Raw genomic sequence first — 230,686 nt, forward strand, 5'->3', positions numbered from 1 at the left:
ATGTCCCGACTCAATCCCCGGCAGCAAGAAGCCGTGAACTACGTCGGCGGCCCTCTATTGGTGCTCGCCGGTGCAGGCTCCGGCAAGACCAGCGTGATCACCCGCAAGATCGCGCACCTGATCCAGCAGTGCGGCATCCGCGCCCAGTACATCGTCGCCATGACCTTTACCAACAAGGCGGCGCGGGAAATGAAAGAGCGTGTCGGCACCCTGCTCAAGGGTGGCGAAGGCCGTGGCCTCACCGTGTGCACCTTCCACAACCTGGGCCTGAACATCATCCGCAAGGAGCATGTGCGGCTGGGCTACAAACCGGGCTTTTCGATCTTTGACGAGACCGACGTCAAAGCCCTGATGACCGACATCATGCAGAAGGAATACGCGGGCGACGACGGCGTCGACGAGATCAAGAACATGATCGGCGCCTGGAAAAACGACCTGATCCTGCCCGCCGAAGCCCTGGAAAACGCGCGCAACCCCAAGGAGCAGACTGCCGCCATCGTCTACACCCACTACCAGCGCACGCTCAAGGCGTTCAACGCCGTGGACTTCGACGACCTGATCCTGTTGCCGGTCAAGCTGTTCCAGGAACACGCCGACATCCTCGAAAAGTGGCAGAACAAGGTGCGCTACCTGCTGGTGGACGAATACCAGGACACCAACGCCAGCCAGTACCTGCTGGTGAAGTTGCTGATCGGCACGCGCAACCAGTTCACCGTGGTCGGCGACGACGACCAGTCGATCTACGCCTGGCGCGGTGCCCGCCCGGAAAACCTGATGCTGCTCAAGGACGACTACCCGTCCCTGAAAGTGGTGATGCTGGAGCAGAACTATCGCTCCACCAGCCGAATCCTGCGTTGCGCCAACGTGCTGATCTCCAACAACCCCCACGAGTTTGAAAAACAACTGTGGAGCGAGATGGGCCACGGCGACGAGATCCGCGTGATCCGCTGCCGCAACGAGGACGCCGAAGCCGAGCGCGTGGCCGTGGAGATCCTCAGCCTGCACCTGCGCACCGACCGGCCCTACAGCGACTTCGCGATCCTCTATCGCGGCAACTACCAGGCCAAGCTGATCGAACTGAAGTTGCAGCACCACCAGGTGCCGTATCGCCTGTCGGGCGGTAACAGCTTTTTCGGACGCCAGGAAGTCAAGGACCTGATGGCCTACTTCCGCCTGATCGTGAACCCGGACGACGACAACGCTTTCCTGCGCGTCATCAACGTGCCGCGCCGCGAGATTGGTTCCACCACCCTGGAAAAGCTCGGCAACTACGCCACCGAACGCAAGATCTCGATGTACGCCGCCACCGACGAAATCGGCCTGGGCGAACACCTGGACACGCGCTTCACCGATCGCCTGTCGCGCTTCAAGCGCTTCATGGACAAAGTGCGCGAACAGTGCGCCGGCGAAGACCCGATCAGCGCCCTGCGCAGCATGGTCATGGACATCGACTATGAAAACTGGCTGCGCACCAACAGCTCCAGCGACAAGGCCGCGGATTACCGCATGGGCAACGTCTGGTTCCTGATCGAAGCGCTGAAGAACACCCTGGAAAAAGACGAAGACGGCGAAATGACCGTCGAAGACGCCATCGGCAAGCTGGTGCTGCGCGACATGCTCGAACGCCAGCAGGAAGAGGAAGACGGCGCCGAAGGGGTACAGATGATGACCTTGCATGCATCCAAGGGCCTGGAATTCCCCTACGTGTTCATCATGGGCATGGAAGAGGAAATCCTCCCCCATCGCTCCAGCATCGAAGCCGACACCATCGAGGAAGAACGACGCCTGGCCTACGTGGGCATTACGCGCGCGCGTCAGACCCTGGCCTTCACCTTTGCCGCCAAGCGCAAGCAATACGGCGAAATCATCGATTGTGCCCCCAGCCGGTTCCTGGATGAACTGCCGCCGGACGACCTGGCCTGGGAAGGCAATGACGACACCCCGACCGAGGTGAAGGCCGTTCGCGGCAACACCGCCCTGGCGGATATACGCGCGATGTTAAAGCGCTAGAATCGACTACTTTTCAATCTACTTTCGGCGCACAACGCGCCATTAGAGGAAGCTTTCCGTGGAAGCACTGCACAAGAAAATTCGCGAAGAAGGCATCGTGCTTTCCGATCAGGTACTCAAGGTCGACGCCTTTCTGAACCACCAGATCGACCCCGCGCTGATGAAGCTGATCGGCGATGAGTTCGCCGCGTTGTTCAAGGACTCGGGCATCACCAAGATCGTCACCATCGAAGCATCAGGGATTGCCCCAGCGATCATGACCGGCCTGAACCTCGGCGTGCCGGTGATTTTCGCCCGTAAGCAGCAATCCCTGACCCTCACCGAAAACCTGCTGTCGGCAACGGTGTATTCCTTCACCAAAAAAGTAGAAAGCACCGTGGCGATCTCACCACGCCACCTGACCAGCAGTGACCGCGTGCTGATCATCGATGACTTCCTGGCCAACGGTAAGGCCTCCCAGGCCCTGATCTCGATCATCAAGCAGGCCGGCGCGACCGTTGCGGGCTTGGGGATTGTGATCGAGAAGTCGTTCCAAGGCGGTCGCGCGGAGCTGGATGCGCAGGGTTATCGGGTTGAATCGCTGGCGCGTGTGCAGTCGCTGGAAGGTGGCGTCGTTACCTTCATCGAGTAATTTGCTACACAGCAAATGCCAGGTGAGCACGATCAAAATGTGGGAGGGGGTAAACCCCAATGCCCGTCAGTTAAGCCAACATCGCCTTCTGTAGGAGCGAGCTTGCTCGCGAAAAACTCCCAGGCGCCGCGTTCCTTCAGGACACACGCGTTATCGTTGACGTTTTTCGCGAGCAAGCTCGCTCCTACAAAAAAACCTTAACCGAATGACAATTAATGCGCGGTAGCCTGGAGGCCGGCAAGCAACAAACGCTGGTAGAGGTCCTCCTTCAAACCCTCCGGCTTATCCAACCGCATCCGCACCAGATGTTCAGGAAACGCCTCCGGCTCCGGTGCATCCAGCGCCGCCTTGCCCAACTCCAGAATCTCCGTCAGTTTGAATTTGCTCTTGAGCCAGTTCAACGCGCGCAACAGATCCCGCTCCTCATCGGTGAAATCAGTACCCAGCGGATATTCCGGAAACAGTCGGCGATGCCGCGCCTGGATACCTTGGAGCCGCTCCGGCGTGTTGTCGCTAAAGCGTGGGTCCAGTTGGAAATCCTTGGGCAACTTGCCGGCCTTTTGCGCCTGCTCGATCAAGTCGGCCTGGAAGCGTGAGTCGGTAATGTTGAGCAACGCCTCGATCACCTTGGCATCGGTCTGCCCACGCAGGTCGGCAATGCCGTATTCAGTGATGACGATATCCCGCAGGTGCCGTGGGATGGTGCAATGGCCGTACTCCCAGACAATATTGGAACTGACCTCGCCCCCCGCCTCGCGCCAACTGCGCAGGATCAGGATCGATCGCGCGCCTTCCAGCGCATGGCCCTGGGCAACAAAGTTGTACTGCCCGCCCACGCCGCTGAGCACGTGACCACCTTCCAGTTGGTCGGCAACCCCGGCACCGAGCAATGTCACCGCAATCGCGCTGTTGATAAACCGCGCATCCAGGCGCTGTAAACGCTTGAGCTCTTCCTGCCCGTACAGCTCGTTGATGTAGCTGATGCGGGTCATGTTGAATGCCTGACGCTTGGCGTAGGTCATCTCCTGCAAGCGCTGGTAAAAACTGCGCGGCCCGAGGAAGAAGCCGCCGTGGATCGAGACACCGTCGGGTTGTGCCGCGTCGTCAAGGAGCCCGGCATTGGCTTGTGCCTGGGTTGCCACATCGGGGTAGACCTTGCGTCGCACAATTCCCGCATCCGCCAGCACCAGAAGACCGTTGACGAACATTTCGCTACAGCCGTAAAGACCGCGGGTAAAGGGATCGACACCCCCCTCACGACTGATCAGTGGCGCCCACTGGTACACATCCAGGTCCGTCAGCAGCAAGCGATAGGCTTCGTTGTCGGCCTGGCGCGCCAATAGCGCGGCCGTCAGCGCATCGCCCATCGAGCCGATGCCGATCTGCAAGGTTCCCCCATCACGCACCAGGGTGCTGGCGTGCAGGCCGATAAAGTGATCCTGGAACCCCACGGGCATGTTCGGCGTGGAGAATAAGGTGGTGCTGTCCTTTTCATCGAGCAGGTAGTCGAATTCGTCCATGCCCAGCTCGGCATCGCCAGGCATGTAGGGCAAATCGCTGTGGACCTGGCCAACCACCAGAATGGTTTCCCCTGCGGCGCGACGCTTGGCGATCATCGGCAACAGGTCGAGGGTGATGTCGGGGTTGCAGCTCAGGCTCAGGCGATCGGGGTGTTCGGCGCTGCTGGCCACCAACTGCGCCACCAGGTTGAGGCCGGCGGCATTGATGTCGCGTGCGGCATGGCTGTAGTTGCTGCTCACGTAATCCTGCTGCGCCGAGGTGCTGTGGAGCAAGCTGCCAGGCTGCATGAAAAACTGCTGCACGTGGATATTCGCCGGCAGACTGTCCTTGTGCAGGTCGGCGAGAAAATCCAGCTCGGGGTAATCGCCAAACACCCGCTCGATAAAGGGTTCGAGAAAGCGCTTCTGCAAGCCATCGCCCAAGGCCGGACGGCCCAGGCTCAGCGCGGTGTAGATCGTCAGCGCCCGCTCCGGCAGCTTGGCGATACGCCGGTACAGCGCATTGGCGAACAGGTTCGGCTTGCCCAGGCCCAAGGGCATGCCCATGTGGATATGCGCCGGCAAGCGTGCCAGTACGTCGTCAACTGCTTGCTCGATTGAACACAACTGCACCATCCGACCCTCCTGAACATTCCGTGATTAGGGGTTTGACCGAGCTTGCAGGGTCTTTGCTGCAAAGAACAGCCTCGAAACACACATTACGGGCACAAAAAAGCCGCTCGTAAGCGGCATTTTTGACGAAGATCGGCTGATTACAGACCGGACATCTTCTTGATCGCACCTTCAAGGTCTTCGAGGCTGCAATCAGCACACGTCCCCATCGGAGGCATGGCGTTCAAGCCATGCTTGGCGACCTGGGCCAACCCCTTGGTGCCTTTCTGCGGGTCCTCGATCTTGAGTTCCGCCAATACAGTATCCAGATGACCTACCCGCTCTTTCCAGGCAGCGGTATCACCGATCTTCGGAGCATTCAGCAGGCCGGTGCCGTGGCATGCGTTGCAGTGTTTGGCGATCACATCATCAGGCGTTTTAGCGGCGCCCCCGCCACCAGCAGCCACAGCCACCTCCATCCCCTTGCATTCCTGCCCCTGGACGCAAACCTGGCCTACAGGCTCCAGGCGCTTGGCAATGTCATCATTGGTCGCAGCTTGAGCGCTGACAGCCCATAGGGCCAGTACGGTTGCTGGTGCAGCCAGCATTTTCATAATTAGGTTCACGCGTTCACCCTCAATGGTGGCTATTCACGCCTGCGGCCACGGTTTCGCAGGCGGCGAAAGTATAACGGTTAGCCCGCCTGGCTGAAACAACCCCATTAAATAAAGGGAGATTCAGCCTGGCGGAATACGGCTGCGGGAACCTCTGCAACGCTGGCAGGGCGCCTCTGTTGTTAAAAGTTCGCGGGTGTGGCTGCGCTGATTAGTCGCGCCGGCACGTCGAACGGATTGCGAAAACGATGGGGCTTGGTGCTTTCAAAGTAGTAGCTATCGCCGGCTTCGAGCACAAAAGTTTCAAGACCGACAACCAACTCCAGTCGACCTTCCACCAGAATCCCGGTTTCTTCGCCTTCGTGGGTGAGCATTTCTTCGCCGGTGTCGGCGCCTGGCGGGTAGATTTCATTGAGAAATGCGATGGCCCGGCTCGGGTGCGCCCGGCCCACCAGTTTCATGGTGACGGCACCGTCGGAGATGTCGATCAGCTCATTGGCTTTATAGACGATCTGTGTCGGTATTTCCTGGAGGATCTCTTCAGAAAAAAACTCGACCATCGACATAGGGATGCCGCCCAGCACCTTGCGCAAGGAACTGATGGAAGGGCTGACACTGTTTTTTTCGATCATCGAAATGGTGCTGTTGGTGACACCCGCGCGCTTGGCGAGCTCGCGCTGGGAAAGACCCTTCAGTTTACGGATGGATTGCAGTCGTTCGCCGACGTCCAATGCGGGAGCCTCCTAGGATTCAGGCTTTGTTGTAATTGAGCGTTATCATGGCGACAGCGTTCAGTATTTACAACACTTGGGCCTAAATCCTGGCCGGCTCCGTTCGTCGAGGTCGATCAAGCCCCGGAATAGAGCCTTGGCACACGGCGAAGGTTGCAGAAGATCTGGTAGGGAATGGTCTCGGCGGCGACTGCAACATCACTGGCAAGAATATTCTTGCCCCACAGTTCCACGGTGGAACCGAGGCCGGCCTGGGGTACATCGGTGAGATCGACGCATAGCATGTCCATGGACACACGCCCCAGCAACTGGCTGCGTTGCCCCGCCACCAGCACCGGCGTGCCCGTTGGCGCATGGCGTGGGTAGCCGTCCGCGTACCCCATGGCGACCACGCCGATGCGCATCGGTTTTGGCGTGATGAACTTGGCGCCGTAGCCCACCGGCTCGCCGGCCGGCAGTTCACGCACGCAGATGACTTTCGACTCCAGGGTCATCACCGGCTGCAAACGCGCGGCGACGGCCTGGTCTTCGCCAAACGGCGTCGCACCGTACAGCATGATGCCTGGCCGAACCCAATCACTGGATACGTTTGGCCAGCCCATCACCGAAGGCGAGTTACGCAGGCTGACCTCGGCTGACAAGCCCTGACGCGCCGCCTCAAACACGGCCACCTGTTCATTGCTGCGCACACAATCGAGTTCATCGGCGCGAGCGAAATGGCTCATCAATACAATCTTGGCGACTTTGCCACTGGCCAGCAGCCGCTGGTACGCCGCTGGGTAATCCTTGGGGTGCAGGCCCACGCGATGCATACCCGAGTCCAGCTTGAGCCAGACGGTCAGCGGCTTGCTCAGGGTGGCCTGTTCGATAGCTTCCAGTTGCCACAGCGAATGCACCACGCACCAGAAATCATGCTCGATGATCAGCGGCAGCTCATCGGCTTCGAAAAAACCTTCCAGCAATAACACTGGCGCGCGAATGCCGGCAGCTCGCAGTTCCAGTGCTTCTTCGATGCAGGCCACGGCAAACCCGTCGGCCTCGGCTTCCAACGCCTGGGCCACCCGCACGGCACCATGGCCGTAGGCATCGGCCTTGATCACGGCGAGGGCCTTGGCCCCCGTGACTTCACGGGCCAATTGATAGTTGTGGCGCAGGGCTTGGAGGTCGATCAGGGCACGGGCTGGACGCATGGCGGCAGGCTTCTAGGCGGCAGAGTGGAGAAAAAACCGGCGCCGACTAACCGCGTCGGCACCGGGAGAGGGATCGTTGTTTATGGCAAAGCGGCCACGACGGACAGCTCTACCAGGATTTCCGGTTCGCACAGTTTCGCTTCAACCGTGGCACGGGCCGGGGCAGCACCTTTGGGCAACCACTTGTCCCATACCGCGTTCATACCGGCGAAGTCGGCATCGATGTCTTTCAGGTAGATCGTCACCGACAGCAACTTGGTCTTGTCGGTACCCGCCAGGTCCAGCAGGCGCTCGATATTGGCCAGGGTTTCACGGGTCTGCTGTTCAATCCCGGCGCTCATGTCGTCGCCGACTTGGCCTGCCAGATACACGCTACCGCTGTGGACAACGATCTGGCTCATGCGCTCATTGGTGAGCTGGCGCTGGATTGACATGTTTTGCGGACTCCTGGTGGTTGCCGTAACGGGAAATGTCGAGGCCTTCGGCGCTGATCTGCGGGGTTTTCTTCGCCATCAGGTCAGCCAGCAAGCGGCCAGAGCCACAGGCCATGGTCCAACCGAGGGTGCCGTGGCCGGTATTGAGGAACAGATTCTTGAACGGGGTGGCGCCGACAATCGGTGTGCCGTCGGGTGTGGTCGGGCGCAGGCCGGTCCAGAAAGTGGCTTCAGTCAAATCGCCGCCCTGAGGATAAAGGTCGTTGACGATCATCTCGAGGGTTTCACGCCGACGCGGGTTAAGCGACAGGTCAAAACCGGCAATTTCAGCCATGCCACCCACGCGGATGCGGTTGTCGAAACGGGTGATCGCGACCTTGTAGGTTTCGTCGAGAATGGTCGAGGTGGGGGCCATCGCCGGGTTGGTGATCGGCACGGTCAACGAGTAGCCCTTGAGCGGGTACACCGGGGCCTTGATCCCCAACGGCTTGAGCAACTTCGGCGAGTAGCTGCCAAGAGCCAGCACGTAGCGGTCAGCGGTTTCCAGCTTGCCGTCGATCCACACACCGTTGATGCGGTCGCCAGCGTAGTCGAGGCGCTGGATGTCCTGTTCGAAGCGGAACTCCACGCCCAGTTGCCTGCACATGTCGGCCAGGCGGGTGGTGAACATCTGGCAGTCGCCGGTCTGGTCGTTGGGCAGGCGCAGGGCACCGGCGAGGATATCGGTGACACTGGCCAAGGCTGGCTCAACACGGGCGATACCGGCGCGGTCGAGCAGCTCGAACGGCACCCCGGATTCTTTCAATACGGCGATGTCCTTGGCGGCGCCATCGAGCTGGGCCTGGGTGCGGAACAGCTGGGTGGTGCCGAGGCTGCGGCCTTCGTAGGCGATGCCGGTCTCGGCGCGCAGTTCGTCGAGGCAATCGCGGCTGTACTCGGACAGGCGCACCATGCGCTCCTTGTTCACCGCGTAGCGGCTGGCGGTGCAGTTACGCAGCATCTGCGCCATCCACAAGTATTGATCAATATCGGCCGTGGCCTTGATCGCCAGCGGGGCGTGGCGTTGCAGCAGCCACTTGATAGCCTTGAGGGGCACACCCGGCGCGGCCCATGGCGAGGCGTAGCCTGGGGACACCTGGCCGGCGTTGGCGAAACTGGTTTCCATGGCAGCGGCAGGCTGACGGTCGACCACGACGACTTCAAAGCCAGCCCGCGCCAAATAGTAGGCACTGGTCACACCAATGACGCCGCTACCCAAGACCAGAACGCGCATTTTTATATCCTCATCGCGGCTTGACCGCCGACGTGTGTTGTTCGAGCAATGATGTGCGCAGTATAAAAAGCAATCGCCAGTGCATTTCACTATATAACTGCCTATATTTGGCGACAATTCTCGGCAAAAACCCTTTTCACAGAGGCGTATCCCCTATGCGTACCAACACTCAGACCAAGCGGGAGCTGGACAAGATCGATCGCAACATCCTGCGCATCCTGCAAACCGACGGGCGAATTTCGTTCACCGAGCTGGGGGAAAAGGTCGGGCTCTCCACCACGCCGTGCACCGAGCGGGTACGGCGGTTGGAGCGCGAAGGGATCATCATGGGCTACAACGCACGGCTCAACCCCCAGCATTTGAAGGGAAGTTTGCTGGTATTTGTCGAGATCAGCCTCGATTACAAATCCGGCGACACCTTTGAAGAGTTCCGCCGCGCCGTGCTGAAACTGCCCCATGTGCTGGAATGCCACCTGGTGTCGGGGGACTTTGACTACCTGGTGAAAGCGCGGATTTCCGAGATGGCGTCGTACCGCAAATTGCTCGGCGATATCCTGCTCAAGCTGCCCCATGTGCGGGAGTCGAAGAGCTATATCGTGATGGAAGAGGTGAAAGAGAGCCTGAACCTGCCAATTCCGGACTGACTGACACAACGGGGTCAACGGTGGGAGCAAGCACCTCCCACATTTTGACCGCGTACATCGTCAGACCAGCACCTGCCGGGTACTCGCCATGTATTCATGGATCTGCTTCTCCACCCGTGGGTGAATCAGCTCCACCGGCCGCCGCCCATTGGGGCAAGGCAAGGTCTTGGTGGTGCCGAAAAGCCTGCAGATCAACGGCCGCTCGTCATACACCGTGCAGCCATTGGGCCCCAGGTGCACACAGTTCAGCTCGTCCATGGCGGCTTCCTGCTCGGCCGCGGTTTTGCGCGGCAGGCGGGACATTTCCTCGGGCGATGTAGTCACCGGCCCACAGCAATCGTGGCAACCGGGAACGCACTCGAACGAAGGAATCTGTCGGCGCAGCGCACTGATTTTCTGGCTGTTGCAACTCATCGAAACACGTACCGAACGGCGAATAGACGTAGATTCTGAAGCAAAACGCCCTGCGCAGACAGCTTCGTCCGACCGCTGTATCCTGCGTCAAATTTTCCAAACAGGGATGTTCCCCATGACTGCCAGCGCCCGGCACACCGCTTCCTACTACGCCGCCAGCAGCGTGCCGCAACCGGAATACCCGATGTTGACCGGCGAGGTGAGCGCTGATGTGTGCGTGATCGGCGGCGGTTTCTCCGGGCTCAATACGGCCCTGGAGTTGGCTGAGCGCGGCTTCAGCGTGGTGCTGCTGGAGGCCCGCAAGATCGCCTGGGGCGCCAGCGGGCGTAATGGCGGCCAGTTGATTCGCGGTGTCGGCCACGGGCTGGAGCAGTTCGCCAACGTGATTGGTAACGACGGCGTGCGCCAGATGAAACTCATGGGCCTGGAGGCCGTGGAGATCGTGCGTGAACGCGTCGAACGCTACCAGATCCCTTGCGACCTGACCTGGGGCTATTGCGACCTGGCCAACAAACCTCGCGACCTGCATGGCCTGGCCGAAGACGCCGAAGAACTGCGCAGCCTGGGTTATCGCCACGAAGTGCGCCTGTTGCAAGCCAGTGAGATGGGCAGCGTGATCGGCTCCGACCGCTACGTGGGCGGCATGATCGACATGGGCTCCGGCCATCTGCACCCGCTGAACCTGGCACTGGGTGAAGCGGCAGCCGCCGGGCAATTGGGCGTGCGCCTGTTCGAGCAGTCCGAAGTGACGCGCATCGACTATGGCCCCGAGGTCAACGTGCACACCGCTCAGGGCAACGTACGCAGCAAGACCCTGGTGCTGGCCTGCAACGCCTACCTGAACGGCCTCAACCCGCAACTGAGCGGCAAGGTGCTGCCCGCCGGCAGCTACATCATCGCCACCGAACCCTTGAGCCCGGTACAAGCCGCCAACTTGTTGCCGCAGAACATGGCGGTGTGTGACCAACGGGTGACCGTGGATTATTTCCGCCTGTCTGCCGATCGTCGCCTGCTGTTCGGCGGGGCCTGCCATTATTCCGGACGCGATCCCAAGGACATCGGCGCCTACATGCGGCCAAAGATGTTGCAGGTGTTCCCACAGCTGGCTGACGTGAAGATCGACTACCAATGGGGCGGCATGATCGGCATCGGCGCCAACCGCCTGCCGCAGATAGGCCGGTTGGCGGATCAACCCAATGTGTATTACGCCCAGGCCTACGCTGGCCATGGCCTCAACGCCACACACCTGGCCGGCAAACTGCTGGCCGAAGCCATCAGCGGCCAACAGCAGGGCCGCTTCGATCTGTTCGCCCAGGTGCCGCACATCACCTTCCCCGGCGGCAAACACCTGCGTTCGCCGCTGTTGGCGCTGGGGATGCTCTGGCACCGCCTTAAAGAATGGGTCTGATCAATCACGCCAGAAAGGCTTCAGGCCTTCCTGGCGTGCTTGCTCTGGGGTCAACCCAACGTCACGCAACTGCTCGCGGGTCAAGTGCAGCAAGGCCTTGCGCGTATGGCGGCGGTGCCAGAACAGACTCCAACGGCTGATCTCGCGCGGCGACGTCGCCCGCTCTTGCCCAGCCTGCAATTCCTGACTGTGTAACATCAGCCGCACATCACTCATGCCGTTCATTTTGCTGCCCCTCATTTGCTTGTTGCCATGAGTGACTAGAATGGGCGAGCAGGCAAAACCATTACAGATCCAACCCATCTTTATTAAATCCATACAGAAACTGCCCATGCGCGGCTGAATCCTGTATTTTTTCCCTATCTGTACTGGTCTCCCGGAGCGACCGCCATGACGCTTTACGTTAACCTCGCCGAATTACTGGGCACGCGCATTGAACAGGGTTTCTATCGCCCCGGCGATCGACTGCCGTCCGTACGCGCCTTAAGCGTCGAGCACGGGGTCAGCCTGAGCACCGTGCAGCAGGCCTATCGGTTACTGGAAGACAATGGCCTGGCAATGCCCAAGCCCAAGTCCGGCTACTTTGTACCGGTGGGTCGGGAGTTGCCGGCGCTGCCCGAGATCGGCCGCCCGGCCCAGCGCCCGGTGGAAATCTCCCAGTGGGATCAGGTGCTGGAATTGATTCGCGCAGTCCCGCGCAAAGACGTCATACAGATGGGTCGCGGCATGCCGGATGTATTGTCACCCACCCTCAAGCCCCTGCTGCGCAGCCTGGCTCGCGTCAGTCGGCGCCAGGATCTGCCGGGGTTGTATTACGACAACATCCTCGGCTGTATGGAATTACGCGAGCAAATCGCCCGACTGTCATTGGATTCCGGCTGCCAACTGAGTGCCGAAGACATCGTGATCACCACCGGCTGCCATGAAGCGTTGTCCGCCAGCATCCGTGCGATCTGCGAGCCCGGGGATATCGTGGCGGTGGACTCACCCAGCTTCCACGGTGCCATGCAGACCCTCAAGGGCCTGGGCATGAAGGCGCTGGAAATCCCCACGGACCCGCTCACCGGCATCAGCCTGGAAGCCCTGGAACTGGCGCTGGAACAGTGGCCGATCAAGGTCATCCAACTGACCCCCAACTGCAACAACCCCCTGGGCTACATCATGCCGGAGGCCCGCAAGCGAGCGTTGCTGACCCTGGCCCAGCGCTTTGACGTGGCAGTCATCGAAGACGATGTGTACGGCGAACTGGCCTACAGCTACCCGCGTCCGCGTACCATCAAATCCTTCGACGAGGACGGCCGCGTGCTGCTGTGCAGTTCGTTCTCAAAAACCCTGGCGCCAGGCCTGCGCATCGGCTGGGTCGCGCCGGGTCGCTATCTGGAGCGGGTGCTGCACATGAAATACATCAGCACCGGCTCCACCGCCACCCAGCCGCAGATCGCTATCGCCGAATTCCTCAAGGGCGGCCATTTCGAACCGCACTTGCGGCGGATGCGCACGCAATACCAGCGTAATCGCGACTTGATGCTCGACTGGGTCAGCCGATACTTCCCGGCGGGCACCCGCGCCAGCCGGCCGCAAGGCAGTTTCATGCTGTGGATAGAACTGCCGGAGGGCTTCGACACCCTCAAGCTCAACCGCGTGCTGATGGAACAAGGCGTACAGGTGGCGGTGGGCAGCATCTTTTCGGCTTCCGGCAAGTACAGAAATTGCCTACGCATGAACTACGCTGCCAAGCCAACGCCACAGATTGAAGAAGCCGTGCGCAAGGTCGGCACCGCCGCGAGCAAGCTGCTGGCCGAGGCGGCCGACTGACCTTTCTTGGGAAATTGCCGTCATATGCCGACAACCGCCCTGATCTGGAAGCGACTCCCTTGATGATTCGACGGCTTTTACCGTTTTTCCTGCTGGGAGCCCTGGCCCTGGGCGGTTGCGCCACGGTCAATGCGCCACGCATCCCCAGCGACGCCCTGCCAGCGAAGGATTCGTCGTTCGGCCGCTCGATCCAGGCCCAGGCCGCGCCCTACCAAGGCCGCTCTGGCTTTCGCCTGCTGCCCAACAGCAGTGAAGCGTTCATGGCCCGCGCCGAGCTGATCCGTAATGCCCAGACCAGCCTCGACCTGCAGTACTACATCGTCCACGACGGCATCAGCACGCGCATGCTGGTGGATGAACTGCTCAAGGCCGCTGATCGTGGTGTGCGGGTGCGCATCCTGCTGGACGACACCACCAGCGATGGCCTCGACCAGATCATCGCCACCCTCGCCGCTCATCCCCAGATCGAGATTCGCCTGTTCAACCCTCTGCATCTGGGGCGCAGCACCGGCGTAACACGGACCATGGGGCGGCTGTTCAACCTGTCGCTGCAACACCGGCGCATGCACAACAAACTGTGGGTGGCGGACAACAGCGTGGCCATCGTCGGTGGGCGTAACCTCGGGGACGAGTATTTCGACGCCGAACCCAACCTCAACTTCACCGATATCGACATGCTCAGTGTGGGCCCGGTGGCCGAGCAGCTGGGCCACAGCTTCGACCAGTACTGGAACAGCGCCCTGAGCAAACCCATTAATGAGTTCATCTCCAACCTGCCATCCAAAGGTGACCTGGCGACTGCACGGCTTCTCCTGGAGGAATCCCTGGCCCAATCCCGCCAGCAGAACCACGCCCTGTACAACCGCCTGCGCGCCTACAAGACCAAACCGCGCATGGACATCTGGCGCCGCGAGTTGATCTGGGCCTGGAACCAGGCGTTGTGGGACGCGCCGAGCAAGGTGCTGGCCAAGAATGATCCGGATCCTCGACTCCTGCTGACTACCCAACTGTCGCCGGAACTGGAAGGCGTCAACCACGAGCTGATCATGATCTCGGCGTACTTCGTGCCTGGGCAGCCTGGGCTGGTGTACCTCACCGGTCGCGCCGACGCCGGCGTGTCGGTCAGCCTGCTGACCAACTCCCTTGAAGCCACCGACGTACCCGCTGTGCATGGCGGCTACGAGCCGTATCGCAAGGCGCTGCTGGAACATGGGGTGAAACTCTACGAATTGCGCCGCCAACCGGGTGCCCCTGGCGCAGGCAGCGGCCCACACCTGTTTCGCCGCGGCACGTTCAAGGGCTCGGACTCCAGCCTGCACAGCAAAGCGATGATCTTTGATCGGACGAAGTCGTTTATCGGCTCATTCAACTTCGACCCGCGCTCAGTGTTGTGGAACACCGAAGTGGGCGTATTGGTCGACAGCCCCGAATTGGCGGAACACGTACGCAACCTGGCACTGCAAGGCATGGCACCCGCCTTGAGTTATGAGGCGAAATTGCAGAATGGCCAAGTGGTGTGGGTGACCGAGGATAACGGTCAGTTACACACCTTGACCCGCGAGCCGGGCAGTTGGTGGCGCCGGTTCAATGCGTGGTTCGCCAACTCGGTCGGCCTGGAACGCATGCTCTAAGAACAGCGAAGATCCAATGTGGGAGGAGGCAAGCCCCCCTCCCACAGTTGATTGCTTCCAGATCAAGCGGGCTGCGCAGCACCAAATGCGCCCTGGCGCAACAACAGCACCACCAGCCCCAGCGCCCCGGCCGCCATCAGCCAAGGCAGGGCATGCCCGCTGATCCACTGGCTGCCTGCACCCGCCACCAACGGCCCGATCAAGCAGCCGATCCCCCACAGCTGCGCGATATGGGCATTGGCGCGCACCAGCGCATCGTCACGGTAGCGCTCGCCAATCAGAATCAGCGACAAGGTGAACAACCCTCCGGCACTGGCGCCGAACAGCACCCACACCGGCCAGATCAACACCGTCTGCATCAACAAAGGAATCGCCAGGCTCGACGCCAGCAACAGCAGCGCACAACTCAAGAACAGCGTGCGCCGCGGCAAGTAATCGGCCAAGGCACCGATGGGCAACTGCAGCAGCGCATCACCCACCACCACGGTGCTGACCATCGCCAAGGCTATCTCGGCGGTGAAGCCCTGCTGCAGGCAATACACCGGCAACAGTGTCAGAATCATCGCTTCGAACGCAGCGAATAACGCCACCGCCCAGGCAATCGCCGGCAGTGTCAGGCAGAAGCGCCACAGGTCGCCAAGGGTCACACTGAACGAATCGGCAGTCGGCGCGCCGGAACGCCCCAGCAGCAACAGCGGCGCGACCATCAGCAGCCCCGCACCCACCCAGAGACCGTAGTCATGATCAGTGCCGATCACACCCAGCAGCAGTGGCCCTGACAGCTGGCTCAAGGCATAGCTGCAGCCGTACAGCGCCACCAGCCGGCCGCGCCACTGCTCCACTACCAATTGGTTGATCCAGCTTTCACCCAGGATAAACACGATGGTCAGGATCACCCCGATCATCAGCCGCAGCACCAGCCACACCGGGTAACTGGGCAGGATCGCCAGCAAACCGATGGACACGGCACCGGCCCATAGGCACAGACGCATCAGGTTGGCAGTGCCCAGCCAAGAGGCCAGGCGGCTGGAGACCTTGGCACCCAGCAGCACACCAAAGGCCGGCATCGCGGCCATCACGCCGATGGCGAAACTGCCGTAGCCCCAGCCCTCAAGGCGCAGGGATACCAGTGGCATGCTCACGCCCAGCGCCAGGCCGACACTGAGTACCGAGGCCAGGACGGCGAAATAAGTCGCCCAACGCATTTCCACGCTCCTGTGGATACTTTTCAGGGTTGCAAACGAACTGTAGGAGCGAGCTTGCTCGCGAAGAACTCAAGGACACCGCGTGTTACCAGACAGCACGCGTTATCGTTGACGTTTTTCGCGAGCAAGCTCGCTCCTACAGGGGTTCAGCGGCGCTGCTTACAGCTTGATCCAGGTCGCCTTCAGCTCGGTGTACTTGTCGAACGCATGCAACGACTTGTCGCGACCGTTACCCGACTGCTTGAACCCCCCGAATGGCGCGGTCATGTCACCGCCATCGTACTGGTTGACCCACACGCTGCCGGCACGCAGGGCCTTGGCGGTCAGGTGCGCCTTGGAGATATCGGCCGTCCACACCGCCGCCGCCAGCCCATATTGGGTATCGTTGGCGATGGCGATGGCTTCTTCAGCGCTATCGAAGGTAATGACCGACAGGACCGGGCCAAAGATTTCTTCCTGGGCGATCCTCATGGCGTTGGTCACACCATCGAAAATCGTAGGTTCGACGTAGGTGCCACCGGTTTCTTCGAGGGTACGCTTACCGCCTGCCACCAGCTTTGCACCGTCGGCATGGCCGGCTTCGATGTAGGACAGCACGGTGTTCATCTGTTGAGTGTCCACCAACGCGCCGACGTTAGTGGCCGGGTCCAGCGGGTTGCCTGGCTTCCAGCCCTTCAGCGCGGCGATCACCAGCGGAAGGAATTTATCCTTGATGGAGCGCTCCACCAGCAGGCGTGAACCGGCAGTGCAGACTTCGCCTTGGTTAAAGGCAATGGCACCCGCGGCGGATTCGGCCGCGGCTTGCAGATCCGGGGCATCGGCGAACACGATGTTCGGGCTCTTGCCGCCCGCCTCCAGCCATACGCGTTTCATGTTCGATTCGCCGGAGCGGATCAACAGCTGTTTGGCGATCTTGGTCGAGCCGGTGAACACCAGGGTGTCGACATCCATGTGCAGCGCCAGCGCGTTACCCACGGTATGGCCATAGCCCGGCAGCACGTTGAACACGCCTTTTGGAATGCCGGCCTCAACGGCCAGGGCCGCAATGCGGATGGCAGTCAGCGGGGATTTTTCGGAGGGCTTGAGGATGACCGAGTTACCGGTGGACAGCGCCGGCCCCAGTTTCCAGCAGGCCATCATCAGCGGGAAGTTCCACGGCACGATGGCGCCGACGACACCAACCGGTTCACGGGTTACCAGGCCCAACTGATCGTGAGGGGTGGCGGCGACCTCGTCATAGATCTTGTCGATCGCCTCACCGCTCCAGCTCAGGGCATTGGCTGCGCCAGGCACGTCAATGTTCAGGGAGTCGCTGATCGGCTTGCCCATATCCAGGGTTTCAAGCAGCGCCAGCTCTTCGGCATTGGCCTTGAGCAACGCGGCGAAACGGATCATGACGGCCTTGCGCTTGGCCGGTGCCAGGCGCGACCAGGCGCCGGAATTGAAGGTGGCACGGGCATTTTCCACGGCGCGCTGGGCGTCGGCGGCATCGCAACTGGCAACGGTAGCGAGCAGGCGGCCATCGACCGGGCTGATGCATTCGAAGGTGTCACCGGAAGCGGCGGCAGTGTATTCGCCATTGATATAGGCGCGGCCTTCGATCTTCAGGTCCTTGGCGCGTTGTTCCCAGTCGGCACGGGTCAGGGTGGTCATGCGAGTGTCCTCCTCTTATTGAATACAAGGGCCAGGTGATGTCCCCCGGCAGCCTCAAAGAATTCTTGCCCGGCCAGCCTGCTGTTCGGCTCAAGGCAGCTGCCACCCTAAACCAGCGGCTGGGGATGTTTCAATATATTTGACATAACGGCGGTAAACGCCCTTGCGATGTTCATTTTAATAAACATAGACTTTGGGCTCTCCAACCGCAGGCCAGACGGGACACGCACATGAGCATCCAGGACATCGTCGACTTCAGCCAGGCCAACACGGCGCCCGACCGCTACCGCCCTGCCGCCGAGAAAATCCTCAAGGGCGACCCCGAACAAACCATCTACAACCACTACAACAGCCCATGCGGCCAGATGAGCGCCGGGGTTTGGGAAGGAGAAGTCGGGCAGTGGAAGGTCAACTATACCGAGCATGAATACTGCGAAATTGTGCAGGGGGTTTCGGTACTGCGCGACGGCGACGGTAACGCCAAGACCTTGCGCGCCGGCGACCGCTTCGTGATCCCCGCCGGCTTCAGTGGTACCTGGGAAGTGCTGGAACCGTGCCGCAAGATCTACGTGGTGTTCGAGCAGAAGGCCTGATCAACAAACGCCAGGCAAAAAAAAGCCCGCATCGTGAGATACGGGCTTTTTTTCACAAGGAAGAAAACCAATTACTTGATTTTGCCTTCTTTGTAGATCACGTGCTTGCGAACGCGCGGGTCGAACATTTTCTTTTCGAGCTTGTCCGGGGTAGTACGCTTGTTCTTGTCGGTAGTGTAGAAGTGACCAGTACCGGCGCTAGAGATCATTCGAATCAATTCACGCATGATAGAGCTCCTTAGATCTTGCCAGCGGCGCGGATTTCGGCCAGCACGACAGTGATGCCACGCTTGTCGATGATACGCATGCCTTTGGCAGATACACGCAGGCGAACAAAACGTTTCTCTTCTTCAACCCAGAAGCGGTGATGCTGCAGGTTCGGCAGGAAACGACGACGGGTTTTGTTATTTGCGTGGGAAATGTTATTCCCAGTCACCGGACCCTTACCGGTAACTTGACAGACTCTCGACATGCCTCAGCCCTCTAAAACCACATGCCCAACCCGGCATGGGTTGGCCGCTTAATCTCTCAGTCATTTGGCGCCAGGCGCCGCGTTTCTTTAGGGTCTTACCGGCTACACCTACAAGCGAAGGAACCGGGCCCCTAGAAAAGAGCGCTGCTTTATACCAGAAAGACCCAAGTGCAACAACAGCCCGTGTGTTTTTACCGGCGTAAATCTCGGCGACATACGCCCGAACCGTTGCCAGGAGGGGCCGCTGTAACAGCCGACCGCTCGTCGCACAGAATGACTTACAGCGCTCGCGCGCGCAGTGAGGCGCACAGCGAAACGCGCTGAGGCGCCATCAAAACAGCATTTGAGCCAAAAGCACAGGCAAAAATGGGCTAGTCATTTATGAATCAGACCACTACGGTAGGACTTTTCCAGACTGCACTCGCAGATGGGCCTTCGATCTGCAAAGGAAACCTAATATGCGCCTCGCAGCCCTACCGCTATTGCTAGCCCCTCTATTTGTCGTGCCGCAGGCCCTGGCGGCCACCAGTTTGAGCGTCTGCACCGAGGCCAGCCCCGAAGGGTTCGACGTGGTGCAATACAATTCGCTGACGACCACCAACGCCTCGGCCGACGTGCTGATGAACCGTCTGGTGGACTATGACGCCGCCAGTGGCAAGCTGGTGCCGAGCCTCGCCGATAGCTGGGAGGTTTCGCCGGATGGCCTGGCCTATACGTTCAAGCTGCACCCGGACGTGAAATTCCATCGCACCGAGTACTTCACCCCGAGTCGCACGCTGACTGCCGAAGACGTGCGCTTCAGCTTCGAGCGCATGCTTGACCCGGCCAACCCGTGGCACAAGATCGCCCAGAGCGGCTTCCCCCATGCCCAGTCGCTGCAATTGCCGACCCTGGTCAAGAAGATCGACGCCCTCGACCCACTGACCGTGCGCTTCACCCTGGACCACGCCGACTCCACCTTCCTGGCGGCCTTGAGCATGGGTTTTGCCTCGATCTACCCGGCCGAATACGCCGACAAATTACTCAAGGCGGGCACCCCGGAAAAACTCAACAGCCAACCGATCGGCACCGGGCCGTTCATCTTCACGCGCTTCCAGAAAGATGCCGTGGTTCGCTACAAGGCCAACCCCGACTACTTTGCCGGCAAACCGGCTGTGGATAACTTGATCTTCGCCATTACGCCAGACGCAAACGTGCGGCTGCAGAAATTGCACCGCAATGAATGCCAGATCGCCTTGTCCCCCAAACCGCTGGATGTCGGCGAAGCCGAGAAGGACCCCGCGCTCAAGGTGGAAAAAACCGCCGCATTCATGACCGCATTCGTTGCAATCAATAGCCAGCATCCGCCCCTGGACAAGCCGGAAGTGCGCCAGGCAATCAACCTGGCATTCGACAAGGCCAGCTACCTCAAGGCCGTGTTCGAAGGTACCGCCGAAGCCGCCGATGGCCCCTTCCCGCCCAACACCTGGAGCTACGCCAAAGAGCTGCCCGGTTATCCACAGGACCTCGCCAAGGCCAAGGCCTTGCTCGAACGTGTCGGGCTCAAGGACGGCTTCAAGACCACAATCTGGACACGCCCCACCGGCAGCCTGCTTAACCCGAACCCGAACCTCGGTGCGCAACTGCTGCAAGCGGACCTGGCCAAGGTCGGCATCCAGGCCGAAATTCGCGTGATCGAATGGGGCGAACTGATTCGCCGTGCCAAAGCCGGTGAGCACGACCTGCTGTTCATGGGCTGGGCCGGCGACAACGGCGACCCGGATAACTTCCTCACCCCGCAGTTCTCCTGCGCCGCCGTAAAATCCGGCACCAACTTCGCCCGCTACTGCGACCCTGCCCTGGACAAGCTGATCAGCGCCGGCAAGACCACCAGCGAACAAGGGGTGCGCAGCAAGCTGTATCAACAGGCCCAGGCGCAGATCCAGCAGCAGGCCTTGTGGTTGCCCCTGGCGCACCCGACGGCGTTTGCCTTGGCGCGCAAAACCGTCGAGGGCTACCAGGTGAGCCCGTTCGGGCGGCAGGACTTCTCGAAAGTCAGCGTCAAGCCCTGACCCAATAGCCCCCATCCAATGGGCGGGGGCTACATCCATCCGTATTCCGCCATCGACAACGGATCCCCATCCCCCACGATGATGTGATCCAGCACTCGCACATCCACCACTTCCAGGGCCTTTTGCAGCACCTTGGTCAATTTTCGATCAGCGGCGCTGGGCTCCACATTCCCCGAAGGATGGTTGTGACACAGGATCAGCGCCGCCGCGTTGTACGCCAGGGCGCGCTTGATCACCTGCCGGGGGTAAACCATGGCGGCGTCGATGGTGCCCTGGAACAACGCCTCGAAACCCAGTACACGATGTTTTGAATCGAGAAACAGGCAACCGAACGTCTCGTGGGGCTCATGGCGCAGCAACGCCTTGAGGTAATCACGCACGGCCACCGGGCTTTCCAATACAGAGTCACTCCGCAACCGCTCGGCCAAGTGGCGCCGGGACATTTCCAGCACCGCCTGCAACTGGGCAAACTTCGCCGGCCCCAGCCCCAGTTGCTGGCTGAACAGCGCCTGGCTGGCCTCCAGCAGCGGGCGCAGGCCACCGAATTGCACCAACAGGTGGCGTGCGAGGTCCACCGCACTTCGCCCGGAAACCCCGGTGCGCAGGAAGATAGCCAACAACTCCGCATCGGACAGACTCGCCGCGCCCCATTCCAGAAGTTTCTCCCGCGGACGTTCCGCTACGGGCCAATCGCGAATACTCATCCCTCTTTCCTGTATACGTGCGCCGCTGTTGCCTGGCAGGCGCTGTGTTATCGTAGGCCCTCTTTTTTGCGTGCGATTTCACCTGGGGAGGGGGCATCGCAGGCGTCACTGAACTGGCTTCACTGAACTGGAAAGGCAAACCAATGCAGCGTCTGTATCGGAAACGCATCGTTCTCGGCGTCGGCGGCGGCATTGCCGCCTACAAGAGCGCAGAGCTGGTTCGCAGGCTCCTTGACCAGGGCGCCGAAGTGCGCGTGGTCATGACCCGCGGTGGCAGTGAGTTCATCACCCCACTGACCATGCAGGCCTTGTCCGGCCACCCGGTTCACCTGGACCTGCTGGACCCGGCAGCCGAAGCCGCCATGGGCCATATCGAGCTGGCCAAATGGGCCGACCTGGTACTGATCGCCCCGGCCACCGCCGACCTGATCGCCCGCATGGCCCAGGGCATCGCCGATGACCTGCTCACCACCCTGGTACTGGCGACCGACGCCACCGTCGCCATCGCCCCGGCCATGAACCAGGCCATGTGGCGCGACCCGGCCACCCAGGCCAATACCCAACTCCTGCAAAGCCGTGGCCTCAAGGTGTTCGGCCCGGCCTCCGGCAGCCAGGCCTGCGGCGACGTGGGCATGGGCCGCATGCTCGAAGCCACCGACCTGGCGCTGTGCGCCGCCGAGTGCTTCCAGCACCTGGCCCTGACCGGCAAGCACGTGCTGATCACCGCCGGCCCGACCCAGGAAAACATCGACCCGGTGCGCTACATCACCAACCATAGCTCAGGAAAAATGGGCTTTGCCCTGGCCGAAGCCGCGGTTGAGGCAGGCGCGCGCGTCACCTTGATCACCGGTCCGGTGCATTTGCCAACGCCCGACAGAGTCACCCGAATCGACGTAGTCAGCGCCCGGGACATGCTGGCAGCCTGTGAAGCGGCGATTCCCTGCGACCTGTTTATCGCCTCGGCAGCAGTTGCGGACTACCGACCGGAAGTAGTCGCCCCGCAAAAGCTCAAGAAGGACCCTACAAGCGGCGACGGCCTGCTCCTGCAAATGGTGCGCAACCCGGACATCCTGGCCACCATCGCCACCCGTGCGGATCGCCCATTCAGTGTCGGTTTCGCCGCCGAGACCGAGCACCTGCTGGACTACGCCGCACGCAAATTGAAAGATAAAAACCTCGACCTGATCGTCGCCAATGATGTCGCCAACCCAAGCATCGGCTTCAACAGCGAGGAAAACGCCTGCAGCGTGATCGACCGCGAGCTGCACGCCACCCTTTTCGCCCAGACCAGCAAAGGCAAGATTGCCCGCCAACTGATCTCTTTTATCGCCCAACGGCTGAACCAGGTTTAATGTCCATGCACGCTTTGCAAGCCAAGATTCTCGACCCTCGCATCGGCAGCGAATTCCCACTGCCGGCCTACGCCACCCCGGGCTCCGCCGGCCTGGACCTGCGCGCCATGCTCAAGGAAGACACTGTCCTCGAGCCAGGCCAGACCCTGTTGATTCCTACCGGCCTGTCGATCTATGTCGGTGACCCTGGCCTGGCCGCACTGATCCTGCCGCGCTCCGGCCTGGGTCACAAACATGGCATCGTGTTGGGCAACCTGGTCGGCCTGATCGACTCGGACTACCAGGGTGAGTTGATGGTGTCGTGCTGGAATCGTGGCCAGACCGCGTTCAATATCGCGGTCGGCGAGCGCATTGCGCAGCTGGTGCTGGTGCCGGTGGTGCAGGCGCACTTCGAGCTGGTACAGGAATTCGACGAAACCCAACGTGGCGCAGGTGGCTTTGGGCACTCCGGCAGTCACTGACCCAGCTGAACCTGGCCGGGTACGTTCGTCCGGCCAGACGCCACCGCATGGCCTTTCAGGATGAAGAATGCGCGAATCTAATCAGCGAGATTTCCCCAGGGGAATCAATGCATTACGAAAGATAAACCATCGAGCTCCCGCTCAGGTGGCACTTTTGCACCACGAACTCTCTGCCGAAAACACCGTCATACCCTTCAGTTTGAGCCTGCCGGTCAGCCACATTATGGCCAGCCTTGCCCCCTTCAGATGGAGTTTCCCCCCGCGATGAGTAACGCAGCCCGAGTAGCCCCGACCTTTCCCGACAGCATCTTTCGCGCCTATGACATCCGTGGCGTAGTACCCAAGACCCTGACCGCCGAAACTGCCTACTGGATTGGCCGCGCCATCGGCGCCCAAAGCCTGGCCCAGGACGAACCCAACGTATCGGTAGGCCGTGACGGCCGCCTGTCCGGCCCGGAGCTGGTGGAACAACTGATCCAGGGCCTGGCAGACAGTGGCTGCCACGTCAGCGACGTCGGCCTGGTGCCTACCCCGGCGCTGTACTACGCGGCCAACGTACTGGCCGGCAAATCCGGCGTGATGCTCACCGGCAGCCACAACCCGTCGGACTACAACGGTTTCAAGATCGTCATCGCTGGTGACACCCTGGCCAACGAACAGATCCAGGCCCTGCACACACGCCTGAAGACCAACGACCTGACCAGCGGCCCCGGCAGCATCACCAAGGTCGACATTCTTCAGCGCTACTCCGACGAAATCACCCGCGACGTCAAACTCGCGCGCCGCCTCAAAGTGGTGGTGGACTGCGGCAACGGCGCGGCCGGCGTGATCGCCCCGCAACTGCTCGAAGCCCTGAACTGCGAAGTGATCCCGCTGTTCTGCGAGGTCGACGGCCACTTCCCCAACCACCACCCGGACCCAGGCAAGCCTGAAAACCTGGTGGACCTGATTGCCAAGGTCAAGGAAACCGGCGCCGATGTGGGCCTGGCCTTCGATGGCGATGGGGATCGCGTGGGCGTAGTAACCGAAACCGGTGAGATCGTATTCCCGGACCGCCTGCTGATGCTGTTTGCCCGTGACGTCGTGGCGCGCAACCCCGGTGCCGAGATCATTTTCGACGTCAAATGCACCCGCCGCCTGACCCCGCTGATCAAGGAATACGGCGGTCGTCCGCTAATGTGGAAGACCGGTCACTCGTTGATCAAAAAGAAAATGAAGGAAACCGGCGCCCTGTTGGCCGGCGAAATGAGCGGCCACGTATTCTTCAAGGAACGCTGGTTCGGCTTTGACGACGGTATTTACAGCGCTGCCCGTCTGCTGGAGATCCTCAGCAAGGAAAAATCCACCGCGCAAGGGCTGTTTGAGACCTTCCCGAATGATATTTCTACGCCAGAGATCAATATCCATGTGACCGAAGAGAGCAAATTCAGCATCATTGACGCATTGCACGATGCGCAATGGGGTGAAGGCGCCAACCTGACCTCCATTGATGGTGTGCGAGTCGATTACGCCAAAGGCTGGGGCCTGGTTCGCGCGTCCAACACCACACCGGTGCTGGTGCTGCGTTTCGAGGCGGATACCGAGGCTGAGTTGCAGCGCATCAAGGACGTGTTCCACGCCCAGTTGAAACGTGTTGCCCCTGATCTCCAATTACCGTTCTGATTTTTTGTACCGGAGCCCTGAATGACCCTCGAACGCGAAGCCGCTGCCAACACCGCCAAGGTCCTGTCCGAAGCGTTGCCCTACATTCGACGCTACGTCGGCAAGACGCTGGTGATCAAGTACGGCGGCAATGCCATGGAAAGCGACGAGCTGAAAACCGGCTTTGCCCGCGACATCGTGTTGATGAAAGCCGTAGGGATCAACCCGGTGGTAGTCCACGGTGGCGGCCCGCAGATCGGCGACCTGCTCAAGCGCTTGTCGATCGAGAGTCACTTCATCGATGGCATGCGCGTGACTGACGCACAGACCATGGACGTGGTGGAAATGGTCCTCGGCGGCCAAGTGAACAAGGACATTGTCAACCTCATCAACCGCCACGGCGGCAGCGCCATCGGCCTGACCGGCAAAGACGCGGAGCTAATCCGCGCGAAAAAACTGACCGTTACCCGTCAGACGCCGGAGATGACCCAGCCGGAAATCATCGACATTGGCCAGGTAGGCGAAGTGATCGGCATCAACACCGATCTGCTGAACCTGCTGGTCAAGGGCGACTTCATCCCGGTGATCGCGCCAATTGGCGTGGGCACCAACGGCGAGTCCTACAACATCAACGCCGACCTGGTGGCGGGCAAGGTGGCTGAAGCACTGAAGGCTGAAAAGCTGATGCTGCTGACCAATATTGCTGGCCTGATGGACAAGGAAGGCAAGGTGCTGACCGGCCTGACCACCCAACAGGTGGACGCGCTGATCGCCGACGGCACGATCTACGGCGGCATGCTGCCGAAGATCCGTTGCGCGCTGGAAGCGGTGCAGGGCGGCGTGGGCAGTTCGCTGATCCTGGACGGCCGGGTGCCGAATGCGATCCTGCTGGAAATCTTCACCGACACCGGTGTAGGTACGCTGATCAGCAACCGCAAGCGTCCTTAAACACTAAAAAGCCCCACCCTCTGTAGGAGCGAGCTTGCTCGCGAAAAACGTAAAGGCGCCGCGTTCATCCAGAATAAACGCGTCATCGTTGGCGTTCTTCGCGAGCAAGCTCGCTCCTACAGGGGGTGGGGCTTTTTGTTGTGCGGCGATTACTGGACGCCGAACTGCTCGCGGTACGCGCGCACTGCCGGCAAGTGCTGCTTGAGCTGCGGATCGTCTTCCAGGAACTGCAACACCTGGTTCAACGACACGATACTCACCACCGGGATGCCGAAATCGCGCTCCACTTCCTGGATCGCCGACAATTCACCGTTGCCACGCTCCTGGCGGTTCAGTGCGATCAACACACCGGCAGCCTTGGCGCCGTCCTGGGAGGCGATGATCTGCATCACTTCACGGATGGCGGTACCGGCGGTGATCACATCGTCGATAATCAGCACATCGCCAGTCAGCGGCGCACCCACCAGGCTGCCGCCTTCGCCATGGGCCTTGGCTTCCTTGCGGTTGAAGCACCACGGCAGATCCCGCCCGTGATGCTCAGCCAACGCCACGGCAGTCGCGGCGGCCAGGGGAATGCCCTTGTAGGCCGGACCAAACAAGACATCGAAGGAAATACCGCTTTCAACAATGGCTGCCGCGTAGAAACGACCCAGTTGGGCCAGGGCCGAACCCGAGTTGAACAAGCCTGCATTGAAGAAGTACGGGCTGGTGCGCCCGGACTTGAGGGTGAACTCACCGAAGCGCAAAACCCCGCGATCGATGGCAAAACGAATGAAATCGCGTTGATACGCCTGCATGAAAAAAGCCTCAGATACCACGGATTTAGCTAATTAGGTAGACGGCGTGTATCATACACGCACGCGATTTTTGGGGCCATTTATGCGGATCATCAGTGTGAACGTTAATGGTATTCAGGCTGCAGTCGAGCGTGGTTTGCTCAGTTGGCTGCAAGCCCAGAATGCCGACGTCATCTGCCTGCAGGACACCCGCGCCTCCGCCTTTGAACTGGACGACCCAGCCTTCCAACTGGATGGCTACTTCCTTTATGCCTGCGATGCCGAAGTACCCGCCCAAGGTGGCGTGGCTTTGTACTCGCGGTTGCAACCCAAGGCGGTCATCAGCGGCCTCGGCTTCGAGACAGCCGACCGCTACGGGCGCTACCTGCAAGCCGATTTCGACAAGGTCAGCATCGCGACCTTGCTGCTTCCATCAGGGCAGAACGGCGATGAAGACTTGAACCAGAAGTTCAAGCTAATGGACGATTTCGCCCGTTACCTGGATAAACAGCGACGCAAACGTCGCGAGTACATTTATTGTGGCTCGTTGTACGTGGCGCAACAAAAGCTGGATATCAAGAACTGGCGCGACAGCCAGCAATCCCCTGGCTTCCTGGCGCCGGAACGGGCCTGGATGGACGAGATTGTCGGCAACATGGGCTATGTGGATGCCCTGCGCGAAGTCAGCCGCGAAGGCGACCAGTACAGCTGGTGGCCAGACAATGAACAGGCTGAGATGCTCAACCTGGGCTGGCGCTTCGACTACCAGTTGCTGACCCCAGGCCTGCGTCGGTTCGTACGCAGCGCACGCCTGCCGCGCCAGCCACGCTTCTCGCAGCACGCGCCACTGATCGTGGACTACGACTGGACACTGACCATTTGAGGTCTTTTTCCAGGCACAAAAAAACCGACATCGCTGTCGGTTTTTTTGTGGGCGCTCATTATTTGATCAGGCGCCAGGTCCACGGGTAACGGTAAGCCGTGCCATTGTTGGCCTTGATCCCGCCAATAATTGTCAGCACCAGCGCCGCAACCACCAGGATCAACATCAGCACAAAGCCGATCACCACGAACCCCAGCACCATGCACACCAGCCAGGCGATCGCCACGGTGATCTGGAAATTCAGCGCTTCCTTGCCCTGATCATCGATAAGCGGGTCCATGTCTTTCTTGATCTGCCACAGGATCAGCGGCCCCAAGAGACTGCCGAAGGGGAATACCAACCCCAGGAACGCCGCGAAGTGACACAGCATCGCCCACTGGCGAACTTCCTTGGACGGTGCCGGAACCGGCAACTGGCTGTCACTCATGGCACTTCTCCTTGAAGCGTGTTCAGTCAGCCAGTGCGGCGTTCTGCAGTTCGAAAATCTCAGTCATGCCCTTCTGGGCCAGGGCCAGCATCGCATTCAGGTCGGCCGGCTGGAATGGCGCGCCTTCAGCGGTGCCCTGCACTTCGATAAAACCACCGGTGCTGGTCATGACCACGTTCAGGTCGGTCTCGGCGGCCGAGTCTTCCAGGTAGTCCAGGTCCAGCACAGGCTCGCCCTGGTACATGCCCACCGATACGGCAGCGATCATCTGCTTGAGCGGATCGCCGCCTTTCAGGCCGCCACGCTTCTTGATCACTTTCAGCGCGTCGACCAGAGCGACCATGGCACCGGTGATGGACGCAGTACGAGTACCGCCGTCGGCCTGGATCACGTCGCAATCGACGTACAGGGTCACGTCGCCCAGCTTGGACATGTCCAACGCTGCACGCAGGGAGCGACCGATCAGGCGCTGGATCTCCAGGGTACGACCGCCTTGCTTGCCACGACTGGCCTCACGCTGGTTACGCTCGCCGGTGGCGCGCGGCAGCATGCCGTATTCGGCGGTCAACCAACCCTGGCCCTGGCCCTTGAGGAAACGTGGCACGCCGTTTTCGACACTGACGGTGCAGATCACCTTGGTATCGCCAAACTCGACCAGTACGGATCCCTCGGCGTGTTTGGTGTAGTTGCGGGTGATGCGGATCGAGCGGAGCTGATCGGCAACGCGACCACTTGGACGTTTCATAGGGGATACCTGTACGAAGGACGAAAAACTGCCGAGCATTATAGAGCCGCGAGCCGATTCGGGGCACTTCTTAAAATCTGGTTACGAATGCTCGGCTTGTGATGCGATGTCAGCACCCGCGTTTGGGGCCTATCGCACCACTGCGCTACACTCCTGCGCCTTCGCAGCCAGTCGGCTCCAATTTATCCATCAGCCCGCTTTCGCGGGACTGCAACGCGAGGTACCTCCATGGTGCACAGCATGACCGCCTTCGCCCGCGTCGAAAAAGCCGGCGCCCAAGGCACCCTGAGCTGGGAACTGCGCTCGGTCAACAGCCGCTACCTGGAACCGCACCTGCGCCTGCCGGAATCGTTCCGCGACCTCGAAGGCGCCGTACGTGAAGCCCTGCGCCAAGGCATCTCACGCGGCAAGCTGGAATGCACCCTGCGCTTTACCGAGGAAACCACCGGCAAGCCACTGCAGGTCGACCGCGACCGCGCCGCGCAACTGGTCGCGGCCGCCGAGACTATCGCCAGCCTGATCCAGCAGCCCGCGGCGCTGAACCCCCTGGAAGTGCTGGCCTGGCCCGGCGTGCTGGTGGCCGATGCCGTCGACCCGCAAGCCCTCAACGCCGAAGCCCTCGCCCTGTTCACCCAGGGCTTGAAGGAGCTCAAGGCCGGCCGCGAGCGCGAAGGCGCCGAACTGGCCCGCCTGATCAACGAGCGCCTGACCTCGATCGAGGAGGATGTGGTCACCCTGCGCGAGCTGGTGCCACAAATGCTGGCGACCCAGCGCCAGAAGGTCCTCGATCGCTTCGCCGACATGAAAGCCGACCTTGACCCGGTGCGCCTGGAGCAGGAAATGGTCCTGCTGGCGCAAAAAAGTGACGTCGCCGAAGAACTCGACCGCCTCAGCACCCACATCCTCGAAGTGCGCCGCGTGCTCAAGTCAGGCGGTGCCGCCGGTCGGCGCCTGGACTTCCTGATGCAGGAACTCAACCGCGAAGCCAATACACTGGGCTCCAAGGCTTTCGATCCGCGCAGCACCACCGCTGCGGTCAACCTCAAAGTGTTGATCGAGCAGATGCGCGAACAAGTACAGAATATTGAGTAAGGCAACCTCCATGACCCATAGCACCGGCACCCTTTACATCATTTCCGCCCCTTCGGGCGCAGGCAAGAGCAGCCTGGTCAAGGCTCTGACCGACACCAACGATCAGATCCGCATCTCGGTCTCGCACACCACCCGCGCCATGCGCCCGGGTGAGGTGAACGGCGTGCACTATCACTTCGTCGAGCGCACCGAGTTCGTCAAGATGATCGAGCATGGCGACTTCCTCGAGCGCGCCGAAGTGTTCGGCAACCTCTACGGCACCTCGCAAAGCCACCTGCAGCAAACCCTGGACGAAGGCCACGACCTGATCCTGGAAATCGACTGGCAGGGCGCCGAGCAAGTGCGCCAACTGATGCCCAAGGCGCGCTCGATCTTCATCCTGCCGCCGTCTTTGGAAGCGCTGCACCAGCGCTTGACCAACCGTGGCCAGGACAGCGACGCGATCATCGAAGGCCGCATGCGGGAAGCCGTCAGCGAAATGAGCCACTACGTCGACTATGACTACCTGATCATCAACGACGATTTTGCTCACGCGCTGGACGACTTGAAGGCGATTTTCCGCGCCAATCAGCTCCAGCAAAAACGCCAACAGCAGCGTTTCGGCAAATTACTGGCCGAACTGCTCGGTTGATTGGCTCTTCCCAAAACTGCTGCAGGGGCCTTACATTGGCACTTGTAGCGGTTTTGCGAGGGCCTGCGAAAAATCAGCGCTTCCCTAAACGCTGGTGATTTTTTAAACTGTTTAGTCCGCTCGCCCAGCCGGGCAGCGCGCATCTTGCATTCGCTCCGAGGAATACCATGGCCCGCGTAACCGTTGAAGACTGCCTAGAACACGTGGATAACCGCTTTGAGCTGGTCATGCTCTCTACCAAGCGTGCCCGTCAACTGGCCACTGGCGGCAAAGAGCCCCTGGTCCAGTGGGAAAACGACAAGCCTACCGTTGTAGCCCTGCGTGAAATCGCTGAAGGCCTGATGAGCTACGAGTTCATCGCCAACGCTGAGATCGTTGAAGACGAACCGCTGTTTGCAGCGTTCGAGGACGAGTCCAACGAGGCCGTCTAAGCCTATGCCTGGTCGACGTAGCACGGCGCGGGGTCACAGCCAACGGCAGGAGTTCACACTTTGCCGAGCATAGACGCCCTCGCCGATCGCTTATCGGCCTACCTCGGCCCCGACCAGGTCAACCTGGTCCGCCGAGCGTATTTCTACGCCGAACAAGCCCACGACGGCCAACGCCGCCGGAGTGGCGAGGCGTATGTCACCCATCCTCTTGCGGTGGCAAATATTCTTGCCGACATGCACATGGACCATCAGAGCCTGATGGCCGCCATGCTGCATGACGTGATCGAAGACACCGGTATTGCCAAGGAAGCGCTCAGTGCGCAATTTGGCGAAACCGTGGCCGAACTGGTCGATGGGGTCAGCAAACTGACCCAGATGAACTTCGAGACCAAAGCCGAAGCCCAGGCGGAAAACTTCCAGAAGATGGCCATGGCCATGGCCCGGGATATCCGGGTGATCCTGGTCAAGCTGGCCGACCGGCTGCACAACATGCGCACGCTGGAAGTGCTGTCCGGCGAAAAACGCCGGCGCATCGCCAAGGAAACCCTGGAAATCTACGCGCCCATCGCCAACCGGCTGGGCATGCACGCCATTCGCATCGAATTCGAAGACCTCGGCTTCAAGGCCATGCACCCGATGCGTTCGGCGCGCATCTACCAGGCGGTCAAGCGTGCCCGGGGCAACCGCAAGGAAATCGTCAACAAGATCGAAGAATCCCTGAGCCATTGCCTGGCGATCGACGAGATCGAGGGCGAGGTCAGCGGCAGGCAGAAACACATCTACGGCATCTACAAGAAGATGCGCGGCAAGCGCCGGGCGTTCAACGAGATCATGGACGTGTACGCGTTCCGCATCATCGTGGACAAGGTCGATACCTGCTACCGCGTGCTGGGCGCTGTACATAATTTGTACAAGCCCCTGCCGGGCCGCTTCAAGGACTACATCGCGATTCCCAAGGCCAACGGCTATCAGTCGCTGCATACCACACTGTTTGGTATGCACGGGGTGCCGATCGAGATCCAGATCCGCACCCGGGAAATGGAAGAAATGGCCAACAACGGCATCGCCGCCCATTGGCTGTACAAGTCCAGTGGCGACGAGCAGCCAAAAGGCACCCATGCCCGCGCGCGCCAGTGGGTAAAAGGCGTGCTGGAAATGCAGCAACGTGCCGGCAACTCCCTGGAATTCATTGAAAGCGTGAAGATCGACCTGTTCCCGGACGAGGTCTATGTGTTCACGCCCAAGGGCCGGATCATGGAGCTGCCCAAAGGCTCCACGGCCGTCGACTTCGCCTACGCGGTGCACACCGACGTCGGCAACAGCTGCATCGCCTGCCGCATCAACCGTCGCCTGGCCCCGCTGTCGGAACCGCTGCAAAGCGGCTCCACCGTGGAAATCGTCAGCGCGCCGGGCGCACGGCCAAACCCCGCGTGGCTCAACTTCGTGGTCACTGGCAAGGCGCGCACCCATATTCGCCATGCGCTGAAACTGCAGCGCCGCTCCGAGTCCATCAGCCTGGGCGAACGCCTGCTGAACAAGGTGCTCAATGGTTTCGACAGCGCCCTGGACAAGATCCCGGGTGAGCGTGTTCAAGCGATGCTCCACGAGTACCGCCAGGAAACCATCGAAGACCTGCTGGAAGATATCGGCCTGGGCAACCGCATGGCCTACGTAGTAGCCCGCCGCCTGCTCGGCGAAGGCGAACAGTTGCCGAGCCCGGAGGGTCCGCTGGCGATTCGCGGCACCGAGGGCCTGGTGCTCAGTTATGCCAAGTGTTGCACACCGATCCCGGGCGACCCGATTGTCGGCCACCTGTCGGCGGGCAAAGGCATGGTCGTGCACCTGGACAACTGCCGCAACATCAGCGAAATCCGCCACAACCCGGAAAAATGCATCCAGCTCTCCTGGGCCAAGGATGTCACCGGCGAGTTCAACGTCGAGCTTCGCGTGGAGCTTGAGCACCAGCGTGGCCTGATCGCCCTGCTGGCCAGCAGCGTCAATGCGGCCGACGGCAATATCGAGAAAATCAGCATGGACGAACGCGATGGCCGCATCAGCGTGGTCCAACTGGTGGTCAGCGTGCACGACCGCGTACACCTGGCCCGCGTGATCAAAAAACTGCGCGCCTTGACCGGCGTGATCCGCATCACCCGCATGCGTGCATAGCCCACCTCTTACAAGGAGTCATTCATGACCAAGACTGTTATCACCAGCGATAAAGCCCCGGCCGCCATCGGCACTTACTCCCAGGCGATCAAGGCGGGCAACACCGTCTACATGTCCGGCCAAATCCCGCTGGACCCAAAGACCATGGAACTGGTTGAAGGCTTCGAAGCCCAGACCGTACAGGTCTTCGAAAACCTCAAGTCCGTCGCAGAAGCCGCGGGCGGTTCGTTCAAGGACATCGTCAAGCTGAACATCTTCCTCACCGACCTGAGCCACTTCGCCAAGGTCAACGAGATCATGGGCAAGTACTTCGAACAGCCCTACCCTGCTCGCGCCGCCATTGGCGTCGCAGCGCTGCCAAAAGGCGCGCAGGTTGAGATGGACGCGATCCTGGTCATCGAGTAAAACACCCGGCGCAGCCTCAACCAGGCTGCGCCGACTTCGTTTCAGAAGGATTTCATGATGCGCAAAGCGCTTGTAGCCTCCTCGTTGCTCGCCCTGTTGCTCGGCGGCTGTGCCAGCAATCCCGCCGACCTGGATGTGAGCGGCACCTGGATCAACCAGGTCGCCATCGATGCGGCAGCCAAGGGCGGCCCTTTGCGTGAAGCATTGCAAAGCTATGGTCCAAACCTCGAATGGGAGGTCAACACCAAGGCTTCGCAAGCGCGCTACTACAACGGTTTTGAAGTTGCCGAAGGCAAGTTGCTCGGCGAGCAATCCGGCGCCTGGAGCGTGGACTTCTACGGCAGCACCGCCACCGAACTCAAGCGCAAAAACAAACAACTGCTGCAAACGGCCAACGACAACGAGCCCGAACAGCTGTTCGCCCGCGCCAAAGACCCCGCACCGGAAGGCGCGCCACTGGGCGCCAACTTCGAACGGGCGCTGTACGCGGCCTATATGGGTGGCGACTGGAAGATCACCGACGGCTTCGGAAACGGCGCCACGGTACAGTTCCAGGCTGACGGCAAGGTCGCCGGCCTGCCTGGCGTCGATCGCTACTCACTGTGCCTCGCGGGCGATTGCGCCTCCATGAGCGGCGGCTATGACAGCATCTGGCTGCAACTCAACGGCCAGGGCAACCCCTGGATCTTCGTGCGCAAGGGCAAACAACTGGAAATCTTCCAGGCCGTCAACACCGCACAGACGGATGAAGTGCCCTCGTTTACACCGGGGCCACGGCAGTGGTTGCTCGAGAAACCGTGATACACAACAAAGGAGCCTACCGGCTCCTTTTTCTTTAGCCTGCGCCATTGTTTTCACGCATAAGCGGATGGCCTCATGCACAAGTTACTCGCGCTCAGCCTCAGCCCAATCCTGCTGGCCGGTTGCTCGCACACGTCGCAACCTGCCGACATCAGCGGACTGTGGATCAACCAGGCCGCTATTGATACCGCCGCCCAAGGCCGTCCATTACTCAAAGTACTGGACGCCAATGGCCTGAATCTGGAATGGAACATCGACGCCCGTGGCGGCAAAGCGTTATTCAGCAATGCATTCGAAGCCGGCGAAGGTCAACTGCGGTCAAAGGCACCAGGCGTATGGGTTGTCGACTATGACGGCCACGGCACCGACGAACTGCACTGGGATGGCAACCAGCTTATCCAGCAGGCCAAAGCATTTTTTGCCGGCCAAGTGTTCCGGCGCCCGGCCCAGCCAGCCCCCGAGGGTGCAAGGTGGGGTACAACGTTCAGACAGGCACTGAATTCAGCCTACATGGGCGGGAAGTGGAAAATCATTGAAGGCCAAGGCGTCGGCAACAGCGTGGTGTTCCATGCTGATGGCAGCCTGTCCGGGCTGGCACAAAATGACCGGTACGAGCTCTGCCTGGGCGGCGATTGCGCCACTCAAGGCGCTGGCAATGACACGCTCTCTCTCGGCAAGGGCGATGTCGCAGACGTATGGATTTTTGTCCGTCACGGCAAGCGGATGGAAATTTTGAACGCGATCAATCATGCCCAACCGGACGAAATTCCCCAACTCGCTCCAGGCCCACGCCAATGGCTGCTGGAACAACAGTGACGAAAAAAGAGCCCTTGTTCGGGTAATGCCAGCCAGTAAGGAGGAACACCGCAACTGTGGCAAGCGGGCTTGTTGTGGCGAGCGGGCTTGCCCCGCGTTGGGCTGCGTAGCGGCCCCAATAAGAGCGCTGCAGTGTGCCAGGCAGCTCCGGGGCTGTTTTTTGGGGCCGCTTCGCAGCCCAACGCGGGGCAAGCCCGCTCGCCACAGGTTACTGTTTGCTCGTTCTATCTCTTAACTGACTGGCATTCGCCCTTGGGCTCGTCTGTCAGCACTGACCTTCCAGAATCGCCGCATACCCCTCGCGATAGGTCGGATAGACCGGCGCCCAGCCCAGCGCCTTGGCCCGCGCATTACTGCATTGCTTGCTGCCCGCGCGGCGCACACTGGCGTCGTCGGCCCATTCGGTCACGCCCAAATAGTCGCGCAACCAACCGACCACCTCCGCCAATGGCGCCGGCGCATCGTCAACACCGATGTAAATCTTCTCCAACGAGCCGCCCTGCTCCACATGCCGCAGCAAAAAGGCCAGCAGGCCCGCCGCGTCATCGACATGAATCCGGTTGCCATATAAAGGCGGATCGATCGCCACGCGATAACCCTGGCGCACCTGGGTCAGCAGCCATTCACGGCCCGGGCCATAGATCCCCGTCAACCGCACGACGCTCGCCGGGATACCACTGTTCAGCGCCACTTGCTCAGCTTCCAGCATCACCTGCCCGGAATAGCCTTTCGCCTGGGTCTCGGAGGTTTCATCGACCCACTCGCCATTCTGCTGCCCATACACACTGCTGCTGGATACAAACAACAGATGCTTGGGCTCCTGGCCGTAATCCTTCAGCCACTCCAGCACGTGCTGCAGCCCCTGCACATAAGCGGCGCGATAACCGGCCTCGTCGTGATCCGTCGCGGCGGCGCAATACACCAGGTAATCCACCCCGCCGATTGGCCAGGTGTCAGGGCAATCCTTGTTGAACAGGTCACCGGCAATGCCAATCACGCCATCGGGCAGGCGCGAAATATCACGCCGCAGGCCATGAACCTCCCATTCCGAGGCGAGCAGTTGGCTGGCCAGCCGACTCCCCACATCGCCACATCCGGCAATCACAACAGAAGGCGCAGACATCACAAAACTCCGAACTGAAAGGTCTAGATTAGCCGTCTCGGTAGACCGGCGGCCAGAAAAAGGGCAAATAAAGTTACTGTATTACTTTTGTTAACAAGAATTACTTGCAATAATAACCGCCCATTTGTCCTCGACCTCGCTCGGTCTGGAAGGACGATCACTCATTTTTTCTCTCAGGTCCGGCCAGCATGACACGTCATACAAACCCCGCTTCGCCAACCAAGCCTCACAGCCCATCCCGCGCCTGGCGTGCGATTGCTGCGTTGCTGTTCAGCGTACTGCTGGCACCGACCGCCGCATTCGCTGATGCCACGGCGCCGGCCACCCCGCCTGCCGCCGAACAGAACGCCGCCCCTGCGGCTGCACCTGCCGCGACCGATCCGGCAGTGCCAGCCGCTGCCGACGAGTCCGGCGCAGTACTGGAAGAAGACAACACCCTGGGCATGGCCCACGACCTGTCCCCATGGGGCATGTACCAGAATGCTGACGTGGTGGTGAAAGCCGTGATGATCGGCCTGGCCATTGCCTCGATCATTACCTGGACCATCTGGATCGCCAAGGGCTTCGAGCTGCTGGGCGCCAAGCGTCGTCTGCGCACCGAGATCGTCCACCTGAAAAAAGCCACCACCCTCAAGGAAGCCAGTGAAAGCGCGACCCAAAAGGGCACCCTGGCCAATACCCTGGTGCACGACGCGCTGGAAGAAATGCGCCTGTCGGCCAACACCCGCGAAAAAGAAGGTATCAAAGAGCGCGTAGCCTTCCGCCTGGAGCGTTTGGTCGCAGCCTGCGGTCGTAACATGAGCAGCGGCACCGGCGTGCTGGCTACCATCGGTTCCACTGCGCCGTTCGTCGGCCTGTTCGGTACCGTGTGGGGCATCATGAACAGCTTCATCGGCATCGCCAAAACCCAGACCACCAACCTTGCCGTCGTTGCCCCCGGCATCGCCGAGGCCCTGCTGGCTACAGCCCTGGGCCTGGTTGCCGCGATTCCTGCGGTGGTGATCTACAACGTCTTCGCCCGTTCGATTGCCGGCTACAAGGCCCAGGTATCGGACGCGTCGGCAGAAGTCCTGCTGCTGGTGAGCCGCGACCTCGACCACCTGCCTACCGAGCGCAGCTCGCAACCGCACATGGTGAAAGTGGGGTAATCGGCCATGGGCCTGCATTTGAATCAAGGCGACGACGAACTCGTCGAGAACCACGAAATCAACGTCACGCCATTCATCGACGTGATGCTGGTGTTGCTGATCATCTTCATGGTGGCGGCACCCCTGGCCACCGTGGACATCAAGGTCGACCTGCCCGCCTCCAGCGCCAAGCCGGCGCCGCGGCCGGAGAAGCCGATCTTCCTCAGCGTCAAGGCGGACCAGCGCCTGTTCCTGGGCGAAGAAGAAGTCAAAGCCGAAACCCTGGGGCCAGTGCTCGATGCCAAGACCCAAGGCAAAAAGGACACGACGATCTTCTTCCAGGCTGATAAAGGCGTGGACTACGGCGACCTGATGAGCGTGATGGATGCCCTGCGGGCGGCCGGCTATCTGAAGGTGGGCCTGGTCGGACTTGAGACGGCAGCCAAGAAATGATCACGACGCGCCACAAACTGACGCGTTATGGCACCAGCCTCGCCGTCGTGCTGGGCGTGCACGCCATCGCGATTGCCATCGCACTCCACTGGTCGGCACCGCGCCCGGTCCTGCTGCCACCGGCAGCCATGGTCATTGACCTGGCACCCGCGCCAGCGCCACCACCGCCAGCGCCGCCGAAAGTGGTGACGCCGCCGCAACCGCCTGCCCCGGTGGAAGAGTTGCCGCTGCCAAAACTGGCCGAAGCGCCCAAGCCGACGATCCAGGTGCCCAAGCCGGTCAAGCCCAAGCCCAAACCCCAGCCGCCCAAGCCGGTGGAGAAGAAGCCCGAGCCACCCAAGGAAAAACCTTCCGAGGACCCACCGAGCGAATCGCCACAGACCAACGCTCCGGCGGAAAAATCGGCCCAGCCGGTTCCTGGCCCATCGCCGCAACAGGTGGCCGCCAAGGCGTCCTGGGAAGGCACCCTGCTGGCGCACTTGCAGAAGTACAAGAAGTACCCGCCGGGCGCCCAGGCCCGAGGCAAGGAAGGCCTGAACCGCTTGCGCTTCGTGGTGGATGCCGATGGCAACGTGCTGTCCTATGAGCTGGTGGGCCGCTCCGGCAACGCCGACCTGGACCGTGCGACCCTGGACATGATCCGTCGTGCCCAACCACTGCCCAAGCCGCCAGCCGACATGTTGAAAGGCGGCAGCATCGAGATCGTTGCGCCGTTCGTTTACAACATCGAAAAACGTCGCCGGTAATCCTCACCGTGGGCACTCTCGGGTGCCCACGGCTGCTGCTCCCTCCCCCGCGTATTGCTGCAACCTGAACCAGGGTTGAACAGCCTGCGACCTATCTCCATCTTCACTTGTAACATTTAAATACAAAGCTAATTATCCGCGAATCGTTCTCATTAGCGGACATTCGGCATGCCCACTCTTGCCCGGCTGGCTCTCCTCCTGCTGGCTTTTCCCGTCGTTGCGCAGGCGGATCAACTGGTCACCCTGGTCATTCAAAACCACACCTTCAGCCCCTCAAGTTTCGAGGTGCCGGCCGGTGAGCGCTTTCGCATTCAACTCACCAGCCACGACGAAAGCGTCGATGAGTTCGAAAGCTATGACATGAAATTCGAAAAAATCATCGTCCCCGGCAACACCGTGACGGTGTTCGCCGGCCCGCTGCATCCCGGCACTTACACCTTCTTCGATGACTACCACCCCGACCAGGCCAAAGGCACGGTCACTGCCGTCGAGGCCAAGGAGTAAGCCATGCTGGCCTGTCTGTTGATCGTGTTTCGAGAAGTGCTGGAAGCCGGGATTGTGGTGGGGATCGTGATGGCCGCCACCCAGGGCCTGGCGCGGCGCGGGCTGTTTATCGGCGGCGGGATCGCAGCCGGCGTACTGGGCGCGGGGATCCTCGCACTCTTTACCGGCGCAATCACCCAGGCACTCCAGGGCTTTGGCCAGGAGATTTTCAACGCAGCCATTCTGGTGGTCGCCGTGGTCATGCTGGGCTGGCACAACCTGTGGATGGCCAGCCATGGTCGCGAGTTGGCCACCCAACTGCGCAGCGCCGGCAATGCGGTACTCAACGGCGAAAAATCACTCTGGGCGCTGGCCGTGGTAATCACCGTGGCGGTGCTGCGCGAAGGCTCGGAAATCGTGCTGTTCCTCTATGGCATCGCCGCGTCGAGCCAGGCAGACCCACTGTCGATGCTGGCCGGTGGCGTGCTCGGCATCGCCGCCGGCGCCGCGCTGTCCTGGCTGATGTACCGCGGCCTGGTCGCCATCAGCCTCAAGCGTCTGTTTTCGATTACCGGCTGGATGATCGCCTTGCTCGCCGCCGGCATGGCGGGGCGGGCGGCCGCGATCCTCGCCGGTATCGACCTGATCCCCGCCTGGGGCTACCAACTCTGGGACACGTCCTGGCTGGTCTCCGACGCCAGCCTCACCGGCCGCGCCCTGACCGCGCTGGTGGGCTACACCGACCGGCCGCTGGGCGTCCAACTGGTCGCCTGGTCCGTCACCCTTGCGCTCCTGGTGCTGGGTAACCGCTTGCTGCATTCACGCCCGACGCAATCACGTTAACTGCCTCAAGGAGCCACGCCATGAAACACCTGCGCAACCCCTTGGCCACCGCACTGGTACTTGTCAGCGCCCTGGCCGCTTCAACCCTGACCCAAGCCCGCGAGTACCCGATTGGCGGGCCCGTCCAGGTCAACGACATGGAAATCGCCTCCTCCTACCTGGTGGGCATCGAAATGGCCCCCATGCCACCGGGCATGGTGATGAGCAAGGATTCGGTGCACCTTGAGACGGATGTGCATGCCACCGCCGACAACAAGTACGGCCTGTCCAATGGCGAGTGGGTGCCCTACCTGACCATCACCTACTCGCTGGTCAAGCAGGGTTCGCCCGACTACAAGGAAATCGGCACGCTGCTGCCGATGGTGGCCAAAGACGGCGCCCACTACGCCAACAACGTGAAAATGGACGGCCCCGGCACCTACACTGTGGTACTGCGCTACGAAAGCCCGCAGATCAAAGGTTTCTTCCACCACGTGGACAAGGAAACCGGCGTACCGGAATGGTGGGGGCCGTTCACCAAAACCTTCACCTTCAAATACCCGCAAAGCTGAAAGCATGAACGCGACACCTGATTGCCAGGTGTCGTAAACCCCATCCTCTCTGATAACGTGCGTCTATCGATTGCAGCCGGTATGCTTGGCTTGCAACCTCATGGACGCCCGCTATGACTCTTACAGAATTACGCTACATCGTGACCCTCGCCCAAGAACAACACTTCGGCCACGCGGCCGAGCGTTGCCACGTCAGCCAGCCGACGCTATCGGTGGGCGTGAAGAAGCTTGAAGACGAACTCGGTGTGCTGATTTTCGAGCGCAGCAAAAGCGCCGTGCGCCTGACCCCGGTGGGTGAAGGCATTGTTGCCCAGGCCCAGAAGGTCCTGGAACAAGCGCAAAGCATTCGCGAACTGGCCCAGGCCGGCAAGAACCAGCTGACCGCACCGCTGAAAGTCGGCGCCATCTACACCGTCGGCCCCTACCTGTTCCCGCACTTGATTCCGCAACTGCACCGCGTCGCGCCGCAGATGCCGCTGTATATCGAAGAAAACTTCACCCACGTGCTACGCGACAAACTGCGCAACGGCGAGCTGGACGCGATCATCATTGCCCTGCCGTTCAACGAGGCGGACGTGCTCACCCTGCCGCTCTACGACGAGCCGTTCTACGTATTGATGCCGGCCTCGCACCCGTGGACGCAAAAAGACACCATCGACGCGGCCCTGCTCAACGACAAGAGCCTGCTGCTGCTCGGTGAGGGCCACTGCTTCCGCGACCAAGTGCTGGAAGCCTGCCCGACCCTGACCAAGGGCAACGACGGCGCCAAGCACACCACGGTGGAATCCAGCTCCCTGGAAACCATTCGCCACATGGTCGCTTCCGGCCTCGGCATCTCGATCCTGCCGCTGTCGGCGGTGGACAGCCATCACTACGCCCCCGGCGTGATCGAAGTGCGCCCACTCACGCCACCGGTGCCGTTCCGCACCGTGGCAATCGCCTGGCGCGCCAGTTTCCCGCGGCCCAAAGCCATCGAGATCCTCGCTGACTCGATCCGCCTGTGCTCGGTGGCCAAGCCGCCTGCCGCGAGCTAAGCAACGGTATGACAGAGCTGTCGCAGGTGCCAGTGACGGCACTCAAGGGTGTCGGTGAAGCCATGGCCGAGAAGCTGGCCAAGGTCGGCCTGGAGAACCTCCAGGACGTGCTGTTCCACCTGCCCCTGCGCTATCAGGATCGCACCCGCGTAGTGCCCATCGGCCACTTGCGGCCTGGACAGGACGCAGTGGTCGAAGGCACCGTCAGCGGCGCCGACGTGGTCATGGGCAAGCGCCGCAGCCTGGTGGTGCGCCTGCAGGACGGCACCGGTGGCCTGAGCCTGCGCTTCTACCATTTCAGCAACGCGCAGAAGGAAGGCCTCAAGCGCGGCACCCGCGTGCGCTGCTACGGCGAGGCGCGGCCCGGCGCTTCTGGCCTGGAAATCTATCATCCGGAATACCGCGCCATTACCGGCGACGAGCCACCGCCGGTCGACACCACGCTCACACCGATCTACCCGTTGACCGAAGGCCTGACCCAACAGCGCCTGCGCCAACTGTGCATGCAGACCCTGACGATGCTCGGCCCCACCAGCCTGCCCGACTGGCTGCCCCAGGAGCTGGCGCGCGACTACCAGCTGGCGCCGCTGGCTGATGCGATTCGCTACCTGCACCACCCACCGGCCGACGCCGATGTCGACGAATTGGCCCTGGGTCATCACTGGGCCCAGCATCGCCTGGCGTTCGAAGAGCTGCTGACCCACCAACTGTCCCAACAGCGCCTACGCGAAAGCATGCGCTCCCTGCGCGCACCAGCGATGCCCAAGGCCACGCGCCTGCCTGCGCAGTACCTGGCCAACCTCGGCTTTGCGCCGACCGGCGCCCAGCAGCGCGTGGGCAATGAAATCGCCTACGACTTGAGCCAGAAGGAGCCCATGCTGCGGCTGATCCAGGGCGACGTGGGCGCAGGCAAGACCGTGGTTGCCGCCCTCGCCGCCTTGCAGGCCCTGGAAGCCGGGTACCAAGTCGCGCTGATGGCACCCACCGAGATCCTCGCCGAGCAGCACTTCATCACCTTCAAGCGCTGGCTCGAACCCCTGGGCCTGGAAGTGGCATGGCTGGCGGGCAAGCTCAAGGGCAAGAACCGCGCAGCCGCCCTCGAACAGATCGCCGCCGGCGCACCGATGGTGGTGGGTACCCACGCGCTGTTCCAGGACGAAGTGACGTTCAAGAACCTGGCCCTGGTGATCATCGACGAACAACACCGTTTCGGCGTGCAACAACGCCTGGCCCTGCGTCAGAAAGGCGTGGGCGGCCGCATGAGCCCGCACCAACTGATCATGACCGCCACGCCGATCCCGCGCACCCTGGCCATGAGTGCCTACGCCGACCTCGACACCTCGATCCTTGACGAACTGCCCCCCGGCCGTACCCCGGTCAACACCGTGCTGGTCACCGACACCCGCCGCGTGGAAGTGATCGAGCGCGTGCGTGGCGCCTGCGCCGAAGGGCGCCAGGCGTACTGGGTGTGCACGTTGATTGAAGAATCCGAAGAGCTGACCTGCCAGGCCGCCGAGACCACATACGAAGACCTCACCAGCGCCCTCGGCGAGCTCAAGGTCGGGCTGATCCACGGCCGCATGAAGCCGGCGGAGAAAGCTGCGGTGATGGCCGAATTCAAGGCCGGCAACCTGCAACTGCTGGTGGCCACTACGGTCATCGAAGTCGGTGTGGACGTGCCCAACGCCAGCCTGATGATCATCGAAAACCCCGAGCGCCTGGGCCTGGCGCAACTGCACCAGTTGCGCGGCCGCGTCGGCCGGGGCAGCGCCGCCAGCCACTGTGTGCTGCTCTACCACCCGCCACTGTCGCAGATCGGTCGTCAGCGCCTGGGCATCATGCGTGAAACCAACGACGGTTTTGTCATTGCCGAGAAAGACCTCGAACTGCGCGGCCCCGGCGAGATGCTCGGTACCCGCCAGACCGGCCTGCTGCAATTCAAGGTCGCCGACCTGATGCGCGACGCCGACCTGCTGCCCGCTGTGCGCGATGCGGCGCAAGCGCTGCTGGAGCGCTGGCCGCATCACGTCAGCCCGCTGCTGGATCGCTGGCTTCGCCATGGGCAGCAATACGGCCAAGTGTGACGCCTGACTCACTTATCCGACCTACAGTTGTATCAAGCTGGTTATACTTCGTTGACTGTAAGAAATTGGATCAGGCCATGTCAGAAGTTGCCCTCGCCACAACCCCACTGACCGCCCCGCCGGTTATTCGGGCGTTGCTTGCAAAACTCGCCATCAGCTACACGGAAGTCGCCGAACAACCGGGCCTGAATCCTGCGCAAAAGGTCCAGGCGGTGTTGCTGGAAGATGCCGTGGGCGCACTGATGGTGCTGTTCCCACAGAGCCAGTTGCTCGACCTCAACCGCCTCACCGAACTCACCGGGCGTCGCCTCACGGCGGTATCACCGGATCGCGTCAAGCGCATGCTGGGCAAGCACGACCTGAGCCTGTTGCCGGGCCTGCCACCACTGACCAGTTCACCGTGCCTGTACGAAGGCAGCCTGCTCAACGAACCCAGCCTGCTGGTGCATTCAGGCGAAGCCGGGGTATTGCTGGAAATCTCCAGCGAAGCCTTCAAGACCATGCTCACCAAGGCCAGCGCCGGCCAGTTCGGTGAGCCGCTGAGCAACATCCGCCCCAACCTCGACCGCCCCAATGATGACCGCGAGGAAATCACCCAAGCGATGCAGGCGTTCACGGCCCGCCGCATCCAGCAACGCCTGGAAGCGACCATCGAGATTCCGCCGCTGGCTGACACCGCGCAGAAGATCATCAAGCTGCGCGTCGACCCCAATGCGACCATCGACGATATCACCGGCGTGGTGGAAACCGACCCGGCCCTGGCCGCCCAGGTGGTCAGCTGGGCCGCATCGCCCTACTACGCCTCGCCGGGCAAGATCCGTTCGGTGGAAGACGCCATCGTGCGGGTGCTGGGCTTTGACCTGGTGATCAACCTGGCGCTTGGCCTGGCTCTGGGCAAAACCCTGAGCCTGCCCAAGGACCACCCGCACCAGGCTACGCCGTACTGGCACCAATCGATCTACACCGCCGCCGTGATCGAAGGCCTGACCCGTGCCATGCCACGCGCCCAGCGCCCCGAAGCCGGCCTGACCTACCTGGCCGGCTTGCTGCACAACTTCGGCTACCTGCTGCTGGCCCATGTGTTCCCGCCGCATTTCTCGCTGATCTGCCGGCACCTGGAGGTCAACCCGCACCTGTGCCACAGCTATGTCGAGCAGCATCTGCTGGGCATCAGCCGCGAGCAGATCGGCGCCTGGCTGATGCGCTACTGGGACATGCCGGACGAACTGTCCACCGCCCTGCGCTTCCAGCACGACCCGACCTACGACGGCCAGTATGCCGAGTACCCGAACCTGGTATGCCTGGCCGTGCGCCTGTTGCGCAGCCGTGGCATTGGTTCCGGCCCGGATGAAACGATCCCGGATGTGCTGCTTGAGCGCCTGGGCTTGAGCCGTGACAAGGCCGAGGAAGTGGTGGGCAAAGTGCTGGATGCCGAAGTGCTGTTGCGCGAATTGGCGTCCCAGTTCAGCCAGGGCTGAATCGGTAGCTTGTCAGATCGCTATCGGGGGCAAGCCCCCTCCCACATTTTGATCTGCGAATACAGTCAAGTGTGGGATGGGGCTTGCCCCCGATGAATCCACCTCGATCTACTTCTTTTTCTTCGGCTTCAAATACTTGGTCAAGCCCTGGAACCAGATCACCAACGCCGGGTTGCCCTTGATCTGGATCGACTTGTCCTGAATCCCCGTCATGAACGCCAATTGCTTGTTCTTCGCCTGCAAGGTGGCGAAGCCGTAGGCCGCATCCTTGAACGCGATGGCAAACGCCGGCGCCGGGTGGACACCCGAGCGGCTGGTGATGCGCTGGTCTTTGACGATGAAATGACGGGCAACCTTGCCGTCGAGGGTCTGCAACTGGAACGCCAGGTCTTTGTCACCCAGCTGTTGCTGGAACGCAGGGTTGGTGCGGCTGGCTTTGCCCATCATCAGGCCCAGCACCCACAGGAGAAGACGAAATTTCATAACGGCACAGCCTCAGGAAAATTAACGGCTCGCGCAGTCTAACGATTCCCCTGTAGAACGCCACTATTCCCCCAAGTTAGAAAACCCTCATTGTTTTACTCAGACCGCATGACTGCACGGTCAATATTTAAACAGACCACCATTAGACCGGCGCAGGCGAGAATCAACTTGGAATAACGCCATTCCAAACAGGTCTAACTGACTGTCAACTTTAACAGTAGTTATTTCCAGTCCCTGACGCCAACCTTGACGCGAAACTTCCAGGCTCGATAAAAATCATTTAATGGAACTAAAGCCATGAAAACCATTAACAACACATTGGCTGGACAAGTGAGCGCCAATATTGAACTGGGCGGCTCCATACATCCTTTCGTGTCAACATATACCAGCGCAACTTTGAAAGACCATCACGTGGTCATTAAAGCCTCCCAAGCGGTATTTTCACCTTTCCGTATCTATACCGTTGAATTGAAAATTGCCAATGGCGCCGAACCTGGTCCATACCCCTTGGATGGCAAGCCGGGAAATACTGTCGGCCTGGCGTATGACCCACCCACGACAGTTCAGTTGGACTCCTACCGGGACATCGAAGGCGAATTTACGTTGACTGAGACGGCGTCTGAGCAGCAAGTCAATGGCACCTTTTACTGCACCGCCAGAAGTTTAAACCCTGAAATCCGCGATTTAGCCACCTTCACTGAGGGCAAGGTATCCTTCCGCAGTGAAACATCACAACGACAAAGTACAGGGTATCTGAGGGGCACGCTTAATTTGCCCACGCCCGACTTCAGCTCAAGCAAACCGCACATGAGCTTCACTGAACCTGGCTTTCTGCAAGTCGTGGCAAACGATGATAACGATGATAACGATGATAAAAACGCGCCTAGACACTTGTGGCTGCACATTCCCACATCAAAGCTGGGTGAAAAAACACTTCCCATTTCCCCGTCTGAGGATGGGGACACCGCTGTCGTCACTTTGATTGCTAAGGTCTTTTATCGCGCCACCTCGGGAACCGTAAACTTCACCTACGATGAACATCTAAAAAAATTGACTGGCACTCTGAACTTCAGCGTCTCTGGCCCAGGCCACGACGATGTCGTATTTTCTGATGGCTCTTTTGAAATCACGGGATTGAGCGAAGCCTAGACAGGCTGATAGCACACCGATTGAACGGGTATCCAGACTCCATTCAATAGAACGCGGTGTAACAATGCCAGCCGATCACCATTGAAGATGAGTGGCTGGCATTGACGGTTTAGAACAACCCCTCGTCCTTATACGTTAGGGCAAGGCACCGGCGCCCAGTCGGCCAGGTTTGGATCGCGGCAAGTGCCTTCGATCTGCGCTTTACCGGCGCTGGCGACCTTCTTGCTTTCATCTTGCTTGGTCTGGGCGGTCTGGAAGGTTTTCTCGGTGTTCACCGCTTCTGTCGGCACGGTTGGAAGAGGCGGCTTTTTCGGCGGTTTGGTGCCTGTACCTTTCTTCTTGTTGCCCGGTGTCACCGCGGGTGTTGCATCGGCCTGGGCCACGGTGACCACATCGGCACGCTGTACGCCAACCTGCTGCAGGTCTTTCTCGTAGGCTTGGGTGTAGTTGTTCAGGTCTTCGGCGGCTTTGCCGTTGACCGCAACGATCAGGTCATTGGATTCCTTCAGGCCCGAGACGATTTCCGCCAGGCGCTTGCGGCCTTCGGTATCGTTGACGGTCTTGGCTTTACGATCAGCCACCAACTTGGTGAATGCGCTCTGGTAGCACTGCTGGGACGCCCTGGCGTACGCGGTGCTGCGGTCGATGTCAGAGGCACTTTTGTTCACGTCAGCCGCATACGAGGCAATGCGCTGGTTGTCATCGGCGATCTGCTTCTGACGCTCGGTGTAGTAACCCGCTGCGCCGCCGGCCAGGGCGCCGCCCGCTGCGCCGATGGCGGCGTTACGGCCACGGTTTTCCTTGTCGCCGGTCAGCACGCCCAGCAAGGCACCGCCCGCCGCACCGATGGCCGCGCCGGTGACAACCGACTTGGTCATGTTCGAATCGGTGGCGCGCAAGTGCTGCACCGGCTCGTAGCAGTTGGGGTAATACTCGACCTTGGTGCTCGACGCGACCTTGGAGGCCGGCGACGTGGCGCAACCGGTCAGCACCGTGCTGAAGCCGGCTGCGATCAGCAGCAAGTGACGCTTGGAAACCGCCTTACGGGAAAAAAGCATAGGTGTGTTCTCTTCTAAGTTTGACTTGCCCAGCACGGCCCACTGCCGCCTGAGTCCCTTCCAAGCTCGCCATACAGCCAGCGATCATCGCTGACCGCTCGCTGCGAGCAATTCCTTCAAGATCGTCGCCGGGTCGGCCCGCTGTTGCTTGCGGTAGTTGCCGACATGGCGGACGAACAGTGTCGCGCGCGTCACCAGGCTCTTGCCGAGCACTGGCTTGCGATCCAACTCTTCCTTGATGCGTTGAAACTGCGCCTGGATCACCGCGTCGGTGTAGCGCGTGCCGGTGGCCAGGTTGTCGATATAGATCGCCACCGCGCCATCGAGGGCGCTGCGCCCGTTGTCGATGGCCGTGGCAAACAGCGCCGCGCTGGCCTCGTCCTTATTGTCCAGGGCCTGCTGGCGACTCTTCTGCAGGTTGGCCAGGCGGATGTTGTAGTTGCTGATGGTCTCGGCCACCAATGCCGCCGACTGAATCAGGTTGCCCGCCGCCTCTTCGCGTTGCTGGGCGATCAGCGAAACATTGCGCTTGAGCTCTTCGTTGACCAGCCCCAGCTCGGCCTGCAACTTGGGGTCGACGCTGGCGGCGATGATGCTGTCCAGGCGCTTGGTCGGGTCCTGGGCATCGTCAATAGCGTCGGTCAACGAGGCCAGGCGGCCCTCTTTCTGCCACTGGGCGAACAACTCCTTGTAGCGTGAGCGCGGTGCCGACAACGCACCAATCGCCACGCGGAAACCGGTGGTCTCGTTGCTTTGCTCGGTGCCGTCGGCGGCGAACAACGGGTATTCGCGGCGCATGCCGGTAAACAGCGTGCCCTCGCCTTCCAGGTAGTTGCCGCCCTTGACCACAAAGCCGCCGTAGGTGCCCTGGCGGCGTCCGGCGTGTACCAGTTGGAAAGATTCCTGGACCATTTCCGCGGCGTTACCGATCACGTCGAACATGCCGATCGGGTTGGGCAATTTGGTGCCGATGGGCATCAGGCGCGCGGCCTGGCCGGTGCCACCGGCGACCTGGTTGAACACCGCGTAATCGCCGAGCGGGCCGTCGCTCTCGCTGCCTTCGACGCGACGCGGGAACAGGCGCCCTTCCAGGTCCTGGCGGCTGACCGCATGGCCACCGCGGGCCGCGAACTCCCATTCCACTTCGGTGGGCAGGCGTACAAAGCCCAGGCCGCCCTCTTCTGCCGACGAACCGCGCCCGCTGACCGGCAGCAAGTCGCGGTGGTATTTCATCAGCCAGGCGCTGTACACCGCCGAGAAACGCTCGGCCTCAAAGCGCGACAGTTTCACCTTGGGCAAACGCGCGGCCATGCCGGTGGGCGCATCGCAGGCCGGCGCGGGCTCGCCACTGGCCAGCGACTGCGCCTGGGACATCACCTGGGCGTATTGACGCGCGGTCACTTCGTACTTGCCGATGAAGTACAGCATCGGCTTGAGCGGGGTCTTGGCGTCGGTCTTGGGCATCAACGGTGCGATGACTTTGTTCCAGTCTTTCGGCAAGTCCTTGAGGGTGAATTGGCCGTTGATGAAGTCGCGGCGATAGCCGGAGATAAACGACTGCTGATAGCCCGCCTCGCCTTCGGCAAACGGGTAACCAAGGCTGATCTCGCGGTCGTCCAGGGTGCCCTGGGCCAATACATAGGCGTAGCGGAACACCATATTGCCTTCGCACGGCAACGGCAGGCTGACGTCGTCGGGCAACGGCTTGGGGTTGTCGAGCTTGTCACTCGCTTCATCGGCCCAGGCCATCGAAGCCAAGGTCAGCGCCACACAGGCGCCCAGTAACTTATACATCTCTGATTCCTTCAGAAGCCTGGATACGCGCCACTCGCCAACCGCCACAGGCCGCCGCCACGGCGCTGACGCCGAGGACTGCAACCAGGGCCAGGCCGTAGTGACGCGCCAGCAGGTGGCTGGCGTATTCGCCCGGCACCTGCACGAATAACTTATTCACCGCTGTCTCGGCCAGGCCATACAGCCCGGCACTGAGCAAGGCGGCAAACCCTGCGCTGTACAGCGCCTGCACCACCACAAACAGCAACAGTGCGCCGGTGGAAAAACCCAACAGGCGCAACACCGACAATTCCCGGCGCTTGCGCGCCACGGCGGCCAGCGCCCCGGCGAAGATCGCCGCAAACGCCCCCGCCAAGGCCAACCCGGCGATGATCCAGAACACGATCGACAGGTTGCGGCTCAACGACTGCACCTGGGCGATGGTCTGCGCCTGGGTCGACACCAACAGATTCTGCGCGGCGAAATACACCCGCAGCGGTTCCACATCGGTGAGGCTGCGCGCATACAGGCGAAATGCCGGGTATACCCGCTGCTCGCTCACAGCCACCTCATCACCGGCCCAACCCAACGCCGGTACCGCACGGCCATCGCGGTAATCTTCCGCCGCTTCCAGCAATCTCAAATCGGCAAACAACCCATCACGCGCGAAGGCTTCCAGCGGCAGCACCGCCAGTACCTGCAAGCGTGTGCGCTGGGCTTCTACACGTCCCGCCACTTGCCGCGCAAAACTGGTCTCCAACCAATCCCCCGGCCGTGCCGCGAGCTTCTCGGCAGCGGTGTGGCTCAGCACGATCTGGTCCAGGCCCTTGGGCATCGGCAGGCCGCTCAACAACGGGTCACTCGCAGCGGTCGGCAGCATTTCCAAGGTCAGCGTGCCGACCTGCGCCGTCGCCGCAATCTGCCGCGTGCGTGGTAAGGCGAACGCCACATCGCTGCGCTGGCCGAGCTGTTCGACAAATGCGCTGCTGAATCGACCACCGCCCAACGGAATAATTTCACGGGTGGCCGGATCGGTCTCCAAACGTTCGGTCAAACTGCTAACCAGTCCAAATTTCAGGCCGAATAACACCAGCAACGGCGCGATCACCGCCACCAGCGCCAACACCGAGCAGGCCGACAGCCAGGCATCGTTGCGGTAATCCTGCCAGGCCAGGGACGCCACCAGAGGGATACGCATCAGCACGCCTCCCCGAGGGTCGCGGTGACGCCGCCGTCGGCGTCGCGGCGACAGCTGATGCGCCGCACCTGCAAGCCGCTGGCGCGGGCCAGGGGTTCGTCATGGGTGGCGATCACACAGGCGGCGCGATGCTCGCGGGCCTGGGCCAGCAGCGCCTGCATGACGCGTTCGGCATTCAATGGGTCAAGGGACGCGGTGGGTTCATCAGCCAGCACCAACTGCGGCGCATGGGCCAAAGCGCGCGCGCAGCTCACGCGTTGGCGCTGGCCCACTGACAGGGCCGCCGGCTTCTTGGCCAACTGGTCGCTGATCTCCAGCTGTTCAGCCAGGCGCGCCACGCTGCCATCGTCCTTCAACCCCAGCAGTTGCCGCGACAGCGCGATATTGCTGCGTACATCCAGAAAGCCCAGCAGCCCGCCGGTTTGCAGCACATAGCCCAGGTGCTGGCTGCGCAGCGCGGCCAGGGTGGATTGCTGATCGGCACGCCACAGCCCGCCAATGTCCTGCTGATTGAATTCGAACCGGCCCACCTGATCAGGCGCCAATACCAGCGCCAGCAGATCCAGCAAGGTGCTCTTGCCACACCCGCTCGGCCCGACAATCGCCAACTGCTCCCCGGCACGCAGGTGCAGTGCCGGGATCACCAGGCTGTAACGCTGGCTGCCGACACCCCGGCTCTTGTGCACCGCACTCAGGTTCAGCATTACGGCAGCGTCGACAAGGGTACGCGGTACAACGCATCGCCCGGCTCGGCGTCGCCGAAACGGACCCAGTTGGCCACGTCATTGTGGAAGGTTTCGTAGAGGCGGATCTTCGAATCCAGCTCGTCGATAAAGTCTTCCTGCTCGGCCACGCTCAACGACAACCACAAATCCTGGGTCATGTTCAGCGACTTGCTGCGGTACGGCAGGCCTTCCAGGTACTCGCCGAGAATCCCGCCATCGGCCAGGTTGCCGCCCTTGCGCAGGGCTTGCGGGTCACGGCTCATATAGGCTGAGGCGCTGGCGATTTCCTGGAAGAAATCCTTGGGTGAAGTCTGGGTTTTGCGCGCGGCATCGACGATCAGTTTCAGCGACTGTTGCAGGTCATTGAGCTGCAATTTGGTCAACATCACACACACCTGGAACGCCGGCAGTGCCGGGTTGGTCAGGTCGCGGTCGGCGGTCCAGGCGCTGACCAGTTGCGGCGCCTGGCTCGCGGCTTTGCGGCCGAGGAAGTCCATGTGCATGGCATAGCCGACCGCCGCGGATTTATCCGCCAGGCTCGGCGCGCCACTCAGCAACGGCACCGGCTGCGGCGTGTTGCTGCGCACTTGGTGCACTAGGTTGGCGAACACCGTGCCGATCTCATCAACCCGCTCACCCAACTTGCGCACATCCCCCCCCGGTACCGGCGTGTACAGGTCGCCGATCTGTGGGTTGGCGTCGGCGGTGAGGACACGGTATTGGCTCTCGGCGCCGGCGTGGGTTTTCTTGCCAGCGTCGGTGCGCAGGTGCAGGGCGTAGATCTTGATCTGCTTGCCCAGCGCGGCCTGGCGCACTTCGGCTTCGTTCATCTGAGTGGCGGCGAACGGGTCATTCTTGCGCAGGGCGCCAGCGTCAGTGACCAGCAGGATGATCCGCCCGCCATAGCCGGACCAGTCCATGCCTTCCACGGCCTGCATCACCCCGGCAAACGCATCTTCGTTGAAGGAATGGCTGGACACCGTGGACGCCTTGACCTGGCGCGCCATGTCGAGGAAGCGTTGCGGGTCGCGGCCCTGGTCAAGGCTGATCAGGGTCTTGGCCACGTATTCCAGGCCCGGGGTTTTCTTGATGCTGTTGCGAAAACCGACCAGGCCGAAGCTGACACTGTCCAGTTCGCCACGCTCGGCAATGCGGGTTTGCAGTTCGTGCACCACGTCGCGAACCTGGTCGATATAGGGCTGCATGGAAACGGTGGTATCGACCACCAGCACCACGGCGGTGCGGAAGGCGTCGGCATTGGCGCTCATCACCGGCGTTGCAGGCTTGGCGGCCGCGCTGCTGCCAGGGTCGATGGACGCGACATTCAGCAACTGCACCGGCTGGCCGTTTTCGTCGAAGCTCTCTTTGGAGTCGAAGATCGGCAACAGGTAGAACTGGTTCTGCGGCACCGCACTGGCAGCCGGCTCCAAGGCCAGGACCTGGCCGTTGTCTTCGCTGTTTTTCTGCGCCTTGGCCAACACGCCTTTGGCCGCGGCGGGATCAGCCAGCAGCTTTTCCACTTCGGCGGATTGGCGCAGGAACATCACCGGCGCCCGGCCGGAGCGCTCGGTGAACTTGAGCACCAGGCTTTGCTTCCAGTCGCTGACCTGGGCGGCGGGCAACCAACCGTCGCTGCGACCATCGGTGGCGGCGCCGACACGAACCCACGGGCTGCCGTCGACGTCCTTACGCTGATACACGTAGAGCACGGAGAACGCCGGCAGGGCCTTGCCCGACGTGCTGCCGGCCTCATTCGACAGTTTGGCGCCGGGCTTGCTGAGGACGCGCTGGAACAGGGTCTTCTTGCCGGCCATCAACAACGGACGTTGGCCGCCATCCACTTCAGCCACCGCCACAGGTGGCGTTGCCTGTGGCACTTCGGCTACCGCCGCAGGCGGCTTGGCCTGCGGCACGACGGCAACCGGCGGCTTGGCCGGTTCATCACGGCCGCTCAACCACCAGTAGCTGCCGCCACCAATGGCCAATGCCACGGCCACCGCCACGGCGGCCAGTGCCAACACCGGCCCACGGCGCTGCTCGGACACGGCGTTATGCTGGGTCGGTGTCACCACCGGCTGGCGCACCGGTTGCGGCTGGGGTTTATCGGTCGGGATGTCGATGGTGACCGGTGTCATGCCCGCCAGATCAAAACTCAGCGGGATCGGCAACGGCCGCACCAGCGTGGCCTCTGGCGAGTCCGCCGGCAGCTGGTCCAGTGCCGCCAGCAACGCCGCCGCATCCGGGAAACGCTCCGCCGGGTCCTTGGCCAACAGCTTGCGCAGCACGCCCTGATAACGGCCATGGTGCACCGGCAACTCCGGCAAGGGTTCGGTCAGGTGCGCCAGCGCCGTGGACAGCGCATCGGTGCCGTTATACGGCAGCTTGCCGACGAGGATTTCATACAGCACCACGCCCAGGGCGTAGAGGTCGGCACGGCCATCGATCTCCTGGCCCCGTGCCTGCTCCGGGCTCATGTAGCTCGGCGTGCCCACCGCAAACCCGGCCTGGGTGAACTGGGTACGGTCGTCCAGGGACTTGGCGATACCGAAGTCCGACAACACCGCAGTGCCGTCAGCACGGAACAGGATGTTCGCCGGCTTGACGTCGCGGTGCACCAACCCCTGGGCATGCGCATAGCCCAGCGCCGAGGCAATCTGGCGAATCAACGTCACGCCCTGCTCTGGCGTCAGGCCCGCGGCGATGCGCTCCTTGAGCGTGCCGTTGGGCAGGTACTCCATGGCCATGTAATACAGCTCACCGACATTGCCGATGTCATGGATGGTCACCGTATGCGGGTGCGACAAGCGCGCCAGGGTCTTGCCCTCGCGCAGGAAGCGTTCGCAGAAGCTCGGGTCGGCCGCCAGCGCCGCCGCCATTACTTTCAACGCCACCTTGCGCTCCAGTGAGCGCTGGGTCGCCAGGTACACGCTGGCCATGGCGCCTTCGCCGATCTCGCCTTCGATGTCGTAGCCCGGAATCACAATGTTCATGCCGATACCTTCACGACGATGGCGGTGATGTTGTCCGGCGCGCCGCGGTTAAGCCCCAGGTGCACCAGGCTGCGCACGATTTCGTCCGGCGCGTCGTGGCTGAGCACTTCGCGGATCTCATGGTCTTCGACGGTCTTGTTCAGGCCATCGCTGCACAGCAGGTAGCTGTCACCCGGGGCGATCAACAGGTCGACCACCGCCAGTTCCAACTGGGCCTCTACGCCAATGGCGCGGGTGACGATGTTGGCGCGCGGATGCACGCGCGCGTCGGCTTCGCTGAGCAGGCCGCTGTCTTGCAGGTCCTGCACGTAGCTGTGGTCGCGGGAGATGCCTTCGAGCACGCCGTCGCGCAGGCGGTACAGGCGACTGTCACCAGCCCACAGGCACACACCGCGCAAGCCGCGGGCGGCGAGCACCACCACGGTGCTGCCCATCATGGTCACACCACGGTTGGCGGTTTCTTCACGCACGGCGGCATTGATACGGAGCAGGTCATTGCGCAAGGCCGCCGAGTATTCCTCGAGGGACCGACCCAGCGGCACGCTGCGCAAGCTGTCGACGATCAGGCTGCTGACGTAATCCCCCGCCGCATGCCCGCCCATGCCGTCGGCCACCACCCACAGGCGGTTTTCCGGCAGGTCCAGGCAGGCGTCTTCGTTGACCTGGCGGACCATGCCCACATGGCTTTTGCTCGCGGATACATACGTCGCCCCCATCTACATCACACCCTCTTGTCCGAGCAAAAACTGCGCAAAATCGCCGGTGGCGGGCAGGCCCTGACACCGCAATAAACCAGGGGAAATCGTCTGCGAACCACGGCCCCACCACAGGCTGGCACCGTCGCAGGCCTGTTCGGCGAGCGCGGTCATGCGCTGGTGGGGCTCGGTGGCGGCCACGCGTTGCAGGCCGGCGAAACGGCTGTCGACCGCTCGCGGCTCAGTCGCTGGCAAGCCCAGGCTGTCGAGGCCATCGTTGAAGCGTTCAAAGGTAGCGTCGGCGTCGAGGGTGCCGAGCAACAGTTCTTCGGCCTGTTCGAACCAGGTGTCCGGACCGCCCACCAGAGAAGCCGGGTTGGTGTCGTGATCGAGCAAGGCCACCACCGCCAGCGGGAAATACCGCCCCACCCGATCGATGCTCGGCATCACCACGCCCGCCGCCGCGTTCGGTCCGCACACACCCGGCGCCAACACGAAGCGCCACAGCGGGCTGACCAGGTACACGTTGAGCCACTCGGCGCCCAGGCTCTGCTGGCTGGCGAGCAAACCCGCCGCCAACCAGCTGTCCCATGGGCCAATAAAGCTCTGGGGCAAGGCGCGGCTGACAAAGTCCCCACGACTGGCCAACTTGCCGTAGAAACCCAGCGTCGTCATAACCGCTCCGGCAGGCTGAAGCCGCTGAGCACGCGACTCTTGAACGGATTGAAGGCGCTGTTGGCGCGCAACTCGTAGGCGATGCTCGCCCCATCCACACGCAGGCGCAGGTTAAAGCGATCAGGCGAGTTGCCGGCGGTAAGGTCCGATTGCTCCAACAGGCGGAACCAAGCCCACGGGCCATCCAGGGTCACACCGGAGCGGCCACTGGCCGACGGCGGCATGATGGAAATTCGCACCACACCAATGCTGCCGGGGTTTGGCCATTGCATCGCCACCGGGCGGCTCGGGCCGTGGTCGTAGCTCAGTTGCTGGCCGTCAAGGTCAAGCAGGAACTGGGTAATGCTCGGGTCCATCGACACTGGCTTGAGCTCGAAGCGCACGATGGGTTGGGTGCCCCCGGAGCGGAAAAACGCATCGCGGATCGTCGCGGCACGCTGGAAGGTTTGCAGCACGCCCGGTGCAATCCCGAGCTTCTGCGCCGCGCCCGGCTGCCAGCGCCAGGTCTGCGCCGAGGTGTCCACGTACGGCTGCAGGTACTTGCGGAAGTAATTGTCCATCACCCCGCCCACGCCAAAGAACTGGCCGAAGTCATCCAGGGTGGCGTCACGCGTACTGCCCGGCGACATCGGGTAGCGCCCTGCCAGGGACTGACGATACACGTTGACCACTTCGCTGACCCAGGCCGCGTTCAGTTGGTTACGCACTCCGCCCATCATGCTGTTGGTGGTGGAGTTGACCACCGACTTGACCATGCCTTGCACCAAAGGGGGCTGGCGCTCGGCATTCAGGCTGACCCGCGTGGCCGCAGCCGCCGCCTGGTTCTTCGCCTCACCCAGCAAGGCGTCGCCGCTGGCACCGACCATGGCGCTGACCTGCACATACAACGCATTCATGTCCGACAACAGGCCGTCGATGGCAGCCGGTTCGCCTTCGTTCTTGCTGACGATGCTGTTGAGTTCGGCGAAGTGTGCGGTCACCGGATCATCCGCGGCGGCCGGGGCATTCGCGCTCGGTTGCTCCTGGCCGAGCAGGCTGCCCAGGCGCTCCTTGAGCTTGTCCACCCCACCTTCCACCGGTACACCCTTGGCGGCCAATTGGCGCTCTTCCGCTTGCAGGTCGGTTTCCTTGGCCACCGCCACCAACAGTTTTTTCAGCGGTGAGGTGGGTCCGGAAATCACCCGCAGCACATCGGCTGCCTGGGCCACGCTGGTGATCGGTACAAAGTCGATGTCGGCGAGCAACGCATCCCACTGGCGCTGGTAGTCCTGGAAGTACAGGCGACGCACATCGGCGGCCAGGCTGACCACGTTCTGCTGATCGGCCTGCTCACGGCCCAGTACCCATTGCTCTTCGGCCAGGGTACCGGTCTGGTTCAGGCTGCTCAGCAGGAACGCCTGGCGATAGCCCTTGGCGGTAAAGAAACCACTCAGCGGCTCACCCAGCGGCTTGCCACTTTTGCGGCTGAACACCAGCGCAGCATCACGGCCGGCGGCTTCGTTGATGCGGAAGTCCGGGATGCCTTCAGGCAATTTCTGACGCTTGACCCGGTCGTAGACACGCTGGGCCACCGGCAGTTGTTGCAACTGGCGACGCAGGTCGTCGATCAAACGCGGATCGAGGCGTGCGCTCGGCGGGTGCCGTTCGAACAACGCCTGCAGGTGCCCGGCCAGCGCCTGGCGCTGATCGGCGGGCAGGTCACGGGGCAGGTTGCGGTCCCAATCGAGGGCGATCCAGGCCTTGATGAAGTCCGGGTCGTAATGCTCGGTGTCGGCGAGCATCAGGTAGGCCTTGAGGCCCTCGTAAAGGAAGTCGGAATTGCCGCCGCCGTGCAGTTGCTCTTCGATACGCGTCACCAGGCGTGGCGCGAAAACCGCGATCAGCAGCTTGCGGTAGACGCTGGCGGACTCGGCTTCCAGCATGTCGCCTTGATACAGCCCAAGGCCCTCGGACCAGCTGGGCGAATCGCCTGCCAGGTTCTTCACCGCATTGAGCAGCGGTAGCACGGCCAGCACTTCGCGCTGCGCCGGGCTGAGGTTCTGGACGGTCTGGCCCAGGGGCGCGACCTTCTGGTCAACCTGGGCGATATACGCCTGGTTGGCGCGATAACTCACCCACCACAAGCTGCTGACCACGATCACCAAGGCCACGGTGGCCGCGAGCACACCGCGTGCGATCCACTTGCGCCGACGCTCAACTTTCGGGTTCACACCCACCAGTCCACGTTCGGCAAAAGCCACGGCGGTGAAGAGTTTTTCGATGAAGTAACTGCGCCCGGTACCGCTCTGGCGCGCCAGGTGCTGGCGGTCCAGGTTCATGCTCTGGGCCATGGCGCCAATCAGGCGGTCAATCGGGCTGCCTTCCTGGGTACCGCTGGTGAAGTACACCCCGCGCAGCAACACGCGTTCTTCAAAGGCGTTGGGCTTGAATACACCTTCGAGGAAGCTTTGCAGGCAATCCTTCAGGGCGCCGAACTGTTGCGGGAAACCGTAGATCAGGTCGCGCCGCGCCGGGTCGCGCTCCTGTTGCAGGCGTTCCACCAGGCGTTCGTTGAGGCGCTGTTCCAGGCCGGCGAATTCGCTTTGCAGGTGGGCCAGCGGGCTGTCGCTGTTCTTGCCGTCATCCAGGGCAAAGGTCATGCCCCACACCTGGGCGCGTTCTTCCTTGCTCAGGTTGTCGAAGAACTCCATGAAGCCCGGCACCAGGTCGAGCTTGGTCAGCATCAGGTAGATCGGGAAACGCACCCCCAATTGGGTGTACAGCTCCTGGATACGCAGGCGGATCGCCGCCGCATGGGCGGCGCGTTCGGCGTCGGTACCCAGCAGCAGGTCAGACAGGCTGATCGCGATAAAGGCACCATCGATCGGGCGACGCGAGCGCTGCTTTTTCAGCAGGTCGAGAAAGCCCAGCCAGGCGGCTTTATCCACCGTGGAATTGCTGTCCTGGGTGGTATAGCGGCCTGCGGTGTCGAGCAATACCGCCTGGTCGGTAAACCACCAGTCGCAATTGCGCGTGCCGCCGACACCCCGCACCGCACCGGCGCCCAGTTGCGCGGCCAGCGGGAAATGCAGCCCGGAATTGACCAGCGCAGTGGTCTTGCCCGAGCCTGGCGGGCCGATGATCACGTACCACGGCAGCTCATAGAGATTGCGGCGTTCGTCACCACCAAGCTTGGCCTTTTTCAACAGGGCCAAGGCTTCGTCCATGCGCTGGCGCAAGCTCGACAATTCTTCGGCGGTGGCCACGCTGTTGGGGTCGGCCGGGGTTTCCGCCGCCAGGCTGCGCATCACTTCGGCCGCCTGACGGCGCGCCTGGATGATGCGGAACACCCGATAGGCAATCCACACCGCAAAGATCAGCACGATCAGCGCCCAGCGCCGCCCTTCCGGAACCAGCCCATCGAGCAACGGCCCCACAAACCAGATGATCAGGCTCAGGGCGATCAGGCCCAGTACGGGGATCACCCAGCGAATCATGAAACTGAAAAACGCCTTCACTCGACGCCCTCCGCCAATACGGTGATTTCAACCCGGCGATTGCGGGCACGGCCTTCGGCGGTGGCGTTGGTGGCCACCGGCTCGGTGTCGCTGCGGCCTTCGGCGCTGAAGCGGTCGCCTTGGCCGGTCTTGGCTGCCAGGATGTCCAGCACCGACTTGGCCCGCGCTTCGGACAGCGCCCAGTTGGACGGGAAGCGCAGCGTGGCAATCGGGCGGTTGTCGCTGTGCCCGGTGACACGCACCTGGCCCTTGACCTTGCGAATGGCGTCGGCGATGCGCAGCATCAGCGGCTGGTAGTCATCGACGATGCTGGAGCTGGCGGACGCAAAGAGTTCGTCGCCACGAATGGTCACGACTGAACGGTCGACCTGATCTTCTACTGCCACACGACCCGCCTTGATGTCCTCCGCCAGGAAGCCGGCCAGGCGTGGCCGCTCGATGACTTTGGGCTGCGCCACCGGACGGTCGATGGCCTGCACCGGGATCTCGCCCAAGGCATGAATGTTCTTGAACACCGGCTCGGCGTCCGATGCCAGCTTCATGCGCAAGCCGAACAGCAACGCCAGCAGCAGCGCCAGGCCGATAGCCACCGCGATCCATGGCGGCATGAACTGCGCCAGGCGATCCCGCGCGACGCTGACGCCGCGCCAGTGCGGCGATAACTCGCGTTCGTGGTCGCCACGGGCACTGCGAATCGCCGCAGCGGTGCGCTCACGCAGGGCTTCCAGCTGGCTGCGACCGTCGTTGATCACGCGGTAGCGGCCCTCGAACCCGAGGCACATGCACAGGTACAACAATTCCAGCAGGTACAGGCGCTCGCGCGGGCTTTGCAGGCAGTGGTCGAGCAACTGGAAGACTTTTTCGCCGCCCCAGGCTTCGTTATGCACGGTGATCAACAGGCTCTGCTTGCCCCAGTCGCTGGTGCTGCCCCACGGCGTGCTCAACACCGCTTCATCGAGGGCGGTGCAGAGCGCATACCGCGCCAGCAGCACTTCATTGCGTGCCACACCGGCCGCTTCCGCACGTTCTTCGAACTGGCGCAGGTAGGCCAGCAGTTGCGCACGCAAGCTGGCCGGTGCGGGGTGGGCAATGGTGTTGCGCAGGCGTGTCAGCAACGCCAATAGCGGGCCGGCGGCGCTTTCCAGCGGGTTAAGCCCCTGGCTTTTGCCGGTCAGGATCGGTGCCGCCGGCATCGACAGCGGCGCCGGCTCTGCACGCACAGGTTCCGGCGCACGGCCACCCGGGCGCGGCATGAACTGGGTGCGGTCATCATCATTGGGATGCATCGCGAATTATCCTCGGATCGCCCAGAAGGCCAGGTTCAAACCCGGGAACTGCCCGGCGATATGGAAGGCGAAACCGCCGGAGTTGCCCAACTGCTGCCAGTGCTCGCTGCCACGGTCCAGCTCGTAATAGGTACTGCCCGCGTGGTAGGGAATCTGACGTGGCGCCACCGGCAACGGCAGCAGGCTGATGCCCGGCAGTTGCAGGTTGACCAGGTCACGGATGTGCTCCACCGAGCCGACCTTGCTCTGCTGGCCGAAGCGCGCGCGCAGGGTTTCGCCGGGCACATCGGCACGCACCACGAGGATGAAGCTGGCGCTGTCGAGCAGGGTCTTGTCGGCCAGCATCGCCACGTGGATGCCATAGGCTTTCTCCACGATCGGGATCGGCGTGGCCTTGCTGTCGATCAGCATCGACAACGCTTCGCGCAGCGCTGCCATCACCGGGGCGAAGCTCAGGGCCAGGTCGTCGTGCTGGTACTGCGGGTATTCCTGGGGGCGACGGCCACTGGTGGAAAAGGTGGAAAACTCACCGGCCAGGCTGACCAGTTCGCTGAAGAAACGCTCCGGATGCAGCGGGCTCAACTGGTTGAAATGCTGGATCAGCGGTTGGGCACGGTTGACCAGTTGCAACAGCATGAAGTCGGCAATCTCCGACGCCCCACCGGCACCCGAGGCCACCACACGGCCCGCCAGGGCTTCGCCACGCTGGTGCAGCAGGCCAAGCAGTTCACTGCGAAATGCGCTCAGCGGTTTGCTCGCGGCCACGTCCAATACCGGCGGGATATAAGTGTCGTCGAGGACCAGCGCGCGGTCGGCGCGTTTTTCCTTGATGCGCACCAGCCCGATGGCGGCGTAATCGCTGATGCCATCCTGCGCGGTCAGCAGGCGCAAGGCACGGGAGCCAACGGCCACTGGGGCGCGGTTCTCGAACGGGGCGTTGTCGTCGCGCACTTCGCGCACCTGGCTCACGTAACGCGCGGCGCCAAGGTCTTCGCCGTCGTCGACGGTGTCGCGGGCACCCGCGCGCTTGAGGGGCAAGGCCAGGTAGACCAGGCCGTCGCGCAGGTTGTCGTCAATATTCAACGGGCTCGGCGCGAGGTCATCCTGGGGAATATTGAACGGCGTGCCGTCGGGCAACAGGCCGCGCGCCGACACGATCGCCAGCTTGCCCTGGGCCAGCAGGCCCTGGTCGATCAGCAACTCGGAAAAGCCCCAGGCGCCAGCGGACAGCGGACGGCTGCGGGCGTCGATCAGGTTTTCCAGGTAACGGTCATGCTGCTGGAAGTGCTGCGTTCCGATGAACATGCCTTCCGACCAGACCACGCGATTGTTCCAGGACATGGGGGCTCCGATTGCTTCTTATTGGGCAGGGCTGGATGGGGTAGCCACGACGTCGGCGCGCACGGCACGCACATCGAGGCTGATCTGGTATTCGGTGTATTGGCGCGCGGGCACGTTGATCACCGTGCGCCATTGCGCGCGGTCCAGCTCGCGATAACCCACCAGCAAGCCGATCTGGCGCGTGGAGGGGTCGAGGTCGCGCTGGATGCTCAGTTGCTGGCCGGGTTGCACCATGACTTCGTCCTGGTCCAGCAGGTCCAGGCCGAGGGTGGATTGCGCGCGGTCAGCCAGGGCGAAGTAATCGGAGCGGGCGAAGGTGGCGGCGTTCTTCAGTTCGAAAATCCGTACCCGCACCGGGGCGGCCTGGCCGTTGGCGCCGGGGTTAAGCCCGGCAATGGCGTGGAAATGCAACTCGACGGCGGCGGTGTCCACTTCAGCCTCAGCGGCTGTTTCGGGTTTGGCCGCGTCCTTGGCACACGCGGTCAGCAGCAGCGCGGTAGCGACTGCGAGTAAAAACCTGGGAATCATCCTGCGTCCTCAATGACGTACTTAGCTATCCGTTAATCCATGTGCTGCGGCTCAGCGACGCTGGCGTGCGCTGTGTTCTTCGTAGGCTCGGCTGAATTCGCGGCCGAACAGGTCCTGGAAATCTTCCTGGGCCTCGCGGGAAATATTGCTGTAGAGCTCGGTGAATTGCTGCCAGTACTGGGCCTGGCGCGAACCGTTGAAAAGGCTCGACAGCCCGCCGGGTTTGCCCATGCGCTCTTCCAGTTGTGCCGGTTCGAAGCGGCCGAGCAGGTGTTTGATCGCCGCTTCCACCCCCGCCATCACCGCCAACTGATGGGCGCGCAGATCGTCGAAACTGTCGCGCACGGCGAGATCCGGAGCCATAAACGCTTGGTTGCCATGGCGAAGCAGCAGCAGTAACGCTTCGTCGGCGTTCGGTGCGAATTTCAACGGATTGTTTTCGGCGGGTTGGATCATCGTCTGCTGCATGCGGAACTCGCCCTTGAGACTGGCGCGGGCGCGCAACACGTCGATCAAGCCCTCGACCATCAGGCGGTAGCTGCGGCCGATGCTTTCCATCTGCGCACAGGCATCGGCCTTGTCCAGGCGCAGTTGATCCAGGCCCGCGCCACGCAGGAAGGCTTGCAGGAGGTCGGGTTGCCGGGTATCGGCCACGGGGAGCACGGGCTCGACCACGGGGGGCGACGGCACGCTCGGTGCAGGCGGCGGTGTCGGTACGGGGGGTGGTGTCGGCGCGGGCGGCGGCGCGCTGGTCAACGGCGCTGGCGTATCGCCAAACAGGTCCCAGTCTTCGGGAATCACCGCGCCGGATACCGCAGGCTTCTCGACCACCGGCACCGCGACCGGCGTAGGTGGGCGGAAGTCGTGTTGTTCGGAGGGTACATGGTCCGGCACGGTGGGCGGCGGTACGGCGGTGGGGCTGAGGAAGTCGAACAGGTCGGGCAGCGTGTCCATCGACGAAGCGCCGTGGAACTGCGGCGCAATCACGGGCGTCGGCGCGGGCTTGTTCGCCACGGCGCCCATCAAGGCCTCAAAACTGTTCGGTGAATCACCGGCAAACGGCTGGCTATCGACGGCCTGCACGTTGAAATCGATACGTGCCTGGATTTCGTAATCGCCGATGCGGATCAACTCGCCATCCTGCAGCGGCTCGCTATTACCCCGGCGCATACGAATACCGGCGTTAACCAACTCCACACCGTTTGTACTGTTATCGGTTAAATAGTAACGGCCATCTTTGTATTGAATAACGCAGTGTTGCGAAGACACCAGGCGCTCAGGGTCGGGCAATACCCAGTCATTATCCGAGCTGCGGCCGATAGCCATCGAGCCCTGGTTCATGGACTTTTCGGAGCACTGCCCCGGGGTAATCTTGTGATAACTAGTGATAGTCAAACACAGCGACATCTTGCCTCCTTGCTGATACTTCGCGCGCAGTCGATCCAAGGGACAGCGATTCCCGAGAGATCCCCATCAGGTCGTGCAATCGACCTTCCACAACCTGCTTTTGTCAGCATGATCGCTGATCTTAACTGGCCTTCATGACAAAAATCCTGTTCCGGTGCGTCGTTCGACCCACCAGTCGCGCAGGTTGTTAAACACCGCACATCTGTCACAGAGCGCGAATAGCTTACCTTGACAAGGCATAAGTACTACACCAAAAATGCACAACTTCTTGAATACCAGTGATGGCACATTAGTGGCATCTTACTTATATGACCAAGAAAACATGCAAAGTTCCTCGCGCAACTAATGCATGAATTGCCCGCCATTTAACGGGCTGATAGGGAGATCGATTTCAGTGGATGTGCCGTTGCTGCTCACCGCCGTTTCCGCGACTTCGCCGTGTGGTGAAGACATGGAATATGACGCGCAATTTTTGCAATTGGAGCGTGATGCCAAGGGCCAACCCGAGCGCAGCATGGGCGACTCGATCCTGCCCGCTGAACCGCCGGAGTGGCGCAGCATCCAGCAGCAAAGCCTTGACTTGCTGCAACGCAGCAAAGACCTGCGCATCACCCATTTCCTGCTGCAAAGCTCCCTCGCCCTGCAAGGCGTGGCCGGGCTGGCTGAAGTCCTCACGCTGATCAACGCGCTGCTGCGCGAATACTGGGCCGACCTGCACCCGCACCTGGATGCCGACGACGATAACGACCCCACCGTGCGCATCAACGCCCTGTCTGGCCTGACCAGCGACGCGACCATTCGTCTGTTGCGCGAAAGCATCCTCACGCGCTCGCGCACCTTCGGCCCCGTGAGCCTGCGCGCTGCGCTCAGCGCCAGCGGCCTGATGAATTTCCCCGATGAACAACTCGGCGCCCAGCAACTCAACGCCGCGTTCCTCGACAGCGATCCCGAACAACTGCAGGCCACCCGTGACGCCTTGAGCACGGCGCGCGCCGCCTGCGAAGCCATCGAGCAGCAGGTCAGCGACCAGGTCGGTTCAGCCCAGGGCGTGGACCTCAGCCTGCTGAAGCAGCCACTCAAGCAGGCGTTGCAAATACTCAACCAAGCCGTACCCGACCCTACAAGCAGCCGCGAACCCGAGGCCGTCAGTGACGACAATGCCCCCTCGGTCGATTTCGCCGCTGCCCCCGCCGCACCTCGCCCCACTGGCGACATCGCCAACCGCGACGACGTGCTGCGCAGCCTCGACAAGATCCTTGCGTACTACACCCGGCACGAGCCTTCGAGCCCGCTGCCGGTGTTGTTGAACCGGGCCAAACATCTGGTGCACGCCGACTTCGCGGCCATCGTGCGCAACCTGATTCCCGATGGCATGTCCCAATTTGAAAACCTGCGCGGCCCGGACGGCGAGTAAACCGCCCGGCAGTGCAGTAACAACACCGTCGCTCAAGCGACCAGGAGCAGCAACGTGGCGAAGCAAAGTTCTCAGAAATTCATCGCGCGCAACCGCGCGCCTCGAGTGCAGATCGAGTACGACGTCGAGCTCTACGGCGCCGAGAAAAAGGTCCAGCTGCCCTTCGTGATGGGTGTGATGGCCGACCTCGCCGGCAAGCCTGCCGAGCCTCTGGCGCCTGTGGCCGACCGCAAGTTCCTTGAAGTGGATGTCGATAACTTCGACTCGCGCCTCAAGGCCATGCAGCCACGCGTGGCGTTCCACGTACCCAACGAGCTGACCGGTGAAGGCAACCTGAGCCTGGATATCACCTTCGAAAGCATGGACGACTTCAGCCCGGCCGCCGTGGCCCGCAAGGTCGACTCGCTCAAGCAACTGCTCGAAGCCCGCACCCAACTGGCCAACCTGCTGACCTACATGGACGGCAAGACTGGCGCTGAAGAAATCATCATGAAGGCGATCAAGGACCCGGCACTGCTTCAGGCACTTGCCAGCGCGCCTAAGCCTGCAGGGGAGCAGTAATCATGACTGACAATACCGCCCGCGAAGGCGCCCAGAGCCTGGGTGCAATTGAGGAAACCAGCGAGTTCGCATCCTTGTTGATGCAGGAATTCAAGCCTAAGACCGAGCGTGCCCGCGAAGCCGTGGAAACCGCCGTGCGCACCCTGGCCGAACAGGCCCTGGCGCAAACCGACCTGGTGTCCAACGACGCGATCAAGTCGATCGAATCGATCATCGCCGCCATCGACGCCAAGCTCACCGCCCAGGTCAACCAGATCATCCACCACCCGGATTTCCAACAGCTGGAAAGCGCCTGGCGTGGCCTGCACTACCTGGTCAACAACACCGAGAGCGATGAGCAGCTCAAGATTCGCGTGCTCAACATCTCCAAGCCGGACCTGCACAAGACCCTGAAGAAATTCAAGGGCACGGCCTGGGACCAGAGCCCGATCTTCAAGAAGATGTACGAAGAAGAATACGGCCAGTTCGGCGGCGAACCGTACGGTTGCCTGGTAGGCGACTACTACTTCGACCAGTCGCCACCCGATGTCGAGCTGCTGGGCGAGCTGTCGAAAGTCTGCGCCGCCATGCACGCCCCGTTCATCGCTGCGGCTTCGCCGACCGTGATGGGCATGGGCTCGTGGCAGGAACTGTCGAACCCGCGCGACCTGACCAAGATCTTCACCACCCCGGAATACGCCGGCTGGCGCTCGCTGCGTGAATCGGAAGACTCGCGCTACATCGGCCTGACCATGCCGCGCTTCCTGGCGCGCCTGCCGTATGGCGCCAAGACCGACCCGGTGGAAGCCTTCGCTTTCGAAGAAAACACCGATGGCGCCGACAGCTCCAAGTACACCTGGGCCAACGCGGCCTATGCGATGGCGGTGAACATCAACCGTTCGTTCAAGCACTACGGCTGGTGCTCGCGCATCCGTGGCGTGGAGTCTGGCGGTGAAGTGGAAAACCTGCCGGCCCACACGTTCCCTACCGATGACGGTGGCGTGGACATGAAGTGCCCGACCGAAATCGCCATCAGCGACCGCCGTGAAGCGGAACTGGCGAAGAACGGTTTCATGCCGCTGCTGCACAAGAAAAACACCGACTTCGCCGCGTTCATCGGTGCGCAGTCGTTGCAGAAACCGGCCGAATACGACGACCCGGACGCCACCGCCAACGCCAACCTGGCCGCGCGCCTGCCGTACCTGTTCGCCACCTGCCGTTTCGCTCACTACTTGAAGTGCATCGTGCGCGACAAGATCGGTTCCTTCAAAGAGAAGGACGAGATGCAGCGCTGGTTGCAGGACTGGATCCTCAACTACGTCGACGGCGACCCGGCGCACTCCACCGAAACCACCAAGGCCCAGCACCCGCTCGCTGCCGCTGAAGTGATCGTGGAGGACGTCGAAGGCAACCCGGGTTACTACAACTCCAAGTTCTACCTGCGCCCGCACTACCAGCTCGAAGGGCTGACCGTGTCGTTGCGCCTGGTATCGAAGCTGCCTTCGGCGAAAAGCGCGTAAAAAATCCGGACTGGCTCGCTCCCTGTAGGAGCGAGCTTGCTCGCGAAAAACTTGAAGGCGCTGCGTTCATCCAGGATGCCTGCGTCACCGTTGACGACCTTCGCGAACAAGCTCGCTCCTACAGGGGTCGGCGGCGTTAACAAATACTGTGGCTGAGACCACACAGGGAGAAAACATGGCTGTTGATATTTTCATCAAGATCGGCGACATCAAGGGCGAGTCCATGGACAAGGCCCACAAGGACGAGATCGACGTGCTGAACTGGAGCTGGGGCATGTCCCAGTCCGGCAACATGCACGTCGGCGGTGGCGGCGGCGCGGGCAAGGTGAATATCCAGGACCTGTCGCTGACCAAGTACGTCGACAAGGCCTCGCCGAACCTGATGATGCACTGCGCCAGCGGCAAGCACATCGACAAGGTCAAGCTGACCGTGCGCAAGGCCGGTGGCGAAAGCCAGGTCGAGTACATGATCATCAACCTGGAAGAAGTGCTGGTCACGTCCCTGAGCACCGGCGGTTCGGGCAGCGATGACCGCCTGACTGAAAACGTCACCCTGAACTTCGCCCAAGTGATGGTCGACTACCAGCCGCAGAAAGCCGACGGCACCAAAGACGGCGGCGCGATCAAGTTTGGCTGGAACATCCGTTCCAACACCAAGCGCTGATAGCCTTTGTGGCCGTGGCTTTGCGCCACGGCCACAAGCCCCTGCCCCTCTGAACGAGCGTCCCTCTCACAACCCGTCCGTGGAGCTGCTTTGGTGGTAACTGAAATCGCTTCCCGCGACCGTCTGCAACCGTCCCTGCTGGACCGGTTGACCGACGACGACCCAACCAATCCCAAGGAAAGCGCGGATAAACGCGTATTGTCCCTGACCCAATTGAAGGCCTCGGTGCTGCGCGACCTGGCGTGGCTGCTCAACACCACGTCGTTGCTCGATGCCGATGCCACGCTGCACACACAAGCAGGCACCTCGGTGGTCAATTACGGCCTGCCGGCGCTGGCGGGCAACAGCGTTTCCAGCGTTGATATCAAGGCCCTGGAAGCCCTGATCTACCAGGCGATCGCCACCTTTGAACCACGCATCCTGCGCCACACCCTGCGCGTCAAAGCCCGCGTCGGCCATGGCGAGATGAATCACAACGCCCTGAGTTTCGAGATCGAAGGCGACCTGTGGGCGCAGCCGGTGCCATTGCGCCTGTTGCTGCAAACCGACCTCGATCTGGAATCCGGCCATGTGCGCGTGGTCAATGCCGACCAGCGGAGGCGCCCATGAACCCGCGTCTGCTGGAGCTGTACAACCAGGAACTGCACCACGTGCGCGAAAGCGCCGCCGAGTTCGCCAAGGAATACCCGAAGATCGCCAGTCGGCTGACCCTGTCCGGTATGGACTGCGCCGACCCGTACGTCGAACGCTTGCTGGAGGGCTTTGCCTACCTCACTGCACGCGTGCAGCTCAAGCTCGACGCCGAGTACCCGACCTTCACCCACAACCTGCTGGAAATCGCCTACCCGCACTACCTGGCGCCGACCCCGTCGATGACCGTGGTGCAGTTGCAGACCGATCCCGATGAAGGCTCCCTGGCCAGCGGCTTCCCGCTACCGCGCGACACCGTGTTGCGCGCCGCCTTGGGCCGCGAAACCCAGACCTGCTGCGAGTACCGCACCGCGCATCCGGTGACGTTGTGGCCGTTGCAGGTCAGTGACGCCGAGTACTTCGGCAACCCCGCCGCCGTGCTCGGGCGCCTGGCCGCCAGTGAGCCGAAAGCCAAGGCCGGCTTGCGCCTGACCCTGCGCACCGGCGCCGAATTGCCGTTCAACAGCCTCGACCTGGACAACCTGCCGCTGTACCTCAGCGGTGCCGACGAGCAGCCGTTCCGCCTTTACGAACAACTGCTGGGCAACGCCTGCGCGGTGTTTGCGCGCAAGCCCGGTGGCGATTGGGTCGAACGCCTGCCACAAGGCGCATTGCGCTCGCGGGGCTTCGATGACGCCGATGCCGCCATGCCAGTGGTGGCGCGGGCGTTCCAGGGCTACCGCCTGTTGCAGGAGTACTTCGCCCTGCCCCACCGCTTCCTGTTCGTCGAGTTCGCCGAGCTGAGCCGTGCGGTCAAGCGTTGCGACGGCCAGGAACTGGAACTGATCGTGCTGTTCGACCGTCACGAACCGAGCCTGGAAGGCAGCGTCGGCGCGGCGCAGTTTTTGCCGTTCTGCACCCCGGCGATCAACCTGTTCCCGAAGCGCGTGGACCGTATCCACTTGTCCGACCGGGTCAACGAACACCATGTGATCGCCGACCGCACGCGGCCGATGGATTTCGAGATTCATTCGTTGAGCGGCATCACCGGCCACGGCACCGGGCCAGAGCAGCCATTTTTGCCGTTCTATGCGGTACGCGATCCATCGCGGTATGGCCGCGACCAGGCTTACTACACCGTGCGCCGCGAGCCACGGGTGTTGTCCAGCGACCAGCGCCGCAACGGCCCGCGCTCCACCTATGTGGGCAGCGAAACCTTTGTCAGCCTGGTCGACAGCCGCCAGGCGCCGTATCGCCACGACCTGCGCCAGCTTGGCGTGACCGCGTTGTGCACCAACCGCGATTTGCCGCTGTTCATGAGCGTGGGCAACGGCAAGACCGACTTCACCCTGGCCGACAGTGCGCCGGTTTTATCCGTGCGTTGCGTCGCCGGGCCAAGCCGCCCGCGCGCCAGCCATGCCCATGATGCCAAGGCCTGGCGCCTGATCAGCCAGTTGTCCCTCAACTATTTGTCCCTGAGCGAACAGGGCCAGGGCGCGGCGGCATTGCGCGAACTGCTACGCCTGTACGGCGACAGCAACGACGCCGCCCTGCAATTGCAGATCGAAGGCCTGCGCGAGGTCAGCAGCAAGGCGGTCACTCGCCGCTTGCCGATGCCCGGCCCGATTGTGTTTGGTCGTGGCCTGGAAATTACCTTGGAGTTTGATGAAAACGCGTTTCGCGGCACCGGCGTGTTCCTGCTCGGTGCGGTGCTGGAACGCTTCCTGGCACGCTACGTGTCGATCAACAGTTTTACCGAGACGGTGATCCGTACCACCGAACGCGGCGAGATCATGCGATGGAAAGCCAAGCCCGGGCGTCGTCCGACCCTGTGAGTACTTTGGATGCGATGCATCAGGAGCCCTGGGAATACGATTTCTTCCAGGCATTGCGGCGTATCGAGTGCGAATCGCCCGAGCTGCCGCGCCTGGGCCATTCCCTGCGCCTGGCGGATGACCCGCTGCGCCTGGGGCAGCAGGCCGATTGCACTTTCGCCCCGGCTACGCTGGCCTCGGTCGATCCCGGTGGCGACGGCAAGCCGGCTCGGCTGGAGCAATTCTTCTTCGGCCTTGGCGGCCCCAACGGCCCGCTGCCGCTGCATATCACCGAATACGTGCGCGAACGCCAGCGCAACAACGCCGACAGCACCAGCAAGCAGTTCCTGGATATCTTCCACCACCGCCTGCTGAGCCTGTTCTACCGGGCCTGGGCCGAGGCACGGCCGACGGTCAGCCACGACCGCCCGGACGATGACTACTGGTCTGCACGCCTCGCCGCACTGAGTGGTCGCGGGATGCCAAGCCTGCTGAATCAGGGGCTCATCCCTGATACCGCGAAGCTGCATTACAGCGGCCATCTGTCGGCGCAAACCCGCTACCCGGACGGTTTGAAGGCGATCCTCGGCGAGTATTTCGGCCTGCCGGTGGAGATCGAAGAATACGTCGGCCAATGGCTGGAACTGCCCGAGCGCAGCCGCGTGGGCGTCAGCGCCAACCAACTGGGCGTGGACTTCTGCCTGGGCAGCCACGTGTGGGACCGCCAGCATAAATTCCGTATCCGCCTGGGCCCACTCAAGCTGGACGACTACATGGGCATGCTGCCTGCCCAGTCGCCGTTCAATGAGCTGGTGGCCTGGGTGGCCGAGTACCTGGGCCATGAATTGGACTGGGACTTGAACCTGGTTTTGCAACAACCCGAAGTGCCGGCGCTGCAACTCAACGGCCAGTTCCGCCTGGGCTTCAACACCTGGCTTGGCCGCCCTGCGGTTGATGCCAACGACCTAATCCTGGCCCGGCATTACGCCGATCAAGCCACCACCTCAAGGAATCCAGAGCATGGGTGAAATCAGTCGCGCCGCGTTGTTCGGCAAACTCAACAGCGTGGCCTACAAGGCCATCGAAGCCGCCACCGTGTTCTGCAAGCTGCGGGGCAACCCGTACGTGGAACTGGCCCACTGGTTTCACCAGTTGCTGCAACTGCAGGACTCGGACCTGCACCGCATCATCCGCCAGTTCAACGTGGAACCGGCGCGCCTGGCCCGTGACCTCACCGAAGCCCTGGACCGCCTGCCGCGTGGTTCGACCTCGATCACCGACCTGTCTTCCCATGTGGAAGAAGCCGTGGAGCGCGGCTGGGTCTATGGCAGCCTGATGTTCGGCGAAAGCCAGGTGCGCACCGGTTACCTGGTGCTGGGCATCCTCAAGACCCCAAGCCTGCGCCATGCGTTGCTCGGCCTGTCGTCTGAGTTCGACAAGATCAAGGCCGAAGCCCTGAGCGAACGCTTTGACGAATACGTCGGCGACTCGCCGGAAAACGCCCTCAGCGCCAGCGATGGTTTTAATGCCGGCGTTCCAGGCGAAGCCAGCGGTGCCATGGCGCCGAGTGCGATGGGCAAGCAGGAGGCCCTCAAGCGTTTCACCGTCGACCTGACCGAGCAGGCACGCAGCGGCAAGCTCGATCCGATCGTGGGCCGTGACGAAGAGATCCGCCAGCTGGTGGACATCCTCATGCGTCGCCGCCAGAACAACCCGATCCTCACCGGCGAAGCCGGCGTCGGCAAGACCGCCGTGGTCGAAGGTTTTGCCCTGCGCATCGTCGCCGGCGACGTGCCGCCCGCGCTGAAAGACGTGGAACTGCGCAGCCTCGACGTGGGCCTGCTGCAAGCCGGCGCCAGCATGAAAGGCGAGTTCGAACAGCGCCTGCGCCAGGTCATTGAAGACGTCCAGGCCTCGCCCAAGCCGATCATTCTGTTTATCGACGAAGCCCACACTCTCGTAGGTGCCGGTGGTGCCGCCGGGACCGGTGATGCCGCCAACCTGCTCAAGCCCGCCCTGGCCCGTGGCACCCTGCGTACCGTGGCCGCGACGACCTGGGCCGAGTACAAAAAACACATCGAGAAAGACCCGGCCCTGACCCGTCGTTTCCAAGTGGTACAGGTGGCCGAGCCGTCGGAAGACAAGGCGCTGCTGATGATGCGCGGCGTGGCGTCGACCATGGAGAAACACCACCAGGTGCAGATCCTCGATGAAGCCCTGGAAGCCTCGGTGAAGCTGTCTCACCGCTACATCCCCGCGCGCCAGTTGCCGGACAAATCCGTGAGCCTGCTGGACACCGCCTGCGCCCGCGTCGCCATCAGCCTGCACGCGGTGCCGGCCGAAGTGGACGACAGCCGTCGCCGCATCGAAGCCCTGGAAACCGAGCTGCAAATCATCGCCCGCGAGCATGCCATCGGCATTGCAATTGGCGCGCGCCAGAGCAACAGCGAAGCCTTGCTGAGCGCCGAGCGCGAGCGCCTGGCCACGTTGGAAAGCCGCTGGGCCGAAGAGAAAGCGTTGGTGGATGAATTGCTCGCCACCCGTGCAACCCTGCGCGAAAAGGCCGGGGTTGTAGACAGTGGCAACGATGAGCTGCGTGCAAAACTGGTCGATCTGCAACAGCGCCTCACCGCGCTGCAAGGCGAAACCCCGTTGATCCTGCCGACCGTGGATTACCAGGCCGTGGCCTCGGTGGTCGCCGACTGGACCGGTATCCCGGTGGGCCGCATGGCCCGCAACGAACTGGAAACCGTGCTCAACCTCGACCAGCACCTGAAAAAACGCATCATCGGCCAGGACCACGCCCTGCAGATGATCGCCAAGCGCATCCAGACCTCCCGCGCCGGCCTCGACAACCCGAGCAAGCCGATCGGTGTGTTCATGCTGGCCGGCACCTCGGGCGTGGGCAAGACCGAAACCGCCCTGGCCCTGGCCGAAGCCATGTACGGCGGCGAGCAGAACGTGATCACCATCAACATGAGCGAGTTCCAGGAAGCCCATACCGTGTCGACCCTCAAGGGTGCGCCACCGGGCTATATCGGCTACGGCGAAGGCGGCGTGCTGACCGAAGCGGTGCGGCGCAAACCTTACAGCGTGGTCCTGCTGGACGAGGTGGAGAAAGCCCACCCGGACGTGCATGAGATCTTCTTCCAGGTGTTCGACAAGGGCGTGATGGAAGACGGCGAAGGCCGGGTGATCGACTTCAAGAACACCCTGATCCTGCTGACCACCAACGCCGGTACCGAGCTGATTTCCCAGGTGTGCAAGGACCCGGCGAACATTCCCGAGCCGGAAGAAATCGCCAAGGCCCTGCGCCAGCCATTGCTGGAGATCTTCCCGCCAGCCTTGCTCGGCCGCCTGGTGACCATTCCTTACTACCCGCTCAGCGATGAGATGCTCAAGGCGATCACCCGCCTGCAACTCAACCGCATCAAGAAGCGTGTGGAAAATACGCACAAGGTCGCCTTCGACTACGACGACGCGGTGGTCGACCTGATCGTCTCGCGCTGCACCGAAACCGAAAGCGGCGGGCGCATGATCGACACCATCCTCACCAACAGCCTGCTGCCCGACATGAGCCGTGAATTCCTCACGCGCATGCTTGAGGGCAAGGCGCTGGCGGGTGTGCGCATCAGCAGCCGGGATAATGAGCTGCACTACCAGTTCAACGATTGACCTGACGGAATACAGCTCAACATGTGGGAGGGGGCTTGCCCCCGATGGCGGTGAATCAGTCACCAATGCATCACCTGACACACTGCTATCGGGGGCAAGCCCCCTCCCACATTTGGACTGGGTTCCTTCAGTTATTAGGGTACTTCGATGCTATTCAACCAAGCCTCACGCCTGGCCAAGATCACCAGCCCCCTCGGGCCGGATGTGCTGCTGCTCAATGAAATGGGCGGCGGCGAAGAGCTGGGGCGCCTGTTCACCTACGAGCTGCAACTGACGTCCCTGGACGCCAACATCGACCTCAACCAGTTGCTCGGCAAGCCGATGAGCGTGGGCCTGCAACTGGCGGACGGTGGCGAACGGCATTTCCACGGCATCGTCGCGCAGTGCAGCCAGAGCATCGACCAGGGCCAGTTCGCCAGCTACCAGGTGACGCTACGCCCATGGCTGTGGCTGCTCAGCCGTACGTCCGATTGCCGGATTTTCCAGAACCTGAGCATCCCGCAGATCATCAAGCAGGTGTTCCGTGACCTGGGCTTTTCCGACTTCGAAGACGCCCTGAGCCGGCCGTATCGCGAGTGGGAATACTGCGTGCAGTACCGCGAGACCAGTTTCGATTTCGTCAGCCGCCTGATGGAACAGGAAGGCATCTACTACTTCTTCCGCCATGAGCAGGACCGCCATGTGCTGGTGCTGGCCGATGCCTATGGCGCCCACACCACGGTGCCGGGCTACGCGTCGATCCCCTACTACCCCAAGGACGAGCAGCAACGCGAACGCGACCACATGCACAACTGGCACCTGGCGCAGCAAGTGCAGCCGGGCTCGCTGGAGCTCAACGACTACGACTTCCAGCGCCCCAGCGCGAGCATCGACGTGCGCTCGGCCATGCCGCGCCCGCACACCGCGGGCGACTACCCGCTGTACGACTACCCCGGCACCTACGTGCAAAGCGCAGACGGCGAACACTACGCACGTACCCGCATCGAAGCCCTGCAAACCCTGCATGAGCAGATCGAGTTCAGCGGCAACGCCCGCGGCCTGGGGTCCGGCCACCTGTTCAGCCTCACCGGCTTCAGCCGCCAGGACCAGAACCGCGAATACCTGATCGTCGGCTGCCGTTACTACATCGTCCAGGAAAGCCTGGAAAGCGGCGGCGGTTCAGGCGCGGCGCAGTTCGAAAGCAGCCTCACCTGCATCGACGCCCAGCAAAGCTTCCGCCCACTGGCGAGCACCCACCGCCCGATCGTCAAAGGCCCGCAGACCGCGCTGGTGGTGGGCCCCAAAGGCGAGGAAATCTGGACCGACCAGTACGGCCGCGTGAAGGTGCACTTCTACTGGGACCGTCACGACCAATCCAACGAGAACAGCTCGTGCTGGATACGCGTCTCGCAATCCTGGGCCGGCAAGAACTGGGGCTCGATGCAGATTCCACGGATTGGCCAGGAAGTGATTGTGAGCTTTCTGGAAGGTGATCCCGACCGGCCGATCATCACCGGGCGGGTGTACAACGCGGAGCAGACGGTGCCCTACGACCTGCCGGAAAATGCGACCCAGAGCGGCATGAAGAGCCGCTCGAGCAAGGGCGGCACGCCGGCCAATTTCAATGAAATCCGCATGGAGGACAAGAAGGGGTTGGAGCAGTTGTACATCCATGCCGAGCGTAACCAGGACATCGTCGTCGAAGTGGACGAAAGTCACTCGGTGGGGCATGACCGCAACAAGAGCATCGGCCATGACGAGGTAGTGACGATTGGCAACGACCGCGTGCGTGCGGTCAAGCATGACGACATGCTTATGGTGGGGTTCAGCAAAACCGACGCCATCAGCAAGAGCTATCTAATTGAAGTGGGCGAAAACTTGCGCCTGGTTTGCGGCAAAAGCGTGCTGGAGCTCAACGCCAGCGGCCAGATCAATCTCACTGGTGTGCAGATCAACGTGTATTCCGAGGGCAGCTCCGAGATCAACACCGGAGGCAATCTGCATTTGAACATTGGGGGCAAAGGCGGCACCACACCCATGGGCCAAGGGGTCAAGGGTGAAATCGACGCGGCCGTCAATTCCATGTTTCCCAAGCCACCTTCCGGCCAATAACGAGATTCCGTTTCATGACCTATCAACTCAATGAACTGCAATTCACGCTGCCCAGCGATGACGTTCAAGATGCTTCCATCAATATCCTGAAGTTCGCCGCTCTGGGTACGTCGTTGATCGTCAGCCGTAGCCTTCTAGGTGATGGTGAGACGCTGCAAAGCAACTTCGAAGAGCAACTGGCGAAGCTGGAGAAGCAGGTACAGGACCTGCGCTACCAACCGGCCAAGGCACTTCGTGTAGGCGCGGCGCAGGATATAGACGCCATCGAAGTGCATAACCAGTTCAGCAAGGGCACCGAGCGTATCCATCAATACCAGTTAGCGCTTGTGATACCTGGCACTCGGCAGATGCTTGCCCTGAGTTATGTCAAAGCCCAACCCCTGGGCGATGCTGAAAGCGCCCATTGGGCAACCATCAAAAACACCTTGCAGCTGAATCCCAAGCCTTGAAGCCCCTAATCCATGTCTGACGCTCTCTGGGCCGCACGTCTCGGCGATGGCCTGCTGCACACCTCGGCGATGGCCGACATCCTGGGCGGTGTGCTGGAAATTGCGGCTAACATCGCTATTACGGCCGTCGCCACTGCTGCAATTGTGGCCGCCACCGGTATTACGGTCGTAACCGGCGGGCTAGGCTGCTTTGTGCTGGGCGCCGTAGTGGGCATCATCGTCGGCATTGGCATGAGCAAGACGGGGGCGGACAAGGGACTGACAAAGGTTTGTGACTGGATAGGCAATGCGTTATTCCCGCCGGTGGTGATGGCAACAATCGCCACTGGCTCCCACAACACCTTTACCAACGGCATACCCTCTGCACGTGCCGCAGGCGCTATCGGCCCAGTCAGTTCGCAACCCGCCGAAGGGGGTAGTCCCGAAGAAGCCAGCTACCTTGACATGGCCAAGGGTTTCTTCTCGCAGATGTGGCGACCCACAGTGGCGGTTCCTGCACCAGGCGCAGTACCCAAACCGCTGGATATTGTGATATGCACCAAACATCCCCCGATGCCGCCGCAGTTTATTGCCGAAGGCTCCAGCAAGGTCACTATCAACGGTCAGCCGGCCGCCCGCAGCGGGGACCGAAGCACCTGCGACGCCTCGATTGTCGAGTCGGGGATGATCTCCAGCAACGTGCGTATTGGCGGAAGCCCCGTGGTGGTACGCGAGATCCGCAGTGGCAAAACACCCGGTGTCGGGCTGGCGGTGACCGCACTGTTGATGCTGCGTGGTGGCGGCTCCAAGTTTTTCAGCAAGCTGCCGTGCATGGTCGTTGGTGGACTGGTGTCGTGGGGCACTAGCCAAGTGACCAATGCCATTACCTCTGCAGTAGCAGGCTCGCCCAACCCGGTACACAGCTCCACTGGCGCGAAAATTCTTGATGGGGAAGACGATCTGGACTTCGCCCTGCCCGGCCTGCTCCCTATCGAGTGGCAGCGCTACTACAGCAGCCGGGACGAGCGTCGCGACGGTCTGTTCGGTGCCAGCTGGAGCGTGATCTACGAGGTCTGCGTCGAGATTGGCGTACACCCCGATGGTGGGGAACGGCTGGTCTATACCGATGAGCAAGCACGACAGATCGACATGGGCGTCATCCCGCTGGGCGGTGCCGTATTCAGCGCAGGAGAAGGCTTGAGCGTACGGCGCAATACCAATGGCCAACTACTGATTGAAAGCGTTGATGGGCTCTATCGGCTATTCGAACCAACACCAGGCACCGCCTCACGCCTGCGCCTTAGCCAATTGGGGGATCGCAACGACAACCGAATCTTCCTCGACTATGACATTCAGGGTCGGCTGAGCCACTTACGAGATACGTTCGACCATGTGCGTGTCGAACTTGTTTACAGCCAGCAATGGCCGGCACGAGTGGAGCAAGTCGAGCGGCTATACCCCGATCACAGCCGGGAAACCCTTGTCAGTTACAGCTACGACTCTCGCGGCGACCTGGCCGAAGTTCGCGATACCGACGCAAACGTGCAACGCCGCTTCGCTTATGACAACGGCCAACGCATGGTCGAGCATCAACTGCCCACCGGGCTGCGTTGTTACTACCAATGGGACTGCGTGGACGGCAGCGAATGGCGCGTGGTGCGGCACTGGACCGATGAGGGTGACGAATACCTGTTCGACTATGACTTGCTTGCCGGCGTGACGCGCATTACTGATGGCTTGCAGCGTCTCAGCACACGCCGCTGGAACTCGCAGTACCAGATCACTGAGTACACCGACAACCTGGGAAAGACGTGGCAATTCGAATGGAATGAGGAACGTCAGTTGCTCGGCGCGACTGACCCACAAGGCGGCAAATGGCAGTTCGGCTACGACGAGTCCGGCAACCTGTGCAGCACCCAGGATCCGTTGGGGCGTATCGAGTCGACGTTGTGGCTGGAGCATTGGTCGTTGCCGTTGGTGGAGACCGATGCGGCAGGCCACGCGTGGCAATATCAGTACGACCAGCGGGGCAATTGCGTCAGCGAAGTAGACCCCTTGGGGCATGCCACACGTTATCGGTATGACACCTTTGGCCAAGTGGTGGAGATCATCGATGCAACGGGTAAAAGCAAAACCCTGCGCTGGAATGAAACCGGGCAGTTAATCCAGCATATCGATTGTTCAGGGTATCCCACAGCGTTCGAGTACGACCGCCAGGGCCATTTGCAGGTGGTCATCGACGCCTTGGGTGAACGGCAGCGCTATCGACACGACGGCCAAGGCCGGCTGTTGCAGACCGAAATGCCGGACGGCCGCACCGAACAGTACCTACGCGACACCAGCGGTCTGTTGATCGGTTATACCGATGCAGCGGGTCACACCACCCGCTACCAATACGGGCGCCGCGGGCAAGTGCGCCAACGAATAGATGCACACGGCCGGCAGATTGAGTTCCGCTACGACGCCTACGGGCACCTCCAAACCTTGACCAATGAAAATGGTGAGAGTTACCGCTTTACCTGGGACCCGTGCGACCGTCTCGTGGAGCAACAAGACCTCGACGGCAGCGCCCGACGTTATGCCTATGACCTTCTGGATAACGTAGCCGCCGTTGAGTACGTGCCCACCGGGCAGACACCTGAGCCTTCAATTGTGCATCGACTCGAACGAGATGCAGTGGGCCGCTTGCTGTTGAAACAAACCGATGACGGTCGCACCGAATACGCCTACGACCCATTGGACCAACTCACAGCTGTCACCTTCATCGGTAATGACGAAACCACCCAGGCACTGGCCTTCGCCTACGACGCGCGCGGCCAACTGCTCATCGAACAAAGCGCCGCCGGCAGCCTGAACTACCACTACGATGAGCTCGGCAACCTGATCCAGACGCAGTTGCCCGACGGCCGTTGGCTCAACCGCCTGTACTACGGCAGCGGCCACCTGCACCAGATCAACCTCGACGGCCGCGTCATCTGCGACTTCGAACGCGACCGCCTGCACCGTGAAGTCCTGCGTACCCAAGGCCAGATCACCACACGCAGCGAATACGACCGCAGCGGCCGCCTGCGCTCACGGATACGCCGCCCCAATGGCCAGCCCACGCAACTGCCAGCTGCCCAGCAAAAACACTTCGACTATGACCCGGCCGATAACCTGATCGGCCGCCTGGAGCGTGACAGGGAAAAACACCGAGACCAACGCCAACTGCTGCACTACGACGCCACTGGACGCATTATCGCCAGCCAGGACAACATCCAGGGTCAGCGAGAAAATTTTGCCTACGATGCGGCCGCGAATCTGCTGGACGGTCCGCCAGCCAGTGCGGGCCTTGTGGTGCATAACAAGCTGTTGACCTATCAGGACAAGCGTTATCGCTATGACGGTTTCGGTCGAATGATCGAAAAGCGCAGTGCCGCGCGTGGCATACAGTATTTCGCCTATGACGCCGAGCATCGCCTGATCGAAGTCCGCAGCCAGAAAGACGGTCGCGAAACGGTCGTGAAAATGACCTACGACCCGCTCGGCCGGCGCATCGCTAAAACCGAACATGACAGCAACGGTTATCCGTTGGGTGAAACCCGCTTTGATTGGGAGGGGTTGCGCCTGTTGCAGGAGCACCGACATAGCCAGACCAGCCTCTATATCTATGAAGAAGATGGCTATGCACCGCTGGCTCGGGTGGATGGTACGGGCGAGCATCAAAGTGTGCGCTATTACCACAACGACTTGAACGGATTGCCTGAGCAACTGACCGAAGCCGATGGGAAAACGGTGTGGCAGGCGCGGTATCAGGTGTGGGGGAATGCGGCCGAAGAAGTGCGTGAGGCGTACTTTATCGAAGAGCAGAATTTGCGGTTCCAGGGGCAGTATCTGGATCGGGAGATTGGGCTGCACTACAACACATTTCGGTTTTATGATCCGGATGTGGGGAGGTTTACGACCCGAGATCCGATAGCGCTGACGGGTGGTCTGAACCTCTACCAGTACTCACCAAACCCTATTGGTTGGATTGACCCACTTGGTTGGGAAACCTGCCGACTGTCCAAGGTCGATAAAGCGAAGATGGGACCTAAACCCAAGGCACACGAAATGACGAATCCGCATCGTCACCATATCGTGCGCGAAAAAGCGCCCAAGAATTGGACAGACAGTAACCGTCGTTATGTGGCACATGCCCAGGGAATTCTGAAGAAATTCGGTATTGGTTTGAACGACGACCCACGCAACTTTGTCTGGGCTCCCAACGGTAGCGGAAACCATACAATCGCAGCATCGAAAAAGGTCTCTGAAGCCCTTGCTATAGCCCGCAAAGGCGGTAAGAGCGAGGTAATCAAGACGTTACAATCCATGGGCAAAGAAATGAGAAAGGGAGTGTTTCTAGATGACTAGCCTAGAGAAAACATATGGTGAGGACGCCCCCCTTATTCGAGAACTTTATGCTCATATCGAATCCGGGGATCTTGCCTTTATACGTACCGAGTTAGCCAAACACCCGCAGCTTATTGAGCCTCCTCGTTTGAACCTAGTCAGTTACCCTGGCCTCCTTCATCACGCTGCCGAATATAACCAACTTGCCATATGCCAATTGCTAGTTGAACTGGGTATCGATATCAATCAACCCACCGTAGGCTCAGGAAACACGACGCCGCTAGCGGTGGCGGCCGAAAATGGGCACTTGGAAATCGTTCGATGGCTATTGGAGGCTGGTGCAGAGGTCGACGGTTCACCTCTCTCGGTGACATCGCCCCTGATAACAGCCGTCACGTTCGGACAGGCTGCGGCTGTTGATCTATTGCTGGAGCACCATGCAGACGTCAATCAACTGCACGCCAAATTCAACCGAACCGCCTTGGATCTAGCTCGATCTTGGAATTTCCCGAAGATAGCCGAACGTCTTGAAGCACAGGGAGCTGTTTCTGCGATTGAAAAAGATGCCAACGAAGAATCCATTCCCGGCGCCCCTATAGTCAGCTTTGTTAGTGAAACAGCCGGCTGGGTGCTCCCTGAAAAAGTCACTCCCCAACTGCAAGGTGCGGGCGTGAAACTCAGAGTCAGTTGCATCGCCGATAAAAACGACTACAAGCTACTGTTCACCCTTGGGCTGTTTACGCAAAAGCCACGAACAGAACTTTTTATCTGCCTGCCTGGGAATTGGCGGATGCCCAGACAAGGCTTTGCTATCGATAGTCCCTGGATGTTTCCTCAAGGCCTACTTTCTGAGCTTTCAAAACGTACAACGGAAAAGGCTCCTTTATCTGAAGGCCAAATCATATTGCGCTCAGAACCATGCTTAAGCTCGCTGGGCTGGCCAGCCGATATTGACGCGCTGGTTGTCGTGGACAAGATCTGGACTACAAATTCTGAGATCGACCATCACGATGACTCGGTAAAACTCTTCGTTTTGGTGCCACTTAAATTGCCGAAGAAAGGACCACCAGAAGGTACCGCCCTGGACACCCTTCTTGAGAAAAAACGCAAAGCCAGCTGGAAAAGCATTGCGCTAACCTCGCCATTACAATTTTGATAAGGGAAAACGGCGTAGGAGAATGGGGCAACTTATTTAGCTTTCTAAATCGATTCGCCCCCTCACCCACTGAGGCGCTCGGCTTCGCCTACGACGCCGCCGCCAACCTGCTCGACGGCCCGCAGGCCGGTGCCGGGTTGGTGGTGCATAACAAGCTGCTGACCTATCAGGACAAACGTTATCGCTATGACGCATTTGGGCGGATGATCGAAAAACGCAGCGCGGCGCGGAGCTTGCAACGTTTTGCCTACGACGCCGAGTACGGGCGAGCATCAAAGTGTGCGCTATTACCACAACGACCTGAATGGATTGCCTGAGCAACTGACCGAAGCCGATGGGAAAACGGTGTGGCGGGCGCGGTATTAGGTGTGGGGATGCTGACAACGAGTGGACCACTTGAAATTGAGCAAAAAAGGTAGGAAAAGCAGGAAAAGGGGACGTGTTTATTTAAGAATCGTGTCCCACCCCTTTCTCCGCTTAAAAGCTGATGGGCCCCGAGCAACTTTAAAACTCCGTTGCACAAGAATTAAAGCAGTTCAAACTGAGCCATTTCCCGGATCATTCGCTTGTGTGTGATTAACCAGCAAGGCTCCACAAAAAATGGGCACCCGACCCAGTCGGCGTGCCCATTTTTCCTACCACCCCGCCCCCTGTCGAGACGGCACTGCTTACGCGTTGACGGTGTCTTTAAGCGATTTACCCGGCTTGAACGCAACGGTGTTGCTCGCCTTGATTTTCACAGGCTCACCGGTTTGCGGGTTTTTGCCGGTGCGGGCGCCACGGTGGCGTTGCAGGAAGGTGCCGAAACCAACCAGGGTGACGCTGTCCTTGCGGTGCAGGGCGCCGGTGATTTCTTCGAGAACGGCGTTGAGGACGCGGTTGGCCTGTTCTTTGGTGAGATCCGCTTTTTCAGCGATGGCGGCTGCGAGTTCTGGTTTACGCATAAATGAAGCCTCTTTGACGGTTTTTTGTTGTTATGTCCGTGCTGCTCGTCTGTGGAGCAGCGCCCAAAGCGCCGCAGGCTCTACTCTGCGGCAGACGGGAGTGAGGATGGCATGCCCTCGTACGCCGCGCCAGTCTCGCGGCGACCTTTCTAGGGTAAAAAATGTGCTTATTCCGACAGAACGACCGGTATTTACGCCAGCAACGGCGGAAGTTCTTTGTTGAGGGCAAGTTTTTCCATCACGGCGCTGCCGGTCAGCGCATAACCCAGCAGGCGGCCGCTGGCGTCGCGGCACAGGGCCTTGATGTCGGCGCCCTGGCCTTCGACGCTCCAGACCCCTTCGGTGCCCCGTGGCGGTGGCGAAACCACCAGCGGGCAGACCGGGGTCTTCACGGTGACGGGCATCGGGCCGTAACTGACGGCGGTGGCGTTGCCGGCCAGGGTCTGGGCCAGGGCGCGGGCACAGGTCATCAGGGGCATGACGTAGAGCAGGTTCAAGCCGTCGACTTCGGCGCAGTCGCCCAGGGCGTAGATATTGGCGTGGGAGGTCTTGAGGTGGCGATCCACCATGATCCCGCGGTTGGTTTGCAGGCCGGCGGCAGCCGCCAGGTCGATGCGCGGGCGCAGGCCGATGGCTGACACCACCAGGTCACAGGCGACCACCTCGCCGTCGGACAAGTGGGCTTCAAGCCCGTCTGCCGTGCGTTGCAGGCGATTGAGCACCGGGCCCAGGTGGAAACGCGCCCCCAGGCCTTCCAGCCCCGCCTGCACTGCCGCTGCAGCCGCGGGGTGCAACAGGGTCGGCATGACTTGCTCGCAGGGCGCGACCAGGTCGATTTCATAGCCGCCGAGGATCAGGTCATTGGCGAATTCGCAGCCGATCAGGCCCGCGCCCAGCAGCAGTACGCGGCGCTTGCCGGCGGCCGCAGTGCGAAAGCGTGCGTAATCTTCAAGGTCGTTGATGGGGAAAATCAGCTCGGATGCATCGCCTTCTACCGGCACCCGCACGGTTTCTGCGCCCCAGGCCAGGACCAGGTCGCGATAGGCCACGGCTTCCTCGCCAATCCACAGGCGCTTGTGACCTGGGTCGATGCCAGTGATGCGTGTGTGGGTGCGCACTTCAGCCTTGAGTTGCTCGGCCATCGCGCCCGGTTCAGCCATGCTCAGGCCATCGGCGTCCTTGTTCTTGCCAAAGCCGGTGGAGAGCATGGGCTTGGAGTAGGAGCGCCCGTCATCCGCGGTGATCAGCAGCAATGGGGTCTCGCTGTCGAGCTTGCGAAACTCCCGGGCCACGTTGTAGCCGGCCAATCCTGTGCCGATGATCACGACAGGTGCGTTCATTCCTTTCTCCTTGTAGTACGGTTCTGAAACTGAAAATTAGCCGATTTCGATCATTTCGAAATCCATCTTGCCGACGCCGCAGTCCGGGCACAGCCAGTCTTCCGGAACGTCCTGCCACAGGGTGCCCGGAGCGATACCATCATCCGGCCAGCCGTCTTTTTCGTCATAGATCAGGCCGCAGACTACACATTGCCACTTCTTCATTTACTTGCTTCCTCAGGGTCCAGGCAGGTTGGCCGGCGGTCGATGGATCCAGCGTTGCCGCGCGGCTCAGGGCGTTTTGTACTGATCGGGGCCGGGAGATGCAAGCTCGATCGACGCAAGGCGCTGGCTCGGCCCGGCAAAAGGTCAGGACGCCATGGTAAGCTCGCCGCCTCTTTTGCTGCCAATACTGACTCACCGTGCCGCACTCAATCGCCCTTCCCGATGTTTGCCAATGGCTGACCCAGAGCCTTCTGACCCCTGCGCCCGCGCCCGTGACCCTCGACTGGCTGTTCGACGAAGGCTCGCTGACGCGCCGGCTGACGTGGCTGTCCAACGATGGCTTCAGCGTGACGCCGCTGTTCGAAGGCTGGCAGCCGCTGCGCGATGATGAATGCGCGGCGCTGCACATGCCCCCGGCCAGTATCGGTTGGGTGCGCGAGGTGTATTTGCGCGGGCATGGCCAACCGTGGGTATTTGCCCGCAGTGTGGCGGCGCGCAGCGCATTGCAGGGCGACGGCTTGCATATGGACGAATTGGGCAGCCGCTCCCTGGGCGAATTGCTGTTTTGCGATCACGCGTTCACCCGCCAAGCCATCGAGGTGTGCCGTTACCCTCGCCAATGGCTGCCCACCACGGACCAGGCCGACGGACTGTGGGCACGCCGCTCACGCTTTGATCGTGGGCCGCTGAGCGTGCTGGTGGCGGAAGTCTTCCTGCCGAGTTTCTGGCACGCGCTGCATGACCATCCGGAGAATTGCTGATGTATCAACGTCTGCTCAAATCCTTGAACCGCCTGAACCCCAGGGCCTGGGATTTCATTCAGTTGACCCGCATGGACAAGCCCATCGGCATCTACCTGTTGCTGTGGCCGACGCTGTGGGCGCTGTGGATCGCCGGCAAGGGCTCGCCGGCCCTCCTCAATATCGTGATTTTCGTATTGGGTGTGGTGCTGACCCGCGCCGGCGGTTGCGTGATCAACGACTGGGCCGACCGCAAGGTCGACGGCCATGTGAAGCGCACCGCGCAACGCCCGCTGGCCTGCGGCAAGATCAGTTCAAAAGAGGCCCTGGTGTTCTTTGCGGTACTGATGCTGATCAGCTTCCTGCTGGTACTGCTGACCAACGCCACAACCATCTGGTTGTCGCTGGGCGGCCTGGCACTGGCGGCCAGCTACCCGTTCATGAAGCGCTACACCTATTACCCCCAGGTGGTGTTGGGCGCGGCGTTTTCCTGGGGCATGCCGATGGCATTCACCGCCGAAACCGGCCACCTGCCCGCCACCGCCTGGCTGCTGTATATAGCCAACCTGCTGTGGACGGTGGGCTACGACACCTATTACGCAATGACCGACCGCGATGACGACCTGAAGATCGGCGTCAAATCCACGGCCATTCTGTTCGGCGATGCTGACCGGGTGATCATCCTGACCCTGCAAGGCCTGGCGCTGCTGTGCCTGTTGCTGGCCGGCGCAAGGTTTGAGCTGGGGGGCTGGTTCCACCTGGGGTTGCTGGCGGCGGCAGGCTGCTTTGCCTGGGAGTTCTGGTACACCCGCGACAGGGACCGGATGAAATGCTTCAAGGCGTTTTTGCACAACCACTGGGCCGGGTTGGCGATTTTTGTCGGGATTGTGGCGGATTACGCGTTTCGCTGAGGTGTTTGCAGTGTCTGGTCGGGCCTCATCGGGGGCAAGCCCCCTCCCACGTTTGAATGTATTCACACATCAAAAGGTGGGAGCGGGCCTACCCGCGATGTTTTAGCCACGAAGCAGGATCAGGGCTTGGCGACTTTCCAGGCCCCGTCCATTTTGCCGTCGCCGGTCATGTCACCGGCCTTTTTGTCCATGACGAAGGTATAGAGGGGCTTGCCGCTGTAGGCCCATTGGCTCTTTTGATCGTCTCGGGTGATGACGGTCCACTTGCCCATGGGCTTGTCGGTGGATTCGGCCATCAACGGCGGCCAGTTGGCAGCGCACTTGTCGTTACACATGGACTTGCCATCGGCATCCTTGGCGAAGGTGTAGAGCGTCATGCCTTTGTGATCCACCAACACCCCATCTTTCGTCATCGCCGGCTCTGCGGCAAACGCCAGGGTCGGCAGCGTCAACGCCACCGTTACCAGCAGGGCTTTCCAGGAAAAAGTACTGTAAGTCATCGGAACCTTCCTTTTGTGGTTGTCAGGATTCGGACTCAAAGCGTAGTCCACACGGGCGGGAATTGCCCAAGCGGCTAAATTACTGTCACACGACTGCAATAATTCCGTTATCTAATGCGGCGCAAGACAGTTAAATGACAAGAGGATTTTAGGCATGGTTGGCAGGAGCATTCTGATCGTTGACGACGAAGCGCCCATTCGCGAGATGATCGCCGTTGCGTTGGAAATGGCCGGCTATGACTGCCTGGAGGCGGAAAACTCCCAGCAGGCCCATGCCATCATCGTCGACCGCAAGCCGGACCTGATCCTGCTGGACTGGATGCTGCCGGGCACCTCCGGTATCGAACTGGCCCGCCGCCTCAAGCGTGATGAGCTGACCGGGGATATCCCGATCATCATGCTCACCGCCAAGGGCGAAGAGGACAACAAGATCCAGGGCCTGGAAGTCGGCGCCGACGACTACATCACCAAGCCATTTTCCCCACGGGAGCTGGTCGCTCGTCTGAAAGCGGTACTGCGCCGTGCCGGTCCTACCGATGGCGAAGCACCGATCGAAGTGGGCGGCCTGCTGCTGGACCCGATCAGCCACCGCGTGACCATCGACGGCAAGCCTGCCGAGATGGGCCCGACCGAATACCGCCTGCTGCAATTTTTCATGACCCACCAGGAGCGCGCCTACACCCGTGGCCAATTGCTGGACCAGGTGTGGGGCGGCAACGTGTATGTGGAAGAGCGCACCGTGGACGTGCACATCCGTCGCCTGCGCAAAGCCTTGGGCGACGCTTACGAGAATCTGGTACAAACCGTGCGCGGCACCGGCTATCGGTTTTCCACCAAGGGCTGAGCCAGCCACTTCCTGATTTAAGAGCCTGACTTAACAGCTGACAAGGACGCATGTTCAAGTGAATCAAAACTGGCATGGCACCCTGATCCGCCACATGCTTCTGTTGATCACCGGCTGCCTGCTGGTGGGCCTGGTCAGCGGTCAATACGGCTGGAGCCTGGCTGTTGGCATCGGCCTGTACCTGGGCTGGACGCTGAAGCAATTGCTGCGCCTGCATGAATGGTTGCGCCAGCACAAACCCGATGAAGCACCACCCGACGGCTACGGCCTGTGGGGCGAGGTGTTCGACAGCATCTACCACCTGCAACGCCGCGACCAACGCGTCCGCGGGCGCCTGCAAGCGGTGATCGACCGGGTACAGGAGTCCACCGCCGCGCTCAAGGACGCGGTGATCATGCTCGACAGCGATGGCAACCTGGAATGGTGGAACCGCGCCGCCGAGACCCTGCTGGGCCTCAAGACGCCCCAGGACAGCGGCCAGCCGGTGACCAACCTGGTGCGCCACCCGCGCTTCAAGGAGTACTTCGAACAGGAGAACTACGAAGAAGCCCTGGAAATCCCCTCGCCCACCAACGACCGCGTGCGCATCCAGCTGTACCTGACGCGCTACGGCAACAACGAACACCTGATGCTGGTGCGCGACGTGACACGCATCCACCAGCTGGAGCAGATGCGCAAGGACTTCGTCGCCAACGTCTCCCACGAACTACGTACCCCATTGACCGTGATCTGCGGCTACCTGGAGACGCTGCTGGACAATGTCGACGAGATCAACCCGCGCTGGAGCCGCGCCCTGCAACAGATGCAGCAACAGGGCTCGCGCATGCAAACCCTGCTCAACGACTTGCTGTTGCTGGCCAAGCTGGAGGCCACCGATTACCCGTCGGACAACCAGCCGGTCGCGGTGCAGAGCCTGTTGCAGACCATCAAGAACGACGCCCAGGCCCTGTCCGGCCAACGCGGGCAACAGATCACCCTGGAAGCCGACCCGTCGATCCTGCTCAAAGGCAGCGAAGGCGAATTGCGCAGCGCGTTTTCCAACCTGGTGTTCAATGCGGTGAAATACACCCAGGACAAGGGCAATATCCGCATCCGCTGGTGGGCCGATGAACACGGCGCCCACCTGAGCGTGCAGGACTCCGGCATCGGCATCGATGCCAAGCATCTGCCGCGCCTCACCGAACGGTTCTACCGTGTCGATTCCAGCCGTAACTCCAACACCGGCGGCACCGGCCTCGGCCTGGCCATCGTCAAGCATGTGCTGCTGCGCCATCGCGCGCGGCTGGAGATCAGCAGCGTGCTGGGGCATGGCAGTACGTTCACCTGCCATTTTCCGCCGACTCAGGTGGCGCGCTCGCGAGTCCTCAGCCCCGACGAATAAACCCAATACTGTGGGAGGGGGCTTGCCCCCGATATAGGTGGCAGGGTGTCATGCAGCACATTCATATCTGACCCGCCGCCATCGGGGGCAAGCCACCTCCCACAGTGGATCGGTGTTGTCTTAGAGAGTGCATTCCATACCCCACCTGGCAGCAACCACTAGGCAAGCGCCCCATCAGCCGCTACATTGGCCCACTTGTGTCTGCCTTTCAGGCCCTCCTGTCACCCCTAATTGAACACACGGAACCCGCAAAACCCCATCATGGACCCTTCCCCTGGTATCACCCTCGCCACACTCTTCGCCGACTTCGGCATGATTCTTTTTGCACTGGTCCTGGTACTGCTCAACGGATTTTTCGTTGCAGCGGAGTTCGCCATGGTCAAATTGCGCTCCACCCGGGTCGAGGCCATCGCCCATACCAACGGCTGGCGCGGACAGATCCTGCGCACCGTGCACAGCCAGCTCGACGCCTACCTGTCGGCCTGCCAGCTGGGTATCACCCTCGCCTCCCTGGGCCTGGGCTGGGTCGGTGAGCCGGCCTTTGCGCATATCCTCGAACCGCTGCTGGGCGCCGTGGGCGTCGAATCGCCGGAAGTGATCAAGGGTGTGTCGTTCTTTGCCGCGTTCTTTGTGATTTCCTACCTGCACATCGTGGTCGGTGAACTGGCGCCCAAGTCCTGGGCGATCCGCAAACCCGAGTTGCTGTCGCTATGGACCGCCGTGCCGCTGTACCTGTTCTACTGGGCCATGTACCCGGCGATCTACCTGCTCAACGCCAGCGCCAACGCCATCCTGCGCATCGCCGGCCAAGGCGAACCCGGCCCGCACCACGAGCACCATTACAGCCGCGAAGAACTCAAGCTGATCCTGCACTCCAGCCGTGGCCAGGACCCCAGCGACCAAGGCATGCGCGTGCTGGCGTCGGCCGTGGAAATGGGCGAGCTGGAAGTGGTGGACTGGGCCAACTCCCGGGAAGACCTGGTGACCCTGGACTTCAACGCCCCGCTCAAGGAAATCCTCGCGCTGTTCCGTCGCCACAAATTCAGCCGTTACCCCGTGTATGACGCGGTGCGCAACGAGTTTGTCGGCCTTTTGCACATCAAGGACCTGCTGCTGGAACTGGCGGCCCTGGACCACCTCCCCGAGTCGTTCAACCTGGCCGAGCTGACCCGCCCGCTGGAACGTGTGTCACGGCACATGCCGTTGTCACAGTTGCTGGAGCAGTTCCGCAAGGGCGGCGCGCATTTCGCCCTGGTGGAAGAAGCCGACGGCAAGGTCATCGGCTACCTGACCATGGAAGACGTGCTGGAAGTGCTGGTAGGCGATATTCAGGACGAACACCGCAAGGCCGAGCGCGGTATCCTCGCCTATCAGCCGGGCAAGCTGCTGGTACGGGGCGATACGCCGCTGTTCAAGGTGGAACGCCTGCTGGGCGTCGACCTGGACCACATCGAGGCTGAAACCTTGGCCGGGCTGGTCTACGACACCCTCAAGCGGGTGCCTGAAGAAGAAGAAGTGCTGGAGGTTGAGGGCTTGCGGATCATCATCAAGAAGATGAAAGGACCGAAGATCGTGCTGGCCAAGGTGTTACTGCTCGACTAACCGCAGGCGCGGGCTTGCCCGCTCCTGCCGTCAATTGCCCAATGCAAAATTGGGCAATGCGCCGACGGGCTGGTTGAATTCATACGGGATCGACACCAGCCCCGCCTCGGTGGGCCGCTGCACCACGAAGTGCAGATGCGGCCCGCTGCTGTTGCCGGTATTGCCCGATAACGCCAGCGGGCTCCCCACTGCCACGCGTTGCCCTACCCTCACACTGACCGACCCTCGCTTGAGATGCAGGTACACGCCCTCGGTGCCATCGTCGTGCTGCACCCGCACAAAATTCCCCGACGCATCATTGCCCCGCCCGGCCTGCTCGTTCTCGGTCTTCACCACCACACCGCTGCGGGCGGCAATAATCGGCGTGCCTTCAGGCATGGCAATGTCCATGGCGTAGCGGCTCTTGGCGTCGGTGTGGCTGAAACTGCCGTTGGGGCCCTGGGTCAGGCGGAAAGGACCGCCGCGCCAAGGCAAGGGGTAGCGGTAAGCTTGTTGTGGACGATCGGGCCTGGGCACGACAAGCATCGGTCGCTCAACCTTGCGCTCTCGGATCACGAACGCCTGGGCGCCAGGCGTATACCGGTCGCTGAAAAACACCAGGCCATTGGCATCGACGGATTTGTAGAGGGTCATGGCCTGGGTCGACAGGGCGACCGTTGCAAGCCCGCAGCACAGCAAAAAGCGCATGAGCATGGTGTGAACCTGCCGGGATGACTGAGCGGCAGGTTAGCAACGGATCATGACAACTTTGTACGCCACAATGGAGATCCAATGTGGGAGGGGGCTTGCCCCCGATAGCAGTCCTTCAGCCAAGTATTCGTTAGCTGACACACCGCTATCGGGGGCAAGCTCCCTCCCACATTTTTCAGTTGTCTCGAGGATCAGGCGCCCGGCACAAAATGCTTCTGCGCCGTGCCGCGCGCGATCAGGCGCGAGATGTAGTCAAGCTTCTGCGCATCCTGGTCGATGAACCGGAAGGTCAGTTGCAGCCAGTCGCTGTCGGGCTTGGGCTCGAACGCCACAATGGCGTGCAGGTAGCCGTTGAGGCGCGCGACTTCGGCGTTGTCGCCCTGCTCAAGGTCGAGTACCGCGCTTTCCAGTACCTGGGGCAGGACCTCACCGCGACGCACCACCAGCAGCGCCTCCTTGATGCTCAGCGCCTTGATCACACACTGTTGGGTGCCGCTGGACAGGCGCAATTGGCCCTGGCCACGCCCCCCCGCCGCTGCCCCTGCCGCTGGCGCAGCTTGCACGGGTGGGCTGTTGAGCAAGCCGCGGCTGGGTGCCACGGCCGCGACCGGAGCGGCCTTGACCGCTTCAGGTTTACCGCCGGTCAGGGCGCTCAGCGAGTCGTTGCCGAAAGCCGAGTTCATCTTGGTCGGTGCGCTGGCGACTAAGGCGTCGAGACGGCCGATTTTGTGCAGGGCCTGCTTGACCTTGTTCAGCAACTGCTCGTTGGTGAACGGCTTGCTGACGTAGCCGGATACACCGGCCTGGATCGCCTGGACCACGTTTTCCTTGTCGCCACGACTGGTCACCATCACGAATGGCATGGCCTTGAGGTGCGCCTGTTCGCGGCACCAGGTCAATAGCTCAAGCCCGGACATCTCCGGCATTTCCCAGTCGCATAGCACCAGATCGAAGGTTTCGCGCATCAGGATGGCCTGGGCCTTTTTACCGTTCACCGCATCTTCGATCTTGATGCCCGGGAAGTAGTTGCGCAGGCACTTCTTCACCAGGTCGCGAATAAACGAGGCGTCATCCACCACCAATACACTGACTTTACTCATCGACCCTTTATCCTATAAAAACCGCGGCACGCAGAACGCCTGACTAATGGCATTTTGCCAAAACTCTATCGTCACGTTCGGACTTTCTTTCGTCCGATCCGTAAAAAATTCAGCTGCCACGAACAAAAACGCCCGACCAAAGGCCGGGCGTTAATTTCTCGGGCAACCTTACTTATCGTCAGATTCGCCAGGAACATTAGGGATTTGATCGACTGAACCTTCAACTTCCGCTTTCATGCGCTTGAGGCCCATGTGCCGTACGTCGGTGCCGCGTACCAGATAGATCACCAGTTCCGAGATATTGCGCGCGTGGTCGCCGATCCGCTCCAGGGAGCGCAGCACCCAGATAATGCTCAAGACCCTTGAGATAGAGCGCGGGTCTTCCATCATGTAGGTCGCCAGCTCACGCAACGCCGTCTTGTACTCACGGTCGATGATCTTGTCGTACTGGGCCACCGACAATGCCAGCTCGGCATCGAAGCGGGCGAATGCGTCAAGCGCGTCGCGCACCATGTTGCGCACCTGGTCGCCGATATGGCGCACTTCCACGTAGCCGCGCGGGGCTTCGCCTTCTTCACACAGCTGGATGGCGCGACGGGCAATCTTGGTGGCTTCGTCGCCGATGCGCTCGAGATCAATCACCGACTTGGAAATGCTGATGATCAAACGCAAGTCGGACGCCGCCGGCTGGCGACGGGCAAGAATGCGCAGGCATTCTTCGTCGATGTTGCGTTCCATCTGGTTGATCTGGTCATCGATCTCACGCACTTGCTGGGCCAGGCCCGAGTCGGCCTCGATCAGCGCGGTGACCGCATCGTTGACTTGCTTCTCCACCAGCCCGCCCATCGCCAGGAGGTGGCTGCGCACTTCCTCAAGCTCGGCATTGAACTGCGCGGAGATGTGATGGGTAAGGCCTTCTTTGCTAATCATGTTGGCGTCCTTGGAGCGTCCGGTAAGGTGCGGAGAACCGCAGCGTCAGTGCAATGTGAACCACGGCTTCCTAGCCGTAGCGACCGGTGATGTAGTCTTCGGTCTGTTTTTTCGCCGGATTGGTGAACAGGGTATCGGTATCGCCGAACTCCACCAGCTTGCCCATGTACATGAACGCGGTGTAGTCGGAAACCCGCGCCGCCTGTTGCATGTTGTGGGTCACGATGACGATGGTGAACTTGGACTTGAGCTCGTAGATCAGTTCTTCCACTTTCAGCGTCGAGATCGGGTCGAGTGCCGAACACGGTTCGTCGAGCAGCAGCACTTCCGGCTCCACGGCGATGGTGCGCGCAATCACCAGACGTTGCTGCTGGCCGCCGGACAGGCCCAGCGCTGACTCATGCAGGCGGTCCTTGACCTCATCCCACAGCGCCGCGCCCTTGAGTGCCCACTCCACGGCCTCATCAAGGATACGTTTCTTGTTGATGCCTTGGATGCGCAGGCCGTAGACCACATTTTCGTAGATGGTCTTGGGGAACGGGTTGGGCTTCTGGAACACCATGCCCACGCGACGACGCAACTCGGCCACGTCTTCGCCCTTGCGGTAGATGTTGGTGCCGTAGAGGTTGATCGCACCGTCCACGCGGCAACCGTCCACCAGGTCGTTCATGCGGTTGAACGTGCGCAGCAGGGTGGACTTGCCGCAGCCCGAGGGGCCGATAAAGGCGGTCACGCGCTGCTTGGGGATGTTCATGCTGACGTCGAACAACGCCTGCTTTTCACCGTAGTACAGGCTCAGGCCGGGCACTTCGATGGCCACGGTCTCCTGGGCCAGGCTCAGGCTCTGCTTGTCACGCCCCAGGGCAGACATGTTGATGCCGTGGGATTGGGTTTCGTGTTGCATGGGATGCTCCCTGTGCTACCAATTCGTTTCAGTGAGCCGCGGCGATTGGGCCTGCGGTTACATCATTCTTCTGTAGGAGCGAGCTTGCTCGCGAAGGTCGTTAACGAAACGCGCGGGAGCCAGAATGAACGCGGCGCCCTTGCGTTTCTCGCGAGCAAGCTCGCTCCTACAGGGTTATCAGCTATCCAACGCTTTGTATTTTTCGCGCAGGTGGTTGCGAATCCACACCGCCGACAGGTTCAACGTAGCGATCACCAGCACCAGCAACAACGCGGTGGCGTACACCAGCGGCCGTGCGGCCTCGACGTTGGGGCTCTGGAAGCCGACGTCATAAATATGGAAGCCCAGGTGCATGATCTTCTGGTCCAGGTGCAGGTACGGGTAGTTGCCATCCAGCGGCAGCGACGGCGCCAGCTTGACCACACCCACCAGCATCAGCGGCGCCACTTCACCGGCGGCGCGCGCCACGGCGAGGATCATGCCGGTCATCATCGCCGGGCTGGCCATCGGCAGCACGATCTTCCACAACGTTTCCGCCTTGGTCGCGCCCAGTGCCAGGGACCCCTCACGCACGGTGCGAGGAATCCGCGCCAAGCCTTCTTCGGTGGCCACGATCACCACCGGCACCGCCAGCAGCGCCAGGGTCAGCGAGGCCCAGAGCAGGCCTGGGGTGCCGAAGGTCGGGGCCGGCAGGGCTTCGGCGAAAAACAAACGGTCGACCGAGCCACCCAATACATACACGAAGAACCCCAGGCCGAACACGCCGTAGACGATGGCCGGTACACCCGCCAGGTTGTTCACGGCGATGCGGATAATCCGCGTCAGGGTGTTCTGCTTGGCATATTCACGCAGATACACCGCCGCCAACACGCCGAACGGGGTCACGATCATCGCCATGATCAGGGTCATCATCACGGTGCCGAAGATGGCCGGGAAGATCCCGCCTTCGGTGTTGGCTTCCCGTGGGTCGTCGCTGAGGAACTCCCAGACCTTGCTGAAGTAGAAGCCGATCTTGGTCATCGTGCCCATGGCGTTCGGCTGGTAGGCGTGTACCACTTTGCCGATGCCGATTTCCACTTCCTTGCCGTTCGCATCGCGGGCGGTCAAGGCGTCGCGGTTGAACTGGGCGTGCAGGTCGGCCAGGCGCGCTTCGATGTCCTGGTAGCGGGCGTTCAGCTCGGCGCGGTCGGCATCCATGTCGGCCTGGGCGGCGGCGTCGAGCTTGCCTTCCAGTTCCAGCTTGCGACCGTGCAGGCGAATACGTTCGAGGCCGGCGTTGATCGCGCCGATGTCGGACTTCTCCAGGGTCTTGAGTTGAGCCGCCAGCTTGTTCACGCGGTCGACGCGGGCTTGCAGTTCCGGCCACGCGGCCTCGCCTTCAGCGATGACCTTGCCATCCTGCTTGACGTTGACCAGGGTGCCGTAGAAGTTGCCCCACTCGCGACGCTCGATAGTCATCAGGTTCTTCGGCGTGCTCTGGTCCTTCAACCACTCGCCGACGATCCAGGTGAAGTCGTTGCCGTTCAGGTCACGGTTGCCGACCTTGATCAGCTCGCGGGTCATGAATTCCGGGCCCGCATCGGGCACCGGCAGGCCAGCGCTTTTCAGGCGCTCGCGCGGCACTTCTTCTTTCTGCACCACTTCGCCGATGACGATATGGTTTTCCTGGCCCGGCACGTTGTAGTTGGCCTGGATCAGGTCAGCCGGCCAGAAGTGGCCCAGGCCACGCACGGCTATCACCGCCAGCAAACCAATGGTCATGATGACCGCGATGGACACCGCGCCACCGCTGATCCAGACGCCGGGAGCGCCGCTCTTGAACCATCCATTCAGGGAGTTCTGTTTCACAGACTTCTACCTTTCTTAAAGCGACGAGTATTTCTTGCGCAGACGCTGACGGATCAGCTCGGCGAGGGTGTTCATGATGAAGGTGAACAGCAGCAGCACCAGTGCCGAGAGGAACAGTACGCGGTAGTGACTGCCGCCCACTTCCGACTCGGGCATCTCCACGGCGACGTTGGCCGCCAGGGTGCGCAGGCCTTCGAACAGGTTCATCTCCATCACCGGCGTGTTACCGGTGGCCATCAGCACGATCATGGTCTCGCCCACGGCGCGGCCCATGCCGATCATCAGCGCCGAGAAAATCCCCGGGCTGGCGGTCAGGATGACGACGCGGGTCATGGTCTGCCACGGCGTGGCGCCCAGGGCCAGGGAGCCCAGGGTCAGGCCGCGCGGCACGCTGAACACGGCGTCTTCGGCGATGGAGTAGATGTTCGGGATCACTGCAAACCCCATGGCCAGGCCAACCACCAGGGCGTTGCGCTGGTCGTAGGTGATGCCGAGGTCATGGGAGATCCACATGCGCATGTCGCCGCCGAAGAACCAGGTTTCCAGGTACGGGCTCATGTACAGCGAGAGCCAGCCCACCAACAGGATCACCGGGATCAGGATCGCACTTTCCCAGCCATCGGGTACCCGCAGGCGGATAGACTCAGGCAGGCGGCTGAAGATAAAACCGGCCACCAGGATGCCAATCGGCACCAGCATCAGCAGGCTGAAAATCCCCGGTAGATGCCCTTCGACATACGGCGCCAGGAACAGGCCGGCGAAGAAGCCGAGGATCACCGTCGGCATCGCTTCCATCAGTTCGATCACCGGCTTGACCTTGCGGCGCAGGCTCGGGGCCATGAAGTAAGCGGTATAGATCGCGGCGGCAATGGCCAGTGGCGCGGCCAGCAGCATGGCGTAGAACGCGGCCTTCAAGGTACCGAAGGTCAGCGGGGCCAGGCTCATCTTGGGTTCGAAGTCCGTGTTGGCGGCGGTCGATTGCCAGACGTACTTAGGCTCGTCGTAGTTTTCGTACCAGACCTTGCTCCACAACGCGCTCCAGGACACTTCCGGGTGCGGGTTGTCCAGCAGCAGCGGTTGCAGCTTGCCGCCGGCTTCGACGATCACACGGTTGGCGCGAGGCGACAGGCCGAACACGCCCTGGCCGTCGACCACCGGATCCACCAGCAGGGTGCGGTGGGCGGTGCTGTGGAACACGCCGAACTTGCCGGAAGCATCGAGGGCGGTGAAGCCTTTGCGACGCTCTTCGGCGGTGATTTCCACGATGGGCGCGGTGCCCATCTGGAAGGTGCGGATCTGCTTCAGGCGCTGCTCGCCATCCGGGTCGCGGGCCATGAACCACTGGGCCAGGCCACCCTTGGAGTTGCCGATAATCAGCGAGATACCGCCCACCAGTTGAGTGCTGGCGGTGATTTCAGCGTTGGCGTCTTCCAGCAACTTGTAGCGACCATTGAGGCTCTTGTCGCGCAGGCTGAACACATCGGCCAGGGCGCGACCGTTAATCACATACAGCCACTGCTGGCGCGGGTCGATGAAGATCGCCTTCACCGGCTCAGTCATCTGCGGCAGCTCGATACGCTTCTGCTCGCTGGTGACGTCGCCGGTCATCATGTTTTCTTCACGGCTCAGGGTCAGCACGTTCAAGTGCGAACCCGCCGAGCCGGCAACCACCAGCGACGAGTCGGTGGCGTTGAGGGCGACGTGCTCCAACGGGCGGCCGGCATCGTCGAGCACGATGGGCGTTTCACCGTAGGGGTATTCAATCGCAGGCGTGATGGTTTTCTTGCCGTCCGGGTACGACACCTTATAGGTGTGGCGGAACACCAGGGACTGGCCATTGGAAAAGCCGAGGATCACCAGCGGGCTGCCCGGCTGGTCTTCACCGATGGACGCTACGCTCGCACCCGCCGGCAGCGGCAGATCGAAACGCTTGAGTTCGGCACCGGTGGCGACATCAAAGAACAGCGCCTGGCCCTTGTCGGAAACCCGCATGGCCACCTGGTTCTGTTCCTCCAGGGAAATCATCAACGGCTTGCCGGCGTCCTGGATCCAGGCCGGGGTCAGCGCGTCTTCCTTGGTCAGGGAAGCACCTTGGAACAGTGGCGCAACCACATAGGCAAGAAAGAAGAAAATCAGGGTAATGGCGCCGAGGACGGCGAGGCCGCCAATCAGTACGTACCAACGGGTCAGGCGATCCTTGAGCGCGCGGATGCGGCGCTTGCGTTGCAGCTCAGGCGTATTGAAATCAATGCGCTTGGGGGGAGAAGTTGTCGTCATGGTGGAATTGGCCAGATCATTCATGCGCACACCCTAGCGATCCTGTATGACAGAAAGATGACAATGCAGTGACGCAAGAAATCCGCCGCGAAGCAGGGCTGGCAGCGGATTGAAAATTAGTGATGCGGGAACCGGCGTACCGGTTCCCGCAGAGGCAATCAGTTGCCTTCTTTCAGACCCAGGTCAGCCAGGGCCTTGGCGGCAACTTTGGCTGGCAGCGGGATGTAGCCGTCTTTCACTACAACTTCCTGGCCCTGTTTGGACAGAACCAGTTTCACGAACTCAGCTTCCAGCGGGGCCAGAGGCTTGTTCGGGGCTTTGTTGACGTACACGTAGAGGAAGCGCGACAGCGGGTATTTGCCGTTCAGGGCGTTTTCTTCGCTGTCTTCGATGAAGTCAGTGCTGCCTTTCTTGGCCAGGGCCACGGTTTTCACGCTGGCGGTCTTGTAGCCGATACCCGAGTAACCGATGCCGTTCAGCGAGGAGCTGATCGACTGCACGACCGAAGCCGAGCCAGGTTGTTCGTTCACGTTAGGCTTGTAGTCGCCTTTGCACAGGGCTTCTTCCTTGAAGTAGCCGTAGGTGCCGGACACCGAGTTACGACCGAACAGTTGCACTGGTTTGTTGGCCAGGTCGCCGGTCACACCCAGGTCGCCCCAGGTTTTCACGTCGGCTTTGCCACCGCACAGGCGAGTCGAGGAGAAGATCGCGTCAACTTGCTCCATGGTCAGGTGCTGGATCGGGTTGTCCTTGTGCACGAACACCGCCAGGGCGTCCACGGCAACCGGGATAGCGGTTGGCTTGTAGCCGTACTTCTGCTCGAAGGCCGCCAGTTCGGTGTCCTTCATCTTGCGGCTCATCGGGCCCAGGTTGGAAGTGCCTTCAGTCAGCGCAGGAGGCGCGGTGGCAGAACCAGCAGCTTGAATCTGGATGTTGACGTTCGGGTATTCCTTTTTGTAACCCTCTGCCCACAGGGTCATCAGGTTGGCCAGGGTATCGGAACCGACGCTGGACAAGTTGCCCGACACACCAGTGGTCTTCACATAAGCCGGAATTGCCGGGTCAACACCAGCGGCCACCGCGTTGGCGGTCGCAACGCCAGCAGCGACAAAAGTCATTGCCGCCATCAAACGTTTCAGTTTCATGCCTTGCTCCTAGCAGATAGGGATAATTGGATCGGGGCCAAGTATCGAGAGGCCGTGTGAACACTCTATGTCTGGAATATGACAATTAGATGAAAGGCCATCATCGATGATGAAACGCAGCAACGCGGGGAAAACTTCGGAAACACAGGGGTTATGCGAGGGTTGAGGCGGGCGTAACGGTTATTCGGAAACACTCTGACATTATTGATGAGGCAAACATCACCTGTGGCGAACGCGCCCGCCACAGGTGATCAGTCGGCCGTCAGCGCCCGCGCTTCCACAGGTACCCACCTACCACCATCCCCATCACACACAGGACGGCAACGTAGTAAGCCGGGCCCATCGGGCTTTCCTTCATCAGCAACGACACGGCCAACGGCGTCAGCCCACCGAACACCGCGTAGGCCACGTTGTAGGAGAATGACAAACCACTGAAGCGCACCACGGGCGGGAAGGCTTTGACCATCACGTAAGGCACCACGCCAATGGTGCCGACGAACAGACCGGTCAGGGCGTACAGCGGGAACAACCAGTCGGGGTGGTCCAGCAAGCTGTGGTAAAGCGTCCACGACGTTGCCAGCAACAGCGCGCAACCGGCAACCAGTACGCGCCCGGCACCGAAACGGTCGGCCAGGGCACCGGAGGCAATGCAGCCCAGGCTCAGGGTCACGATGGCCAGGCTGTTGGCTTGCAGCGCAATGGTCGGAGTGAAGTGGTAGATGGTCTGCAGCACGGTCGGAGTCATCAGGATGACCACCACGACGCCGGCCGACAACAGCCAGGTCAACAGCATCGACAGCACGATGGCGCCACGATGGTCACGCAGTACGGCGCGCAATGGCAGCTCGGCGGCCAGGGTCTTGCGCTGCTGCATCTCGGCAAAGATCGGGGTTTCGTGCAGCCAGCGGCGCAGGTACACCGACAGCAGGCCAAATACACCGCCCAGCAAGAACGGAATCCGCCAGGCGTAATCCGAGACCTGCTCGGGGCTATAAATAGTGTTGATGGCGGTGGCCACCAGCGAGCCCAGCAGGATACCGGCGGTGAGGCCGCTGGTCAGGGTACCGCAGGCGTAGCCGATGTGACGCGGCGGAACGTGTTCGGAGACGAACACCCAAGCACCCGGCACTTCGCCGCCAATGGCCGCACCCTGGATCACGCGCATCAGCAGCAACAGGATCGGCGCCCACAGGCCGATCTGCGCGTAGGTCGGCAGCAGGCCCATGATCAGGGTCGGCACGGCCATCATGAAGATGCTGAGGGTGAACATTTTCTTGCGGCCCAGCAGGTCACCGAAGTGCGCCATGATGATGCCGCCCAATGGGCGTGCCAGGTAGCCGGCGGCGAAAATGCCGAAGGTCTGCATCATACGCAGCCATTCGGGCATGTCGGCGGGGAAGAACAGTTTTCCGACCACCGTGGCGAAAAACACGAAGATGATGAAGTCGTAGAACTCCAGCGCCCCGCCCAAGGCAGACAGCGACAGGGTTTTGTAGTCGTTGCGGGTCAGCGGGCGCGACGGTTGCGCACTGCTTGCGGGCACGGAGGACATGGCAGAGCTTCTCTTATAGTAATCAGCGTAATAAGGACGACATGCCCGCGACTGGCGGCGGGTCTGGCAAGATAGCAAATCGTTGGAAAAAGCACAGCGCCGAACGGTTAACTGTGCAGATGGACGAAATAATCCCGTCGCGGGACACCCGTTAAGCTGGATAGAAGAACAGTTGCCCGAAAAAGCCCCATTACAGCGTCTATTTACCGACCAAATGAGCGCCGGGAGGTCGTCGTGGCGTCAGGGTCTCGATATACTCGGCCCTTGCATGCGCAAGACCCGCATCCTTGACGGGCTGCTGTGCCAAAACGCCGTTGGGTGCCACCCAGCCGGTTTGGCAGAGTTTCCCTTTAGTACGCCTTACGAGAAACGTATCGAACGGAGTATGTTTGTGCTGAAACGTTTTTCCACCAGTCGGCTATCCACTTTGCACCATCTATAAAAAGCTTCACGGGTCAGAGGCACCCCCGGCATGATCGAACTCGAACAAGAAGATCCTATCCCGCAAGGCGATCTCGCCCTGCAAATCACCGCGCTTCCGCGTGAAACCAACGGTTTCGGCGATATCTTCGGCGGCTGGCTGGTCTCGCAAATGGACCTGGCCGGCACCGCGATGGCAAGTAAAGTCGCCGGCGGTCGTGTCGCCACCGTGGCCATTGATCGCATGGCGTTCCTGGTGCCGGTCGCCGTGGGCGCGCAATTGTCCTTCTATACCCAGGCCCTGGAAATCGGCCGCAGCTCGATCCAGATGATGGTCGAAGTGTGGAGCGATGACCCGCTGTCCAGCGAATGGCGCAAGGTGACCGAGGCGGTATTCGTGTTCGTTGCCATCGATGGCAGTGGCCGCACACGTTCGGTGCCGTCGCGCGCGCGTTAAACCTCGCCGGGTTTTGACGGTCAATTGCCCCATTGCCTGCCATTGAGAGTGCTTTTGTATGCCTACGCCCCACGTTGAAACCGTGAAAGTCGACGAGCTGGACTGCTGGCGCATCCGCCACAACGGTGCGCAACTGATGGTGGCCCAGCAGGGCGCGCACATCATCAGTTACCAACGCGCAGGCGAGCAGCCGCTGATCTGGCCGAACAAGGCCGCCGTGTTCAAGACAGGCAAAGGCATTCGCACGGGTGTGCCGGTGTGCTGGCCGTGGTTTGGCGTGTTCGATCGCAACCCTCAAAGCGTCAAGGCGATGCGCCAGAGTGATACCCCGGCCGGCGCCCACGGTTTTGTGCGCACCGCCCTATGGGCGTTGGCCGGGACCGCACTTGAAGGCACAGGGTTGCGCGTCGACCTGGTGCTGCCAGTGCCCACAGGCGGCTTCCCCGGCTGGCCCCATCAGGTCGACCTGAAGCTGAGCCTGCTGTTGGACGACCAACTGCATATCCGCCTGACCAGCCATAACCGTGGCGACCACACTGTCACGCTCAGCCAGGCGCTGCACACCTACTTCGCCGTCAGCGACGTACGCAACGTGCAGGTCGAAGGCCTGGACGGCTCGGCGTACATCGATACCGCCGATGGCTGGAGCGAGAAGACGCAAACCGGCCTGCTGCAGTTCAGCGCCGAGACCGACCGCATCTACCTCGATACACCCGCGCAACTGAACATCGTCGATAACGACTGGCAGCGCCGCATCCAGCTCACCAGCCAAGGCTCGAAATCCACCGTGATCTGGAACCCCTGGACCGAACGCGCCAAGGCTTTCGACGACATGGCCGACGATGGCTGGCAGGGCATGCTGTGCATCGAGACGGCGAATGTGCTGGATGATGTGGTGGCGTTGGCGCCGGGTGAAAGCCACACGCTGGGCGTGAGCATCACCAGTATCACTTTGTAAACCCAATCAAAATGTGGGAGGGGGCTTGCTCCCGATTGCAGGGGGCCAGTCACTGTCTCTGGTGACTTCATCACCGCTATCGGGGGCAAGCCCCCTCCCACATTGATTTGCAGTGTGGTTTAGAGATCCGACTCCTTCACCACCCGCACCTTGCCCGCATCCAGCGCATACGCCGCATCCGCCAGGTCGTTATTCACCTTCTCCACCTTCAACGTGCCCGTGACCCACAGCGGCGTGTAGATATCATCCAACTTCAAGCCCTTGGGATAGCGCACCAGCACCAACTGGTTAGGTGGCGGTGGCGGCACGTGGATACACGCGCCTGGGTAGGGCACCAGGAAGAACAGCGTACTGCGGCCCTTGGCATCGGTTTCCAACGGGACCGGGTAGCCGCCGATGCGGATGTTCTTGCCGTTCATGGCGGCCACGGTCTTGGTGGAATACATCACCGCCGGCAAGCCTTTGCTCTGCTTCAAGCCACCTTTATCGGTGAAGGTGCCTTGGGCTTCGGGGGAGTTGTGGTCGATCTCGGGCATGGCCTCGAGGGCCTTCTGGTCCGACAGCGGCATCAGGTCGAGCCAGTCGGTTTCCGGCAGTTCGCCGGCGTGTGCCAGGCCAGAGCCCAGCAAGAGAAGAGTCAACAGAAAACGGCGCATGGAAAGGCTCGGCAAGTAACAAGTGCCGAGCATTCTAGCCCTCTGCGCCTGCGCAGCGCAGAGGACTTTGTCGGCTGATCAGTTCTTTTTGATCAGGCCGTAGATCACCAGCAGGATGATTGCGCCGACGAGTGCGCCGATAAAGCCCGCACCTTGGCCCGCCTGGTAGATACCCAGTGCCTGACCACCGTAGGTCGCGGCCAGGGAACCGGCGATACCCAACAGGATGGTCATGATCCAACCCATGCTGTCGTCGCCGGGCTTGAGGAAACGCGCCAGCAGGCCGACGATCAAGCCGATAAAGATGGTTCCGATGATACCCATGGCATTTCCCTCTGAATGAAGTGAGCTATGCCAAAGCCTGGACAGGCTTTGGCATCCTGCAATCAGAGGACGGCAATAGCCGAATGGTTCCCGCCGCCCCCTGTGTTTATTGCTCGGCGATCAGCGCTTCGACCTTGAGGATCTGCGCTTGCAGCGTTGCGCGATCCTTGCAGCGCAGGTTGGCGTGACCGACCTTGCGCCCGGCCTTGAAGGCCTTGCCGTAGTGATGCAGGTGGCAGTCATCGATGGCAATGACGCGCTCGACCGACGGTACGACGCCGATAAAGTTGAGCATCGCGCTCTCGCCCACCTTGGCCGTGGAACCCAGGGGCAAGCCTGCGATAGCACGCAGGTGGTTTTCAAACTGGCTGCACTCGGCGCCTTCGGTGGTCCAGTGCCCGGAGTTATGTACACGCGGGGCGATTTCGTTGGCCTTGAGGCCACCGTCGACTTCAAAGAACTCGAACGCCATCACACCGACATAATCCAGCTGCTTGAGCACGCGGCTGGAATAGTCTTCGGCCAGGGCCTGCAACGGGTGATCGGTGCTGGCCACGGACAGTTTGAGGATGCCGCTGTCGTGAGTGTTGTGCACCAGCGGGTAAAAGCGGGTTTCGCCATCACGGGCGCGCACGGCGATCAACGACACTTCACCGGTGAAGGGTACAAAGCCTTCCAGCAGGCAGGCCACGCTGCCCAGCTCGGCGAAGGTGCCGACCACATCCGCTGGGGTGCGCAGGACTTTCTGGCCCTTACCGTCGTAACCCAGGGTGCGGGTTTTCAGCACAGCCGGCAGGCCGATACTGGCAACGGCGGCGTCCAGGTCCGCCTGGGACTGGATATCGGCGAAGGCCGGGGTTGGAATGCCCAGGTCCTTGAACATGCTCTTCTCGAACCAGCGGTCGCGAGCGATACGCAAGGCTTCGGCGCTCGGGTATACCGGCACGAACTGCGACAGGAACGCCACGGTTTCAGCCGGGACACTTTCGAACTCGAAGGTCACCAGGTCAACTTCGTCCGCCAGCTGGCGCAGGTGATCCGGGTCGCTGTAGTCAGCGCGCAGGTGTTCACCGAGGGCCGCCGCGCAGGCGTCCGGCGCAGGGTCCAGGAAAGCAAAGTTCATCCCCAGCGGGGTTCCCGCCAAGGCCAGCATGCGGCCCAGTTGGCCGCCACCGATTACACCGATTTTCATCGTCAACAACCTCAGGCAATGCGTGGGTCTGGATTGTCCAGCACGCTGTCTGTCTGCTCAGCACGGAATTTTTTCAGCGCAGCGTGGAACTGCGGATGCTTGGCGCCCAGGATGCTGGCAGACAGCAAGGCGGCATTGATCGCGCCGGCCTTGCCGATTGCCAGGGTCGCCACCGGGATGCCGGCCGGCATCTGCACGATGGACAACAGCGAATCCACGCCCGAGAGCATCGACGACTGCACCGGCACGCCGAGCACCGGCAGGTGGGTCTTGGCCGCACACATGCCTGGCAGGTGCGCTGCACCGCCGGCACCGGCGATGATCACCTCAATGCCACGGGATTCTGCTTCATCGGCATACTGGAACAGCAAGTCCGGGGTGCGGTGGGCAGAGACCACTTTCACTTCATACGGAATGCCGAGTTTTTCCAGCATATCGGCGGTGTGGCTAAGGGTGGACCAATCGGACTTGGAGCCCATGATCACGCCAACCAATGCACTCATCGTCGTGCCTCTTCTCTCTGGGCGCCCGCAGGCGCGTCAAAAAACAACAAGCCACGCGGGAAATCCGGCGTGGCTTGTTGTACGAAATTTGGCCGGTTGGACCGGCCGAAGGCCGCGCAGTATACCGTAATAACGCAGATAAACAGCCCCTGGAATGACCATCTGTCTAGCCGTGCAAACCGGCGGTTTTATTGACTTTCAAGTCAGCCAGATCACCACAAAACCCTGTGGGAGGGGGCTACACCCCGATAGCAGTGTAGTAGTGACATATTCAGTGCCTGACACACCGCAATCGGGGGCAAGCCCCCCTTCCACATTTGCCCTGCATTTGGCCCGAGATTGGGCTCAGGTGTTCTGCGCCGCCCCACCTTCCAACTTACGCCACAACAACCGCACATTCGCCTTACGCACCAACGCACAGCGATACAGCCGAATTTCCAGCGGCACATGCCATTGCGGCCCGCCGCACACCACCAATTCACCGCGCGCCAGTTCGGCACGCACACTCAATTGCGGCACCCAGGCAATACCCAGGCCTTCCAGGGCCATGCTCTTGAGGCTGTCGGCCATGGCCGTTTCGTAAACCGTGGTAAAACGCAGGGCGCGTTGACGTAACAGCAAATGCACCGAACGGCCGAGGAACGCGCCAGCACTGTAGGCCAGCAACGGCACGCTGCCCTCGCCTTCCAGATCGAACAGCGGCTTGCCCTCGGCGTCGGCCGCGCACACCGGGAGCATTTCGGTGTTGCCCAGGTGCAGCGACGGGAAGATCTCGGCGTCCATCTGCATCGCCGCATCCGGGTCATAGAACGCCAGCATCAGGTCGCAACCGCCTTCGCGCAGGGCGTGTACGGCGTCGCCGACGTTGGTGGCCACCAGCCGCGTGGCGATGTTCAGACCTTCATTGCGCAGTTGTGCGATCCAGCGCGGGAAGAAGCCCAATGCCAGGGAGTGGGCAGCGGCCACTTGCATGACCTCGCCCTGCCCGCCTTCCAGATGATGCAAATGGCGCAGCACTTCACCGAGTTGTTCGACCACGGTGCGCGCGGTGACCAGGAACAGTTGCCCGGCCGCCGTCAGCTCAACCGGCGTGCGCGAGCGGTTGACCAGGGTCAGGCCCAGTGCGGCCTCAAGGCTGCGAATACGTCGGCTGAACGCTGGCTGGGTGACAAACCGTCGCTCCGCCGCCTGGGAAAAGCTGCGAGTCGCCGCCAAGGCGCTGAAGTCTTCCAGCCATTTGCTCTCAAGGTTCATCACTGCCTCCCACGGATACGCACCATTTTGGCACACACGCCCGTCATGATAGCCGGGTCACACCTGCATTATGCCGTTTATGCATAGGCCAGTGTTTAACAGCATTGGCCCAAAATTTCCTACAGGCCTAGCATTCGCAGCGTTCCGGCCTGTTCCGGGTCCATATCGAGATGATTTCCGTCATGTCCTCCGCTGCATCATTCCGCACAGAAAAAGACCTGCTTGGCGTACTCGAAGTACCCGCTCAAGCGTATTACGGTATCCAGACCCTGCGAGCGGTGAATAACTTCCGCCTCTCGGGCGTTCCGATTTCGCATTACCCGAAATTGGTGGTCGGCCTGGCAATGGTCAAGCAAGCTGCCGCTGACGCCAACCGTGAGTTGGGCCAGCTCAGCGAAGCCAAGCACGCCGCCATCAGCGAGGCCTGTGCCCGCCTGATCCGCGGCGATTTCCACGAAGAATTCGTGGTGGACATGATTCAAGGCGGCGCCGGCACTTCAACCAACATGAATGCCAACGAAGTCATCGCCAACATCGCGCTGGAGGCCATGGGCCACCAGAAGGGCGAGTACCAGTACCTGCACCCCAACAACGACGTGAACATGGCGCAGTCGACCAACGACGCCTACCCCACCGCGATCCGCCTGGGTCTGCTGCTGGGCCATGACGCGCTGCTGGCCAGCCTCGACAGCCTGATCCAGGCGTTCGCCGCCAAAGGCGTCGAATTCAGCCACGTGCTGAAAATGGGCCGCACCCAACTGCAAGACGCCGTGCCGATGACCCTCGGCCAGGAATTCCGCGCGTTCGCCACCACCCTCGGTGAAGACCTGGCCCGCCTGAAAACCCTGGCGCCAGAGCTGCTGACTGAAGTGAACCTGGGCGGCACCGCCATCGGCACCGGCATCAACGCCGACCCGCGCTACCAGGCCCTGGCCGTACAACGCCTGGCCGTTATCAGCGGCCAGCCCGTGGTCCCGGCTGCCGACCTGATCGAAGCCACCTCCGACATGGGCGCCTTCGTGCTGTTCTCCGGCATGCTCAAGCGTACCGCTGTGAAGCTGTCGAAGATCTGCAACGACCTGCGCCTGCTGTCCAGCGGCCCACGCACCGGTATCAACGAGATCAACCTGCCGGCGCGCCAGCCAGGCAGCTCGATCATGCCCGGCAAGGTCAACCCGGTGATCCCGGAAGCGGTCAACCAAGTGGCGTTCCAAGTCATCGGTAACGACCTGGCCCTGACCATGGCGGCCGAAGGTGGCCAACTGCAGTTGAACGTGATGGAGCCACTGATCGCCTTCAAGATCTTCGACTCCATCCGCCTGCTGCAACGCGCCATGGACATGCTGCGCGAACACTGCATCGTCGGCATCACCGCCAACGAAGCCCGCTGCCGCGAGCTGGTGGAGCACTCCATCGGCCTGGTCACCGCGCTGAACCCGTACATCGGCTATGAAAACGCCACCCGCATCGCGCGTATCGCCCTCGAAAGCGGCCGCGGCGTGCTGGAACTGGTGCGCGAAGAAGGCTTGCTCGACGACGCCATGCTCGACGACATCCTGCGCCCCGAAAACATGATCGCTCCACGTTTGGTCCCGTTGAAGGCCTAAGCGTTTGTTGCACCGCTCACCAGGTTGAGGGACTAGACACCTCTCACCTTTTGAGGGCCTGAAGGCTCGTTCTTCAGGCCCTTTTTTTTGCCTCAAGGTTGTGAAATGACGCCCATAAAAATTCCAACATCGCCCCTACCCGACACCCCTTGGCTGAAACCTTTAATCAGTCCGAGCAGACGGATCACGTTCGCCTAGGTATAGTGCCGCCCCTCTTCGCGCCAGCGGCCGTCGGCAACGAGGCCCGGACACGCGCGAAACCGCATGAATAACAACACCCGCAAAAGGATGGGTCGAACCGTCGCGCACTGCCTGGTGCTATGCGAGGGGTAGGACCGTCCTGCGTTTGCCATTAGAAAAATCAGCGAGGAACACTCCATGCTCGAAGTCATCAACGACTTCCTCTCAGGGAAAGTACTGATCGTGCTCATTGTCGGGCTCGGCGGTTATTTCACGATCCGCTCGCGTTTCGTCCAGTTGCGTCACTTTTTCCACATGTTTTCGGTGTTTCGCGACAGCCTGAAAAACAGCTCCGACCAGCTCAGTTCGTTCCAGGCGCTGATGCTCAGCCTCGCCGGCCGTGTGGGTGCCGGTAACATCGCAGGTGTCGGCATTGCCGTGACCCTGGGTGGCCCGGGTGCCGTGTTCTGGATGTGGGTCACCGCGCTGGTGGGCATGTCTTCGAGCTTTATCGAGTGCTCCCTCGGCCAGCTGTACAAGCGCACTGACGCTGAAGGCACCTACCGTGGCGGCCCGGCCTATTACATCCAGCACGGCCTGCACAAACGCTGGTTGGGTATGGTCATGGCGTTCCTGCTGCTGGTGACCTTCGGCTTTGCGTTCAACGGCCTGCAAGCCCATGCCGTGACCCACTCGCTGAACAACGCCTTTGGCCTGGATACCACCTACACCGGCCTGGCCCTCGCAGTCCTGCTGGGCCTGGTGTTCATCGGCGGGATCAAGCGCATCGCGTCGATCGCCGACCTGCTGGTACCGGTCAAGACCCTGGTGTACATCGCCGTGACCCTGTATGTGATCGTGCTGCAATTCGACCACGTGCCGGCCATGCTCGCGACCATCGTCAAGAGCGCCTTCGGCCTCGACCAAGCCTTCGGTGGCCTGGTGGGCAGCGCGATCATCATGGGTGTGAAGCGCGGCGTGTTCGCCAACGAAGCCGGGCTGGGCAGTGCGCCGAACGTGGCAGCGGTCGCGTCGGTGGAACATCCGATCGCCCAAGGCGTGGTGCAAGCGTTCAGCGTGTTCCTCGACACCTTCGTGATCTGCACCTGCACCGCATTGCTGATCCTGCTCTCCGGCTTCTACACCCCAGGCTTTGAAGGCGACGGCATTGCCCTGACCCAGAACTCCCTGGCGGCTGTAGTGGGTGACTGGGGCCGCATGTTTATCTCGGTGGCCCTGGCGTTGTTCGTGTTCACCTCGATCATGTACAACTACTACCTGGGCGAGAGCAACCTGCGCTTCCTGGTGGGTAACAACCGCAAGGTGCTGATGGGCTACCGCGCGCTGGTGCTGGTGCTGATTTTCTGGGGCTCGATCGAGAACCTGAGCACCGTGTTCGCCTTCGCCGACATCACCATGACCCTGCTGGCGTTCGTCAACCTGTTCGCCCTGGCGTTCCTGTTCAAGATTGCCATGCGCATCCTGAATGACTACGACAACCAGCGCGCGGCAGGCATCAAGACCCCGGTGTTCGACTCCAGCCAGTTCCCTGACCTGGACCTGGACCGCAAGGCCTGGCCGGCCAACCCGGTAAAGCCGCAAGCGGCCCCGGCAGCTGAGCTGAACGCTCAAGTGCAACGCTGAGCCCAGGTAGATAGATGACACGCCGCCCGGCCTTGGGCATGCTCTGGGCCCGGCGGCGTTTTTCGTTCAGGAGAAAACTCATGTCCCCATCCCACAACATCATGGTGCTCTACACCGGTGGCACCATCGGTATGCAGGCCAGCGCCAACGGCCTGGCGCCCGCGTCCGGTTTCGAAGCGCGCATGCGCGAACAACTTGCCAACCAGCCATTGCCCGCCTGGCGCTTTCGGGAAATGTCGCCGCTGATCGACAGCGCCAACATGACCCCCGCCTACTGGCAGCACCTGCGCACCGCCGTGGTCGAGGCGGTGGACGAGGGTTGCGACGCGGTACTGATCCTGCACGGCACCGACACCCTGGCCTACAGCGCGGCCGCCATGAGTTTTCAATTGCTGGGCCTGCCCGCGCCGGTCGTGTTCACCGGTTCCATGCTGCCTGCCGGGGTACCCGACAGCGATGCCTGGGAAAACGTCAGCGGTGCCTTGCAGGCGCTGGGCGAAGGCCTGGCACCGGGTGTGCAACTGTACTTCCACGGTGCGCTGATGGCGCCGACCCGTTGCGCGAAGATCCGCAGCTTTGGTCGCCATCCGTTTGCGGCCTTGCAGCGTAATGGTGGCGTCGCCCAGGCCGAAATGATCCCGGCCGCCCTGCATTACCGCCAACCCAAGGCCATCGCGAATGTGGGCGTGCTGCCATTGGTGCCAGGTATCGCCGCCGGGCAACTGGATGCACTGATCGACAGCGGCCTTCAGGCGCTGGTGCTGGAATGCTTTGGCAGCGGCACGGGACCGAGTGATAACCCTGCGTTCCTCGCCAGCCTCAAGCGGGCGCAAGACCTGGACGTGGTCGTGGTTGCAATCACCCAATGCCACGAAGGCGGCGTTGAACTGGACGTGTACGAGGCCGGCAGCCGGTTGCGCGGTGCAGGTGTGCTTTCCGGCGGTGGCATGACCCGCGAAGCCGTCTTCGGCAAGCTCCACGCGCTGCTCGGTGCAGGGCTTGCAACGGATGAGGTCCGACACCTGGTGGAGCTTGACCTGTGCGGTGAGCTGGCCTGAGCTTCGCTGTAAACCTGAGTAAAAACACCGGCCCACTACATAGTTAGCCTCATGCCTGCCTTGCGCCTTTCTAGCATGCCGAAGCTGTTCTTTCGGCAGCATTCATGAAACGGCAAGGCAGGACCCCATGAGCCAACTACCTTCTACCGCTCCTCACAGCCCCACTGATTCGCTGATCACTCAGCTCTGCGTAGGCCCCGCCTTCAGGGAAGCCGCCGGCGTGCTGTTGCGCCGATCACTGCAAGAGCTTTACCCGGACCTGCATATCGATCCCGATGTTGCCACGGTCGTCACACCGGTAGCCGAGCTCGTTGACGACGAGATCGTCGTCGGCGCTCCGACGCAACAGCATCTCACCGATATTCTCGCCAACCAGGCGGTCTCGGGCATTCCGACGTTGTTCACTGAGGGCCAGCATTACCTCATTCAGCCAAAAAACACGCATTCCCCCCGCCTTCTCCCCGTGCGTATCGCTCAAATAGCGCAGTTGATCAACGTGCTCGCGCCCGTGATGAAAACGGCGTATCAAGAACTTCAAGTGGACTTCTGGAACTCAACCAATGGAACCTCCGGCCCACACTGGCAGGTGCTGTCCAACACATTGCGATCAATCTGGAATGTCACTGCCGTCGAAGACTGGAACGCGCAGGAATGCGCGATGGCCCGCAATCTGTTCATGTCGCCGGAGCACAAGCTCCGTCAAGCCAAGGACCCCTATGCCAGCCGGGCCTACCTGATCGATGTCGACAGGGTGGACGGCGAAACCGTCAAACACCTGGCCATGCTGTCAATGGCCGTGCTGATCGGCAGCCACGCAGGGAAGCCGATGATCCTCATGTACTCACTGCTCAACGGCTACGAAAAGTTCACCTCGCTGGAGCAACTGGGGCGCAGCTTACCCAGTCACTTGCCCTCCCCAGCCCCCACGAACATACAGTGGCGACTGTTCGAGCCCGATGGCCACTTTTTTGACCACCAGGCCTGCGCGTTGATTGCCCAGCAGATCGCGTTCATCGGGCAGCTCGACCTTGGGCAACTGCGTCGCGTCGACCCCACCGAGTCCTCACTCAACGTCCCGGCCGCCGCTGAAGAACTGGCCGGTGATAAACACCCCGACCTGGCACGCTTACGTCACCTGCTACCCGATTGGCTGAAAGTCGCCTCCACCAGCGACTTGGATCTCTATGCGCGCCACCTGAAAGACCTCGCCGCCCTGCACAGCCTGAATGCTGGCAAGTCTTTTCAAGACGACATCCCTCCCATTCAGGAATACGCACTGACCAAGCTGCGCGCAGAAATGCTCAAGGAACACAGCGATGCCGCGAACCTGCGCCTGGATAGAGTCGAGATCCGGGTGCAAAGCCCCGTGGTCTGGGGCAGTTTTACCCTTCCAGGCAAGGTCGACGTCACAACCTTCAGCCTTGCCGAACTTGCCCTGCAAAGCCTGATCAGCCTGCCGGTCGGTAACAAAAGCATTCACTTGGATAGCGACAGCAATGCCTTACCGGCCTGGATGACCGTAGCGTACGTCGAGGCCCTGATTCGCAAGGTGGACATCGGTCAACAGTACCCCGCCCTGGTCAAACAGAAACTGCTCGACAACCCGCTGGAGTCCGCGCGCAGGCAATACCTGTACAGCAACCATTTGCGTATCCAACTGCCGCTCCTGGCATTGCAGTTCAAGATCCGTCAGGAAAATGGGATTGACGAGTTGGGGTATCGCTACATCGTCGCCGTATTGAATAAAGAGGTGTCAAACCGTCAGGTCGACGGTCAGACCATTGTCCTGCGCCCCCTGGCTTTCATTCCGAAACACCGCGACAACGCCACGCAAGACACGGTCGCCAATATGTATGTGATTGGCCCGCAGGACCCGGATACCGGCCCTTGCCTGTTGTACCGTCCGATGCTGGAGCCGCAGTTGATGCAATACCCGTCACCGGCCAACCTGCTGTATGCGATCCGCCAATCCCAAGCGTTGCGCGACTCAGTATTGGCCTGGCTGCCCGACGGTGTGCGCAGCGACTATGCCCGCTACGCCTTTCCCGGCGAACTGCCGTCGCCCTGGGCCGCCGTCGAGCTTCTCGTAGACCCTGCGAAGCTGCTGCTGATGAACGGGCCCATGGGCCTGGGCCACCAGACGCTCAACGACCACCTGACCGGCCAGTTGTACAAAGCCAACGCCAATGCGCTGGTTACATTGGCAGACCGTCAATCGGTTTCAAATGCAGAAGCCCGCTGGGCATCGTTCAAGCAGGCCAGCTGGCTGGCGTTCACTGCCGTACTGCCTTTTTTGGGGCGAACCGTAAACGCCGCGGCCTGGATCTGGCAGATCCTCGACCAACTGCAAGAGGCCGTCGACGCGGATAAAAAGCAAGACAAAGCGGCCGAATGGTCGGCCCTGACAGGCCTGTTCCTCAACCTGGGCATGGCGTTGACCCTGCATATTGCCAGCCGCAACGCCCCGTCAGGCAGCGCTTTGGCAGTCGAAGAACCGGTAGAGCAAACGCAACAAACGGCCACCGCAAAACCCACGGTGATCAAACAACTGACCGACATCAGTTCGCCTGCCCTGCCCAGCGATCATCCCCACGTGCTGCATACCCTCGGCGCGATCAACCGTACTACCACCGACCTGGGCAAGCTGCTGGACAGTTTCAAAGTCGAAAAACCAGCGGTGCAAAACCCGGCCTCGTCACGTAGGGGCCCTCAACGATACCTCTACCCGTTGCGCAGTAAGTGGTACGCACCAGTGGGCCAACGCTGGTTTGAAGTCACGGTCGACGAAAATGACGAGGTGCAGATCATCGATCCCCAGCAACCCACTCGCTCTGGCCCCTTTGTGATCGGCAACCTCAAGGGGGAGTGGTTCATCGACACCCGCTTGCGTCTGCGCGGAGGCGGCTCCAAGAGCCAGGAAAGAAAAGCCCGGGCACTGGCCGAGCGTCAAGTGAACCAGATGCGCAACCAACTCACGACTTTCGAGCAACGCAAACAAGCTGCGCAAGAGGAGCTGCAACGTGCACTGCAAGCCATGCTCGACGCTCCCGCAGCCACGGCCCAGGCCAAGCGCAACGTCTACCTCGGACTGCTGGACAGTCAATGCGCGAACTATGAAACAGCCCTGCAAGACCTCAAGACCTTGAATGTTTTTGCACCGACACCAGACTTCCAGTTTCGCGCCATCGGGTACATCAAAGCTCAGTTGAGTTTGAGCCAGGCGGGCCTCACTGAAATACTGAAAACCTTCGCCCCCAAGCTCAAGACAACGCTGGAGCAGATCGAGCGCCAGGCCAAAGCCCCGCAAGAGCGGGATATCCCCCAGTCCAACGAAATGACTGAAATGTTGGGGAGAATGATTCAATGCATGGATTACTTCGAATCACGATTCACCCAACTGCGCGATCTTTCAAGCGAAGGGTTACGCTTGATACAAAGCACCAAAAGCCTGCTGCCCAGTTACCGCAGCGATGACCTCAAGGCGTTACAGGTGTCCCTTGCCCGCAATCTCTGCCTGCGTGAAGACACCCTACTGAGCGAACCCCAGGCGTGGCTGGCCATCGACCAGATTGTCGACGCCTGCGACATCGCCATCCAGGCCCTGCGCGATACATTGCGCGAGCGCAGTGACAGGCGGATCGACGAGCAGATCGAAACACTGAGCAGCCTGATCGAACAGTTCACGCTGCTGGACGAACGCCTGCGAGACTTTCCCACTGAATTCCCCGACATTTCCCAGGCGCAAGCATTGACTCGCTTGCGCGACCAACTCAGCGGGTACACCAAACAGACCACGACTCAGCTGGCGCTGCTGGCCGCCAGCCGCAGCACCCTGCGATCCACCCCCCGTCCGCCGTCCACGCCCCCACTCCCACAGAAAAAGTTCATCAGAACTCGCTACCACGGCATGGTGGTCGGCGAACCGCAGTTGTCTGCAACGGGCCAGGAAACCGGGCTGGTGGATGTCCGTTCACCCCTGTCCAATACCGTGGTGGCCACGTTTCACGAAAAATCAGACGGCTTTTGGGTCCAGCGGGCCAAGGCCGTAAAAACGGTCAACCTGCCCATCGACCTGCAAGCCAGTGTGACCACGGGCAACACCCTGCTCACTGGGTTGACAGCCTTCAAACAGCGAATCACCGAGCTGGCCAATCAAGCCCAACGCACGCCCATCGGCATCGAGTACCTCTACCATCAACACGCCCATCGCCTGGAGCAGGCCAGCCGCGACATCGAGCAAGCACTGACCCAGAAAAACCTTGCCCAGGGCGACGTCACCCTGGCCAGCAGCGTCAAGAAATCCCTCGCCGAGGCTACCGCCACGCTGTATCAGCAATCCATAGAAAACGTGCTGAGAATGACCAAGCAGCACCCGCCCACGCCTTCCGGCGTGCAATGGCTCAAGGATCGCAACGCCATCAGTATCAAAAAAACAATCAACCGACGCCGCATAAAATCCGCCACTCCGGACTACCTGGACGAGTACTCCATCACCGATCGCAGCACCCATAAGGTGCTCTGGTATGCGCATTTCCACTATTCGACCGACTGGACCACCCTCAGGTCGTTTCTCAGTGCGCGCCTCAAGACACCCCAGGAGCAAAGCCTTGGCGCTACAGCCGACACCATCAGGCGCCTGAGCAGCGCACAACGCGTGGCCTTCCACCGCAGCGAGATCAACGAGAGCCAGGCACAAACACTGTTTTTCAACTTGACCTGATGCACGGGCGACGGCACACAACTTGCTCTTTCACCGTACCTGCCACGTTGGAGCCGTCGATGCTGCACGCTCATCTCACCACCCTCAACGCGGTGTCGCTGGTGCTCAACACCTTCAAGGCCGAAGGCCAGGACAGCGAGGCGTTGCTTGCGGGCAGCGGCATCTGTGCGGCGGACTTGAGCCGCGCCGACACGCGCATCACCACCAATCAGGAAATGCGCGTGTGCGCCAACGCCGTGGCCCTGCGTCGCGATGTCGGCCTGGAGCTGGGCCGCCAGATGCATGTGTCGGCCTACGGCATGCTGGGTTACGCGCTGCTCACCAGTGCCACCTTCGGTGACGCTTTGCGCCTGGCGCTGCGTTATCCAGCGCTGTTGGGAACACTCTTCGAACTGAGCCTTGAAGAAGAGGGCGAGCGCATCTGGTTCACTGCCAGTGGCTACCGGGAAAACCCGACGCTGGAGACGTTCAACGTCGAACTGTGCCTGGCGTCGCTGAAAGTGATCTGCGACGACCTGCTCGGCCAGCCCCTGCCGCTGCTCGCCGCACGCTTCGAACATGACGCCCCGGACTACCGCGCGCGCTATGCGGAACGTTTCCCCTGCCCGCTGCAATTCCAGGCCACCGCCAATGCTTTCGCATTCGACAGGCACTGGCTCGAACAGCCGCTGCCCCTGGCTGACGCGATTACCCACCGGGCCATGGCCGAACGCTGCCGCAAACACAACCTGGAGTTCACCGGGCGCCAGGCTTGGCTGGGCAGGATTCGCCAACTGCTCACCACTCAGCTCCACGCCGCGCCCGGCGTGGAGGGCTTGGCCACGCAAATGAACTGTTCAGCGCGAACCTTGCGCCGGCACTTGCATGACCTGGGTTGCAGCTACCAGGACCTGCTTGATGAGTTGCGCTTCGAGCGGGCCAAACAACTGTTGGCGCAAGACCAATGGCCGATCTACCGGATTGCCGAGGCGCTGGGCTTCAGCGAGACGGCCAGCTTCCGGCACGCATTTGTGCGCTGGAGCGGCGTGGCGCCGAGCCAATTTCGCGCATGACGCCCCACGGAGGGGCGAATTGCGGACAGATAATTTGGCCGTATTTATCCCCTTTTGGCCGCTCCTGCCGTTCTCATAAACCGCGTCCGCCGCAAGACTGCATGCACCGACACAGCCTGCGGAGAACAACAAATGCTGACGATCTACTCGGACGATCACCACCTGCACCACGGCCGTTGTGAACTGATGGACGGGCAACTGATGCCCTGCTTCGAGATGCCTTCGCGTGCCGACCACGTGCTGCAACGGGTCAAAGACCGCGAACTGGGCCCGGTCCACGGGCCGCGGGACTTCGGCCTGGCGCCGCTGCAACGGGTCCACAGCCACGCCTACCTCGACTTCTTCCAGGGGGCCTGGCAACGCTGGACCGAATTCGGCCAGGACGGCGACCTGTTGCCCTACACCTGGCCCGCCCGCACCCTGCGCCGGGTATTGCCCGCCAGCCTGCACGGCCAGCTCGGCTACTACAGCTTCGACGGCGGCGCGCCGATTACCGCCGGCACCTGGCAAGCCGCCTACAGCGCGGCGCAAGTCGCCCTCACGGCCCAGGCTGCCATCCAACAAGGCGCCCACAGTGCCTTCGCCCTGTGCCGCCCGCCGGGGCACCATGCCGCCAGCGACTTGATGGGCGGCTACTGCTATCTCAACAATGCCGCCATTGCCGCCCAAGCCTTCCTCGATCAAGGCTGCAAGCGCGTCGCGATCCTCGATGTGGATTACCACCACGGCAACGGCACCCAGTCGATTTTCTATGAACGCAGCGATGTGCTGTTCACCTCGATCCACGGCCACCCCGAAGCGGAGTTTCCGTTTTTCCTCGGCTATGCCGATGAACTGGGCGAAGGCGCAGGCACTGGCTTCAACTTCAACTACCCCTTGCCGGCCGGTTCAGGCTGGGAACGCTGGAGCGCTGCCCTTGAAGAGGCTTGCACAGAAATTGAGCGCTATGGCGCCGACATCGTTGTCGTTTCGCTGGGGGTGGACACGTTCAAGCACGACCCCATCTCGCAATTCAAACTCGACAGCCCGGACTACCTGGCGATGGGCGCGCGCATTGCGCACTTGGGCAAGCCGACGCTGTTCGTGATGGAAGGCGGCTACGCCGTCGAAGAAATCGGCATCAATGCCGTCAACGTTCTCGAAGGTTTTGAGGGGGCTGCCCAATGAAGATGCTCAAGTCACTCGTGCTGTGCGCCGCCGTTATCAGCGGCATGGTCCACGCTGAAGAAAAAACCCTGCGAGTCTACAACTGGTTCGACTACATCACGCCCAAGGCACTGGAAGACTTCAAGGCACAGAACCCCAACCTCAAGCTGGTGTACGACATCTTCGACACCAACGAAGCCCTGGAAGCCAAGCTGCTCACCGGCAACTCCGGGTATGACGTGGTGGTGCCGTCCAATGTGTTCCTGGCCAAGCAGATCGAAGCCGGGGTGTTCCAACCACTGGACCGCAGCCAACTGCCGAACTGGAACCACCTCGATCCCAAGCTGATGAAGCTGATCGAGGCCAATGACCCCGGCAATAAATTCGCCGTGCCCTATATGTACGGCACCATCCTGATCGGCTTCAACCCGGACAAGGTCAAGGCCGCGCTGGGCGCCGATGCGCCGGTGGACAGCTGGGACCTGATCTTCAAGGAAGAGAACATCAGCAAGCTCAAACAATGCGGCGTCGCACTGCTCGACTCGCCGTCCGAGATCCTGCCGCTGGCCCTGCAGCACCTGGGCCTGGATCCCAACAGCCGCAACCCCAAGGACTATGACAAAGCCGAAGCGCTGCTGCTGAAGATCCGTCCCTACATCACCTACTTCCACTCCTCCAAATACATGGCGGATATCGCCAATGGAGACATCTGCGTGGCCGTCGGTTATTCCGGCAGCTTCTCCCAGGCTGCCAACCGCGCCAAGGAAGCCAAGAACGGCGTGACCGTTGACATGCGCCTGCCCAAGGAAGGGGCACCGATCTGGTTCGACATGCTCGCCATTCCCAAGGGGGCGAAGAACCCGCAAGACGCCTACACCTTTATCAACTACCTGCTGCAACCGCAGGTGATCGCGCCGATCAGCGATTTTGTCGGCTACCCCAACCCCAACAAGGACGCCACCGAACAGGTCGACCCCTCGATTCGCAACAACCCCAACCTGTACCCGACTGAGGCGGCGATGGCCACGCTCTATACGCTCAAGCCGCTGGGGCGTGACGCTGAACGCGCCCGCACGCGGGCCTGGACCAAGATCAAGTCCGGGACATAACGCAGGCATCGGAGGGCAATGCAAAGGGGTGGTAAGTCGTTGAAGGTACTCGACAGTTAGTTACCACCCTGGGCGAACCGCTCCTCGATAAGTTCTGACACACGGATGTTTTCCGCCTGATCAGGACTGCCCACATGAACGATGTTGTTTCACCCGAAAACAGCGAAATACTGACCCAACTGAGCTCCGGCCCTTCCGTGCGTGAAGTGGCCTCGGCCACCCTGCGCCAGGCCTTGGACGAGATGTACCCGGAACTGGAAATCAACCCGGACCTGGCCACGGTGTATCAACCCCAATGGTATCCGGTGGATGACACAATCCTCCCGGGCAAGCCGCACACCGAAACCCTCACGAGCGCACTGGCGCGCAGTGCCTTTTCCGGCGAGCCGGTGACCTATCTGGACCGTGAACACTATCTGGCCTATCGCTCGACGGGTAAACCGCAAGCGCACCTGCCCGTCAGAATCGACGCGATTGCCCGGCTGATCAACGAGCTGGCGCCGCTGATGTTTGTCGCCTACCAGGAACAGCAGATGGAATTCTGGAACCAAAGCGACGGCAGGGGCCCGCGCTGGCGAGCCTTGGCCCAGGCATTGCGTAATGCCTGGAATGTGCAGGAAGTCGACGGCTGGGACGCCGACGACTGCGCCATTGCCCGCACGGTGTTTCATTACCCCGATTACGTCGAGCGCCAGCCCCGCGACAAATATGGAACGCGGGCCTACCTGGTGGACATCGATATGCAGGATGGTGCAGCCAACCAGCATATTAACGTCACGGCAGTTGCCGTACTGATCGCCAGCCACGGCGACCGGTCTATCATCCTCAGCTACTCGATCATCGATGGGTACAGAAAATTCGTCGACACCCAGGCGCTCGGCGAATCACTGCAGGCATGCATTGGCAACTCATCCGGTGAAACCCTGAACTGGCGGCTGCTGGAGCCAGACGGTGATTTTTTCGAACACCAGGCCTGCAGTTTGATTGGCCTGCAAGTCGAGGCCATTGGCTCGCTCGGTTTTTTAACCGCTGAACCCCAGGACCTGCTGTCCTTGAAAGAAGGCAGCACAGAAGCCGCCCAACTCCTGCGGCTCGATCAGTCGCATATGGGCCATATCCGACGCGCCTTACCGCAATGGTTGCTGCAAGCCTCGCAGGCCGATCAATCGGCTTACGGGCGCTACATGATCGACCTCGCCAATCAGAACGCCCGGGACGAGGGAAAAACCTTCATGGACGGCCTGCCGACTATCACCGATTTTACGCGCCAGGCCCTGAAGGCATTGCTCACCCGGGATCACCCCGAGGCCACCGGCCTGGACCCTGAGCACATTGTAATAACGGTCACCAGCCAAGTGATCTGGGGCACGGTCACGATACCTGGCAGGACGCAAACCGAGACATTCAGCCTGGTTGAATTGGCCTTGCAAAACCTGATCGCGCTCCCGCTGGGAAACAAAACCGTGAGCTACAAAAGTGGGCGCCCGACACCCGCCTGGCTGACGCCCACCTATGTGGAACAACTGGTCACCCAGGCGAATATCGGCCAAAGCTACCCGGCGCAGGTCAACACGCAGTTATTGACCAACACCGAACAAGCCTTGAAGCGTCAACAGTTGTACCGCGGGCAGCTACGCCTGCAACTGCCCTTGCTGGCCTTGCAGTACAAAATCCGCGACCAGTTCAACATTGATGAACAGGGTTATCGCTATGTGCGCGCGGCGATGGCCACCCATGCGCAGGAACGCCGGGTGGATGGCGATGAAGTGGTCATTCGCCCCTTGGCGCTACGCCCCAAGTGGCGTGTGCTAGGCGGTGCGGACACCGTCGACAACATGTTTATCATCGGGCCGCAGGAGCCGAAAAACGGCCCATGCCTCTTGTATCGACCGCTTTCCGACGCGCCTTTGATGCAATTCCCCTCATTGGCCAACCTGCTTTATGCGATCAAGCAAGACACACCATTGCGCCAATCAGTACTCGCGTGGCTTCCCGAAGCCGTACGTTCGGACTACGCCCAGTTCGTCTTCCCCGGTAGCGTGCCTTCGCCCTGGATACTCCCCACGCTGCTCAGCGAGCCGGTGAGTTCATTGGTGATGAGTGGTCCCATCGAATTCAGTACCCAGGCCCTGAGCACAGATCCCTTCACCGAACTTTACAACGCTAACGCCCGTGCCCTGGTGACCTTGGCCGACCGCCAGTCAGTCTCCAATGCCGAAGCTCGCTGGGAGAGCCTGAAGCACGCGGGCTGGCTGATTCTCAATAATGCGTTGCCATTCCTGGGCCGAACCGTGGGTGCCGCGGCCTGGATCTGGCAAATCATGGACGATATCCAGCACATCATCGATGCCGAGGCGAGCGGCGACCGCCCGGCCAGCACCTCGGCGCTGGTGGATGCGTTCCTGACCCTGGGCCTGGTCCTGGCCCTGCATATCAGCCTCCAGCACGCGCCGACACGCACACTTGAAAAGCCCGCCCTGGCACCCGAGCCGCCGCTACGGCGCAAACCTGTGTTCATTCAAAAACCCACCGTCAGCACCGCCGACCTGACCCCAACCCATGAACCGATACTGCGCAGCAGCGGTGCATTGACCCGTGGCCGCCTCAGCCTGGCCAAGCTGCTGGACAGCTTCAGCCTGCCCAAACCCGAAGGGTTGGCGGCCCAAACCGTCACGCCTGGGCCCCACCTGCACCTGTATGCCAAGGGCCAAGCGTGGTACGCCCCTGTAGGGGAGCGTTGGTTTGAGGTGACCATCGACGAAAATGACGCGGTGATGATTATCGACCCCAAGGACCCGCGACGGGAGGGGCCATCCTTGATCAACAACCGCCTGGGGCAGTGGTTTGTCGACACCCGACTGCGGCTGCGGGGCGGCGGGCTGCGTAGCCGACGCAAGAAAGGCGAGCGCCTGAGGCCGCCGAAAATCCACGAGTTACGCGAACAACTGGAGGCTTTCGACTCCCGGACCATGCAGCGGCGCGAGCAAATCATTGAGTCCCAGAGAGCCATCGACGCGGCAACACCCGCCGATCGTGAAGCCGCCAGCACCGCCTTCCTCACACAGGTTTCCACACGCCTGAGTGAGTTGGACGTGCCGATCGCCCAGCTGAAATCGTTGAACCTGCTCGATAGCGTGCCCAATTACCAGGAGGCCATGCTCGAATACCTGGACGAGCAGATGATACTGGCGCGAAGCGCCACGGCCGAACAGCTGGAGCGTTTTCAGGAGAGCTTGAACACGGCCTCTCAATTCCTGGACGATCCCGAGCCGTCAGATACACAAGCAGCGCTGGAAGACTGCCGCGCCATCGACCTGCAGGCCCAGGACTTGATCAATCGCTTCAGTGACCTGCACTCGCGTTTCAACGAGGCCCGCGCCCTGGGCGAGAAGGGTGTGATGCGGGCTCAACACAATGAAAAGCTATTACCCAAGATAGAACTGGAGAATCTCAAGGCCTTCAGGATCACCTTGTCGCGTTTCCTATGTATTAAGGAGAACGCCCCGGCCGGCTCAGCGACCGCCCGTGCGGTCGTCAACCAGATCGTCGAAAAAACCGAACTGGCGGTACAGAGCCTCTGCGAAACCTTGCAACCAGATACCCCGGTTCCGCTGGATGACCAGATCGAAGCCCTCGATAGCCTGGTGGAACAGTTCACCAGCCTGGACCAAAGCCTGGCCGACTTACCGGCTGACTTTCCCGATGATGTGCATCGGCCTGCCCTTGGAGACCTGCGAGCGCTCACCGAGGAGTTCTCCCAGCGCGCGGTCAAACGCTTGACGGCATTGCTGCGCCAGCGAAAAGCCTGGGAGTCGCACGTGGCGGGCCCGTCCAGGCCCGTGCCGAGGCCGCAGAAAAAGGTGATCAAGACCCGCTTCCAGGGCGTGGTGGTAGGAGAAGAGCGCGCGCCATTAAGTGGCGAATCCACTCCCCTGGTGGAGGTGAAGCAACCGCTGACCGGCAAAGTGATTGCCTTGTTTCATGAAAAGGAACCGGGGGTGTGGGTGGAGCACGAGCGCCCGAGCGCGCCATCGACACACGCCATGCCACGCACCGTGAGCGCCGCCATTGCCAGCGGCCAGACGTTGCTCGACGAGATGGAGCCCTTCATCGAGCGCACCAAGGGCCTGGCCAGTGACACACGACGGTTGCCCGTGGAAATCGAAGAGCGTTTCCACCGCCAGATCAAACAGTTGGAACAGGCCGGCCGTGATATCGAGGAGGCATTGACCGCCAGCAACCTGACTGAAAGCGGGGCTCCGTCGGCAGCCCTGATCAATCGTAATCTCGATACGGCGGTCAAGCGCCTCTATGACGAGGGACGCCGGCTCAAGCTCACCATGCTCAAGCAGCGCCCACCCACAGCCGCCCATGTCGAACTGCTGTACCGCGAAAAAGAGATCGTTATCAAACCGTTGCCCGGTTCACGCAGCAAGCTCTCCGGGCGCAACAAAGGCTATTTGAAGGAGTACGAGATTCTCGACACGCAAAGCTCGAATGCACTGTGGTATGCCCACTTTCACTATAAAGAGCTGGTAGGTCCCGAAGAGGCTTACACCGCCGCACACCTCAAGACCAAGGCGCAGCGACGCTTGGGTGGCAAGTACCAGACACCGACCAGAACCGACGACCACGAGAGCATCGCCGTGTACCGCAGCGAAATAGGCCCTCACCTGGCCCGTTTACTGTTCTTCACACAGCCCGCTCCGTCGATGCCCGCGCCCTGACGGCGGCTGGCAATGCCAGGCCTTGTAGAGACGCGTCAGGGCCTGTGCGATATCCGCCTGCGGCACTGCGGCAAACCCCAGCACCAGCCCGGCCCGCAGGTCCGGTGGCGTGCTGGAGTCGGGCAGCCAATAGCTGCTCAAGCCGTTGACCTCCACCTCTACCGCACGAGCCTGCGCCACCAACTGTTGTTCACGGGCCAGGCTGTCCACCCGCACGGTAAGGTGCAGGCCCGCTGCGACATTCGGCAGGCCGCTCACCCCCTCGAGTCCGCTCGGCCATCCGTTCAGCAGCGCATTACGCCGGCTGAGGGCGGCGCGGCGCATGCGGCGGATATGGCGTTGGAAATGGCCCGCCGCCATGAACTCGGCCATCACCGCCTGGGTGCTGACCTCTGAGTGCCGCACATCCACGGCACGACGCCGAGCAAACGCATCGACCAAGGTTGGCGGCAATACCAGGTAGCCCAAGCGCAATGCCGGAAACGCGACTTTGCCGAAGGTGCCCACATACAGCACGCGCCCGCTACGGTCCAACGCCGCCAGCGGCGACAGGGGCGCGCCGCTGTAGCGATACTCGCCGTCATAGTCGTCCTCGACGATCCAGCCACCGCTGCGTTCCGCCCAGGCCAGCAACTCCAGGCGTCGGGCCAGGCTCATGACCACACCCAGGGGGTACTGGTGGGACGGAGTGACATAGGCCAGACGGCAGTCGATGAGGCGGCTCAACGCCGCGCAATCAATGCCCTCCCCGTCCACCGCCACGCCATGCAAACGCCCACCGGCAAGCGCAAAGGCATGCCCGGCCGCGCGGTAACCTGGGTTTTCAACCGCGACCCCATCGCCAGGCGCCACCAGCAACTGTGCACAAAGGCTGATTGCCTGCTGCGCGCCACTGGTGATCACAATTTGCTCAGCCGTGCACTGCAAGCCTCGGGAGGTGCGCAAGTAGGCAGCGATCAACCCGCGCAGTCGTTCATCCCCCGCCGGGTGGCCGTAACACAGCTGTTCTAAGTTCGGCTTGCGCCAGAAAGCCGCATTCAGCTTGGCCCAGACATCGAAAGGGAACAGATCGAATGCAGGCACCCCCACTCGAAATGCCCGAGGTGGCCCCACAGGCGGCAGGGGTAAATGATTGGTTTCAAGGCGTCCCATGGCCGGGCTGTGGATAACTTTTTCGGCCGCTGAAGGCGCTTTTTGAAGGTCATTTGTGGATAACCCTGGGGATAAGCCTGTTGAAAACCCTGTGGATAGTTTTGTGGATAGTTTTGTGGATAGTTTTTTTGAGGTGGGCAGTTGCGCCACATAAGTGCCGTCGCCGACCCGGCTCTCAATAAACCCCTCGGCATAGAGCTGATCGTAGGCGCGCACCACACTGTTGCGAGAAATCGACAGCGCCGCCGCCAGGTCACGGCTGGCGGGCAACCGCGTGCCACTGACCAGACGACCGTCCAGCACCCGTTGGCGCAACGCTTCGTACAGCTGGCGTGTCAGCCCTTGGCGGCGATCCAGCTCAATGCCGGCTGGGTTGAACGATAACGGCGGCGCACTGGATGACATGCTGGACTCTCGCGAATTGGACCTATGAAATTGGCCCTAGATGGCTCTTACAACGAACCATTAGCCTGCCTAGGATGCAGGCATTCGCCAAGGAATATTTCCATGTACACACCCCGCGCCTTTGTTCTCGACGATTTGCCCGAACTGCAGCAACTGATCCAGCACACCCGCCTGGCGCAGTTGGTGACCTTTGGTGAGCAAGGCCTGCAAGCCAGCCACCTGCCGCTGTTGATCAACCCCGACGAAGGCCCCAACGGCACACTCTACGGGCACTTGGCCAAAGCCAATCCCCAGTGGCACGACCTGCAAAATGGCAGCGATGCGCTGGTGATCTTTGCCGGCGCAGACGCCTACATCAGCCCGGCGTTTTACCCAGCGAAAGCCGAGCACGGCAAAGTGGTGCCCACCTGGAATTACATCGCGGTGCATGCCTATGGCAAGGCCGAGGTATTCACCGACGCCGAACGTGTGCTCGCCGTGGTCACCGCGCTGACCGATCGTCATGAAGGCAACCGCCCCCAGCCATGGAAAGTCAGCGACGCCCCGGCCGACTACATTGACGGCATGCTCAAGGCCATTGTTGCCTTCGCCCTGCCGATCGAGCGCCTGGTCGGCAAACGCAAACTCAGCCAGAACCGCAGCGCGGCGGATATCGCCGGCGTGCAGGCGGGCCTGGCCACCAGTGTCGACGTGCGCGACCAGACCCTCGCCCGCTTTATGCCTCCAGGAACGCCAGAATGAGCCAGATCGATATCCGCCCCGTTACCGCCGCCGACCACGCCGCCTGGCTGCCGCTGTGGCAAGCGTACTTGAAGTTCTACAACACCGAACTGCCGGACGCCGTGAGCCAGAACACCTGGCAACGCCTGATCGATCCCCAGGAGCCAACCCATTCAGCCCTGGCCTGGCAAGACGGCAAGGCCGTGGGCATGGTCAACTTCATCTACCACCGCTCCAACTGGAGCATCGAGAATTCCTGCTACCTGCAAGACTTGCTGGTGGACCCGGCCCAACGGGGTACGGGTGTCGGCCGCAAGCTGATCGAATTCGTCTACACCACCGCCAAGGCCGATGGTTGCTGCAAGGTGCATTGGCTGACCCACGAGACCAATGCCACCGCGATCCAGCTCTACGAGCGCATCGCCGAACGCCCTGGTTTCATCCAATTTCGCAAAGGTCTTTAAGGAGCGCAGCATGCCCACTTCTCTCGCCGACTGGAAAGGCGCCCCGGCGCCCACCGTTCAACTGCTCGAAGGGCGCTTCATCCGCCTGGAGAAACTCGACCCGGCCCGCCATGGCGACGATCTGTTCAACGCCCTGCAAGGTCCCGGCGCCGATCCCAAGCTGTGGGACTATCTGCCCTATGGCCCCTTCCCCGAGCGCAGCGCCTTCAATGACTGGCTGAACAACCATGCTGCGCACAGCGACCCCTATTTTTTCAGCGTGATCGACCGTGCGACCGGCCAGGTCCAAGGCATCCTCAGCCTGATGTCCATCGTCCCGGAGCATGGCCGCATCGAAATCGGCCACGTGACCTTCGGCGCCCCGATGCAACGCTCGCCAAAAAGCACCGAGGCGGTGTACCTGCTGGCCAAGTACGCCTTTGACCAGGGCTATCGCCGCCTGGAATGGAAGTGCAACAACGCCAACGACCGCTCCAAATACGCGGCCGAACGGTTGGGCTTCAGTTTTGAAGGGGTGTTTCGCCAGCATACGGTGGTCAAGGGCAAGAACCGGGACACCGCGTGGTATTCGATCATCGACTCGGAATGGCCAACCGTTGGGGCGGGGTTTGAAGCGTGGTTGTCGCAGGCGAACCAGGCAGGTTCAGGCCAATTGAAAAGCCTGGCGGAGTGTCGCCGCCAGGCTCTTTAAACGGTTAAGCCAGCTTCTGGGCCAACACCGCAATATGCTCCGGCCCGATCCCGCAGCAACCGCCCAGGTGGCTGGCGCCGCGCGCCTGCCAGTCGGCGGCCCAGTGCAGGTAGCCGGGCGGGTCGAGATCATCACGCAGCGGGTCGAGGCCGTCGTTGGCCGTGGCCTCCTTGGGTTGCGGCGGGAACGCATTGGCGTAGGCGCCGATCTGGATCGCCACGCCCAAGCGTTCGAAGGTCTGGCGCGCCGCATCGATCGCCGCGCCAATCACTTCAGGTTGGCTGCAATTGAACAGCAGGACCTCCACCCCCAGTTGTGCCGCCGCTTCGGCCGCGTCTACCACCGGTTCGCCAGAGCGCAGGCGCGGGACTTCGTCGGTGTCTTCATCCTTCAAGGTAAATGACAGCCAGAACGGTTTCCCATCCCGCGGCAGACCGGCATGGATGGCCCGCGCCTCGACGATCGAACTCTGGGTTTCCGCCAGCCACAGGTCAACGTGGGGAGCCAGGCCCTGCACCAGTGGCGTCAGCAACTCGTTGACTCGGTCGGCCTCAAACAGGTCTGGCCGATAAGAACCAAACAGCGGCGGCAATGAGCCTGCCACGCGTACGGCCTGGCCGGAAGCCTCCACCGCGCGCTGCGCCAACTCACCTGCCAGCGCCGCCAGGGCCTGGCCCTCGGCGGCAAACCGGGCTTCGCCGATATGAAACGGCACAACGGCATAGCTGTTGCTGGTGATCACATTGGCGCCGCTCTGGATGTAAGCCGCATGCACCGCCTCCACGGCCTGGGGAGCTTCACTCAACGCCAGCGCTGACCACTCCGGCTGCCGAAACGGCGCGCCTCGGCGTTGCAGTTCGCGGCCCATGCCACCATCGAGAATTACTGTGCGTGTTGCGGGCATATGCTTTTTACTCATAAGCTTATGAAAATAACTCACTATGAGAGTCGTTCTTATAACTATTTAATACGTACACTTCGGTTCATCACAACCTCTTTTTTATTTAGGTGTCGCCCTTGAAACTAAAACCGCTCCTGGCCTTGGGCCTAACGATTCTGGCTGCCTCCACCCAAGCCTTCGGCGGTGCGACTCTGGACCGGGTTGAACAGAAGAAAGAACTGGTGGGGGTGCTGATGGAAAGCTACCCGCCTTTCTCGTTCCTCAACGAACAAAACCAACTCGATGGTTTTGACGTCGATGTGGCGAAGGCCGTGGCGCAAAAACTGGGCGTGAAACTGCGCCTGGAAACCCCTTCCTGGGACGTCATTGCCGCCGGCCGCTGGAGCGGGCGCTATGACATTTGCATCTGCTCGATGACCCCGAGCAAGGCCCGCGCCGAAGTGTTCGACTTCCCGGTGGAGTACTACGCCTCGCCTGCGGTGATCGTGGTCAACGCCCAGGATGAGCGCATCCACGGCGCCAAGGACTTGAGCGGCAAAAAAGTCGGCCTCACCAGCGCCTCCAGTTACGAAAGCTACCTGAACAAAAACCTGGTGATCGAAGGCGCCGAAGACACGCAACTGCAGTACCCCTTCGAGAACGTCCAGATCGCCCCGTACGATACCGATAACGTGGCCTTCCAGGACCTGGGCCTGGGCGCCGGCGTACGCCTGGACGCCATCCTGACCAACCTGGTCACCGCCCAACCACGCCTGAACCAGGACAAACGCTTCAAGCTTGCCGGCGAACCGCTGTACGCCGAACCCAACTCGGTGGCCATCGAAAAAGGCGACCCGCAGTGGGACGCCAAAGTGCGTGAGGTCTTTGCGCAGTTGAAGCAGGACGGCACCTTGAGCCAGCTGTCGAAGAAATGGATTGGCGCCGACATCAGCCAATGACCGCGTTCCCCACTCCTCCCAAGCCACCCGTGACCGAGTCGCGACGCCAGCGACTCCTGGGTTTTCGTACGCGCCTGTACCTGACCTGGGCCGCGCTGTTTTGCCTGTTCGCCAGTTTCTTCCTGAGCTTTGACCTGAAGTTCTCGATCATCCTCGACAAGCTGCCCAACCTGGTTGGCGTGCACCTGGCGCCCAACGGTTTTCTGCAAGGCGCGGCGCTGACGGTATTCCTGTGCCTGTGCTCGATCGTGGCATCGTCGATACTGGGTTTCATCACTGCGCTGGGGCGTCTGTCGAAAAGCGCCGTGGCCTTTGGCATTGCGAGCTTTTACGCCTCGTTCTTTCGGGGTACACCGTTGCTGATCCAGATCCTGCTGATCTATCTGGGACTGCCGCAACTGGGCCTGGTACCGGGCGCCATCGTCGCCGGGATCATCGCGCTGTCGCTGAACTATGGCGCCTACCTGAGCGAGATTTTCCGCGCCGGCATCCTCGGGGTACCCCATGGCCAACGGGAAGCAGCCCTGGCCCTGGGCATGCGCGACAGTGCGATCTTCTGGCATGTCACCCTGCCCCAGGCCATGCGCACGATCATTCCCCCTGCCACCAACCAATTTATCTCGATGCTCAAGGACTCGTCCCTGATCTCAGTGATGGGGGTATGGGAAGTGATGTTCCTGGCCCAATCCTATGGTCGCTCCAGCTATCGCTACATCGAGATGCTCACCACTGCAGCGATCATCTATTGGGTGATGTCCCTCGGGCTGGAGCTGATCCAGGCGCGCATGGAGCGGCATTACGGCAAGGGCTACGTACGACGGACCTAGTCATCCCTTTTGCGACGCACCTTGACCACGCCCATCTGCAAACCAAAGGGGCGGAACACGGCGTTCAGCGATTTCAAGGTTTGATTGCCTTCGCCATGCTCGATATGCACCAGGGTACGCACGGATATCTTGCACATCTGCGCAAACTGGCTCTGGTGCAGGCCTGTGACTTCGGTACGCAGGCGGCGTACGGCGTCGCCTATTTCGAGCGAACCGTCAGACAAGCCCTGCTCGATGCTTTCAATCACTTGTGCACGCTGACTGAGCGAGAGACTCATTGGAGAAAGGCCGGCGCGTGCTTGGGTGTCTCCTGTGACCAGTTCAATGGCACCCTTACACTCACCGCCTTGGCAAAAAGGGTATCCATCTCGTCCAGGTGATCGACCAGGTAGGTGGACTCGTAGCCAAAACGGCAGGGGCTTGCAAAACCTTTATCAGGCTCGGAAAACTCAAGCGTCATCGCATCCTGCCAATGACCGGCATCGAATATCTGCAAGGTAAGCCTGTAGGCATTGTCCATACGCAACTAAATGCACCTCGAGGTAATTGACCGGCCTGATAAACGCAACATAGTGCATAAAGCTGACTGTAGCAGCAGACGAAGCGCAATATAATGCAATCAAAGCGCTAAAGTTGGACCCTTAGCTGCATTAAAATGCATATCTATCAAGGTCCCGTACACCATCGTTCGGTCAAAACAGATCCGTTTTTAATCGCCCTGAACTAGAGACAACTCCCGCAAACCAGCGGTCGATGGCCTGACAGTTATCGCCCCGCCATCTCGCTAAATTCCCGGCCTCACTTATCAGAGGTCAGGAATTCATGCCCTTTACACTCCAGAAACTCACGCGTGCGGTCATCCTCGCCATTGGTATTGCCAGCGCTCCCCTCGCCCAGGCGCAAACAGGCACACCTTATCAGTTCGAACTGCTTGTGCCTGACTACGACGACTATGACGATTACGACGAATGGATGTCGGCCCCGATCGAGCAAGCCACTCCCCTCGACGGCTACCTGACTCGCCAAGCCACGACCCTCAATGGCCTACGGGTGGCCCAGGTGCTGGAGCCTGCCTTGATTCGGTTACTGGAATCCGGCGAGCTGACCTCAGAGCAGATCAAAGAGTTGGAACGTTTCAACGAGGCATTGATGCAGCAGCCCGGAGGGGTCGGTGCGGCCCTTGAACAATTGGCCGGCAGCCAGAATGCCAACCTGGCGGCGGCGACCCAGAACATCACACAGCAACTGGGCAGCCAATTGCTGTCGACCCTGCGCGCCCTGCCCACCAATGACGACGCTCATGTCTGGGTACAGGGACTGGGCCAAGACGGCCGCCTCGACAAACAAGGCGGCAGTGCGGGCCTGAAGTACGCCAACCGAGGCCTGCTGACAGGCGCCGACTGGGCACTGGACCACGCCTGGCGGATCGGCGTAATGGGCGCAAAATCCACCAGCCGCCTCGACGCCCAGCGTTTTTCCGCCGACCTGGACAGTTGGCACCTGGGCGGTTATGCCGTGCACCAGGACGGCCCGCTGGGCCTGCGCCTGGGGGCGATCTATAGCCGCCACGCCGGGCAAAACAAACGCAGCGTCCAGTTGCTCGATAACAAACAGCAACTCAAGGGCGACTACAAAGCCCAGAGCCAAACCCTGTTCTCGGAAGTGGGCTATCAGTTGGGCAGCGCGGACTTGAGTATCGAGCCCTTCGGCGGCCTTGGTTATCAACGCTATCACCGCGACCGGTTCCAGGAAAAAGGTGGCCTGGCGGCACTGAACGTTGGCTCACAAACCCAGCAAAACCTGAACAGCACCCTGGGCCTGCGCCTGGCGAGCCAGTATCGGTTCGATAACCAGGTCAGGCTCATCCCCCATATCAGCGCCGATTGGAAACGCCTCTATGGCAAGGTCGACAGCCGCGTCCGCCAGTCCTACCGCTACATGCCGTTCGCGATTGATGACTTCACCCTGGTCGGCGCTTCCCTGGACCGCAACAGCCTGAACTGGCAGGCCGGGCTGGACCTCGCGCTGTCGCCGCAACACACCGTCGGCTTGGCCTACCAGGGGGAAGCGGGCACCAACAGCCACAGCCAGGGCCTGATGGGGCAATGGCAAATGAGGTTTTAACCTCATAAAACCGAGGAACATTCCCTCATAGCGTTGTTATCAGGCCTGACAGCCGCCGGCTACGTTACTGGCTACATTCCGGTCTCCTACACTTGCGAGGCCGGAAATTATGTCGTCGATCTTCCCGTACATCCCTTCCGTCGGTGCCCTGATGGGGTATGGCATACACACACTGGCGCAATCCATATCGCAGACGCCGCCTGGCACCGCCGCGGGTACCCGCCAGGACAAGCCGGCCGGCCGCACAGACATCGCCGCTGCGCTCAACGATCAACCTGCGATCAAGCCCGACGCCCGGTTCAGCTCGGCAACCATCACACTCAACAATGGCAATGGCCTGGACATCGACAACGCCGCCAGGCTGCTTATCCCTAGTGCTCCAGCCGGCACTGCAACCTCGTTGCGCGGCATCGAGATTATCAACAGCGCGACGGCCAAAACCGTTGGCGAGCGCAACGGCTTCACCAGCACCGGCCTGGCACCGGTGTGGCTCGAAAACCACGGCAGCATCACCGGCAAGAATGGCGCCGGGGTAAGGCTGGACGGCGACCAGGATGATGAAGTGGTCAACGCCGGCTTGATCATTGGCAGCCATGGCGTAGCGCTGAGCATGGGGGGCGGCAACGATATGCTCATCGTCCGCAGCGGTGGGCGCTTCGAAGGCGTGGTTGACGGGGGCAGTGGCACCAACCAGGTAATTCTGGACGATGCCAGGGGCGGCACATTCGATGGTGCCCGCCAGATGCAGCATCTGTGGGTGGGCTCTGGCAACTGGACCCTCACAGGTGAAGTCCCGGTCAATCAGCAAGGTGCGGTCTACAGCGGTGCAACCCTGGTCAACCAGAGCAAAATCGGCGGTTCCATGACCGTCCAACCTGACGCCACCTACGCCGGCGGCACCGTGGCCAACCTTGAGGTCGCGGGAACATTGCGGCTGGATCCAGCCACCCACGTCGAGCAGGACCTGCGCATGCAACATGGCTCGACGCTGGCCCTGACGCTGGGCGCAGACCAAACCCATACCCCCTCGAACATTGGCAACACCGCCGACCTGCGCGGGGCGACGCTGGCTATCCACGTCGAAAACGAAAACGATGCGCTGCTCTCGCAACCCTTGCCGCTCCTCAGCGCCAAGCACGTCGAAAGCCCGTTCGCCGGCATCACCAGCAACTTGAAGACCCTGGTCCCTACGCTGACTTATCGCCCTGACGGCGTCTTCGTCACCTTCAAACGCAATGATCCCACCGCCTGAGTACCAAATCGCGGACAAAAAAAAGGGGGGCACCTGCCCCCCCGAGGATTAAGCGGTAGTGTCGAAGGCTAGGGATCAGCCTTCGATTTCAATCAGGATTTCGCCCGGGTTGACCCGGTCGCCCTTGGTCACGTGAACCGCAGCCACCTTGCCGGCAATCGCAGCCTGCACTTCGGTTTCCATCTTCATGGCTTCGGTAATCAACACGGCCTGGCCGGCCTTGACCACGTCACCAACCTTGACCAGCACGTCTACGATATTGCCCGGCATCGCCGTGCTCACATGACCCGGCTCGGTGGCTTGCTTGCGCTTGCTGCTGCCGCCGCTGACAAACTCGTTGAGCGGTTCGAACACCACTTCTTCAGGCATGCCGTCGATGGACAGGTAGAAATGGCGCTTGCCTTCAGCCTTCACGCCAACACCGGTGATGTCCACGCGGTAGCTCTCGCCGTGCACGTCGATGACGAACTCGGTCGGTACGCCTTCGCCACCGGCACGGGCCACGCCGCCTGCTTCGGGGATCGGCAACAGCACTTCCGGGGTGAGGGTGCCGGCGTCGCGCTCTTCGAGGAATTTGCGACCGATGTCCGGGAACATGGCGTAGGTCAGCACGTCTTCTTCAGACTTGGCCAATGTGCCGATTTCACCGCGCAGCTTGGTCATTTCCGGCTTGAGCAAATCGGCCGGGCGCACGTCGATCACGTCTTCGCTGCCGATGGCCTGGCGGCGCAACTTCTCGTTCACCGTGCCCGGCGCCTTGCCGTAGCCGCCTTGCAGGTACAACTTCACTTCGTTGGTGATGGTCTTGTAGCGCTCGCCAGCCAGCACGTTGAAGAACGCCTGGGTGCCGACGATCTGCGAAGTCGGGGTGACCAACGGCGGGAAGCCGAGGTCCTCACGCACCCGAGGAATTTCAGCCAGCACTTCCCCCATGCGGTTGAGCGCGCCCTGCTCCTTGAGCTGGTTGGCCAGGTTGGAAATCATCCCGCCCGGCACCTGGTTGACTTGCACGCGGGTATCGACGGCGGTGAATTCGCTCTCAAACTGGTGGTACTTCTTGCGCACCGCGTAGAAGTACAAACCAATTTCCTGCAGCAATTCCAGGTCGAGCCCGGTGTCGAACTCGCTGCCTTTAAGGGCGGCGACCATCGACTCGGTACCTGGGTGGCTGGTGCCCCAGGCGAAGCTGGAGATCGCGGTGTCGATATGGTCGGCACCGTTTTCGATGGCCTTGAGTTGGCACATCGCGGCCAAACCTGCCGTGTCGTGCGAGTGGATGAACACCGGCAGGTTCTGCTCGGCTTTCAGCGCCTTGACCAGTTCGCCCGTGGCGTACGGGGTCAGCAGGCCGGCCATGTCCTTGATCGCCACCGAGTCGCAGCCCATGGCTTCCATTTGCTTGGCCTGGGCCACAAAGGCGTCGATGGTGTGCACCGGGCTGGTGGTATAGGCGATGGTGCCCTGGGCATGCTTGCCGGCGGCCTTGACCGCTTCAATGGCCACGCGCAGGTTACGCACGTCATTCATGGCGTCGAAGATGCGGAACACGTCGATGCCATTCACGGCGGCCTTGGCGACGAAGGCCCTGACCACGTCGTCGCTGTAGTGGCGGTAGCCCAGCAGGTTCTGGCCACGCAGCAGCATTTGCAGGCGCGTGTTAGGCAATGCGGCGCGCAGTTTACGCAGGCGTTCCCACGGGTCTTCCTTCAAAAAGCGCACACAGGCATCGAAGGTCGCGCCGCCCCAGACTTCCAGGGACCAGTAGCCGACTTTGTCGAGCTTGTCGCAGATCGGCAGCATGTCGTCGGTGCGCATGCGGGTCGCCAGCAACGATTGGTGAGCGTCGCGCAGGATGGTGTCAGTAACGAAGATTTTCTTGCTCATTATTATGTTCCTCACAGGCCTGCGTGGGCGGCGATGGCGGCGGCGATGGCCAGGGCCAGCTCTTCGGGTTTGCGCTTGATCGAGTAGTTGGTCAGCTCAGGATGGCTTTCCACAAAACTGGTGTTGAACTGGCCGCTGCGGAATTCCGGGTTGCGCAGGATTTCCTGATAGTAAGCGGCGGTGGTCTTCACGCCTTGCAGGCGCATGTCATCCAGGGCACGCAGGCCGCGGTCCATGGCTTCTTCCCAGGTCAACGCCCACACCACCAGTTTCAGGCACATGGAGTCGTAGAACGGCGGGATGGTGTAGCCGGTATAGATCGCCGTGTCGGTGCGCACGCCGGGGCCGCCGGGCGCGTAGTAACGGGTGATCTTGCCGAAACTGGGCAGGAAGTTGTTTTTCGGGTCTTCGGCGTTGATACGGAACTGCAACGCGAAACCACGGTGCTGGATGTCTTCCTGCTTCACCGACAGCGGCAGGCCCGAGGCGATGCGGATCTGCTCGCGGACAATGTCGATCCCGGTGATTTCTTCGGTGATGGTGTGTTCCACCTGCACCCGGGTGTTCATCTCCATGAAGTACACCTCGCCCTCGGCGAGCAGGAACTCCACGGTGCCGGCGTTTTCGTAGCCCACAGCCTTGGCCGCGCGCACCGACAGGTCGCCGATATAGGCGCGCTGTTCCGGGGTCAACTGCGGGCTCGGGGCGATTTCGATAAGCTTTTGGTTGCGGCGCTGGATCGAGCAATCGCGCTCGAACAGGTGCACCACATTGCCAAAGCTGTCACCGAGGATCTGCGCCTCGATATGCTTGGGGTTGACGATGCATTTTTCCAGGAACACTTCCGCCGAACCGAACGCCTTGGTGGCTTCGGAGATCACGCGGGGGAAGGCTTGTTCGAGTTCTTCGCGGCTGTTGCAACGACGGATGCCGCGACCGCCACCACCGGAGGTGGCCTTGAGCATCACCGGGTAACCGATACGGTCGCCTTCAGTGAGGGCTTCGGCGATATCGGCGACATTGCCTTCAGTACCGGGCGTGACCGGTACGCCGGCCTTGATCATGCTGCGGCGCGCTTCGGTCTTGTCGCCCATACGGCGAATCACTTCAGCCGAAGGACCAATGAATTTGATCCCACGTTCGGCACAAATGTCTGCCAGTTCGGCGTTTTCCGACAGGAAGCCGTAGCCGGGGTGCAAGGCATCACAGCCGGTTTCCACCGCCAGGTTCACCAGCTTGCGCGGGTTCAGGTAGCCGGACAGGGGCTCGGCACCGATGCTGTGGGCCTCGTCGGCACGCTTGACGTGCAACGCATGGCGGTCGGCGTCGGAATAGACCGCGACCGAGCGAATGCCCATCTCGGCGCAGGCACGCACGATTCGTACGGCAATTTCACCACGGTTGGCGATCAGGATCTTTTTTATCACTTGGAAATTCCCTTGAGCCGATTGCTGCGTTCTTCGACCCGCTAGACCCGGGTCGGCGCGTGACCAAATGTTTCAAGCCAGTCGCAGCCCCACACTAAGCCCGTAGAGGGATTAACAAAAATCAATAATTATTGGGTCGCGCATAAGTAAAGACTTATAGTCGACACACTGGATGGGATCGAGGGGATTTAAAAATGCGTAAGTCATTGATGAGACTGACATTACGGCAATTGCAGATCTTCAATGAAGTGTGTGATTTGCGCTCGTATAGCCGTGCCGCCGAGGAAATGTCTCTCACCCAACCGGCCGTCAGCCTACAAATTCGCCAGCTGGAAGAGCTGATCGGCCAGCCGTTGTTCGACTATGTCGGTAAAAAGCTCTACATGACCGAGGCCGCCGAAGCCCTGCAACGGGCCAGTCGCGATATTTTCGGGCGCCTGGAAAACCTCGACATGCAGCTATCGGACATGCAGGGTTCGTTGCAAGGCCAGTTGAAGCTGGCCGTGGAATCCAGCGCCAAGTATTTCGTACCGCACCTGTTTGCCGCGTTCAAGCGCCAGCATCCCGAAGTGCAGTTGCACCTGACGGTGGTCAACCGTGCCCAGGTGATCCGCAGGCTTTCGGACAACCGTGATGACTTGGTGATCATGTCCATGGTGCCTCAGGACATGGGCCTGGAGTTCCTGCCGTTCCTTAACAACCCCATCGTTGCCGTGGCGCCACCCGATCACCCTTTGAGCCTCCAGGGCCCCTTGCGCTTGCAGGACCTGGAACCCTACACGCTGTTGCTGCGCGAACCGGGCTCCGGTACACGGCTGGCCTGCGAGGAGTACTTCAAGGAAAAACGCGTGCACTTCACCCAGACGGTGGAGGTGGCCTCGGCCGAGGCGCAGCGTGAGTGCGTGGTGGCAGGGTTGGGCGTGGCCTTGTTGACGCGCCACGCCCTGAACCTGGAACTGGCCACCGGCGGGCTCAAGGAGCTGCCGGTGGAAGAGCTGCCGCTGTACCGCAGTTGGTGCCTGGTGCAGGCCAAGGCCAAGCGCCTGTCACCGGTGGCCCATGCATTCCTGGGCTTTATCCGCAGCGAGCGGGTGCAGATCAGCGCGTTGGCTGAGCGCTTCGCTGGGCAGCCGCGGGTGCCTGCCAGTGCAGTTCCGGGTAGTCACTGATGCTCTGCTGCAGCTGGCGCTGGTCGCAGCGGTCTTCGATTGCGCGACGGAACGCCATGCGGCGCTGGTCTTCCTGTTGACGGCGGGTCTTGACGGAGCTGTTGCTGTCTTCGTAGTGCCGGGTCATTTTGGAGTCTCCCAATGCGAGTACGGGGAGTACAGGATCGGCTCGGCGGATGACATGACGATGACAGCCTGGTGAAGATTCTGGACACACAGAAGATGCAAAGGTGGGAGGGGGCAAGCCCCTCCCACCTTTGAAACGAATGCAACCTTGAATCAGTCGTCGAGGGCTTTGACGGACTTGGGCGAGAGCCGCAGGCTGCGCAGACTGCGCTTCACGCTCTTGAGGTGATTGACCAGGCTCGGACCGCGCGCCATGGCCACACCCATCGCCAACACGTCGATCACCACCAGGTGGGCGATGCGCGACGTCAGCGGCGTGTAGATTTCCGTGTCTTCATGCACGTCGATCGCCAGGTTGACCGTGGACAGTTCCGCCAACGGCGTCTGGCTCGGGCACAAGGTGATCAACGTGGCGCCGCTTTCACGCACCAGGTTGGCGGTGATCAGCAGGTCTTTGGAGCGACCGGACTGGGAAATGCAGATGGCCACGTCGGTCGGCTTCAAGGTCACGGCCGACATTGCCTGCATATGCGGATCGCTATAGGCCGCAGCGGTCAACAGCAGGCGGAAGAACTTGTGCTGGGCATCCGCGGCGACAGCACCTGATGCGCCAAAACCGTAGAACTCGACACGCTGGGCCTGGGACATGGCGGTCACGGCCTTTTGCAGCTCCACCGGGTCGAGCTTCTCACGCACTTCCATCAGGGTGTGCAGGGTGGTGTCGAAGATTTTCAGGCTGTAGTCAGCGACCGAGTCGTCTTCATGGATCGCAAACTGCCCGAAGCTCGCGCCAGCGGCCAGGCTTTGGGCCAGCTTGAGCTTCAAGTCCTGGAACCCGGAGCAACCGATGGCGCGGCAAAAACGCACGATGGTCGGCTCACTGATGCCCACGCTGTGGGCCAGGTCGGCCATGGAACTGTGCATGACGGCCGCAGGGTCTAGCAGCACGTGATCGGCAACCTTGAGTTCCGATTTGCGTAACAGGTGGCGCGACTGGGCGATATGTTGCAACAGGTTCAAAGGGCAGGACTCTTGTTATTGGCAGGCGCCAGGGATGTAGCAAGCTTGTAGTTATACTACAAGAATTGTCGTTTTGCCCGTCCGATGCATCACTTAATCGCCCTGCTGCCCTTTGAATCTAAGGGCAGGCGAGTTGTAGCCACAATGGCTGAAGGCCCGGTGCTAGGAAAAATCTGCTTTTTTTCGTAACAACTCTGCCAGGCCATCGGCTTCCATCGGCCGACTGATCAGGTAGCCCTGCACCTCGTCACAACGCTCCCCCCGCAGGAAATCCAACTGCTGTTGGTCTTCCACGCCTTCGGCCACCACCTTGAGCGCCAGCCCGTGGGCCATTGCAATGATCGCCCGCGTAATGGCCGCGTCTTCGCGCCCCTGGCCGAGGCCACGAATAAAGGTCTGGTCGATCTTCACGTAGTCCACCGGGATGCGCTTGAGGTAGCTGAGGGACGAATAACCGGTGCCGAAATCATCAATGGCCAGCTTCACCCCCAGGTCCCGCAGTTGCTGGAAAGTCGCGATGATGTGTTCCACGCTGTCGAGCAACTGGCTTTCGGTCAGCTCCAGTTCGAGGTATTGCGGGTCCAGCCCGGTTTCTTCCAGCACCTGGCGCACCAGGCTGACCAGCTTGCCCTGGCGCAACTGGTGCACCGACAGGTTCACCGACACCCGGATCGGCGCCAACCCTTGGCGCTGCCACTCGCAGGCCTGCCAGCAGGCCTGGCGCAGCACAAACTCGCCCAGCGGCACGATCAGGCCGGTTTCTTCGGCCAGGCCGATAAAGTCCCCCGGTGGCACCATGCCCCATTGCGGATGCTCCCAGCGAATCAACGCCTCGGCGGCGTTCAGTTGGCCGGTGGCCAGGCATAATTTGGGTTGGTAGAACACCGTGAGCTGGCGCTCTTCAATGGCTTTACGCAGATGGTTTTCCAGTTGCAAACGCTCCAGCGTGCTGGCTTGCAGGCTGTCGGTGTAGAACTGGAAGTTATTACCGCCCAGGTGCTTGGCATGCTGCATGGCCATGTTCGCCTGGCTGACCAAGGCTGAAATTTCCCGCGCGTTGTCCGGTAACAGGCTGACCCCCATAGAGGCACTGACTACCAGCTCATGCCCTTCCACTGCCACCGGCACACGCAGCTTGGCCAGTAGCCGCGTGGCGACCCGCGCGAGGCTCGACAAGTTGCCATAGGCATCGAAGAGCACAGCGAATTCGTCGCCGGACAGTCGCGCAATGGTGTCGGCTTCCGGCAGGGCGTTGATCAAGCGCCGCGCCATTTTCTGTAACAACTGGTCGGCCACTTCATGGCCCAGGCTGTCATTGAGCAACTTGAAGCGGTCCAGGTTGATATGCAGCAGCGCCAGGCTACGCCCGCCCTGGCGGACGCGCTGGTGGGCTTCGCGCAGGCGTTCGCGAAACAGCGAGCGATTGGCCAGGCCGGTCAATTCGTCATAGTGGGTGAGGTAGCGCATACGCTCCTCGGACTCACGCCGCGCCGACAGATCGGCGAAGAAGCCCACGATATGGCTGACTTTTCCTCGAGCATCCCGCACAACATTCAGTTGCAGCCACTGCGGATACAACTCGCCACTCTTGCGTGTCTCCACCAGTTCACCCTGCCAGGTGCCGTGGCTGAGCAGCGCCTGGCGGATCACCGGGAAGTGACGCCGCGCATCGCGACTGCTGGGCAACTCCACGACATTGCGACCCAGCATATCGTCGATGTCGAAGCCGGTGACGCGACTGAAAGCCCGGTTGACGGCGATCAGCACGTAGTCCGGGTCAAGGATCACAATGCCTTCACTGGCGGCTTCGAACACGGTCGAGGCCAGGCGCTGTTGTTCTTCCAGGGCCTTGCCGGCACTGATATCGCGACGGGTACCCAGCATGCGCGTGACCCGTCCGCTGGGCGCACGCTCCACGGCGCGGCCACGGTCTTCGATCCACACCCAGTGGCCATCGCCATGGCGCACGCGGTATTCCACCTGGTAGTCCTCACTGCGACCCTTGAGGTGCTCCACCAGGGCACGCTTGAGCAACGGCAGGTCGTCGGGGTGCAGGCGCGGCTTGAGGTGGCTGAGCATCGCCGTGACGTACTCGGGCTCCAGCCCGAACAGTTCTTTGAGCTGGGTGTGGTGCACCTCGTCGGTTTGCAGGTTCCAGTCCCACAGCCCCAGTTCGCTGGCTTGCAAGGCCATCGCCAGGCGCGCTTCGCTTTTGTTCAGGGCCAGGCTGGCCGCGTCCAGTTCCTGGCTGCGTTGCGCCACGCGGTCTTGCAGGCCGATTTGCGCTTCGCGCAGTTCCTGTTCGACTTGGCGGCGTTGCTCGACTTCGCGCACCAGGTCCTGGTTCAACTGCTCACTGCGCTGTTGCGCCTGCTGGAGATGTTCGATCAGCGCCTGGTTTTGGAAACGTCGCAACAGCCCGCGCTGGATCAGGCGATTGACCTGCCACGCCACCACGCTCAGGGACGCCAGCAGGATCAGGCCAAGTACCCCCCAGCCTTGTTGTTGCGGGGCACCGTTCCAGAACAGATAGACGATGGCCGGCACCAGGCATGGCAAGGCGAATGACAGGAACGCGGGCAAGCTCACCGCGTAGGCCACGCTGGCAGACAGCGTGGCCGCACCGATCAGGCCGAACACCCAGGCCTGCTGCGTAAAGCTGTCCACCGGCACCAGGGCAATGGCGGCAGTGGCCAGGGTCAGCCCGCTGGCGGCCGAGCCGAGCATGAACCTGCGGCGCCAGATCGGCTGCGCCTGGCGGCTGGGCATGGCCGAATCAAAGGCCGCCACCTGGATCACGCGCATGGCCACCAGGGCGAGCAGCCAGACCAGCCAAATGCTGTCCAACAAGTATTGCGTGGGGTTCCAGAGCAGCCAGGCGCAGACCAGGCCGTTGACCAACATCAACAGGGTCGGCAGCAGCGAGCCCTGATAGAGCAGGCGTGTGCGCTCGACCGCCATCTCGGTGGCGTAGTGTTTGTGGATGACCTGCGCTGGCGCCGCCGAGGGGCTGAACAGATCGGTGCTGAGAGTCATAGGCAGTGTTCTTATAATGGTGAGCCCGAAACGTCGACGGAGCATACACAAGCAAGCGCTTGGGCCAAACTGCTCCACGTCATAAAAACTGCATGGTCATCCGGCGCAAACCCAGGGGCCAGACAGCTTGAGCGAGACGCTGCGCGGGCTGCGGCCATTGACTGACCGGTCATCACCCCATGCAGAATGTTCAGCCGCCCGGAATCACCGTGGATGTTTTCCGTCGACCACCCGGCATTGGGGTTTGCCCCACTCCCCCCAGCAACCTAGAATGCGCCGATGCGCGATGATCTCTCTCTTTTGCTGAACTCCCTCAACGATGCCCAACGCCAGGCCGTAGCGGCCCCCGTTGGCCGTCAGTTGGTCCTGGCCGGTGCTGGCTCCGGTAAAACCCGAGTGCTGGTGCACCGTATCGCCTGGTTGATCCAGGTCGAGAACGCGTCCCCGCACTCCATCCTGTCGGTGACCTTCACCAACAAGGCCGCTGCCGAGATGCGCCACCGCATCGAGCAGTTGATGGGCATCAGCCCGGCCGGTATGTGGGTGGGCACCTTCCACGGCCTGGCGCACCGCCTGTTGCGGGCGCACTGGCAGGAGGCCGGGCTCGCCCAGACGTTCCAGATCCTCGACAGCGATGACCAGCAACGCCTGGTCAAGCGCGTGATCCGCGAACTGGGGCTCGACGAACAGCGCTGGCCTGCGCGCCAGGCCCAGTGGTTTATCAACGGCCAGAAAGACGAGGGCCTGCGCCCGCAGCATATCCAGGCCAGCGGCGACCTGTTCCTGGCCACCATGCGCAGCATTTATGAAGCCTATGAGGCCGCCTGCGCGCGTGCCGGCGTGATCGACTTCTCCGAGTTGCTGCTGCGCGCCCTCGACCTGTGGCGCGACAACCCAGGCTTGCTGGCCCATTACCAGAAGCGCTTCCGGCATATCCTGGTGGACGAGTTCCAGGACACCAACGCCGTGCAGTACGCCTGGTTGCGCCTGTTGGCCAAAGGCGGCGACAGCCTGATGGTGGTGGGCGACGACGATCAGTCGATCTACGGCTGGCGTGGCGCGAAAATCGAGAACATCTACCAGTATTCCGAAGACTTCCCCGACGCGGTCACCATTCGCCTGGAGCAGAACTACCGCTCCACCGCCGGTATCCTCAAGGCTGCCAACGCCTTGATCGCCAACAACACCGGGCGCCTGGGCAAAGAGCTGTGGACCGACGGTGGCGAAGGCGAAGCGATCAACCTGTACGCGGCCTTCAACGAACACGATGAAGCACGCTACGTGGTGGAAACCATCGAGAGCGCGCTGAAAACCGGCCTGGCGCGCAGTGATATCGCGATTCTGTACCGTTCCAACGCCCAATCGCGGGTATTGGAAGAAGCCCTGCTGCGCGAGCGCATCCCGTACCGCATCTATGGCGGCCAGCGCTTCTTCGAGCGTGCGGAAATCAAGAACGCCATGGCCTACCTGCGTTTGCTCGAAGGCCGCGGCAACGATGCGGCGCTGGAGCGGGTGATCAATATCCCGGCCCGTGGCATCGGCGAGAAAACCGTTGAAGCCATTCGCGACCACGCGCGCCATGCCGATGTGTCGATGTGGGAAGCCATGCGCTTGCTGATCGCCAACAAAGGCTTGACCGGCCGGGCTGCCGGGGCGCTGGGGGTGTTTGTCGAGCTGATCGAGAACCTGGCGGCCAAATGTTCGGAAATGCCGCTGCATTTGATGACCCAGACCGTCATTGAACAGTCCGGGCTGATTGCCTATCACGAAGCCGAAAAAGGTGAAAAAGGCCAGGCCCGGGTAGAAAACCTTGAGGAATTGGTCAGCGCCGCCCGTGCGTTTGAAAACACCGAGGAAGATGAAGAGCTGACCCCGCTCGCAGCCTTCCTCGGCCACGCCTCGCTGGAGGCGGGTGACACCCAGGCCGACGAGCACGAAGACAGCATCCAGCTGATGACCTTGCACAGCGCCAAGGGCCTGGAGTTTCCCTATGTGTTCCTGGTGGGCATGGAAGAAGGCCTGTTCCCCCACAAGATGAGCCTGGAAGAACCCGGCCGCCTTGAGGAAGAACGCCGCCTGGCCTATGTGGGCATTACCCGGGCGATGCAGAACCTGGTGATGACCTACGCTGAGACCCGACGCCTGTACGGCAGCGAGACCTACAACAAGGTGTCACGCTTCGTACGTGAAGTGCCGAAAGGGCTGATCCAGGAAGTACGCCTTTCCAACAGCGTCAGCCGCCCGTTCGGCGGTGGCCAGCAGCAGAACTCCAGCAGCATGTTTGCGGGTTCCGAGATTCCGGAAACGCCGTTCAGCCTGGGCCAGCAGGTCAAGCATGCGATCTTCGGCGAAGGGGTGATCCTCAACTTCGAAGGTGCCGGCGCCCAGGCACGGGTGCAGGTGAACTTCGCCGAAGGCAGCAAATGGCTGATGATGGGCTACGCGAAACTCGAAGCGGTCTGAAACAATTCCAAACATGAAGGTTGCTGGCCCGCCCTTGTTTTTAACGAGCGCGGGCCAATATCTGTAACAAGTCCTACAGACCATCCTGAATCGATCTTACGCAAAAGCCCGAAACATTATGTTGCTAGCCACTGTCACGACACCTGTGCAACATGGCGCGCGTGCAATCCACAAATGGGAATTCCCTTTATGAAACGTTTTCTTAGCATCGCCATGGCGTTATGCATAGGCCTGACGATGAGCCTCGACGCCAACGCCAAACGCTTCGGTGGCGGCAAAAGCATGGGCTCGGCACCGACTCACCAGACCAGCCAAATGGCCCCATCCGCCGGTGTAGGCGGTGCTGCCGCTACCGCAGGCGCAGCCGGTGCTGCTGGCGCTGCTGCCAAGGCCGGCGGTGCTTCGCGCTGGTTGGGCCCTCTGGCCGGTATCGCGGCCGGTGGCCTGCTCGCCTCCATGTTCATGGGCGGCGGCTTCCAGGGCATGCAGATCTTCGACATCCTGATCATGGCGGTCATCGCCTTCCTGATCTTCCGCTTTATCGCCGCCCGTCGCCGCAAGCAGCAGGAGCATCTGGCGCCCGCCGGCGCGCCGATGCAGCGTGAAGTGTTCGAGCAGAAACCCGCCATGGGTTCGATCTTCGGTGGTTCGTCAGCCCCTGCTGCCGCCCGCCCAGTGATCAACGCACCGGCCTGGTTCAACGAAGAGCGTTTCGTCGAAGCGGCCCGCAGCCACTTCCAGTCCCTGCAACAGCACTGGGACGCCAACGAAATGGACAAGATCTCCGAGTTCGTGACCCCGCAACTGCTGGAGTTCCTCAAGCGCGAACGCGCCGACCTGGGCGACGGCTTCCAGTCGACCTACATCGATGACCTGCATGTCCAGCTGGACGGTGTGGATGACCGCGCCGACAAGACCATCGCCACCCTGACGTTCAGCGGTGTGTCGAAAACCTCGCGCTTCGACCAAGGTGAAGTGTTCAGCGAAAGCTGGAACATGGAACGTGCCCAAGGCGACAACCAGCCATGGCTGGTCGCCGGTATCCGTCAGAACGGCTGATACCCGCACGCTTGTGCAAGCCGTAACAAAAACCCCGGACTTGTCCGGGGTTTTCTATTTCACGGTTGCACTTATAGCGAGCTACTGTATAAAACGCCCCTATAACCGCGCCATCTAGCAAGAGGATCCCGGACGTGGAAGAAGTCATCGAACAATTGCGTGAAGCCAACGAACCGGTTCCGGTTCCTCTGGAGCTGCCTGATGAAGACCAGCTGGTGGAAATCGAAGAAGAGCTGTTCATCAATATTCCGTTCGTCTTCAAGGAGTTTCTGCTGACCGTCAGCGACGTGGTGTACGGCAGCCTTGAGCCGGTGACCGTCACCGACCCGCAATCCCACACCTACCTGCCGGAAGTCGCAGCAAATGCCTGGGATAGCGGCGTGCCGCGCGAGTTGATCCCGATCTGCCAGGACGGCGACGACTATTACTGCGTTGAAGAAGACGGCACGGTGGTGCTGTGGTCCGGCGAAGAAGAACTTGTCACCGAGGAGTCTTGGGAATCGGTATGGCACTGGGCGCGGGACGTCTGGTTGGAAAGCTAAGACCTGATCCCCGTGGCGAGCGGGCTTGTCGAATCGTCGCACCGCCCGCGTTGGGCTGCGCAGCAGCCCCCCATCAGTGCTCCGGCGTATCCTTATGGTTATCCAGCGTCTCCAGCAAGGCGACCTGCATCCGCGTATGCACACGGATAAACCAGCGCCACAGCACAGCCGCCACCGCCGCCGCGACCACAGCGATCAGCACCAGCAGCTTGTTGGTCGGCAGAATACTCGCCGACAAGGCGGCCAATAGCAGGAAAATCACCAGCAGCGACAGGATCGGGATCAGCTCGGCGATCACCCGACGCACGCGCTGGGTATGCCGTCCGGCCATCTCCGGCTTGACGCTCATCTCTGCCAGCAACATCGACAATGCCTTGAGCTTGCGGTACGCCGCAATCAGGAACGGCAGCGACAACAATAATGCCCCGCCCCAGATCAATGCCTTCTGCCAGCTTGGATCACTGATCCAACCTTCCAGAGACGCGCCAATACGCACCGCGAAGTAGCTGCCTGCAAAAAAGATCGACACCACCAGCGCCAGGTTCACCCCCACTTGCAGGATGATCTTGCGGATCATCGACACCAGCATCGCGCCTTCACCCTGAGGCTGAATGCTGCGCAACCATTCACCATACAACCCGAACACTCGGCTCATACGCTTGGGCATCACTGCCGCGATCTTCAACGACAACGGGTCGGCGCCGCGAATCAGGTACGGCGTGAGCAGCGTGGTGATCGCCGAAACGGCCACCGCCACCGGGTACAGGAAGTCGCTGGTCACCTGTAACGTCATCCCCAGCGCGGCGATGATGAAGGAAAACTCGCCAATCTGTGACAGCCCCATGCCAACCCGCAACGAAGTGCGGCCATCGTTGCCAGCGATAAACGCGCCGATCCCACAGGACAGCATCTTGCCCAACACCACGGCGACGGTGATCACTGCAATCGGCCAGGCGTATTGCAACAGGATCTGCGGGTCGATCATCAAGCCAATCGCCACGAAGAAGATCGCGCTGAACATGTCGCGAACCGGCTCGATCAAGCGCTCGATCTTAATCAACTCGCGGGACTCAGCCATGATCGCGCCGATCAGGAACGCCCCCAGCACCATGCTGTATTCCAGCTTGACCACCAGCAGGCAAAAACCGAAGCACAGGCCCAATACAGTGATCAGCAGCATCTCGTTGCTGTCGAACTTGGCCACATAGGCCAACAAACGCGGCACCAGCAAAATGCCGATGACCAACGCGACGATCATGAACAGCGAGAGCTTACCGACCGTGGAAAACACTTCGCCCGAGCTGACCGTGCCACTGACGGCGATACTCGACAGCAAAGCGATGATGCCGATGCCGAGGATGTCTTCCACGATCAGCACGCCGAAAATCAGCTGGGCGAAGCGCTGGTTTTTCATCTTCAGGTCATTGAGTGCCTTGACGATGATGGTGGTCGAGGAGATCGCCAGGATCGCGCCGAGGAACAGCGAGTCCATCGTGCTCCAATCGAACCAGCGGCCAATCTCGTAGCCGATCCAGATCATGAGGATGATTTCGAGGAAAGCGGCAATAAATGCCGTGGCGCCCACCTTGAACAACTTGCGCAGGCTGAACTCCAGGCCCAGACAGAACATCAGGAAGATCACCCCCAGCTCGGCGAGGGTCTTGATGGTGTCTTCGTCGTGGATCAGGCCAAATGGCGGGGTGTGGGGCCCGATGATGAACCCGGCGACGATGTACCCCAGCACCACAGGTTGTTTGAGACGGTGAAACAGGATGGTGACAACCCCGGCCACCAACATGATCACGGCCAGGTCCTGGATAAAGCTGATGGCGTGCATGGCGAGGGCCTCCTTGAGGGTGCTGGCGCTTTTCCCACTTCCGCCCGCACCTTTGAACGGTCGCAAAGTGCGGAAGGAAAAGTCTGCCTTGATCGTAAGAAATGCCCTGATATGGGCTTTTGAAGGTTAACACCGCGACTTCCGCCGGAAAGCCGGTGCAATATATGGAAACAGATCGGTGCAGGCGTGACGGCAAGGCGCCCACCGGCGTCCCGTTAGGGATGGCGCTGCAAAGATTCCAGCACCCGAAGAGGTGCCTCCCCAACCAATGCCTACAACCGTGAGTGTGCTATGGAACCCGGAAACGCCCAGCTGTCGATGACGGTATTGATGACCCCCGATATGGCCAACTTCTCTGGCAATGTCCACGGGGGCACCCTGCTCAAGTACCTCGACGAAGTGGCCTACGCCTGCGCTAGCCGTTACGCCGGCCGCTATGTGGTGACGTTGTCGGTAGACCAGGTGATTTTTCGTGAACCGATCCATGTCGGCGAGCTGGTGACCTTCCTCGCGTCGGTCAACTACACCGGCAATACGTCGATGGAAGTGGGCATCAAGGTGGTGACCGAGAACATCCGCGAACGCTCGGTGCGCCATACCAACAGTTGCTTCTTCACCATGGTAGCCGTGGACGATCAGCGCAAACCCGCCGCCGTGCCGCCGCTGCAACCGCATAACAGTGAGGAAAGACGCCGGTTCGTGCAGGCCCAACAACGCCGGCAGATTCGCCAGGAGCTGGAAAAGCGTTACCAGGAAATAAAAGCCGACGCGCTATAAACCCCAAGCGGTAAACCCAATCAAAATGTGGGAGGGACTTGCTCCCTCCCACATGGGGTTCTGCGTATTTACAGGCCGATCGGCGTCGCCTCGAAGCGCACGCGCGGATGAGCAATACGATCCTGGGCCCGCACCAATTCCAACTCGTAACTGGCACAGGCCTGGGTTTCCAGCAGCACTTCATGCACCGCCGCGGCGGTGAATTCGAAGGCGGCCAGCAGGCTATCGCCCAGCAGCACCCGCGCCAGGAACAACCCCGAGGTCAGGTCGCCCACGCCCACTGGCTGGCGGGGGAACGCCAACAGCGGGCGGCGCAGGTGCCAGCTGCCGTCGGCAGTAACCAACAGCATTTCGAAGCCATCCGGCAGCTTGCCCGGATAATCCAAGTGTTTGACCAGCACCGCCTTCGGCCCCCGGGCCAGCAACGCCTTGGCCATGCCCAGGCAGTCGAACAGCGACTGCGGCTTACGACCGGCAAAGCTGTCCAGCTCCAGTTGGTTTGGGCAGAGGAAGTCGGCCATGGCGGCGGCCTCCTCCAGCAGGAAATCGCTGACCTCCTGCGGCACGATGCAGCCTTTTTCCGGGTGCCCCATGACCGGGTCGCACAGGTACAGGGCCTTCGGGTTGATCGCTTTGATCCGCTCCACACCGGTGAGAATGGCGCGGCCCTGATCGGCACTGCCCAGGTAACCGGACAAGATAGCGTCGCAGTTGCCCAACTCACCAATGGCCGCAATGCCTTCCACCAACACCGGAATCTGCTGCGGCGCCAACACTTCCCCTGCCCACTGTCCATACTGGGTGTGGTTGGAGAACTGCACCGTGTTCAGCGGCCAGACGTTCACCCCGACGCGCTGCATGGGAAACACGGCGGCGCTGTTTCCGGCGTGGCCAAAGACCACATGAGACTGGATCGCAAGCAGATGAGGTGTGCGTTTCATGCAGGAGATTTCCGTAAAGCCGTTTAAATTCTGGCCGCGCAGTATGCGACTAAACGCAGCCTATACGACAGACCGGCGACACAGTTAAGCTGCTCTCACTTTGTTGGAGTTTTTCGCATGCTGACCTTGGGAAACATCTTCGTGTTGATGCTGCTGGCGACCGGTGCCGCCTGGGTCTGGCACAACCACGGCCTGCGCGAGCGGGCGTTGGAGCGGGTCAAGCAGCATTGCGCCAAACTCGACATCGAGCTGTTGGATGGCGCCGTGGCACTCAAGCGCATCGGCTTTGTGAAAGATGCCAACGGCCGCCGGCGCCTGGCGCGGGTCTACAACTTTGAATTCACGGTGACCGGGGAAACCCGCCATCCGGGAACCATCACCCAGTTCGGCGCCCACAGCGCACAAATCGAACTGGCGCCCTACCCCTTCGAGATCAAGACGCCACTGCCCAGCGCCGAGGTCATCGAGCTGAGCCAATGGCGCCAGGACCACGCCACCAAGCATCGTCACTGACGGCAGGCGGCCAGCGAATGCTGTAGCAGGGCCACGTCCTGGGGTTCGCTGAAGATCAATTCGATGCGTGAGTCGCGCCGCCATTCGCTGGGTTGCCAGGCAATCGGGCTGTTATCCACAGCGTTGGCGGATAGCCAGCCCTCGCCACTGTGGATAACCAGTTTGGCGCGGCGCCAGCCGAGACCGGTCAGCCACTGATGCAGGCGCTGCGGGTCGAATTGCTGGCTCGGGTGCCAGCGCCAGCCGATGCTCCAGCCACCGTCCTGAGCCTGGCTCAGGCAGATCGGCAGCAGGGGGTCGCTCCAGATGGCCGGTATTTGTGCGAGGCCTTTGGGCACCGTGAAGTTATCCACAGTGGCGCCGGCCCGTGCGCTTGAGCCTGGTAAGCGGTTCAGCGGCAATTGCGCCTGGCGGGTCCAATACACCGGGCAATCGGGTAACTGCCGTTCGATGGCCTGACGCTGTGCGGTGTCCAGCGCCTCATCTTTGTTCAAGACCAACAGCCCGGCACTGGCCAGCGCTTCCAACTGCGCAGGTGGCAAGGGCTTGCCCGCCGCCAGGGCTTGGGCATCCAGTACCAAGACGCAGGGTTGAACCGCCAGCACGTCCTGCCACGGCGGGTCCCGCAGTTGCTTGAGCAATTGCGCCGGGTGACCCAGGCCCGAAGGCTCGATAAAGACACGGTCAGGCTTGGCCTTACGCAGCAGACGACCAAGGCCCACCTGGAACGGGGCGCCATTCACACAGCACAGGCAGCCACCGGCAACTTCGCCCAAGGCAATGCCATCGTCATCCTGAGTCAGCAGCGCGGCGTCCAGGCCAATCTGCCCGAACTCGTTGATCAACACCGCCCAGCGCTCGTTGGCCGGGCGTTGAGCGAGCAGGTGCTGGATCAGGCTGGTCTTGCCGGCACCCAGGGGCCCGGCAATCACGTGGGTGGGAATGTTCTGCAGCATAAGAGGCATCATTTTGACCGTGTAGAGAGCTTGATCCTACGCGGTTATGCCAGCCAATCCAGCGTCAGGATCAAGCGTCGCTCATCCGCCTTCAAGGCCGGCGAGCGGTGAATCAGGCCATGACCCTCGTTGCCATGCCATTTCGTACCCTTGAGTAGAGCCACCTCACCGCAGAGGATTTGCTCGATGCGGTCAGTGGGTTCAGCATCCGACTGGCCCAACGTGCGACGGTCCATCACCCCCTCGCGCAACCACTGGCTGCCGATGCCGGCATAGGTGGTGATCAGCCGCACAGGCACATGATCAACATGAAAACGCGGGCACATGGCCTTGTCCAACAACCGCAGGCGCACGCCGATGCGCCTGGCGCCCAGCAGGCAGGCAAAGGCGCTGATCAGCCACGACACATCGGCGATAAAGCCCTCATAACCCTCAAGATCGCGGCAACTGGACGCCAGGCCGTGCAGATTTGGCTCGGCGCCTTCGCTGTCCAGCTCGATCACCAGCGATTCAGCCAACGGCTCATTGAGCGCCACCAGCAAGGCGCCGAACTCGGCGATATGCAGGGGTAATTGGCGCTGCCACAGCGCCAGGTTCACGCCATCCTCAAGGATATCGGACAGCGCCAGCGGGGTTTCACCGCGGGTCTGGCGAATCACGGGGCGCAGGGACATGACCGGCGCCAGCATCAGGCGGCCACCTCTTCATACCAAGGGCCGAAAGGATCGGCCAGTAAGCGCCAGGCGTCGACGCCCAGGGCCATTTCTTCGTCGGTGAGCAAACAAGCGTCCAACTCGGCACGCATCTGTGCGAAGTCGATGTTCTGCCCGATAAACACCAGTTCCTGGCGGCAGTCGCCCGTGCTCAGTTGCCAGTTGCCCATGATCGCGGCGACGCTTTCTTCATCCTGCGGCCACTGGCTTTTCGGTACAAAGCGCCACCAGCGTCCAGCAAAGCCATGGCGCATCAGGCCACCCGCCTGTGACCAACTGCCAGCGTCCTGGTGCTTGCTGGCCAGCCAGAAAAACCCCTTGGAGCGCAGCAACTTGCCGTTCACCCACGGGCGATCGATAAAGTCGAAGAAGCGTTGCGGATGAAAAGGTCGGCGGGCGCGATAGACAGTGGATGCGATGCCATATTCTTCGGTTTCCGGTACGTGTTCGCCGCGCAATTCCTGCAACCAGCCTGGGGCCTGGGCGGCGCGTTCAAAGTCAAAGCGGCCGGTGTTGAGGATCTTGTTCAGCGGCACTTCGCCCATGACCATCGGGATGATTTCCGCCTGGGCATTCAGGCGTTCGAGGATGGCCATCAGTTCCTCACGTTCGTGGCTGCTGATCAGGTCGATCTTGCTGATCAAAATGACGTCGGCGAACTCGATCTGCTCGATCAGCAAGTCGGTGATGGAGCGTTCGTCTTCTTCTCCCAGGGTTTCGCCACGAGAAGCGAGGCTTTCGGCGGTCTGGTAGTCGAGCAGGAAGTTCATGCCGTCAACCACAGTGACCATCGTGTCCAGGCGCGCGATATCGGCCAGGCTTTGTTCGTTTTCATCACGGAAGGTAAACGTTTCGGCCACGGGCAAGGGTTCGGAGATGCCGGTGGACTCGATCAACAGGTAATCAAACCGCCCTTCTTTGGCGAGTTTTCCGACTTCTTCCAGCAAGTCTTCGCGCAAGGTGCAGCAGATGCAGCCATTGCTCATTTCCACCAGTTTTTCTTCGGAACGATTAAGGGTGACGTCGCGCTGAACCTCGCTGCCATCAATGTTGATTTCGCTCATGTCGTTGACGATCACCGCAACCCGCAGGTTGTCGCGGTTGCGCAGGACATAGTTGAGCAGCGTACTTTTACCGGCGCCGAGAAAGCCGGACAACACGGTAACGGGGAGACGATTGGGCATCAGGTAGTCCTCATCAGGGTTGGCCGGTCAAATCGCCCGTTTATGGCGTTCGCGCAGCTCTTCGCGTTCTTTGGCTTCGATACACAGGGTGGCGGTGGGGCGTAGCAACAGGCGTTGCAGGCCAATGGGTTCGCCCGTTTCGCGGCACCAGCCGTATTCGCCGCGGGCCAGCCGTTCCAGGGCGTCATCGATCTTGTCCAACAGCTTCTTTTCCCGCTCCAGCAGGCGCAGTTGCCATTGGCGCTGTTCTTCGGCGCTGCCCACATCGGCAGGGTCGCTGTTGGGTTCCTGTTCGCGCAGCACCAGGAACTCAGCGTCGATTCGAGCTTGCAGCTCGTTGCGCTGGGCCAGGAGCAGCGTGCGGAAGAAGCCTTGCTGGGCTTCGTTCATGTAGTCGGCGGGCGGTTGGGCCAGGAGGTCTTGTTCGGTCATGGGAACGGTTCACGGGTCAGGCTGTGCTTTTATGTTATATTATAACAACACAAATAAGCCAATCCCCCCTTGCTCGTCACGACGAAGGGCGCAATGCTTGATCATCTTCCTGCCCCGAGACCCCCTATGAAATACCTGGTGTGCGGCCTGTTATTGGCAGCAGCAGGATCTGCCTGCGCCCAAGTACCGAGCCTGTTGGCCAACTGCACGCGCAGCGCCAACCTGCTGGCGTGTGTGGACTCGCAAGGCAATGCCTACAGCGTGGCGACAGCCGGCAGTACCACGTATTTGCGCGGTTTCGAAGTCATCGGCAAACGCTATTGGGCCCAGACCAATAGCCGTTATGGGCAACTGACGTTCTTTACCGGGTTGGCGTCGGACGGTGAAGCGTGGGTCGGCTACACACGGCGCGTGGGCTGGACCACCCTCAACCGGTTTTCCAGTTCCGGTGGCGCCAGCGCCAAGTTCACCTGCAGCCGGATAACCGGCTGTTAGACCTGGCCGTTTTTCTGCTCCTGCAGCCAGGCCACGTAGCTGTTCATCGGCGGGTTCTTCTGGAAGTATTTTTTCAACCCTTCGAACAAGCCATCGGCTACCGCCTGTTGATGACGCGCGGTGACCAGGCGCGCACTGTCCCGCGCATTGGAGATAAACCCGGTTTCCACCAGGATCGACGGCACATCCGGTGACTTGAGCACCGCAAACCCGGCCTGTTCCACGCGCTTCTGATGCAACGAGGTGATGCCCTCCAGACTGCCGAGGATGGAGCTGCCCAATTGCAGGCTGGAGGCGATGGTGGCGTTCATCGACATATCGAGAATCACCCCGGCCAGCATCGGGTCCTTGTCCTTGAGGTTCAGCAGACTGGTGGCGCCCAGCAGATCGGCGCCGTTTTCCCGTTGTGCCATGAACCGCGCAGTGGCCGAGGTAGCCCCCCCTTCGGACAAGGCATACACCGACGCCCCCGAGGCGGTGATCCGCGGTGCCGCATCTGCGTGTACCGAGATAAACATGTCGGCGTTGTACTTGTGGGCAATCTCCACGCGCTTGCGCAGCGGCACGAAGAAGTCGTCGTTGCGCACCAGTTTCACGTCAAAGCCCCTCTCGCGTTTCAAGCGCTTGGCCAGCAATTGCGCGATCGACAACACCACGTCTTTTTCGCGCTGGCCCTTGGAGCCGACCGCGCCGGGGTCCTTGCCGCCGTGGCCCGGGTCGACTACCACAATGATGTCGCGCTTGGGATGCGCCTTGTCGATCGGAGCGACCAAGGGCGCCGGTTCAACTGCGATCTGGCGTGGCGCGTGGGTGGCGCTGGTCAGGTCCAGTACCAGGCGATGACCTTGGCCATCCTGAGGCGGTAGTAGAAAACTGTTGAGCTGCATCGGCGCAGCCAGGTCGAGCACGATCCGCGTATCGCCTTTGCCGAAATGCCCCGAGCGAATCGAGGTGATCCCGCTGTTCTTCAAGGCCAGTTGAGAAAAGTCACCACTGAGGCCGGCACCGCTCAGGTCGATGATCACCCGTTCGGGTGCAGCCAGGGAGAAAGTCTTGTACTGCACCGGGCCGCTCAGGTCGAACACCAGCCGCAGTTTGTCGTCCGAGCGCCACAGGCGGGCATTGCGAATCTGCGTGGCCGATGCGGCGAACGGCAAGGTGAACAGCGGGCTGACCAGGAGCAGGTTGAGGAGCTGACGTCTGTGCATGACATATACCGCAAATAAAGGAGCGTCCCTGCTCGACATGACTGAACAAAGGCTGGAGCAGAAAATTCATCGTCGACTCAATGGTTATAATATAACATGTCTTTTTATTTCCAACGATGGACCTGCTTATGAATGCGCTGACTCTGCCGGATATCGCCGCGCAAGCATCACGCCAAGCCTTGCCCCTCGACTGGGTCGGCATGTGCGGCATCGCCCTGCCCATCTTGATCGATGGCCAGCGTCTGACGGCCAAAGCCGATGCCGGCGTCAGCCTCGACGACGGCACCGCCCGTGGCATTCATATGTCACGCCTGTACCTGGCGCTGGAAATGCTCGGCCAACAGCCCCTGACGCCGACACTTCTGCGTAATGTACTGCAGCATTTTCTTGCCAGTCATGAAGGTTTATCTAAGAACGCCTACCTGCGTATCCATACCGATTTGCTCCTGAATCGTCCGGCCCTGGTCAGCCCACTGGCCGGCTGGAAGGCCTACCCGGTGAGCATCGAGGCACACCTGGAAAACCAGATGTTCCACGTGGAACTAAAAATTGACGTTACTTATTCCTCAACCTGCCCCTGCTCTGCTGCCCTCGCCAGGCAGTTGATTCAGCAGCAATTTGTCGATGACTTCGCCAACACACCGTTGCGACATGAAGACGTGCTGACCTGGCTCGGCAGCGCCAATGGCATTGTGGCCACGCCCCACAGCCAGCGCAGCAGCGCACAGCTGCGCGTCCACCTGCAAGGCGAGCATCTGGCGCTGACCGAGTTGATCAACGACGCAGAAGCCGCCCTTGGCACTGCCGTGCAAACCGCCGTAAAGCGTGCAGACGAACAAGCCTTCGCCCTGGCCAATGGGCAGAACCTGATGTTCTGCGAAGACGCCGCCCGCCGCCTGAACCTCGCCTTGAAACGCTCGGATGCCGTCAAAGCCTTCCACCTCAAAGTGATCCACGCCGAAAGCCTGCACGCGCACGATGCCGTGGCTGAAAGCCGCTGGACGAGACCCTCTGCATGATCACCTGTACCGCTTTACGCTGGGGTGCCCCTGGGCAACCGCTGACCCCCGCCGTGGATTTCACCCTGGAAAAAGGCAGCCTCACCGGTGTGATCGGCGCCAACGGCACCGGCAAAAGCAGCCTGCTGAAGGTTATCGCCGGGCTGCAAAAGCCATTGGCGGGCAAAGTCACCGTGAATGTGCCACGGCGCGGCGGCCTGTCGTTCCTGCCCCAGCAGCAGCACCTCGACCGCCAGTTCCCCATCAGCCTGCAAGAGTTAGTGGCCGCCGGCTTTTGGGGCACCCAACTCACCCTGCAACAACGCAGCCAACGCCTGCAAGCGGTGCTGGAGGATTGGTGCCTCAGTGGCCTGGAACATCGCCCGTTGATGGCCTTGTCTGGCGGCGAACTGCAACGTGCCCTGCTCGCCCGCATGAGCCTGGCCGAGGCGTCGGTGCTGTTGCTCGACGAACCCCACGCCGCCCTCGATGAAGATGGCCAGGCCTTGTGCTGGAAACATATCCACGCCTGGCATGCCCAAGGTCGCACGCTGGTAGTGGTGTGCCATGACCTGGCCGCCGTGCGTGAACATACCCAGCAAGTGGTGCAGATCAAAAGCACCGGCTGCGTCGTCGGCCCCAGTCAAGAACTGATCCGTCCACACCCTCGCATGCAGGTGGCCTGATGCACTTCGCCTCCCATCTGTGGATGCCCTTTGCTGACTTCGTCTTCATGCGTCGCGCCCTGATCGGAGGCCTGGTACTCGCCTGCAGCACCGCGCCGCTGGGCGTGTTCCTGATCCTGCGGCGCATGAGCCTGATTGGTGACGCCGTCGCCCACGGCATCCTGCCCGGTGCGGCCCTGGGCTTCTGGTTCGCCGGGCTCAGCCTGCCCGCGCTGACCGTCGGTGGCCTGGGTGCCGGCCTGGGCATGGCCGGGCTGGCGGCCTGGATCACTCGCCGCACCGGCCTGCGTGAAGACGCCAGCCTCGCGGCTATCTACCCCATTTCACTGGCCGCCGGCGTGCTGATCCTGGGCATTGCCGGCAAACGCCTGGACCTGCTGCATCTGCTGTTCGGCTCAGCGCTGGCCGTCGACGAGGCCACCCTGACCGGCATGCTCTGGGTCTCCGGGTTCAGCCTGGTGGCCATGGTGCTGATCTACAAGCCGCTGCTGCTGGATACCCTCGACCCGCTGTTCCTGCAAACCGTCAGCCGCCTGGGCCCGCTGGCCCATGGTTTGTTCCTGACCCTGGTGGTGTTGAACCTGGTCATCGGTTTCCAGGCCATCGGCGCGTTGATGGTGGTGGGCTTGATGATGTTACCGGCCATCGCGTCACGGTTCTGGAGCCGGCGCCTGCCGGTGTTGATCGCGATATCGGCGGTGCTGGGATGCCTGTCGGTATGGCTGGGTTTGTTGCTGTCGTTCTACTACTCACTGCCCAGCGGCCCGGCGATTGTGCTGGTGGCTGGCGGCGGGTACCTGCTGTCCGTGGTCTTCGGTCCGGTGCACGGCTTGCTGCGCCGCCCCCCCTTGCTGTCATCCCAATGAGGTGTCTCCCGATGCGCGCTTTACTCGTGCTGTTCAGTCTCGTCCTGTCGTTATCGACGGCCCAGGCCGCCGACAAACTCCAAGTGGTTACCAGCTTCAGTATCCTCGATGACATCACCCACCAGATTGGTGGTGATCACATCCAGATCAGCAATATGGTCGGCCCCGACGCGGACGCCCATACCTACGAGCCCACCCCGGACGATGCCAAGGCGTTGCTCAAGGCCAAGCTGATCATCAAGAACGGCCTCGGTTTTGAACCCTGGCTGGACCGCCTGGTCACCAGCACCGAAACCAAGGCCACGGTGGTCACCGCCAGCAAAGGTGTGATCTCCCACACCATGGAGGAGGACGGCGAAACCATCCCCGATCCACACGCCTGGCACAACCTGGCCAACGCCGAAATCTACGTGAACAACATTACCAAGGCGCTGGTGGCCGCCGACCCGGCCAACAAGGCCGACTACCTGCACAACAGCCAAGCCTACCTGAAAGAAATCTACCGCCTGCTCGCCGAAGCCAAGACCAAATTCGGCGCGCTGCCACCGGGCAACCGTCGCATCGTGACCTCTCATGACGCCTTCGGCTACCTGGGCCAGGCCTATGGCATCCAGTTCCTGGCGCCTCAGGGCCTGTCCACCGAACGTGAGCCTTCGGCCGCCGAAGTCGCCGCGCTGATCACCCAGATCCGTAAAGACAAGGTCAAAGCCGTGTTCATGGAAAACATCAAGGACTCACGCCTGCTCAAGCAGATCGCCGACGAAAGCGGCGCGCAGATCGGCGGCACGCTTTACTCCGACGCTCTTGCAGCAGAAGGCCCGGCCAGCACCTTTACCGGGCTGTTCGAATACAACCTCAATACCTTATGCGCCGCGTTGGGTAAGCCATGATTCGCAAGAACCCTTCCGGCGATCTGCCGGTGATCGCCGAATCGGCCTACGTCGACAAGACGGCGATCATCTGCGGCAAGGTCATCATTGGCGAGAACGTCTTCGTCGGCCCCTACGCCGTAATCCGCGCCGATGAAGTCAACGCCAGCGGCGCCATGGACCCTATCACCATCGGCGCCAACTCCAATATCCAGGACGGCGTGGTGATCCACTCCAAATCGGGCGCGGCGGTGACCATCGGCGAGTTCACCTCCATCGCCCACCGCTCCATCGTCCATGGCCCCTGCAGCGTCGGCGACCGTGTCTTCATCGGCTTCAACAGCGTGCTGTTCAACTGCACCGTCGGCGACGGCTGCGTGGTGCGTCATAACTCGGTGGTCGACGGCCGCGACTTGCCCACCGCGTTCTACGTGCCCTCCACTACCCGCATCGGGCCGAACACTGACCTTTCGCAGTTCCCGCCGGTCAGTGTCAGCGCCTCGGAGTTTTCCGAAGACGTGGCACGCACCAACGTCGACTTGGTCCGCGGTTACAAAGCCCTGCAAAACGAGTTCTGAACCATGAGCCGCCTGCTGATCCGTAACGCCCGCCTGGTCAACGAAGGCCAGGTATTCGACGCTGACGTACTGGTCGCCAACGGCCGCATCGAGAAAATCGCCAGCAGTATCGAGGACTGTAATGCGCCCCTGGCGATCGACGCAGAGGGCCAATGGCTGCTGCCAGGGATGATCGATGACCAGGTGCACTTTCGCGACCCTGGCGCACCCGACAAAGGCAGTCTCTACAGCGAATCCCGGGCGGCCGTAGCCGGTGGCATCACCAGTTTCATGGACATGCCCAACACCCAGCCGGCCACGCTGACCCTGCAAGCCCTGGCCGAAAAAAAGCGCCGCGCCGGCCTGCATTCAGTCGCCAACTACGGTTTTCACTTTGGCGTCAGCAACGACAATCTCGACATCGTCGCCGCGCTCGATCCCCGCGAAGTGGCTGGGGTCAAAGTGTTCATGGGGGCCTCCACCGGCAATATGTTGGTAGACGACCCTCGGATTCTGGAGCGGCTGTTTGCAGAAGTGCCGACCATCCTGCTGGCCCACTGCGAACACACGCCGAGCATCCTGGCCAACGAGCGGCGCCTGCGCGAGCGTTTCGGGGACAAGATCCCCGCCGTCGCCCACTCGCTGATCCGGGACGCCGAGGCCTGTTATCGCTCCTCCTCTTTGGCCGTGGAGTTGGCCAGGCACCACGGCACACGCCTGCATGTGCTGCACCTGACCAGCGCACGCGAATTGGCGTTGTTCGAGGACAAACCCCTGGCGCAAAAACGTATTACCGCTGAAGTCTGCGTGCACCACCTGCTGTTCGACGACCGCGACTATCACCGCCTGGGCCATCAGATCAAATGCAACCCGGCGATCAAGACCCACGCCGACCGCGACGCCCTGCGCCAAGCCTTGCTCAGTCATCGTCTGGATGTGATTGGCACGGACCATGCGCCGCATACCTGGGCGCAAAAACAGCTGGGGTATTGTGAAGCGCCATCGGGCTTGCCGCTGGTGCAACATGCGTTGCCGGCGCTGCTGGAGTTGGTGGCCGACGGGCTGCTGCCCTTGACCACCCTGGTGGCGAAGACCAGCCATCGGGTCGCCGACCTGTTCGCCATCCCGGATCGGGGTTATCTACGCGAAGGCTATTGGGCCGACCTCGTGCTGATCAAACCAGAGCCGGCGGGCAAGCCCGTCAGCAGCCAGCCGATCCTGGCTCGCTGCGGCTGGACACCCTTCGCCGAGCGCAGCTTTCGCCACAGCGTCAGCACCACGCTGGTCTCCGGCCACCTGGCCTGGCATAACGGCAAGGTGGTCGACAGTTGCCAGGGTTTACCGTTGCAGTTCCTGCGTTAAGCGCGAGGCTTGACCGTACCGCAATTGCTGCCCAGCCACTGGGCATGGCTGTCCAGGCTACCCTTCTGTTGAATGCCAGTGGCATTGAAGGTGCCGTTGACGGTGGTGGTGAATTCCTTCTGGCTCTGGAAGGTGGCAACCCCCGTGCCCTGGGCTTTGGGGCAACTGAAACGGAATTTCCACTGGTTACCGGTCTTGTCGGTGACTTCCTGTTTGCAGCCCGATTGCGGGTCGGTCAGGGGGATCGTGTCAGAGGCAACCTGGGCGGGCGTGAGGCACACCTGCACGCCTTTGCCGGCCATGGTGACGCCCTGCTTTTCCAACATGGCGCGCTGTTCGGGGGTCATCTGTTGCTTGAGCTGACCCAGTATCAGCGACAGGTCCGGCAGGTCCTGGTTATCGACTTTCATATTGCTGGTGGTCAATTCCCACAAGCCCGGCGCCAGCATCTGCGCCTGCGCTGCCACGGGCAACGACAAACCAACAACCATGGCCAAACCAAGCAGACGAGCATTCATCGGGTAACTCCTGGGCAATTGTTGGCGTTAGACGCCGTAAACGTGCCAGTGTTGCACGACAAATAAAATAGCGACATTCGTGGCCGAACATGGTCTGTTACGCATTGGATTGTCTGGAGTCATGTCGTCCATGGATTTTTTTGGCCCGCACCTGCTCGCCTACTTCATCGCCACGCTGCACTTTCTCGGGACCCTCGCCGCGATCCATGCGGTGCTGACCGTCAGGACCGCCCAAGGCTCGATCGCCTGGGCCTTGTCGCTGATGTTCATGCCCTACCTGACCCTGATCCCCTACCTGATTTTCGGCCGCAGCACCTTCGACGCCTACATCCAGGCGCGGCGCCAGGCCAACCAGGAAATGCACACTGCTATCACCGAGCTGAACTGGCGCCCGTGGGTCGAGGAAGCCTTGGCCGCGCGCAACTCCAGCGCCTACGCCTCCCTGCGTGCCATGCCCAAGCTGGGGCGCATGCCATGCCTGGCAAACAATGAAGTGCGTTTGCTGATTAATGGCGACGCCACCTTCAGTGCGATCTTCGACGCCATTCGCAACGCCAATACTGCCGTGCTGTTTCAGTTCTTCATCATTCATGACGATGAACTCGGCCGCCAACTGCACGCCTTATTGAAGGAAAAGGTCGCGCAAGGCGTAGGCATCTACGTGCTCTATGACCGAATCGGCAGCCATGCCCTGCCCCATCGCTACGTGCAATCGCTACGCGACGCCGGGGTGCAGGTCAAGGCGTTCGCCACCCGTAGCGGCTGGCTCAATCGCTTCCAGGTCAACTTCCGCAACCACCGCAAGATCGTAGTGGTGGATGGCATCACCGGCTTTGTTGGTGGGCACAACGTCGGTGACGAATACCTGGGCAAAAAACCGCCGCTGGCTCCGTGGCGCGATACCCATGTGCAAGTCACCGGCCCGGTGGTGGCCTGCCTGCAGGAGTCGTTCGCTGAAGACTGGTTCTGGGCCGCACGAGAACTGCCGCCCTTGATCCTGCCGGACACCTACCCCGACGACGGTGTGCTCTGCCAATTGCTCGCCAGCGGCCCGGCAGACCCGTATGAAACCTGCTCGCTGTTTTTTGTCGAGGCCATCCACGCGGCGACCGAGCGTGTGTGGATCACCAGCCCGTATTTCATTCCCGACGAAGCGGTGTTTGCCGCCCTGCGCCTGGCGGTCCTGCGCGGGGTGGACGTACGCCTGCTGCTGCCATCCAGGCCCGACCACCGAATCGTGTATGCCGCGTCCAGCCTCTACGCCATCGAAGCCGTACGAGCCGGGGTGCGGGTATTCCGCTATACGCCAGGCTTTCTGCATCAGAAGGTGGTGTTGGTGGACAGCGAAATCAGCGCCATCGGCAGTGCGAATATGGACAACCGTTCCTTCCGGTTGAATTTCGAAGTGATGTTACTGACCGTCGACGAAGCCTTCGCCAAGGAAGTGGAGCACATGTTGCTGGACGACTTTGCCCTGGCGCATGAAGTCAGCCAAGAGGAAAGCCGCGAAACCCGCCGCCTGCAACACCTGGGCATGCGGATCGCGCGCTTGATCTCACCGATTCTCTAACAGCCAACGCAGTAGAAAAAAGGTGGGAGGGGCACCGCCCCTCCCACCTTTAGTTCTTTAGTGCTTTCGTCATCGTGATCAGCGGTAGATATCTTCCCGCGTCCACGGCAGTTCATGGCTGCCATCCGCGTGAGGTTTCACCGCCAGGATCTGGTGCAAGTTGATCCAGCCCCGTGCAAACGCATACGCGCACCCCGCCAGGTACAACCGCCAAATACGCAACGCTTGCTCCGGCACCATCTTCGCCGCCGCTTCCAGGTTATCCTCCAGGCGTTCGCTCCAATGGTCCAGGGTGCGGGCGTAGTGCAGGCGCAGGCTTTCCACATCAACCACTTCCAGCCCGGCTTCGCTGATCTCTGCGGTCATCATCGCCAGGTGCGGCAGTTCGCCGTTGGGAAATACGTAGCGCTCGATAAAATCCCCGGCGCCACGGCCTACGGGACGACCATCGGTATGTTTGGCGGTAATACCGTGGTTCATCACCAGGCCGCCTTCACGCACCGCGCCAAACAGGGTCTTGCAGTATTGCGCCAGGTTGGCGTGGCCGACGTGCTCGAACATGCCCACGCTCACCACTTTGTCGAAACGGCCATCCTGGGGCAGGTCACGGTAGTCGAGCAACTGCAGGTCGACCTGATCTTCCAGGCCCTCGGCTTTTACCCGCTCTTTAGCCAAGGCCAGTTGGGCCTTGCTCAAGGTGATACCAAACACCTTGGCCCCGAACTCCCGCGCCGCATAACGCGCCAGCCCGCCCCAACCACAGCCGACGTCGAGCAGATAGTCCCCCGGCTGCAGCCGCAGCTTGCGGCACAGATGGCGAAATTTGTCTTGTTGGGCCTGGTCGATGGATTCGCTGCCGGTTTCGAAATATGCGCAGGAATAGGCCATGTCCTGGTCCAACCAAAGCTGGTAGAACTCGTTGGACAGGTCGTAATGGTAGGAAATCGCCGCTGCGTCAGTGGCCTTGTCGTGGATCGAGCGCACCGGACGATTCCCTGCGTCGTCATCGACCAGGGCGTGACTCAATTCGTCACAAACCCGGATCACTTCGGTGATGGAGCCTTCCAGCTCCAATTTGCCCTCGACGAAGGCCTCGCCCAGTGAGTCGAGCGTTGGATGGCTAAGCTTGGACACAACCGTGGGGTCCTTCACCACGATGGTCACACTGGGCTCAGGGCCCAAGTTGAATTCATGGCCATCCCAGAGTCGAAGACGCAGCGGTAGCTGAAGATTCTGTAAGGCCGGTGGAAGTTGCGCGAGCATGAGTAGTCCCCCCTTGTTTCAGACGTCTGGAATGAGGGTAGACCATCCGAAGACAAAGTAGGAGGCTATCGATTTAATAGCAGCCTTCTATGGGGCTCGGCGTTCGAGCAAACCGTCCTGGACCCACTGTTTCAGCCACGTGACCGCTTGCAGTGGTGCGCCCTCTCCATAAGTGACTAGCAACTGCGCACACAGTTCTGAAAAACTCCAACCGGTGGTCACCATTCCGGCCAACGCACAGATTTGCTCCGAGTCCATGCTGCGGTAATGGCAGATTTGCTGATGACGCCATACCAGGCAGATTTGCGCCGGCTCCAGCGCCTGGCTGCCGGGGAATTCCGATTGATCCTTGCTCGCACGCCAGATCGCCACCGTGTTGAAGCGACAGAGCAGTTGTTGCACGGTCGGCGCCAACTGAACCTTAAGCCCAGGCCACTCGTCAGGCGGCAACGACGCCATGGCGTCCAGGGTCAACGGCTGCCCCAACGGCGCATCGAAGGCCAGGGTAAACGCCCACTCCAGGCGCGCCAGCTCAGCCAGCGGCGCACTTTGTGCAGCCACCAGGTGCTCAAGGATAAACGCGGGAAACCGCTCACCCAGCCAGCGCAGGCTGTAATGAGCCGAGGGATAACGACGTACATAGGCTTCGGCCAGCCGCGCAAACTCATCATCCCCCAACCAATACCAGATGGCGCCGAAGTCATGCCGCAGGACATCCCGCAACCGTTCCAGATAGGCGTTGTGGTAAATCGCCAGGCCGGTGTCCACATCCAAAGTGGGCCCGCCGAGCAAGGTCGCGGCAAAGCCGCTGTCGGCAGTCGAGGTGTCCGATAACAGGTGCTGTTCGAAGGCCATCTGCCAATCGATCAGGCGCATCGCGACCTCCTGGCCAACGCGGTGGCGCCCAGTTCGCGGGCCTTGCTCAACTCGGTCAGCAGCTCTTCGAAGGGCGGGAAATGATCGTCACGCTCCAACAGTGTCGAGACCGGCCCCAGGTGCTCCAGCGTCCGTTGATACAGCGCCCATACCGGATCGCACACCGGCTGGTCATGGGTATCGACCACATAGTCGCCGTAGTCCCTATGCCCGGCCAGATGCAACTGCCGAATGCTCTCGGGCGGCAGGTTGAGAATGAAGGTCCAGGCGTCGAAACCGTGGTTACGGGCGCTGACATACACATTGTTGACGTCCAGCAAAAGCTGGCAGCCCGACAGATGGGACAGGGCGTTGAGGAATTCCCACTCGGTGAATTCATCCAGCTTGGAACGCACATAGCTGGAGACATTCTCCAGCACCAGCGGGCGCTGCAACACGTCTTGCACCTGGCGGATACGGTTGGCGACGTAGTAAAGGCTTTCTTCGGTGTAAGGCAGCGGCAGCAGGTCATGCAGCTGATGCGCGTTGCCGCGGCTCCAGCACAGATGGTCGGAAATCCACGCTGGCTGGATACGCTCGGCGAGCTGCTTGATGTGCTGGAGGTAATCGGTATCGAGGGCATGGGGGCCACCGATGGACAGGGACACGCCGTGCATCACCAGGGGGTAGCGCTCGGCGATTGCGTCCAGGTAGTACAAGGCTTTGCCGCCCTGCACCAGATAATTCTCGGAGATCACTTCGAACCAATCCACCGCAGGGGATTGCTCAAGGATCTGTTCATAGTATTCGTTGCGTAAACCCAGGCCGTAACCCAGGGAGGGGAAAGAGCTGGCCATCATGGACTCCTGGAAAGGTGTCCGCAGCGGTCGAAATACCCGCTGCGGGTGCACTCGGCTTGCGCTTACTCGCCGACCTTGCCACCAGCCTTGTCGCACTCAGCCTTGGTCATGGCCTTGAAGCCGTGGCCCTTGCACACCGCCTGGCCTTTGCAGGCGTTTTCAGCGGTCTTGCAGTCGTTCATGCCTTTGCAGGAAGTCACGCCGTAGCAATGAACCGCCGCGTCTGCGGCCTGCGCCTGGGTGGCGACACCGGCAAACATGGAAGCGGCAGCGATCGCCAGGGCAGCACCGGAAACGGCTTGTTTGATGTTCATTGTGTAGTCCTCATCAATCAGTAGTGGAGTCGGTCTGAACGGATTGCTCAGTCTCGACACACCACTAGAGTGAGGCCCCCTATCGGCGTTACAGCCGCTTGCAAAAATTCCTCGGAATTATTCGTCGAGCTTCAACAGCGGCTCCTGGAAACGCAGCAAACGCCCGGCGTTACCCAGCACCAGCAAGGTGCTGAGGTTGTGCAGCACCGCCGCAATCATTGCCCCCGCGGCCCCCAGCCAACCGAATGCGGCAAACACCACGATGGCCAACGTCCAACCCAGCCCGATGATCACATTGACCTGCAATGTCTTGCGGCACTGGCGACTCAAGCGCACACAGGTGCCCAACCGGCGCAGGTCGCTGCCGATCAACACCACATCCGCCGACGCGAGTGCGATATCCGCCCCACCCGCGCCCATGGCGACGCCGACCACGCCGGCCTTGAGTGCCAGGGAGTCGTTGATCCCATCACCCACCACCATCGGCCGGAAGCCGCTGCTGATCTCCCCCAACACGCGATTGAGCTTGTCTTCCGGCAGTGCCTGGGCTTCGACATCACTGATGCCGACGTCCAGGGCCAGGCTGTCGGCCACGCTCTGGCGGTCGCCGGTGAGCAGCAATTGCCGGCCCAGGCCCAGCTCCCGCAGCTCTTGCAGGGCCTGGCGGGCTTCCGGCTTGACGCTGTCAGCCAGCAGCAACCAGGCGAGGAATCGCCCGTTCAGCGCCAGCCCGGCAATCGGGCCGTCGTGGTTCGGCACGGTCGTGGTGGCAATACCCAATTGTTCGAACAACTCCGGGCGCCCCAACGCGGCTTCACCCTGCTCGGTCTGTGCCACGACGCCCAGGCCCTGGCGTTCGCGGATATCAGTCAGCACCAACAATTGCGCCTGGATCGCCAACCCCGCCAACGCCCGACTGACCGGGTGACTGCTGGCCGAGCCGAGGCTGGCGGCAAGGTTCAGCAACCCCTGGCGGTCCGACACGCTGGTTTCGATCGACTGCAAACGCAGGGTGCCAAAGGTCAGGGTGCCGGTCTTGTCGACCACCAACGAAGTCAGGTCCGCCAACTCTTCCAGGAAGGCTGAACTGCGAATCAGAATCCCATGCCGTGCCGCCACGGCAATCCCGGCAATTGCCGTGGCCGGCGCCGACAGCACCAGCGCACACGGGCATGCCGCCACCAGCACCGCGAGCATCGCCTGGGCGTCGTTGGTGACAAACCAGGTGACCGCCGCCAGCAACAGCACCAACACCATATAGCTGCCGGCATAGCGCTCCAGCAGCCGCGTGATCGGTGGCTTGGAACGCTCGGCGTTCTGCATCAGGGCGATGACCTTGCCCAGGGTCGATTCATTACCGGTGCGGGTCACTTGCAGGCGCAGCAAGCCGTCGAGGTTGATCGCCCCACCAAACACCTGCATGCCGACACTGGCCTCCAGCGGCACCGACTCACCGGTGATCGGCGCCGTGTCCAGGCTCGCCTGGCCAGATAACACCACCCCATCCGCCGGTACCCGGTCACCCGCACGCACTTCGACAATATCGCCGGTGTTCAGCGTGCCGTTGTCCACTTCAATGATGCTCCCGTCAGCCTGCACCCGGCGCGCATGGCTGCGGGTCAGCTTGCCCAAGGCATGGATCGCTTCCTGGGAGCCGATCACGCTGCGCTCTTCCAGCACATGGCCAAAGATCATGATGATCGGCAGCAGCGCGGCGGTCAGCAGATCGCCCGTCGCCCAGGCGCCGAGCATGGCCAGGGCGATCAGTTGGTCGGTGATGCCATGCAGGCTGGGAAACCGCAGGCTGTACCAGGCCGAACGCATCACCGGCACGGCCACCAGCAGCGAAGCGACACCCAGCAACAACTGGCTCACCCCCTGCTGGTCCGGCGCCAGCCAGCGCCACACCAGGCCCAGCACCAGCAAACCCAAGGCGAGCATGGCCAGGGTCAATTGCCGGGCGGCGCTGCGCTGCTCGGCGGAAGTCAGCATAGGTGCGCTCATTGGTCGGCTCCCTGGATGATCAAGCGGGAGTCGTCTTTGGGATCGACCGTGGTTACTGAGCCGGCCTGGCCGAGGATCTTCGGCAAGCGCTCGCGGTACAGTCGCAGCAGCAGGCCGGGGTCTTTGACCTGGGCCAGGCTTGCGACAGTGGCGGTTTGCGCCTGGGCATTGGCCAGGCGCTCACTGGCCTGGGCATGGGCGACTTGCACCATGCGGTCGGCTTGCTGGTTGGCGGTTTGGGTGAGCTTTTCCGCGTCGGTACGCGCATTGGCCACCGCTTTGTCAGCCTGCTGGCTGGCAGTGAGTACCGCATTGAACGCATTCACCGCCGGGCTCGGCAGGCTCGATTGCACATCGACACGGGTCACTTCGATACCCAGGCCCAGACCGCTGGCGGCCAACTCGGCCAAGCGTTTATTGATGCCCTGCACCAGGTCCCCGCGCAGCCGTTCACGGCGCTCGGCGGCGCCGTTGTCGGTACCGATCAGTTCGGGGCGCGCCACCAGGATCGTGTCGAGGTCACGGGCGGCGGTCAGTGCCACGGCACTGCGGGTCACCAGGCGATCCAGGGCCGGCAGTACATGCTCGCCCTGCAACACAAACGCGTAGGGTTCGGTGACCTTATAGAACACCCGCACATCCAGCTGCACCACGCCGGCATCGCCGGTCAGCAGGTAGCCGGAGCCGGCCAGTGCATCGCTCAACGGCGTGGCGAAACTGGCCACGCGGTCGGCCTGTACCGCCGCATCGGAGCGCAGCAGGTTCTCGACGCGGCGTTCGATCACACGGTCTGCCGCCGGCAACAGCACCACTTGCTCGAAGGGTTGCGGCCACGCCAGCAATAGCCCGGCGTTCTGGATTCGATCCAGTGCGCCGAAGTGCAAGACCACGGCGCGGTTCTGGGGGTCGATCTGGCGCACATTGGAAAATGCCCAGGCCAGCGCCGCCAACACAGTCACCGCGTACAGCGCCAGGAACGTCAGGCGGCCGGCCTGGATCCAGGGGCTGTCCGGGCTGTCACGCTCAGTCATGGTTGAACGTCCTTCGGCCCGTCCACCAAGACGCGAAATGGCGCGGCGTCAGTGCGCAGGATGATCTTGGTACCCGGGGTGACCACGGTGCCCAAGGTATCCAGGGAGCGCAGCAAGTTATACAACTGCGGGTTGCCGGCGTAGGCACGACCATAAATCTGCGCGGCTTCGACCCGCGATTGGGCTTCGATATCGGCAGCTTTTACCGTGGCGTCAGCCTGCACGATCCGCGCATCGCGCTCGGCAGCGGAGCGAATCTGCGCCGCTTCACGCTTGCCCACGGCGGTGCGTTCAGTGGCGATGGTTTCACGCTCGGCGCGCATGCGGTCGACGGTGGCAGTGAGGGTCACCGACGGCAAGGTCAGCCGCTCAATACCCACCTGTGCCACGCGTACGCCATAGGTGGTCAGCAATTGTTGATCGATCTGCTGGCGCAACTGCGCCTCGAATTCGGCGATGCGCACCTGGCTGGCATCCGTATTGATCAGGCTGGACAGGTCGAAGCTGGCCGCCGTGGTTTCCAGTGCCGAACCGACAAAGGTGCGAATCTGCCGCGCCGCTTCATCCGGTTGGTTCTGCACTGCACGCATAAAGCGCTGCACATTGTCGGCATCGCCTTGTACCTGCCATGCCACATAGGCCTGCACGATAATGCGCAGGCCGTCGCGGGTGCCCACATCCTGCAAACCGCTGGAAGTGGTGCGCAAGCGCAGGTCAACCGGGATCGCCGCTTCGAACGGTGCCGGCCAGCGCCAGCCCAGGCCCGGCTCCAGCAGCACTCTCGATGGGTTGCCGAAACGGGTAATCACCGTGGCCTCGCCCGACCGCACCTGCACCAGGCTGGCGGCAGCGACCGCAAACAGCACCAGCAATACGGCCCAGGCCATGCGGCGCCAAGGGAATGGGCCGGCGGGTTGTTCATCACCATGATGGTGATGATGGTGGCCGTGGTGGTGACCATGATCGTGAGAATGAGCGCTCAACAGACAGACTCCTTATTGAACGGCTTTACGCGGTACCGAGGGATCGGCCGGCAAGGTAAAAGAACGCAGATCGATCGTCGGCGCACTGTTGGCGCCCAGGCGATGATCCAGAATCAACAGTTTGGCGTGGGCCAGGCCCTGGCTGAGTTGGCCGAGGTACTGTTCCAGCACAAAGGCCCGGCCGGCCGTGGCGTAGGCCTTCTGTTCGGCGCTAAAACGCAGGTCTGCCGCCTGGGCGCCGGCACTCACTTCACGGGCAATGGCCAATGCCTGGTCGCGGGCGGTGCTGGCTTGCAACAACGCCTGGTTGGTTTGTTCGCTGGCAGCGCCGCGCTCACGGGAAATCAGGGCCTGGGCGCCGATCTGTGCCGCTTGCACGCCGTGGTAGGCATTGGCGGCACCGGCCGGCGGGTGGATCGCCTCCACCACGGTCGCCAAGATTTCCACCCCGCTGTCGAGCGTTTGCAGGTCGGCTTGTACGGCATGGCCGATTTCGTCGGCCAAGCGGGTGCGTTGTTCGCCAAGCAATTCATCGAGGGTGCGTGAAGCGAAGTCATGCACGAGGATGCGGCTGGCGGTGCTGCGGATCAGGGTCGGCACATCGGCGCTGTTATAGGTGGCGGCCAGCGCGGCCTGGTCGGTCAGGCCGATACGGTAGACGAAACGCACGTCCATATTGACGATCTGGAAGCTCTGCTTGTCGCCGCTGCTGCTGGCGATCACCTGGGATTTGTCATTGACATGGCTGGCGTCCCACAAGCGGTTGGCAATCAACGGCGCAGGGCCTTCGGCGGCGGCAAGCTCCGGCGTGGCCGCCTCGCTGATGCTGGTCGCCAGCTCATGCACCACACCGTTCTCCACACTCAACACGCGGCCCAGCGGCCAGGGCAAGCCGGCATGCAGGCCAGGGCCGAAGACCTCCACGGGTTTGCCGAAGCGCTCATAAATCCCACGGCCTTGCAGGGGCACTTCGTGTACGCCGGTCAGTGCCCAGCCTACGGCCAACACCACCAGCAATACTGGCAGGAACGCCCGGCGCATGTAGGTAAACGCCCAGATCTGGCGCAGGTCGATGCCGAAGCGGTTGTGCAATTCGTGCTGCAGCGCCTGCAAGGGTTGTGGCGGCCAGCGCAGCAACCCGGCGATAAAGCTCTGCGCCATCAGGCGCGGTTCCAGGCGCGGCTGCCGTGGGCTGAACAACGAGAGTACGCCGCGTAACAGAAACTCCAGCGCCACCAGCGCCGGCAACAGCCCGATCAGCGTGGCCAAGCGCAATGGCCAGACCGCTTCGGCACCCGCGAACAACAGGCAAATCGCACTGACCACCAGGCAGATGATCGCGACTCGACTGAGCTGCACCAACTGCGCGGCTTCCGGCCACTGCGCAGCGGTTTCCTGAGCCAGGCGGCGCTCGAACACCAGCAAGCCGAAGGCCAATGCCAGCGCCAGCGCCGCGCCGATGCTGGCAGACTGACTAACCGCCGCCGCAGGCAAGGCCAGGTTCCAGAACTCGAGGACGCTGACCAGCGCCAGCAGCGACCAACCGACGAGCCACAACACGGGCGCGCCGATCTGGGCAAGCAGCCCGCTGCCGAATCGATTGATCAGGTCGCGGTGCCAGGCGGCAGGCTCAACAGGTGGCTCGATCAGCTCGACGATGGTCCCTTCCAGCGCCTGGGCGCGCCAATCGGCCACCCACCACGCCGACTGCAAGCCGGCCACCAGCACCAGCAGGGCCGACGCGCAGTTGATCAACACCACCGGCCAGATCGACAGCGGCGCAAACAGCGCGACAAACAGCGCCAATACCCAGCCACTGATAGCCAGCAGGGTCAGGCTGATACCGGCTTGTCTCAATCGACGGGCATGGAACAGCCCTTGCTGAAAACGCGGCAAGCCTTCTACCGAGGCGCCTTCAGCTTCTAGATCCAGTTGCATCCACTCAACGCCCGCTCGTACACAATTCGTTACGATATAACACGGATAGTGAAATTTTTGTTCGATAAACACCCCTTTTCAAGCCGCCCACAGATCCCCTGTGGGAGGGGGCTTGCCCCCGATGACAGTGGATCAGCCAACACCGGCATCAACTGACAGACCGCTATCGGGGGCAAGCACCTCGCACATTTGCTCTTGCGTGCTTTCCAGATCGTGACTAACCCCCCATAAACACAAGCCATCACTGGTACAGGCCACGAATAATCGGCACACTCCAAACCAGTTTTTCGCGGGCTCACGGACAAGGAAGCGTCACCTCCCATGATTTCGATCTATCAGCTCAAACCGCGTTTTCAAAACCTGCTGCGCCCCCTCGTGCAGCGCCTCTACGACAACGGCACCACCGCCAACCAGATCACCGTACTGGCCGGCGTCGTTTCCTTGCTGGTCGGTCTGCTGATCGCTGGCTTCGCCCAGCACCTTTGGCTGTTTGCACTGATCCCGCTGTGGATGATCCTGCGCATGGCCCTCAACGCCATCGACGGCATGCTCGCGCGGGAATTCGGCCAGCAGTCGCGCCTGGGTGCCTACCTCAATGAACTGTGCGACGTGATCGCCGACAGCGCGCTGATCCTGCCCTTTGCGCTGATCCCCGGCGTCAGCCTGGTGCCCGTACTGCTGGTGACCTTGCTTGCGGTGTTCAGCGAATACGCGGGTGTGCTGGGACCGATGATTGGCGCATCACGGCGTTATGACGGGCCAATGGGCAAGAGTGATCGGGCGTTCGTCCTTGGCGTACTGGCCATGGGTGTGGCGCTGGGCTGGCTTGGCGCCGGTTGGGTCGATGCGGTGATGTGGCTGGTCGCCGCCCTGCTCGCCTACACCTTGGTCAACCGGGTGCGCCAGGGTCTCAAAGAAGAACACTCCATCTCCCCTTCTGCATAAGGATTTTGCGATGCGCGAACAGCAAGAACACACCTTCGCTACCCATGATGGCGTCGAGCTTTTCTACCGGCACTGGCCGGCCACCGCCCCCGCGGACGGCGAGCCACGCAAAGCGATCCTGCTGTTCCATCGCGGTCACGAGCATTCGGGGCGCATCGCCCACCTGGTCGATGAACTGAACCTGCCGCAGTTCGACTTCTTTGCCTGGGACGCCCGTGGCCACGGCCAATCGCCTGGCGCACGCGGCGACAGCCCCAGCTTCGCCACCAGCGCCCGCGACGTGCAGACCTTCTGCGACCATGTCGGCGCCACCCACGGTATCGAGGAAGAAAATGTCGCCGTGATCGCCCAAAGCGTCGGCGCCGTGATCGCCGCCACCTGGGTCCACGACTACGCCCCTAAAATCCGTGCCCTGGTGCTGGCCTCCCCGGCGTTCAAGGTCAAGCTGTACGTGCCTTTCGCCCGCCCCGGCCTGGCACTGATGCGCAAGTTTCGCGGCAACTTTTTCGTCAACAGCTACGTCAAGGCCAAGTTCCTCAGCCATGATCCGGAGCGCGTGGCGTCCTACGACAGCGACCCGCTGATCACCAAGGCGATTTCGGTGAATGTGCTGCTGGGCTTGTACGAAGCGGCCGACCGGGTTGTAGCCGATGCCCAGGCGATCCAGGTCCCCACCCAGTTGCTGATCTCCGGCTCCGACTTCGTGGTGCACCGCAAACCCCAGCAGCAGTTTTTCGATCGCCTGGGCAGCCTGAAAAAAGAACTGCATATCCTCCCCGGCTTTTTCCACGACACCCTCGGCGAACGTAACCGCGCCGTGGCCGTAAGCAGCGCCAGGCGCTTTATCCTGCAAAACTTCACCCAGCCGCTGGACCGCGCTTCTCTGCTGGACGCCGACAAGCTGGGTGCCACCTGCGCCGAGTCCGAAGCCCTTGCCGCGCCACTGCCGCGCAACTCCCTGCGCGACCTGTACTGGCGCATGACCCGCGCCAGCATGGGCCTGGGCAAGAACCTGTCGGATGGCGTAAAGCTGGGCTTCGACACCGGGTTCGACTCCGGCAGCACCCTGGACTACGTGTACCGCAACACGCCCACCGGCAAAGGCGCGCTGGGTCGGATGATCGACACCAATTACCTCAACTCCATCGGCTGGCGCGGTATTCGCCAGCGCAAGCTGAACGTCGAAGAACTGCTGCGCCTGGCCATGGCCAAGCTGCGGGATGAACAGCGTGAAGTACGCATTGTCGACATCGCCGCCGGCCACGGCCGCTACATCCTTGAAGCGTTGCAAGGCGTGTCGCCGCTGCCGGAATCGATCCTGCTGCGCGACTACAGCGACATCAACGTGCGCGACGGTAGCGCGCTGATTCGGGAGAAAGGCTTGGGGGAGATTGCGCAGTTCGTCAAAGGCGATGCGTTCGACCGCGCTGACCTGGCCGCGCTGGCGCCCAAGCCGACGCTGGCCGTGGTCTCCGGGCTGTATGAATTGTTCGCCGATAACGCCATGGTCGGCGGTTCGCTGGCCGGCCTGGCTGACGCAGTGGAACCCGGCGGCTACCTGGTCTACACCGGCCAGCCATGGCACCCGCAGTTGGAGTTGATTGCCCGCGCACTGACCAGCCATCGCCAAGGCCAGGCCTGGGTGATGCGTCGTCGCAGCCAGGCGGAAATGGACCAACTGGTGGAGGCCGCCGGTTTCCGCAAAATCACCCAGCGTGTGGATGAGTGGGGCATCTTTACCGTGTCCCTGGCACAGAAGATCTGAACATGCGCGAACCCGGCCTGTTAAAGCCAGCCGTCCTGTGGCTGCTGCTCTTGGCGCCGCTGTTTTTCAGCACCTATGGTTTCGCCACCTGGGTCACCAGCCAGCGCAGCGACGTCGGCACACTGGTGTTCGGCTGGGAAACCCATATGCCATTCTGGGCGTGGACCATCGTGCCCTACTGGTCCATCGACCTGCTCTACGGCTTCTCACTGCTGCTGCCCAGTACCCGCCATGAACTGAAGCAACATGCGCTGCGCCTGCTCAGTGCCCAGGTCATCGCCGTGAGCTGCTTCTTGATCTGGCCACTGCGCTTCACCTTCGAGCGGCCGGAACTGGACGGCGTGTTTGGCTGGCTGTTTGCCGTGCTGGCGGGTTTCGACAAACCGTTCAACCAGGCACCCTCGCTGCATATCGCGCTGCTGGTGATCCTGTGGCTCATGTACCAGCGCCATGCCCAGGGCGTGTGGCGCTGGGTGGTGCATGCTTGGTTCGGGTTGATCGGTATTTCAGTGCTGACCACTTATCAACACCACTTTATTGACTTACCCACAGGTGCCCTCGCCGGCTGGCTGTGTGTGTGGCTGTGGCCGCTGGAACATCCCAGTCCGTTGCTGAATGCGCGGCTTAGCCGCGACCCCAAGCGCTGGCGGTTGGGTCTGCGCTATGGCCTGGGCGCCCTGACGTTGGTGATCCTCGCCTGGGTACTGCGCGGGTGGTGGCTATGGCTGTTGTGGCCGGCGGTGTCCCTGGCCTTGGTCAACGCCAATTACTGTGTGCTCGGCGCGGCGGGCTTTCAGAAGCGTGCCGATGGCCGTCTCACGCCGGCGGCTCGCTGGTTGTATGCGCCCTACCTGGCAGCCGCGTGGATCAATTCACGCCTGTGGACACGTCAGCATCCACAGCCCGACCGGATTGTGGATAACGTTTGGCTTGGAAGGATTCCTGCCACGAACGAGCAGGCTTCATTCCAGGCAATCGTCGATCTGTGTGCCGAACTGCCGATTAATCCACAGGGCGCTTATCAATGCCTTCCGGTGCTGGACTTGATCGCCCCAACCGCCGCCGAATGCCTGCAAGCGGCACACGCCATCGAACGCCTGCGCTCCAGCGGCCCGCTGCTGGTGTGTTGCGCCCTCGGTTACTCGCGCAGCGCCACCGCCATGGCCGCCTGGCTGCTGCACAGTGGGCGCGCCGCCACGGTGGATGAAGCACTGGCTATTATTCGTACAGCGCGAGACCAAGTGGTCCTGCATCCCACTCACCGTGAAGCGTTGGAGGGTCTGCTCCATGCCCGCTGATATGGAACTCCAAGTCGTCGCCAGCCTGCTGCGCCGGGGCCGTTCGCTGGATCAGTTATCCACAGGCCTGACATTACTGGGGGTATTGTTCGGCCTCGCGCAACTGCTGCTCGCCAGCATTTCGTCCATCTGCCTGTTGCTCAGCCTGTGGATGATTATCCTCGGCCTGCTGCAAAAGTACTGGTCGCTGCGGGTAGCCTTCGACGCCGACCTGTTCGCCCTGCTGGCCCGCGACACCGAACGCACCCCGGACCTCGACCAGGCGTTGCAAACCCTCGGCCTGCAATCGCCCAAACGCGCCGGTCGCCCCTGGACCGAACGCCGTCGTGGTGCTCTCAAACTGTTGCGCAAACAAGCCTGGCTGCTCGGCGCGCAAGTGCTGCTGACCCTGGCCGTGATCCTCGCCAGCCCTTGGCTACCTTTCGCAGGATAAGGAATCCCCATGTTCGAACCCGTGGTTGCCACGCTGATTACCTCGATGGCCCGCACCGTCACCGGGGCTCGTAGCCTGTGGCTGGGCTGCGCACCGGTGCCGGTGCAACGCATCTACTTCGCCAACCACAGCAGCCACGGCGATTTCGTGTTGCTGTGGGCGTCTTTGCCGCAGAACCTGCGCAAATTCACGCGCCCGGTGGCCGGCAGCGACTATTGGAACAAAAGCGCACTGCGCCGCTACATCATCAACCGCGTATTCAACGGCGTGTTGATCGACCGCGAACGCAAGGACCCTGTGGATAACCCCTTGCAACCCATGCTCACCGCGCTGGAAGGCGGGGACTCGCTGATCATCTTTCCCGAAGGCACGCGCAACCTGGAAGACGGCCTGCTGCCGTTCAAAAGCGGCTTGTACCACCTGGCAAAAAGTTACCCACAGGCTGAGTTGATCCCGGTGTGGATCGCCAACCTCAACCGGGTCATGCCCAAGGGTCGTGTGCTGCCTCTGCCGCTGCTATGCACCACCAACTTCGGTGCACCGCTGCAACTGGAGGAAGGCGAAGACAAGGCGCTGTTCCTGGCCCGTACCCGCGACGCCCTGCTCGCCCTCGCCCCGGAGCACTCCTGACATGGCTAGCCAAACCCTGATGTTGTTCGGCGGGATCGGCGCGATCCTGGTACTCGCCTCGCTGATCGGCCTGATCCTCAAGCTGCGCAGCCGTGGCGCGCCGAATGCGGTGATCGACAACCTCAACGCGCGCATCAATGCCTGGTGGGTGATGGTGGTCGTGATCGGCATTGCCTTCTGGCTGGGTACCGGCGCGGTGATCCTGCTGTTCTACGCGGTGTCGTTCTATGCACTGCGCGAATTCCTGACCCTCACCCCCACCCGGCGCAGCGACTACCCGGCCCTGGTGGCCGCGTTCTACCTGGCCCTGCCGCTGCAATACCTGCTGATCTATGCCGACTGGTACGGCCTGTTCTCCATTTTCATCCCGGTATACGTGTTCCTGCTGCTGCCGATCCTCGCCTCCCTCGGCGGCGACAGCACGCACTTCCTGGAACGCGCGTCGAAGGTGCAATGGGGCCTGATGATCGCGGTGTTCTGCGTGTCCTTCGTGCCCGCCCTGCTGACCCTCGATATCCCCGGCTACGAAGGCCGTAACCTGCTGCTGATCGCGTACCTGGTGATCGTGGTGCAATTGTCGGACGTGCTGCAGTACGTGTGCGGGAAGCTGTTCGGCAAACACAAGATAGCGCCCAACCTGTCACCGTCGAAAACCGTGGAAGGCTTTGTCGGCGGGATCTTGCTGTCCTCCCTGATCGGCGCGGCACTGTGGTGGACCACGCCGTTCAACCCATGGCAGTCGTTTTTGATCGCCCTGCTGATCAACCTGCTCGGCTTCGCCGGCGGCATCGTCATGTCGGCAATCAAGCGCGACCGCGGGGTCAAGGACTGGGGCCATATGATCGAAGGCCACGGCGGCATGCTGGATCGGCTGGATTCGGTGTGTTTCGCCGCCCCCATCTTCTTTCACCTCGTACGCTACTGGTGGACCTGACCCACACCCCTCTCAAGCCCAATGACGATCAAAATGTGGGAGGGGCCCCGCTGACCCGGTAAACATCCCCGCCGTGCGGCGTATCGGTGTCATCTTTTGTATCAAAGACGCGTGTAAGATACGCCGCACTTAGCCAGGGATGCTCACCATGTTCGATTCGCTCAAAGCCATCAGCCGTCGTGTTGTCGGTGTGTTTCTGACTGTGGTGGGGGCCGTTTTCGGTCAATGGCATCCGCCGCTATGGCTGCGTGCCATTGGCCGCGGCCTGGCGAACCTGGGCAACAAAGCCCGCGCTTATCCGCGCCAGGCCGGTGCCGGCGTATTGGGCCTGGTGCTGCTGGCCGCCGCGGCTTTCTATGGCTGGCACTGGTACACCCACCTGCCGCAGCCCCACACCGTGGGCTATTCGCTGCATAAACCCAACCTGACCGACTACACCCAGCAGCCACCGGTTGTGGATAACCTGCAGGTGCGTTTTGCCGAATCCGTGGCACCGTTGGCCGCCATCGGCAAACCCGTGAACGAGGGCATCAGCCTCAAGCCCGCGATAGCGGGCACGTGGCGTTGGTCGGATGATCGCAGCCTGGTGTTTGTGCCGGAAAAAGACTGGCCCGTTGACGCCCACTACACCCTCGACCTGGCGAAGAAAAGCCTGCTGGCCGACGGCGTGTTGCTCAGCCAGTACAGCAGCCAATTCTCCACCCAGCCGTTCCGCGCCAGCCTGGCGCAAAACGAGCTGTACCAGGACCCATCCAACCCAACCCTGAAACAACTGGTAGCGACCTTCCGTTTTTCCCACCCGGTTGATGAAGAAAGCGTGCGCAAGCGCGTATCGGTCGCCCTCGGAAAAGGCTTGGCCTACCGCGATGCACAGCTGCACAACCGCCCGGAAATCACCTTCGACGACACCAAGCTCAACGCCTTCGTCCGCTCTGCCGCCCTGGCTACACCGCTGGAAAGCACGCCGGTCAGCGCCAAGCTCGATGAAGGCATCAAGGCCCGCGACGGCGGTAACGCCAGCACCGCACCGCTGGTGGCGGAAGTCACCGTACCGGGTCGTTATCGCCTGACCTTTACCGGCGCCGAAGTCAGCTTTGTGGACAACGAACGCGGCGAACCGGAGCCGGTGCTGATGTTCAGCAGTTCCAGTGCCGTAGCCGATGACACCATCGCCAATAAGGTCCAGGCCTGGCTGTTGCCGGAAAAAGCCCAGGACGACACCCGCCCCTATAACAGCAACGATATCGACGATGCCCTGCTCGCCCGCAGCACCAAGGTCAACCTGACCCACGTGCCCAGCGTCGAGCCGCTCAACACCCTGCACGCCTTCAAGTTCAAGGCCCCGGCCGGCCGAGCGCTGTATGTGCGAGTGCCCGCCAACCTGGAAGCCATCGGCGGCTACCTGGCGAAAAACCCCACAGCGTCCCTGATCAGCATGCCGGCGTATCCGCGCACCTTGCAGTTCCTCTCCGACGGCGCCCTGCTCAGCCTCAACGGCGAAAAACGCCTGGGTTTCATGGCCCGTGGCGTGCCGGGTGCCCATGTGGAAATCGCGCGCCTGCTGCCCAACCAATTGCAGCATCTGGTCGACCAAAGCAGCGGCAGCTTCGCCCGGCCTAACTTCGGCAACGAGTATTTCGATCGCATGGTCGAGCGTCAGGCGCTGGATATTCCGCTGTCGTCCAATGACCCGGCGAAAACCGTCTATGACAACGTCGACCTCAGCCATTACCTCACCGCCAACGGCGGTCGTCGCGGCATCTTCGTGCTCAAGCTCAGCCCGCAGGATGAACCGGCCGAACGCACCTTCGATTATTCGCGCAGCAGTACCAGCGACCTGCGCTTTATCGTGGTCACGGACCTGGGGATCATCGCCAAACGCTCCAGCGACGGCAGCCATGATGTGTATGTACAGTCCATCGGCAATGGCTCGCCGGTCGCCGACGCCCAGGTCGATATCATCGGGCGTAACGGTTTGCCGGTCGCCAGCGGCCACACCGATAACGAAGGCCACGCGCATTTCGCCAAGCTCGATGAACTGCGCCGTGAGAAAACGCCGCTGATGTATGTGGTCAGCCGTGGCAATGACCAATCCTTCCTGCCGATTGCCCGTCAGTCCCAGCAGCTGGATCTATCGCGCTTCGATGTCGGCGGCCTGGAAGAGGACGGTGCGATCGATCGTCTCAGCGCCTACTTGTTCACCGACCGTGGCCTGTACCGGCCCGGTGAAACCGCGCACCTGGGCATGATCGTACGCAGCGGCAACTGGAAAGGCGCCCTGCAGGGCCTGCCGGTGGAACTGCAGATCACCGACCCACGCGGCCTGGAAGTGATTCGCCAACCGCTGAAGCTGTCCACCAGCGGCTTTGAAGCCTTTGATTTCCCCAGCAGCGAGACCGCCCCCGCCGGGGATTACACCGCCACCTTGCAGTTGATCGGCCAGAAGCAGACCCGCACAGACCTGGGCAGCGTCAGCTTCAAGGTTCGCGATTTCGAGCCGGACCGTATGAAGGTCAGCCTCAGCCTGCATGACACCCCGGTGCAGGGCTGGATTCCACCGGACCAGGTGGTGGCCAAAGTCACCGCGATGCACCTGTTCGGGGCCCCGGCGTCCGGCCGTCGCGTCACCGCGAAAATGTCCCTGAGCCCGACGCTGGCAGCCTTCGATCGCTACCCCGATTATCGCTTCCGCCTCAACAACTCGCTGGACGAGGCCAGCACCGAAGACCTGGCCGAGACCACCGTCGACGATAACGGCCAGGCGCTGCTTGACCTCAACCTGCAACGCTTTGCCAACAGCACCTACCGCCTGCAAGTGATGACCCAGGTATTTGAAGCCGAAGGTGGACGTAACGTGGCGGCGCAAAGTGCGTTGCTGGTGTCGTCCGCGCCCTATCTGGTCGGTGTGAAAAGTCAGGACTCACTGTCGTATGTCGCCAAGGACGCTCCCCGCCAGGTGCACTGGCTGGCCGTGGCGCCGGACCTCACGCCGCTGGCGGTGGATGGCCTGACCAGCGAAGTGGTCGAGCACCGCTACGTCTCGGTGCTGGTCAAGCAGTCCAACGGCACCTACAAATACGAGTCGCGCATCAAGAACATCAGCCAGCCGGCCTCGCCGGTGGTCATGACCCAGGAAGGCGCCAAGCAGACACTGAACACCGCCACGCCGGGCGATTTCACCCTGCAACTCAAGGATGCCAACGGCAACCTGCTCAACCAGATCGACTACAGCGTGGCCGGGCGTGGCAACACTTCGCGCTCCCTGGAACGCAACGCCGAGCTGCAACTGCGCCTGGATAAACGCAGCTACGCCACCGGGGATGAGATCGCGATCAGCATTCGTGCGCCGTATACCGGTGCGGGCCTGATCACCATCGAACGCGACAAGGTCTATACCCAGCAATGGTTCAAGGCCGACAGCACCAACAGCGTGCAACATATCCGCGTTCCCGCAGGGCTTGAGGGCAATGCCTACGTCAACGTGCAGTTTGTACGCGACATGGGTTCGGCCGAGGTGTACATGAGCCCGCTGTCCTATGGCGTGGTGCCGTTCAGCATCAACCTCGACGCACGGCGCATGGCGCTGAAGGTGGAAGGCCCGGCGAAGATCGAGCCGGGGCAGACCCTGGATATCAAGGTCACCGCCGACCGCCCGGGCCGGGCGGTGGTCTACGCGGTGGACGAAGGGATCCTGCAAGTAGCGCGCTACCAGACGCCGGACCCGTTGGGCTTCTTCTTCCAGAAGCGTGCACTGGAGGTCGGCACCAGTCAGATCCTTGACCTGATCCTGCCGGAATTCAGCCGCCTGCTCAGTGGGGCTGCGCCCGGTGGCGATACCGAAGGCGCCCTGGCCAATCACCTCAACCCGTTCAAGCGCAAACATCAGCCGCCTGTGGCCTGGTGGTCCGGGCTGGTGGACCTGCCCGCCGGTGAAAGCGTGCTGCATTACCAGGTGCCAGACAGCTTCAATGGCAAGCTGCACCTGTTTGCGGTGGCCGTGGATGCTGACAGCGTCGGTGTCAGCGAGGCTAACACCGAAGTACGCGGGCCGATCGTCATTACCCCCAACGTACCGGCCTTTGTCGCGCCGGGGGATGTGTTCAACGTGAGTGCCGGGGTGTTCAGCAACCTGGATGCCGCGGCGGATGTGAAGTTTGAAGTGCAGACCAGCGACGGACTGGTAGTCCAGGGCGGCAAGGGCACAACCTTGTCACTGCAACCGCGCAAGGAGGGTACCGCCGAGTTCAAGATCAAGGTCGGCGAGCACCTCGGCTCGGCGGATCTGCGCTTTGTCGCGGTGCTGCCGGACGGCAAGCGTATCCAAGTGGCGGAAACCACGTCGATCCGCCCCCTGAGTGAGCATCGCGTGGCCCTGAGCCTAGGACGTTTCGACAGCGCCAGCAAAGAGCTCAAGCCCACCCGCGAACTGTTCAACCAACTGCGCGATGTACAGGTGGGTGTGGCGGCCTCCCCGTTAGTGTGGGCCAATGGCCTCAAGCACTACCTGGATGATTATGGCTATGCCTGCACCGAACAACTGGTGTCCAAGGCCATGCCAGCGTTGATCTGGGGCGGTACGGCGCCAGAGGCCGAGCAAGCCTTCGGCAGCGCGGTGCGCATGCTGCGCCAACGCCAGAACCAGGCCGGCGGCTTTGGTTTATGGGCGGCCAACCCGGATGTAGCGCCCTACGCCAGCCTGTACGCCACCGACTTCCTGATCGAAGCCAAGGAGCGTGGGCTGCCAATACCGGAAGACCTGTTGGTGCGGGCCAACGCCTATCTGACGGACCTGGCCAACGGCCCGAGCGAAGGCCTGTCGGAATTGCGCAACCGTGCCTACGCCAGTTACCTGCTGAGCCGTCAGGGGATTCTCGTCAGTGGCGCCTTGAGCGATATCCGCGAACGCTACGAAAGCACCTTCAAGGACAGCTGGCAGAACGACCTCGGTGCCGCCTACCTGGCCGCCAGCTACAAGCTGCTCAAGCAGGATCGCCAGGCCGATACGTTGTTGCGCAAAATCCCATGGCGTTCGCTTGTGGATAAGTGGGACAGCGACGGCCTTTATTACGACCCGCTGGTGCACGATGCCGAACACTTGCACCTGCTGGCCCGGCACTTCCCCGAGCTGCTTGACGAGGTACCCACGGCGTTGCTGGATAAACTCGGCAAGCGCCTGAACGAACAGCGCTACAACTCACTCTCGGCCGCCCTGCTCCTGCGGGCCTTGGACAACTATGGCCAGCGCGCGCAAAGCGACATGTCCCTCAAGGCCACCGCGTGGCTGGGTGACAAACAGCAACAATTACTGGAGATGGCCGGACAGCCACCGCGTGCCGCCGTGCCCGTGGGTACGCAAAAACTGCTGATGGAAAAAACCGAAGGCCCGGCAGCGTTCTACATGCTCAGCGAAGCCGGTTTCGATAAGGGCGCCAAGCTCAAGCCCATCAACAACGGCCTGGAAATCATCCACGAGTACCTTGACCTCAAAGGCGAGCCGGTGAGCAAGGTCGCGGTGGGCGACGAATTCCTCGTACGCCTGCGCCTGCGCGCAACGGATCGCGATCAGGTGCAGCAAGTGGCCGTGGTTGACCTGCTGCCCGGTGGCGTCGAGCCTGTGTATAACTTGCCGCCGGAGCCGGAAACCGCCAGCGGCGAGGACAGCGAAGGTGAAGGCGAAGAGTCTGAATACGTCGAAGACAACCAGGAAGCCGACACCTGGCAAGCGCCGATCGGCGAGACCGCGTTGAGCAACTGGCAGCCGGATTATGTGGATGTACGCGATGATCGGGTGGTGTTGTACGGCACCGCGTTGCGCGATGCAGGCACCTTCGTCTACCGCGTGCGCGCCACCAACGCCGGCACCTTCAATACACCACCGGCCTACGCCGAAGGTATGTACGAAACCACCCTGCAAGGGCGTGGCAAAGTAGGCCAGCTTGAAATTACCAAGCCTTAAGTGCCTGACGCCGCTGCTCGCAGCGGCGGTGGTACTGGCGGGGTTGCGGCTTTGGCCCCATGCCCCGCTGGAACAGGCGGTAACGTCCTCCAGGGTCGTGCTGGCGGATGATGGCTCGCTGCTGCGCATGACCCTGGCGGATGATGGGCAATACCGCCTCTGGCTGCCGCTGGAGCGGATCTCGCCCTCATTGGTCGAAGCCTTGCTGCTCAAGGAAGACCGCAATTTCTATTGGCACCCGGGGATCAATCCCCCGGCGCTGCTGCGTGCGGCCATGGCCACCTACAGCGGCGGGCAGCGCCAGGGTGGCTCGACCTTGAGCATGCAACTGGCGCGGCGCCTATGGGACCTCAATACGCGCCAGGTGCCGGGCAAATTGCAGCAGATGGCCTTGGCGTTGTGGCTGGAAGCGCGCTACAGCAAGCACGACATCCTGGAGGCCTACCTGAACCTGGCCCCCATGGGCGGCAATATCGAAGGCGCGGAGGCGGCCAGTCGCATCTATTTTGGCAAGTCAGCGGCGCAGCTTTCGTTATCCGAGGCCCTGGCGCTGGCAGTGATCCCGCAACAGCCGGGAAGGCGTGCGCGCTTCGGCCCCTCGCTGCAAAACGCACGGCTGCGCTTGATGAATGACTGGCGGAGTACTTATCCACAGGACGTGCGTAACGACAGTTTGCTGGACTTGCCCCTGGAAGCACGCAACCGCCAGCAGATTCCGTTCCTGGCACCGCACCTGAGCGAACAACTGCTCGCGTCCCAACCGGGTAACGAACTCAACAGCACCCTCAACCTGCCCTTGCAGCAATTGCTCGAGCGCCTGATCCGCGGGTTTATCGCCGAGCGGCGCAGCACCGGTGTGGAAAACGCCACCGCCATCCTGATCGACAGTCGCGACCAGAGCGTCAAGGCGCTGGTGGGTTCGGCGGATTATTTATCCACAGGCATCCACGGCCAAGTTAACGGCGTGTTGTCGCGCCGCTCGCCTGGGTCGACCCTGAAGCCGTTTCTGTATGGGCTGGCGCTGGACCAAGGGGTGATCCACCCCATGAGCATCCTCAAGGACCTGCCCAGTAGTTTCGGCTACTTCCAACCGGAAAATTTCGACGGCAGTTTTGTCGGGCCACTGACGGCGCGCGATGCGTTGATCCGTAGCCGTAATATCCCGGCCGTGTGGCTGGCCAGCCAGGTGAAATCGCCCTCGCTCTACGGATTACTGCAACAGGCGGGCATCAAGGGCCTGCGCAACGAGAGCCATTACGGCCTGGCGCTGGCGCTGGGTGGGGGTGAGATGACCCCGGAGGAACTGGCGCGGCTGTACGTGATGCTGGCCGGTGACGGTCATTTGCGGCCCTTGCGCTATTTACAGGAACAGCCGCAAACCACCGGAGCGGCGCTGCTCACGCCCCAGGCCGCCTTTATGGTGCGCGACATGCTGCGACGCAACCCGCGCCCGGATGGCCTGCCCGGCCGCCACTGGCGCACTGCCTGGAAGACCGGTACCTCGTGGGGTTTTCACGATGCCTGGAGCGCCGGCCTGGTGGGCCCCTATGTGCTGGTGGTGTGGGTGGGCAACTTCGACGGTCGCCCGAACCCCGCGTTTATCGGCGCCAAGACCGCCGCGCCGCTGTTTTTCCGCATCGCCGACGCTCTGCCCCTGGCCTTGCCCAACACCGTCATCAAGCCCGACAAGCCGCCCGCCGGGCTGGTGCGCATCGACGTGTGCGCCGCGTCCGGCGAGTTGCCCAACCGCTGGTGCCCGCAAACCCGCAAGACCTGGTACATCCCCGGCGTCTCGCCGATTCGCGTGTCCAACCTGCACCGCCCGGTGCTGATCGACACCCGCACCGGCAAGGCCGCCTGCCCGCCGTTCGATCCGCAGTACACCCGCGAAGAAGTCTTCGAATTCTGGCCCAGCGACGTGCAACGCCTGTACCGCGCCGCCGGCCTGCCTCGGCGCACGCCGCCCAACGTGCTGAAAAACTGCCAGCCCAACCGCATCAGCGACCAGAGCGAAGCCCCACAGATCCGCTCGCCCCTGACGCAAGTGAGTTATCAGTTGCGCCTGTCCCAACCCCAGGAAAGCATCCCGCTGAACGCGAATGCGGCCAGCGATGCGACGACGCTTTACTGGTTCGCCGACCAAAGCCTGATCGGCCAGGGCCCGCCACAAGCCACCTTGAACTGGCGGCCGGGCAAGTCGGGCGAGTATCGGTTGCGGGTCAGTGATGATCAGGGACGGAGTGTGAGCCGGGGGTTGAGGGTGGAGTTTGTGCCTTAGGTGTGGCCATCACCCTCTGCAATCTCCACATAGTTCGACTCCCCACCTCCTGTCGCCCCCGACAACCACCCCCACACGAAACTCAGCGTGGTACGCCCGACAGCATCCACACCGACAATGCCTCGCGACCAGCCGGCCAGCAGTTCACCTTCCAGCGTCAGGCACTGATACAACAGCTCGATAGAGTCTGGACCTGTGACGCGCCCAACCTGCGTACCCAAGCGAATTCGACCGCCTTGGTACGTACCGGAAACCGCATCGCCCTCAACCAGGTAATGAAACACCGTGCCCGCGCCGGATAGCCCGTGGGTGTTGTTGGCGACAGTGAATCGGCGGTTGTTCAAACGCTCGTGGATTTGCGAGGGTGTGTTCATCGAAGGCGCGTCCTTTCGCGGGGGCCTGGAGACCCGGTTGTGATCCTACTGAATAAAGTCTGTCGGAACGAGCCCAGCAATTGCGGGGGCTAATCGGTGGACCGATCAGAAATAAAGTCTGTCGCAATACCAATTTAAGGGGTGTTGCCATTCGATCTACTAAATAAAGTCTGTCGAACAACCAACTAGTTGATTTTTTCATTTTTTTTCTAAAAACAGCAAATTCGTCGAGTGCAAGCACAATGGAGCTATGACGGTCGAGAAACTGTGGCTATATGAAGAAGGCCCTCATGCGCCTGCCGACACAGCAGGAAGAGTGAAATTTCCGAGTTGCTGTCACATAAGTGGTAACCGATTTAAAGGCGCAAGACGGGCTGCCCGAACGCATACCCGAAGTGTTGAGGCCGATGCCGAATTGCCCCATGTGCCGACGCAAGACTGATCCACCTCCAAATCGGCACAAACCCTCCATAGGCGATGGTTCGCAAGGAATCAGACTAGGTCAGTGACATCTCGGCAACTGGGTCAATTCGACATCGGCGCTAACAACTAGGCGACTTCGACATCCGTATCTGCTGCGTTTAATAGCATCTCCAATGCTTCGTAACCCTCATCGCGACGCATCAGGAATCCAATGATGTCTTCCGCATCAAAACTAATGGCTCGGTAATCATGACCGTTCTGAAGAACGTATTAGCGAGGACGACGCCTCCCTGATTTAGGAATGTTTGTTCGTTCTGGCCGGTTAGCTGCTCAAAGAATGTTGACAACACTGCTGTCGCGAGTGGACGCATATCGATTGACGAGGACGATAGCTCCCAATGCCAGCGACCCTTGGTTGGGCAGAACGTAGCACCGTCGTCGTTGAGCATGTAATTCTAGTAATCGCTTTCCCACATCCACTGTGCCGGCAGCAGAGTCAGCAGTGGCTAAATTAAAACTTTAAAGCCCAACATAGCGAGACGCTAAATTCAGGAATAAATATAATATATAACAGGCAGACCAATCGCTAGAACCAAAAGTAAAATTAAATATAGCGAAGGTTGGAGGTCCATTTTTTTGACGAGCGCAACGCATGTCAACGTGACGAGCAATAGCAAGAAACAACTATATAGGAATATAAATCTATACGATAAGCATATATCCTTATCAGGAATTACAAGCTGCAAACAGAGAACCAGCAAGCAATATGCATATATCGGAAAATTAGACTTTGACACCAACAAAAACCTCAGCTTAAATAGAGTTGCCGTAGATACTACGGCAAAGTTAAGTCTCTGTAATCAAAATCTTAAACAGAAAACTTAATGAAATCTAGACAGACTAGGATCCCTTAAACGCATCGTAAATACCAGCACCAATAAAGGAGCCCGCGGCTAAACCTGCAGCACCTCCGAGCGCACCACCAATCAACACTCCTGCCGGCCCGCCAACTACCCCGATTGAGGCTCCTACCTCCGCACCGACGATAGCTCCAGCCCTCCCTCCTGCAACCGCGCCGATTCCAGCTCCCGCCATAGCGGAATCACCTCTATCACCACCGGATACGAGCAACACTTCTTTGTCAGTTAATCTACGCATAATTAATCCCTTATGATACCGAAACGGTAGATATAGAACTACACTCACAAATAACATTTGATAAGCTAGGACTCGATTTTGAAAGTCATAAAAGCCGGCAAAAAAACAACTCCGCAAACATCTGTCCTGAATTAGCAGAAGGTCTTTTCAAATTTCAAAGCTAAGTCTGCCGGTGAAGGCTCGAGAAAGCCCGCTGCCTGATTATTTTCTGTGAATGCCACGAAAAAAACAATCAAAAGGTTGCCCATTTCACCCCTATATGTGTAGGGGATGACGCAGCCTTTAGAACTATGTAAAATATAAAATTAATTTTCTTTTTTTGCACTACTGGGACAAGGCGTCTTTTTGTATCCATTTTCTCAGCATGGCCGGCACATAACTTCTAGAAAATATCAAGCAACTTACAGACGCGTAGAAGTAGTAGGACACAAAAAGCTGAAATCATGTTCAGTTCGCAGCGGATGAGTGTTCATTGATAGCGCTGTATAGGGTTTCAGTGCTAACTATTTTTGCTCGAGAAAGTTTCGAAGTGCATTATATTTTTCACACTATCCACAGGTTTAACAAAACAAACAGAAGAGTCAATTTTCCGCCACTCTCGCGGAACCTAGATTTCACATGAGCGAACTTGCGCTAGGGATTCTCCGATCAAGTTCAGCACAGCGCCCGCTTGCTGTGCTGAAATAGCTCACTCCTCTCGCCACGAGCAACAGCCAGTCCCATGAGTCAGATGAGCTTTTCCAATTTCGAGTACGCCGGCAAGCGCAAGCAGACTCGTCGCGAGCGATTCCTGGCCGAGATGGAGCAAGTCGTTCCCTAGAGCGGACTGGTGGCCTTGATCGAACCTCATTACCCAAAGGCTAGCGGTGGTCGCAAGCCGTATCCATTGGAGACCATGCTGCGCATTCATCTGCTGCAGAACTGGTTTTCTCTCAGCGACCCCGCCATGGAAGAGGCGCTCTATGAAATCACCTCAATGCGTCAGTTCACCCGGCTGACGCTCAGCGCCCCGATCCCCGAAGACACCACGATCATGAATTTCCGACATCTGCTGGAGAAGCAGCAACTGGCATCGGGCATCCTGGACGTCATCAATCGCTACTTGCAGGATAAGGGCCTGTCGCTTCGCCAGGGCACCATTGTGGATGCCACGATCATCCGAACAAGGAAGGCAAGCGTGATCCTGAAATGCATCAGACCAAGAAAGGGAATCAGTATTTTTTTGGCATGAAAGCCCACATCGGTGCCATGTGGAATCAGGCTTGGTGCACCACGTCCACGGCACCGCGGCCAATGTCGCAGACGTGACGCAAGTGGCTGAACTGCTGCACGGCGACGAGAACGCGGTCTACGCCGATGCGGGTTACACAGGTGTTGAGAAGCGCGAAGAACATGACGGGCGCAAGGTGATCTGGCAGATCGCTGCGCGCCGCAGCACATACACGAAGCTGAGCAAGCGAAGCCTGATCTACAAGACCAAGCGTGAAATTGAACGGGTAAAAGCCCAGGCCCGAGCCAAGGTCGAACACCCGTTTCGGGTCATCAAGCGCCAGTTCGGCCACGTGAAAAACCGGTTCCGTGGATTGGTGAAAAACACGGCCCATCTCACCACCCTGTTTGCACTGTCGAACCTGTGGATGGTGCGCAAGAAACTGATGGGTATGGGTGAATTACGCCTTGGATGAACAAGGTGGGCTAAAAAGCCCCCCTACGAACACATGAACCGGCTCAATCATGCCCAGCATGACCGAGTAATGCTCCTGATTGCTGGTCTTTGCTCGGCAAAAGCTAACTTGATCGGAGTTTCCCTAGGGCATCAGCCTGTCATGCGAGAATGGGGGCGTTACAACCTCTGCACAATGACTTGACTTTTCAGGTCATTGACCATGCCATCAATCGCCGGCTGCATGGCCACGAAATCCTCAGGAGTGCAGAGGATGTCTGGCTTGGTAAACATGTAATGACGGGTGATCAGCACCGTGTTGCCCTTCTTCACATAGGTCGACCGGTAGTCGAAGCCCGCTTGTTTCACCGATACCGACTTGGGTACCGCGAGGATCTTCACCTTGCCGGGAAACTCCAGGCGCGCCACCTCGGAGATTTCACCCGAGAGGCAAGTGAAGGTCTGGGTGCGTTCCTTTTCAGCGATCAACGAAAATACACTCTGGGCGATGCCGCCGGCTAGGCTGGAGAGAGTGGGTGTACCGGTCGGGCCGGGCAGATTCACCAAATTGTTAGTGCGACCATTGATGGTGGACTTGAAGGTATCGCTAGTGCCTTCGAGTGAGTCGGTTTCGATCACGCCGCTGCCCGATTGCCCGTACATACTCAGAATTTTCTGCACCAATTGGTTACGGTCGGCCGGCTGCATGGCCTTGAATATGAAGCGGTTGATTTCCGCGCTCCAGCCTTGGGCGATGGAGTCATGGGTAAAGTCGGCAGCGCCTTTGGCGTTGATCTTGAACGTCAGCGTTGTGGCGATCTTTCCCTGTTGATTGGATGGAGTGTGTGCCCGCTCCCCTGCCTGGGTCAGCAGCACTGGTTTGCCTAGTTCGGGGATGGGCAGATAGCCTGCAGCGATGGGGGTGGCAGTGGAGTCCAGGTACAGATCGAGGCTTGGTACATAAGTGATCACATGATTGAGCAGACCTAGGGTCGGCACTTTGGGAAGTACGTAGGCATTGCCGGAATTGATCAGCGCGGGCGAGCTTTCAATGGCGACGGCCTTGAGGAGCGCTTCCAGCAGGGCGACATGATCCTTGCAGTCGCCATAGCGGTTATCCAGCACGGTCTGTGCCGAATGCGGCACCACGCCGCCAGCACCGATATACACGGCCACATAGCGAATGTTCTTACGTACCCAATCACTCAGCACCAGGGCCTTGCTACGTGGGGTGTCGAGGTTGGCGGTGAGTTCCTTGGCCAGCTTGGTCATGGCCGGGGTAACTTCTACCTGAGCCCTGGCGGCGTATGCCTGGGCAAATTGTTTGTAGTCGGTGAACGTCGATACCGCTAGGAACTGCCCGTAATCGGTGTAGGCGACTGAGCCGTCTTCCACACGATTTTTCTCAGTTTTTTCCAAGTCCCAGCGGTATACTGTTCGCCCATTGGCGGTGGTTGGCGTGGACGCGTTGAAACCCCGAGAGTCGGCGTGCAACTGCATATTGGCAGGCATATCGTAGATGAGGCGCACCTGCTCGCTCTGGTAGAAATCCGGTGAGGAAAGGTCTTCGAATTGCCTAGGGAACAGGGGCGTGTTGCGATGGCGTTGATAGCGCATGACCATCCGGTCACCCACTTGCAGTTCCGGGAATATCACCACCTTGACCCGCGAGTCCTGGAACATTGGCGCTTCGGCCGAAACCGCCTCCTGCTGTTCCTTGATCTGGTCGGCCGATACGACGACTTTGCGGCCATCGGGTTTCAAGGTATAGGCCTCGACAATATTCAGGGTTTCCAGGGTCCGGTTGTAGCTTACCGAGCGCTGGGCATTAGGCTTGAGCGCACGCTCCTCATTGATCCGCATAACTCGTTCGACATCCAGTACGAAGCTGCCATCGGCATTCACCACGTAGGATTGGATATCTCTTTCGTGAGTCAGAGAAAGGTCGGTGTAATCGGCACGGGCTTTCGCCGCAAACAGCACGCAGTTCATGATTGTCAGCACACCGAACAGGCGTAAAGCTGAAAGTGTGGGGCTTTGCATAGAGATCCTTCTGGGCTAGGGATGCCGTTTAACGAGGCATATGTTTATTTTTTAATCTGATGGATGAGAAGCACGCATGCTTCATTAGATGACCACATACTAATCCACAGAGAGTCGAAATGAGCCAATGACATATCTAGATCATATTGAACATCTAACGACTTTCCGAACAGAGTAATCTGAGTTTCTACGTACCCAGGAAATTCTAGTGGTGTCATGTTCTCTAAAATATTTTTTGAGCGCGTCTAACGCGTATGCTGCACCTCTGGACGGAAAGCAGCAATCTATAATCCAGGTTGCCGCCCCCTCATCCCATTCAGACTCATGCAAAAGGAAATTAGTATCGTTGAGTAAGCGCTGCTCGCTGTCAGGAGCTAGATTTGCCCACGTTATATAACCAACGGGATCGCCACAACCATCATAAAAGAATAGTATTTGTTTGTGGTTAATTGCGGGCATGAGCCATGCCCTAACATCTATTAGCCTAAGTGAAAAATAAAGCTGACACTCCATTGCTATTGAACATGCAGTTCCTATCATGCCAGCTCTTTCTAGGAAGCTATCATTTCGACAATGAGTAATAAAGTTTAGCTTTTTGTTACTCATGAAAAACCCCAATAATTTTTTGATAAAAACAGCACACGGTTTCTATATCTAAAATTTTATCTATCACTTCAGAGAATTTGCCTGAGATATTTACATTGCGTTTTTTGTCTTCAGCCATAAACAGACCAGTTAATGCATCAAACTGTATGACGATCGACTCATCACCCCAAACATGCTGGATAAATCCTTCATTATATTCAAAGGCCAGAGTAGTGGCGAAATTTGATCTTTTAAATAATAGTTCATAGCTTGCTTTATCCTGCTCCCGCCCTCGACCCTTCCGAATAACATCAGTGATTTCATCATATAGATCAACTAGCACTGAATTGCATCTGTTTAGTCTAGTTAAATTTATTGCAATGCAAGTAGCGATACTTTTACGACTGACGCCTATAGCGCTCGCTTCTGAAACGACCAAGTCGAAGAAATTTCCATAGCTGGTGATCATCTGACTTAAGAGGGTGTCATCGCCAGATAGCCACGACAAATCTATAACTTCGTTATCATTTTTTCCTTTGAAAAGTTGCAAATATAGTCGAGAGATCCAGTGCTCGTACCCTATCCAGGAACCAGCGCTAACAGGAGTTATTATATATTTATCTTTAGTTAATATTTTCTTTAGTTTTTTTGAGAAATCCAAAAAATAGGCGTTGTCCGCAAAGCGCCTTACCATGAATAAAGGAAACCCGGCCTGTACCGCATTACATTCGGAGGAATTTTTTTCAAACTCAATATTGAATGCGTGAAGAGATTTTTCAAATATCTCCCTAGAGGCCTCTAACGAGACAACGCCGTACTTATTTAAATAAAAGCACATATCGTTTATGCTATTGATTGCAGGTGCATATTCCGCTTTAAAGTTATCAACATTGAATCCATTCCACCATAGTCGCTCTGAAAATACTGCTGAGCCTGCCAAGTCCATCCAGGCGCCATCAGTTGTTATGTTCGAAGCGCTGACATTTGCATGATAAATTCGTTTAGATCTAGCCGCAGAAAATTGCTTAGCATAACGAGTTGCTAATTCAACCATACCCAAACTTAAAGATTCGGGCAGTGCATTTGCATCTTGACTAGTGCTGTTTTGTGGAAGAAACGAAACGAGTCTACGTATTGCTAATGTCACACGCTTGGCATCTTCACTTAAAGCGTCATGTTTTTTTTCTTTAAAATATATTGCTCTTATAAAGTGTGCCGGCCGCACAGCAGGTAGCCTAATTAAAAGTGCTCGTGCATGATGCGTATTCGATTCCTCAAACTCGACCTCTAAATCTATAATCGCAACTGTTCTTACCGCACCATACGGTAATGCGCGCTGAACAACCTCCGCCCAAATTGACTCATGGATAGCAATATTTAGAGACAGGAATCCATTTGCATGAGTATTTCCCTGGGGATTTTGGGGGCTAACACTGACTAGCTTATTGGCACCTATACCTTTTAGTTGAAAAGAACCGTCAAAACCACATCTAGCGCCACCTCCATTGGTTAAGATTCCATCACCGCCATAGCGTTCAGCAAAGAATTGTTTTTTATCATAGGAACTTTTCGCACAAATATCTTGATATACGATAGTATAGTTGTATCTGGATAGCAATTGCGCTTCCCCCAAACCACTATCGATATGTGCATTACAATATACAATTTTTCCTTTGTTAGACTTTTCTGTTTCAAATGGCACGAAGACTTCTGATAAGTCATTCAGTGTTAGTTCTCCCACGCTCAACTCCCTCACTTTGAGAAATCACTGAGTATTTTATATATACCTATCTCGTCAGAATACTGCGACAGCGCACTATCAAACGATATCAATCGGTCGGCTGTCGCTTTCCATTCAGCGATATTATGATACGCGTTAATAAACCAACTCAAGTTTTCGCACAGATTCCCAAATGCTGAGTTTATCTGCATGACTTCACCAAACATAATGGAGCCAGAAAAAAAACGTGGAACTGCCAACAAGCTGCTAAGCATCAAGGAAAATTGGCCATAACTTTCCGTAAACAGTGACAGCCGCACCTTCACTCGAATGGTTCGGCGCATATTGGCCAGGCTTAACTCAAGCTTATCGCCGATATGGCTCTTGTCACAACTTCGCGTGATTTTAGAAGGCCCCAACTTTTTTTGATCGCGAAACTTTACCAATGAGTACCTGAGATCAGCCTCTGACTTTTGCTGATTATTATTCAATGATACAAGTTTAAACCCGATTTTTTGGCTAACGTACATACCCACAAACGTATATAAAATTGCGCTCCAAAACATATAAGCTGGAACCGTTATCCCCCACAACGATGCATTGCCTGAGATAGCGATTAGGACCACACTGAACGAAACCACGCTCGCTAATGTATAAATGAGCCCGCAGGCCAAATAAAGCGTAGAAAACGTAAATTTATTGATATCTTCAGCGATGCGTTGATCGGGATTGTCGACGCGACGTCCGACTTGTTCAGGCCGAGGAGATCGAATTATCCAAACTGAAAGATAATATTCAGTTAACCATCGGCGCCATTTTAGCGCTAAAATATCCACTAAATAGGTAGTGAGTACTGAGCGCCCCACGGAAAAACATACAATGCCAAAGAAGATTAATGCGAGCGTGTAAAACCTATGCGCATTGAGCTCCTGAATGGAGTTATAAAAATGCTTATACCACTCATTAAGCGCTAATGCAGTTACTACCCCAAGAAGAGAGAGTATCATCAGCGCAATCAGTGCGCACCATGCAAAACTCTTCTCACCCGACTTCCAATATAATGAAATCAATAAGTATGTATTATGCGCAAAGCTATTTTCGTTAAACTTTTCCGTGTCCGTACGCGCTTCGTCGACATCCATCATGGCTTCTCGGTTGTTTTACATATATATTTTAAGCTCGCGAGCTGACTATCAAAAATGATTGCCTATAAGGCCCAGAACCCTAAGCGCCCCAAACTTGCCGCTAACTTTAAACGCGCCATTTGCCAGCTATTTAGTGCATTGATGTGTTGCTGCTCTGCAGTAGCGTACGCGTTCAATGCGTTAAGTAATTCAATCATGCTGCCAACACCGGATCGGTAACGGCCTTGCACCACGTCCAGAGCCTGGTTAGATTGATCAACCCACTCGGCCGTTCTTTCCAGTGACCGAGTTTCAGTTATTAATGCTTGATAATTACCCCATAAGTCTATTGAGATACGCTGCTCAACATCAGTAACCTCGGCTTCCCGCGCTTCAAGTTGCGCCTGAGCTCCTCGTACCTGATACGTGCGTTCGAATCCTTCAAACAACGGAATATTCAATTGCAGCCCGATACTGTTCTCACGCGCCCGGCTATCGCCATTGAACGCCATTGATTGGTTTAGCTGCATATCTGAGGCGCTGGCGATAAATGACAGCGTAGGGCGGCCTTCTGCCTTACTCTCTTCGATTGCAGCTTTCGCTGCATCCAGCCTAGCCTTGGCTGCGATGAGTGAGGGGTGATCCTGTTTGGCTTGCTCAAGCAACTCATCAATGCTTGTGACAAATCTAGTATCGGGGCGCCGAGTCAAGCTTCCTACTAACTCCAACGGTGTTTGCGGCGCCAGCCCCATCCGCAGGGCAATAAGGCCCTTTGCATTGACTAAGGTCCCATTGCTGCGGACTTCATTGAGCGCTGCTTGTGAATACGCCGCTTGAGCTTGAAGGCGGTCCGACAGCGCGGCTGCGCCAGCGTCATATTTGGCACTGGCAGCCTTGAGATTTTCGGCCGCCAACACTGCCACTTGAGCGGCGGCAACCTGACTGTTTTGTGCGGCCAGTGTGTCGTAGTACAGCTGTGCGGCCAGTAGAAAGGTTTGCTGTAGTTGCTCATCTTGATTAGCGTTTGTCGCAATCAACAACTGGCGAGCATTGCTCAACGCTGCGTCGCGCCGTCCAAAATCAAACAACACCCAGCTCAACGCCAATCGATGATCGACCTGGCTTTTATGACCGTGGATGGAGTATTCCTCTCGCTGATCATAATTCGTATCATTGCGCCCCGTGTTGATACCCGAACTGGCATTGAGTTTCGGAAGGTACGCCGACTGTCGTAATCCGACATTAGCTGCCAAGGCCTTGGCATTTGCCCAGTTCAAGCGTGCTTGAGGATCGTGACAGAGCACCCGCTCTATCATGTCCTCAAGCGTTAAGCGCGCGGATATCGGGCTGGCCTTACATGCGCCGGGAACGCTGTCGATATGTTGGGTTGCTGTGCTCGAGGCCAGGCGTTCGGTCGCGAAGATATCCAGACCTGCTGCCAGCGCGCACTGAGAATGAGCACAAAGACAAGCGATTAGCGTTGTGACGCGCGCGGCCCTCGTCACGAGCTGACCGTGCCAATGCCATAAATGCATGGAGCCTGAGCAAACGGAGCCGGCACAATCCTCCCATGCTCCAGCATCACCACACGATCTGCTGACGCAATTGTCTCCGCACGATGAGCAATGATAATCCGGGTCACATCAAGTGCTCGTACCGACTCATTGACCTGTTGCTCGCAGGCCATATCCAGATGACTGGTAGCTTCGTCGAGAATCAGTATGTCGGGTTTTTTGTAAAGCGCCCTAGCTAACAGCACTCGCTGTTTCTGGCCACCCGACAACACCGTCCCCATATCACCCACCAGCGTGTTGTAACCCATCGGCATAGCCAGAATGTCGGTATGAATGGAGGCCATGCGTGCGCACTCCATCGCCCAATTCAAGTCAGGGTTTGATTCAAAAAATACGATGTTGTCTGACAGTGAACCGGCGAACAGGCAGTCATCCTGCAAGACTGTCCCGATCTTGCTGCGGTACATCTCGGCCCCCAGTTGCTGTAGATCACTTCCGGCCATGTAGATCCGGCCTTCGGTGGGTTGAAATATACCCAAAAGCAAACTGACAAGGGTGCTCTTACCACTGCCAGAGACGCCCGTGATAGCAACCGACTCACCTTGCGCGATATAAAGATCGAGTCCATCAAGCACAAACGGTTCTTGATCTGAATATCGATACTTCACGCCCTTGAGCTCAATGTCCATCGAGCATGAAGGCCAAGCCGTGCCCGTTGGTGTGCCACGGCTATCTTCCGGTGGGTGCATAACAATGTCAGCTAGTCGCTCACCTTGAAGGCGTAACATGTATAGCTCAAACAAATGATCAATTAGGTTTGCAACACGACTTACAAACTGACCCTTGTACGCCATAAACGCAATTAAAACGCCGATAGTAAACTGGTTATTCATTACCATCGATGCACCCAGCCAGATGGCAAGTAGGTTTTCCAACCCGAATATCAAACCGTTCAGTTGCGTATAGATCAGCTGCAACTTCTGTGTTCTCAAACCAGCGTTGATCTGTTCTACCAACAAGCCAAGCCAGGCAAGCCGCCGTTCATTCTGGCGTTGGAATAGCTTGATTGGCCGCATGCCGCGAACAGTTTCCAGAAAGTGACTTTCCTGCCGCGCGGCATGAACAATCTGTTCTTCACTGGCCCGACGCAAGGGGTAGTACCACGCCCATCGAACCACCACGTAGAAGACCATCGCCGTCGCGGCAATGGCTGCCAGCAACGGGCTGTAGATAAACATGAGTATGAAGGTAGCGACGGTAGTCAAACCATCCAGGACAGCAGAAAAGAACGCGGCAGTTAGTGTCCCCTGTATCACGTCGACAGCACCGAATCGTGAGACAACATCCCCCAGATGTCGCTTTTCAAAATAGTGGACCGGTAGGCGTAGCAAATGACTAAAGACATTGGCTCGCCACTGCACACTCAAGAGCGTGCTCATATGCATCATGACCCAGGCCCGTATTGCACTCACTACTTGCTGCATCAGCAACAGTAAACCAAAACCAATAATTAAGGTTGTCAGCAAGTCGCGATCTTGGGTGACCAGCACGTTGTCGAGCGTCCACTGCAGTAAAAATGGACTGACCAGCGAGAACACCTCCAGCGCCAGTGCCAAGATCAGCACCTGCCCAAGGGAGCGGTAGAGACCGCTCACTCTTCCCAACATACTCATCAATTTGACCTGAGGCTTGGGCTCCTGTTTTTCAAATTCGCCGCCCGGCCAGACCTCGAGTGCTACACCCGTAAAAGATTTACTGGCCTCGGTCATGCTCAGATGACGGATGCCACAAGCAGGGTCATGCACAACAAGACGATGGTTCTCTAAGGCCTTGAGGACAACAAAGTGGTTAAAGTTCCAATGCAAAACACAAGGCAACTTGAGCTTGCTCAGATCCTCAAGTTCCAACCTGACAGCCCTAGTACCGAGATTCAGTTGATCGGCGATCTGGATCAGTTGCTTGAGCGTGCTTCCTTTGAGCGAGACATTGAATTGACGGCGCAGGTCCATCAGCGATGCATGACGGCCATGGAACCCCGTTATCATTGCCAGGCAGGCCAGGCCACACTCCGTCGCTTCGGTTTGTAGGATTAGCGGTAGACGTCGGCCCACTCGTAGGGAGATTGCATCGAGGTAGTTCATGCAGTCTCTCCTAAAATTTGCCGGTCAGGCTGTAAAGCGGTTCAAGCACCCACTCATAGAGATGGCGGGTTTCCTGCAGAATGTCTGCCTCAACCAGCATGCCGGTTTGCAGCGGCCGCGCTTTGCCGTAAGCCATGACGGATTGCGATTCGACATCAACGCGAATGCGGTAGATCTGCTCACCCTCCAATCCCAGCCCTGGCACACTGCCCGTCATCGTTGCCAGCTCATTAGCCGACAATGTTGCCTTGGAGATAGAGATAACACTGCCACTGTGTTGGCCGAACTTTTGGTACGGATACGCCTGGTAACGCACTTTTACCGGGTCGCCGGCATGAATGAAGCCGATGGATTTACTCGGCGCATACAACTCGGCCTGCAGGTGAGAGTTTGCGGGTACGATACTCATCAAGACGCGCGAGCTATCAACCGTCTGGCCCGGCTCAACGAGAATCGCAGTGGCCACGCCGTCCTGGGGAGCCGTTATGACCAAAGCACGCTTGGCTTCGCTTTCAATCAATTCCTGCTGTATGCCAGACAGTGAGCGCTCAATGCCGGCGAGCTGGTTTTGATGCAGTGCTGAAAGCCCTGCAAACTCATGTTGAGTTTCCACCAACTGCTGGTTAAGCACCGTAGTTTCGCGAACAAGCCCCTGAAGGGTCTGATGCTGGCCTAACAGTTCGGACTGTCGCTGTTGAAGCTGATCCATTGAGATGTAGCCCTTATCCATCAATCCTTGATAACGATCAGCAGCATTGGTCGCCAGCTTTACAAGCTTCTCCTGACTCTCCGTCTGCTGTGCCAGGGTCCGCAACTGCCGTCTTAAGCTTTCCAGCTTGCTTTGTAAGCTTTGCCGCTCTTCAGTTTGAAGTTGCCGTGTCTTCGCCAACTCGTCGCCTAAGGAGCGCTGCCGTATGGTCAGTTGATCGTTTACGTCTGCTTGAACGGGTTGCGAATCTCCTGCGTAGCGCTCGCTGGAAATTCGGAACAATGGCGCTCCCAGCTTGACCGGCTGGCCTTCATCGACAAATCTTTCGAGTACTAAGCCGTACTGAGGTGCGTGTATTTTCAGTTGCCCTGAGAAGGGCACCAATTGACCTGGAACGGTAATCCGCTTTGTGTAACTTCCCCAGAGAAAAAAAGTCACTACCATGGCCGCGAACCCCCCGGCAATTAGCGTCAGCACCGCGAATGAAAACGGCCTGACGAGCACGACTTCCCCCAGCCAGTTACTTTGCCTAGAAGTCAAAGCTTCAAGCCGGAACAACGGAGTTTCTGATGCCACAACTCATCCTTGGTAGTTTTTTCAGGTTTAAGCCGGAGCAATACGCTTCTTCTCAGACGACCGTAGGCCCGACTGAACAGTGATTGGCGTCACGCCGAAAAAAATTAGTTACCGGGGTAAATTTCCTGTTGCCTCATTCGTAAGCTATTCGTAGACGCATAGCGCCTAGACAGCTATCGAAGATTGCTTTCTGCGCTGTGCAAATCATCTAATATCACCGATGACCTAGCGCAGGGAGAAGCGTATTGAAAATTACCAATCGAGAGTCCGCGGTATTGGATTTTCTAGTTCAGGGGTTATCGAACAAGGAAATTGCCCGGGAATTAAGCATCAGCGATCACACTGTAAGGGACCACATATCATCAATCATGAGAAAGACCAATACGGCCAATCGCGTAGAATTAGCAGTTCTGATTAATACATTAAAAAATTCAGACAGTAACAGCCTCAGTCATATTAGACTTTTACTATGCCAGACTTGAAATATTTAGTCACCCCTACAGCTGTAGGGGGGGGCATAACATGCGCCCCAGTTCTTTGCATAATTTAACTATCATTTCGACGGGGCGTTTGAAACCAAAATGCTCACTTTGAGCGCATATTCAGCGAAGAGAGACGAAGTTTAGGCCTTAAATTGTCCCTCCCCCCCTTATAGGGGTAGGGGTTTCCGGTACGTACTTAGCGTTATTATATACTTTCGTACTATGTTCAAGCACCGCCAACAAGGTAAATGAAGATGCATAAAATTGATGCCGAATGAAATTGAGAAAGCTACATGAGCTATTGGACCATGGGGACTGCCGCAGGCGCAGCAGCAGGAGGGTTGGCGTATGAAGGGACCCACGCTCGCGCTAGAGTGTTGTTCTAGGATACCTGGGATAGCGTACATCTATTGACGTTGCTATCGCTTGCGCATGTTCTGTGGGGATTAATGAGTATTGCTCACGAATGTCCACTACGTCTTCAGAAAATTCACACACCAGGAAGTAGGAACGCTCAAGATCTGACAGCAAGTGATGGATCCTGTCGACCTTAACACCCTGGATTTTGTGCGAACGACCGATCGATGGAACATCCTGTACCCGCAGCCAAGGGACGTAGCTTGCCCCGGCGCCTGCACCAAATCCGTTTGCAATGTGCCGTTCAATATCCTGCTGTGATGCAAACTTACGACCTCGCAACCCACGCCTCCTCAGTTGATGCGGACCGCTTCGACTCCTGCCGAGAAAAGTCGTAGAAGAACATGACCACCGTAGCGACCATATTTAGAGCATTTCTAGACTACACCCGCTGAAAACTGAAGCGATGAATCCAGACCAAAGGAAAAGCCTGGAAAGAAAAAACCCCCGTAGATACGGAGGTTTAAGCCTTGTGTCAATCTATGTTTACGCGTGTCAAGCTTTATTGTTTAGTGTCAATCTATATTGTTCAAAACCAGTTGGGCCTCCAGGGTAAAGCGGGTTACTCCACCGTCACCGACTTCGCCAGGTTACGCGGCTGGTCAACGTCGGTGCCCTTGAGCACCGCGACGTAGTACGACAGCAGCTGCAGCGGGATGGTGTAGAGGATCGGCGACAGGGTGTCGTGGATATGCGGCATGTTGATGACGTGGGTGCCTTCGCCGTTGGTCATGCCAGCTTTTTCGTCGGCGAAGACGATCAGTTGGCCGCCACGGGCGCGGACTTCCTGCAGGTTGGACTTGAGCTTCTCCAGCAGTTCGTTGTTTGGCGCCACGGTGACCACCGGCATGTCGTCGTCCACCAGGGCCAGCGGGCCGTGTTTGAGTTCGCCGGCCGGGTAGGCTTCGGCGTGGATGTACGAGATTTCCTTGAGCTTCAGGGAGCCTTCCATCGCTACCGGGTACTGGGCGCCACGACCCAGGAACAGGGTGTGATTCTTGTCGGCAAACAGCTCGGCAACTTTTTCTACCGTGCTGTCCATGGCCAGGGCTTCGCCCAGGCGCGTCGGCAGGCGGCGCAGTTCTTCTACCAGGGTGGCTTCGACACCGGCGGCCAATGTGCCACGTACCTGACCCAGGGACAGGGTCAGCAGCAGCAGGCCCACCAGTTGGGTGGTGAACGCCTTGGTGGAGGCGACGCCGATTTCGCGACCGGCTTGGGTCAGCAGGGTCAGGTCGGACTCACGCACCAGGGAGCTGATGCTGACGTTGCAAATCGCCAGGCTGGCGAGGAAGCCCAGTTCCTTGGCGTTACGCAGGGCCGCCAGGGTGTCGGCGGTTTCACCGGACTGGGAGATGGTCACGAACAGGCTGTCGGGCTGCACCACCACCTTGCGGTAGCGGAACTCGCTGGCGACTTCGACCTGGCAAGGGATGCCGGCCAGTTCTTCCAACCAGTAACGCGCAACCATACCGGCGTGGTAGCTGGTGCCGCAGGCGACGATCTGGACATTGCGTACTTTGGCGAACAGCTCGGCGGCCTGCGGGCCAAAGGCGTTGACCAGCACTTGCTTGTCGCCAAGGCGACCTTCCAGGGTGCGTTGCACCACGGCGGGCTGCTCGTGGATTTCCTTGAGCATGAAGTGGCGGAACTCGCCTTTGTCGGCGGCTTCGGCACCGTCGCGGTATTGCACGGCTTCGCGCTCGACGGATTGACCGTTGACGTCCCAGATTTGCACGCTTTCACGGCGGATGTCGGCGATATCGCCTTCTTCCAGGTACATGAAACGGTCGGTGACCTGGCGCAGGGCCAGTTGGTCGGAGGCGAGGAAGTTCTCGCCCAGGCCCAGGCCGATCACCAGCGGGCTGCCGCTGCGGGCGGCGACCAGGCGGTCGGGCTGGCTGGCACTGATCACCGCCAGGCCGTAGGCGCCGTGCAGCTCCTTGACGGTGGCCTTGAGGGCGACAGTCAGGTCACCAAGGTCCTTGAGCTTGTGGTTCAGCAGGTGGGCAATGACTTCGGTATCGGTGTCCGAGGTGAACACATAGCCCAGGCCCTTGAGTTGTTCGCGCAGCACTTCGTGGTTTTCGATGATGCCGTTATGCACCACCGCCAGGTCACCGGAGAAATGCGGGTGGGCGTTGCGTTCGCACGGCGCACCGTGGGTAGCCCAACGGGTGTGGGCAATGCCCAGGCGGCCGACCAGCGGCTCACCGAGCAACGCCTGCTCCAGCTCGCTGACCTTGCCTGGGCGACGCATGCGTTCGAGCTTGCCGGCGTTGGTGAAGACAGCCACACCGGCGCTGTCATAGCCACGGTATTCCAGGCGCTTGAGGCCTTCGAGCAAGATGGCGGTGACGTTGCGTTCAGCGACTGCGCCTACAATTCCACACATGGTGTTTCTCCTAGATGATTGCCGCGCATATCAGCGTAATGCCGCGGGCTTGGATCTGGTCGCGGGCCTCGAGCGGCAGGCGATCATCGGTAATAAGGGTATGGACGCTGCTCCAGGGCAGTTCCAGGTTGGGAATCTTGCGGCCGATCTTGTCGGATTCGACCATCACCACCACTTCCCGGGCGACTTCGGCCATCACGCGGCTCAGGCCCAGCAATTCATTAAAGGTGGTGGTACCGCGCTGCAGATCGATGCCGTCGGCACCGATGAACAGTTGATCAAAGTCGTAGGACCGCAACACCTGCTCGGCGACTTGCCCCTGGAACGAGTCCGAATGGGGGTCCCAGGTGCCGCCGGTCATCAACAGCACCGGCTCGTGTTCCAGTTCGCTCAAGGCGCTGGCCACGTGCAGGGAGTTGGTCATCACCACCAGGCCGGGCTGATGGCCCAGTTCGGGGATCATGGCGGCGGTGGTGCTGCCGCTGTCGATGATGATGCGGGCGTGTTCGCGCAGACGCATCACGGCGGCACGGGCGATAGCGCGCTTGTAGGCCGAGATGGGCTGGGCCGGATCACCGACCAGTTCCTGGGGCATGGTGATTGCGCCGCCGTAGCGACGCAGCAACAGGCCGTTGCTTTCGAGGGCGGCCAGGTCCTTGCGGATGGTCACTTCCGAGGTTTCGAAACGCTTGGCCAGTTCGTCCACGCTGACTTCGCCCTGTTCATTGAGCAACGTCAGGATGTTGTGGCGTCGTTGGGGTGTATTTCGTTTCGACATGGTAATGATAAGTTTCGTTTCGAAAGATAACGAAGGTAATCAAAACCTATTGGCAAGATATCGTCAAGCGTCGGGAACAGATTTTTCGAACAACACACGACAAATGTGGGAGGGGGCTTGCCCCGATTGCGGTAGATCAGTCGACTAAAACATCGACTGAAAATCCGCCATCGGGGGCAAGCCCCCTCCCACATTTGGATAGCACTGCTGATGAGGCTGTGGATAACTCAGGTCTTTTTGATTTTGACCGGACGCTTCCATCCGTCAATGTTGCGTTGGCGGGCGCGGGCTACGGCCAGTTGGGACTTATCCACATCCTGATTGATGGTGGAACCGGCAGCGGTGTTCGAGCCATCTCCGATGGTTACAGGTGCAACCAACGAATTATTGGAGCCTATAAACACATCCTCACCAATAGTCGTCTGATACTTGTTGGCACCGTCGTAGTTGCAGGTGATGGTGCCGGCGCCGATGTTGGTCCGCGCACCGATCACCGCATCGCCCAGGTACGTTAAGTGGCCGGCCTTGGCGCCTTCGCCCAGATGGGCATTTTTCAATTCGACAAAGTTACCCACATGGGCCTTGGCTCCCAACACGCTGCCCGGACGCAACCGTGCAAACGGACCCGCATCACTGCTCTCGCCCATCACGGCACCGTCGATATGACTATTGGCCTTGATCACCACGCCTTTGCGCAGGGTGCTGTCCTTGATCACGCAGTTCGGGCCGATCACCACGTCGTCTTCGATGATCACGCGGCCTTCGAGGATGACGTTGATATCGATCAGCACGTCGCGGCCCACGGTGACTTCACCACGTACATCAAAACGCGCCGGGTCGCGCAGGGTCACGCCCTGGGCCATCAGGCGGCGGCCTTCACGCAGTTGGTAGTGACGTTCGAGCTCTGCAAGCTGCTTGCGGTCGTTGGCGCCTTGCACTTCCATAGGGTCGTGGGGCTGCTCGGTGGCGACCAGCAGGCCATCGCTGACAGCCATTTCGATCACGTCAGTGAGGTAGTACTCGCCCTGGGCGTTGTTGTTGGACAAACGGCTCATCCAATCCGCGAGCTTATTGGCAGGGACCGCAAGAATACCGGTGTTGCCTTCGGTAATGGCGCGCTGGGCTTCGCTGGCGTCCTTGTGCTCGACGATGGCCGCGACCTTACCGTCCGTGTTACGCACGATGCGCCCGTAGCCGGTAGGGTCATCCAGCTCTACGGTGAGCAGGCCCATCTGGCCAGGTACTACATGCTTGAGCAGGCGTTGCAGGGTTTCGACTTCGATCAGCGGCACATCGCCGTAGAGGATCAGCACGGTGTCGGCTGTGATGAAAGGCACGGCTTGGGCGGTGGCGTGACCGGTCCCCAGTTGCTTGTCTTGCAGAACGAAATTCAGGTCATCCGCGGCCAGGCGCTCACGCACCACATCAGCACCATGGCCGATCACCACGTGGATACGTTGTGGGTCCAACTGCCGGGCACTGTGGATAACATGCCCGAGCATGGAGTTACCCGCGACGGGGTGCAGCACCTTGGGCAATGCCGAACGCATGCGGGTGCCCTGGCCTGCGGCGAGAATGACGATTTCAAGAGACATGAATGGCTACCAATCCTGGGCGGTCCGGCTTCAGACCAGAGAAGTGTTTTGCTAAAAAAGAAAAAGGGTAGCCGAGGCTACCCTTTTTAATCAATCGCGCATGAAGCATGACGGCGTGGCCGCTTACTTCTTGCGGATCTGCTGGAGCGTGCGCAGCTGAGCTGCAGCCTCGGCCAGACGTACAGCAGCAGCGCTGTAGTCGAAGTCCGCACCTTTCTCGTGCAGGGCCTTCTCGGCAGCCTTGACGGCTTCCTGAGCAGAAGCTTCGTCCAGGTCGCCAGCACGTTGCACGGTGTCGGCAAGTACCTTGACCATGTTCGGCTGAACCTCGAGGAAACCACCGGAGATGTAGAACACCTCCTTTTCCCCGCCTTGCTTGGTCAGCGTAATCGGACCTGGCTTCAAGCTGGTGATCAATGGCGCGTGGCCCATGGCAATACCCAGGTCACCGAGTTCGCCGTGTGCAATCACCATTTCTACCAGACCGGAGAAGATTTCCCCTTCCGCGCTGACGATATCGCAATGGACTGTCATAGCCATCTGATTGCCTCAACCTGATGAGCGCCCGTTGCCGGGCGCCGGGATTACAGTTTCTTGGCTTTCTCGATCGCTTCTTCGATGCCGCCGACCATGTAGAACGCTTGTTCTGGCAGGTGGTCGTAGTCACCGTTGAGGATGCCTTTGAAGCCAGCAATGGTGTCTTTCAGGGAAACGTATTTACCCGAGGCACCGGTGAAGACTTCAGCCACGAAGAACGGCTGCGACAAGAAGCGCTGGATCTTACGAGCGCGGGATACCAACTGCTTGTCGGTTTCCGACAGTTCGTCCATACCCAGGATCGCAATGATGTCCTTCAGTTCTTTGTAACGCTGCAGCACGTACTGAACGCCGCGAGCGGTGTCGTAGTGCTCCTGGCCGATCACGTTCGGGTCCAGTTGGCGCGAAGTCGAGTCGAGTGGATCGACCGCTGGGTAGATACCCAGGGAAGCGATGTCACGGGACAGTACGACGGTGGCGTCCAAGTGGGCGAAGGTGGTCGCAGGCGACGGGTCGGTCAAGTCATCCGCAGGTACGTATACCGCTTGGATCGAGGTGATCGAACCTTCCTTGGTCGAAGTGATACGTTCTTGCAGAACGCCCATCTCTTCAGCCAGGGTCGGCTGGTAGCCTACTGCCGAAGGCATACGGCCCAGCAGTGCGGATACTTCAGTACCGGCCAAGGTGTAACGATAGATGTTGTCGACGAACAGCAGAACGTCGTTACCTTCGTCACGGAACTTCTCGGCCATGGTCAGGCCAGTCAGGGCTACGCGCAGACGGTTTCCCGGCGGCTCGTTCATCTGACCGTAAACCAGTGCCACTTTGTCCAGAACGTTGGAGTCCTTCATCTCGTGGTAGAAGTCGTTACCCTCACGAGTACGCTCACCCACACCGGCGAACACGGAATAACCGCTGTGCTCGATGGCGATGTTACGGATCAGTTCCATCATGTTTACGGTCTTGCCTACACCGGCACCACCGAACAGACCGACTTTACCGCCCTTGGCGAACGGGCAAACCAGGTCGATAACCTTGATGCCGGTTTCCAGCAGGTCGTTGCCGCCAGCTTGTTCCGCGAACGAAGGTGCTGGACGGTGAATGCCCCAGCGCTCTTCGGTGTCGATCGGGCCAGCTTCGTCAATCGGGTTACCCAGTACGTCCATGATCCGGCCCAGGGTCGCTTTACCGACCGGTACGGAGATGGCAGCGCCAGAGTCGACAACGTCCAGACCGCGCTTCAAGCCTTCGGTAGAACCCATCGCAATGGTACGAACTACGCCGTCGCCCAGCTGCTGCTGAACTTCCAGGGTAGTTTCCGCGCCTTGTACTTTCAGCGCGTTGTAGATGCTCGGTACGCTGTCGCGTGGAAATTCCACGTCGATAACGGCGCCGATGATTTGAACGATACGTCCGCTACTCATAGCTGGATCCTCTGAATATTTGAACCGTTAAACCGCGGCAGCGCCGCCGACGATTTCCGAGATCTCTTGGGTGATCGCAGCCTGACGCGCCTTGTTGTAGATCAGCTGCAAATCGCTGATCAGATCACCGGCGTTATCGGTAGCGTTTTTCATCGCGATCATCCGCGCCGCTTGTTCAGCTGCGTTGTTCTCGACCACCGCCTGGTACACCTGCGACTCCACGTAGCGCACCATCAAGCCGTCAAGCAGCTCTTTGGCGTCTGGTTCGTAGAGGTAGTCCCAGTGGTGCTTGAGTTCCTGATCCGGGGTCGCCACCAGTGGGATCAATTGCTCCACGGTTGGCTGCTGGGTCATGGTGTTGATGAACTTGTTGGATACCACGGACAGGCGGTCAATCCGGCCCTCCAGGTACGCATCCAGCATCACCTTCACACTGCCGATCAGATCATTGATCGACGGTTCTTCACCCAGGTGGCTGATAGCTGCAACGACGTTACCGCCGAAGTTACGGAAAAAGGCCGCACCCTTGCTACCAACGACACACAGATCGATCTCGACGCCGTTTTCGCGGTTTACCGCCATGTCCTTGACCAGGGCCTTGAACAGGTTGGTATTCAAACCACCGCACAAACCACGGTCACTGCTCACTACCACATAACCCACACGCTTGACTGCGCGGTCGATCATGAACGGGTGGCGGTATTCCGGGTTGGCGTTGGCCAGATGCCCAATTACCTGGCGGATACGCTCCGCATAAGGACGGCTAGCAGCCATGCGCATTTGTGCCTTGCGCATTTTGCTGACCGCCACTTTTTCCATGGCGCTGGTAATTTTTTGCGTGCTTTTGATGCTCGCAATCTTACTGCGAATCTCTTTTGCGCCTGCCATGTAACACCTATCAGGTTAGCAAGCGGGAGCCTTGCGGCTCCCGCTGCGGCTTACCAGGTTTGGGTGGCCTTGAACTTCTCGATACCGGCTTTCATGCCAGCGTCGATATCGTCATTGAAGTCACCCTTCACGTTGATCTTCGCCATCAATTCGGCGTGATCGCGGTTGAAGTAAGCAATCAGCGCTTGTTCAAAGCTGCCGACCTTGGCGATTTCAACGTCGGTCAGGAACCCACGCTCAGCGGCATACAGCGACAACGCCATGTCAGCGATCGACATTGGGGCGTATTGCTTCTGCTTCATCAGCTCGGTAACGCGCTGACCATGCTCAAGTTGCTTACGGGTCGCTTCGTCCAGGTCAGAAGCGAACTGGGCGAATGCCGCCAGTTCACGGTACTGAGCCAGAGCGGTACGGATACCACCGGAGAGCTTCTTGATGATCTTGGTCTGAGCGGCACCACCCACACGGGATACCGAAACACCGGCGTTCACTGCAGGGCGAATGCCCGAGTTGAACATGGCCGATTCCAGGAAGATCTGACCGTCGGTGATGGAAATCACGTTGGTCGGAACGAACGCGGAAACGTCGCCAGCCTGGGTTTCGATGATCGGCAATGCGGTCAGGGAACCGGTTTTGCCGGTCACTGCGCCGTTGGTGAACTTCTCTACGTATTCTTCCGAAACGCGGGATGCGCGCTCCAGCAGACGGGAGTGGAGATAGAACACGTCGCCTGGGTAAGCTTCACGGCCTGGTGGACGGCGCAGCAGCAGGGAAATCTGGCGGTAAGCCACTGCTTGCTTGGACAGATCGTCATAAACGATCAGCGCGTCTTCACCGCGGTCGCGGAAGAATTCACCCATGGTGCAACCGGAGTACGGTGCCAGGAATTGCAGCGCAGGAGATTCCGAAGCACTGGCAGCCACGATGATCGTGTTGGCCAGGGCGCCGTTTTCTTCCAGCTTGCGAACCACGTTGGCGATGGTCGATTGCTTCTGACCAATGGCTACGTAGACGCAGAAAATGCCGCTGTTCTTCTGGTTGATGATCGCGTCGATCGCCAGAGCGGTTTTACCGATCTGACGGTCACCGATGATCAGCTCACGCTGGCCACGGCCGACAGGGATCATGGCATCGACAGCCTTGTAGCCAGTCTGTACAGGCTGGTCTACCGACTTACGCCAGATCACGCCTGGAGCAACTTTCTCGACCGCATCGGTCTCGGTGTTGCCCAGTGGACCTTTACCGTCAACAGGGTTACCCAGTGCGTCGACTACGCGACCCAGCAGTTCCTTACCAACCGGAACCTCCAGGATGCGGCCGGTGCACTTGGCGCTCATGCCTTCAGCCAGACTGGTGTACGCACCCAATACAACGGCACCTACGGAGTCTTGCTCCAGGTTGAGGGCCATACCGTAGACGCCGCCCGGAAACTCGATCATCTCGCCGTACATGACGTCGGCCAGACCGTGAATCCGCACGATACCGTCAGATACGCTGACGACAGTGCCTTCGTTACGGGCTTGGGAGGTCACATCGAGCTTGTCGATGCGGCCCTTGATAATTTCACTTATTTCGGAAGGATTGAGTTGCTGCATTGCTCTGCTGCCCCTTCAAACTCAAGATTTCAATGCTTCGGCAAGTTTCGCGATTTTGCCGCGAATCGAGCCATCGATAACCAGGTCGCCGGCGCGGATAACGACACCACCAATCAGGGATGCGTCCTCCGTAGCTTGCAGGCGCACTTCCCGATTGAGTCGTGCACTGAGAACCTTGGCGAGTTTGTCTTGCTGTTCTTGGTTCAATGCAAAAGCACTGGTCACTTCAACGTCTACCGATTTCTCCGCTTCGGCCTTGTACAGGTCGAACAGAGCGGCAATCTCCGGCAGTAGCGGGAGACGGTCGTTTTCGGCAACGACGTGGATGAAGTTCTGCACTTTCACATCAAACTTGTCGCCGCACACTTCAATAAAAGTGGCGGCCTTGTCTGCGCTCGTCAGGCGCGGGGCCTTGAGCACGCGCTGCATGGTGTCATCTTGCGACACTGCTGCAGCCAGGCCGAGCATGGCTGACCAAGAGGCCAGCTGCTGGTGGGCCTGGGCGTGCTCGAAGGCTGCCTTAGCATAAGGTCGGGCCAACGTGGTCAGTTCTGCCATGATCGCCCTCGCTTAAATTTCAGCAGCCAGTTTGTTAACCAGCTCCGCGTGCGCGTTTTGATCGATTGTGGCACCGAGGATCTTCTCAGCACCGCCGACCGCCAGAGCACCCAGTTGGGCACGCAGCGCGTCTTTGACGCCGTTCAGTTCCTGTTCGATCTCGGCATGAGCCGAAGCCTTCACACGGTCAGCTTCGACGCGGGCTTTTTCAACAGCCTCTTCGACGATCTGGTTGCCGCGCTTCTTGGCTTGCTCAATGATTTCAGCTGCCTGTGCTTTAGCATCGCGCAGTTGATGACCCACTTTCTCTTGGGCCAACTCCAGGTCGCGAGCTGCACGGCTGGCAGCGTCCAAACCATCAGCGATCTTCTTCTGACGTTCGTGCAAAGCCGCGATGACCGGAGGCCACACGAACTTCATGCAAAACACTACAAAAATGAAGAACGCAACGGATTGGCCAATCAGGGTTGCATTAATGTTCACGCCAACACCTCGCTCATTCGTTGTCCATCACCCCAATCAACTCGAAAATTCGAGTGATTAGCCAGCGAGTTGACCAACGAAGGGGTTCGCGAAGGTGAAGAACAGAGCGATACCAACGCCGATCATGGTTACGGCGTCGAGCAGGCCGGCAACGATGAACATTTTAACTTGCAGCATTGGGACCATTTCTGGCTGACGCGCTGCGCCTTCCAGGAATTTGCCGCCCAGCAGGCCGAAACCAATGGCAGTACCCAGGGCGCCCAGGCCGATCAACAGTGCAACAGCGATAGCGGTTAGACCAACTACAGTTTCCATCTTTCCTCCCGACTTTTACGTCGTATGGTTTAGGTTTTTTAGATTTTAAAGCGGTAAAACAAATCGTTTCATAGCCCTTTCAGGCCACCTTCCCGTTTCACCGGGAAGGACATCAGACTAGTCGAGACTGGTCTTAATGGTTCTCTTCGTGCGCCATCGACAGGTAGACGATGGTCAGCATCATGAAGATAAACGCCTGCAGGGTGATGATCAGGATGTGGAACACAGCCCACGCCCACTGCAGAACAACGCCCAAGCCGCTAAGCCAGAGCAGACCACTGCCGAACATCACAGCGATCAGAATGAATACCAGCTCGCCGGCATACATGTTGCCGAACAGTCGCAGTGCCAGGGAAATCGGCTTGGCGACCAGGGTTACGAATTCCAGCAGGAAGTTCACCGGGATCAGCAGGGCTTGAACGAAGATGTTCTTGCTGCCGAACGGGTGCAGGGTCAGTTCGCCGATGAAGCCGCCGATGCCCTTGACCTTGATGCTGTAGAAAATGATCAACGCGAACACCGACAGGGCCATGCCCAGGGTGGCGTTAGGATCCGTGGTGGAAACCGCACGGAATGGAATGTGGTGATCGCCGGAAATCAGGATGGCCAGTTGAGGAATCCAATCGACCGGTACCAGGTCGACGGCGTTCATCAGGAACACCCAGACGAAGATGGTCAGTGCCAGCGGTGCAATCACTGGGCTACGGCCATGGAAGCTGTCTTTCACGCTGCCATCGACGAATTCGACCAATACTTCAACGAAGTTCTGCAAGGCACCCGGCTGACCGGAGGTCGCCTTCTTTGCCGCCATGCGGAAAATCAGGACGAAGATCAGACCCAATGCGACCGACCAGCCCAGAGTATCCAGGTGGAAAGCCCAAAAGCCCATTTCCTTGGCTTCTGCTGCGGTGTGGGCGAAGCCCCAGCCGCCGTTGGGAAGCTGACCAAAGGTCAGGTTCTGCAAGTGGTGCTGGATATAGCCCGAAGCGGTTGTTTCTGCCATGGTTGCCTCAAACGCCCTAAGGTTTCGAAAGTCTTGTTTTCATTAGCAGGGGAGCGAACCAGCTGACCAGTTGGGTCAACACGAAGACGCCGAATACAGCCAGCGGCGCCAATGGCTTCACACCTGCAAAGGTCAGTGCAAACAGCACTGCCGTCAAAATCAGTTTCCCCGCCTCGCCGGCATAAAAAGACCGGACGATGGCCTGGGCTGCTCGGGCGCCGGAAAACCGAAAGGCCCTGTGAGCAAAATACATATTGGGCAGCAAGGCTATCAGGCCTCCGCAGAGTCCTGAATACCCGGCTACGACTCCATGCCAGTACCAAAGCGCCAATGCGGCGATCAGCACCATGACAAATTGAGCCAATAAAACCGGGAAAACGGCCAAGCGATGGAACGGCAACGTGTTTGGCGTGCGGGTTTCCATCACTCTTGCTCCTCAATGGTCGGCTGCCGGAAATCAATAACTTGGCATAATTTGTGCCGACAAAATGCGCGCAGAGTATAGGGGCGGTTCTGCCCCTATTCAACTGCCGGGTAGTGATTTCCGATCACGCGCTACATAAGCAAATGTTTCAGCGAATGTGGGCAAGGACGCCCTGAAGCTCATCGAGCGAGTTATATCCGATGACCAATTGGCCTTTGCCTTTCTTGCCATGGCGAATTTGCACCGCAGAGCCCAGGCGCTCGGCCAGGCGCTGCTCGAGACGCGCGATATCCGGATCAGGTTTGGCCGTTTCGACCGGTGCAGGTTTGCCACTGAGCCACTGGCGAACCAGGGCTTCAGTCTGACGAACGGTGAGACCTCGTGCGACAACGTGTCGCGCCCCTTCAACTTGTTGATTTTCCGGTAAACCGAGCAAAGCGCGGGCATGACCCATTTCCAGATCGCCATGGGAAAGCATCGTCTTGATGACTTCCGGCAGAGCGATCAGGCGCAACAAGTTGGAGACCGTGACGCGGGATTTACCCACCGCCTCGGCCACTTGTTGCTGGGTCAGCTGGAATTCCTGCTGCAAACGCTGCAGGGCGATCGCTTCTTCGATCGGATTGAGGTCTTCTCGCTGGATGTTCTCGATCAACGCCATGGCGATGGCAGTTTCATCCGAGACATCGCGCACCATCGCCGGGATGGTTTCCTTGCCGGCCTGCTGGCTGGCGCGCCAGCGGCGTTCACCGGCAATGATTTCGAAGCGGCCACCACCAATCGGGCGTACCACGATCGGCTGCATCACGCCCTGAGCCTTGATCGAATTGGCCAGCTCTTCAAGCGCTTGGGGGTCCATGTCCCGCCGTGGCTGGTATTTACCGCGCTGGATCAGGTCCAGCGGCAGGTGTTGCAGCTCACGCTCGTCGGCCTGCACCGCTTGTTCTTCAAGGGTCGTGACAGTCGGACCACTCAGGAGCGCATCCAGTCCACGTCCGAGACCTCGTTTCTTGACGGCCATGGGGATTCCTTAAGTTGGCTGGGCTGCAGCAGTGCGTGAATTGCGGCGTTGGCGACGAACCATCTCGCCGGCCAGGGCCAGGTAGGCAATCGCACCACGCGATGTTTTGTCGTATGCCAAAGCCGGCATGCCGTAGCTTGGCGCTTCGGCCAGACGGATATTGCGCGGGATCACGGTGTCGTACAGTTGCTCGCCAAAGTGTTCCTTGAGCTGCGCCGAAACATCGTTCATCAGGCTCAAGCGCGGGTCGAACATGGTCCGCAGCAAGCCTTCGATCTGCAGGTTCGGGTTCAGCAACTCGGCGATACGCTTGATGTTATCCACAAGGTCGCTCAACCCTTCCAGTGCGTAGTACTCGCACTGCATGGGGATAATTACCCCATCGGCAGCCACCAAAGCGTTGAGCGTGAGCATCGACAGCGACGGCGGACAGTCGATCAGGATGTAGTCGTAATTCTCGCGGATCGGCGCCAAGGCACTGCGCAAGCGGCTTTCTTTCATCTGCATTTCCAACAGCACGACTTCCGCCGCGGTCAAATCGCGGTTGGCCGGCAGCAGTTGATAACCGCCATGCTCGGAGTAGTGCATGGCCTGGGCGAGGTCGCACTCACCAATCAGCAAGTCGTAGACCGAGTTTTCCAGGCCGTGTTTATCCACACCGCTACCCATGGTGGCGTTGCCCTGTGGATCGAGATCGATCAACAGCACCCGGCGCTTTGTCGCGACCAGGGATGCTGCGAGGTTGATGCAGGTGGTGGTTTTGCCCACGCCACCTTTCTGGTTCGCTATCGCGAATACCTTAGCCATTCTTGCTTGTGTTCCCAATCATGCCGTGCGGCGCAGTATCAGCAGATGGCGTTGGCCTTGGCAACCGGGTACGGCCAAGGCGTGTTCGCTATCGAGGTGGAAGTCTGCCGGCAATGCTAACAGCTCGTCGCTTGGATGAACGCCCTTCATTGCCAGCCAACGGGTTTCGCGGTCGCCCAGGTAGCGGGTCCAGTTGCAGAAGTTCTCCATGCTGCTGAATGCCCGGGAAACAATTCCGTTGAAAGGCTGCTCAGGCGTGAAGGCTTCAACGCGACTGTGGATAACTTGCAGGTTATCCAGCTTGAGTTCGAGTTTGACCTGGGTCAGGAAGCGGGTTTTCTTGCCGTTGCTGTCCAGGCAGGTCACTTGGGACTCGGGAAACAGGATGGCCAACGGGATGCCCGGCATGCCGCCGCCACTGCCAACGTCCAACCAGCGACCATTTTCGATGAATGGCATCACGCTCAAGCTGTCGAGCAAGTGACGGGACACCATTTCGTCGGGATCACGCACGGCGGTCAGGTTGTAAGCCTTGTTCCATTTGATCAACAGGGCCAGGTAGCCCAACAGCAATTCGTGCTGGACCGGGGTCAGGTCGACGCCCAACTGGTGTGCACCTGTGGATAACTCTTCGGCGTGTTGCGAGGTGACCAACGAACTCAAGCGCTTTGCTCCAACTGACGGCCCGCGCCGCGTTTTTTCAAATGAATCATCAACAGCGAAATCGCTGCCGGGGTGACGCCGGGGATACGTGAAGCCTGGCCCAGGGTCTCCGGCCGAGTTATCCCCAGCTTGCTTTGGATTTCTTTCGACAACCCGGAAATCCCGGTGTAATCGATATCCACAGGCAGCTTGGTGTCTTCACTGGCGCGCAAGCGGGCGATCTCGTCCTGCTGGCGGTCAATGTAACCGGCGTATTTGGTCTTGATTTCGACCTGCTCGGCGACCTGCGGATCTTCTGCGCCCTGCCCGGTCACTTCGACCAGACCAGCGTAGTCGATTTCCGGACGGGACAGCAGGTTCAGCAAGTTGTATTCGTGGGTCAGCGGCGTGCCGAATTTTTCAGCAATCGCATCGCCCTGCTCGGTGCCCGGGCGGACCCAGGTGCTTTTCAGGCGCTGCTCTTCCAACGCGATGCTTTCGCGTTTTTTGCAGAAGGCTGCCCAGCGTGCGTCATCGACCAGGCCCAGTTCGCGACCTTTTTCGGTCAGGCGCAGGTCGGCGTTGTCTTCGCGCAGGATCAGGCGATATTCCGCCCGGGACGTGAACATCCGGTACGGTTCCTGGGTGCCCAGGGTAATCAGGTCATCGACCAATACGCCGATGTACGCTTCATCGCGGCGTGGGCACCAGCTGTCTTTGCCCTGTGCACGCAACGCGGCATTGGTCCCGGCCAGCAAACCTTGGGCGCCGGCTTCTTCGTAGCCAGTGGTGCCGTTGATTTGTCCGGCAAAGAACAAACCGCCGATCACTTTGGTTTCCAGGCTGTACTTCAGGTCACGCGGGTCGAAGTAGTCGTACTCGATGGCGTAGCCCGGGCGCACGATGTGTGCGTTTTCCATGCCGCGAATCGATTGCACGATCTGGATTTGCACATCGAACGGCAAGGAAGTGGAAATCCCGTTCGGGTACAGCTCATGAGTGGTCAGGCCTTCGGGTTCGATGAAGACCTGGTGGCTTTCCTTGTCGGCAAAGCGGTGGATCTTGTCTTCGATCGACGGGCAATACCGTGGACCGATGCCTTCGATCACCCCGGAGTACATCGGCGAACGGTCGAGGTTCGCGGCAATGATTTCGTGGGTGCGGGCATTGGTGTGGGTGATCCAGCAGCTCACCTGTTTCGGGTGCTGTTCTTTGGAGCCCATGAACGACATGACCGGGATCGGTGTATCGCCGGCTTGCTCGGTCATCACAGAGAAATCCACGGACCGCCCGTCGATACGCGGCGGGGTCCCGGTTTTCAGGCGACCGACACGCAGCGGCAATTCACGCAGGCGCTTTGCCAACGCAATCGACGGCGGATCACCGGCGCGGCCGCCGGAATAGTTCTGCATGCCGATGTGGATAAGTCCGCCGAGGAAGGTACCGGTGGTCAACACCACGGATTCCGCGAAGAAACGCAGGCCCATCTGGGTGACGACACCGCGTACCTGGTCTTGCTCGACGATCAAGTCATCGGCGGCCTGTTGAAATATCCACAGGTTCGGCTGGTTTTCCAGGGTTTCGCGAACCGCTGCTTTGTACAGGATGCGGTCGGCTTGAGCCCGTGTGGCACGCACGGCCGGGCCTTTACGGCTATTGAGCACGCGAAATTGAATGCCACCCTTGTCGGTAGCCATGGCCATCACGCCGCCAAGGGCGTCGATTTCCTTGACCAGATGGCTTTTGCCGATCCCACCGATGGCAGGGTTGCAACTCATCGCACCGAGGGTTTCCACGTTGTGCGTCAGCAACAGGGTTTTTACGCCCATGCGTGCTGACGCCAGTGCTGCCTCGGTACCGGCATGACCGCCGCCGATGACGATCACTTCAAAACGGGAAGGGAAATCCACCACGCACCTCGTGCCTGCTTATGTAGGTAATTAGGAATTGATTGGTTGAGCTGGTTTTAGAGCTTTGGCGGCAAGTATAGGGACTTAGCCCTCCCTAAAGAACCCTTTGCACAAAATTTAACCAGCTGTGGATGAATCACAGACAATAGAAATTAAAAGAGAGAAGTTTATTAAATCTTTGTTTTTATGTTTATTTCTACTGAGGCACCTTTCTGTGGATAGATCTCTACAGGCCTTTATTTTCGTTATGTACAGCGCTTTAAAAGTCTGTGGTCATGTGCCCATGAGGGGCTTGGATAAGTGCTTTAAGCCTGTGGATTAAACAGGTGGTTATCCACAGGCGGGTTTTAGCCCAGGTTTCGAGCCCTGTTATCAACCGAGCACAGGGGCGGTTATTCACAGGGCTTAATCCACAGAAATGGGAGCACTGAAGCAAATTGCGCGCACGCGGAGGCCACCCACGACCTGGTTATGCATAGAGAAAGGAGGAAATCGGGGTACGCGAAAGAAACAGACAGGCGCGAATGGCCTGCCTATAGAAAACGAAAGACTATTTACCGATGCAGAAGCTGGAAAAAATCCGTCCCAGCAAATCATCCGAGCTGAATGCCCCCGTGATTTCGCCCAACAGCTGTTGGGCCTGGCGTAGATCCTCAGCCAGCAGCTCCCCTGCCCCCGCCAAGGTCAGCTGTGCCCGACCGTGTTCCAAGGCCGCGCTGGCATGACGCAACGCCTCCAGGTGCCTGCGGCGAGCGCTGAAGCTGCTTTCTGAAGTCTGTTCGTAACCCATGCAGGCCTTGAGGTGGTCACGCAGCAGCTCCAGGCCGTCCCCGGCCGACTTCGCACTCAGACTTATGGTGACGTGGCCATCGTCACTGGTTTCCATGGCAATGGCTTCCCCTGTGAGGTCAGCCTTATTGCGGATCAAGGTGACTTTGGCCGGGTCTGGCCGTTGTTCAAGGAATTCCGGCCACAGCGCAAAAGGATCAACAGCTTCAGGTGCGGTGGCATCCACCACCAGCAGCACCCGATCCGCTTCGCCGATGGCCTTGAGCGCCCGTTCTACGCCGATCTTTTCCACCTGGTCGTCCGTATCACGCAGCCCGGCGGTATCGACCACATGCAAGGGCATACCGTCGATGTGGATATGTTCGCGCAGGATGTCCCGTGTGGTACCGGCAATCTCGGTGACGATCGCCGCTTCACGCCCCGCCAGGGCATTGAGCAAGCTGGATTTACCGGCATTGGGTCGACCGGCAATCACCACGGTCATGCCGTCACGCAGCAAGGCGCCTTGCCCGGCTTCGCGCAGTACTGTGGATAATTCGTCGCGGACCTTGTCCAGCATCGCCAATACATGGCCATCGGCAAGGAAGTCGATTTCCTCTTCCGGAAAATCAATCGCCGCTTCCACGTAGATACGCAGGCTGATCAGTTGCTCGGTCAAGTTATGCACACGCAGGGAAAACGCCCCCTGCAGCGAGCGCAATGCATTGCGCGCAGCCTGTGCAGAACTGGCCTCGATCAAGTCGGCTATCGCTTCGGCCTGCGCTAGGTCGAGCTTGTCGTTGAGGAATGCCCGCTCGCTGAATTCTCCCGGGCGCGCCAGGCGACAACCCAGTTGCAGGCAGCGTTGCAGCAACATATCCAGGACGATCGGGCCACCGTGTCCTTGCAATTCAAGGACATCTTCGCCGGTAAAGGAATTAGGGCCTGGGAAATAAAGTGCCAAGCCTTCGTCCAATACCCCGTTATCCACATCCAGGAAGGGGCCGTAATGGGCGTAGCGAGGCTTGAGTTCACGACCACTGATGGCTTTGGCGGCAATGCCGGCGAGCGGCCCGGAAATTCGAACGATACCGACACCGCCGCGACCTTGAGCAGTAGCGACAGCAGCGATGGTTTCACGAGGAGCGCTCATCAGCAGGTTCCAGAACAAAAGTGACGGAAAGCAAAACGCCCCACTAGGGGGCGTCTTGAGTGGTTATCCACAGAGTAAGTTACGCCGCGGCTTTTTTGGTAGCCGCTTCGATCTTACGTGTGATGTACCACTGTTGAGAGATCGACAACACGTTGTTGACCACCCAGTACAGCACCAGGCCAGCTGGGAACCACAGGAAGAAGAAGGTGAAGATGATTGGCATCATTTTCATTACCTTGGCCTGCATCGGATCCGGCGGCGTTGGGTTCAAGCGCTGCTGGATAAACATGGTCGCGCCCATGATGATCGGCAGGATAAAGAACGGGTCTTTGATCGACAGGTCAGTTATCCACAGCATGAACGGAGCCTGGCGCATTTCCACGCTTTCCAGGAGTACCCAGTACAGCGAAAGGAATACCGGCATTTGTACCAGAATCGGCAAGCATCCACCCAGCGGGTTGATCTTCTCTTTCTTGTACAACTCCATCATGGCCTGCGACATTTTCTGCCGGTCGTCACCATGTTGTTCTTTCAGCGCGGCCAATTTAGGGGCCACGGCACGCATGCGCGCCATCGACTTGTAGCTGGCGGCCGACAGTGGGAAGAAGATCCCCTTGATCAGCATCGTCAGGAAGATGATCGAGAAGCCCCAGTTGCCGACGATGCTGTGGATATGTTGCAGCAGCCAGAAGATCGGCTGGGCAATAAACCACAGGATGCCGTAATCCACAGTCAGTTCCAGGCCTGGGGATAACTCTTTCAGTACTGCCTGGCTTTTCGGGCCGGCATACAAGGTAGCGCTGGTTTCAGCCTTGGCGCCTGGAGCGACGGTCAACGCCGGGCCAGTAAAGCCAATGATGTAGTTGCCCTGGCTGTCCTTGCGGGTTTGCACCAGGTTGGCTTCACCCTTGTTCGGAATCCATGCGGTCACGAAGTAGTGTTGCAGCCAGGCAACCCAGCCACCTTGAACGGTTTCTTTCAGCGCGCCCTTGTCGATATCTTTCATCGACACTTTTTTGTACGGCTCGTTACTTGTCCACAGGGCGGCGCCCAGGTAAGTCGCGGTGCCGGTGGCGGTGCTGGAAGACGGATCGGAACTGCCATCACGCTTGAGCTGGGCAAACAGGTTGCCGCTCCACGGTTTGTCGCTTTCGTTGTCGATCAGGTAAGTGACCTTCAAGTCGTACAAACCACGGGTGAAGCTGAAACGCTTGATGTAGTTGACGCCATCGAGGCTGAATTTCAGGTCAACGTTCAACTGGTTTTGGCCATCAGCCAGTTGATAAGTCTTCTGTTCGGTCGAATAAACCGGACGACCGGTAGCACGAGCATCCGGACCGTTGGTGCCAGTCAGGCCGCTTTGTGCCAGATAAACGCGTTCGCCGCCGTTATCGAACAGCTGGAACGGAACATCCGGATGGTCTTGGCGACGTGGATAAAGCGGCAGCTTCAGCTGGGCGATATCACCACCTTGTGGATCGATAGCCAGGTCGAGCACATCCGTTTTGACGTGGATGAGGTCTTTATTGGTGACTACTGGCGTTTCTACAGGGGCGCTTGTCTCGCCATTCGCGCTGGGAACATCGGCACTCGCGGACGCATTGTTACCCAGCGGGGTGTCCGGAATAGCCGGCGCAGCCTGATTGGTAGCAACATTCTGAGTCGGCAGGGCAGCTTGGCCATAGTCCTGGTTCCACTTAAGAACCATGACGTAGGACACGATTGCCAGGGCGACGATCAGGATCGTGCGTTTAATATCCATGATTACTCGGCCATCGAAGAAGAACGGGAGGTAGGGATAGGTGGAACCGGGTCATAACCACCGGGATTCCACGGATGACAGCGGCCTAAACGACGAAAGGCCAGCCAGCCACCGCGCAGAAGACCATGATTTTCTATGGCCTCTAACGCGTAGCAGGAACAACTGGGGTAGAAACGACAGTGGTTGGCCATCAGAGGACTAATGGCATAACGGTAAAACTGGATCGGAACGAGCGCCAGTTTACGCATCAAGGCTGTCTACCCCTACAGTTTCGGTGCTGACTGCTGGTGCTGGCTTGTGGGTACGCGCCAAACGTTTCCAGAGCTTGCCGAAATGCTGAATCAATTCGGGGTTTTCTACGTCCCCCAAGCCTTTGCGCGCGACGATAACAATATCCCAACCAACCAGAGTGTCCTGGTGGAGGCGAAACGATTCGCGCATCAGACGCTTGAGGCGATTGCGCTCAACGGAGAGCTTTACGCTCTTCTTGCCGATCACCAACCCGAGACGGGGGTGATCCAGATCGTTGTTACGCGCAAGGAGCAGGAGATTTTTCCCCGGAACCTTGCCGGTGGGGGAGTCAAAGACTGCCTTGAAGTGCCGGGGGGTAAGCAGGCGCTTTTCCCGACTGAAGTCCTGACTCACCACCAGTACCGGATTATCAAACTGCCAGACGCGCACGACCTTTGGCGCGGCGACGCGACAGGACAGCACGGCCGTTCTTGGTGGCCATGCGAGCACGGAAGCCGTGGGTACGGGCGCGTTTGATGGTGCTTGGTTGGAAAGTACGTTTCATGGCGTTGTTACCTGGTTCGTCCACAACGGGCCGGAATGGCCCCCGTTTTAAGAGACCGGCGATTCTAGAGAAAGCAAGCCTCTAGGTCAATTTCCAACCAGCTTTTCCTTTAATTAGATCTTTGCACGCATCCAGGCCTTTTCTGTCCGCCAGGCTTCCATGGGCAATGCCATAGATATAAAAATAAAGAAGGAAGTTATTTAAAGCTTTTCTGTAAAGCTTATAAAAGCTAGGGAAGCGTTCTTCTGTGGATAACTGCCTTGAGGCCATATTCCACGTGATGTACAGAGAATGACAACACGGGGGAGAAACGGTGCTCTGCCTGTGCTGCGCTGTCGGATAAGCTGTGTGTGGAATGGCTTGTTATCCACAGGCCGGTTACCCACAGACTTTCGACCCCACTTGTACAACGGGCTTAGGTGCGCTTATCCACAGAGCTTATGCACAGACCATCTGTCGCCTTCTTTACGGTTAAGGCATTGATTTTGGCTGGTGTGTGAGCAACCTACATGTGGATAAGTGGGCGGCTGGCCGCTACAATGGCGGCTGTTTTTGCCTCACCGGCTTTCAACTTAGGGGATATCCGTGTCAGTGGAACTTTGGCAGCAGTGCGTGGAGCTTTTGCGCGATGAGCTGCCTGCCCAGCAATTCAACACCTGGATCCGTCCGCTACAGGTCGAAGCCGAAGGCGACGAGTTGCGTGTCTACGCACCCAATCGTTTTGTTCTCGACTGGGTCAACGAGAAGTACCTGAGCCGCGTTCTCGAATTGCTCGATGAGCATGGCAATGGCCTCGCGCCCGTGCTCTCCTTATTAATAGGCAGCAAACGCAGCTCGGCGCCTCGCGCTGCGCCGAATGCGCCGTTGGCAGCGAGTGCCTCGCAGGCACAGTCCGCTGTCGCGCCTGTTAATAACTCGCCAGCACCGGTTGCTCCGACGCCTTCAAAATCCTCGTCGCAGAAAAACGCGCCTATAAATGAAGAGCCGTCCCGCGACAGCTTCGACCCAATGGCAGGTGCCAGCTCGCAGCAGGCCCCGGTTCGCGCGGAACAGCGCACTGTGCAGGTGGAAGGCGCGCTCAAGCACACCAGCTACTTGAACCGCACCTTTACCTTCGAGAACTTCGTCGAAGGTAAATCCAACCAGCTGGCCCGGGCGGCCGCCTGGCAAGTGGCCGATAACCCCAAGCATGGTTACAACCCACTCTTCCTTTATGGTGGCGTTGGCTTGGGTAAGACTCACTTGATGCACGCTGTGGGTAACCATCTATTAAAGAAGAACCCGAATGCCAAGGTCGTGTACCTGCACTCGGAGCGCTTCGTGGCTGATATGGTCAAGGCCCTGCAGCTCAATGCGATCAACGAGTTCAAGCGGTTCTACCGTTCCGTTGATGCCTTGTTGATCGATGACATTCAATTCTTCGCCCGCAAGGAACGTTCCCAGGAAGAGTTCTTTCACACCTTCAACGCCCTGCTCGAAGGCGGCCAGCAGGTCATCCTGACCAGCGACCGTTATCCGAAGGAAATCGAAGGCCTGGAAGAACGCCTGAAGTCGCGCTTTGGTTGGGGCCTGACCGTTGCGGTAGAGCCGCCGGAGCTGGAAACCCGCGTTGCGATCCTGATGAAAAAGGCTGACCAGGCGAAGGTCGACCTGCCCCACGACGCCGCATTCTTCATTGCCCAACGCATTCGCTCCAATGTGCGTGAGCTGGAAGGCGCACTCAAGCGGGTGATAGCACACTCGCACTTCATGGGCCGCGACATCACCATCGAGCTGATTCGCGAATCCTTGAAAGACCTGCTGGCACTCCAGGACAAGCTGGTCAGTGTGGATAACATCCAGCGCACCGTGGCGGAGTACTACAAGATCAAGATTTCCGACCTGCTGTCCAAGCGCCGCTCGCGCTCGGTGGCTCGTCCGCGTCAGGTGGCTATGGCACTCTCCAAGGAGTTGACCAACCACAGCCTGCCGGAAATCGGTGATGTGTTTGGCGGTCGCGACCACACCACGGTCTTGCACGCGTGCCGCAAAATCAACGAACTTAAGGAATCCGACGCGGATATTCGCGAGGACTACAAGAACCTGCTGCGTACACTGACTACGTGATGACACCAGCGCAGCTTATTAAGGCAAGGGACTAGACCATGCATTTCACCATTCAACGCGAAGCCCTGTTGAAACCCCTGCAACTGGTCGCAGGCGTCGTCGAGCGCCGACAGACCTTGCCGGTGCTCTCCAACGTATTGCTGGTTGTCGAAGGCCAGCAGTTGTCCTTGACCGGTACCGACCTGGAAGTCGAGCTGGTGGGGCGCGTCCAGCTCGAAGAGCCTGCCGAACCTGGCGAGATCACCGTGCCGGCGCGCAAGCTGATGGACATCTGTAAGAGCCTGCCCAACGATGCGCTGATCGACATCAAGGTTGATGAGCAGAAGCTGGTGGTCAAGGCCGGTCGCAGCCGTTTTACGCTGTCTACCTTGCCAGCCAATGATTTCCCCACCGTTGAAGAAGGCCCTGGCTCGCTGACCTGCAGCCTGGAGCAAAGCAAGCTGCGCCGTTTGATCGAGCGCACCAGCTTCGCGATGGCCCAGCAGGACGTGCGTTACTACCTCAACGGCATGCTGCTGGAAGTGTCGGAAGGCATCATCCGTGCCGTGGCCACCGACGGTCATCGTCTGGCAATGTGCTCGATGCGTGCTGATATCGGTCAGCCGGACCGTCACCAGGTGATCGTGCCGCGTAAAGGTATCCTTGAATTGGCACGTTTGCTGACCGAACCGGATGGCAACGTCAGCATTGTCCTGGGTCAGCATCACATCCGCGCGACCACGGGTGAGTTCACCTTCACCTCCAAGCTGGTTGACGGCAAGTTCCCGGATTACGAGCGTGTGCTGCCTAAAGGCGGTGACAAGCTGGTCATCGGCGATCGTCAGGCCCTGCGTGAAGCCTTCAGCCGTACCGCGATTCTGTCGAACGAGAAGTACCGCGGTATCCGCCTGCAATTGGCCAACGGCCAGTTGAAGATCCAGGCCAATAACCCGGAGCAGGAAGAAGCGGAAGAAGAAGTGGGCGTCGACTACAACGGCGGTTCGCTGGAAATCGGCTTCAACGTGAGCTACTTGCTTGATGTGCTGGGCGTGATGACCACGGAACAGGTGCGCCTGATCCTGTCGGACTCCAACAGCAGCGCCCTGGTGCAAGAATCCGATAACGACGACTCGGCTTACGTTGTTATGCCGATGCGCCTGTAATCATGCTCAGCAGAAGCTAGATGTCCCTCAGTCGTGTCTCGGTCACCGCGGTGCGCAATCTGCACCCGGTGACCTTCTCCCCCTCCCCACGCATCAATATCCTCCATGGCGCCAACGGCAGTGGCAAAACCAGCGTGCTGGAGGCCATCCATTTGCTGGGGCTCGCCCGTTCATTCCGCAGTGCTCGACTGTTGCCGGTGATTCAATACGAACAACTGGCGTGCACAGTGTTTGGCCAAGTTGAATTGGCTGAAGGTGGGCACAGTAGCTTGGGGATCTCCCGCGATCGTGGCGGGGAGTTTCAAATTCGCATTGATGGGCAAAATGCTCGCAGTGCGGCGCAACTGGCGGAAATCCTGCCGCTGCAATTGATCAACCCAGACAGTTTCCGTTTATTAGAAGGCGCACCGAAGATCCGGCGTCAGTTCCTCGATTGGGGAGTGTTCCACGTGGAACCGCGATTCATGGCCACGTGGCAGCGCCTGCAGAAGGCCCTGCGGCAGCGGAACTCATGGCTGCGGCATGGTACACTTGACGCCGCTTCGCAAGCGGCCTGGGACCGGGAACTGTGCCTGGCCAGCGACGAAATTGATGAATACCGCCGCGCCTATATCAAAGCCTTGAAACCAGTCTTTGAGCAGACCTTGAGTGAGTTGTTGGATCTCGAGGGGCTGACGCTGAGTTACTACCGTGGTTGGGACAAAGAGCGCGAGCTGAGTGCAGTGCTCGCCACGTCCTTGCAGCGGGATCAGCAAATCGGCCATACCCAGGCCGGACCCCAACGGGCTGATTTGCGCCTTAGATTAGGCGCACACAATGCCGCGGACATCTTGTCCCGTGGTCAGCAGAAGTTGGTGGTGTGTGCTTTACGGATCGCCCAGGGGCATCTCGTTAGCCAGGCCAGGCGTGGCCAGTGTATTTATCTGGTGGATGACTTGCCGTCCGAACTCGACGAGCAACACCGCCTCGCGTTATGCCGTTTGTTAGAAGAATTACGCTGCCAGGTTTTTATCACCTGTGTAGACCACGAATTATTGAGGGAAGGCTGGCAGACGGAAACGCCAGTCGCTTTGTTCCACGTGGAACAAGGCCGTATCACCCAGACCCACGACCATCGGGAGTGAAGGCATGAGCGAAGAAAACACGTACGACTCGACCAGCATTAAAGTGCTGAAAGGTTTGGATGCCGTACGCAAACGTCCCGGTATGTACATTGGCGACACCGATGATGGTAGCGGTCTGCACCACATGGTGTTCGAGGTGGTCGACAACTCCATCGACGAAGCTCTGGCCGGTCACTGCGACGACATCAGCATCATCATCCACCCGGATGAGTCCATCACCGTGCGCGACAACGGTCGTGGCATTCCGGTAGATGTGCACAAAGAAGAAGGCGTATCGGCGGCAGAGGTCATCATGACCGTGCTCCACGCCGGCGGTAAGTTCGACGACAACTCTTATAAAGTCTCCGGTGGTTTGCACGGTGTGGGTGTGTCGGTAGTGAACGCTCTGTCTGAAGAGCTGATCCTTACTGTTCGCCGTAGCGGCAAGATTTGGGAACAGACCTACGTCCACGGTGTGCCACAAGAACCAATGAAAATTGTTGGCGACAGTGAGTCCACCGGTACCCAGATTCATTTCAAGCCTTCGGCTGACACCTTCAAGAATATCCACTTCAGCTGGGACATCCTGGCCAAGCGTATTCGTGAACTGTCCTTCCTCAACTCCGGTGTCGGCATCGTCCTCAAGGATGAGCGCAGCGGCAAGGAAGAGCTGTTCAAGTACGAAGGTGGTCTGCGTGCATTCGTTGAATACCTGAACACCAACAAGACTGCGGTCAACCAGGTGTTCCATTTCAACATCCAGCGTGAAGACGGCATCGGCGTGGAAATCGCGTTGCAGTGGAACGACAGCTTCAACGAGAACCTGTTGTGCTTTACCAACAACATTCCACAGCGCGACGGTGGTACTCACCTGGTGGGTTTCCGTTCTGCGCTGACGCGCAACCTGAATACTTATATCGAAGCTGAAGGCCTGGCGAAGAAACACAAAGTCGCCACTACCGGTGATGACGCCCGTGAAGGCTTGACCGCAATTATCTCGGTAAAAGTGCCGGACCCTAAGTTCAGCTCCCAGACCAAGGACAAGCTGGTGTCTTCCGAAGTGAAGACAGCAGTGGAACAGGAGATGGGCAAATACTTCTCCGACTTCCTGCTGGAAAACCCGAACGAAGCCAAGCTGGTTGTCGGCAAGATGATCGATGCGGCACGTGCCCGTGAAGCGGCGCGTAAGGCCCGTGAGATGACTCGTCGTAAAGGCGCGTTGGATATCGCCGGCTTGCCCGGCAAACTGGCTGACTGCCAGGAGAAGGACCCTGCCCTTTCCGAACTGTACCTGGTGGAAGGTGACTCTGCTGGCGGTTCCGCCAAGCAGGGTCGTAACCGTCGCACCCAGGCCATCCTGCCGTTGAAGGGTAAGATCCTCAACGTTGAGAAAGCCCGCTTCGACAAGATGATTTCCTCCCAGGAAGTCGGCACCTTGATCACAGCCTTGGGCTGCGGTATTGGTCGCGAGGAATACAACATCGACAAGCTGCGTTACCACAACATCATCATCATGACCGATGCTGACGTCGACGGTTCGCACATCCGTACCCTGCTGCTGACCTTCTTCTTCCGTCAGTTGCCGGAGTTGATCGAGCGCGGCTACATCTACATCGCCCAGCCGCCACTGTACAAAGTGAAAAAAGGCAAGCAAGAGCAATACATCAAAGACGACGACGCCATGGAAGAGTACATGACGCAGTCGGCCCTGGAAGACGCGAGCCTGCACTTGAACGACGAAGCACCGGGTATTTCCGGTGAGGCGTTGGAGCGTTTGGTAAACGACTTCCGCATGGTGATGAAGACCCTCAAGCGTTTGTCGCGCCTGTACCCTCAGGAGCTGACCGAGCACTTCATCTACCTGCCGGCTGTGAGCCTGGAGCAGCTGGGCGATCATGCCCACATGCAGGATTGGCTGGCTCAGTACGAGGTGCGCCTGCGCACCGTCGAGAAGTCTGGCCTGGTGTACAAGGCCAGCCTGCGTGAAGACCGTGAACGTAACGTTTGGCTGCCAGAGGTCGAGCTGATCTCCCACGGCCTGTCGAACTACGTTACCTTCAACCGCGACTTCTTCGGCAGCAATGACTACAAGACCGTGGTAACCCTGGGCGCGCAACTGAGCACCCTGCTGGACGACGGTGCTTATATTCAACGTGGCGAACGCAAGAAGCAGGTCAAGGAATTCAAGGAAGCCCTCGACTGGCTGATGGCTGAAAGCACCAAGCGCCACACCATCCAGCGATACAAAGGTCTGGGCGAGATGAACCCGGATCAACTGTGGGAAACCACCATGGACCCAGCTCAGCGCCGCATGCTGCGTGTGACCATCGAAGACGCCATTGGCGCAGACCAGATCTTCAACACCCTGATGGGTGATGCGGTCGAGCCACGTCGTGACTTCATCGAAAGCAATGCCCTGGCGGTGTCCAACCTGGACTTCTGATCAGGTTGTAGGTTCACAGAAAAGCTGCACGTTTTCACAAATAGATGACCGGCCGGGCCCGAATCTTAGTCGCCGCCGGTCACCATCAAGCCCGCATTAGCGGGCTTTTTTTTGCTTCCAATTCCTGTGGGCACCCTGCCCCCCCAACGGCTGGTCTGAGGCTGGCCGCCTGCGTATGGATGGTGGAAAGGAAGATCGGGCCCAAGGGCTCGGTGGATGAATCTGTAAGGGAGTAGCGAATGGAGCAAATCTTTAATAGTGCACCGGAATACAAGTAGATTAATTAAATCTGCCTGTATTAATTTAATACATAACAAGAAACTGTAAGAAACACCAAATTGGCTAGTTGGATTAAATGTAGATTTCAATGGGATGTTGGAATAAGATCTATGACTGCATTTTGTAGCTTCCAGATTGGATGTCTACGCGAATCAGACAGTTGAAGCAATAACCTAAGATCAAACAGAAACTGCTGGTGCGGTGACAAGCGTCTTGCTTAGAAAGAAAGAGATCAAGGCGATCTCCGGAAATTCTGATTAGTCATTAAATCCAGACCATTCCAGCAGAAAGTGGAGGCCCAAATGTAGAAAAACGCGACCAAAACCGAGAGGTTCTGACCGCGCTTAGCGAAGCGGACTTGCGACGTAGGAAACCGCAATGTCTGCTTTTTCGAAGCCCCTGTCAATCCTCTCCCATCTTTTCGACCTTAGCGAGGCTACTCGACGGCACAGTGTTGCCTGTCGAAAGGCCTCACTTCGCCTGCCCTGCGCCTTGATTTTTTGGCGCAGCGACGGCGCTCGTTTCGAGATTTTCGGAGGTGTTTCATGACAGTACGAAAGGTGGTCACGCGTCGGTCTAACCACTACCGCGGCTACTTCCCATCGCTCAAAAATAAACTGCCTGTGCCCTGGGAGTCCCAGCTCGAAGGCGCGTTTTATCGGCTTCTTGAGCTGTCTCCTGCAGTCATCGGCTACGTCCCGCAGCCCAGTGAGGAGCGTATTCCATCGCTTCAGGGCTATTTCAAATACTACCCGGACGTACAGGTTTTCCTCGCGGATGGGCGCGAGTGGTGGTTTGAAGTGAAACCTCACGAACGACTGAAGATAGCCAGTGTCAGGCAGCGACTGGATGCAGCTGAGCGCTACTTCAACGCCACCGCTCGTAACTTTTCGGTGGTCACTGAAAGGTTAATTGAAGCTGAGCCCCTGGCTACCAATCTTCGAAGGCTGATGTATCACCGGCGCGGTCCAGAGCTTTCGCATCAGGCGTTGGAGGAGGTAATGGTGGCCTTCAACAAATGGCCGCCTACGACCGTTGCAGATTTGCTCTGCGTGGTTGGTGAGAGGAAAGCCTGGCGCTTGTTAGGCCTTGGGGTGGTGGGCATTGACCTTGATAGGTCAATTGACACTGACTCCCCGGTCTTCCTGCAGGGGGGGCACCGTCATGCAAACCTTTTCCCTTAGGGTGAAATTGGTCGTCATCGTTCGTGGCGTACTGATGGTGCTTGAGAAGAGGCTTATCGACCGGAAGCTGCTCTTCTTCGATGAGCTTGGTGAGCCCACGAAGCTATCCGAGAAGGAGTTCTATGAGGCCTACGAGAAGCGCGAGATCGAGATCTCCGCTGATCAGCCTTATCTCGGGAAGGTTCCGTATGTACGGAACATCCCTCCAGACATCTCATGCTTCCCCAAAAAACATGGGGATGAAGCATTGCGCCGACGCAAGTATCTGGACGACCTAACTAAGCGCGGTAAATACAAGCTGCCGGGTGACGAAGACATGATCAAGACACTTAGAGATATCGCCAAAAAGATTGGGGATGCGTGCGCACC

At 60.1% G+C, this 230,686-nt stretch carries 192 protein-coding genes and 5 pseudogenes (1 of these 197 cut by a window edge); 95 read left to right on the top strand and 102 right to left on the bottom strand.

All coding sequences use genetic code 11. The features are described from left to right. Nucleotides 1-2,010 (top strand): DNA helicase Rep, encoded by a 2,010-nt coding sequence (rep, locus tag P2T68_RS00005; RefSeq protein WP_024078078.1) that lies wholly within the window; start codon nucleotides 1-3, stop codon nucleotides 2,008-2,010. A 58-nt stretch (nucleotides 2,011-2,068) separates the two neighbouring features. Further along, the gene (locus P2T68_RS00010) at nucleotides 2,069-2,641 is read left to right on the top strand and encodes a xanthine phosphoribosyltransferase (protein ID WP_024078079.1); all 573 of its coding nucleotides are present in this window, start codon (nucleotides 2,069-2,071) and stop codon (nucleotides 2,639-2,641) included. Nucleotides 2,642-2,853: 212 nt separating this feature from the next. Here the strand turns inward: P2T68_RS00010 and P2T68_RS00015 are convergent, their stop codons facing one another. From P2T68_RS00015 to dadA, 6 genes are all read right to left on the bottom strand, one after another. Then, complete coding sequence (locus P2T68_RS00015) at nucleotides 2,854-4,776, bottom strand: acetyl-CoA hydrolase/transferase family protein (RefSeq protein WP_193689963.1); 1,923 nt, start codon at nucleotides 4,774-4,776, stop codon at nucleotides 2,854-2,856. Between the two features lie 137 nt (nucleotides 4,777-4,913). Next, entirely contained in the window at nucleotides 4,914-5,378 is a 465-nt protein-coding gene (locus tag P2T68_RS00020) for a c-type cytochrome (protein WP_172831364.1), read from the bottom strand. 170 nt (nucleotides 5,379-5,548) lie between these two features. Then, nucleotides 5,549-6,097 (bottom strand): cupin domain-containing protein, encoded by a 549-nt coding sequence (locus tag P2T68_RS00025; RefSeq protein ID WP_003176893.1) that lies wholly within the window; start codon nucleotides 6,095-6,097, stop codon nucleotides 5,549-5,551. Nucleotides 6,098-6,213: 116 nt separating this feature from the next. Beyond that, entirely contained in the window at nucleotides 6,214-7,287 is a 1,074-nt protein-coding gene (alr, locus tag P2T68_RS00030) for an alanine racemase (protein WP_102625040.1), read from the bottom strand. Between the two features lie 80 nt (nucleotides 7,288-7,367). After that, nucleotides 7,368-7,721, bottom strand: a complete 354-nt coding sequence (locus P2T68_RS00035; RefSeq protein ID WP_277378891.1) for a RidA family protein — start codon at nucleotides 7,719-7,721, stop codon at nucleotides 7,368-7,370. Continuing rightward, entirely contained in the window at nucleotides 7,693-8,994 is a 1,302-nt protein-coding gene (gene dadA, locus P2T68_RS00040; RefSeq protein WP_024078084.1) for a D-amino acid dehydrogenase, read from the bottom strand. Before dadA ends, P2T68_RS00035 begins: the two co-directional genes overlap by 29 nt. Nucleotides 8,995-9,149: 155 nt before the next feature. Between dadA and P2T68_RS00045 the strand changes: the two genes are divergently transcribed. Further along, on the top strand, nucleotides 9,150-9,638 hold the full coding sequence (locus P2T68_RS00045) for an Lrp/AsnC ligand binding domain-containing protein (protein ID WP_003176896.1): 489 nt from the start codon (nucleotides 9,150-9,152) through the stop codon (nucleotides 9,636-9,638). Nucleotides 9,639-9,698: 60 nt separating this feature from the next. Here P2T68_RS00045 and P2T68_RS00050 read toward each other — a convergent pair whose 3' ends face one another. Next, a complete protein-coding gene (locus P2T68_RS00050) occupies nucleotides 9,699-10,052 on the bottom strand; it encodes a YkgJ family cysteine cluster protein (protein WP_017135860.1) in 354 nt (117 codons plus the stop codon). Between the two features lie 115 nt (nucleotides 10,053-10,167). Between P2T68_RS00050 and P2T68_RS00055 the strand changes: the two genes are divergently transcribed. Beyond that, on the top strand, nucleotides 10,168-11,460 hold the full coding sequence (locus tag P2T68_RS00055; protein WP_277378892.1) for an FAD-binding oxidoreductase: 1,293 nt from the start codon (nucleotides 10,168-10,170) through the stop codon (nucleotides 11,458-11,460). Here P2T68_RS00055 and P2T68_RS00060 read toward each other — a convergent pair whose 3' ends face one another. Beyond that, complete coding sequence (locus tag P2T68_RS00060) at nucleotides 11,461-11,685, bottom strand: DUF1127 domain-containing protein (RefSeq protein WP_024078086.1); 225 nt, start codon at nucleotides 11,683-11,685, stop codon at nucleotides 11,461-11,463. A 165-nt stretch (nucleotides 11,686-11,850) separates the two neighbouring features. Here P2T68_RS00060 and P2T68_RS00065 point away from each other — a divergent pair, with 165 nt between their 5' ends. Next, nucleotides 11,851-13,275, top strand: coding sequence for a PLP-dependent aminotransferase family protein (locus tag P2T68_RS00065; protein ID WP_168233054.1), 1,425 nt, complete (start codon nucleotides 11,851-11,853; stop codon nucleotides 13,273-13,275). A gap of 62 nt (nucleotides 13,276-13,337) precedes the next feature. Beyond that, a complete protein-coding gene (locus P2T68_RS00070) occupies nucleotides 13,338-14,906 on the top strand; it encodes a phospholipase D family protein (RefSeq protein WP_069077270.1) in 1,569 nt (522 codons plus the stop codon). A gap of 62 nt (nucleotides 14,907-14,968) precedes the next feature. On the opposite strand, the gene P2T68_RS00075 is transcribed toward P2T68_RS00070, so the two are convergent. Next, nucleotides 14,969-16,111: an MFS transporter gene (locus P2T68_RS00075; RefSeq protein WP_069077269.1), complete on the bottom strand. Its 1,143-nt coding sequence runs from the start codon at nucleotides 16,109-16,111 to the stop codon at nucleotides 14,969-14,971. 159 nt (nucleotides 16,112-16,270) lie between these two features. Beyond that, nucleotides 16,271-17,764 (bottom strand): aldehyde dehydrogenase, encoded by a 1,494-nt coding sequence (locus tag P2T68_RS00080; RefSeq protein ID WP_024078090.1) that lies wholly within the window; start codon nucleotides 17,762-17,764, stop codon nucleotides 16,271-16,273. A gap of 230 nt (nucleotides 17,765-17,994) precedes the next feature. On the opposite strand from P2T68_RS00080, the gene P2T68_RS00085 reads away from it, so the two are divergent. Then, a complete protein-coding gene (locus P2T68_RS00085) occupies nucleotides 17,995-18,357 on the top strand; it encodes a cupin domain-containing protein (protein ID WP_024078091.1) in 363 nt (120 codons plus the stop codon). 71 nt (nucleotides 18,358-18,428) lie between these two features. Here P2T68_RS00085 and rpmG read toward each other — a convergent pair whose 3' ends face one another. Continuing rightward, nucleotides 18,429-18,584: a 50S ribosomal protein L33 gene (gene rpmG / locus P2T68_RS00090; protein WP_003176906.1), complete on the bottom strand. Its 156-nt coding sequence runs from the start codon at nucleotides 18,582-18,584 to the stop codon at nucleotides 18,429-18,431. 11 nt (nucleotides 18,585-18,595) lie between these two features. Further along, the gene (gene rpmB / locus P2T68_RS00095; RefSeq protein WP_003176907.1) at nucleotides 18,596-18,829 is read right to left on the bottom strand and encodes a 50S ribosomal protein L28; all 234 of its coding nucleotides are present in this window, start codon (nucleotides 18,827-18,829) and stop codon (nucleotides 18,596-18,598) included. A 458-nt stretch (nucleotides 18,830-19,287) separates the two neighbouring features. Here rpmB and P2T68_RS00100 point away from each other — a divergent pair, with 458 nt between their 5' ends. Continuing rightward, nucleotides 19,288-20,880, top strand: a complete 1,593-nt coding sequence (locus tag P2T68_RS00100; protein WP_102624888.1) for an ABC transporter substrate-binding protein — start codon at nucleotides 19,288-19,290, stop codon at nucleotides 20,878-20,880. A gap of 29 nt (nucleotides 20,881-20,909) precedes the next feature. Here the strand turns inward: P2T68_RS00100 and radC are convergent, their stop codons facing one another. Continuing rightward, on the bottom strand, nucleotides 20,910-21,584 hold the full coding sequence (radC, locus tag P2T68_RS00105) for a DNA repair protein RadC (RefSeq protein ID WP_024078093.1): 675 nt from the start codon (nucleotides 21,582-21,584) through the stop codon (nucleotides 20,910-20,912). 143 nt (nucleotides 21,585-21,727) lie between these two features. Between radC and coaBC the strand changes: the two genes are divergently transcribed. From coaBC to argB, 4 genes and pseudogenes are all read left to right on the top strand, one after another. Then, on the top strand, nucleotides 21,728-22,936 hold the full coding sequence (gene coaBC / locus P2T68_RS00110; protein WP_277378893.1) for a bifunctional phosphopantothenoylcysteine decarboxylase/phosphopantothenate--cysteine ligase CoaBC: 1,209 nt from the start codon (nucleotides 21,728-21,730) through the stop codon (nucleotides 22,934-22,936). Between the two features lie 5 nt (nucleotides 22,937-22,941). Then, nucleotides 22,942-23,397, top strand: coding sequence for a dUTP diphosphatase (dut, locus tag P2T68_RS00115; RefSeq protein WP_041161320.1), 456 nt, complete (start codon nucleotides 22,942-22,944; stop codon nucleotides 23,395-23,397). A 285-nt stretch (nucleotides 23,398-23,682) separates the two neighbouring features. Next, nucleotides 23,683-25,059 (top strand): annotated as a pseudogene (locus P2T68_RS00120) (phosphomannomutase/phosphoglucomutase); the annotation flags it as partial. Nucleotides 25,060-25,080: 21 nt separating this feature from the next. Beyond that, a complete protein-coding gene (argB, locus tag P2T68_RS00125; protein WP_024078097.1) occupies nucleotides 25,081-25,986 on the top strand; it encodes an acetylglutamate kinase in 906 nt (301 codons plus the stop codon). A 149-nt stretch (nucleotides 25,987-26,135) separates the two neighbouring features. Here argB and pyrE read toward each other — a convergent pair whose 3' ends face one another. Further along, entirely contained in the window at nucleotides 26,136-26,783 is a 648-nt protein-coding gene (pyrE, locus tag P2T68_RS00130) for an orotate phosphoribosyltransferase (protein ID WP_024078099.1), read from the bottom strand. 82 nt (nucleotides 26,784-26,865) lie between these two features. Between pyrE and P2T68_RS00135 the strand changes: the two genes are divergently transcribed. Then, complete coding sequence (locus P2T68_RS00135; RefSeq protein ID WP_003176915.1) at nucleotides 26,866-27,645, top strand: exodeoxyribonuclease III; 780 nt, start codon at nucleotides 26,866-26,868, stop codon at nucleotides 27,643-27,645. Between the two features lie 58 nt (nucleotides 27,646-27,703). Here P2T68_RS00135 and P2T68_RS00140 read toward each other — a convergent pair whose 3' ends face one another. Together P2T68_RS00140 and rph are read right to left on the bottom strand one after the other, a co-directional pair. Further along, nucleotides 27,704-28,072 carry a DUF4870 domain-containing protein gene (locus tag P2T68_RS00140; protein ID WP_024078100.1) on the bottom strand — a complete coding sequence of 123 codons (369 nt, stop codon included), beginning with the start codon at nucleotides 28,070-28,072 and terminating at the stop codon, nucleotides 27,704-27,706. Nucleotides 28,073-28,094: 22 nt separating this feature from the next. Beyond that, nucleotides 28,095-28,817: a ribonuclease PH gene (gene rph, locus P2T68_RS00145; protein ID WP_024078101.1), complete on the bottom strand. Its 723-nt coding sequence runs from the start codon at nucleotides 28,815-28,817 to the stop codon at nucleotides 28,095-28,097. Nucleotides 28,818-29,045: 228 nt separating this feature from the next. On the opposite strand from rph, the gene P2T68_RS00150 reads away from it, so the two are divergent. From P2T68_RS00150 to P2T68_RS00180, 7 genes are all read left to right on the top strand, one after another. Next, nucleotides 29,046-29,909: a YicC/YloC family endoribonuclease gene (locus tag P2T68_RS00150; protein ID WP_024078102.1), complete on the top strand. Its 864-nt coding sequence runs from the start codon at nucleotides 29,046-29,048 to the stop codon at nucleotides 29,907-29,909. Nucleotides 29,910-29,919: 10 nt separating this feature from the next. Continuing rightward, nucleotides 29,920-30,540, top strand: a complete 621-nt coding sequence (gmk, locus tag P2T68_RS00155; protein ID WP_024078103.1) for a guanylate kinase — start codon at nucleotides 29,920-29,922, stop codon at nucleotides 30,538-30,540. A gap of 167 nt (nucleotides 30,541-30,707) precedes the next feature. Next, nucleotides 30,708-30,971, top strand: a complete 264-nt coding sequence (gene rpoZ / locus P2T68_RS00160) for a DNA-directed RNA polymerase subunit omega (protein WP_003176920.1) — start codon at nucleotides 30,708-30,710, stop codon at nucleotides 30,969-30,971. A 60-nt stretch (nucleotides 30,972-31,031) separates the two neighbouring features. Continuing rightward, complete coding sequence (gene spoT, locus P2T68_RS00165) at nucleotides 31,032-33,137, top strand: bifunctional GTP diphosphokinase/guanosine-3',5'-bis pyrophosphate 3'-pyrophosphohydrolase (protein WP_024078104.1); 2,106 nt, start codon at nucleotides 31,032-31,034, stop codon at nucleotides 33,135-33,137. 24 nt (nucleotides 33,138-33,161) lie between these two features. Beyond that, nucleotides 33,162-33,542, top strand: coding sequence for a RidA family protein (locus P2T68_RS00170; RefSeq protein ID WP_003176922.1), 381 nt, complete (start codon nucleotides 33,162-33,164; stop codon nucleotides 33,540-33,542). A 57-nt stretch (nucleotides 33,543-33,599) separates the two neighbouring features. Further along, on the top strand, nucleotides 33,600-34,343 hold the full coding sequence (locus P2T68_RS00175) for a hypothetical protein (protein WP_024078105.1): 744 nt from the start codon (nucleotides 33,600-33,602) through the stop codon (nucleotides 34,341-34,343). Nucleotides 34,344-34,418: 75 nt separating this feature from the next. After that, nucleotides 34,419-35,159: a hypothetical protein gene (locus P2T68_RS00180; RefSeq protein ID WP_277378894.1), complete on the top strand. Its 741-nt coding sequence runs from the start codon at nucleotides 34,419-34,421 to the stop codon at nucleotides 35,157-35,159. Between the two features lie 265 nt (nucleotides 35,160-35,424). Here P2T68_RS00180 and P2T68_RS00185 read toward each other — a convergent pair whose 3' ends face one another. Continuing rightward, nucleotides 35,425-36,282 carry an SDR family oxidoreductase gene (locus P2T68_RS00185; protein ID WP_277378895.1) on the bottom strand — a complete coding sequence of 286 codons (858 nt, stop codon included), beginning with the start codon at nucleotides 36,280-36,282 and terminating at the stop codon, nucleotides 35,425-35,427. Nucleotides 36,283-36,470: 188 nt separating this feature from the next. Here P2T68_RS00185 and exbB point away from each other — a divergent pair, with 188 nt between their 5' ends. The 9 genes from exbB (at nucleotide 36,471) to P2T68_RS00230 (ending at nucleotide 45,081) form a co-directional block, all read left to right on the top strand. Beyond that, nucleotides 36,471-37,430 carry a tonB-system energizer ExbB gene (gene exbB, locus P2T68_RS00190; protein ID WP_168233060.1) on the top strand — a complete coding sequence of 320 codons (960 nt, stop codon included), beginning with the start codon at nucleotides 36,471-36,473 and terminating at the stop codon, nucleotides 37,428-37,430. A gap of 6 nt (nucleotides 37,431-37,436) precedes the next feature. Beyond that, the gene (gene exbD / locus P2T68_RS00195; protein WP_003195519.1) at nucleotides 37,437-37,862 is read left to right on the top strand and encodes a TonB system transport protein ExbD; all 426 of its coding nucleotides are present in this window, start codon (nucleotides 37,437-37,439) and stop codon (nucleotides 37,860-37,862) included. After that, on the top strand, nucleotides 37,859-38,608 hold the full coding sequence (locus P2T68_RS00200) for an energy transducer TonB (RefSeq protein WP_102624892.1): 750 nt from the start codon (nucleotides 37,859-37,861) through the stop codon (nucleotides 38,606-38,608). The genes exbD and P2T68_RS00200 overlap by 4 nt, the downstream gene beginning before the upstream one ends. A 168-nt stretch (nucleotides 38,609-38,776) precedes the next feature. Continuing rightward, nucleotides 38,777-39,112, top strand: coding sequence for a cupredoxin domain-containing protein (locus P2T68_RS00205; protein ID WP_024078110.1), 336 nt, complete (start codon nucleotides 38,777-38,779; stop codon nucleotides 39,110-39,112). Between the two features lie 3 nt (nucleotides 39,113-39,115). After that, nucleotides 39,116-39,934 carry an FTR1 family protein gene (locus tag P2T68_RS00210; protein WP_102624893.1) on the top strand — a complete coding sequence of 273 codons (819 nt, stop codon included), beginning with the start codon at nucleotides 39,116-39,118 and terminating at the stop codon, nucleotides 39,932-39,934. A gap of 20 nt (nucleotides 39,935-39,954) precedes the next feature. Next, nucleotides 39,955-40,485, top strand: coding sequence for an iron transporter (locus tag P2T68_RS00215; RefSeq protein WP_024078112.1), 531 nt, complete (start codon nucleotides 39,955-39,957; stop codon nucleotides 40,483-40,485). 113 nt (nucleotides 40,486-40,598) lie between these two features. Next, nucleotides 40,599-41,519 (top strand): hydrogen peroxide-inducible genes activator, encoded by a 921-nt coding sequence (locus tag P2T68_RS00220; RefSeq protein ID WP_024078113.1) that lies wholly within the window; start codon nucleotides 40,599-40,601, stop codon nucleotides 41,517-41,519. Nucleotides 41,520-41,527: 8 nt separating this feature from the next. Then, a complete protein-coding gene (recG, locus tag P2T68_RS00225) occupies nucleotides 41,528-43,603 on the top strand; it encodes an ATP-dependent DNA helicase RecG (protein ID WP_024078114.1) in 2,076 nt (691 codons plus the stop codon). Between the two features lie 77 nt (nucleotides 43,604-43,680). Continuing rightward, nucleotides 43,681-45,081: an aminoacyl-tRNA deacylase and HDOD domain-containing protein gene (locus P2T68_RS00230; RefSeq protein WP_069077262.1), complete on the top strand. Its 1,401-nt coding sequence runs from the start codon at nucleotides 43,681-43,683 to the stop codon at nucleotides 45,079-45,081. A 108-nt stretch (nucleotides 45,082-45,189) separates the two neighbouring features. Here P2T68_RS00230 and P2T68_RS00235 read toward each other — a convergent pair whose 3' ends face one another. Beyond that, nucleotides 45,190-45,564, bottom strand: coding sequence for a helicase (locus tag P2T68_RS00235; RefSeq protein ID WP_069077358.1), 375 nt, complete (start codon nucleotides 45,562-45,564; stop codon nucleotides 45,190-45,192). Between the two features lie 297 nt (nucleotides 45,565-45,861). On the opposite strand from P2T68_RS00235, the gene P2T68_RS00240 reads away from it, so the two are divergent. Continuing rightward, nucleotides 45,862-46,713: a DUF6252 family protein gene (locus P2T68_RS00240; protein WP_277378896.1), complete on the top strand. Its 852-nt coding sequence runs from the start codon at nucleotides 45,862-45,864 to the stop codon at nucleotides 46,711-46,713. Between the two features lie 128 nt (nucleotides 46,714-46,841). Here the strand turns inward: P2T68_RS00240 and tagQ are convergent, their stop codons facing one another. The 12 genes from tagQ to tagH form a co-directional block, all read right to left on the bottom strand. After that, on the bottom strand, nucleotides 46,842-47,771 hold the full coding sequence (gene tagQ, locus P2T68_RS00245) for a type VI secretion system-associated lipoprotein TagQ (protein WP_041161054.1): 930 nt from the start codon (nucleotides 47,769-47,771) through the stop codon (nucleotides 46,842-46,844). Between the two features lie 84 nt (nucleotides 47,772-47,855). Next, nucleotides 47,856-49,565 (bottom strand): SUMF1/EgtB/PvdO family nonheme iron enzyme, encoded by a 1,710-nt coding sequence (locus P2T68_RS00250; RefSeq protein ID WP_024078119.1) that lies wholly within the window; start codon nucleotides 49,563-49,565, stop codon nucleotides 47,856-47,858. Continuing rightward, the gene (locus P2T68_RS00255; RefSeq protein ID WP_024078120.1) at nucleotides 49,558-50,742 is read right to left on the bottom strand and encodes an ABC transporter permease; all 1,185 of its coding nucleotides are present in this window, start codon (nucleotides 50,740-50,742) and stop codon (nucleotides 49,558-49,560) included. The genes P2T68_RS00250 and P2T68_RS00255 overlap by 8 nt, the downstream gene beginning before the upstream one ends. Continuing rightward, entirely contained in the window at nucleotides 50,742-51,446 is a 705-nt protein-coding gene (locus P2T68_RS00260; protein WP_069077355.1) for an ABC transporter ATP-binding protein, read from the bottom strand. Before P2T68_RS00260 ends, P2T68_RS00255 begins: the two co-directional genes overlap by 1 nt. Continuing rightward, nucleotides 51,446-54,457, bottom strand: a complete 3,012-nt coding sequence (locus P2T68_RS00265; protein WP_277378897.1) for a serine/threonine-protein kinase — start codon at nucleotides 54,455-54,457, stop codon at nucleotides 51,446-51,448. Before P2T68_RS00265 ends, P2T68_RS00260 begins: the two co-directional genes overlap by 1 nt. Further along, complete coding sequence (locus tag P2T68_RS00270) at nucleotides 54,454-55,173, bottom strand: protein phosphatase 2C domain-containing protein (RefSeq protein ID WP_024078123.1); 720 nt, start codon at nucleotides 55,171-55,173, stop codon at nucleotides 54,454-54,456. The genes P2T68_RS00265 and P2T68_RS00270 overlap by 4 nt, the downstream gene beginning before the upstream one ends. Beyond that, on the bottom strand, nucleotides 55,174-55,827 hold the full coding sequence (gene tagF, locus P2T68_RS00275; protein WP_150295499.1) for a type VI secretion system-associated protein TagF: 654 nt from the start codon (nucleotides 55,825-55,827) through the stop codon (nucleotides 55,174-55,176). It abuts the gene before it with no gap. Beyond that, nucleotides 55,824-59,324 carry a type VI secretion system membrane subunit TssM gene (gene tssM, locus P2T68_RS00280; RefSeq protein ID WP_193689970.1) on the bottom strand — a complete coding sequence of 1,167 codons (3,501 nt, stop codon included), beginning with the start codon at nucleotides 59,322-59,324 and terminating at the stop codon, nucleotides 55,824-55,826. Before tssM ends, tagF begins: the two co-directional genes overlap by 4 nt. Further along, a complete protein-coding gene (locus tag P2T68_RS00285; protein WP_024078126.1) occupies nucleotides 59,321-60,610 on the bottom strand; it encodes a DotU family type VI secretion system protein in 1,290 nt (429 codons plus the stop codon). The genes tssM and P2T68_RS00285 overlap by 4 nt, the downstream gene beginning before the upstream one ends. Before the next feature lie 6 nt (nucleotides 60,611-60,616). Further along, entirely contained in the window at nucleotides 60,617-61,951 is a 1,335-nt protein-coding gene (gene tssK, locus P2T68_RS00290; protein ID WP_024078127.1) for a type VI secretion system baseplate subunit TssK, read from the bottom strand. Nucleotides 61,952-61,969: 18 nt separating this feature from the next. Further along, entirely contained in the window at nucleotides 61,970-62,479 is a 510-nt protein-coding gene (gene tssJ / locus P2T68_RS00295) for a type VI secretion system lipoprotein TssJ (protein ID WP_024078128.1), read from the bottom strand. Nucleotides 62,480-62,530: 51 nt separating this feature from the next. Beyond that, nucleotides 62,531-63,886: a type VI secretion system-associated FHA domain protein TagH gene (gene tagH / locus P2T68_RS00300; RefSeq protein ID WP_102642567.1), complete on the bottom strand. Its 1,356-nt coding sequence runs from the start codon at nucleotides 63,884-63,886 to the stop codon at nucleotides 62,531-62,533. 394 nt (nucleotides 63,887-64,280) lie between these two features. Between tagH and tssA the strand changes: the two genes are divergently transcribed. Genes tssA through tssC form a run of 3 tightly spaced genes read left to right on the top strand, consistent with a single transcriptional unit; the run spans nucleotide 64,281 to nucleotide 67,360 of the window. Next, a complete protein-coding gene (tssA, locus tag P2T68_RS00305; protein ID WP_024078130.1) occupies nucleotides 64,281-65,300 on the top strand; it encodes a type VI secretion system protein TssA in 1,020 nt (339 codons plus the stop codon). 54 nt (nucleotides 65,301-65,354) lie between these two features. Then, a complete protein-coding gene (tssB, locus tag P2T68_RS00310) occupies nucleotides 65,355-65,861 on the top strand; it encodes a type VI secretion system contractile sheath small subunit (protein ID WP_003213340.1) in 507 nt (168 codons plus the stop codon). 2 nt (nucleotides 65,862-65,863) lie between these two features. Then, nucleotides 65,864-67,360, top strand: coding sequence for a type VI secretion system contractile sheath large subunit (tssC, locus tag P2T68_RS00315; RefSeq protein ID WP_024078131.1), 1,497 nt, complete (start codon nucleotides 65,864-65,866; stop codon nucleotides 67,358-67,360). A 23-nt stretch (nucleotides 67,361-67,383) separates the two neighbouring features. Here tssC and P2T68_RS00320 read toward each other — a convergent pair. Then, nucleotides 67,384-67,503: pseudogene (locus P2T68_RS00320) on the bottom strand (outer membrane lipoprotein carrier protein LolA); the annotation flags it as partial. A gap of 32 nt (nucleotides 67,504-67,535) precedes the next feature. Here P2T68_RS00320 and P2T68_RS00325 point away from each other — a divergent pair. The 10 genes and pseudogenes from P2T68_RS00325 to P2T68_RS00370 all read left to right on the top strand — a co-directional run. Then, on the top strand, nucleotides 67,536-68,024 hold the full coding sequence (locus P2T68_RS00325; protein ID WP_024078132.1) for a type VI secretion system tube protein Hcp: 489 nt from the start codon (nucleotides 67,536-67,538) through the stop codon (nucleotides 68,022-68,024). Nucleotides 68,025-68,117: 93 nt separating this feature from the next. Next, nucleotides 68,118-68,633 carry a type VI secretion system baseplate subunit TssE gene (gene tssE, locus P2T68_RS00330; RefSeq protein ID WP_027608263.1) on the top strand — a complete coding sequence of 172 codons (516 nt, stop codon included), beginning with the start codon at nucleotides 68,118-68,120 and terminating at the stop codon, nucleotides 68,631-68,633. Continuing rightward, entirely contained in the window at nucleotides 68,630-70,489 is a 1,860-nt protein-coding gene (gene tssF, locus P2T68_RS00335) for a type VI secretion system baseplate subunit TssF (RefSeq protein WP_277378898.1), read from the top strand. Before tssE ends, tssF begins: the two co-directional genes overlap by 4 nt. Further along, nucleotides 70,453-71,496, top strand: a complete 1,044-nt coding sequence (gene tssG, locus P2T68_RS00340; RefSeq protein WP_277378899.1) for a type VI secretion system baseplate subunit TssG — start codon at nucleotides 70,453-70,455, stop codon at nucleotides 71,494-71,496. Before tssF ends, tssG begins: the two co-directional genes overlap by 37 nt. Continuing rightward, nucleotides 71,489-74,143 (top strand): type VI secretion system ATPase TssH, encoded by a 2,655-nt coding sequence (gene tssH, locus P2T68_RS00345; RefSeq protein ID WP_024078136.1) that lies wholly within the window; start codon nucleotides 71,489-71,491, stop codon nucleotides 74,141-74,143. Before tssG ends, tssH begins: the two co-directional genes overlap by 8 nt. A gap of 147 nt (nucleotides 74,144-74,290) precedes the next feature. Next, a complete protein-coding gene (locus P2T68_RS00350; protein WP_150095517.1) occupies nucleotides 74,291-76,234 on the top strand; it encodes a type VI secretion system tip protein VgrG in 1,944 nt (647 codons plus the stop codon). A gap of 14 nt (nucleotides 76,235-76,248) precedes the next feature. Next, entirely contained in the window at nucleotides 76,249-76,683 is a 435-nt protein-coding gene (locus P2T68_RS00355; RefSeq protein ID WP_150055750.1) for a DcrB-related protein, read from the top strand. A 12-nt stretch (nucleotides 76,684-76,695) separates the two neighbouring features. Then, nucleotides 76,696-81,054: an RHS repeat-associated core domain-containing protein gene (locus P2T68_RS00360; protein ID WP_150295491.1), complete on the top strand. Its 4,359-nt coding sequence runs from the start codon at nucleotides 76,696-76,698 to the stop codon at nucleotides 81,052-81,054. Then, on the top strand, nucleotides 81,047-82,189 hold the full coding sequence (locus P2T68_RS00365; RefSeq protein ID WP_150095349.1) for an ankyrin repeat domain-containing protein: 1,143 nt from the start codon (nucleotides 81,047-81,049) through the stop codon (nucleotides 82,187-82,189). The genes P2T68_RS00360 and P2T68_RS00365 overlap by 8 nt, the downstream gene beginning before the upstream one ends. Before the next feature lie 83 nt (nucleotides 82,190-82,272). Beyond that, nucleotides 82,273-82,552, top strand: a pseudogene (locus tag P2T68_RS00370) (RHS domain-containing protein); the annotation flags it as partial. A 305-nt stretch (nucleotides 82,553-82,857) separates the two neighbouring features. Here the strand turns inward: P2T68_RS00370 and P2T68_RS00375 are convergent. From P2T68_RS00375 to P2T68_RS00385, 3 genes are all read right to left on the bottom strand, one after another. Then, entirely contained in the window at nucleotides 82,858-83,133 is a 276-nt protein-coding gene (locus tag P2T68_RS00375; protein WP_003176958.1) for an HU family DNA-binding protein, read from the bottom strand. 191 nt (nucleotides 83,134-83,324) lie between these two features. Continuing rightward, the gene (locus P2T68_RS00380; protein ID WP_277378900.1) at nucleotides 83,325-84,473 is read right to left on the bottom strand and encodes an FAD-dependent oxidoreductase; all 1,149 of its coding nucleotides are present in this window, start codon (nucleotides 84,471-84,473) and stop codon (nucleotides 83,325-83,327) included. Between the two features lie 36 nt (nucleotides 84,474-84,509). Further along, entirely contained in the window at nucleotides 84,510-84,677 is a 168-nt protein-coding gene (locus tag P2T68_RS00385; protein ID WP_003213373.1) for a rubredoxin, read from the bottom strand. Between the two features lie 197 nt (nucleotides 84,678-84,874). Here P2T68_RS00385 and P2T68_RS00390 point away from each other — a divergent pair, with 197 nt between their 5' ends. Then, nucleotides 84,875-85,438: a chorismate lyase gene (locus P2T68_RS00390; RefSeq protein WP_024078144.1), complete on the top strand. Its 564-nt coding sequence runs from the start codon at nucleotides 84,875-84,877 to the stop codon at nucleotides 85,436-85,438. Beyond that, nucleotides 85,438-86,328, top strand: coding sequence for a 4-hydroxybenzoate octaprenyltransferase (gene ubiA, locus P2T68_RS00395; protein WP_024078145.1), 891 nt, complete (start codon nucleotides 85,438-85,440; stop codon nucleotides 86,326-86,328). The genes P2T68_RS00390 and ubiA overlap by 1 nt, the downstream gene beginning before the upstream one ends. Before the next feature lie 119 nt (nucleotides 86,329-86,447). Here ubiA and P2T68_RS00400 read toward each other — a convergent pair whose 3' ends face one another. Continuing rightward, on the bottom strand, nucleotides 86,448-86,828 hold the full coding sequence (locus P2T68_RS00400; RefSeq protein WP_024078146.1) for a hypothetical protein: 381 nt from the start codon (nucleotides 86,826-86,828) through the stop codon (nucleotides 86,448-86,450). 154 nt (nucleotides 86,829-86,982) lie between these two features. On the opposite strand from P2T68_RS00400, the gene phoB reads away from it, so the two are divergent. From phoB to P2T68_RS00415, 3 genes are all read left to right on the top strand, one after another. Further along, the gene (phoB, locus tag P2T68_RS00405) at nucleotides 86,983-87,672 is read left to right on the top strand and encodes a phosphate regulon transcriptional regulator PhoB (protein ID WP_003176964.1); all 690 of its coding nucleotides are present in this window, start codon (nucleotides 86,983-86,985) and stop codon (nucleotides 87,670-87,672) included. Between the two features lie 94 nt (nucleotides 87,673-87,766). After that, a complete protein-coding gene (gene phoR, locus P2T68_RS00410; protein ID WP_206379746.1) occupies nucleotides 87,767-89,053 on the top strand; it encodes a phosphate regulon sensor histidine kinase PhoR in 1,287 nt (428 codons plus the stop codon). 261 nt (nucleotides 89,054-89,314) lie between these two features. Beyond that, entirely contained in the window at nucleotides 89,315-90,655 is a 1,341-nt protein-coding gene (locus P2T68_RS00415; RefSeq protein ID WP_024078148.1) for a hemolysin family protein, read from the top strand. 30 nt (nucleotides 90,656-90,685) lie between these two features. Here the strand turns inward: P2T68_RS00415 and P2T68_RS00420 are convergent, their stop codons facing one another. The 8 genes from P2T68_RS00420 to P2T68_RS00455 all read right to left on the bottom strand — a co-directional run bounded on the left by P2T68_RS00420 (nucleotide 90,686) and on the right by P2T68_RS00455 (nucleotide 101,101). Then, complete coding sequence (locus P2T68_RS00420; protein ID WP_168233072.1) at nucleotides 90,686-91,348, bottom strand: peptidoglycan DD-metalloendopeptidase family protein; 663 nt, start codon at nucleotides 91,346-91,348, stop codon at nucleotides 90,686-90,688. A 188-nt stretch (nucleotides 91,349-91,536) separates the two neighbouring features. Next, entirely contained in the window at nucleotides 91,537-92,445 is a 909-nt protein-coding gene (locus tag P2T68_RS00425; protein WP_024078150.1) for a response regulator, read from the bottom strand. A 168-nt stretch (nucleotides 92,446-92,613) separates the two neighbouring features. Further along, nucleotides 92,614-93,375, bottom strand: coding sequence for a phosphate signaling complex protein PhoU (gene phoU / locus P2T68_RS00430; RefSeq protein ID WP_024078151.1), 762 nt, complete (start codon nucleotides 93,373-93,375; stop codon nucleotides 92,614-92,616). Between the two features lie 70 nt (nucleotides 93,376-93,445). Further along, nucleotides 93,446-94,279 carry a phosphate ABC transporter ATP-binding protein PstB gene (pstB, locus tag P2T68_RS00435; RefSeq protein WP_024078152.1) on the bottom strand — a complete coding sequence of 278 codons (834 nt, stop codon included), beginning with the start codon at nucleotides 94,277-94,279 and terminating at the stop codon, nucleotides 93,446-93,448. 177 nt (nucleotides 94,280-94,456) lie between these two features. Then, the gene (gene pstA / locus P2T68_RS00440) at nucleotides 94,457-96,127 is read right to left on the bottom strand and encodes a phosphate ABC transporter permease PstA (RefSeq protein WP_024078153.1); all 1,671 of its coding nucleotides are present in this window, start codon (nucleotides 96,125-96,127) and stop codon (nucleotides 94,457-94,459) included. Nucleotides 96,128-96,142: 15 nt separating this feature from the next. Then, nucleotides 96,143-98,176 carry an ABC transporter permease subunit gene (locus tag P2T68_RS00445; protein ID WP_173860558.1) on the bottom strand — a complete coding sequence of 678 codons (2,034 nt, stop codon included), beginning with the start codon at nucleotides 98,174-98,176 and terminating at the stop codon, nucleotides 96,143-96,145. 386 nt (nucleotides 98,177-98,562) lie between these two features. Continuing rightward, nucleotides 98,563-99,549: a phosphate ABC transporter substrate-binding protein PstS gene (locus tag P2T68_RS00450; RefSeq protein ID WP_016978637.1), complete on the bottom strand. Its 987-nt coding sequence runs from the start codon at nucleotides 99,547-99,549 to the stop codon at nucleotides 98,563-98,565. A gap of 262 nt (nucleotides 99,550-99,811) precedes the next feature. Continuing rightward, entirely contained in the window at nucleotides 99,812-101,101 is a 1,290-nt protein-coding gene (locus P2T68_RS00455) for an MFS transporter (RefSeq protein ID WP_024078155.1), read from the bottom strand. 472 nt (nucleotides 101,102-101,573) lie between these two features. On the opposite strand from P2T68_RS00455, the gene P2T68_RS00460 reads away from it, so the two are divergent. Both P2T68_RS00460 and P2T68_RS00465 read left to right on the top strand, forming a co-directional pair. Continuing rightward, a complete protein-coding gene (locus tag P2T68_RS00460) occupies nucleotides 101,574-101,978 on the top strand; it encodes an acyl-CoA thioesterase (protein WP_010566936.1) in 405 nt (134 codons plus the stop codon). Between the two features lie 58 nt (nucleotides 101,979-102,036). Further along, nucleotides 102,037-102,936, top strand: coding sequence for a D-hexose-6-phosphate mutarotase (locus P2T68_RS00465; RefSeq protein ID WP_024078156.1), 900 nt, complete (start codon nucleotides 102,037-102,039; stop codon nucleotides 102,934-102,936). A 119-nt stretch (nucleotides 102,937-103,055) separates the two neighbouring features. On the opposite strand, the gene P2T68_RS00470 is transcribed toward P2T68_RS00465, so the two are convergent. The 5 genes from P2T68_RS00470 to P2T68_RS00490 all read right to left on the bottom strand — a co-directional run bounded on the left by P2T68_RS00470 (nucleotide 103,056) and on the right by P2T68_RS00490 (nucleotide 106,865). Continuing rightward, entirely contained in the window at nucleotides 103,056-103,592 is a 537-nt protein-coding gene (locus tag P2T68_RS00470) for a DUF3299 domain-containing protein (RefSeq protein WP_041161056.1), read from the bottom strand. 78 nt (nucleotides 103,593-103,670) lie between these two features. After that, nucleotides 103,671-103,916, bottom strand: coding sequence for a GlsB/YeaQ/YmgE family stress response membrane protein (locus P2T68_RS00475; protein WP_024078158.1), 246 nt, complete (start codon nucleotides 103,914-103,916; stop codon nucleotides 103,671-103,673). Nucleotides 103,917-104,022: 106 nt separating this feature from the next. Continuing rightward, entirely contained in the window at nucleotides 104,023-105,108 is a 1,086-nt protein-coding gene (locus P2T68_RS00480) for a 5-(carboxyamino)imidazole ribonucleotide synthase (RefSeq protein WP_024078159.1), read from the bottom strand. Nucleotides 105,109-105,119: 11 nt separating this feature from the next. Continuing rightward, on the bottom strand, nucleotides 105,120-105,611 hold the full coding sequence (purE, locus tag P2T68_RS00485; RefSeq protein ID WP_003213411.1) for a 5-(carboxyamino)imidazole ribonucleotide mutase: 492 nt from the start codon (nucleotides 105,609-105,611) through the stop codon (nucleotides 105,120-105,122). Between the two features lie 345 nt (nucleotides 105,612-105,956). Continuing rightward, the gene (locus P2T68_RS00490; RefSeq protein WP_024078160.1) at nucleotides 105,957-106,865 is read right to left on the bottom strand and encodes a LysR substrate-binding domain-containing protein; all 909 of its coding nucleotides are present in this window, start codon (nucleotides 106,863-106,865) and stop codon (nucleotides 105,957-105,959) included. Nucleotides 106,866-107,047: 182 nt separating this feature from the next. Between P2T68_RS00490 and aspA the strand changes: the two genes are divergently transcribed. The 8 genes from aspA to P2T68_RS00530 all read left to right on the top strand — a co-directional run bounded on the left by aspA (nucleotide 107,048) and on the right by P2T68_RS00530 (nucleotide 124,108). Then, the gene (gene aspA, locus P2T68_RS00495) at nucleotides 107,048-108,472 is read left to right on the top strand and encodes an aspartate ammonia-lyase (RefSeq protein ID WP_041161057.1); all 1,425 of its coding nucleotides are present in this window, start codon (nucleotides 107,048-107,050) and stop codon (nucleotides 108,470-108,472) included. A 378-nt stretch (nucleotides 108,473-108,850) separates the two neighbouring features. Then, nucleotides 108,851-110,296 carry an alanine/glycine:cation symporter family protein gene (locus tag P2T68_RS00500; RefSeq protein ID WP_069077340.1) on the top strand — a complete coding sequence of 482 codons (1,446 nt, stop codon included), beginning with the start codon at nucleotides 108,851-108,853 and terminating at the stop codon, nucleotides 110,294-110,296. Nucleotides 110,297-110,376: 80 nt separating this feature from the next. Beyond that, a complete protein-coding gene (locus tag P2T68_RS00505; RefSeq protein WP_150055878.1) occupies nucleotides 110,377-111,354 on the top strand; it encodes an asparaginase in 978 nt (325 codons plus the stop codon). A 127-nt stretch (nucleotides 111,355-111,481) separates the two neighbouring features. Continuing rightward, nucleotides 111,482-116,074, top strand: coding sequence for a DUF6543 domain-containing protein (locus P2T68_RS00510; protein WP_277378901.1), 4,593 nt, complete (start codon nucleotides 111,482-111,484; stop codon nucleotides 116,072-116,074). Nucleotides 116,075-116,133: 59 nt separating this feature from the next. Further along, complete coding sequence (locus P2T68_RS00515) at nucleotides 116,134-117,126, top strand: AraC family transcriptional regulator (RefSeq protein WP_024078165.1); 993 nt, start codon at nucleotides 116,134-116,136, stop codon at nucleotides 117,124-117,126. A 132-nt stretch (nucleotides 117,127-117,258) separates the two neighbouring features. Next, nucleotides 117,259-118,293, top strand: a complete 1,035-nt coding sequence (locus P2T68_RS00520) for a histone deacetylase family protein (protein WP_024078166.1) — start codon at nucleotides 117,259-117,261, stop codon at nucleotides 118,291-118,293. Beyond that, a complete protein-coding gene (locus P2T68_RS00525; RefSeq protein WP_024078167.1) occupies nucleotides 118,290-119,381 on the top strand; it encodes a polyamine ABC transporter substrate-binding protein in 1,092 nt (363 codons plus the stop codon). Before P2T68_RS00520 ends, P2T68_RS00525 begins: the two co-directional genes overlap by 4 nt. A 134-nt stretch (nucleotides 119,382-119,515) precedes the next feature. Continuing rightward, a complete protein-coding gene (locus P2T68_RS00530) occupies nucleotides 119,516-124,108 on the top strand; it encodes a DUF6543 domain-containing protein (protein WP_277378902.1) in 4,593 nt (1,530 codons plus the stop codon). On the opposite strand, the gene P2T68_RS00535 is transcribed toward P2T68_RS00530, so the two are convergent. Next, nucleotides 124,064-125,665 (bottom strand): PLP-dependent aminotransferase family protein, encoded by a 1,602-nt coding sequence (locus P2T68_RS00535; protein ID WP_277378903.1) that lies wholly within the window; start codon nucleotides 125,663-125,665, stop codon nucleotides 124,064-124,066. The genes P2T68_RS00530 and P2T68_RS00535 overlap by 45 nt on opposite strands. A 102-nt stretch (nucleotides 125,666-125,767) precedes the next feature. Here P2T68_RS00535 and P2T68_RS00540 point away from each other — a divergent pair, with 102 nt between their 5' ends. Genes P2T68_RS00540 through P2T68_RS00550 form a run of 3 tightly spaced genes read left to right on the top strand, consistent with a single transcriptional unit; the run spans nucleotide 125,768 to nucleotide 127,540 of the window. Further along, a complete protein-coding gene (locus tag P2T68_RS00540) occupies nucleotides 125,768-126,406 on the top strand; it encodes an FMN-binding negative transcriptional regulator (protein WP_024078170.1) in 639 nt (212 codons plus the stop codon). Beyond that, nucleotides 126,403-126,849 carry a GNAT family N-acetyltransferase gene (locus P2T68_RS00545; RefSeq protein ID WP_024078171.1) on the top strand — a complete coding sequence of 149 codons (447 nt, stop codon included), beginning with the start codon at nucleotides 126,403-126,405 and terminating at the stop codon, nucleotides 126,847-126,849. Before P2T68_RS00540 ends, P2T68_RS00545 begins: the two co-directional genes overlap by 4 nt. Before the next feature lie 10 nt (nucleotides 126,850-126,859). Continuing rightward, entirely contained in the window at nucleotides 126,860-127,540 is a 681-nt protein-coding gene (locus P2T68_RS00550; protein WP_024078172.1) for a GNAT family protein, read from the top strand. 4 nt (nucleotides 127,541-127,544) lie between these two features. On the opposite strand, the gene P2T68_RS00555 is transcribed toward P2T68_RS00550, so the two are convergent. After that, nucleotides 127,545-128,444, bottom strand: a complete 900-nt coding sequence (locus P2T68_RS00555) for a homocysteine S-methyltransferase family protein (RefSeq protein ID WP_024078173.1) — start codon at nucleotides 128,442-128,444, stop codon at nucleotides 127,545-127,547. A gap of 113 nt (nucleotides 128,445-128,557) precedes the next feature. On the opposite strand from P2T68_RS00555, the gene P2T68_RS00560 reads away from it, so the two are divergent. Beyond that, nucleotides 128,558-129,379, top strand: a complete 822-nt coding sequence (locus tag P2T68_RS00560; protein WP_024078174.1) for an ABC transporter substrate-binding protein — start codon at nucleotides 128,558-128,560, stop codon at nucleotides 129,377-129,379. Continuing rightward, nucleotides 129,376-130,206 (top strand): amino acid ABC transporter permease, encoded by an 831-nt coding sequence (locus P2T68_RS00565; protein WP_024078175.1) that lies wholly within the window; start codon nucleotides 129,376-129,378, stop codon nucleotides 130,204-130,206. Before P2T68_RS00560 ends, P2T68_RS00565 begins: the two co-directional genes overlap by 4 nt. Here P2T68_RS00565 and P2T68_RS00570 read toward each other — a convergent pair. Next, nucleotides 130,203-130,484 carry a helix-turn-helix transcriptional regulator gene (locus tag P2T68_RS00570; protein WP_024078176.1) on the bottom strand — a complete coding sequence of 94 codons (282 nt, stop codon included), beginning with the start codon at nucleotides 130,482-130,484 and terminating at the stop codon, nucleotides 130,203-130,205. The two genes, P2T68_RS00565 and P2T68_RS00570, sit on opposite strands and share 4 nt — an antisense overlap. Beyond that, entirely contained in the window at nucleotides 130,481-130,726 is a 246-nt protein-coding gene (locus P2T68_RS00575; protein ID WP_024078177.1) for a hypothetical protein, read from the bottom strand. Before P2T68_RS00575 ends, P2T68_RS00570 begins: the two co-directional genes overlap by 4 nt. 302 nt (nucleotides 130,727-131,028) lie before the next feature. Here P2T68_RS00575 and P2T68_RS00580 point away from each other — a divergent pair, with 302 nt between their 5' ends. Together P2T68_RS00580 and P2T68_RS00585 are read left to right on the top strand one after the other, a co-directional pair. Then, on the top strand, nucleotides 131,029-132,330 hold the full coding sequence (locus P2T68_RS00580) for an autotransporter outer membrane beta-barrel domain-containing protein (protein ID WP_168232982.1): 1,302 nt from the start codon (nucleotides 131,029-131,031) through the stop codon (nucleotides 132,328-132,330). A 109-nt stretch (nucleotides 132,331-132,439) separates the two neighbouring features. Then, the gene (locus P2T68_RS00585; RefSeq protein ID WP_277378904.1) at nucleotides 132,440-133,582 is read left to right on the top strand and encodes a hypothetical protein; all 1,143 of its coding nucleotides are present in this window, start codon (nucleotides 132,440-132,442) and stop codon (nucleotides 133,580-133,582) included. A gap of 75 nt (nucleotides 133,583-133,657) precedes the next feature. On the opposite strand, the gene oadA is transcribed toward P2T68_RS00585, so the two are convergent. Beyond that, nucleotides 133,658-135,466: a sodium-extruding oxaloacetate decarboxylase subunit alpha gene (oadA, locus tag P2T68_RS00590; RefSeq protein ID WP_024078180.1), complete on the bottom strand. Its 1,809-nt coding sequence runs from the start codon at nucleotides 135,464-135,466 to the stop codon at nucleotides 133,658-133,660. A gap of 11 nt (nucleotides 135,467-135,477) precedes the next feature. Next, a complete protein-coding gene (locus P2T68_RS00595; RefSeq protein WP_024078181.1) occupies nucleotides 135,478-136,893 on the bottom strand; it encodes an acetyl-CoA carboxylase biotin carboxylase subunit in 1,416 nt (471 codons plus the stop codon). Nucleotides 136,894-137,087: 194 nt separating this feature from the next. Here P2T68_RS00595 and P2T68_RS00600 point away from each other — a divergent pair, with 194 nt between their 5' ends. Beyond that, nucleotides 137,088-138,062, top strand: coding sequence for a LysR family transcriptional regulator (locus P2T68_RS00600; RefSeq protein ID WP_024078182.1), 975 nt, complete (start codon nucleotides 137,088-137,090; stop codon nucleotides 138,060-138,062). Here the strand turns inward: P2T68_RS00600 and P2T68_RS00605 are convergent. The 3 genes from P2T68_RS00605 to P2T68_RS00615 all read right to left on the bottom strand — a co-directional run bounded on the left by P2T68_RS00605 (nucleotide 137,992) and on the right by P2T68_RS00615 (nucleotide 142,244). Then, nucleotides 137,992-138,189, bottom strand: coding sequence for a hypothetical protein (locus P2T68_RS00605; RefSeq protein ID WP_081329271.1), 198 nt, complete (start codon nucleotides 138,187-138,189; stop codon nucleotides 137,992-137,994). The two genes, P2T68_RS00600 and P2T68_RS00605, sit on opposite strands and share 71 nt — an antisense overlap. Nucleotides 138,190-138,341: 152 nt before the next feature. Then, nucleotides 138,342-139,208: a transcriptional regulator HexR gene (gene hexR, locus P2T68_RS00610; RefSeq protein ID WP_010168370.1), complete on the bottom strand. Its 867-nt coding sequence runs from the start codon at nucleotides 139,206-139,208 to the stop codon at nucleotides 138,342-138,344. 162 nt (nucleotides 139,209-139,370) lie between these two features. Then, nucleotides 139,371-142,244 carry an EAL domain-containing protein gene (locus P2T68_RS00615; RefSeq protein ID WP_024078183.1) on the bottom strand — a complete coding sequence of 958 codons (2,874 nt, stop codon included), beginning with the start codon at nucleotides 142,242-142,244 and terminating at the stop codon, nucleotides 139,371-139,373. 279 nt (nucleotides 142,245-142,523) lie between these two features. On the opposite strand from P2T68_RS00615, the gene uvrD reads away from it, so the two are divergent. The 3 genes from uvrD (at nucleotide 142,524) to P2T68_RS00630 (ending at nucleotide 146,308) form a co-directional block, all read left to right on the top strand. After that, nucleotides 142,524-144,707: a DNA helicase II gene (uvrD, locus tag P2T68_RS00620; protein ID WP_024078184.1), complete on the top strand. Its 2,184-nt coding sequence runs from the start codon at nucleotides 142,524-142,526 to the stop codon at nucleotides 144,705-144,707. A 189-nt stretch (nucleotides 144,708-144,896) separates the two neighbouring features. Then, a complete protein-coding gene (locus P2T68_RS00625) occupies nucleotides 144,897-145,766 on the top strand; it encodes a Tim44 domain-containing protein (protein WP_024078185.1) in 870 nt (289 codons plus the stop codon). A gap of 134 nt (nucleotides 145,767-145,900) precedes the next feature. Beyond that, entirely contained in the window at nucleotides 145,901-146,308 is a 408-nt protein-coding gene (locus tag P2T68_RS00630) for an SMI1/KNR4 family protein (RefSeq protein ID WP_024078186.1), read from the top strand. A 73-nt stretch (nucleotides 146,309-146,381) separates the two neighbouring features. Here P2T68_RS00630 and P2T68_RS00635 read toward each other — a convergent pair whose 3' ends face one another. Next, a complete protein-coding gene (locus P2T68_RS00635) occupies nucleotides 146,382-148,145 on the bottom strand; it encodes a cation:proton antiporter (RefSeq protein WP_024078187.1) in 1,764 nt (587 codons plus the stop codon). A gap of 291 nt (nucleotides 148,146-148,436) precedes the next feature. Here P2T68_RS00635 and P2T68_RS00640 point away from each other — a divergent pair, with 291 nt between their 5' ends. Further along, a complete protein-coding gene (locus tag P2T68_RS00640) occupies nucleotides 148,437-148,922 on the top strand; it encodes an acyl-CoA thioesterase (protein ID WP_024078188.1) in 486 nt (161 codons plus the stop codon). A gap of 68 nt (nucleotides 148,923-148,990) precedes the next feature. Here the strand turns inward: P2T68_RS00640 and pdxY are convergent, their stop codons facing one another. Next, a complete protein-coding gene (gene pdxY, locus P2T68_RS00645; RefSeq protein WP_277378905.1) occupies nucleotides 148,991-149,863 on the bottom strand; it encodes a pyridoxal kinase PdxY in 873 nt (290 codons plus the stop codon). A 117-nt stretch (nucleotides 149,864-149,980) separates the two neighbouring features. Here pdxY and P2T68_RS00650 point away from each other — a divergent pair, with 117 nt between their 5' ends. Next, on the top strand, nucleotides 149,981-150,376 hold the full coding sequence (locus tag P2T68_RS00650) for a DUF3301 domain-containing protein (protein ID WP_024078190.1): 396 nt from the start codon (nucleotides 149,981-149,983) through the stop codon (nucleotides 150,374-150,376). Here P2T68_RS00650 and P2T68_RS00655 read toward each other — a convergent pair. The 4 genes from P2T68_RS00655 to dksA are packed head-to-tail and all read right to left on the bottom strand — an operon-like array spanning nucleotide 150,370 to nucleotide 153,661. Then, nucleotides 150,370-151,332, bottom strand: coding sequence for a CobW family GTP-binding protein (locus tag P2T68_RS00655; RefSeq protein WP_024078191.1), 963 nt, complete (start codon nucleotides 151,330-151,332; stop codon nucleotides 150,370-150,372). The two genes, P2T68_RS00650 and P2T68_RS00655, sit on opposite strands and share 7 nt — an antisense overlap. 44 nt (nucleotides 151,333-151,376) lie before the next feature. After that, nucleotides 151,377-152,021, bottom strand: a complete 645-nt coding sequence (locus tag P2T68_RS00660; RefSeq protein WP_069077326.1) for a DUF1826 domain-containing protein — start codon at nucleotides 152,019-152,021, stop codon at nucleotides 151,377-151,379. Further along, on the bottom strand, nucleotides 152,021-153,229 hold the full coding sequence (gene zigA, locus P2T68_RS00665) for a zinc metallochaperone GTPase ZigA (RefSeq protein WP_024078193.1): 1,209 nt from the start codon (nucleotides 153,227-153,229) through the stop codon (nucleotides 152,021-152,023). Before zigA ends, P2T68_RS00660 begins: the two co-directional genes overlap by 1 nt. Nucleotides 153,230-153,256: 27 nt before the next feature. Then, nucleotides 153,257-153,661, bottom strand: coding sequence for an RNA polymerase-binding protein DksA (dksA, locus tag P2T68_RS00670; RefSeq protein ID WP_024078194.1), 405 nt, complete (start codon nucleotides 153,659-153,661; stop codon nucleotides 153,257-153,259). A gap of 126 nt (nucleotides 153,662-153,787) precedes the next feature. Here dksA and P2T68_RS00675 point away from each other — a divergent pair, with 126 nt between their 5' ends. Further along, a complete protein-coding gene (locus tag P2T68_RS00675) occupies nucleotides 153,788-154,156 on the top strand; it encodes a glutamine synthetase (protein ID WP_150054441.1) in 369 nt (122 codons plus the stop codon). Here the strand turns inward: P2T68_RS00675 and P2T68_RS00680 are convergent. Beyond that, on the bottom strand, nucleotides 154,153-155,364 hold the full coding sequence (locus P2T68_RS00680; RefSeq protein WP_069077324.1) for an N-acetylmuramoyl-L-alanine amidase: 1,212 nt from the start codon (nucleotides 155,362-155,364) through the stop codon (nucleotides 154,153-154,155). The two genes, P2T68_RS00675 and P2T68_RS00680, sit on opposite strands and share 4 nt — an antisense overlap. A gap of 128 nt (nucleotides 155,365-155,492) precedes the next feature. Between P2T68_RS00680 and folE2 the strand changes: the two genes are divergently transcribed. From folE2 to P2T68_RS00710, 6 genes are read left to right on the top strand one after another with little or no spacing between them, the layout of a single operon-like run. After that, nucleotides 155,493-156,383 carry a GTP cyclohydrolase FolE2 gene (folE2, locus tag P2T68_RS00685; protein WP_024078197.1) on the top strand — a complete coding sequence of 297 codons (891 nt, stop codon included), beginning with the start codon at nucleotides 155,493-155,495 and terminating at the stop codon, nucleotides 156,381-156,383. Continuing rightward, on the top strand, nucleotides 156,380-157,048 hold the full coding sequence (locus P2T68_RS00690) for an ATP-binding cassette domain-containing protein (RefSeq protein ID WP_277378906.1): 669 nt from the start codon (nucleotides 156,380-156,382) through the stop codon (nucleotides 157,046-157,048). The genes folE2 and P2T68_RS00690 overlap by 4 nt, the downstream gene beginning before the upstream one ends. Continuing rightward, entirely contained in the window at nucleotides 157,048-157,914 is an 867-nt protein-coding gene (locus tag P2T68_RS00695) for a metal ABC transporter permease (protein ID WP_024078199.1), read from the top strand. The genes P2T68_RS00690 and P2T68_RS00695 overlap by 1 nt, the downstream gene beginning before the upstream one ends. An 11-nt stretch (nucleotides 157,915-157,925) precedes the next feature. Continuing rightward, on the top strand, nucleotides 157,926-158,804 hold the full coding sequence (locus tag P2T68_RS00700) for a metal ABC transporter substrate-binding protein (RefSeq protein WP_024078200.1): 879 nt from the start codon (nucleotides 157,926-157,928) through the stop codon (nucleotides 158,802-158,804). Next, nucleotides 158,801-159,361 carry a DapH/DapD/GlmU-related protein gene (locus tag P2T68_RS00705; protein ID WP_150295457.1) on the top strand — a complete coding sequence of 187 codons (561 nt, stop codon included), beginning with the start codon at nucleotides 158,801-158,803 and terminating at the stop codon, nucleotides 159,359-159,361. The genes P2T68_RS00700 and P2T68_RS00705 overlap by 4 nt, the downstream gene beginning before the upstream one ends. Before the next feature lie 3 nt (nucleotides 159,362-159,364). Further along, complete coding sequence (locus P2T68_RS00710; protein ID WP_150054443.1) at nucleotides 159,365-160,702, top strand: dihydroorotase; 1,338 nt, start codon at nucleotides 159,365-159,367, stop codon at nucleotides 160,700-160,702. On the opposite strand, the gene P2T68_RS00715 is transcribed toward P2T68_RS00710, so the two are convergent. After that, the gene (locus P2T68_RS00715; protein WP_024078203.1) at nucleotides 160,699-161,220 is read right to left on the bottom strand and encodes a DUF3617 domain-containing protein; all 522 of its coding nucleotides are present in this window, start codon (nucleotides 161,218-161,220) and stop codon (nucleotides 160,699-160,701) included. The genes P2T68_RS00710 and P2T68_RS00715 overlap by 4 nt on opposite strands. Before the next feature lie 130 nt (nucleotides 161,221-161,350). Here P2T68_RS00715 and cls point away from each other — a divergent pair, with 130 nt between their 5' ends. Then, nucleotides 161,351-162,790 carry a cardiolipin synthase gene (cls, locus tag P2T68_RS00720; protein WP_024078204.1) on the top strand — a complete coding sequence of 480 codons (1,440 nt, stop codon included), beginning with the start codon at nucleotides 161,351-161,353 and terminating at the stop codon, nucleotides 162,788-162,790. A gap of 78 nt (nucleotides 162,791-162,868) precedes the next feature. Here the strand turns inward: cls and cfaB are convergent, their stop codons facing one another. The 8 genes from cfaB to P2T68_RS00760 all read right to left on the bottom strand — a co-directional run bounded on the left by cfaB (nucleotide 162,869) and on the right by P2T68_RS00760 (nucleotide 172,038). Next, nucleotides 162,869-164,053: a C17 cyclopropane fatty acid synthase CfaB gene (gene cfaB / locus P2T68_RS00725; RefSeq protein ID WP_168232992.1), complete on the bottom strand. Its 1,185-nt coding sequence runs from the start codon at nucleotides 164,051-164,053 to the stop codon at nucleotides 162,869-162,871. Between the two features lie 87 nt (nucleotides 164,054-164,140). Beyond that, nucleotides 164,141-164,929, bottom strand: a complete 789-nt coding sequence (locus P2T68_RS00730) for a DNA-binding domain-containing protein (protein ID WP_277378907.1) — start codon at nucleotides 164,927-164,929, stop codon at nucleotides 164,141-164,143. Continuing rightward, entirely contained in the window at nucleotides 164,920-165,765 is an 846-nt protein-coding gene (locus tag P2T68_RS00735) for a DUF692 domain-containing protein (protein WP_069077319.1), read from the bottom strand. Before P2T68_RS00735 ends, P2T68_RS00730 begins: the two co-directional genes overlap by 10 nt. A gap of 65 nt (nucleotides 165,766-165,830) precedes the next feature. Continuing rightward, complete coding sequence (locus tag P2T68_RS00740; protein WP_024078208.1) at nucleotides 165,831-166,082, bottom strand: membrane protein; 252 nt, start codon at nucleotides 166,080-166,082, stop codon at nucleotides 165,831-165,833. 117 nt (nucleotides 166,083-166,199) lie between these two features. Continuing rightward, nucleotides 166,200-168,086 carry a cation-translocating P-type ATPase gene (locus P2T68_RS00745; RefSeq protein WP_102623572.1) on the bottom strand — a complete coding sequence of 629 codons (1,887 nt, stop codon included), beginning with the start codon at nucleotides 168,084-168,086 and terminating at the stop codon, nucleotides 166,200-166,202. Then, complete coding sequence (locus tag P2T68_RS00750; RefSeq protein WP_024078210.1) at nucleotides 168,083-169,117, bottom strand: protease modulator HflK; 1,035 nt, start codon at nucleotides 169,115-169,117, stop codon at nucleotides 168,083-168,085. Before P2T68_RS00750 ends, P2T68_RS00745 begins: the two co-directional genes overlap by 4 nt. Then, entirely contained in the window at nucleotides 169,114-170,103 is a 990-nt protein-coding gene (locus P2T68_RS00755; protein ID WP_162163627.1) for a protease modulator HflC, read from the bottom strand. The genes P2T68_RS00750 and P2T68_RS00755 overlap by 4 nt, the downstream gene beginning before the upstream one ends. A gap of 9 nt (nucleotides 170,104-170,112) precedes the next feature. Next, nucleotides 170,113-172,038 (bottom strand): protease modulator HflK, encoded by a 1,926-nt coding sequence (locus tag P2T68_RS00760; protein WP_024078212.1) that lies wholly within the window; start codon nucleotides 172,036-172,038, stop codon nucleotides 170,113-170,115. Nucleotides 172,039-172,359: 321 nt separating this feature from the next. Here P2T68_RS00760 and P2T68_RS00765 point away from each other — a divergent pair, with 321 nt between their 5' ends. The 8 genes from P2T68_RS00765 to pbpC all read left to right on the top strand — a co-directional run bounded on the left by P2T68_RS00765 (nucleotide 172,360) and on the right by pbpC (nucleotide 186,277). Then, entirely contained in the window at nucleotides 172,360-172,983 is a 624-nt protein-coding gene (locus P2T68_RS00765) for a CDP-alcohol phosphatidyltransferase family protein (RefSeq protein WP_102623570.1), read from the top strand. 10 nt (nucleotides 172,984-172,993) lie between these two features. Next, nucleotides 172,994-174,748: a bifunctional alpha/beta hydrolase/class I SAM-dependent methyltransferase gene (locus P2T68_RS00770; RefSeq protein ID WP_024078214.1), complete on the top strand. Its 1,755-nt coding sequence runs from the start codon at nucleotides 172,994-172,996 to the stop codon at nucleotides 174,746-174,748. Nucleotides 174,749-174,750: 2 nt separating this feature from the next. After that, nucleotides 174,751-176,046, top strand: coding sequence for a phosphatase PAP2/dual specificity phosphatase family protein (locus tag P2T68_RS00775; RefSeq protein ID WP_277378908.1), 1,296 nt, complete (start codon nucleotides 174,751-174,753; stop codon nucleotides 176,044-176,046). Then, nucleotides 176,036-176,479 (top strand): hypothetical protein, encoded by a 444-nt coding sequence (locus P2T68_RS00780; RefSeq protein WP_024078216.1) that lies wholly within the window; start codon nucleotides 176,036-176,038, stop codon nucleotides 176,477-176,479. Before P2T68_RS00775 ends, P2T68_RS00780 begins: the two co-directional genes overlap by 11 nt. A gap of 9 nt (nucleotides 176,480-176,488) precedes the next feature. Next, nucleotides 176,489-177,109, top strand: a complete 621-nt coding sequence (locus tag P2T68_RS00785; RefSeq protein WP_277378909.1) for a lysophospholipid acyltransferase family protein — start codon at nucleotides 176,489-176,491, stop codon at nucleotides 177,107-177,109. Between the two features lies 1 nt (nucleotide 177,110). Further along, the gene (locus P2T68_RS00790) at nucleotides 177,111-178,043 is read left to right on the top strand and encodes a phosphatidate cytidylyltransferase (RefSeq protein WP_024078218.1); all 933 of its coding nucleotides are present in this window, start codon (nucleotides 177,111-177,113) and stop codon (nucleotides 178,041-178,043) included. 148 nt (nucleotides 178,044-178,191) lie between these two features. Then, nucleotides 178,192-183,999, top strand: a complete 5,808-nt coding sequence (locus P2T68_RS00795; protein WP_277378910.1) for an alpha-2-macroglobulin — start codon at nucleotides 178,192-178,194, stop codon at nucleotides 183,997-183,999. Further along, nucleotides 183,980-186,277, top strand: a complete 2,298-nt coding sequence (gene pbpC, locus P2T68_RS00800; RefSeq protein ID WP_277378911.1) for a penicillin-binding protein 1C — start codon at nucleotides 183,980-183,982, stop codon at nucleotides 186,275-186,277. The genes P2T68_RS00795 and pbpC overlap by 20 nt, the downstream gene beginning before the upstream one ends. Here pbpC and P2T68_RS00805 read toward each other — a convergent pair. Next, the gene (locus tag P2T68_RS00805; protein ID WP_024078221.1) at nucleotides 186,274-186,651 is read right to left on the bottom strand and encodes a hypothetical protein; all 378 of its coding nucleotides are present in this window, start codon (nucleotides 186,649-186,651) and stop codon (nucleotides 186,274-186,276) included. The genes pbpC and P2T68_RS00805 overlap by 4 nt on opposite strands. A gap of 2,302 nt (nucleotides 186,652-188,953) precedes the next feature. Between P2T68_RS00805 and P2T68_RS00810 the strand changes: the two are divergent. Then, nucleotides 188,954-189,917 (top strand): annotated as a pseudogene (locus P2T68_RS00810) (IS5 family transposase). Nucleotides 189,918-190,075: 158 nt separating this feature from the next. Here the strand turns inward: P2T68_RS00810 and P2T68_RS00815 are convergent. The 6 genes from P2T68_RS00815 to P2T68_RS00840 form a co-directional block, all read right to left on the bottom strand. Then, nucleotides 190,076-191,938 carry a DUF3857 and transglutaminase domain-containing protein gene (locus tag P2T68_RS00815; protein ID WP_168233001.1) on the bottom strand — a complete coding sequence of 621 codons (1,863 nt, stop codon included), beginning with the start codon at nucleotides 191,936-191,938 and terminating at the stop codon, nucleotides 190,076-190,078. Nucleotides 191,939-192,536: 598 nt separating this feature from the next. Beyond that, nucleotides 192,537-194,264: a hypothetical protein gene (locus P2T68_RS00820; RefSeq protein WP_168233002.1), complete on the bottom strand. Its 1,728-nt coding sequence runs from the start codon at nucleotides 194,262-194,264 to the stop codon at nucleotides 192,537-192,539. A gap of 11 nt (nucleotides 194,265-194,275) precedes the next feature. Then, nucleotides 194,276-195,388, bottom strand: coding sequence for an SbmA/BacA-like family transporter (locus P2T68_RS00825; protein WP_277378912.1), 1,113 nt, complete (start codon nucleotides 195,386-195,388; stop codon nucleotides 194,276-194,278). A gap of 62 nt (nucleotides 195,389-195,450) precedes the next feature. Next, nucleotides 195,451-196,902, bottom strand: coding sequence for a TolC family protein (locus tag P2T68_RS00830; protein WP_168233005.1), 1,452 nt, complete (start codon nucleotides 196,900-196,902; stop codon nucleotides 195,451-195,453). Continuing rightward, the gene (locus P2T68_RS00835) at nucleotides 196,869-199,022 is read right to left on the bottom strand and encodes a peptidase domain-containing ABC transporter (RefSeq protein ID WP_168233006.1); all 2,154 of its coding nucleotides are present in this window, start codon (nucleotides 199,020-199,022) and stop codon (nucleotides 196,869-196,871) included. The genes P2T68_RS00830 and P2T68_RS00835 overlap by 34 nt, the downstream gene beginning before the upstream one ends. A gap of 10 nt (nucleotides 199,023-199,032) precedes the next feature. Then, on the bottom strand, nucleotides 199,033-200,289 hold the full coding sequence (locus tag P2T68_RS00840) for an HlyD family efflux transporter periplasmic adaptor subunit (protein ID WP_168233032.1): 1,257 nt from the start codon (nucleotides 200,287-200,289) through the stop codon (nucleotides 199,033-199,035). A gap of 263 nt (nucleotides 200,290-200,552) precedes the next feature. On the opposite strand from P2T68_RS00840, the gene P2T68_RS00845 reads away from it, so the two are divergent. Further along, entirely contained in the window at nucleotides 200,553-200,789 is a 237-nt protein-coding gene (locus P2T68_RS00845; protein ID WP_168233007.1) for a LuxR C-terminal-related transcriptional regulator, read from the top strand. A gap of 372 nt (nucleotides 200,790-201,161) precedes the next feature. Here P2T68_RS00845 and P2T68_RS00850 read toward each other — a convergent pair. The 22 genes and pseudogenes from P2T68_RS00850 to rpmH form a co-directional block, all read right to left on the bottom strand. Continuing rightward, nucleotides 201,162-201,488, bottom strand: a pseudogene (locus P2T68_RS00850) (transposase); the annotation flags it as partial. A gap of 280 nt (nucleotides 201,489-201,768) precedes the next feature. Beyond that, entirely contained in the window at nucleotides 201,769-203,601 is a 1,833-nt protein-coding gene (glmS, locus tag P2T68_RS00855; protein ID WP_024078248.1) for a glutamine--fructose-6-phosphate transaminase (isomerizing), read from the bottom strand. Between the two features lie 10 nt (nucleotides 203,602-203,611). Continuing rightward, entirely contained in the window at nucleotides 203,612-204,379 is a 768-nt protein-coding gene (locus P2T68_RS00860; RefSeq protein WP_024078249.1) for a DeoR family transcriptional regulator, read from the bottom strand. A 227-nt stretch (nucleotides 204,380-204,606) separates the two neighbouring features. Continuing rightward, on the bottom strand, nucleotides 204,607-205,974 hold the full coding sequence (gene glmU, locus P2T68_RS00865; protein ID WP_277378913.1) for a bifunctional UDP-N-acetylglucosamine diphosphorylase/glucosamine-1-phosphate N-acetyltransferase GlmU: 1,368 nt from the start codon (nucleotides 205,972-205,974) through the stop codon (nucleotides 204,607-204,609). Nucleotides 205,975-206,097: 123 nt separating this feature from the next. After that, nucleotides 206,098-206,514, bottom strand: coding sequence for a F0F1 ATP synthase subunit epsilon (locus P2T68_RS00870; protein WP_024078251.1), 417 nt, complete (start codon nucleotides 206,512-206,514; stop codon nucleotides 206,098-206,100). A gap of 44 nt (nucleotides 206,515-206,558) precedes the next feature. Continuing rightward, nucleotides 206,559-207,935, bottom strand: coding sequence for a F0F1 ATP synthase subunit beta (gene atpD, locus P2T68_RS00875; protein WP_024078252.1), 1,377 nt, complete (start codon nucleotides 207,933-207,935; stop codon nucleotides 206,559-206,561). Nucleotides 207,936-207,962: 27 nt separating this feature from the next. Continuing rightward, nucleotides 207,963-208,823: a F0F1 ATP synthase subunit gamma gene (gene atpG, locus P2T68_RS00880; protein ID WP_003233565.1), complete on the bottom strand. Its 861-nt coding sequence runs from the start codon at nucleotides 208,821-208,823 to the stop codon at nucleotides 207,963-207,965. Nucleotides 208,824-208,873: 50 nt separating this feature from the next. Further along, nucleotides 208,874-210,418, bottom strand: a complete 1,545-nt coding sequence (atpA, locus tag P2T68_RS00885) for a F0F1 ATP synthase subunit alpha (protein WP_003177064.1) — start codon at nucleotides 210,416-210,418, stop codon at nucleotides 208,874-208,876. A 21-nt stretch (nucleotides 210,419-210,439) separates the two neighbouring features. Further along, the gene (locus P2T68_RS00890; RefSeq protein ID WP_053258794.1) at nucleotides 210,440-210,976 is read right to left on the bottom strand and encodes a F0F1 ATP synthase subunit delta; all 537 of its coding nucleotides are present in this window, start codon (nucleotides 210,974-210,976) and stop codon (nucleotides 210,440-210,442) included. A gap of 12 nt (nucleotides 210,977-210,988) precedes the next feature. Beyond that, on the bottom strand, nucleotides 210,989-211,459 hold the full coding sequence (locus P2T68_RS00895; RefSeq protein WP_015886647.1) for a F0F1 ATP synthase subunit B: 471 nt from the start codon (nucleotides 211,457-211,459) through the stop codon (nucleotides 210,989-210,991). A gap of 57 nt (nucleotides 211,460-211,516) precedes the next feature. Next, on the bottom strand, nucleotides 211,517-211,774 hold the full coding sequence (gene atpE / locus P2T68_RS00900) for a F0F1 ATP synthase subunit C (RefSeq protein ID WP_002555987.1): 258 nt from the start codon (nucleotides 211,772-211,774) through the stop codon (nucleotides 211,517-211,519). A gap of 133 nt (nucleotides 211,775-211,907) precedes the next feature. After that, on the bottom strand, nucleotides 211,908-212,777 hold the full coding sequence (gene atpB / locus P2T68_RS00905) for a F0F1 ATP synthase subunit A (RefSeq protein ID WP_024078254.1): 870 nt from the start codon (nucleotides 212,775-212,777) through the stop codon (nucleotides 211,908-211,910). Between the two features lie 16 nt (nucleotides 212,778-212,793). Beyond that, nucleotides 212,794-213,201 (bottom strand): F0F1 ATP synthase subunit I, encoded by a 408-nt coding sequence (locus P2T68_RS00910; RefSeq protein WP_024078255.1) that lies wholly within the window; start codon nucleotides 213,199-213,201, stop codon nucleotides 212,794-212,796. Between the two features lie 148 nt (nucleotides 213,202-213,349). Further along, nucleotides 213,350-214,222 (bottom strand): ParB/RepB/Spo0J family partition protein, encoded by an 873-nt coding sequence (locus P2T68_RS00915; RefSeq protein WP_024078256.1) that lies wholly within the window; start codon nucleotides 214,220-214,222, stop codon nucleotides 213,350-213,352. A 9-nt stretch (nucleotides 214,223-214,231) separates the two neighbouring features. Continuing rightward, the gene (locus P2T68_RS00920) at nucleotides 214,232-215,029 is read right to left on the bottom strand and encodes a ParA family protein (RefSeq protein WP_015886651.1); all 798 of its coding nucleotides are present in this window, start codon (nucleotides 215,027-215,029) and stop codon (nucleotides 214,232-214,234) included. A gap of 18 nt (nucleotides 215,030-215,047) precedes the next feature. Next, a complete protein-coding gene (gene rsmG / locus P2T68_RS00925) occupies nucleotides 215,048-215,692 on the bottom strand; it encodes a 16S rRNA (guanine(527)-N(7))-methyltransferase RsmG (RefSeq protein WP_277378914.1) in 645 nt (214 codons plus the stop codon). Next, on the bottom strand, nucleotides 215,689-217,581 hold the full coding sequence (mnmG, locus tag P2T68_RS00930; protein ID WP_025854394.1) for a tRNA uridine-5-carboxymethylaminomethyl(34) synthesis enzyme MnmG: 1,893 nt from the start codon (nucleotides 217,579-217,581) through the stop codon (nucleotides 215,689-215,691). Before mnmG ends, rsmG begins: the two co-directional genes overlap by 4 nt. A gap of 550 nt (nucleotides 217,582-218,131) precedes the next feature. Continuing rightward, nucleotides 218,132-219,502, bottom strand: coding sequence for a tRNA uridine-5-carboxymethylaminomethyl(34) synthesis GTPase MnmE (gene mnmE, locus P2T68_RS00935; protein WP_277378915.1), 1,371 nt, complete (start codon nucleotides 219,500-219,502; stop codon nucleotides 218,132-218,134). A 79-nt stretch (nucleotides 219,503-219,581) separates the two neighbouring features. Further along, the gene (yidC, locus tag P2T68_RS00940) at nucleotides 219,582-221,264 is read right to left on the bottom strand and encodes a membrane protein insertase YidC (RefSeq protein ID WP_024078260.1); all 1,683 of its coding nucleotides are present in this window, start codon (nucleotides 221,262-221,264) and stop codon (nucleotides 219,582-219,584) included. Nucleotides 221,265-221,266: 2 nt separating this feature from the next. Further along, nucleotides 221,267-221,512, bottom strand: coding sequence for a membrane protein insertion efficiency factor YidD (yidD, locus tag P2T68_RS00945; RefSeq protein WP_077430980.1), 246 nt, complete (start codon nucleotides 221,510-221,512; stop codon nucleotides 221,267-221,269). After that, a complete protein-coding gene (gene rnpA / locus P2T68_RS00950) occupies nucleotides 221,505-221,909 on the bottom strand; it encodes a ribonuclease P protein component (RefSeq protein ID WP_003177079.1) in 405 nt (134 codons plus the stop codon). Before rnpA ends, yidD begins: the two co-directional genes overlap by 8 nt. A gap of 16 nt (nucleotides 221,910-221,925) precedes the next feature. Next, nucleotides 221,926-222,060, bottom strand: coding sequence for a 50S ribosomal protein L34 (gene rpmH / locus P2T68_RS00955; protein ID WP_003213577.1), 135 nt, complete (start codon nucleotides 222,058-222,060; stop codon nucleotides 221,926-221,928). Nucleotides 222,061-222,645: 585 nt separating this feature from the next. Here rpmH and dnaA point away from each other — a divergent pair. The 6 genes from dnaA to P2T68_RS00985 all read left to right on the top strand — a co-directional run. Continuing rightward, nucleotides 222,646-224,166: a chromosomal replication initiator protein DnaA gene (gene dnaA, locus P2T68_RS00960; RefSeq protein ID WP_024072541.1), complete on the top strand. Its 1,521-nt coding sequence runs from the start codon at nucleotides 222,646-222,648 to the stop codon at nucleotides 224,164-224,166. A 38-nt stretch (nucleotides 224,167-224,204) separates the two neighbouring features. Then, on the top strand, nucleotides 224,205-225,308 hold the full coding sequence (dnaN, locus tag P2T68_RS00965) for a DNA polymerase III subunit beta (protein ID WP_005783345.1): 1,104 nt from the start codon (nucleotides 224,205-224,207) through the stop codon (nucleotides 225,306-225,308). Between the two features lie 20 nt (nucleotides 225,309-225,328). Further along, on the top strand, nucleotides 225,329-226,432 hold the full coding sequence (gene recF, locus P2T68_RS00970) for a DNA replication/repair protein RecF (protein WP_024072542.1): 1,104 nt from the start codon (nucleotides 225,329-225,331) through the stop codon (nucleotides 226,430-226,432). A 4-nt stretch (nucleotides 226,433-226,436) separates the two neighbouring features. Continuing rightward, on the top strand, nucleotides 226,437-228,854 hold the full coding sequence (gyrB, locus tag P2T68_RS00975; RefSeq protein WP_024072543.1) for a DNA topoisomerase (ATP-hydrolyzing) subunit B: 2,418 nt from the start codon (nucleotides 226,437-226,439) through the stop codon (nucleotides 228,852-228,854). Nucleotides 228,855-229,678: 824 nt separating this feature from the next. Then, the gene (locus P2T68_RS00980; RefSeq protein ID WP_169912125.1) at nucleotides 229,679-230,317 is read left to right on the top strand and encodes a TnsA endonuclease N-terminal domain-containing protein; all 639 of its coding nucleotides are present in this window, start codon (nucleotides 229,679-229,681) and stop codon (nucleotides 230,315-230,317) included. Next, nucleotides 230,298-230,686, top strand: partial view of a DDE-type integrase/transposase/recombinase gene (locus P2T68_RS00985; protein WP_277378916.1) — the beginning only. 1,087 nt of this gene lie beyond the right edge of the window; the window shows 389 of its 1,476 coding nt (coding positions 1-389); it begins with the start codon at nucleotides 230,298-230,300; its stop codon lies off the right edge, out of view. Before P2T68_RS00980 ends, P2T68_RS00985 begins: the two co-directional genes overlap by 20 nt.

Source organism: Pseudomonas sp. G11 (assembly GCF_029457515.1).
Classification (GTDB): Bacteria; Pseudomonadota; Gammaproteobacteria; order Pseudomonadales; family Pseudomonadaceae; genus Aquipseudomonas; species Aquipseudomonas gorinensis.

Bases quoted from the DNA above. Each gene is read 5' to 3' on its own strand.
- P2T68_RS00455 (WP_024078155.1), bottom strand. From the start codon at position 101,101: ATGTCCTCCGTGCCCGCAAGCAGTGCGCAACCGTCGCGCCCGCTGACC.
- rpmH (WP_003213577.1), bottom strand. From the start codon at position 222,060: ATGAAACGTACTTTCCAACCAAGCACCATCAAACGCGCCCGTACCCAC.
- P2T68_RS00185 (WP_277378895.1), bottom strand. From the start codon at position 36,282: ATGTCTGCGCCTTCTGTTGTGATTGCCGGATGTGGCGATGTGGGGAGT.
- P2T68_RS00470 (WP_041161056.1), bottom strand. From the start codon at position 103,592: ATGCGCCGTTTTCTGTTGACTCTTCTCTTGCTGGGCTCTGGCCTGGCA.
- P2T68_RS00915 (WP_024078256.1), bottom strand. From the start codon at position 214,222: ATGGCCGTCAAGAAACGAGGTCTCGGACGTGGACTGGATGCGCTCCTG.
- P2T68_RS00795 (WP_277378910.1), top strand. From the start codon at position 178,192: ATGTTCGATTCGCTCAAAGCCATCAGCCGTCGTGTTGTCGGTGTGTTT.
- P2T68_RS00600 (WP_024078182.1), top strand. From the start codon at position 137,088: ATGCGTAAGTCATTGATGAGACTGACATTACGGCAATTGCAGATCTTC.
- P2T68_RS00400 (WP_024078146.1), bottom strand. From the start codon at position 86,828: ATGACTTACAGTACTTTTTCCTGGAAAGCCCTGCTGGTAACGGTGGCG.
- P2T68_RS00235 (WP_069077358.1), bottom strand. From the start codon at position 45,564: ATGAAATTTCGTCTTCTCCTGTGGGTGCTGGGCCTGATGATGGGCAAA.
- P2T68_RS00740 (WP_024078208.1), bottom strand. From the start codon at position 166,082: ATGAACATCAAACAAGCCGTTTCCGGTGCTGCCCTGGCGATCGCTGCC.
- P2T68_RS00490 (WP_024078160.1), bottom strand. From the start codon at position 106,865: ATGAACCTTGAGAGCAAATGGCTGGAAGACTTCAGCGCCTTGGCGGCG.
- P2T68_RS00535 (WP_277378903.1), bottom strand. From the start codon at position 125,665: ATGTCATCCAGTGCGCCGCCGTTATCGTTCAACCCAGCCGGCATTGAG.
- atpA (WP_003177064.1), bottom strand. From the start codon at position 210,418: ATGCAGCAACTCAATCCTTCCGAAATAAGTGAAATTATCAAGGGCCGC.
- exbB (WP_168233060.1), top strand. From the start codon at position 36,471: ATGACACGTCATACAAACCCCGCTTCGCCAACCAAGCCTCACAGCCCA.
- P2T68_RS00680 (WP_069077324.1), bottom strand. From the start codon at position 155,364: ATGCACAGACGTCAGCTCCTCAACCTGCTCCTGGTCAGCCCGCTGTTC.
- atpB (WP_024078254.1), bottom strand. From the start codon at position 212,777: ATGGCAGAAACAACCGCTTCGGGCTATATCCAGCACCACTTGCAGAAC.
- rep (WP_024078078.1), top strand. From the start codon at position 1: ATGTCCCGACTCAATCCCCGGCAGCAAGAAGCCGTGAACTACGTCGGC.
- tssF (WP_277378898.1), top strand. From the start codon at position 68,630: ATGAACCCGCGTCTGCTGGAGCTGTACAACCAGGAACTGCACCACGTG.
- P2T68_RS00615 (WP_024078183.1), bottom strand. From the start codon at position 142,244: ATGACTCTCAGCACCGATCTGTTCAGCCCCTCGGCGGCGCCAGCGCAG.
- gmk (WP_024078103.1), top strand. From the start codon at position 29,920: ATGACCCATAGCACCGGCACCCTTTACATCATTTCCGCCCCTTCGGGC.
- tssJ (WP_024078128.1), bottom strand. From the start codon at position 62,479: ATGATTCCCAGGTTTTTACTCGCAGTCGCTACCGCGCTGCTGCTGACC.
- P2T68_RS00575 (WP_024078177.1), bottom strand. From the start codon at position 130,726: ATGGACAATGCCTACAGGCTTACCTTGCAGATATTCGATGCCGGTCAT.
- P2T68_RS00765 (WP_102623570.1), top strand. From the start codon at position 172,360: ATGATTTCGATCTATCAGCTCAAACCGCGTTTTCAAAACCTGCTGCGC.
- P2T68_RS00750 (WP_024078210.1), bottom strand. From the start codon at position 169,117: ATGACTGAGCGTGACAGCCCGGACAGCCCCTGGATCCAGGCCGGCCGC.
- P2T68_RS00910 (WP_024078255.1), bottom strand. From the start codon at position 213,201: ATGGAAACCCGCACGCCAAACACGTTGCCGTTCCATCGCTTGGCCGTT.
- dksA (WP_024078194.1), bottom strand. From the start codon at position 153,661: ATGACCGAACAAGACCTCCTGGCCCAACCGCCCGCCGACTACATGAAC.
- P2T68_RS00730 (WP_277378907.1), bottom strand. From the start codon at position 164,929: ATGCGCCTGATCGATTGGCAGATGGCCTTCGAACAGCACCTGTTATCG.
- P2T68_RS00805 (WP_024078221.1), bottom strand. From the start codon at position 186,651: ATGAACACACCCTCGCAAATCCACGAGCGTTTGAACAACCGCCGATTC.
- cls (WP_024078204.1), top strand. From the start codon at position 161,351: ATGGATTTTTTTGGCCCGCACCTGCTCGCCTACTTCATCGCCACGCTG.
- P2T68_RS00055 (WP_277378892.1), top strand. From the start codon at position 10,168: ATGACTGCCAGCGCCCGGCACACCGCTTCCTACTACGCCGCCAGCAGC.
- P2T68_RS00890 (WP_053258794.1), bottom strand. From the start codon at position 210,976: ATGGCAGAACTGACCACGTTGGCCCGACCTTATGCTAAGGCAGCCTTC.
- tagF (WP_150295499.1), bottom strand. From the start codon at position 55,827: ATGACGACGCTGGGTTTCTACGGCAAGTTGGCCAGTCGTGGGGACTTT.
- P2T68_RS00815 (WP_168233001.1), bottom strand. From the start codon at position 191,938: ATGCAAAGCCCCACACTTTCAGCTTTACGCCTGTTCGGTGTGCTGACA.
- P2T68_RS00700 (WP_024078200.1), top strand. From the start codon at position 157,926: ATGCGCGCTTTACTCGTGCTGTTCAGTCTCGTCCTGTCGTTATCGACG.
- P2T68_RS00545 (WP_024078171.1), top strand. From the start codon at position 126,403: ATGAGCCAGATCGATATCCGCCCCGTTACCGCCGCCGACCACGCCGCC.
- P2T68_RS00415 (WP_024078148.1), top strand. From the start codon at position 89,315: ATGGACCCTTCCCCTGGTATCACCCTCGCCACACTCTTCGCCGACTTC.
- P2T68_RS00175 (WP_024078105.1), top strand. From the start codon at position 33,600: ATGCGCAAAGCGCTTGTAGCCTCCTCGTTGCTCGCCCTGTTGCTCGGC.
- tssC (WP_024078131.1), top strand. From the start codon at position 65,864: ATGACTGACAATACCGCCCGCGAAGGCGCCCAGAGCCTGGGTGCAATT.
- P2T68_RS00860 (WP_024078249.1), bottom strand. From the start codon at position 204,379: ATGTCGAAACGAAATACACCCCAACGACGCCACAACATCCTGACGTTG.
- P2T68_RS00080 (WP_024078090.1), bottom strand. From the start codon at position 17,764: ATGACCACCCTGACCCGTGCCGACTGGGAACAACGCGCCAAGGACCTG.
- cfaB (WP_168232992.1), bottom strand. From the start codon at position 164,053: ATGCTCGCGCAACTTCCACCGGCCTTACAGAATCTTCAGCTACCGCTG.
- P2T68_RS00420 (WP_168233072.1), bottom strand. From the start codon at position 91,348: ATGCTCATGCGCTTTTTGCTGTGCTGCGGGCTTGCAACGGTCGCCCTG.
- P2T68_RS00505 (WP_150055878.1), top strand. From the start codon at position 110,377: ATGTCCCCATCCCACAACATCATGGTGCTCTACACCGGTGGCACCATC.
- P2T68_RS00240 (WP_277378896.1), top strand. From the start codon at position 45,862: ATGAAAACCATTAACAACACATTGGCTGGACAAGTGAGCGCCAATATT.
- yidC (WP_024078260.1), bottom strand. From the start codon at position 221,264: ATGGATATTAAACGCACGATCCTGATCGTCGCCCTGGCAATCGTGTCC.
- P2T68_RS00085 (WP_024078091.1), top strand. From the start codon at position 17,995: ATGAGCATCCAGGACATCGTCGACTTCAGCCAGGCCAACACGGCGCCC.
- P2T68_RS00050 (WP_017135860.1), bottom strand. From the start codon at position 10,052: ATGAGTTGCAACAGCCAGAAAATCAGTGCGCTGCGCCGACAGATTCCT.
- P2T68_RS00135 (WP_003176915.1), top strand. From the start codon at position 26,866: ATGCGGATCATCAGTGTGAACGTTAATGGTATTCAGGCTGCAGTCGAG.
- atpG (WP_003233565.1), bottom strand. From the start codon at position 208,823: ATGGCAGGCGCAAAAGAGATTCGCAGTAAGATTGCGAGCATCAAAAGC.
- P2T68_RS00270 (WP_024078123.1), bottom strand. From the start codon at position 55,173: ATGGGGGCGACGTATGTATCCGCGAGCAAAAGCCATGTGGGCATGGTC.
- P2T68_RS00380 (WP_277378900.1), bottom strand. From the start codon at position 84,473: ATGAACGCACCTGTCGTGATCATCGGCACAGGATTGGCCGGCTACAAC.
- P2T68_RS00180 (WP_277378894.1), top strand. From the start codon at position 34,419: ATGCACAAGTTACTCGCGCTCAGCCTCAGCCCAATCCTGCTGGCCGGT.
- P2T68_RS00835 (WP_168233006.1), bottom strand. From the start codon at position 199,022: ATGAACTACCTCGATGCAATCTCCCTACGAGTGGGCCGACGTCTACCG.
- P2T68_RS00830 (WP_168233005.1), bottom strand. From the start codon at position 196,902: ATGCATTTATGGCATTGGCACGGTCAGCTCGTGACGAGGGCCGCGCGC.
- uvrD (WP_024078184.1), top strand. From the start codon at position 142,524: ATGCGCGATGATCTCTCTCTTTTGCTGAACTCCCTCAACGATGCCCAA.
- folE2 (WP_024078197.1), top strand. From the start codon at position 155,493: ATGAATGCGCTGACTCTGCCGGATATCGCCGCGCAAGCATCACGCCAA.
- P2T68_RS00325 (WP_024078132.1), top strand. From the start codon at position 67,536: ATGGCTGTTGATATTTTCATCAAGATCGGCGACATCAAGGGCGAGTCC.
- P2T68_RS00675 (WP_150054441.1), top strand. From the start codon at position 153,788: ATGAAATACCTGGTGTGCGGCCTGTTATTGGCAGCAGCAGGATCTGCC.
- P2T68_RS00150 (WP_024078102.1), top strand. From the start codon at position 29,046: ATGGTGCACAGCATGACCGCCTTCGCCCGCGTCGAAAAAGCCGGCGCC.
- P2T68_RS00640 (WP_024078188.1), top strand. From the start codon at position 148,437: ATGGAACCCGGAAACGCCCAGCTGTCGATGACGGTATTGATGACCCCC.
- oadA (WP_024078180.1), bottom strand. From the start codon at position 135,466: ATGAGCAAGAAAATCTTCGTTACTGACACCATCCTGCGCGACGCTCAC.
- pyrE (WP_024078099.1), bottom strand. From the start codon at position 26,783: ATGCAGGCGTATCAACGCGATTTCATTCGTTTTGCCATCGATCGCGGG.
- P2T68_RS00655 (WP_024078191.1), bottom strand. From the start codon at position 151,332: ATGCTGCAGAACATTCCCACCCACGTGATTGCCGGGCCCCTGGGTGCC.
- P2T68_RS00710 (WP_150054443.1), top strand. From the start codon at position 159,365: ATGAGCCGCCTGCTGATCCGTAACGCCCGCCTGGTCAACGAAGGCCAG.
- rpmG (WP_003176906.1), bottom strand. From the start codon at position 18,584: ATGCGTGAATTGATTCGAATGATCTCTAGCGCCGGTACTGGTCACTTC.
- P2T68_RS00920 (WP_015886651.1), bottom strand. From the start codon at position 215,029: ATGGCTAAGGTATTCGCGATAGCGAACCAGAAAGGTGGCGTGGGCAAA.
- tagH (WP_102642567.1), bottom strand. From the start codon at position 63,886: ATGTCGCTGTGTTTGACTATCACTAGTTATCACAAGATTACCCCGGGG.
- glmS (WP_024078248.1), bottom strand. From the start codon at position 203,601: ATGTGTGGAATTGTAGGCGCAGTCGCTGAACGCAACGTCACCGCCATC.
- P2T68_RS00580 (WP_168232982.1), top strand. From the start codon at position 131,029: ATGCCCTTTACACTCCAGAAACTCACGCGTGCGGTCATCCTCGCCATT.
- P2T68_RS00210 (WP_102624893.1), top strand. From the start codon at position 39,116: ATGCTGGCCTGTCTGTTGATCGTGTTTCGAGAAGTGCTGGAAGCCGGG.
- dnaN (WP_005783345.1), top strand. From the start codon at position 224,205: ATGCATTTCACCATTCAACGCGAAGCCCTGTTGAAACCCCTGCAACTG.
- P2T68_RS00060 (WP_024078086.1), bottom strand. From the start codon at position 11,685: ATGAACGGCATGAGTGATGTGCGGCTGATGTTACACAGTCAGGAATTG.
- P2T68_RS00450 (WP_016978637.1), bottom strand. From the start codon at position 99,549: ATGAAACTGAAACGTTTGATGGCGGCAATGACTTTTGTCGCTGCTGGC.
- exbD (WP_003195519.1), top strand. From the start codon at position 37,437: ATGGGCCTGCATTTGAATCAAGGCGACGACGAACTCGTCGAGAACCAC.
- rpmB (WP_003176907.1), bottom strand. From the start codon at position 18,829: ATGTCGAGAGTCTGTCAAGTTACCGGTAAGGGTCCGGTGACTGGGAAT.
- P2T68_RS00465 (WP_024078156.1), top strand. From the start codon at position 102,037: ATGCCTACGCCCCACGTTGAAACCGTGAAAGTCGACGAGCTGGACTGC.
- P2T68_RS00070 (WP_069077270.1), top strand. From the start codon at position 13,338: ATGATTCGACGGCTTTTACCGTTTTTCCTGCTGGGAGCCCTGGCCCTG.
- atpE (WP_002555987.1), bottom strand. From the start codon at position 211,774: ATGGAAACTGTAGTTGGTCTAACCGCTATCGCTGTTGCACTGTTGATC.
- tssH (WP_024078136.1), top strand. From the start codon at position 71,489: ATGGGTGAAATCAGTCGCGCCGCGTTGTTCGGCAAACTCAACAGCGTG.
- P2T68_RS00480 (WP_024078159.1), bottom strand. From the start codon at position 105,108: ATGAAAATCGGTGTAATCGGTGGCGGCCAACTGGGCCGCATGCTGGCC.
- P2T68_RS00260 (WP_069077355.1), bottom strand. From the start codon at position 51,446: ATGCTGAACCTGAGTGCGGTGCACAAGAGCCGGGGTGTCGGCAGCCAG.
- P2T68_RS00585 (WP_277378904.1), top strand. From the start codon at position 132,440: ATGTCGTCGATCTTCCCGTACATCCCTTCCGTCGGTGCCCTGATGGGG.
- P2T68_RS00825 (WP_277378912.1), bottom strand. From the start codon at position 195,388: ATGATGGATGTCGACGAAGCGCGTACGGACACGGAAAAGTTTAACGAA.
- phoU (WP_024078151.1), bottom strand. From the start codon at position 93,375: ATGATTAGCAAAGAAGGCCTTACCCATCACATCTCCGCGCAGTTCAAT.
- P2T68_RS00530 (WP_277378902.1), top strand. From the start codon at position 119,516: ATGAACGATGTTGTTTCACCCGAAAACAGCGAAATACTGACCCAACTG.
- P2T68_RS00100 (WP_102624888.1), top strand. From the start codon at position 19,288: ATGCGCCTCGCAGCCCTACCGCTATTGCTAGCCCCTCTATTTGTCGTG.
- tssG (WP_277378899.1), top strand. From the start codon at position 70,453: ATGGAAAGCCAAGCCCGGGCGTCGTCCGACCCTGTGAGTACTTTGGAT.
- P2T68_RS00035 (WP_277378891.1), bottom strand. From the start codon at position 7,721: ATGTCAATCCAGCGCCAGCTCACCAATGAGCGCATGAGCCAGATCGTT.
- alr (WP_102625040.1), bottom strand. From the start codon at position 7,287: ATGCGTCCAGCCCGTGCCCTGATCGACCTCCAAGCCCTGCGCCACAAC.
- P2T68_RS00525 (WP_024078167.1), top strand. From the start codon at position 118,290: ATGAAGATGCTCAAGTCACTCGTGCTGTGCGCCGCCGTTATCAGCGGC.
- P2T68_RS00705 (WP_150295457.1), top strand. From the start codon at position 158,801: ATGATTCGCAAGAACCCTTCCGGCGATCTGCCGGTGATCGCCGAATCG.
- P2T68_RS00350 (WP_150095517.1), top strand. From the start codon at position 74,291: ATGCTATTCAACCAAGCCTCACGCCTGGCCAAGATCACCAGCCCCCTC.
- purE (WP_003213411.1), bottom strand. From the start codon at position 105,611: ATGAGTGCATTGGTTGGCGTGATCATGGGCTCCAAGTCCGATTGGTCC.
- P2T68_RS00385 (WP_003213373.1), bottom strand. From the start codon at position 84,677: ATGAAGAAGTGGCAATGTGTAGTCTGCGGCCTGATCTATGACGAAAAA.
- P2T68_RS00045 (WP_003176896.1), top strand. From the start codon at position 9,150: ATGCGTACCAACACTCAGACCAAGCGGGAGCTGGACAAGATCGATCGC.
- glmU (WP_277378913.1), bottom strand. From the start codon at position 205,974: ATGTCTCTTGAAATCGTCATTCTCGCCGCAGGCCAGGGCACCCGCATG.
- zigA (WP_024078193.1), bottom strand. From the start codon at position 153,229: ATGCCCAATCGTCTCCCCGTTACCGTGTTGTCCGGCTTTCTCGGCGCC.
- P2T68_RS00355 (WP_150055750.1), top strand. From the start codon at position 76,249: ATGACCTATCAACTCAATGAACTGCAATTCACGCTGCCCAGCGATGAC.
- ubiA (WP_024078145.1), top strand. From the start codon at position 85,438: ATGTATCAACGTCTGCTCAAATCCTTGAACCGCCTGAACCCCAGGGCC.
- P2T68_RS00760 (WP_024078212.1), bottom strand. From the start codon at position 172,038: ATGCAACTGGATCTAGAAGCTGAAGGCGCCTCGGTAGAAGGCTTGCCG.
- P2T68_RS00660 (WP_069077326.1), bottom strand. From the start codon at position 152,021: ATGCTGGCGCCGGTCATGTCCCTGCGCCCCGTGATTCGCCAGACCCGC.
- atpD (WP_024078252.1), bottom strand. From the start codon at position 207,935: ATGAGTAGCGGACGTATCGTTCAAATCATCGGCGCCGTTATCGACGTG.
- P2T68_RS00200 (WP_102624892.1), top strand. From the start codon at position 37,859: ATGATCACGACGCGCCACAAACTGACGCGTTATGGCACCAGCCTCGCC.
- P2T68_RS00375 (WP_003176958.1), bottom strand. From the start codon at position 83,133: ATGCGTAAACCAGAACTCGCAGCCGCCATCGCTGAAAAAGCGGATCTC.
- P2T68_RS00980 (WP_169912125.1), top strand. From the start codon at position 229,679: ATGACAGTACGAAAGGTGGTCACGCGTCGGTCTAACCACTACCGCGGC.
- P2T68_RS00220 (WP_024078113.1), top strand. From the start codon at position 40,599: ATGACTCTTACAGAATTACGCTACATCGTGACCCTCGCCCAAGAACAA.
- tssK (WP_024078127.1), bottom strand. From the start codon at position 61,951: ATGTCCTGGAACAATCGCGTGGTCTGGTCGGAAGGCATGTTCATCGGA.
- tagQ (WP_041161054.1), bottom strand. From the start codon at position 47,771: ATGCTTTTTTCCCGTAAGGCGGTTTCCAAGCGTCACTTGCTGCTGATC.
- P2T68_RS00870 (WP_024078251.1), bottom strand. From the start codon at position 206,514: ATGGCTATGACAGTCCATTGCGATATCGTCAGCGCGGAAGGGGAAATC.
- recG (WP_024078114.1), top strand. From the start codon at position 41,528: ATGACAGAGCTGTCGCAGGTGCCAGTGACGGCACTCAAGGGTGTCGGT.
- P2T68_RS00555 (WP_024078173.1), bottom strand. From the start codon at position 128,444: ATGCCCGCAACACGCACAGTAATTCTCGATGGTGGCATGGGCCGCGAA.
- P2T68_RS00215 (WP_024078112.1), top strand. From the start codon at position 39,955: ATGAAACACCTGCGCAACCCCTTGGCCACCGCACTGGTACTTGTCAGC.
- dut (WP_041161320.1), top strand. From the start codon at position 22,942: ATGCACGCTTTGCAAGCCAAGATTCTCGACCCTCGCATCGGCAGCGAA.
- P2T68_RS00790 (WP_024078218.1), top strand. From the start codon at position 177,111: ATGGCTAGCCAAACCCTGATGTTGTTCGGCGGGATCGGCGCGATCCTG.
- P2T68_RS00460 (WP_010566936.1), top strand. From the start codon at position 101,574: ATGATCGAACTCGAACAAGAAGATCCTATCCCGCAAGGCGATCTCGCC.
- P2T68_RS00365 (WP_150095349.1), top strand. From the start codon at position 81,047: ATGACTAGCCTAGAGAAAACATATGGTGAGGACGCCCCCCTTATTCGA.
- P2T68_RS00635 (WP_024078187.1), bottom strand. From the start codon at position 148,145: ATGCACGCCATCAGCTTTATCCAGGACCTGGCCGTGATCATGTTGGTG.
- P2T68_RS00425 (WP_024078150.1), bottom strand. From the start codon at position 92,445: ATGAGTAAAGTCAGTGTATTGGTGGTGGATGACGCCTCGTTTATTCGC.
- phoR (WP_206379746.1), top strand. From the start codon at position 87,767: ATGCTTCTGTTGATCACCGGCTGCCTGCTGGTGGGCCTGGTCAGCGGT.
- pdxY (WP_277378905.1), bottom strand. From the start codon at position 149,863: ATGAAACGCACACCTCATCTGCTTGCGATCCAGTCTCATGTGGTCTTT.
- yidD (WP_077430980.1), bottom strand. From the start codon at position 221,512: ATGCGTAAACTGGCGCTCGTTCCGATCCAGTTTTACCGTTATGCCATT.
- P2T68_RS00565 (WP_024078175.1), top strand. From the start codon at position 129,376: ATGACCGCGTTCCCCACTCCTCCCAAGCCACCCGTGACCGAGTCGCGA.
- P2T68_RS00255 (WP_024078120.1), bottom strand. From the start codon at position 50,742: ATGCGTATCCCTCTGGTGGCGTCCCTGGCCTGGCAGGATTACCGCAAC.
- pstB (WP_024078152.1), bottom strand. From the start codon at position 94,279: ATGCAACACGAAACCCAATCCCACGGCATCAACATGTCTGCCCTGGGG.
- P2T68_RS00780 (WP_024078216.1), top strand. From the start codon at position 176,036: ATGCCCGCTGATATGGAACTCCAAGTCGTCGCCAGCCTGCTGCGCCGG.
- rph (WP_024078101.1), bottom strand. From the start codon at position 28,817: ATGAAACGTCCAAGTGGTCGCGTTGCCGATCAGCTCCGCTCGATCCGC.
- P2T68_RS00695 (WP_024078199.1), top strand. From the start codon at position 157,048: ATGCACTTCGCCTCCCATCTGTGGATGCCCTTTGCTGACTTCGTCTTC.
- dadA (WP_024078084.1), bottom strand. From the start codon at position 8,994: ATGCGCGTTCTGGTCTTGGGTAGCGGCGTCATTGGTGTGACCAGTGCC.
- phoB (WP_003176964.1), top strand. From the start codon at position 86,983: ATGGTTGGCAGGAGCATTCTGATCGTTGACGACGAAGCGCCCATTCGC.
- P2T68_RS00625 (WP_024078185.1), top strand. From the start codon at position 144,897: ATGAAACGTTTTCTTAGCATCGCCATGGCGTTATGCATAGGCCTGACG.
- P2T68_RS00550 (WP_024078172.1), top strand. From the start codon at position 126,860: ATGCCCACTTCTCTCGCCGACTGGAAAGGCGCCCCGGCGCCCACCGTT.
- P2T68_RS00285 (WP_024078126.1), bottom strand. From the start codon at position 60,610: ATGCATCCCAATGATGATGACCGCACCCAGTTCATGCCGCGCCCGGGT.
- P2T68_RS00570 (WP_024078176.1), bottom strand. From the start codon at position 130,484: ATGAGTCTCTCGCTCAGTCAGCGTGCACAAGTGATTGAAAGCATCGAG.
- P2T68_RS00520 (WP_024078166.1), top strand. From the start codon at position 117,259: ATGCTGACGATCTACTCGGACGATCACCACCTGCACCACGGCCGTTGT.
- radC (WP_024078093.1), bottom strand. From the start codon at position 21,584: ATGAGTATTCGCGATTGGCCCGTAGCGGAACGTCCGCGGGAGAAACTT.
- P2T68_RS00205 (WP_024078110.1), top strand. From the start codon at position 38,777: ATGCCCACTCTTGCCCGGCTGGCTCTCCTCCTGCTGGCTTTTCCCGTC.
- P2T68_RS00500 (WP_069077340.1), top strand. From the start codon at position 108,851: ATGCTCGAAGTCATCAACGACTTCCTCTCAGGGAAAGTACTGATCGTG.
- P2T68_RS00475 (WP_024078158.1), bottom strand. From the start codon at position 103,916: ATGGGTATCATCGGAACCATCTTTATCGGCTTGATCGTCGGCCTGCTG.
- recF (WP_024072542.1), top strand. From the start codon at position 225,329: ATGTCCCTCAGTCGTGTCTCGGTCACCGCGGTGCGCAATCTGCACCCG.
- gyrB (WP_024072543.1), top strand. From the start codon at position 226,437: ATGAGCGAAGAAAACACGTACGACTCGACCAGCATTAAAGTGCTGAAA.
- P2T68_RS00015 (WP_193689963.1), bottom strand. From the start codon at position 4,776: ATGGTGCAGTTGTGTTCAATCGAGCAAGCAGTTGACGACGTACTGGCA.
- P2T68_RS00745 (WP_102623572.1), bottom strand. From the start codon at position 168,086: ATGAGCGCACCTATGCTGACTTCCGCCGAGCAGCGCAGCGCCGCCCGG.
- P2T68_RS00770 (WP_024078214.1), top strand. From the start codon at position 172,994: ATGCGCGAACAGCAAGAACACACCTTCGCTACCCATGATGGCGTCGAG.
- P2T68_RS00605 (WP_081329271.1), bottom strand. From the start codon at position 138,189: ATGACCCGGCACTACGAAGACAGCAACAGCTCCGTCAAGACCCGCCGT.
- P2T68_RS00690 (WP_277378906.1), top strand. From the start codon at position 156,380: ATGATCACCTGTACCGCTTTACGCTGGGGTGCCCCTGGGCAACCGCTG.
- aspA (WP_041161057.1), top strand. From the start codon at position 107,048: ATGTCCTCCGCTGCATCATTCCGCACAGAAAAAGACCTGCTTGGCGTA.
- P2T68_RS00510 (WP_277378901.1), top strand. From the start codon at position 111,482: ATGAGCCAACTACCTTCTACCGCTCCTCACAGCCCCACTGATTCGCTG.
- argB (WP_024078097.1), top strand. From the start codon at position 25,081: ATGACCCTCGAACGCGAAGCCGCTGCCAACACCGCCAAGGTCCTGTCC.
- rpoZ (WP_003176920.1), top strand. From the start codon at position 30,708: ATGGCCCGCGTAACCGTTGAAGACTGCCTAGAACACGTGGATAACCGC.
- mnmE (WP_277378915.1), bottom strand. From the start codon at position 219,502: ATGAGCGCTCCTCGTGAAACCATCGCTGCTGTCGCTACTGCTCAAGGT.
- P2T68_RS00250 (WP_024078119.1), bottom strand. From the start codon at position 49,565: ATGTATAAGTTACTGGGCGCCTGTGTGGCGCTGACCTTGGCTTCGATG.
- P2T68_RS00540 (WP_024078170.1), top strand. From the start codon at position 125,768: ATGTACACACCCCGCGCCTTTGTTCTCGACGATTTGCCCGAACTGCAG.
- P2T68_RS00775 (WP_277378908.1), top strand. From the start codon at position 174,751: ATGCGCGAACCCGGCCTGTTAAAGCCAGCCGTCCTGTGGCTGCTGCTC.
- P2T68_RS00785 (WP_277378909.1), top strand. From the start codon at position 176,489: ATGTTCGAACCCGTGGTTGCCACGCTGATTACCTCGATGGCCCGCACC.
- P2T68_RS00650 (WP_024078190.1), top strand. From the start codon at position 149,981: ATGCTGACCTTGGGAAACATCTTCGTGTTGATGCTGCTGGCGACCGGT.
- P2T68_RS00360 (WP_150295491.1), top strand. From the start codon at position 76,696: ATGTCTGACGCTCTCTGGGCCGCACGTCTCGGCGATGGCCTGCTGCAC.
- P2T68_RS00735 (WP_069077319.1), bottom strand. From the start codon at position 165,765: ATGGCCAGCTCTTTCCCCTCCCTGGGTTACGGCCTGGGTTTACGCAAC.
- P2T68_RS00230 (WP_069077262.1), top strand. From the start codon at position 43,681: ATGTCAGAAGTTGCCCTCGCCACAACCCCACTGACCGCCCCGCCGGTT.
- P2T68_RS00140 (WP_024078100.1), bottom strand. From the start codon at position 28,072: ATGAGTGACAGCCAGTTGCCGGTTCCGGCACCGTCCAAGGAAGTTCGC.
- coaBC (WP_277378893.1), top strand. From the start codon at position 21,728: ATGCAGCGTCTGTATCGGAAACGCATCGTTCTCGGCGTCGGCGGCGGC.
- P2T68_RS00075 (WP_069077269.1), bottom strand. From the start codon at position 16,111: ATGCGTTGGGCGACTTATTTCGCCGTCCTGGCCTCGGTACTCAGTGTC.
- P2T68_RS00265 (WP_277378897.1), bottom strand. From the start codon at position 54,457: ATGAACATTGTGATTCCGGGCTACGACATCGAAGGCGAGATCGGCGAA.
- P2T68_RS00515 (WP_024078165.1), top strand. From the start codon at position 116,134: ATGCTGCACGCTCATCTCACCACCCTCAACGCGGTGTCGCTGGTGCTC.
- P2T68_RS00065 (WP_168233054.1), top strand. From the start codon at position 11,851: ATGACGCTTTACGTTAACCTCGCCGAATTACTGGGCACGCGCATTGAA.
- P2T68_RS00170 (WP_003176922.1), top strand. From the start codon at position 33,162: ATGACCAAGACTGTTATCACCAGCGATAAAGCCCCGGCCGCCATCGGC.
- P2T68_RS00715 (WP_024078203.1), bottom strand. From the start codon at position 161,220: ATGAATGCTCGTCTGCTTGGTTTGGCCATGGTTGTTGGTTTGTCGTTG.